Annotated in this window: 229 protein-coding genes, 4 tRNA genes and 1 riboswitch (2 of these 234 cut by a window edge); of the genes, 136 read left to right on the top strand and 97 right to left on the bottom strand. The window is 54.0% G+C overall.

Features of this window, described 5'->3' with window-relative positions; all coding sequences use genetic code 11:
- The 6 genes in view from rho to OSB_RS15740 are tightly spaced (at most 30 nt apart) and all read left to right on the top strand, a layout consistent with a single transcriptional unit that may run on beyond the window.
- Positions 1-712, top strand: partial view of a transcription termination factor Rho gene (gene rho, locus OSB_RS15765; protein ID WP_049836218.1) — the 3' portion only. It extends 560 nt beyond the left edge of the window; only the last 712 of its 1272 coding nucleotides appear in the window; its start codon lies beyond the left edge, outside the window; it ends in the stop codon at positions 710-712.
- A gap of 30 nt (positions 713-742) precedes the next feature.
- The gene (gene mnmE, locus OSB_RS15760) at positions 743-2029 is read left to right on the top strand and encodes a tRNA uridine-5-carboxymethylaminomethyl(34) synthesis GTPase MnmE (protein WP_049835882.1); all 1287 of its coding nucleotides are present in this window, start codon (positions 743-745) and stop codon (positions 2027-2029) included.
- 3 nt (positions 2030-2032) lie between these two features.
- Entirely contained in the window at positions 2033-3910 is a 1878-nt protein-coding gene (gene mnmG / locus OSB_RS15755; protein WP_049835881.1) for a tRNA uridine-5-carboxymethylaminomethyl(34) synthesis enzyme MnmG, read from the top strand.
- A complete protein-coding gene (gene rsmG / locus OSB_RS15750) occupies positions 3907-4527 on the top strand; it encodes a 16S rRNA (guanine(527)-N(7))-methyltransferase RsmG (RefSeq protein ID WP_049835880.1) in 621 nt (206 codons plus the stop codon). Before mnmG ends, rsmG begins: the two co-directional genes overlap by 4 nt.
- Positions 4517-5335 (top strand): ParA family protein, encoded by an 819-nt coding sequence (locus OSB_RS15745; RefSeq protein ID WP_049835879.1) that lies wholly within the window; start codon positions 4517-4519, stop codon positions 5333-5335. Before rsmG ends, OSB_RS15745 begins: the two co-directional genes overlap by 11 nt.
- Positions 5332-6222 carry a ParB/RepB/Spo0J family partition protein gene (locus tag OSB_RS15740; RefSeq protein WP_049835878.1) on the top strand — a complete coding sequence of 297 codons (891 nt, stop codon included), beginning with the start codon at positions 5332-5334 and terminating at the stop codon, positions 6220-6222. Before OSB_RS15745 ends, OSB_RS15740 begins: the two co-directional genes overlap by 4 nt.
- Here the strand turns inward: OSB_RS15740 and hemW are convergent.
- From hemW to rph, 3 genes are read right to left on the bottom strand one after another with little or no spacing between them, the layout of a single operon-like run.
- Complete coding sequence (gene hemW / locus OSB_RS15735; protein ID WP_049835877.1) at positions 6219-7376, bottom strand: radical SAM family heme chaperone HemW; 1158 nt, start codon at positions 7374-7376, stop codon at positions 6219-6221. The two genes, OSB_RS15740 and hemW, sit on opposite strands and share 4 nt — an antisense overlap.
- Complete coding sequence (gene rdgB, locus OSB_RS15730; protein WP_049835876.1) at positions 7360-7968, bottom strand: RdgB/HAM1 family non-canonical purine NTP pyrophosphatase; 609 nt, start codon at positions 7966-7968, stop codon at positions 7360-7362. The genes hemW and rdgB overlap by 17 nt, the downstream gene beginning before the upstream one ends.
- On the bottom strand, positions 7968-8675 hold the full coding sequence (gene rph / locus OSB_RS15725; protein ID WP_049835875.1) for a ribonuclease PH: 708 nt from the start codon (positions 8673-8675) through the stop codon (positions 7968-7970). Before rph ends, rdgB begins: the two co-directional genes overlap by 1 nt.
- Positions 8676-8789: 114 nt before the next feature.
- On the opposite strand from rph, the gene hrcA reads away from it, so the two are divergent.
- Complete coding sequence (hrcA, locus tag OSB_RS15720; RefSeq protein ID WP_049835874.1) at positions 8790-9851, top strand: heat-inducible transcriptional repressor HrcA; 1062 nt, start codon at positions 8790-8792, stop codon at positions 9849-9851.
- 22 nt (positions 9852-9873) lie between these two features.
- The gene (locus OSB_RS15715; RefSeq protein ID WP_049835873.1) at positions 9874-10446 is read left to right on the top strand and encodes a nucleotide exchange factor GrpE; all 573 of its coding nucleotides are present in this window, start codon (positions 9874-9876) and stop codon (positions 10444-10446) included.
- Here OSB_RS15715 and mutS read toward each other — a convergent pair.
- Positions 10430-13054 carry a DNA mismatch repair protein MutS gene (gene mutS / locus OSB_RS15710; RefSeq protein ID WP_082166488.1) on the bottom strand — a complete coding sequence of 875 codons (2625 nt, stop codon included), beginning with the start codon at positions 13052-13054 and terminating at the stop codon, positions 10430-10432. The genes OSB_RS15715 and mutS overlap by 17 nt on opposite strands.
- Before the next feature lie 122 nt (positions 13055-13176).
- On the opposite strand from mutS, the gene OSB_RS15705 reads away from it, so the two are divergent.
- Together OSB_RS15705 and OSB_RS15700 are read left to right on the top strand one after the other, a co-directional pair.
- The gene (locus tag OSB_RS15705; protein ID WP_049835872.1) at positions 13177-15432 is read left to right on the top strand and encodes an NADP-dependent malic enzyme; all 2256 of its coding nucleotides are present in this window, start codon (positions 13177-13179) and stop codon (positions 15430-15432) included.
- 3 nt (positions 15433-15435) lie between these two features.
- Positions 15436-16302, top strand: coding sequence for a ribokinase (locus tag OSB_RS15700; RefSeq protein ID WP_049835871.1), 867 nt, complete (start codon positions 15436-15438; stop codon positions 16300-16302).
- Here OSB_RS15700 and msrA read toward each other — a convergent pair.
- The 3 genes from msrA to OSB_RS15685 all read right to left on the bottom strand — a co-directional run bounded on the left by msrA (position 16292) and on the right by OSB_RS15685 (position 18862).
- A complete protein-coding gene (gene msrA / locus OSB_RS15695) occupies positions 16292-16957 on the bottom strand; it encodes a peptide-methionine (S)-S-oxide reductase MsrA (protein WP_049835870.1) in 666 nt (221 codons plus the stop codon). The genes OSB_RS15700 and msrA overlap by 11 nt on opposite strands.
- 192 nt (positions 16958-17149) lie before the next feature.
- Positions 17150-18373 (bottom strand): argininosuccinate synthase, encoded by a 1224-nt coding sequence (locus OSB_RS15690; RefSeq protein WP_049835869.1) that lies wholly within the window; start codon positions 18371-18373, stop codon positions 17150-17152.
- A gap of 48 nt (positions 18374-18421) precedes the next feature.
- Complete coding sequence (locus tag OSB_RS15685) at positions 18422-18862, bottom strand: NUDIX domain-containing protein (protein ID WP_049835868.1); 441 nt, start codon at positions 18860-18862, stop codon at positions 18422-18424.
- A gap of 75 nt (positions 18863-18937) precedes the next feature.
- Here OSB_RS15685 and hslO point away from each other — a divergent pair, with 75 nt between their 5' ends.
- From hslO to OSB_RS15645, 8 genes are all read left to right on the top strand, one after another.
- On the top strand, positions 18938-19948 hold the full coding sequence (gene hslO / locus OSB_RS15680; protein ID WP_049835867.1) for an Hsp33 family molecular chaperone HslO: 1011 nt from the start codon (positions 18938-18940) through the stop codon (positions 19946-19948).
- Positions 19935-20540, top strand: coding sequence for a CoA pyrophosphatase (locus OSB_RS15675; RefSeq protein WP_082166487.1), 606 nt, complete (start codon positions 19935-19937; stop codon positions 20538-20540). Before hslO ends, OSB_RS15675 begins: the two co-directional genes overlap by 14 nt.
- Positions 20537-21778, top strand: a complete 1242-nt coding sequence (locus OSB_RS15670; protein ID WP_049835866.1) for a CCA tRNA nucleotidyltransferase — start codon at positions 20537-20539, stop codon at positions 21776-21778. Before OSB_RS15675 ends, OSB_RS15670 begins: the two co-directional genes overlap by 4 nt.
- A complete protein-coding gene (locus tag OSB_RS15665) occupies positions 21775-22347 on the top strand; it encodes a LysE family translocator (protein WP_049835865.1) in 573 nt (190 codons plus the stop codon). Before OSB_RS15670 ends, OSB_RS15665 begins: the two co-directional genes overlap by 4 nt.
- 39 nt (positions 22348-22386) lie before the next feature.
- Positions 22387-24234, top strand: a complete 1848-nt coding sequence (locus OSB_RS15660; protein ID WP_049835864.1) for an ABC transporter ATP-binding protein — start codon at positions 22387-22389, stop codon at positions 24232-24234.
- Positions 24231-26081 (top strand): ABC transporter ATP-binding protein, encoded by a 1851-nt coding sequence (locus tag OSB_RS15655; RefSeq protein WP_049835863.1) that lies wholly within the window; start codon positions 24231-24233, stop codon positions 26079-26081. Before OSB_RS15660 ends, OSB_RS15655 begins: the two co-directional genes overlap by 4 nt.
- Positions 26082-27284 (top strand): class I SAM-dependent RNA methyltransferase, encoded by a 1203-nt coding sequence (locus OSB_RS15650; RefSeq protein WP_049835862.1) that lies wholly within the window; start codon positions 26082-26084, stop codon positions 27282-27284. It abuts the gene before it with no gap.
- An 80-nt stretch (positions 27285-27364) separates the two neighbouring features.
- Positions 27365-27856, top strand: a complete 492-nt coding sequence (locus OSB_RS15645; protein WP_049836215.1) for a L,D-transpeptidase family protein — start codon at positions 27365-27367, stop codon at positions 27854-27856.
- Between the two features lie 3 nt (positions 27857-27859).
- Here the strand turns inward: OSB_RS15645 and dalA are convergent, their stop codons facing one another.
- Complete coding sequence (gene dalA, locus OSB_RS15640) at positions 27860-28417, bottom strand: divisome-associated lipoprotein DalA (RefSeq protein WP_049836214.1); 558 nt, start codon at positions 28415-28417, stop codon at positions 27860-27862.
- Between the two features lie 389 nt (positions 28418-28806).
- Here dalA and OSB_RS15635 point away from each other — a divergent pair, with 389 nt between their 5' ends.
- Positions 28807-28998, top strand: a complete 192-nt coding sequence (locus OSB_RS15635; protein WP_049835861.1) for a hypothetical protein — start codon at positions 28807-28809, stop codon at positions 28996-28998.
- Positions 28999-29082: 84 nt separating this feature from the next.
- On the opposite strand, the gene hemH is transcribed toward OSB_RS15635, so the two are convergent.
- Positions 29083-30150 carry a ferrochelatase gene (gene hemH / locus OSB_RS15630; protein WP_049835860.1) on the bottom strand — a complete coding sequence of 356 codons (1068 nt, stop codon included), beginning with the start codon at positions 30148-30150 and terminating at the stop codon, positions 29083-29085.
- Positions 30151-30208: 58 nt separating this feature from the next.
- Complete coding sequence (locus OSB_RS15625) at positions 30209-31030, bottom strand: methyltransferase domain-containing protein (protein ID WP_049835859.1); 822 nt, start codon at positions 31028-31030, stop codon at positions 30209-30211.
- Positions 31031-31058: 28 nt separating this feature from the next.
- Between OSB_RS15625 and OSB_RS15620 the strand changes: the two genes are divergently transcribed.
- Genes OSB_RS15620 through OSB_RS15605 form a run of 4 tightly spaced genes read left to right on the top strand, consistent with a single transcriptional unit; the run spans position 31059 to position 33339 of the window.
- A complete protein-coding gene (locus tag OSB_RS15620) occupies positions 31059-31778 on the top strand; it encodes a ComF family protein (RefSeq protein WP_049835858.1) in 720 nt (239 codons plus the stop codon).
- 30 nt (positions 31779-31808) lie between these two features.
- Positions 31809-32066 (top strand): glutaredoxin 3, encoded by a 258-nt coding sequence (grxC, locus tag OSB_RS15615; RefSeq protein ID WP_049835857.1) that lies wholly within the window; start codon positions 31809-31811, stop codon positions 32064-32066.
- Positions 32063-32890, top strand: a complete 828-nt coding sequence (locus OSB_RS15610; RefSeq protein ID WP_049835856.1) for a carbon-nitrogen hydrolase family protein — start codon at positions 32063-32065, stop codon at positions 32888-32890. The genes grxC and OSB_RS15610 overlap by 4 nt, the downstream gene beginning before the upstream one ends.
- 5 nt (positions 32891-32895) lie before the next feature.
- The gene (locus tag OSB_RS15605; RefSeq protein WP_049835855.1) at positions 32896-33339 is read left to right on the top strand and encodes a MarR family winged helix-turn-helix transcriptional regulator; all 444 of its coding nucleotides are present in this window, start codon (positions 32896-32898) and stop codon (positions 33337-33339) included.
- Positions 33340-33346: 7 nt separating this feature from the next.
- Here the strand turns inward: OSB_RS15605 and ubiG are convergent, their stop codons facing one another.
- Positions 33347-34093, bottom strand: coding sequence for a bifunctional 2-polyprenyl-6-hydroxyphenol methylase/3-demethylubiquinol 3-O-methyltransferase UbiG (ubiG, locus tag OSB_RS15600; RefSeq protein ID WP_049835854.1), 747 nt, complete (start codon positions 34091-34093; stop codon positions 33347-33349).
- A gap of 71 nt (positions 34094-34164) precedes the next feature.
- On the opposite strand from ubiG, the gene pip reads away from it, so the two are divergent.
- The 5 genes from pip to OSB_RS15575 are packed head-to-tail and all read left to right on the top strand — an operon-like array spanning position 34165 to position 40643.
- Positions 34165-35151, top strand: a complete 987-nt coding sequence (gene pip, locus OSB_RS15595; protein ID WP_049835853.1) for a prolyl aminopeptidase — start codon at positions 34165-34167, stop codon at positions 35149-35151.
- Between the two features lie 58 nt (positions 35152-35209).
- Complete coding sequence (locus OSB_RS15590) at positions 35210-36196, top strand: ABC transporter permease (protein WP_049835852.1); 987 nt, start codon at positions 35210-35212, stop codon at positions 36194-36196.
- Complete coding sequence (locus OSB_RS15585; protein ID WP_143831331.1) at positions 36193-37395, top strand: ABC transporter permease; 1203 nt, start codon at positions 36193-36195, stop codon at positions 37393-37395. The genes OSB_RS15590 and OSB_RS15585 overlap by 4 nt, the downstream gene beginning before the upstream one ends.
- Positions 37392-39035 carry an ABC transporter ATP-binding protein gene (locus tag OSB_RS15580; RefSeq protein WP_049835851.1) on the top strand — a complete coding sequence of 548 codons (1644 nt, stop codon included), beginning with the start codon at positions 37392-37394 and terminating at the stop codon, positions 39033-39035. The genes OSB_RS15585 and OSB_RS15580 overlap by 4 nt, the downstream gene beginning before the upstream one ends.
- A gap of 57 nt (positions 39036-39092) precedes the next feature.
- Positions 39093-40643 (top strand): ABC transporter substrate-binding protein, encoded by a 1551-nt coding sequence (locus OSB_RS15575; protein WP_049835850.1) that lies wholly within the window; start codon positions 39093-39095, stop codon positions 40641-40643.
- A 56-nt stretch (positions 40644-40699) separates the two neighbouring features.
- Here the strand turns inward: OSB_RS15575 and OSB_RS16945 are convergent, their stop codons facing one another.
- On the bottom strand, positions 40700-40822 hold the full coding sequence (locus tag OSB_RS16945; RefSeq protein ID WP_268794159.1) for a hypothetical protein: 123 nt from the start codon (positions 40820-40822) through the stop codon (positions 40700-40702).
- A 202-nt stretch (positions 40823-41024) separates the two neighbouring features.
- Here OSB_RS16945 and rimP point away from each other — a divergent pair, with 202 nt between their 5' ends.
- Genes rimP through infB form a run of 4 tightly spaced genes read left to right on the top strand, consistent with a single transcriptional unit; the run spans position 41025 to position 46357 of the window.
- Positions 41025-41618: a ribosome maturation factor RimP gene (rimP, locus tag OSB_RS15570; protein ID WP_049835849.1), complete on the top strand. Its 594-nt coding sequence runs from the start codon at positions 41025-41027 to the stop codon at positions 41616-41618.
- Positions 41618-43228, top strand: a complete 1611-nt coding sequence (nusA, locus tag OSB_RS15565) for a transcription termination factor NusA (RefSeq protein WP_049835848.1) — start codon at positions 41618-41620, stop codon at positions 43226-43228. Before rimP ends, nusA begins: the two co-directional genes overlap by 1 nt.
- Positions 43229-43250: 22 nt before the next feature.
- A complete protein-coding gene (locus OSB_RS15560; protein ID WP_049835847.1) occupies positions 43251-43883 on the top strand; it encodes an RNA-binding protein in 633 nt (210 codons plus the stop codon).
- Positions 43880-46357: a translation initiation factor IF-2 gene (infB, locus tag OSB_RS15555; RefSeq protein WP_049835846.1), complete on the top strand. Its 2478-nt coding sequence runs from the start codon at positions 43880-43882 to the stop codon at positions 46355-46357. Before OSB_RS15560 ends, infB begins: the two co-directional genes overlap by 4 nt.
- A 73-nt stretch (positions 46358-46430) precedes the next feature.
- On the opposite strand, the gene OSB_RS16940 is transcribed toward infB, so the two are convergent.
- The 4 genes from OSB_RS16940 to OSB_RS15540 all read right to left on the bottom strand — a co-directional run bounded on the left by OSB_RS16940 (position 46431) and on the right by OSB_RS15540 (position 49161).
- On the bottom strand, positions 46431-46565 hold the full coding sequence (locus OSB_RS16940) for a hypothetical protein (RefSeq protein WP_268794160.1): 135 nt from the start codon (positions 46563-46565) through the stop codon (positions 46431-46433).
- Between the two features lie 129 nt (positions 46566-46694).
- Positions 46695-47093, bottom strand: coding sequence for a (deoxy)nucleoside triphosphate pyrophosphohydrolase (locus OSB_RS15550; RefSeq protein WP_049835845.1), 399 nt, complete (start codon positions 47091-47093; stop codon positions 46695-46697).
- The gene (argJ, locus tag OSB_RS15545; protein WP_049835844.1) at positions 47090-48304 is read right to left on the bottom strand and encodes a bifunctional glutamate N-acetyltransferase/amino-acid acetyltransferase ArgJ; all 1215 of its coding nucleotides are present in this window, start codon (positions 48302-48304) and stop codon (positions 47090-47092) included. Before argJ ends, OSB_RS15550 begins: the two co-directional genes overlap by 4 nt.
- 2 nt (positions 48305-48306) lie before the next feature.
- Complete coding sequence (locus tag OSB_RS15540) at positions 48307-49161, bottom strand: peptidylprolyl isomerase (RefSeq protein WP_049835843.1); 855 nt, start codon at positions 49159-49161, stop codon at positions 48307-48309.
- 189 nt (positions 49162-49350) lie between these two features.
- Between OSB_RS15540 and secA the strand changes: the two genes are divergently transcribed.
- From secA to OSB_RS15525, 3 genes are all read left to right on the top strand, one after another.
- Positions 49351-52041 (top strand): preprotein translocase subunit SecA, encoded by a 2691-nt coding sequence (gene secA, locus OSB_RS15535; protein WP_049835842.1) that lies wholly within the window; start codon positions 49351-49353, stop codon positions 52039-52041.
- 123 nt (positions 52042-52164) lie between these two features.
- Entirely contained in the window at positions 52165-53262 is a 1098-nt protein-coding gene (locus OSB_RS15530) for a hypothetical protein (protein WP_074202282.1), read from the top strand.
- Complete coding sequence (locus OSB_RS15525) at positions 53259-54803, top strand: phosphate ABC transporter substrate-binding/OmpA family protein (protein ID WP_049835840.1); 1545 nt, start codon at positions 53259-53261, stop codon at positions 54801-54803. Before OSB_RS15530 ends, OSB_RS15525 begins: the two co-directional genes overlap by 4 nt.
- Here the strand turns inward: OSB_RS15525 and radC are convergent.
- The 3 genes from radC to dnaK form a co-directional block, all read right to left on the bottom strand.
- Positions 54800-55597 (bottom strand): RadC family protein, encoded by a 798-nt coding sequence (radC, locus tag OSB_RS15520; protein ID WP_143831334.1) that lies wholly within the window; start codon positions 55595-55597, stop codon positions 54800-54802. The two genes, OSB_RS15525 and radC, sit on opposite strands and share 4 nt — an antisense overlap.
- 43 nt (positions 55598-55640) lie before the next feature.
- Complete coding sequence (gene dnaJ, locus OSB_RS15515; RefSeq protein ID WP_049835839.1) at positions 55641-56786, bottom strand: molecular chaperone DnaJ; 1146 nt, start codon at positions 56784-56786, stop codon at positions 55641-55643.
- A gap of 70 nt (positions 56787-56856) precedes the next feature.
- A complete protein-coding gene (gene dnaK / locus OSB_RS15510) occupies positions 56857-58758 on the bottom strand; it encodes a molecular chaperone DnaK (RefSeq protein WP_049835838.1) in 1902 nt (633 codons plus the stop codon).
- 168 nt (positions 58759-58926) lie between these two features.
- Between dnaK and OSB_RS15505 the strand changes: the two genes are divergently transcribed.
- Positions 58927-59541 (top strand): alpha-ketoglutarate-dependent dioxygenase AlkB family protein, encoded by a 615-nt coding sequence (locus OSB_RS15505; RefSeq protein ID WP_049836211.1) that lies wholly within the window; start codon positions 58927-58929, stop codon positions 59539-59541.
- Between the two features lie 34 nt (positions 59542-59575).
- Here the strand turns inward: OSB_RS15505 and OSB_RS15500 are convergent, their stop codons facing one another.
- Both OSB_RS15500 and OSB_RS15495 read right to left on the bottom strand, forming a co-directional pair.
- Positions 59576-60172: an SH3 domain-containing protein gene (locus OSB_RS15500; protein WP_049835837.1), complete on the bottom strand. Its 597-nt coding sequence runs from the start codon at positions 60170-60172 to the stop codon at positions 59576-59578.
- Positions 60169-60990, bottom strand: coding sequence for an ABC transporter permease (locus tag OSB_RS15495; protein ID WP_049835836.1), 822 nt, complete (start codon positions 60988-60990; stop codon positions 60169-60171). Before OSB_RS15495 ends, OSB_RS15500 begins: the two co-directional genes overlap by 4 nt.
- Before the next feature lie 145 nt (positions 60991-61135).
- Between OSB_RS15495 and cysQ the strand changes: the two genes are divergently transcribed.
- The 7 genes from cysQ (at position 61136) to OSB_RS15460 (ending at position 69094) form a co-directional block, all read left to right on the top strand.
- Positions 61136-61933, top strand: coding sequence for a 3'(2'),5'-bisphosphate nucleotidase CysQ (gene cysQ, locus OSB_RS15490; RefSeq protein ID WP_049835835.1), 798 nt, complete (start codon positions 61136-61138; stop codon positions 61931-61933).
- A complete protein-coding gene (locus OSB_RS15485) occupies positions 61933-62733 on the top strand; it encodes a 3-deoxy-manno-octulosonate cytidylyltransferase (RefSeq protein ID WP_049835834.1) in 801 nt (266 codons plus the stop codon). The genes cysQ and OSB_RS15485 overlap by 1 nt, the downstream gene beginning before the upstream one ends.
- Before the next feature lie 113 nt (positions 62734-62846).
- The gene (galU, locus tag OSB_RS15480; RefSeq protein WP_049835833.1) at positions 62847-63740 is read left to right on the top strand and encodes a UTP--glucose-1-phosphate uridylyltransferase GalU; all 894 of its coding nucleotides are present in this window, start codon (positions 62847-62849) and stop codon (positions 63738-63740) included.
- Between the two features lie 12 nt (positions 63741-63752).
- Positions 63753-64817: a glycosyltransferase family 2 protein gene (locus OSB_RS15475; RefSeq protein WP_049835832.1), complete on the top strand. Its 1065-nt coding sequence runs from the start codon at positions 63753-63755 to the stop codon at positions 64815-64817.
- Between the two features lie 150 nt (positions 64818-64967).
- Entirely contained in the window at positions 64968-65978 is a 1011-nt protein-coding gene (locus tag OSB_RS15470) for a glycosyltransferase family 2 protein (protein WP_049835831.1), read from the top strand.
- Positions 65975-67669, top strand: a complete 1695-nt coding sequence (locus OSB_RS15465) for a DUF5927 domain-containing protein (protein WP_049835830.1) — start codon at positions 65975-65977, stop codon at positions 67667-67669. Before OSB_RS15470 ends, OSB_RS15465 begins: the two co-directional genes overlap by 4 nt.
- A gap of 3 nt (positions 67670-67672) precedes the next feature.
- Entirely contained in the window at positions 67673-69094 is a 1422-nt protein-coding gene (locus OSB_RS15460; RefSeq protein ID WP_049835829.1) for a sulfotransferase family 2 domain-containing protein, read from the top strand.
- Here the strand turns inward: OSB_RS15460 and OSB_RS15455 are convergent.
- The 8 genes from OSB_RS15455 to OSB_RS15420 form a co-directional block, all read right to left on the bottom strand.
- Positions 69091-69555 carry a PTS sugar transporter subunit IIA gene (locus tag OSB_RS15455; RefSeq protein ID WP_049835828.1) on the bottom strand — a complete coding sequence of 155 codons (465 nt, stop codon included), beginning with the start codon at positions 69553-69555 and terminating at the stop codon, positions 69091-69093. The genes OSB_RS15460 and OSB_RS15455 overlap by 4 nt on opposite strands.
- 30 nt (positions 69556-69585) lie before the next feature.
- A complete protein-coding gene (gene hpf, locus OSB_RS15450) occupies positions 69586-70161 on the bottom strand; it encodes a ribosome hibernation-promoting factor, HPF/YfiA family (protein ID WP_049835827.1) in 576 nt (191 codons plus the stop codon).
- Positions 70162-70375: 214 nt separating this feature from the next.
- Positions 70376-71128 carry an LPS export ABC transporter ATP-binding protein gene (gene lptB, locus OSB_RS15445; protein WP_049835826.1) on the bottom strand — a complete coding sequence of 251 codons (753 nt, stop codon included), beginning with the start codon at positions 71126-71128 and terminating at the stop codon, positions 70376-70378.
- The gene (locus tag OSB_RS15440) at positions 71128-71613 is read right to left on the bottom strand and encodes an LptA/OstA family protein (protein WP_049835825.1); all 486 of its coding nucleotides are present in this window, start codon (positions 71611-71613) and stop codon (positions 71128-71130) included. Before OSB_RS15440 ends, lptB begins: the two co-directional genes overlap by 1 nt.
- Before the next feature lie 11 nt (positions 71614-71624).
- On the bottom strand, positions 71625-72215 hold the full coding sequence (locus OSB_RS15435) for a hypothetical protein (protein WP_049835824.1): 591 nt from the start codon (positions 72213-72215) through the stop codon (positions 71625-71627).
- Positions 72216-73184: a KpsF/GutQ family sugar-phosphate isomerase gene (locus OSB_RS15430; protein WP_049835823.1), complete on the bottom strand. Its 969-nt coding sequence runs from the start codon at positions 73182-73184 to the stop codon at positions 72216-72218.
- Positions 73184-73795, bottom strand: a complete 612-nt coding sequence (locus tag OSB_RS15425) for a ribonuclease D (protein WP_049835822.1) — start codon at positions 73793-73795, stop codon at positions 73184-73186. Before OSB_RS15425 ends, OSB_RS15430 begins: the two co-directional genes overlap by 1 nt.
- 40 nt (positions 73796-73835) lie before the next feature.
- Positions 73836-73922: transfer RNA gene (locus OSB_RS15420), tRNA-Leu, on the bottom strand.
- Between the two features lie 199 nt (positions 73923-74121).
- Here OSB_RS15420 and OSB_RS15415 point away from each other — a divergent pair.
- Positions 74122-75099, top strand: a complete 978-nt coding sequence (locus OSB_RS15415; protein WP_049835821.1) for a complex I NDUFA9 subunit family protein — start codon at positions 74122-74124, stop codon at positions 75097-75099.
- Here the strand turns inward: OSB_RS15415 and OSB_RS15410 are convergent.
- Entirely contained in the window at positions 75096-75899 is an 804-nt protein-coding gene (locus tag OSB_RS15410) for an undecaprenyl-diphosphate phosphatase (protein ID WP_049835820.1), read from the bottom strand. The genes OSB_RS15415 and OSB_RS15410 overlap by 4 nt on opposite strands.
- A 214-nt stretch (positions 75900-76113) precedes the next feature.
- Here OSB_RS15410 and OSB_RS15405 point away from each other — a divergent pair, with 214 nt between their 5' ends.
- The 8 genes from OSB_RS15405 to OSB_RS15370 all read left to right on the top strand — a co-directional run bounded on the left by OSB_RS15405 (position 76114) and on the right by OSB_RS15370 (position 87714).
- Positions 76114-77547, top strand: a complete 1434-nt coding sequence (locus tag OSB_RS15405) for an NAD(P)-dependent oxidoreductase (protein ID WP_049835819.1) — start codon at positions 76114-76116, stop codon at positions 77545-77547.
- 111 nt (positions 77548-77658) lie between these two features.
- Positions 77659-78366, top strand: a complete 708-nt coding sequence (locus tag OSB_RS15400) for a hypothetical protein (RefSeq protein WP_234967419.1) — start codon at positions 77659-77661, stop codon at positions 78364-78366.
- A gap of 41 nt (positions 78367-78407) precedes the next feature.
- Positions 78408-82946 (top strand): glutamate synthase large subunit, encoded by a 4539-nt coding sequence (gene gltB, locus OSB_RS15395; RefSeq protein WP_049835818.1) that lies wholly within the window; start codon positions 78408-78410, stop codon positions 82944-82946.
- 248 nt (positions 82947-83194) lie between these two features.
- Positions 83195-84121: a Hint domain-containing protein gene (locus OSB_RS15390; protein WP_049835817.1), complete on the top strand. Its 927-nt coding sequence runs from the start codon at positions 83195-83197 to the stop codon at positions 84119-84121.
- Positions 84122-84166: 45 nt separating this feature from the next.
- Complete coding sequence (gene mtgA, locus OSB_RS15385) at positions 84167-84922, top strand: monofunctional biosynthetic peptidoglycan transglycosylase (protein WP_049835816.1); 756 nt, start codon at positions 84167-84169, stop codon at positions 84920-84922.
- Between the two features lie 67 nt (positions 84923-84989).
- Positions 84990-85655 (top strand): FtsZ-binding protein FzlA, encoded by a 666-nt coding sequence (fzlA, locus tag OSB_RS15380; protein ID WP_049835815.1) that lies wholly within the window; start codon positions 84990-84992, stop codon positions 85653-85655.
- Positions 85656-85747: 92 nt separating this feature from the next.
- Entirely contained in the window at positions 85748-86788 is a 1041-nt protein-coding gene (queG, locus tag OSB_RS15375; RefSeq protein WP_143831336.1) for a tRNA epoxyqueuosine(34) reductase QueG, read from the top strand.
- Positions 86785-87714: a DMT family transporter gene (locus OSB_RS15370; protein ID WP_049835814.1), complete on the top strand. Its 930-nt coding sequence runs from the start codon at positions 86785-86787 to the stop codon at positions 87712-87714. Before queG ends, OSB_RS15370 begins: the two co-directional genes overlap by 4 nt.
- A 77-nt stretch (positions 87715-87791) precedes the next feature.
- On the opposite strand, the gene OSB_RS15365 is transcribed toward OSB_RS15370, so the two are convergent.
- Positions 87792-88661 (bottom strand): branched-chain amino acid aminotransferase, encoded by an 870-nt coding sequence (locus OSB_RS15365; protein WP_049835813.1) that lies wholly within the window; start codon positions 88659-88661, stop codon positions 87792-87794.
- Between the two features lie 148 nt (positions 88662-88809).
- On the opposite strand from OSB_RS15365, the gene OSB_RS15360 reads away from it, so the two are divergent.
- From OSB_RS15360 to dxs, 6 genes are all read left to right on the top strand, one after another.
- Positions 88810-89313, top strand: coding sequence for a MarR family winged helix-turn-helix transcriptional regulator (locus tag OSB_RS15360; protein WP_049835812.1), 504 nt, complete (start codon positions 88810-88812; stop codon positions 89311-89313).
- A 5-nt stretch (positions 89314-89318) separates the two neighbouring features.
- Positions 89319-90020: a response regulator gene (locus OSB_RS15355; RefSeq protein ID WP_049835811.1), complete on the top strand. Its 702-nt coding sequence runs from the start codon at positions 89319-89321 to the stop codon at positions 90018-90020.
- A 78-nt stretch (positions 90021-90098) separates the two neighbouring features.
- Positions 90099-91022, top strand: a complete 924-nt coding sequence (locus OSB_RS15350) for a histone deacetylase family protein (RefSeq protein ID WP_049835810.1) — start codon at positions 90099-90101, stop codon at positions 91020-91022.
- Positions 91019-91255 carry an exodeoxyribonuclease VII small subunit gene (locus tag OSB_RS15345; protein WP_049835809.1) on the top strand — a complete coding sequence of 79 codons (237 nt, stop codon included), beginning with the start codon at positions 91019-91021 and terminating at the stop codon, positions 91253-91255. The genes OSB_RS15350 and OSB_RS15345 overlap by 4 nt, the downstream gene beginning before the upstream one ends.
- Complete coding sequence (locus tag OSB_RS15340) at positions 91248-92126, top strand: polyprenyl synthetase family protein (protein WP_049835808.1); 879 nt, start codon at positions 91248-91250, stop codon at positions 92124-92126. The genes OSB_RS15345 and OSB_RS15340 overlap by 8 nt, the downstream gene beginning before the upstream one ends.
- A 13-nt stretch (positions 92127-92139) precedes the next feature.
- Positions 92140-94047, top strand: coding sequence for a 1-deoxy-D-xylulose-5-phosphate synthase (gene dxs / locus OSB_RS15335; protein WP_049835807.1), 1908 nt, complete (start codon positions 92140-92142; stop codon positions 94045-94047).
- A 3-nt stretch (positions 94048-94050) separates the two neighbouring features.
- On the opposite strand, the gene OSB_RS15330 is transcribed toward dxs, so the two are convergent.
- On the bottom strand, positions 94051-94818 hold the full coding sequence (locus OSB_RS15330; protein ID WP_049835806.1) for an ion transporter: 768 nt from the start codon (positions 94816-94818) through the stop codon (positions 94051-94053).
- A 58-nt stretch (positions 94819-94876) separates the two neighbouring features.
- A complete protein-coding gene (locus tag OSB_RS15325; RefSeq protein ID WP_049835805.1) occupies positions 94877-95734 on the bottom strand; it encodes an SDR family oxidoreductase in 858 nt (285 codons plus the stop codon).
- A gap of 53 nt (positions 95735-95787) precedes the next feature.
- Here OSB_RS15325 and OSB_RS15320 point away from each other — a divergent pair, with 53 nt between their 5' ends.
- On the top strand, positions 95788-96408 hold the full coding sequence (locus OSB_RS15320; RefSeq protein WP_049835804.1) for a class I SAM-dependent DNA methyltransferase: 621 nt from the start codon (positions 95788-95790) through the stop codon (positions 96406-96408).
- Positions 96409-96446: 38 nt separating this feature from the next.
- The gene (gene aroQ / locus OSB_RS15315) at positions 96447-96878 is read left to right on the top strand and encodes a type II 3-dehydroquinate dehydratase (protein ID WP_049835803.1); all 432 of its coding nucleotides are present in this window, start codon (positions 96447-96449) and stop codon (positions 96876-96878) included.
- Here the strand turns inward: aroQ and OSB_RS15310 are convergent, their stop codons facing one another.
- From OSB_RS15310 to OSB_RS15295, 4 genes are all read right to left on the bottom strand, one after another.
- Positions 96879-97661, bottom strand: coding sequence for a carnitinyl-CoA dehydratase (locus OSB_RS15310; RefSeq protein ID WP_049835802.1), 783 nt, complete (start codon positions 97659-97661; stop codon positions 96879-96881).
- A complete protein-coding gene (locus tag OSB_RS15305; RefSeq protein WP_049835801.1) occupies positions 97654-99669 on the bottom strand; it encodes an acetate--CoA ligase family protein in 2016 nt (671 codons plus the stop codon). Before OSB_RS15305 ends, OSB_RS15310 begins: the two co-directional genes overlap by 8 nt.
- Positions 99666-100829: an acyl-CoA dehydrogenase family protein gene (locus OSB_RS15300; protein ID WP_049835800.1), complete on the bottom strand. Its 1164-nt coding sequence runs from the start codon at positions 100827-100829 to the stop codon at positions 99666-99668. The genes OSB_RS15305 and OSB_RS15300 overlap by 4 nt, the downstream gene beginning before the upstream one ends.
- Positions 100830-100929: 100 nt before the next feature.
- The gene (locus OSB_RS15295; RefSeq protein ID WP_049835799.1) at positions 100930-101685 is read right to left on the bottom strand and encodes a class II aldolase and adducin N-terminal domain-containing protein; all 756 of its coding nucleotides are present in this window, start codon (positions 101683-101685) and stop codon (positions 100930-100932) included.
- 214 nt (positions 101686-101899) lie between these two features.
- On the opposite strand from OSB_RS15295, the gene OSB_RS15290 reads away from it, so the two are divergent.
- The 5 genes from OSB_RS15290 (at position 101900) to OSB_RS15270 (ending at position 105933) form a co-directional block, all read left to right on the top strand.
- Positions 101900-103378 (top strand): AMP nucleosidase, encoded by a 1479-nt coding sequence (locus tag OSB_RS15290; protein WP_049835798.1) that lies wholly within the window; start codon positions 101900-101902, stop codon positions 103376-103378.
- Positions 103379-103517: 139 nt separating this feature from the next.
- Positions 103518-103808, top strand: a complete 291-nt coding sequence (locus OSB_RS15285) for an HU family DNA-binding protein (RefSeq protein ID WP_049836208.1) — start codon at positions 103518-103520, stop codon at positions 103806-103808.
- 73 nt (positions 103809-103881) lie between these two features.
- The gene (locus OSB_RS15280) at positions 103882-104757 is read left to right on the top strand and encodes a DMT family transporter (protein WP_049836207.1); all 876 of its coding nucleotides are present in this window, start codon (positions 103882-103884) and stop codon (positions 104755-104757) included.
- A gap of 38 nt (positions 104758-104795) precedes the next feature.
- Entirely contained in the window at positions 104796-105509 is a 714-nt protein-coding gene (locus OSB_RS15275; RefSeq protein ID WP_049835797.1) for a cytochrome c biogenesis CcdA family protein, read from the top strand.
- Positions 105510-105522: 13 nt separating this feature from the next.
- On the top strand, positions 105523-105933 hold the full coding sequence (locus OSB_RS15270) for a thioredoxin family protein (protein ID WP_049835796.1): 411 nt from the start codon (positions 105523-105525) through the stop codon (positions 105931-105933).
- On the opposite strand, the gene aroC is transcribed toward OSB_RS15270, so the two are convergent.
- On the bottom strand, positions 105930-107033 hold the full coding sequence (aroC, locus tag OSB_RS15265; RefSeq protein ID WP_049835795.1) for a chorismate synthase: 1104 nt from the start codon (positions 107031-107033) through the stop codon (positions 105930-105932). The genes OSB_RS15270 and aroC overlap by 4 nt on opposite strands.
- A gap of 74 nt (positions 107034-107107) precedes the next feature.
- Positions 107108-107210, top strand: a riboswitch (TPP riboswitch).
- Positions 107211-107255: 45 nt separating this feature from the next.
- Between aroC and OSB_RS15260 the strand changes: the two genes are divergently transcribed.
- The 3 genes from OSB_RS15260 to OSB_RS15250 are packed head-to-tail and all read left to right on the top strand — an operon-like array spanning position 107256 to position 110387.
- Positions 107256-108236: a thiamine ABC transporter substrate-binding protein gene (locus OSB_RS15260; protein WP_049835794.1), complete on the top strand. Its 981-nt coding sequence runs from the start codon at positions 107256-107258 to the stop codon at positions 108234-108236.
- On the top strand, positions 108212-109708 hold the full coding sequence (locus tag OSB_RS15255) for an ABC transporter permease family protein (RefSeq protein ID WP_049835793.1): 1497 nt from the start codon (positions 108212-108214) through the stop codon (positions 109706-109708). The genes OSB_RS15260 and OSB_RS15255 overlap by 25 nt, the downstream gene beginning before the upstream one ends.
- Complete coding sequence (locus tag OSB_RS15250) at positions 109695-110387, top strand: thiamine ABC transporter ATP-binding protein (protein WP_049835792.1); 693 nt, start codon at positions 109695-109697, stop codon at positions 110385-110387. Before OSB_RS15255 ends, OSB_RS15250 begins: the two co-directional genes overlap by 14 nt.
- A gap of 53 nt (positions 110388-110440) precedes the next feature.
- Here OSB_RS15250 and OSB_RS15245 read toward each other — a convergent pair whose 3' ends face one another.
- From OSB_RS15245 to dapF, 8 genes are all read right to left on the bottom strand, one after another.
- Positions 110441-111310: a cytochrome c1 gene (locus OSB_RS15245; RefSeq protein ID WP_049835791.1), complete on the bottom strand. Its 870-nt coding sequence runs from the start codon at positions 111308-111310 to the stop codon at positions 110441-110443.
- Positions 111311-111320: 10 nt separating this feature from the next.
- On the bottom strand, positions 111321-112664 hold the full coding sequence (locus OSB_RS15240) for a cytochrome b (RefSeq protein WP_049835790.1): 1344 nt from the start codon (positions 112662-112664) through the stop codon (positions 111321-111323).
- A 12-nt stretch (positions 112665-112676) separates the two neighbouring features.
- On the bottom strand, positions 112677-113261 hold the full coding sequence (petA, locus tag OSB_RS15235) for a ubiquinol-cytochrome c reductase iron-sulfur subunit (RefSeq protein WP_049836206.1): 585 nt from the start codon (positions 113259-113261) through the stop codon (positions 112677-112679).
- 150 nt (positions 113262-113411) lie between these two features.
- On the bottom strand, positions 113412-114005 hold the full coding sequence (locus OSB_RS15230; RefSeq protein WP_049835789.1) for a glutathione S-transferase: 594 nt from the start codon (positions 114003-114005) through the stop codon (positions 113412-113414).
- A gap of 11 nt (positions 114006-114016) precedes the next feature.
- Positions 114017-114640, bottom strand: coding sequence for an FMN-binding negative transcriptional regulator (locus tag OSB_RS15225; protein ID WP_049835788.1), 624 nt, complete (start codon positions 114638-114640; stop codon positions 114017-114019).
- Positions 114641-114655: 15 nt separating this feature from the next.
- The gene (locus tag OSB_RS15220) at positions 114656-115285 is read right to left on the bottom strand and encodes a glutathione S-transferase (RefSeq protein ID WP_049835787.1); all 630 of its coding nucleotides are present in this window, start codon (positions 115283-115285) and stop codon (positions 114656-114658) included.
- Positions 115282-116535, bottom strand: coding sequence for a tRNA (N(6)-L-threonylcarbamoyladenosine(37)-C(2))-methylthiotransferase MtaB (mtaB, locus tag OSB_RS15215; RefSeq protein ID WP_049835786.1), 1254 nt, complete (start codon positions 116533-116535; stop codon positions 115282-115284). Before mtaB ends, OSB_RS15220 begins: the two co-directional genes overlap by 4 nt.
- Positions 116532-117314, bottom strand: a complete 783-nt coding sequence (gene dapF / locus OSB_RS15210) for a diaminopimelate epimerase (RefSeq protein WP_074202284.1) — start codon at positions 117312-117314, stop codon at positions 116532-116534. The genes mtaB and dapF overlap by 4 nt, the downstream gene beginning before the upstream one ends.
- A gap of 129 nt (positions 117315-117443) precedes the next feature.
- On the opposite strand from dapF, the gene OSB_RS15205 reads away from it, so the two are divergent.
- A tRNA-Lys gene (locus OSB_RS15205) sits at positions 117444-117519 on the top strand.
- Between the two features lie 99 nt (positions 117520-117618).
- Here OSB_RS15205 and OSB_RS15200 read toward each other — a convergent pair.
- The gene (locus OSB_RS15200; RefSeq protein ID WP_049835784.1) at positions 117619-118035 is read right to left on the bottom strand and encodes a hypothetical protein; all 417 of its coding nucleotides are present in this window, start codon (positions 118033-118035) and stop codon (positions 117619-117621) included.
- Positions 118036-118038: 3 nt separating this feature from the next.
- On the bottom strand, positions 118039-119064 hold the full coding sequence (locus tag OSB_RS15195) for a LacI family DNA-binding transcriptional regulator (protein ID WP_049835783.1): 1026 nt from the start codon (positions 119062-119064) through the stop codon (positions 118039-118041).
- Between the two features lie 101 nt (positions 119065-119165).
- Here OSB_RS15195 and OSB_RS15190 point away from each other — a divergent pair.
- A tRNA-Arg gene (locus OSB_RS15190) sits at positions 119166-119242 on the top strand.
- A 71-nt stretch (positions 119243-119313) separates the two neighbouring features.
- Positions 119314-119652 carry a hypothetical protein gene (locus OSB_RS15185; RefSeq protein WP_049835782.1) on the top strand — a complete coding sequence of 113 codons (339 nt, stop codon included), beginning with the start codon at positions 119314-119316 and terminating at the stop codon, positions 119650-119652.
- Positions 119653-119669: 17 nt separating this feature from the next.
- Here OSB_RS15185 and OSB_RS15180 read toward each other — a convergent pair whose 3' ends face one another.
- The 3 genes from OSB_RS15180 to OSB_RS15170 form a co-directional block, all read right to left on the bottom strand.
- Positions 119670-120032 (bottom strand): hypothetical protein, encoded by a 363-nt coding sequence (locus OSB_RS15180; RefSeq protein ID WP_143831338.1) that lies wholly within the window; start codon positions 120030-120032, stop codon positions 119670-119672.
- Between the two features lie 149 nt (positions 120033-120181).
- On the bottom strand, positions 120182-120886 hold the full coding sequence (locus tag OSB_RS15175; protein ID WP_143831340.1) for a winged helix-turn-helix domain-containing protein: 705 nt from the start codon (positions 120884-120886) through the stop codon (positions 120182-120184).
- Positions 120858-121139 (bottom strand): hypothetical protein, encoded by a 282-nt coding sequence (locus OSB_RS15170; RefSeq protein ID WP_049835780.1) that lies wholly within the window; start codon positions 121137-121139, stop codon positions 120858-120860. The genes OSB_RS15175 and OSB_RS15170 overlap by 29 nt, the downstream gene beginning before the upstream one ends.
- Before the next feature lie 165 nt (positions 121140-121304).
- Between OSB_RS15170 and OSB_RS15165 the strand changes: the two genes are divergently transcribed.
- The 5 genes from OSB_RS15165 (at position 121305) to galE (ending at position 125201) form a co-directional block, all read left to right on the top strand.
- A complete protein-coding gene (locus OSB_RS15165) occupies positions 121305-121769 on the top strand; it encodes a hypothetical protein (protein ID WP_049835779.1) in 465 nt (154 codons plus the stop codon).
- Between the two features lie 206 nt (positions 121770-121975).
- Entirely contained in the window at positions 121976-122134 is a 159-nt protein-coding gene (locus OSB_RS16735; protein WP_158454126.1) for a hypothetical protein, read from the top strand.
- A gap of 38 nt (positions 122135-122172) precedes the next feature.
- A complete protein-coding gene (locus tag OSB_RS15160) occupies positions 122173-122793 on the top strand; it encodes a ribonuclease HII (protein ID WP_049835778.1) in 621 nt (206 codons plus the stop codon).
- Positions 122794-122918: 125 nt separating this feature from the next.
- Positions 122919-124028 (top strand): site-specific DNA-methyltransferase, encoded by a 1110-nt coding sequence (locus OSB_RS15155; RefSeq protein ID WP_049835777.1) that lies wholly within the window; start codon positions 122919-122921, stop codon positions 124026-124028.
- A 168-nt stretch (positions 124029-124196) separates the two neighbouring features.
- The gene (gene galE / locus OSB_RS15150) at positions 124197-125201 is read left to right on the top strand and encodes a UDP-glucose 4-epimerase GalE (protein WP_049835776.1); all 1005 of its coding nucleotides are present in this window, start codon (positions 124197-124199) and stop codon (positions 125199-125201) included.
- On the opposite strand, the gene OSB_RS15145 is transcribed toward galE, so the two are convergent.
- Positions 125198-126346, bottom strand: a complete 1149-nt coding sequence (locus OSB_RS15145) for an alkane 1-monooxygenase (protein WP_049835775.1) — start codon at positions 126344-126346, stop codon at positions 125198-125200. The two genes, galE and OSB_RS15145, sit on opposite strands and share 4 nt — an antisense overlap.
- 45 nt (positions 126347-126391) lie before the next feature.
- Positions 126392-127444 carry an A/G-specific adenine glycosylase gene (locus OSB_RS15140; protein ID WP_049835774.1) on the bottom strand — a complete coding sequence of 351 codons (1053 nt, stop codon included), beginning with the start codon at positions 127442-127444 and terminating at the stop codon, positions 126392-126394.
- Positions 127445-127512: 68 nt separating this feature from the next.
- On the opposite strand from OSB_RS15140, the gene OSB_RS15135 reads away from it, so the two are divergent.
- Genes OSB_RS15135 through OSB_RS15125 form a run of 3 tightly spaced genes read left to right on the top strand, consistent with a single transcriptional unit; the run spans position 127513 to position 129833 of the window.
- On the top strand, positions 127513-128028 hold the full coding sequence (locus OSB_RS15135) for a DUF721 domain-containing protein (RefSeq protein ID WP_049835773.1): 516 nt from the start codon (positions 127513-127515) through the stop codon (positions 128026-128028).
- 24 nt (positions 128029-128052) lie between these two features.
- Positions 128053-128709: a DsbA family protein gene (locus tag OSB_RS15130; protein WP_049835772.1), complete on the top strand. Its 657-nt coding sequence runs from the start codon at positions 128053-128055 to the stop codon at positions 128707-128709.
- Positions 128709-129833, top strand: a complete 1125-nt coding sequence (locus tag OSB_RS15125; RefSeq protein ID WP_049835771.1) for a CaiB/BaiF CoA transferase family protein — start codon at positions 128709-128711, stop codon at positions 129831-129833. The genes OSB_RS15130 and OSB_RS15125 overlap by 1 nt, the downstream gene beginning before the upstream one ends.
- On the opposite strand, the gene lpxK is transcribed toward OSB_RS15125, so the two are convergent.
- The 7 genes from lpxK to OSB_RS15090 all read right to left on the bottom strand — a co-directional run bounded on the left by lpxK (position 129820) and on the right by OSB_RS15090 (position 137541).
- Positions 129820-130806 carry a tetraacyldisaccharide 4'-kinase gene (gene lpxK / locus OSB_RS15120; protein WP_049835770.1) on the bottom strand — a complete coding sequence of 329 codons (987 nt, stop codon included), beginning with the start codon at positions 130804-130806 and terminating at the stop codon, positions 129820-129822. The two genes, OSB_RS15125 and lpxK, sit on opposite strands and share 14 nt — an antisense overlap.
- Positions 130803-131918, bottom strand: coding sequence for a 3-deoxy-D-manno-octulosonic acid transferase (locus tag OSB_RS15115; RefSeq protein ID WP_049835769.1), 1116 nt, complete (start codon positions 131916-131918; stop codon positions 130803-130805). Before OSB_RS15115 ends, lpxK begins: the two co-directional genes overlap by 4 nt.
- 15 nt (positions 131919-131933) lie before the next feature.
- The gene (locus OSB_RS15110) at positions 131934-132176 is read right to left on the bottom strand and encodes a DUF4170 domain-containing protein (protein WP_049835768.1); all 243 of its coding nucleotides are present in this window, start codon (positions 132174-132176) and stop codon (positions 131934-131936) included.
- Between the two features lie 66 nt (positions 132177-132242).
- Entirely contained in the window at positions 132243-133013 is a 771-nt protein-coding gene (locus OSB_RS15105) for a 3'(2'),5'-bisphosphate nucleotidase CysQ (RefSeq protein ID WP_049835767.1), read from the bottom strand.
- Complete coding sequence (locus tag OSB_RS15100; RefSeq protein ID WP_049835766.1) at positions 133006-134352, bottom strand: TldD/PmbA family protein; 1347 nt, start codon at positions 134350-134352, stop codon at positions 133006-133008. Before OSB_RS15100 ends, OSB_RS15105 begins: the two co-directional genes overlap by 8 nt.
- A 100-nt stretch (positions 134353-134452) precedes the next feature.
- Positions 134453-135958, bottom strand: coding sequence for a hypothetical protein (locus OSB_RS15095; protein ID WP_049835765.1), 1506 nt, complete (start codon positions 135956-135958; stop codon positions 134453-134455).
- A 71-nt stretch (positions 135959-136029) separates the two neighbouring features.
- Positions 136030-137541 carry a DUF2125 domain-containing protein gene (locus OSB_RS15090; RefSeq protein ID WP_049835764.1) on the bottom strand — a complete coding sequence of 504 codons (1512 nt, stop codon included), beginning with the start codon at positions 137539-137541 and terminating at the stop codon, positions 136030-136032.
- A 130-nt stretch (positions 137542-137671) separates the two neighbouring features.
- Between OSB_RS15090 and OSB_RS15085 the strand changes: the two genes are divergently transcribed.
- Genes OSB_RS15085 through OSB_RS15070 form a run of 4 tightly spaced genes read left to right on the top strand, consistent with a single transcriptional unit; the run spans position 137672 to position 141541 of the window.
- A complete protein-coding gene (locus OSB_RS15085; RefSeq protein WP_049835763.1) occupies positions 137672-138421 on the top strand; it encodes an SDR family oxidoreductase in 750 nt (249 codons plus the stop codon).
- Positions 138418-139023, top strand: a complete 606-nt coding sequence (locus OSB_RS15080; protein ID WP_049835762.1) for an enoyl-CoA hydratase/isomerase family protein — start codon at positions 138418-138420, stop codon at positions 139021-139023. The genes OSB_RS15085 and OSB_RS15080 overlap by 4 nt, the downstream gene beginning before the upstream one ends.
- A gap of 44 nt (positions 139024-139067) precedes the next feature.
- Positions 139068-140381: a mechanosensitive ion channel family protein gene (locus OSB_RS15075; protein ID WP_049835761.1), complete on the top strand. Its 1314-nt coding sequence runs from the start codon at positions 139068-139070 to the stop codon at positions 140379-140381.
- On the top strand, positions 140378-141541 hold the full coding sequence (locus OSB_RS15070; RefSeq protein ID WP_049835760.1) for a TIGR03862 family flavoprotein: 1164 nt from the start codon (positions 140378-140380) through the stop codon (positions 141539-141541). Before OSB_RS15075 ends, OSB_RS15070 begins: the two co-directional genes overlap by 4 nt.
- Here the strand turns inward: OSB_RS15070 and OSB_RS15065 are convergent.
- From OSB_RS15065 to OSB_RS16965, 4 genes are all read right to left on the bottom strand, one after another.
- A complete protein-coding gene (locus tag OSB_RS15065) occupies positions 141529-142533 on the bottom strand; it encodes an NAD-dependent epimerase/dehydratase family protein (protein WP_049835759.1) in 1005 nt (334 codons plus the stop codon). The genes OSB_RS15070 and OSB_RS15065 overlap by 13 nt on opposite strands.
- Positions 142533-143870, bottom strand: coding sequence for a UDP-glucose dehydrogenase family protein (locus tag OSB_RS15060; RefSeq protein WP_049835758.1), 1338 nt, complete (start codon positions 143868-143870; stop codon positions 142533-142535). The genes OSB_RS15065 and OSB_RS15060 overlap by 1 nt, the downstream gene beginning before the upstream one ends.
- 297 nt (positions 143871-144167) lie before the next feature.
- A complete protein-coding gene (locus OSB_RS16970; RefSeq protein ID WP_074202285.1) occupies positions 144168-144401 on the bottom strand; it encodes a sugar transferase in 234 nt (77 codons plus the stop codon).
- Entirely contained in the window at positions 144361-144729 is a 369-nt protein-coding gene (locus tag OSB_RS16965; RefSeq protein ID WP_074202286.1) for a sugar transferase, read from the bottom strand. The genes OSB_RS16970 and OSB_RS16965 overlap by 41 nt, the downstream gene beginning before the upstream one ends.
- Before the next feature lie 123 nt (positions 144730-144852).
- Here OSB_RS16965 and OSB_RS15050 point away from each other — a divergent pair, with 123 nt between their 5' ends.
- The 3 genes from OSB_RS15050 to OSB_RS15040 all read left to right on the top strand — a co-directional run bounded on the left by OSB_RS15050 (position 144853) and on the right by OSB_RS15040 (position 147871).
- Positions 144853-146946 (top strand): YjbH domain-containing protein, encoded by a 2094-nt coding sequence (locus OSB_RS15050; RefSeq protein WP_049835757.1) that lies wholly within the window; start codon positions 144853-144855, stop codon positions 146944-146946.
- Positions 146943-147587, top strand: a complete 645-nt coding sequence (locus OSB_RS15045) for a YjbF family lipoprotein (RefSeq protein WP_158454125.1) — start codon at positions 146943-146945, stop codon at positions 147585-147587. The genes OSB_RS15050 and OSB_RS15045 overlap by 4 nt, the downstream gene beginning before the upstream one ends.
- Before the next feature lie 74 nt (positions 147588-147661).
- Entirely contained in the window at positions 147662-147871 is a 210-nt protein-coding gene (locus OSB_RS15040; RefSeq protein ID WP_049835755.1) for a hypothetical protein, read from the top strand.
- Between the two features lie 60 nt (positions 147872-147931).
- Here the strand turns inward: OSB_RS15040 and holA are convergent, their stop codons facing one another.
- The 5 genes from holA to OSB_RS15015 all read right to left on the bottom strand — a co-directional run bounded on the left by holA (position 147932) and on the right by OSB_RS15015 (position 153831).
- Complete coding sequence (gene holA / locus OSB_RS15035; protein ID WP_049835754.1) at positions 147932-148960, bottom strand: DNA polymerase III subunit delta; 1029 nt, start codon at positions 148958-148960, stop codon at positions 147932-147934.
- A gap of 3 nt (positions 148961-148963) precedes the next feature.
- On the bottom strand, positions 148964-149452 hold the full coding sequence (gene lptE / locus OSB_RS15030; protein WP_049835753.1) for an LPS assembly lipoprotein LptE: 489 nt from the start codon (positions 149450-149452) through the stop codon (positions 148964-148966).
- Positions 149439-151994 (bottom strand): leucine--tRNA ligase, encoded by a 2556-nt coding sequence (gene leuS / locus OSB_RS15025; RefSeq protein WP_049835752.1) that lies wholly within the window; start codon positions 151992-151994, stop codon positions 149439-149441. Before leuS ends, lptE begins: the two co-directional genes overlap by 14 nt.
- Positions 151995-152063: 69 nt before the next feature.
- On the bottom strand, positions 152064-152531 hold the full coding sequence (locus OSB_RS15020) for a DUF3576 domain-containing protein (protein ID WP_049835751.1): 468 nt from the start codon (positions 152529-152531) through the stop codon (positions 152064-152066).
- A gap of 160 nt (positions 152532-152691) precedes the next feature.
- Positions 152692-153831 carry a porin gene (locus tag OSB_RS15015; protein WP_049835750.1) on the bottom strand — a complete coding sequence of 380 codons (1140 nt, stop codon included), beginning with the start codon at positions 153829-153831 and terminating at the stop codon, positions 152692-152694.
- A gap of 234 nt (positions 153832-154065) precedes the next feature.
- On the opposite strand from OSB_RS15015, the gene OSB_RS15010 reads away from it, so the two are divergent.
- Positions 154066-154725 carry a YggS family pyridoxal phosphate-dependent enzyme gene (locus tag OSB_RS15010; protein ID WP_049835749.1) on the top strand — a complete coding sequence of 220 codons (660 nt, stop codon included), beginning with the start codon at positions 154066-154068 and terminating at the stop codon, positions 154723-154725.
- Here OSB_RS15010 and OSB_RS15005 read toward each other — a convergent pair.
- Entirely contained in the window at positions 154722-155216 is a 495-nt protein-coding gene (locus OSB_RS15005) for a L,D-transpeptidase family protein (protein ID WP_049835748.1), read from the bottom strand. The genes OSB_RS15010 and OSB_RS15005 overlap by 4 nt on opposite strands.
- Before the next feature lie 76 nt (positions 155217-155292).
- Here OSB_RS15005 and OSB_RS15000 point away from each other — a divergent pair, with 76 nt between their 5' ends.
- Positions 155293-156138, top strand: a complete 846-nt coding sequence (locus tag OSB_RS15000; protein WP_049835747.1) for a DMT family transporter — start codon at positions 155293-155295, stop codon at positions 156136-156138.
- On the opposite strand, the gene ribA is transcribed toward OSB_RS15000, so the two are convergent.
- Positions 156135-157229 (bottom strand): GTP cyclohydrolase II, encoded by a 1095-nt coding sequence (gene ribA / locus OSB_RS14995; RefSeq protein WP_049835746.1) that lies wholly within the window; start codon positions 157227-157229, stop codon positions 156135-156137. The two genes, OSB_RS15000 and ribA, sit on opposite strands and share 4 nt — an antisense overlap.
- 153 nt (positions 157230-157382) lie before the next feature.
- Between ribA and OSB_RS14990 the strand changes: the two genes are divergently transcribed.
- The 6 genes from OSB_RS14990 to OSB_RS14965 all read left to right on the top strand — a co-directional run bounded on the left by OSB_RS14990 (position 157383) and on the right by OSB_RS14965 (position 162104).
- The gene (locus OSB_RS14990) at positions 157383-158069 is read left to right on the top strand and encodes a response regulator transcription factor (RefSeq protein WP_049835745.1); all 687 of its coding nucleotides are present in this window, start codon (positions 157383-157385) and stop codon (positions 158067-158069) included.
- Positions 158070-158260: 191 nt separating this feature from the next.
- A complete protein-coding gene (locus tag OSB_RS14985) occupies positions 158261-159385 on the top strand; it encodes an aminotransferase (protein WP_049835744.1) in 1125 nt (374 codons plus the stop codon).
- 25 nt (positions 159386-159410) lie between these two features.
- On the top strand, positions 159411-160199 hold the full coding sequence (gene xth / locus OSB_RS14980; RefSeq protein WP_049835743.1) for an exodeoxyribonuclease III: 789 nt from the start codon (positions 159411-159413) through the stop codon (positions 160197-160199).
- 131 nt (positions 160200-160330) lie between these two features.
- Positions 160331-161245: a thioredoxin gene (gene trxA, locus OSB_RS14975; RefSeq protein WP_049835742.1), complete on the top strand. Its 915-nt coding sequence runs from the start codon at positions 160331-160333 to the stop codon at positions 161243-161245.
- Between the two features lie 26 nt (positions 161246-161271).
- On the top strand, positions 161272-161913 hold the full coding sequence (locus OSB_RS14970) for an LON peptidase substrate-binding domain-containing protein (protein WP_049835741.1): 642 nt from the start codon (positions 161272-161274) through the stop codon (positions 161911-161913).
- Positions 161910-162104 carry a Trm112 family protein gene (locus tag OSB_RS14965; protein WP_049835740.1) on the top strand — a complete coding sequence of 65 codons (195 nt, stop codon included), beginning with the start codon at positions 161910-161912 and terminating at the stop codon, positions 162102-162104. The genes OSB_RS14970 and OSB_RS14965 overlap by 4 nt, the downstream gene beginning before the upstream one ends.
- Here OSB_RS14965 and OSB_RS14960 read toward each other — a convergent pair.
- Positions 162101-163306 carry a UbiH/UbiF/VisC/COQ6 family ubiquinone biosynthesis hydroxylase gene (locus OSB_RS14960; RefSeq protein WP_049835739.1) on the bottom strand — a complete coding sequence of 402 codons (1206 nt, stop codon included), beginning with the start codon at positions 163304-163306 and terminating at the stop codon, positions 162101-162103. The two genes, OSB_RS14965 and OSB_RS14960, sit on opposite strands and share 4 nt — an antisense overlap.
- A gap of 77 nt (positions 163307-163383) precedes the next feature.
- Here OSB_RS14960 and OSB_RS14955 point away from each other — a divergent pair, with 77 nt between their 5' ends.
- The 6 genes from OSB_RS14955 (at position 163384) to OSB_RS14930 (ending at position 171694) form a co-directional block, all read left to right on the top strand.
- Positions 163384-164712 carry an amidase gene (locus tag OSB_RS14955; protein ID WP_049835738.1) on the top strand — a complete coding sequence of 443 codons (1329 nt, stop codon included), beginning with the start codon at positions 163384-163386 and terminating at the stop codon, positions 164710-164712.
- 108 nt (positions 164713-164820) lie between these two features.
- A complete protein-coding gene (locus OSB_RS14950) occupies positions 164821-165999 on the top strand; it encodes an aminotransferase class I/II-fold pyridoxal phosphate-dependent enzyme (protein ID WP_049835737.1) in 1179 nt (392 codons plus the stop codon).
- Positions 166000-166010: 11 nt separating this feature from the next.
- Positions 166011-169028 (top strand): DNA translocase FtsK, encoded by a 3018-nt coding sequence (locus OSB_RS14945; protein ID WP_049835736.1) that lies wholly within the window; start codon positions 166011-166013, stop codon positions 169026-169028.
- An 87-nt stretch (positions 169029-169115) separates the two neighbouring features.
- Positions 169116-169493 carry a hypothetical protein gene (locus OSB_RS14940; protein WP_049835735.1) on the top strand — a complete coding sequence of 126 codons (378 nt, stop codon included), beginning with the start codon at positions 169116-169118 and terminating at the stop codon, positions 169491-169493.
- A gap of 36 nt (positions 169494-169529) precedes the next feature.
- Positions 169530-170939 (top strand): PepSY-associated TM helix domain-containing protein, encoded by a 1410-nt coding sequence (locus OSB_RS14935; RefSeq protein ID WP_049835734.1) that lies wholly within the window; start codon positions 169530-169532, stop codon positions 170937-170939.
- Between the two features lie 137 nt (positions 170940-171076).
- Complete coding sequence (locus OSB_RS14930; protein WP_049835733.1) at positions 171077-171694, top strand: LolA family protein; 618 nt, start codon at positions 171077-171079, stop codon at positions 171692-171694.
- Here the strand turns inward: OSB_RS14930 and OSB_RS14925 are convergent.
- Positions 171691-172074 carry a hypothetical protein gene (locus OSB_RS14925; RefSeq protein ID WP_082166482.1) on the bottom strand — a complete coding sequence of 128 codons (384 nt, stop codon included), beginning with the start codon at positions 172072-172074 and terminating at the stop codon, positions 171691-171693. The genes OSB_RS14930 and OSB_RS14925 overlap by 4 nt on opposite strands.
- Before the next feature lie 20 nt (positions 172075-172094).
- The gene (locus OSB_RS14920) at positions 172095-172682 is read right to left on the bottom strand and encodes a transglycosylase SLT domain-containing protein (protein WP_049835732.1); all 588 of its coding nucleotides are present in this window, start codon (positions 172680-172682) and stop codon (positions 172095-172097) included.
- A 406-nt stretch (positions 172683-173088) separates the two neighbouring features.
- On the opposite strand from OSB_RS14920, the gene hspQ reads away from it, so the two are divergent.
- Positions 173089-173415 (top strand): heat shock protein HspQ, encoded by a 327-nt coding sequence (hspQ, locus tag OSB_RS14915; RefSeq protein ID WP_049835731.1) that lies wholly within the window; start codon positions 173089-173091, stop codon positions 173413-173415.
- A 4-nt stretch (positions 173416-173419) separates the two neighbouring features.
- Here the strand turns inward: hspQ and OSB_RS14910 are convergent, their stop codons facing one another.
- Positions 173420-173617, bottom strand: a complete 198-nt coding sequence (locus OSB_RS14910; protein WP_234967420.1) for a hypothetical protein — start codon at positions 173615-173617, stop codon at positions 173420-173422.
- 1 nt (position 173618) lies between these two features.
- Positions 173619-175196 (bottom strand): gamma-glutamyltransferase family protein, encoded by a 1578-nt coding sequence (locus tag OSB_RS14905; protein WP_049835730.1) that lies wholly within the window; start codon positions 175194-175196, stop codon positions 173619-173621.
- Between the two features lie 316 nt (positions 175197-175512).
- Between OSB_RS14905 and OSB_RS14900 the strand changes: the two genes are divergently transcribed.
- From OSB_RS14900 to OSB_RS14860, 9 genes are all read left to right on the top strand, one after another.
- On the top strand, positions 175513-175974 hold the full coding sequence (locus OSB_RS14900) for a GAF domain-containing protein (protein ID WP_049835729.1): 462 nt from the start codon (positions 175513-175515) through the stop codon (positions 175972-175974).
- Positions 175975-176037: 63 nt separating this feature from the next.
- Complete coding sequence (locus OSB_RS14895) at positions 176038-176607, top strand: helix-turn-helix domain-containing protein (protein ID WP_049835728.1); 570 nt, start codon at positions 176038-176040, stop codon at positions 176605-176607.
- Between the two features lies 1 nt (position 176608).
- The gene (locus OSB_RS14890) at positions 176609-177229 is read left to right on the top strand and encodes a LysE family translocator (RefSeq protein WP_049835727.1); all 621 of its coding nucleotides are present in this window, start codon (positions 176609-176611) and stop codon (positions 177227-177229) included.
- Between the two features lies 1 nt (position 177230).
- Complete coding sequence (locus tag OSB_RS14885) at positions 177231-177605, top strand: GFA family protein (RefSeq protein WP_049835726.1); 375 nt, start codon at positions 177231-177233, stop codon at positions 177603-177605.
- 2 nt (positions 177606-177607) lie between these two features.
- Positions 177608-180058, top strand: coding sequence for a GcvT family protein (locus OSB_RS14880; RefSeq protein ID WP_049835725.1), 2451 nt, complete (start codon positions 177608-177610; stop codon positions 180056-180058).
- The gene (locus tag OSB_RS14875) at positions 180055-180933 is read left to right on the top strand and encodes a homocysteine S-methyltransferase family protein (RefSeq protein WP_049835724.1); all 879 of its coding nucleotides are present in this window, start codon (positions 180055-180057) and stop codon (positions 180931-180933) included. Before OSB_RS14880 ends, OSB_RS14875 begins: the two co-directional genes overlap by 4 nt.
- A 12-nt stretch (positions 180934-180945) precedes the next feature.
- Positions 180946-183384, top strand: coding sequence for a GcvT family protein (locus OSB_RS14870; RefSeq protein WP_049835723.1), 2439 nt, complete (start codon positions 180946-180948; stop codon positions 183382-183384).
- Between the two features lie 70 nt (positions 183385-183454).
- Positions 183455-184342, top strand: coding sequence for an EamA family transporter RarD (rarD, locus tag OSB_RS14865; RefSeq protein WP_049835722.1), 888 nt, complete (start codon positions 183455-183457; stop codon positions 184340-184342).
- Entirely contained in the window at positions 184339-184986 is a 648-nt protein-coding gene (locus tag OSB_RS14860; protein WP_049835721.1) for an RluA family pseudouridine synthase, read from the top strand. The genes rarD and OSB_RS14860 overlap by 4 nt, the downstream gene beginning before the upstream one ends.
- Here OSB_RS14860 and OSB_RS14855 read toward each other — a convergent pair.
- The gene (locus OSB_RS14855) at positions 184983-185996 is read right to left on the bottom strand and encodes a serine/threonine protein kinase (protein WP_049835720.1); all 1014 of its coding nucleotides are present in this window, start codon (positions 185994-185996) and stop codon (positions 184983-184985) included. The two genes, OSB_RS14860 and OSB_RS14855, sit on opposite strands and share 4 nt — an antisense overlap.
- 176 nt (positions 185997-186172) lie before the next feature.
- Between OSB_RS14855 and OSB_RS14850 the strand changes: the two genes are divergently transcribed.
- Complete coding sequence (locus OSB_RS14850; RefSeq protein WP_049835719.1) at positions 186173-186826, top strand: peroxiredoxin; 654 nt, start codon at positions 186173-186175, stop codon at positions 186824-186826.
- 70 nt (positions 186827-186896) lie between these two features.
- Here the strand turns inward: OSB_RS14850 and aqpZ are convergent, their stop codons facing one another.
- The 8 genes from aqpZ to OSB_RS14810 all read right to left on the bottom strand — a co-directional run bounded on the left by aqpZ (position 186897) and on the right by OSB_RS14810 (position 195011).
- The gene (gene aqpZ / locus OSB_RS14845) at positions 186897-187574 is read right to left on the bottom strand and encodes an aquaporin Z (protein WP_049835718.1); all 678 of its coding nucleotides are present in this window, start codon (positions 187572-187574) and stop codon (positions 186897-186899) included.
- Between the two features lie 147 nt (positions 187575-187721).
- Positions 187722-188276, bottom strand: coding sequence for a L,D-transpeptidase (locus OSB_RS14840; RefSeq protein WP_049836202.1), 555 nt, complete (start codon positions 188274-188276; stop codon positions 187722-187724).
- Positions 188277-188438: 162 nt separating this feature from the next.
- Positions 188439-190571: a polyribonucleotide nucleotidyltransferase gene (pnp, locus tag OSB_RS14835; protein ID WP_049835717.1), complete on the bottom strand. Its 2133-nt coding sequence runs from the start codon at positions 190569-190571 to the stop codon at positions 188439-188441.
- Between the two features lie 190 nt (positions 190572-190761).
- The gene (locus OSB_RS14830; RefSeq protein WP_074202287.1) at positions 190762-191730 is read right to left on the bottom strand and encodes a YHYH protein; all 969 of its coding nucleotides are present in this window, start codon (positions 191728-191730) and stop codon (positions 190762-190764) included.
- 84 nt (positions 191731-191814) lie between these two features.
- Positions 191815-192909, bottom strand: a complete 1095-nt coding sequence (locus OSB_RS14825; protein WP_049835716.1) for a THUMP domain-containing class I SAM-dependent RNA methyltransferase — start codon at positions 192907-192909, stop codon at positions 191815-191817.
- 154 nt (positions 192910-193063) lie between these two features.
- Positions 193064-193333, bottom strand: a complete 270-nt coding sequence (gene rpsO / locus OSB_RS14820) for a 30S ribosomal protein S15 (protein ID WP_049835715.1) — start codon at positions 193331-193333, stop codon at positions 193064-193066.
- Positions 193334-193495: 162 nt separating this feature from the next.
- Entirely contained in the window at positions 193496-194386 is an 891-nt protein-coding gene (locus OSB_RS14815) for a calcium-binding protein (RefSeq protein ID WP_049835714.1), read from the bottom strand.
- A 112-nt stretch (positions 194387-194498) separates the two neighbouring features.
- The gene (locus OSB_RS14810) at positions 194499-195011 is read right to left on the bottom strand and encodes a DUF1643 domain-containing protein (RefSeq protein WP_049835713.1); all 513 of its coding nucleotides are present in this window, start codon (positions 195009-195011) and stop codon (positions 194499-194501) included.
- Positions 195012-195074: 63 nt separating this feature from the next.
- Between OSB_RS14810 and OSB_RS14805 the strand changes: the two genes are divergently transcribed.
- Positions 195075-195443, top strand: coding sequence for a VOC family protein (locus OSB_RS14805; protein ID WP_049835712.1), 369 nt, complete (start codon positions 195075-195077; stop codon positions 195441-195443).
- On the opposite strand, the gene truB is transcribed toward OSB_RS14805, so the two are convergent.
- From truB to rbfA, 3 genes are all read right to left on the bottom strand, one after another.
- Positions 195440-196342 (bottom strand): tRNA pseudouridine(55) synthase TruB, encoded by a 903-nt coding sequence (gene truB, locus OSB_RS14800; RefSeq protein ID WP_049835711.1) that lies wholly within the window; start codon positions 196340-196342, stop codon positions 195440-195442. The two genes, OSB_RS14805 and truB, sit on opposite strands and share 4 nt — an antisense overlap.
- Before the next feature lie 68 nt (positions 196343-196410).
- Entirely contained in the window at positions 196411-197136 is a 726-nt protein-coding gene (locus tag OSB_RS14795; protein ID WP_049835710.1) for a phosphodiester glycosidase family protein, read from the bottom strand.
- The gene (rbfA, locus tag OSB_RS14790) at positions 197136-197552 is read right to left on the bottom strand and encodes a 30S ribosome-binding factor RbfA (RefSeq protein WP_049836201.1); all 417 of its coding nucleotides are present in this window, start codon (positions 197550-197552) and stop codon (positions 197136-197138) included. Before rbfA ends, OSB_RS14795 begins: the two co-directional genes overlap by 1 nt.
- Positions 197553-197621: 69 nt before the next feature.
- On the opposite strand from rbfA, the gene dapB reads away from it, so the two are divergent.
- The gene (gene dapB / locus OSB_RS14785; protein ID WP_049835709.1) at positions 197622-198440 is read left to right on the top strand and encodes a 4-hydroxy-tetrahydrodipicolinate reductase; all 819 of its coding nucleotides are present in this window, start codon (positions 197622-197624) and stop codon (positions 198438-198440) included.
- A 24-nt stretch (positions 198441-198464) separates the two neighbouring features.
- Here the strand turns inward: dapB and OSB_RS14780 are convergent, their stop codons facing one another.
- Complete coding sequence (locus tag OSB_RS14780; RefSeq protein WP_049835708.1) at positions 198465-198641, bottom strand: DUF1674 domain-containing protein; 177 nt, start codon at positions 198639-198641, stop codon at positions 198465-198467.
- 65 nt (positions 198642-198706) lie between these two features.
- On the opposite strand from OSB_RS14780, the gene OSB_RS14775 reads away from it, so the two are divergent.
- The 11 genes from OSB_RS14775 (at position 198707) to OSB_RS14725 (ending at position 210368) form a co-directional block, all read left to right on the top strand.
- A complete protein-coding gene (locus tag OSB_RS14775) occupies positions 198707-199984 on the top strand; it encodes an RsmB/NOP family class I SAM-dependent RNA methyltransferase (protein WP_049835707.1) in 1278 nt (425 codons plus the stop codon).
- Positions 199985-200023: 39 nt separating this feature from the next.
- A complete protein-coding gene (locus tag OSB_RS14770; RefSeq protein WP_082166481.1) occupies positions 200024-201793 on the top strand; it encodes a heparinase II/III family protein in 1770 nt (589 codons plus the stop codon).
- 19 nt (positions 201794-201812) lie between these two features.
- Positions 201813-203402: a bifunctional phosphoribosylaminoimidazolecarboxamide formyltransferase/IMP cyclohydrolase gene (gene purH / locus OSB_RS14765; protein ID WP_049836199.1), complete on the top strand. Its 1590-nt coding sequence runs from the start codon at positions 201813-201815 to the stop codon at positions 203400-203402.
- A gap of 24 nt (positions 203403-203426) precedes the next feature.
- Positions 203427-203909, top strand: coding sequence for a signal peptidase II (gene lspA, locus OSB_RS14760; RefSeq protein ID WP_049835706.1), 483 nt, complete (start codon positions 203427-203429; stop codon positions 203907-203909).
- Positions 203910-203959: 50 nt separating this feature from the next.
- On the top strand, positions 203960-204460 hold the full coding sequence (locus OSB_RS14755; RefSeq protein ID WP_049835705.1) for a DUF3035 domain-containing protein: 501 nt from the start codon (positions 203960-203962) through the stop codon (positions 204458-204460).
- An 87-nt stretch (positions 204461-204547) separates the two neighbouring features.
- Entirely contained in the window at positions 204548-205873 is a 1326-nt protein-coding gene (locus OSB_RS14750; protein WP_049835704.1) for a M16 family metallopeptidase, read from the top strand.
- On the top strand, positions 205870-207180 hold the full coding sequence (locus tag OSB_RS14745) for a M16 family metallopeptidase (RefSeq protein WP_049835703.1): 1311 nt from the start codon (positions 205870-205872) through the stop codon (positions 207178-207180). Before OSB_RS14750 ends, OSB_RS14745 begins: the two co-directional genes overlap by 4 nt.
- A gap of 50 nt (positions 207181-207230) precedes the next feature.
- On the top strand, positions 207231-209060 hold the full coding sequence (mutL, locus tag OSB_RS14740) for a DNA mismatch repair endonuclease MutL (protein WP_049835702.1): 1830 nt from the start codon (positions 207231-207233) through the stop codon (positions 209058-209060).
- Between the two features lie 133 nt (positions 209061-209193).
- Positions 209194-209523, top strand: a complete 330-nt coding sequence (locus tag OSB_RS14735; protein ID WP_049836198.1) for a hypothetical protein — start codon at positions 209194-209196, stop codon at positions 209521-209523.
- Positions 209504-209896, top strand: a complete 393-nt coding sequence (locus tag OSB_RS14730; protein ID WP_234967421.1) for a hypothetical protein — start codon at positions 209504-209506, stop codon at positions 209894-209896. The genes OSB_RS14735 and OSB_RS14730 overlap by 20 nt, the downstream gene beginning before the upstream one ends.
- 157 nt (positions 209897-210053) lie before the next feature.
- The gene (locus OSB_RS14725; protein WP_049835700.1) at positions 210054-210368 is read left to right on the top strand and encodes a DUF3775 domain-containing protein; all 315 of its coding nucleotides are present in this window, start codon (positions 210054-210056) and stop codon (positions 210366-210368) included.
- Positions 210369-210374: 6 nt separating this feature from the next.
- Here the strand turns inward: OSB_RS14725 and OSB_RS14720 are convergent, their stop codons facing one another.
- Both OSB_RS14720 and OSB_RS14715 read right to left on the bottom strand, forming a co-directional pair.
- Complete coding sequence (locus tag OSB_RS14720) at positions 210375-211406, bottom strand: saccharopine dehydrogenase (RefSeq protein WP_049835699.1); 1032 nt, start codon at positions 211404-211406, stop codon at positions 210375-210377.
- A 16-nt stretch (positions 211407-211422) separates the two neighbouring features.
- On the bottom strand, positions 211423-212265 hold the full coding sequence (locus OSB_RS14715; protein ID WP_049835698.1) for a hypothetical protein: 843 nt from the start codon (positions 212263-212265) through the stop codon (positions 211423-211425).
- A gap of 138 nt (positions 212266-212403) precedes the next feature.
- On the opposite strand from OSB_RS14715, the gene OSB_RS14710 reads away from it, so the two are divergent.
- Both OSB_RS14710 and OSB_RS14705 read left to right on the top strand, forming a co-directional pair.
- Positions 212404-212844, top strand: coding sequence for a hypothetical protein (locus OSB_RS14710; protein WP_049835697.1), 441 nt, complete (start codon positions 212404-212406; stop codon positions 212842-212844).
- Positions 212845-212895: 51 nt separating this feature from the next.
- Positions 212896-214590, top strand: coding sequence for a peptidoglycan-binding domain-containing protein (locus OSB_RS14705; protein WP_049835696.1), 1695 nt, complete (start codon positions 212896-212898; stop codon positions 214588-214590).
- Positions 214591-214654: 64 nt separating this feature from the next.
- Here the strand turns inward: OSB_RS14705 and OSB_RS14700 are convergent, their stop codons facing one another.
- From OSB_RS14700 to OSB_RS14690, 3 genes are all read right to left on the bottom strand, one after another.
- The gene (locus OSB_RS14700; RefSeq protein WP_049835695.1) at positions 214655-215863 is read right to left on the bottom strand and encodes a DVUA0089 family protein; all 1209 of its coding nucleotides are present in this window, start codon (positions 215861-215863) and stop codon (positions 214655-214657) included.
- A gap of 212 nt (positions 215864-216075) precedes the next feature.
- The gene (ykgO, locus tag OSB_RS14695) at positions 216076-216201 is read right to left on the bottom strand and encodes a type B 50S ribosomal protein L36 (protein WP_005850168.1); all 126 of its coding nucleotides are present in this window, start codon (positions 216199-216201) and stop codon (positions 216076-216078) included.
- Positions 216202-216292: 91 nt separating this feature from the next.
- Positions 216293-216367, bottom strand: a tRNA-Val gene (locus OSB_RS14690).
- Between the two features lie 146 nt (positions 216368-216513).
- Between OSB_RS14690 and OSB_RS14685 the strand changes: the two genes are divergently transcribed.
- A complete protein-coding gene (locus tag OSB_RS14685; RefSeq protein ID WP_049835694.1) occupies positions 216514-217389 on the top strand; it encodes an N-formylglutamate amidohydrolase in 876 nt (291 codons plus the stop codon).
- On the opposite strand, the gene OSB_RS14680 is transcribed toward OSB_RS14685, so the two are convergent.
- Positions 217390-218643 (bottom strand): DNA polymerase IV, encoded by a 1254-nt coding sequence (locus tag OSB_RS14680; protein ID WP_049835693.1) that lies wholly within the window; start codon positions 218641-218643, stop codon positions 217390-217392.
- A gap of 264 nt (positions 218644-218907) precedes the next feature.
- Here OSB_RS14680 and OSB_RS14675 point away from each other — a divergent pair, with 264 nt between their 5' ends.
- Together OSB_RS14675 and OSB_RS14670 are read left to right on the top strand one after the other, a co-directional pair.
- Positions 218908-219789 carry an SPFH domain-containing protein gene (locus OSB_RS14675; RefSeq protein WP_049835692.1) on the top strand — a complete coding sequence of 294 codons (882 nt, stop codon included), beginning with the start codon at positions 218908-218910 and terminating at the stop codon, positions 219787-219789.
- Between the two features lie 2 nt (positions 219790-219791).
- Positions 219792-220067: an NfeD family protein gene (locus tag OSB_RS14670; RefSeq protein ID WP_049835691.1), complete on the top strand. Its 276-nt coding sequence runs from the start codon at positions 219792-219794 to the stop codon at positions 220065-220067.
- Positions 220068-220212: 145 nt separating this feature from the next.
- Here OSB_RS14670 and OSB_RS16730 read toward each other — a convergent pair whose 3' ends face one another.
- The gene (locus OSB_RS16730; protein WP_158454124.1) at positions 220213-220389 is read right to left on the bottom strand and encodes a hypothetical protein; all 177 of its coding nucleotides are present in this window, start codon (positions 220387-220389) and stop codon (positions 220213-220215) included.
- 181 nt (positions 220390-220570) lie between these two features.
- Positions 220571-221269 carry an orotidine-5'-phosphate decarboxylase gene (gene pyrF / locus OSB_RS14665; RefSeq protein WP_234967422.1) on the bottom strand — a complete coding sequence of 233 codons (699 nt, stop codon included), beginning with the start codon at positions 221267-221269 and terminating at the stop codon, positions 220571-220573.
- Between the two features lie 164 nt (positions 221270-221433).
- Here pyrF and clpB point away from each other — a divergent pair, with 164 nt between their 5' ends.
- The 7 genes from clpB to OSB_RS14635 all read left to right on the top strand — a co-directional run.
- A complete protein-coding gene (clpB, locus tag OSB_RS14660; RefSeq protein WP_049835690.1) occupies positions 221434-224043 on the top strand; it encodes an ATP-dependent chaperone ClpB in 2610 nt (869 codons plus the stop codon).
- A 40-nt stretch (positions 224044-224083) separates the two neighbouring features.
- On the top strand, positions 224084-224248 hold the full coding sequence (locus OSB_RS16800) for a hypothetical protein (RefSeq protein ID WP_169750368.1): 165 nt from the start codon (positions 224084-224086) through the stop codon (positions 224246-224248).
- A 128-nt stretch (positions 224249-224376) separates the two neighbouring features.
- On the top strand, positions 224377-225855 hold the full coding sequence (locus OSB_RS14655; protein WP_049835689.1) for an FMN-binding glutamate synthase family protein: 1479 nt from the start codon (positions 224377-224379) through the stop codon (positions 225853-225855).
- Positions 225856-225990: 135 nt separating this feature from the next.
- Complete coding sequence (msrP, locus tag OSB_RS14650) at positions 225991-226884, top strand: protein-methionine-sulfoxide reductase catalytic subunit MsrP (protein WP_049835688.1); 894 nt, start codon at positions 225991-225993, stop codon at positions 226882-226884.
- A 195-nt stretch (positions 226885-227079) separates the two neighbouring features.
- The gene (gene msrQ, locus OSB_RS14645) at positions 227080-227703 is read left to right on the top strand and encodes a protein-methionine-sulfoxide reductase heme-binding subunit MsrQ (protein WP_049835687.1); all 624 of its coding nucleotides are present in this window, start codon (positions 227080-227082) and stop codon (positions 227701-227703) included.
- Positions 227704-227919: 216 nt separating this feature from the next.
- Positions 227920-229062 carry an MFS transporter gene (locus tag OSB_RS14640; RefSeq protein ID WP_049835686.1) on the top strand — a complete coding sequence of 381 codons (1143 nt, stop codon included), beginning with the start codon at positions 227920-227922 and terminating at the stop codon, positions 229060-229062.
- A 135-nt stretch (positions 229063-229197) separates the two neighbouring features.
- On the top strand, positions 229198-229291 hold the 5' portion of the coding sequence (locus tag OSB_RS14635; RefSeq protein ID WP_049835685.1) for an FkbM family methyltransferase. Its footprint extends 611 nt past the window's final position; the window shows 94 of its 705 coding nt (coding positions 1-94); the start codon lies at positions 229198-229200; its stop codon lies off the right edge, out of view.

The raw sequence follows: 229291 nt of genomic DNA, 5'->3' as shown, positions 1-229291 counted from the left end.
AGGTAAAACTGTGCTGCTTCAGAATATCGCGCACTCAATCGCTGCGAACCACCCTGAGTGCTATTTGATCGTTCTTTTGATCGATGAACGTCCTGAGGAAGTTACCGACATGCAGCGCTCAGTTAAGGGCGAAGTTGTTTCCTCAACATTTGATGAGCCTGCGTCGCGCCACGTTGCTGTGTCCGAAATGGTTATTGAGAAAGCCAAACGCCTCGTTGAACATAAGCGCGACGTTGTGATTCTGCTCGATTCAATCACGCGCCTGGGCCGTGCGTTTAACACGACTGTGCCGTCTTCTGGTAAGGTTCTGACTGGGGGTGTGGACGCCAACGCCTTGCAACGCCCTAAGCGCTTCTTTGGTGCTGCACGAAACATCGAAGAAGGTGGTTCTTTGACGATTATCGCGACAGCGTTGATCGATACAGGTAGCCGCATGGACGAAGTTATCTTTGAAGAATTCAAAGGTACGGGTAACTCTGAGATCGTTCTTGATCGTAAGATTGCTGATAAGCGCGTATTCCCTGCAATGGATATTCTGAAATCAGGCACACGTAAGGAAGACCTGTTGGTTGATAAAGTTGACCTGCAGAAAACCTACGTGTTGCGTCGTATTTTGAACCCGATGGGGACAACTGACGCGATTGAATTCCTGATTTCGAAGTTAAAACAGACCAAGACGAACTCGGACTTCTTCGACTCTATGAACACGTAACTATTGTTTTAATACAATGGGTTAACGAATATGGATACGATTTACGCACTTGCATCGGCAGCTGGTAAAGCAGGTGTTTCGATTATCCGAATTTCTGGGCCTGACTCATTGCGAAGTTGTGCGGAAATGGGTGCCGAAATTGGTGAGCATGATCGCAAGCTTGTGAAGTTAATAGCGCAAGACGGAAGCCTTATTGATCAGGCTTTTGCGATCAGCTTTGGTAATGGCCGAAGTTTTACCGGCGAGCAGGTTGTTGAGCTCCAGACACACGGTTCTCCGGCAATTGTTTCCGCGGTTCTCGGTAGGCTTAAGAGCATCGGTCTTCGATTGGCCGAAGCTGGCGAGTTTACGCGTCGCGCGATGGACAATGGAATGCTTGATCTAGCTCAGGTTGAAGGCCTTGCCGACCTAATTGACGCCGAAACAGAAAGCCAAAGGCGCCAAGCAGTGCGTGTATTCAACGGCGCGCTAGGTGAACTGGCTGATGGATGGCGCGTTAAGTTGGTACGGGCCGCAGCGCTTTTGGAAGCGACCATTGATTTCGTTGATGAGGACGTACCAGTTGACGTTTATCCCGAGGTGAATGAGCTCGTCGGTGTTGTTTACGAACAAGTTTCCCATGAGGCCGCAGGCGTGCGTGTACGTGAACGTGTAAGAGATGGTTTTGAAGTGGCGCTGGTAGGGCCGCCAAATTCCGGAAAATCTACGCTATTGAATAGGCTAGCTGGCCGCGAGGCAGCTATTACGTCTGATATAGCTGGGACTACCCGCGACGTGATAGAAGTCCGGATGGATCTTGATGGGTTGCCGGTTACTGTTCTTGATACCGCTGGACTAAGGGATTCCGATGACGTTCTAGAAGGTATCGGTATCGAACGCGGTATTGCACGCGCCCAAGCTGCCGACGTTCGAGTGCATTTGCTTGTTGGAGAGCTCAATCAGGCCCCCGCGAGTGACGAGGGATTGGATATCTATTTGAAATCAAAAGCAGACTTGTCAGAGTCTGAGTTTGAGAACGCAATTTCAGGTGTGACAGGTTTGGGTGTTGATCGGCTTTTGAATCAAGTGTCCGCCTATCTGCAGGATCAAGTGGCTGGTGCAGGTGTAGCGACGCGTACGCGGCATCAAATTGCATTAGAAACGGCTGCTTCTGCGTTGCAGGCTGTAATGACGGGCCTTGAAGATGGCCATTTTCCCGTCGATTTGTTGGCCGAGGACTTACGTACTTCTATTCGTGCTTTGGATAGCCTGATCGGTCGCGTTGATGTAGAGAACGTGTTAGGTGAGATCTTCTCAAGTTTTTGCATCGGCAAGTAAGGATTGTTTCACGTGAAACATACGTATGATGTTGTCATTGTCGGTGGAGGGCATGCAGGTTGCGAGGCAGCCCACGCGTCGACACGTTTTGGAGCTAAAACGTTACTTGTTACGTTAAGGAAGGCTGATCTGGGCGTAATGTCCTGCAACCCGGCTATTGGTGGGCTAGGAAAGGGTCATTTGGTTCGGGAAATCGATGCTCTAGACGGCATTATGGGAAAAGCCGCCGATTATGCAGGTATCCAATATCGACTACTGAACCGTAAAAAAGGCCCAGCAGTTCAAGGACCACGTACGCAAGCTGACCGCGTGTTGTATCGGAACGGGGTTCAGGAACTTACCGAGAAACGGTCGAATCTTGATGTTCTAGAAGGTGAGGTCGTTGATCTCTCTTTAGAAGCCGGAAAAGTAAATGGGGTTAAGCTAGCAGACGGTTCTAACGTTTTCGCAAAGGCCGTCGTTTTAACCTCCGGTACATTTTTGCGCGGGGTCATACATATAGGCGACGTTTCTCATTCTGGAGGTCGAATGGGAGACGCTCCGTCGATCGCTCTCGCTGAACGACTGGCAACTTACGATTTACCAATGGGTCGCCTTAAAACTGGGACTCCACCAAGATTGGATGGTCGGACCATTGCTTGGGAGGGACTCGAAACTCAGGATGCCGATGAAAAGCCCGAGCTTTTTTCGTTCATGCACAGTGCTCCATTCGCAAAACAAATTGCCTGTGGCATTACGCACACTAATTTACAAACCCATGACATTATTGAGAAAAACCTCTCTCGCTCGGCCATGTACGGCGGTCACATCGATGGAGTAGGTCCACGGTACTGCCCCTCAATTGAAGATAAGGTTGTCAGATTTGCGGACAAAGACGCGCATCAGATTTTCCTTGAGCCGGAAAGCCTGACTGGACACACAATTTATCCTAACGGTATTTCGACGTCCTTGCCTATGGACGTTCAAGAAGACTATGTTCACTCAATCGTTGGGCTCGAAAACGCTAAGATTTTGCAACCAGGTTATGCAATTGAGTATGACTATATCGACCCGCGAAGCCTTAGTTCCCAGTTAGAGCTGAAAACCCTACCGGGCCTTTTCTTAGCGGGGCAGATAAATGGAACAACCGGTTATGAAGAGGCGGCTGGACAGGGTTTGGTTGCCGGTTTGAATGCGGCGGCCAAAGCGATGGATACGGCGCCGGTTTTGTTTGACCGATCCACTTCTTACATCGGCGTGATGGTGGACGACCTGACAGTTCGTGGTGTAACAGAGCCATATCGAATGTTTACCTCACGCGCTGAGTTTCGACTTTCACTTCGAGCAGACAATGCGGACCAACGGTTAACCGAGTTCGGTCATACTGGTGGTTTTGTTGAAGAAGAACGGTGGGCCAGCTTTAGCGAGAAGAATGAAGCACTTGAGGCAGGTCGTAATCTTCTGGGCTCGATTTCCTCGTCGTCTCGATCCTTGAACGAGGCGGGAGTTAAGGTAGGAGTTGATGGACCGAAGCGTACCTTGTTGGATGCTTTAAGTATTGCCGGAACAACTGTTGGAGGTTTGGTCTCAATTGAAGGCCAACTTACTGAAATAGAACCGGAAATAGCAACCCAACTTGAAAGAGATGCTCTCTACTCGCACTATGTTGAACGGCAAGTACGAGACATTGAGGCATTGAATCGAGACCGTGAAAAACTGATTCCAAATGATCTAGATTACTCTGCTATCCCCGGGCTTTCTAATGAGTTGAAGGCGAAATTAGTCGCGGCGTTACCTGATAACCTGGCCCAAGCGTCGAGAATTGATGGCATTACCCCTGCCGCACTGATGCTAGTTGCCGCCGAAATCAAGAAACGCCAACTAAAGACGGTAGCATCATGAGTAGTGAGAATATCCTAGTTGGCGGAAAGAGTGTTTCACGTGAAACATTCCAAAGGCTTGAGCAATTGAGCGCTTTGATAACCAAGTGGACAAAGTCCATCAATCTTATTTCTCCAAGTAGCATTCCCGAAATTTGGGAACGACATATAGTTGATAGTGCACAGATCTATCAAATCGCACGTTCAGACTGGAAGAATTGGGTTGATCTGGGAAGCGGCGGGGGTCTCCCCGCACTAGTCGTTGCTGTTCTTGATCAGGAAAGACGGCCGATCACGCTTGTAGAAAGCGATCAGCGTAAGTGCTTGTTCTTAAACACAGCGAAGCGCGAGCTTGATTTGAACTTGGTGGTGGTCAATAAGCGAATCGAAAAGACTGATCTAAGCAATTTTGACGTAATGAGTGCCCGTGCGCTCGCGGCATTGCCTGAACTATTAACGTATGCTGTGAAGTACCTGAAACCAGAAGGGCAAGCGATCTTGCCTAAGGGTGCGCGTTTTCAGCAAGATCTGGACCAAGCGAGCCAAGGTTGGCAGTTTGATGTAATGACCCATGCAAGCCTAACCAGTCCAGAATCACGAATTCTCGAAGTCTCAAGGATATACCGCCGTGAATCTTAGTCGCACTACGAACCCCAAGATTATTTCGATCGCGAACCAAAAGGGCGGTGTTGGAAAAACCACAACGACCATTAACCTAGGTGCCGCCCTTGCCCGTTCTGGGCGCCGCGTTCTATTGATCGATCTTGATCCACAAGGAAATGCCTCGACCGGTCTTGGAATTGAACTCGCGGATCGCATTGAAACTACATATGAGCTTTTGACAGGAGATGCGCTTCCAACAGAAGCAGCGATGCCTACTACCGTTGAGAACCTGTCAATCATCCCGGCGACGACTGACTTGAGCTCGGCCGATATCAATCTGATGGCGAATGAAAAACGAAGCTACATGCTGCACGATGCTCTTCATCAGCCCGATATTGATGCGCTGAATCTAGACTATATATTGATAGATTGCCCTCCTTCTCTCAATATATTGACGGTAAACGCGATGATTGCCTCTGATTCAGTCGTGGTCCCTTTGCAAAGCGAGTTCTTTGCTTTGGAGGGGCTTTCGCAACTTATGTTGACCATTCGAGATATCCGGCAAACGGCAAATTCAGCGCTACGTATTGAAGGGATCGCCCTCACAATGTACGACAAACGCAATAATCTTTGCCAACAGGTAGAGGCCGATGCACGGGATAATCTTGGCGAACTGGTATTTAGGACTGTAATTCCACGGAACGTTAGGTTGAGCGAGGCGCCATCTTTTGCGCTTCCAATTATCGATTACGATCCAACGTCTAAGGGGTCACATGCCTATCTCGCACTAGCCGAAGAAATCATATCACGAGAAAGTAACCCTAAAACTCGGAGAGCATCATGAGCACACCCAAAACACCGAACCGCGGACTTGGGCGCGGCTTGTCCGCGTTGATGTCCGACGTAAACGGGCCGACAGCAGGCGTGAAAGAAGTGCCGTCCCATACCGAACGTACATTGCCTGTTGATCAAATTTATCCAAACCCTGACCAACCCCGGCGTACGTTTGACGACCAAGCGATGAGTGATCTCACAGCATCGATTGCAGAAAAGGGGATAATTCAGCCGCTAATCGTTCGGAGAAAAGCGAGCAAGAATGGCGAATATGAAATTGTCGCCGGTGAACGTCGTTGGCGGGCGGCACAGCGTGCTAAACTGCACGAAGTTCCTGTAATCATAAGGGACTTCACCGATGTTGAAGTGCTCGAAGTTGCTATCATCGAGAATATCCAACGTTCAGATCTGAACGCAATTGATGAAGCAGCTGGATATAAGCAGCTCATGGAGAAGTTTGGGCGTACCCAAGAAGAAATGGGAAAAGCGCTCAGTAAAAGTAGAAGCCATATCGCAAACTCAGTTCGCCTTTTGACACTTCCCGACACAGTTCAAACGCTCCTTCAGGACGGAATGCTTTCCGCCGGCCACGCACGGACACTTGTCGGCCATCCAGATGCGGACAGTCTTGCGGTTCAAATCGTTAAGAATAGACTCTCGGTTCGAGATGCAGAGAAACTCTCGAAAGCATCAAAAGCGACGCCGAAAAGGGCGATTCGCGCAAAAACAGTCTCGAAAGATGCGGACACAGTCCAGATTGAGAAGGATCTAGCTGCTCAACTCGGGATGAAGGTCAGCATTAACCACACTGAAGGCAAAGAAACCGGTCAGGTGACCCTGAGTTATCGTGATCTCGAACAGTTGGACGATTTGCTGAAGCTGCTTTCCGGGGGCTAGGACCCCAATAGGTGGGCAATTAGAGCATTCAAAACCGGTCGCCCGCTTTGCGTAACCGTGAGGTGGGCGCCTTCGATCTCCAGGTGCCCGATTTCTACTAAGTAATTGATTTTTAAACTATTTTCGGAAATCCAACTTGATGGAAGTTCAATTCCTTCCGCCATTCTGAGACCCATAAGAACACGCTCTTCAATTACGTCCGAGTTATTGAGCGACGAGGTAAAATTCCTGCTAATCGTGCCGGTTTCAACGTGTTCGATCCAGATACCGGGACTTTTTGCACAAACCGTTTCATAGCGTACACCGTCCAAGGTCAATCTTCCGTGCGCACCGGGCCCAATCCCCGCCCAATCGCCAGACCGCCAGTAGATCAAGTTGTGCCTACTCTCTTGATCCCTTTTGGCATGGTTAGACACTTCGTAGGCGGGTAATCCGGCATTTTCGCAGGTCGTTTGAGTGATATCCCACATGTCAGCGCCGACGTCTTCATTTGGTAAGCCCTTTAACAAACCTCGTTTTAAGCGATCACCGAACGCAGTGCCGTCTTCAATTGTTAACTGGTAGAGCGATAGATGGTCGGGATCGAAGGAGAGTGCACGATCAAGCTCGGCCTGCCATTGTTCTGCTGTTTGGTTTTGGCGGGCATAGATAAGATCGAAGCTAACGCGCTCAAAGGTTGAGCGGGCGATATCAACCGCCTCCAAAGCCTCAGTCGCGGAATGAAGTCGGCCAAGCGACTTTAAATCCCGATCATTCAGAGCCTGCACGCCAACTGAAACGCGGTTAACGCCAGCCTTTTGATAGCCAGCAAATCGGCCCGCCTCGATGGAAGTTGGGTTTGCTTCAAGCGTAACCTCAATATCATTCGCTAAGCGCCAAGAGTTGCGAACCCTGTTCAAAATTCGATCGATGGTTTCGACGTCCATTAGGCTCGGGGTTCCGCCGCCAAAAAACACCGAGTTTAGAACGCGGTCTGGCGTCATTGCGGCGAGGCGGTCGATCTCACTCTCAAAAGCGGCCGCCCATCGGGATTGGTCAATCGACGCGACTACATGCGAATTAAAATCGCAATATGGGCACTTAGCTTGGCAAAAGGGCCAGTGCACATAAAGGCCAAAGCCACCATCGCGCCATGCTTCAGGCAAAACAACCATCGATCAATTTTGCAAAGGCATCTGCACGGTGGCTGATTTTGTTCTTTTCCCAACGATCCATTTCACCAAACGTCTGAGTATAACCTTCCGGTTGGAAAATCGGATCGTAACCATGCCCTTGGTCGCCGCGCATTGGCCAAACCAAACGGCCAGCCATAACGCCTTCAAAAACTTCATCGTGGCCGTCGGGCCAAGCAAGAACCAAACAACATCGGAACTGCGCCAAACGTGGTTCCGGAGCATTGCGTGTTTCCAACTCATCCCACGTGCGCGTCATTGCCTTAATGAAATCGCGACCATTCGGAGTTTCCGCCCAATCAGCCGTGTAAACACCAGGCGCGCCGTCTAATCCGTCAACCGTAATTCCGCTGTCATCTGACAGAGCGGGTAAGCCGGTAGCCTTTACAGCGGCGTGCGCTTTAATGCGGGCATTTCCAACGAATGTCGTTTCTGTTTCTTCTGGTTCCGGCAATCCGTGGTCAGCGTTCGACGAAACAGCGACGCCGAATGGAGACAGTAAATCTGCCATCTCTTCGAGCTTACCATGATTATGGGTCGCGATCAGAAGCTCTGTTCCTTCGAACTTTCTCATTACCCAACCGCCGCGAGCTGAGCGGCAGTAAGTTCTGCGATGCCCTTGTCAGCCAAGTCCATCATGGCGTTCATCTGATCCCGTGTGAACGTCGAACCTTCTGCAGACATTTGAATTTCAATAAGCTTGTCGCCGGTCAGCACGAAGTTTCCATCGACACCCGCTTCGGAGTCTTCAGGGTAGTCGAGATCAAGAACAGACTGGCCAGCATAAACACCACACGAAACAGCAGCGACTGGAACAAGAAGTGGGTCTGATACAACGTCGCCGGCCTTCATCAATTTCTGAACAGCTAACTTCAACGCAACCCATCCACCCGTGATGGATGCACAGCGCGTACCACCGTCCGCCTGAATGACATCACAGTCGACTACAATCTGGCGTTCGCCCAGTGCGACGCGGTCAACACCTGCGCGTAAAGAACGACCAATCAACCGCTGAATTTCTTGTGTTCGACCGCTCTGCCCGTTCTTCGCTTCACGGCGCATCCGCGTGTTTGTGGCGCGTGGCAGCATTCCGTACTCTGCAGTCACCCAACCAAGACCAGAGTTCTTAAGAAAAGGTGGAACGCGTTCGTCGATAGATGCGGTACAAAGCACATGCGTATCGCCACACTTGATCAGACAAGACCCTTCGGCATGACGGGTTACCCCTGTCTCAATCGAAATTGTCCGCATTTCATCAATCTGTCGTCCAGAGGGGCGCATCGCATGTCCTTTCAGAAGTTTCCCAAGGGTTACGCGCCCCCTCACAAAATTCCAACCCCGATTGACCTTTCGCGAGGCTCGTTCATAACTGTCGACGCTTAGCGGTATGGATGAATGACTGATCAAACTCCAAAACTTGATGAAATGAATGCTCGCTCGCGTGAGGTGTTTCGTCGTGTCGTAGAGGGATATCTGGAAACGGGTTCGCCCGTCGGTTCACGAACGCTAACGCGCAACTTAACCGAACAAGTAAGCGCTGCGACAATTCGAAACGTTATGGCCGGCTTAGAGGATCTGGGCCTTATCGGAAGCCCGCACATCAGTGCTGGCCGGATTCCAACGCAGCAAGGTCTGCGGATGTTTGTCGATGGCATCCTCGAAGTCGGCGATCTGAATGGCACGGATCGTGCCAAGATTGATCAAACGATGGGTGACAACGATGATGATGTCGGCACCCTTCTCGACCGGGTTGGGTCTGCTCTGTCAGGTGTTACGCATGGCGCGAGCCTCGTTCTTACGCCAAAACACGAAGAAGCGCCTATCAAACATGTCGAGTTTGTAAGCCTTGCAGCTGATCGCGCTCTTGTTGTTTTGGTGTTCGCTGATGGACATGTTGAAAACCGCGTGTTTACGCCGCCACCTGGCCAAACCCCCTCCTCGATGCGCGAAGCTACAAATTTTATTAACGCCGTGGCAGAGGGCCGTTCACTTTCAGAGCTTGGCGCTGCAATTACCCGCGAAGTGAACGCACGGCGTCAGGAAATCGATGTGCTTGCGCGTGAGCTCATCGATTCAGGTGCCGCTATGTGGGAAAACAAAGGCGAATCAACTGAACGATTGATCGTGCGCGGTCGTGGGAACCTGATTTCTGACGAAGATACCGAAGACCTCGACCGCATCCGCACGTTGTTTGACGACCTCGAACGCAAGCGTGACATCGCTGATTTCCTTGAATTGACGGATACTGGCGAAGGCGTGCGCATTTTCATTGGGTCTGAGAATAAACTTTTCTCACTTTCGGGTTCCTCTTTGGTGGTTTCTCCCTATATGAACGCTGATCGTAAGATTGTGGGCGCGGTCGGGGTCATTGGACCCACGCGCCTAAACTACGGGCGCATTGTGCCCATCGTGGATTACACCGCGCAGTTGGTCGGGAAACTGATCTCTGATCTCTGATCGCGGATAAGGGACGTAAGATATGGCTGAGAACGACAACGAAAACCAATTCCTCGACGACATCATGGCGGACCCGCTTGGTGGCCCTGAAGACGAAATGACATTGGATGAAATGGCTGAGGAAGACGACAACATCGTCGCCCTGAAGTCAGAGATTTCAGAACTCAAAGACGCCTACATGCGCGCCCTTGCCGATGTTGAAAACTCCCGTAAGCGCTCGGATCGTGATCGGCGCGAAGCTGAGAACTATGGCGGCTCGCGCTTGGCGCGTGATCTGCTTCCGGTTTACGACAACTTGGAACGTGCACTTCAAATGGCCAAAGAAGACGGCAAAGAGGGCGACAAAGCACTTCTGGAAGGTGTTGAACTCACAATGCGCGCGTTGATTGGCGTGTTCAAAAAGCACGGTATCGACCCAATCGTCGCGGAAGTTGGCGAAAAATTCGATGCACATATCCATGAGGCAATGTTCGAAGCACCCCTGCCCGGCACGCAAGCTGGCGATATTATCCAGGTCGCATCGACTGGCTTCATGCTGCATGATCGCCTTTTGCGCCCTGCTCAGGTTGGCGTTTCTTCTACTCCGAAGTCTTAACCAAACCACGCAGCTCATAGATCAGATCAAGCGCCTCTTTTGGCGACAGATCATCGGGCAGAATATCCTTTAACCGCGCCTCCACTTCGGACGGCGCGGTTTTTTGTGGCGCGGGTGCAGGTGTTGCGTTGAACAGCGGTAGATCGTCGATCACGGCCTTCTGCTTTCCCTCGCGCTCACCCTTCTCCAAGGCTTCAAGAACAACCTTTGCCCGCGCGACGACCTTCGCTGGAAGCCCAGCAAGGCGCGCGACCTGAACACCATACGAACGATCCGCTGTTCCACGTTTCACTTCGTGGAGGAAAATCACGTCCCCGTCCCATTCTTTGACGGTCACGGTCGCATTCGCCACAGTGTCCAACTTGTCTGATAGACTTGTCATCTCGTGATAATGGGTCGCAAACAAAGCGCGGCACCGATTAACGTCGTGTAAATGTTCCAAAGTTGCCCAAGCAATCGACAAGCCATCATAGGTCGCAGTCCCGCGACCGATTTCATCCAGAATAACCAATGCACGGTCATCCGCTTGGTTCAGGATTGCAGCGGTCTCCACCATCTCCACCATAAACGTGGATTGTCCCTTACTCAGATCATCAGACGCCCCAACGCGGCTGAAAATTTGGCTTACGACGCCAATCGTCGCGCTTTTCGCCGGAACAAACGCTCCTATCTGTGCAAGTACCGCAACCAATGCGTTTTGCCTTAGGTAGGTCGACTTACCTGCCATGTTCGGCCCCGTCAGAAGCCAAATGGATTCTTCGCTCAGATTACAATCATTCGCGACAAATTGCGTTCCAGACGGTTTTAGCGCGGCTTCAACAACAGGGTGGCGACCACCTGTGATTAGAAACTCGCGCTCCGACGTCATGCTTGGTCGTGTCCACCCTTCCTCCCGTGCCAATCGCGCCAAAGCAGCGTTAAGATCAAATTCCGAGAGCGCGCGCGCCAAGACAAACAAGTTCGGCGCTTGGTCAATAATTGACGCACTTAGGCGCGAATAGTGACGCTTTTCGATTTCTAAGCACCGCCCGCCAGCGTTCAAAATGCGCGTCTCCAGCTCAGAAAGCTCAACAGTTGTAAATCGAACTTGGTTCGCAGTCGTTTGGCGATGAATGAATGTCTCAGACAAAGGCGCGGCAAGCATCTTGGCAGAATGGGTCGCTGTGACTTCAACAAAATAGCCAAGCACGTTGTTGTGTTTAACTTTCAGGCCGGAAATTTCAGTTTGCTCAGCGTAACGGCTTTGCAAGGCCGCAATAACCGAACGGCCTTCATCCCGCAGCGCACGGAACTCATCCAATTCAGCATCGTATCCAGTCGCAATGAAACCACCGTCACGGGACAGCAATGGTGGCTCGGCAATCAATGCGTCATCCAGCAGTTCTAAAAGCGGTTCTTGTCCTATCAGGTCTTGCGCTGCCTTTGCCAAAGCCTCAGGCATGTCCATTGGCAGCGCATCAGCGATCAATCTAGCCTGTGAGATTGCACTTCTGATTGCAGTCATGTCACGCGGGCCACCACGTTCAAGTGAAAGTCGCGATAATGCACGGTCCAAATCAGGAACCTCACGCAACTTGTCCTCAAGCAGCGCAGCAACGTCGCCCTTTTCCAAGCAGAACGCGACAGCATCTTGCCGCGCATTGATTTCAGACAGATCGCGAGAGGGCGAAGACAATCGTCGTTCCAAAAGGCGCGCCCCACCCGCAGTCTGCGTTTTATCAATCACAGACAAAAGCGATCCAGCGCGACCACCGTTCATACCGTGCGTCAATTCCAACGATTTACGCGTAGACGCATCGATCTGCATCGCCGCTTCACGTTTTTCACGCATGGGCGGACGAAGCAGCGGCAGCTTTCCCTTTTGCGTAATATCGAGGTACTCAACCACCGCGGCCATTGCCGCAACTTCTGCGCGTTCAAAGGTGCCAAAGCCTTCCAAGGACTTGACCGAATAGAGACTATTCAGGCGCTTTTCTCCATTTGTGCTGTCAAACGCTGCATTACCCAAAACAGTCACCGCAGCACCTGCGTCTGCGATAATTGTTGTGAAATCACCCTCGCTAGCTTCCGAAATCAGAACTTCCTTCGGGCTCAACCGCGCCAATTCAGGCCCGAGCTTAGCTTCGTCGCACATCAATACTGAAAACGCCCCGGTTGAAATATCGACCCACGCCAACGCCCCTGCCCCACGCACATTTGCATAAGCCGCAAGAAAATTGTGACGCCGCGCATCAAGAAGTGAATCCTCGGTCAGCGTTCCAGGCGTCACAACACGCGTAACTCCCCGTTTCACGACTGCCTTATACCCACGCTTTTTCGCCTCTGCTGGGCTTTCCAACTGTTCGCAAACTGCAACACGATGCCCCTTGCGAATAAGTGTCAGAAAATACCCCTCAGCCGCGTGATGCGGAACGCCACACATGGCGATGTCCTCACCGAGGTGTTTGCCGCGTTTGGTTAGCGTGATATCCAACGCACCGGCTGCCACAACAGCGTCGTCAAAGAACAGCTCATAGAAATCGCCCATCCGATAAAACAGCAATGCGTCCGGATGGTCCGCCTTGATTTCTAGAAACTGCGCCATCATTGGCGTGACTGTGCCGCTCATAAATCCCCCCGGATCTGCTTTGTGCAACTTACTGGTCCAATGTTAGCGACGAAAGTGCTAAAACGGACCATTGCTTGGTCAATGCCCCACCCTTATCAAGACCTGACTTAAGGGAGAGAAACATGGCAGACAATCGGATCACACGCGAAGACGCATTGGCATTCCACTTAGACCCGACTCCGGGGAAGTGGGAAATTCAAGCGACGGTGCCGATGACAACGCAGCGCGACCTGTCTCTTGCTTATTCTCCTGGTGTTGCGGTGCCGTGCGAAGAAATCGCAGAGAACCCAGAGCTTGCCTATGATTACACCAACAAGGGTAACCTCGTCGCTGTAATTTCAAACGGTACAGCGGTCCTTGGCCTTGGCAATCTGGGAGCATTGGGTTCCAAGCCGGTGATGGAAGGTAAGGCGGTTCTGTTCAAACGTTTTGCTGACGTGAACTCGATCGACATTGAACTTGATACCGAAGACCCAGACGCGTTCTGCGCGGCCGTTAAACTGATGGGTCCGACCTTTGGTGGCATCAATCTTGAGGACATCAAAGCGCCCGAATGTTTCATCATCGAACAGCGCCTCAAGGAAGAAATGGACATACCAGTCTTTCATGATGACCAGCACGGCACAGCCGTTATCTGTGCTGCGGGTTTGATTAACGCTCTGCACATTTCCGGTAAAAAAATCGAAGACGTGAAAATCGTTCTGAATGGGGCAGGGGCCGCAGGGATCGCTTGTATTGAGCTGCTGAAATCCATGGGTGCCAAGCACGAACATTGTGTCGTGTGTGATACTAAAGGTGTGATCTACCAAGGTCGTACCGATGGGATGAACCAGTGGAAATCAGCACATGCAATTAAGACTGATCTTCGTACCCTCGAAGACGCAATGAAAGGCGCTGATGTCTTTCTAGGTGTTTCAGCAAAAGGTGCCGTTACTCCAGAAATGGTTGAGGACATGGCAGATAATCCTGTGATCTTCGCGATGGCAAACCCTGATCCAGAAATCACGCCGGAAGAAGCGCACGCTGTTCGTGTTGATGCTATCGTTGCAACGGGTCGTAGTGACTATCCAAACCAAGTGAACAACGTCCTTGGGTTCCCCTATTTGTTCCGTGGAGCACTCGACATTCATGCGCGTGCCATCAATGACGAAATGAAAATCGCTTGTGCGCGTGCCCTTGCCCAGCTTGCCCGTGAAGACGTACCCGATGAGGTCGCCGTTGCCTATGGTCGCAAGCTTACGTTTGGTCGTGACTACATTATTCCGACACCGTTCGACCCACGTCTTATCCATGTCATCCCACCGGCTGTTGCGCGTGCGGGTATGGACACAGGCGTTGCCCGTCGTCCGATTGTTGATGTTGAAGGTTACGAAGAATCCCTAAAAACACGCATGGATCCAACGGCCTCAATCCTTCGCGGGATCAACGCGCGCGCGCGGGCCAACCAACATACAATCGTCTTTGCCGAAGGGGATGACCCGCGAATCTTGCGTGCCGCTGTGCAGTATCAGCGCTCCGGCTTTGGGCGTGCGCTCGTGGTCGGGCGTGAGGATGATGTGAAGGCAAAACTCACCGCCGCTGGTCTTGGCGATGCGGTGCGTGAATTGCGTGTTGTGAACGCGGCCAACACATCGCACCTCGAGAACTATAAAGAATTTTTATACGAACGCCTCCAACGCAAAGGCCATGACCGGAGTGATATTCACCGCATGGCCTCGCGCGATCGCCACGTGTTTGCGGCGCTCATGCTGGCCCACGGTCATGCCGACGGCATGGTGACTGGCGCGACCAGAAAGTCGGCGCATGTTCTTGAACAAATCAACCATGTATTCGATGCGAGCCCCCATGATGGCGTCGCAGGTGTCACCGCGGTACTTAGCAAGGGCCGCATCGTTCTCATCGCCGATACATTGGTGCACGAATGGCCTGACGAAAATGATCTGGCAGACATCGCAGAACAGGGCGCCTACGTTGCACGTCGTCTTGGATTGGAACCCCGAGTTGCGTTTATCTCATTCTCGACATTCGGTTATCCGGTCTCCGAGCGTGCGGAAAAGATGCACATGGCTCCTGCGGTTCTAGATAAACGCGGCGTGGATTTCGAATACGAGGGTGAGATGACAGTCGACGTCGCTTTGAACACCAAAGCACAAGAGGCTTATCCATTCTCACGCTTAACCGGGCCTGCAAATATTCTCGTAGTTCCAGCGCGCCACTCTGCATCCATTTCCGTAAAGTTGATGCAGGAAATGGCGGGTGCAACGGTGATCGGTCCGATCCTCGCGGGCATTGATAAGCCGATCCAGATTTGCTCAACCGGGGCTACCGTCAATGACATTCTGAACATGGCAGTCCTTGCCTCAAGTACATCGAAGTAGCCGATGACGATCTGGAACCTAGGGGGTATCAACGCAGACTTTGTTTATTCGGTCCCGCATATCCCTGCGCCAGGGGAAACGCTTGATGCGTCTTCGCGAGATTTTTTCTTAGGAGGCAAGGGCGCGAATATGTCAGTTGCCGCCGCACGAGCCGGATCGCATGTCTGCCACATCGGTGCGGTTGGTGGGGATGGGCGCTGGGCGATCGACCGGCTTACCGAATACGGTGTAGACACACGGACCATCTCGACAGTTGAAACAGAAACGGCACATGCGATGATATTCGTTGCCGAGGACGGTGAAAACGGCATTGTCGTCTATCCTGGCGCCAATCGCGCGATCCCTGAAAAGACTCTACTTCAGTCTCTAACAAATGCTAAAACAGGTGACTGGTTCTTCACGCAGAACGAAGTGAACTTGCAAATTGAGGGCGCGAAGTTTGCTAAAGAAACGGGCCTCAACGTGGCATACGCAGCTGCGCCTTTCGATGCAGACGTAACATCACAGATGCTCCGTTACCTTGATTTTCTGATCTTGAACGAAGTCGAAGCAGAGCAATTGAAAGCGGCAACGGGCCAAGGTCCTGCAGATCTTCCTGTTAAGGACGTTATCGTTACACTCGGCTCGAAGGGCGCAACATGGTTCGGGGCTCGGGGTGAGACCCATGTTCCGTCTCATAAAGTTACGCCCGTTGATACGACAGGTGCGGGCGACACGTTCACCGGTTACGTGATCGCTGGGCTAGATCGCGGCCAGCCCATACTGCAGGCGATGCAAACCGCTGCCAAAGCAGCCGCGATCATGGTTACGCGTCACGGTACCGCCGATGTCATTCCATCACTCGCGGACGTTCGCGCGTTTAGTGGTTGATAAACGGCGCGTTACTGCCCCAAAGCTGCTCAACACGGGCATCGCGCCCACAAGCTTCGCGATAAAATGCATATGCTTCGGCTTCGGTCTTAATACCTCCGCGCGTAACTACGCGGCTTTGGCCCTTGTAGTAATCCTGATGATATTCTTCTGCATCGTAAAACGTAGATGCTGCGAGAATTGGCGTTACAATTTGTCGCCCTAGTTCTGATTGTGCTGCCGCCAAAGCTGCTTGAGCTGCCTGCTGTTGCCCAGTGTTAGAGACGAAAATGGCCGTACGGTAACTATCCCCACGGTCGCAAAATTGTCCTCCCGCATCGGTTGGATCGACAGATCGGAAGAACAGATCATAAATCTGACGTTCCGAAACCTGGTCAGCATCAAAACGAATTTCAACAGCTTCGTAATGGCCTGTTCCGCCACCTGTAACCTGACGATAGGTCGGGTTCGCAGTCGTGCCACCTGTGTAGCCGGACGTTACCTCACTCACGCCGCGTACTTTCTCGAAATCACTTTCCACACACCAAAAACAACCACCAGCTACGGTAATCGTCTGCATGTCGCGCGCTTCAACTTTGCCTGCTTGCATCAAAGTCGCCACTGCAATTGTCGCGCCAAGTGCGATTGTCTTTATTTTCCGCTGTACCGTCGCCATGAAAATTCTCCTTTTCACAACCATCGCGTCCAGAACCGTTACGCGCAATTCACCGGACCGTGTGCTCACGCGTTGTTTACCGTGTGGAACATTTCGCTTTTGTTGGCGCGCAGGGGTGTTCCCAAAAATAGAAAGGGCGGCTGCCGATTTGCTCGGCGCCGCCCTTCCGAATTACTGAGATCAATGAGATCTTTATTTTAAACGTTTGTCGCGTGCCGCCAGAAGTTTCAAACGAAGCGCATTCAGCTGAATGAAACCTGCCGCATCCTTCTGGTCATAAGCACCGGCATCATCCTCGAACGTCACGTGCGCTTCTGAATAAAGTGAGTGATCTGACCAACGGCCAACAGTACGTGCGGAGCCTTTGTAAAGTTTCAGCTTCACAGTTCCTGTCACGTGTTCCTGCGATTTATCGATTGCTGCTTGCAACATTTCACGTTCAGGCGAGTACCAGAAACCGTTGTAAATAAGTTCAGCGTAACGTGGCATCAGCTCGTCTTTCAGGTGCGCTGCACCGCGATCAAGCGTGATGGATTCGATACCGCGGTGTGCTTCGAGCAACAGTGTACCGCCCGGTGTTTCGTAAATGCCGCGGGACTTCATGCCTACGAAGCGACCTTCAACAAGGTCAAGGCGACCACACCCGTGCATGCCACCTAACTCATTAAGCTTTGTGAGAATTTCAGCTGGCGACATAGCCACGCCATCAATGGAAACCGCGTCGCCGCGTTCAAAACCAATATCAACGTATTGCGCTTCATTTGGCGCATCTTCAGGTGCAACGGTCCGCTGGTAAACGTAATCAGGTGCCATTTCAGCTGGGTCTTCGAGAACCTTACCTTCAGACGATGTGTGCAACAGGTTTGCATCAACTGAGAATGGCGCTTCGCCACGTTTGTCTTTCGCAACTTGAATTTGATGTGCTTCAGCGAATTCCAAAAGCTTCGTACGGGACGACAAATCCCATTCACGCCAAGGCGCGATAACTTTAATGTCAGGGTTCAGCGCGTAGGCCGCCAGTTCGAATCGCACTTGGTCATTGCCTTTGCCAGTCGCACCGTGTGCCACAGCATCCGCGCCGACTTCTTCGGCAATCTCAACCAAACGCTTTGAAATAAGGGGGCGCGCGATGGACGTGCCCAATAGGTACAGCCCTTCGTAGACGGCGTTTGCACGGAACATCGGGAAAACGAAATCGCGTACAAACTCTTCGCGTACGTCTTCGATGTAGATGTTCTTTTCGGGAATACCCATGTCGATTGCTTTGCGGCGCGCGGGCTCAAGTTCTTCGCCTTGACCTAAGTCAGCGGTAAACGTGACGACTTCGCAGCCATACTCTGTTTGCAGCCACTTCAAAATAATTGAGGTGTCCAATCCGCCGGAATAGGCAAGGACGACTTTTTTTGGTGCAGACATGGAACGCTCCTGAAGTTGAATTATTGGCGAATTAACGCGATTTGGGTGTTAGAGCAAGCTAGCCACGAACGCCGCATCACCTTCGTTTGAAAGTAGAGCAGGGGCGTCGTTCATCGGAACCCAAACTGGCATGTGCAGTTCTTCGGTTGGGAGACCCAAACAACGAACGGGCCTAGACCAGTAAATTGTGCAAACTTTTTCGGCCCACATGTCGTAATCGGGCATAAAGACAAAGCGCCTAAAAGCGCCGATGCGCACGGGACGGTCCATCGTCCAACCGGTTTCCTCCATCACTTCGCGGTGCAACGCGGGCAAAACCTGTTCGCCAGCATCTATTCCGCCACCGGGAAGTTGCATTTCAGGGTGTTCTAAACGGTCGCCGTCCTGCTCGGTTAGCAACAGATTCCGTCCTCTTTGAAGGATTACATATGCCCCAGGCCGCAGCGTGTAACGCATAGCTGGGTCAACTCGTTCGCCGTATCGTCTCATTTCGCCCCTTTTCCCATGGCTTGTGGCACCTATATGGACGCGGTATGCCCATCCTCGACTTGTTAGGAAAGCCCAATGACTAAAGCCAATACAAATGCGTCTAAGATTGCTTGGGATGATACCGTCCTGCCGTTCCAGCTCGACCGTTCCGATATTAGGGGTCGCGTTGCCCGTCTTGATGGCGTCTTGGACCAAGTATTGTCGCAGCACGACTATCCGCCAGTTGTTGAAGCTTTGGTGGCCGAAATGGCATTGCTGACCGCATTGATCGGGCAAACAATCAAACTGCGTTGGAAATTGTCGTTGCAAGTACGCGGTGACGGACCCGCGCGGCTGATCGCTACGGATTACTACGGCCCGACGGCGGACGGTAAGCCAGCACGAATCCGTGCCTACGCAAGCTATGATAAAGACGAGATCGACCCGACTGGCGATGGTTTTTCGCAGATTGGTAAAGGTTACTTTGCGATTTTGATCGATCAGGGTGAAGGGAACACGCCGTATCAGGGAATCACGCCAATCGCTGGCGGATCTTTGGCAGCCTGCGCCGAAGCCTATTTCGCGCAGTCTGAACAGCTGCCAACTGCGTTCCAGTTGACCTACGGCAAGGCGCAAGTTCCAGGCGGAGCAGAATCGTGGCGCGCTGGTGGTATCATGCTGCAGGCAATGCCTAAGGCGTCTCCACTGGCCAATCCAGATGGCGGTTCGGATGATGGCTTAACCGCAGTTGAAGACCTGATGAACGATGATGAAGGTGAAAACTGGAACCGAGCGACTATGCTGATGCGAACAGCTGAAGAATTGGAATTGATAGGGCCGACTGTTCAACCAACCGAGTTGTTGGTGCGTTTGTTCCACGAAGAAGAGCCGCGCGTATTTGACCCGCAGCCAGTTAGCTTTGGTTGTTCATGCTCGCCCGACAAAGTTCGCCAATCGTTGTCGATCTATTCGGCCAAGGACATCGCTCATATGACGACCGTTGAGGGCACTGTTACAGCAGACTGCCAGTTCTGTGGTGCGCACTATGTGTTCCAGCCGAACACGCTGGGGTTCGAGGCGACTGAAGGACCAGATGCAAAACCATAAACCCTGTAATGACGATCTGAAGAATACTCTCTGCCGCACGATAGAAAACGTGCGACAGGAGTCTTCTGATTTTGATTTGAATTCTGGAGTCGTGTTGCCAAAAGGCAGAGTGCTTAAGCCCGCTGCTGTATTGATCGCAATCACCGAGGCAGGTGAAATGATCCTCACCAAACGAGCGGCCCATCTAAAACACCATGCAGGGCAAATAGCGTTTGCAGGTGGTCGCATGGATGAAACAGACCGTGATCTGACACACACCGCGTTGCGTGAGGCGCAAGAAGAGATTGGGCTCGATCCGTCGGTGGTCAACGTTCTCGGCTCGCTTCCAACACATGAAACGGTGACCAGCTACTCGATTACGCCGATTGTCGCGATGGTTCCTTCAGGGCTTAAGTTCACTCCAGAACCCGGCGAGGTGGAGGAGGCGTTCACCGTGCCCTTGTCGCATGTTCTATCACCCATGAATTACCGGATCGAAGGTCGCGTTTGGCAGGGTCAAAAGCGCTACTATTACTCGGCACCTTACGGTCCGTATTACATTTGGGGCGCGACAGCGCGTATCCTGCGCGGAATGGCGGAGGCGGCTCAATGACAGGCAAAGCACGATCCCTTTGGCGGACCGACGGAACCCTGCGCCATGTTGGAGAGCCACAATGGCTAACGAACGAAATTCTACAATCACTCATGGCGGCATTTGAAGACGCGGGCTTTCAGATTTACGCCGTGGGTGGTTGTGTGCGGGATACCATCCTGAACCGTCCCGTAAGCGATGTTGATTTGAGTACAGACGCTTTGCCTGGTGACACCGTTAAAATTATCGAAAGCCTGCAGTTCAGAAACGACGTCTGGAAGGCCATCCCGACCGGAGCAGAACACGGGACGATAACTGCATTGGCGCCATCTGTCGGCGGAACGTACGAGATTACGACGTTCCGGACAGATGCTGAAACAGATGGCCGGCACGCCATTGTCGCGTTCTCTAAGAACCTTGAAGACGATGCGATGCGGCGCGACTTCACGATCAATGCGTTTTATGCAGACCGTGAAGGTTGTGTGCGTGATCTCGTTGGCGGCTCCGCTGATCTCGCGGCGCGAAAGGTGCGGTTCATCGGTGACCCAATTGAACGGATTCAAGAAGACTACCTTCGCATTCTACGGTTCTTCCGCTTCATCGCGACACTTGGAACCTACAAGAATGGAATTGACCAAGACGGACTCGCAGCCTGCGCAATGCTTGCAGACGGTTTGGAAAAAGTTTCACGCGAACGCATCGGCGCTGAGATGACCCGCTTGATTGCCGACTTTGATGCGGCTCCCGTTATCGGTGCGATGGAGCAATCAGGCGTTCTGCTTCAGATTCTTCCGGGTGCCAGCGCATTAACCCTCGCACGGTTGATCGACCTTGAAGAACAGTATCCAATTGAAGGCCGCATGCTGCGCCCTAAAGATGTTCCTACACGGCTTGCCGCGTTGGGATGTGATGACGTGGAAGAACGTCTGCGACTTTCTAAGGCGGACGCAAAGAAAGTAGCGCTCGTAAAACAAGAAGCAGGGAAGACGACACCGTCACACGAGCTTGGGTACAGACATGGATACTTGCCTGCAGTGCATTGTCTGCTGTTGCGCTGGGCGTCTTTACTTCAACCGTTTGATGAAAGCGCCCTTGAAGATATTTGGTTGGGCGCAGAGGCGAGTTTTCCGATCAATGCAGCGGACTTAATGCCAACCTATTCAGGCAAAGCGCTCGGTGATCGGTTAAATCAACTCGAAGACGTGTGGCTAAAGTCGAAGTTTTCGGCCACCAAAGATGAGTTGCTGAGATTGCCATGATGGCGCTGTTGGGTTTCGTTTTCTTAGGCCTGTTTTCTCCTGGCCCGAACGTCATTCTTCTAACATCTTCCGGAGCACGTTTCGGGTTTAGTGCGACCTTGCCGCATCTATTGGGCGTTGCCCTTGGGGTCGGCATTATTGCTTTTGTGACTGGACTAGGACTGGGCACATTGATCACCGCTTTTCCAATGTTGCGGATCATACTGATGGTCATCGCGTCAGCATGGATTTTGTGGATGGCGTGGAAATTGTGGAACGTAAAGCCTGCGCAAGCACGCGACACAGACCGCCCTTTCACGTTTGTCCAAGCAGTGCTTTTCCAATGGGTAAATCCGAAAATCTGGGCGGTCGCGACATCTGCATCTGCTTTGTTGACCGAGCTCGCGCCATTTGAGCAAGCCATGATGCTTGGGTTGGCATTCTCATGCATTAACCTTGGGGTGTGCCTGTTCTGGACCTACGCAGGCAGCTTGCTGAAATCGCTTTTAGCGGACCCAGCCAAATGGCAAATTTTCATGCGTACAATGGCGGTCGCCCTAGCGTTCTTTTCGGGTCTGGTTTTCTTGTGAACTAAAGCGGACTATGAATGCGATGTAAGGAGACTGCGCGTGTTCCGTTTCTTCGAAAACCTTGTCGATCCATATCAAGACTACGTTGAGGACGACACTCCTCCAACGCGCCTCTGGCCGTTCCTGATGACCTATGCGCGCCCGTTCAAACGGGTTTTCTGGGCGGCAGGATTTATGTCAGTGATCGTAGCTGTTATCGAGATCGGATTGATTTCCTATATGGGCCGTTTGGTCGATCTGATCGCACCGGGAAACGAAGTTACATTCTGGGCTGACTATGGTTGGGAATTCATTGCGATGGGCGTGTTCTTGTTAACGCTGCGCCCATTGATGCAGGTGATCGATGTCGCGCTGCTGAATCAATCAATCATACCCAACTTCGCGGCAATTGTTCGCTGGCGTTCCCATCGGCACGTTTTACGCCAGTCGGTTGGTTGGTTCGAAAATGATTTTGCAGGCCGCATTGCGAACCGCATTATGCAGACCCCTCCAGCCGCGTCCGAAGCAGCATTTCAGGTGTTTGATGCCGTGACGTTTTCTTTGGCCTATATCATCGGAGCGGGCGTGCTTTTGCTGGGTGCTGATCCTCGACTTTTGCTGCCCTTGCTGGTTTGGTTTGTTCTGTATGGTGCGCTGATGCGCTGGACAATCCTGCGGGTGGGTCCCGCGTCCAAGGCGTCTTCAGATGCGCGTTCAGAAGTTACAGGTCGCGTGGTCGACAGTTATACAAACATCCATTCCGTTAAAATATTCGCGCACCACGATCACGAAATTGACTACGCCTATGACGCGATTGAGGCGACCCGTGCGGCATTTCAAAAAGAGATGCGGCTTTATACGATCATGGACGTGACCTTGGTGCTGTTGAATGGCCTCTTGATCGTTACAGTCGTTGGATGGGCGCTGTGGTTGTGGTCCGGCGGATTTGCGACGGCAGGCATTGTTGCTGCGGCAGCGGCGCTGACATTGCGACTGAATTCTATGACAGGCTGGATCATGTGGGCGGTAACAAATCTGTTCCAAAACCTTGGAGTGATTTCCGAGGGCATGGAGACGATCGCGCAACCAATCACTTTGACGGACTCCGATGCCGCAATTGAACTTGAGATCTCCGGCGGCAGCTTACAGATTGAGAGCTTGAGCCACCATTATGGACGGTCTTCGGGTGGCATCGATGTGCTTTCGTTGAATATTAAGGCGGGGGAAAAGGTCGGGCTAATCGGTCGGTCTGGTGCGGGAAAATCAACGCTCGTGAAACTACTTTTGCGGTTTTATGACGCGGAAGCGGGTCGGGTCCTAATCGATGGGCAAGATGTTTCAATGGTTAGCCAAGACTCGCTGCGCCATGCGATCGGTATGGTGCAACAAGACAGCGCGCTGTTGCATCGTTCTGTACGCGACAACATTTTGTACGGGGATCCAACCGCGTCGGAAGACGAAATGATTGCGGCCGCTAAGAAAGCGGAAGCTCATGACTTCATCCTCGACCTAGAAGATGGCGAAGGCCGCAAAGGGTACGATGCACAGGTCGGTGAGCGCGGTGTTAAGTTGTCAGGCGGGCAGCGTCAGCGCGTTACGTTGGCACGCGTAATCCTGAAAGACGCTCCAATCCTGTTGTTGGACGAAGCGACATCCGCTTTGGACTCTGAGGTTGAGGCGACGATTCAGGCGACATTGGCCGATTTGATGGATGGAAAGACCGTTATCGCAATCGCGCACCGTCTTTCGACAATTGCGAAGATGGATCGGATTGTTGTGATGGACGCGGGCAAAATCATAGAAGACGGAACCCACCAAGAACTTCTCGCTCTAGGGGGCCAGTACGCTGGTTTCTGGGAACGTCAATCTGGTGGCTTTATCGGGACCGAATTTAAGGGCGCTTTATGATCAAAACTAGATACCAAAGTGCAGTACAAACGCTGGGCGGTTTGATTGATAGCCGGATGGAGGCCGACGGCCCACCGCCTGCGACGCTCGCGCGGTTTTACGCTTGGGCGCTTTCAGGTGCTTGGCGCATAATTGGATTGGCCGCGCTGGTATCGGCGCTCGCAGGGGCGTCAGAAGTTTTGGCAATGTTTCTGCTTGGGCAAGTCGTTGACATAGCCGTTTCGGGGCACCCATTAGCTGATAATGTTGGGGTCCTCATCTTTGCTGTTCTCCTATTGATAATCATGCGCCCAGCGCTGTTTGGGCTATCGGCGTCATTTCAATCGGTTGTCATGGGGCCGAACTTGTTCACATTGGTTGTTGGTCGATTGCACCGATGGACGCTTGGGCAAGCGGTGACGTTCTTTGACAATGATTTCGCGGGGCGAATTGCGCAAAAGCAAATGCAGGTCGGGCGCTCGATTACCGAAACCGTGATTGAAACGGTGAACGCGATCTTGTTCGCGCTGGCGACCGTGTTCGGAACTGCGATTTTGATTTCAACAATCGACGTGCGCCTTTTGGCCGTCATGCTTTTATGGCTATTAAGCTACGTCTTATTCCTGCGCTTCTTTTTGCCGCGCATCCGCTTACGATCTAAAGCCCGCGCTGAGGCTGCCGCAACGTTGACGGGGCAAGTGGTCGACACGATTACAAATATCAAAACCGTTAAACTGTTTGCTGGAACGGGGCATGAGTCTGATGCTGCGCAACACGCAATGCAGGACCTACGAAGTCGCGCACTCGACTTCGGCGAGCTGGCGACACTATTTCGTTTTGGCCTCATTACGCTTGCCGGAATCCTACCACTCGCGATGGTTGGTTTTGGGCTGTTCTGGCGTGAAAGCGGCGTTAGTCCTGGTGACCTCGCGGCGATTGGGGCTGTGTCCATTCGGCTGAGCCAGATGACTGGTTGGGTAAGCTTCGTCCTTATGGGAATCTTTAGCCACCTCGGTGAAGTCGAAAACGGGATGAAGACATTGACCCCGCCGCATCAGTTGACGGACGAGGCAAGCGCGGTTCCCTTGTCCGTTTCCCAAGCGGAAGTAGAATTTCGCGACGTGTCATTTCAATACGGAGGTGAAACGGGTGGCATTGGTGGCATCAATCTGACGATTAAGGCGGGTGAGAAGCTCGGTATTGTCGGGGCGTCCGGTGCTGGTAAGTCGACGCTCGTCGCGCTTTTGCTGCGTCTTTATGATCCTGAAGAAGGCGACGTTTTGATCGACGGGCAGGTCGTTCGTGACGTCACACAGGATAGCCTTCGGAAAAACATCGGAATGGTCACGCAGGAAACGGCGATGTTCAATCGATCAGCGCGCGACAACATTACTTATGGCCGCCCAAACGCGACAGAGGACGAATTGATCGCGGCTGCGCGAAAGGCCGAAGCGCACGATTTCATTGCGGACCTGCGAGATAACGCCGGCCGTACTGGATACGATGCTCATCTCGGCGAACGCGGTGTTAAGCTGTCAGGTGGGCAACGCCAACGCATTGCCTTGGCGCGTGCGATGCTGAAAGACGCTCCGATTTTGGTCTTGGACGAGGCAACCTCAGCGCTCGATTCTGAAGTGGAATCCTCAATCCAAATTGCGTTAGGTCGCGTGATGGAAGGCAAGACAGTTGTTGCAATTGCCCACCGCCTTTCGACGATTTCTGACATGGATCGCATAATTGTGCTGGAAGAAGGGCGCATTGTGGAAGAAGGAACACATGAGGACTTGCTGGAACGGGCAGGGACCTATGCAAAATATTGGAACCGTCAGTCTGGCGGGTTCGACGACAAAACAGATGCGGCGGAATAGATGACACAAATAGTAGAACGGTTGACGCAAGCAGGGCTTGGGCAATTGGCGGATGGTACGCTTTTGGAACGGGTATTGCCTGGCGAAGAAGTAGAGCCACAGCCCGATGGCACTGCGCGGATAATTACGCCTGTCGCAGATCGCGTTAAACCACCTTGCCGCCATTTCAAAAGCTGCGGTGGCTGCGCCATGCAACACGCGTCGGATGACTTTGTTTCTGATTGGAAGAAGACGATTGTTGAACGGGCAATGACCGCACGCGACCTGCCGTTTCCGTTTCGTAACCTTCACACATCACCTGCGCAAAGCCGTCGCCGTGCACGCCTATCTGGGAAGAGAACCAAGAAGGGCGCGATGGTTGGGTTTCATGCAAAAGGATCCGATGCGCTGATTGAGGTTCCTGATTGCCAGCTATTGCTTCCGTCGATCCTTGCAGGGTTTCCGGCACTTGAGGCGCTTACGGTTATCGCAGCCTCACGGAAGTCCGAGATCAACTTGACTGTCACGGACACGCTCGGTGGCTTGGATGTATTCGTTGAAACTGAACGCGAGCTGACGGGTCAATTGCGCGTTGAACTCGCCGGGCTGGCCGAGGCGCATAACCTCGCGCGGTTGGCATGGAACGATGATGTCGTTGTGACACGCAAATCGCCTGATCAAGTGTTTGGAAAGGCCAATGTCGCACCGCCTGCGGGTGCGTTTCTTCAATCAACCCGCGAAGGGGAGCACGCGTTGGTTTCTGCCGTTATGGACACTGTGACAGGTTCGAAACGTATTATTGACCTGTTTTCTGGAGCGGGGACGTTTTCAATATCTTTGGCGGAACACTGCGAAGTACATGCTGTTGAGAACAGCGATGAGATGCTTGAAACGCTGGATCGCGGATGGCGTCATGCCAAAGGCCTGAAGACAATTACCACCGAGACCCGTGATCTATACCGTCGACCGCTTGAGCCAGACGAACTAAATCGCTTTGATTTGGCCGTGCTTGACCCCCCCCGCGCAGGCGCTGACGCACAAGTAGCAACGCTCTGCGCTTCAGATTTAGGCGCGGTAACAATGGTTTCTTGTAATCCGATTACATTTGCAAGGGACGCAGCTGCGTTGATCGCCGCCGGATTCACATTGCAGTGGCTCGATATCGTTGATCAGTTCCGATGGTCACCCCATGTGGAACTCGTCGGTAGTTTCACACGCAAGTGATTAGTGGCCTCTTATAAATTCTAGGTATTTTGGCGGAAATGCGCTAATCATCCCCAAAAAAGAATGAGTAGGGCAGTATGATGATGAATCGCAGGATGTTTACCAGTGCGGCAGCGCTTTTTGCGCTGACAGCATGTTCAAATAAGTTTCGCGTTTATACCGGCCCCCCAGTGACCAGCGTTGTTGTCCAAAAATCGAGACGTCAGATGTTCTTGATGAACGGAAACGACGTTCTTGAGGCTTACGATTTTGAGTTGGGTTTTACGCCAGAAGGCCACAAACAGACCGAAGGTGATGGGAAAACTCCGGAAGGCGCATATTTTATCGACCGTAAGAACCCAAACAGCAGTTTCTATCTTTCCATCGGTATATCATATCCGAACGCCGCTGATCGCGCGCGCGCCCGTGAACTTGGGCGCCGGCCAGGGGGTGACATCTTTATCCACGGCACTCCGCGTGAAAAACGCAGCACTGCGGATTGGACGGCAGGCTGCATCGCTGTTCGGGATCGCGAGATGGAAGACATCTACGCAATGGTAAACGTCGGGACGCCGATTTTTCTGAATAGTTAAGCGTTATTGAAGCGGAACAGCGTTCTGTTGAGCGATAATTGGGCTTTGGTTGCTGTTGGCCAAGACCAATGTCCACCAGATCTTACCGTTACTTTCTTGAAACCAAGAGATGCCCATTTCCGTCGCCTCGGAATCAAGCAGAACCGCACGGGTGCTAGGTTCGCGCATCCAAGCACCAAGCGTTTCGAGCTCAGTTTCATAGGTTTCGGAAATCGTTTCACCGGTTAAAGCACCGCCGTAGCCAACGCGACGCAGGCGATCAATTGGTGAAGATCCGTCTGAGCCAAAGTGCCAAGGACGGTTCTGAACAGACATGTCGCGTGAATGGGTTGCAGCCGCCGCGTTTAACTGGGCGTTTAATCGGACTGTTTGCACGCCAGCAGATTGGCGCAACGCATTCAGCCCGTCCAATACACGAAATTGAATATTATCAGTGTCTTGTGCGCTTATTCTATAGATCTGCGCAACTGGAAGGCCATCTGGTCCAATTGCGGCCTGCGTGCCACCACAAGAAGCCAAACCAAAAGCCATAGAACCAAGAATGAATGAACGGCGGAGCATATAAGTACCTTTATCGATTTCATTTGCCATACCCGTTCGGGCCTTACGTTTCAAACCCACATCGGCGTGATACAGCGTAAACTAGGCAACTTTGGTATAAGAACGCGGCAAATTCGCCATAAATTCGCAACTGATATACCTAATCCAACCTTGTCTATGTCGCTAAGAATTGAATAATGACCAGATTTTGTGGCGCTTTCTGGAATAATGCGTGTCAGAGCTCAAGTGTTGCCGATTTGACGACACTTTGCTTGACGCAAGGCGCGAAAACCAAAATTGGCTTTGCATTCAGGGTTGTTTCGTGATTTGGCAAGTGAAGAGGGAAGTCTTGGGTGCCCATGGCTTAAACCTCAACAAATTTGCCGTGGGCAATAACTTGGAGAAATAAAATGAAAAAATTCGCACTCGCAGCCGTACTTGCAACAGCAGCATCCACATCTTTCGCGGGCAACATGGCCGCTCCAGTAATGGAAATGGCACCAGTTGTCGTTATGGAAGAAACAGCTGGATCTTCTTCTTCTGCTGGCCTGATCATTCCACTGATCTTGGTTGCTCTGATTGCTGCTGCTTTGGCTGACTAAGCCTTTCAGTACTTTCTATGTTTAAGGCCGCTCCTTTCGGGGCGGCCTTTTCATTTGTGGGATCTGATTTCTGGATCGCCCAGTTTACTCGAGCCAGCCCTGCAGGTTTCGCTGCACGATTCCTGACAGCGCATCGATATGTGCCGCATCGTCATTGAGGCACGGAATATAGGTGAAGTGTTCACCTCCAGCGTGCTCAAAGCTCTCTTTGATTTCTTCGTTAATCTCTTCCAACGTCTCAATGCAGTCTGCTGAAAACGCGGGCGCGCAAACTGCGATGTTGGTTTTCCCTTTTTCAGCAAGCCGCGCGACCTCTTCGACTGTGTAAGGCTGCAACCATTCTTCAGGTCCAAATTTACTTTGGAACGTTGTAATGATCTGAGTGTCACCCCACCCAAGCCGTTCTTTCAGCAAGCGCGTCGTTTTCTGGCATTGGCAATGGTACGGATCACCTTCCATCAAATAGCGCTGCGGAACTCCGTGGTACGAACACACGAGGATTTCGGGCTTCTTATCGGCTCTCGCATAGGCAGCCTCGATGGATTGCGCGAGGGCATCGATATAGGCGGCGTCTTCGAAATAAGGTTCAACGGTACGGGCAATCGGCTGCCACTTTTCTTTCATCAATGCGCGAAAGAATTGGTCATTGGCAGTTGCGGATGTTGCGCCAGCGTAGTGTGGATAGAGCGGGAAAAAGAGGATTTTTTGGCAGCCTGCCGCAATCATCTCCTTAACTTTGGATTCCGTTGACGGATTTCCGTAGCGCATACAGAAATCCACCACAACGTCGTCACCATACACCTTCGCAAGATTGGCTTTCATTGCTTCGGTTTGTTGCTTGGTGATCGTCAAAAGCGGGGATTCATTTGCTTTTTCGTTCCAGATGCTTTTGTAAGCGGCGCCGCTAGAGAACGGGCGCTTTGATAGGATGATAAGCTGAAGTATTGGCTGCCATTTCCAAGACGGATAATCGACCACGCGTTTGTCGCTTAGGAACTCGCTGAGGTACCGACGCATTGGCCAATAGTCTGTACTGTCTGGTGTCCCGAGGTTTGCCAAAAGCACACCGACCTTGGCCGGCTTCATTTTGGGATGGTCAACCGGAGCATGAACAGGGCATTTCGCGGTATCATTCGGGCTTGCGTCAGACATTGGCATCCTCGTTTTCAAACTCATTTATCGAACTTAGTTATCTTTTCTTAGGCAACGGTCAATCATCTGAACGATCTAAGGGCAACTCATCGGTGCCAAGTGCGTCTGAAAGCCGCGTCATTGCTGAACCGGGCCGTAGCGGTTTTTGCTGGCTTTCAGAGGGCGCCCATCCGGTGAGCGTCGCGATCTCAAATGTTGCTGGAATGCGGCCATCATCCATCACGAACGTGTCGACATAGCGCGACATTGCTTGTGCGAATATCTTGCGGCCAGTAGGTGTGCGTTGACGTTGATCCATCGCATTGCCTTCCCCCATTGCACGTAAGTCACGCATCAAATGGATCGGTGTGTCGTAAGTCACCGTCAGCGGCATCATATCTGCAACCGGCAACGCGAGTCCTGCACGTTGTAAAAGCCCACCCAAATCGCGGACCTCACCCATTGGTAAAATACGCGGGGATAAACCGCCGGTTTGCGCAACCTCAGCCTCAGCTAAAACGCTGCGCAACTCATGCAAAGTTTGGCCGGCAAAAAGCGTCGCGATGAGAAGTCCATCGGACTTCAGCGCATGACGGCATTGGACCAACTGCCCTATCGGGTCGTCAGCCCAATGTAGGGATAGTGCGTGAATGATAAGGTCATGCGCGCCCTCTTCTAGATCAAGTGTTTCCCGATCTTCGACGATCTTCGCGCTTGGCATCCATTCTGCCCAAGCCTCCGGAAATCCTGTGACAACAGCAGGCGCTGTAAAGGTTCTGTTAACCTCGATCAGTCTTTCATGCACATCATCCGCAGAAGCGGCTTGTAGAAAAAGAACATCGGCACGCGCACGATTGCGGGCCAGTGCGGTTCGGTCGGTAAGGCGAGGGGGCATATCCATCCCTGCCATTTAGGAGAAACTGAAGACGATGCAAAGGTTGATCCAAGTTCTTTACCCACCTCAGTGCGCCATGTGTGAAGCGAGAACGGAGTCCGATTTTGGTTTGTGCGGGGCGTGTTGGGCCAAGACCCCTTTTATTGAAGGGCTATGTTGCGATGGTTGTGGAACCCCTTTGCCCGGGGATGATGCTCCTGATGATAGGCTACTTTGCGATGATTGCATGGTTATCGCGCGACCTTGGTCGAAGGGATGCGCAGCGCTGGTCTACAAAGACCAAGCACGGAGGATCGTTCTATCCTTGAAACATGGTGACAGAACGGATCTTGTCTGCGCAGTCGGTCCATGGTTGTTGAAATCAGCCGAACCGTTGATGTCGCCGGAAACGCTGGTGGTGCCGATACCGTTACATCGCTTCCGGTTACTTAGGCGAAAGTTCAATCAAGCGGCTCTTCTTGCCGGACAGCTCGCGCAACTTGCGGGCGTCGATTGCTGTTCCGATGGGCTTGTTCGCACCAAACGAACGGCCCCCTTAGATGGACATAACCGCGCCCAGCGGTTTGAATCGTTAAGTGATGCAATTGCTGCGAATCAGAAGCGGGTATTAAAGCTAAAGGGGCGTAAAATTCTTCTCGTTGATGATGTAATGACGTCCGGAGCAACGTTCGCGGCGGCTACGGAGGCTTGTTTCTCAGCCGGCGCAGATGACGTTTGCGTGCTTTCACTGGCCCGCGTCGTGAAGGATGCCTAAATAGGGGTAACTCAATTTAAGGATACCCCAATGGCAACCGTTGAAATCTATACCACCCCAATTTGTGGCTTTTGCCATCGCGCGAAAGGATTGCTGTCCTCCAAAGGCGTGAGCTACACCGAAATTGATGTCATGAGCGACCCGTCTCGCCGTGCCGAAATGATGCAACGCGCGAACGGTGGCCGCACGGTCCCGCAGATTTTCGTCGATGGTCGGCATATCGGCGGTAGCGATGAAATGGCAGCGCTTGATAGAGCAGGCAAGCTTGACCCACTTTTGAACGGGTGAAGGCCGCCGTCCTTCAGATTACGTCGTCCGACAATCCAGCTGAAAACTTGGAGCTGGTGGAACGAATGATTGCGGATGCAGCGGCGCAAGGGGCGACGTTGGTTTGTACGCCTGAAGTGACGAATTGCGTCAGTATGAATCGAGCCCACCAATCCAAAGTTTTGAACCATCAAGACGAGGACCCGACGCTAAAAGGGTTAAGGGAGTCGGCACGTGAACATGGTGTTTGGCTTTCGATCGGATCCCTTGCGCTGCAGGGTGGCGCAGACGGGCGATTTGTTAATCGGTCGTTCCTAATCAATCCTTCTGGTGAAATTGCCGCGACCTACGACAAGATCCATATGTTCGACGTTCAGGTAAGCGAAACTGAAACCTACGCAGAATCTTCCGGCTATGCCCCAGGAAGTCGGGCAGTTTTGGCAGATATGGGCGATGCGAAGATCGGTCTTACAATCTGCTATGATCTGCGTTTCCCGCATTTGCACCGTACCTTAGCCAAAGCAGGGGCAGACATAATACTGGCTCCTTCAGCTTTTTCGGCCGTTACAGGTGCCGCCCATTGGGAAACCCTATTGCGCGCCCGAGCAATTGAGACGGGGTGTTTCGTGATCGCGGCAGCCCAAACGGGAACTCATTCAACGCAGTCAGGCAAGTCCCGCCAAACATATGGGCATTCTCTAGTGGTGTCGCCTTGGGGAGAGGTTTTGGCCGACGCAGGGTCAGCCAGTGGCATCACGCTCGTTGATTTTGACTTCAATGAAGTGTCTAAAGCGCGCAAACGAATTCCTGCGCTGACGCATGATAGAGTAATTAGTGGTCCCTAAGGTCGATGAACCAAGAAACAGATAGCCTCGCCGTTGCGCTATTCAGTGAGATCCTCACTGTCGATCAGCTTGCGCGCAACAGTGTCGCGAAAGCGCTGCCTAAGGGCATGGTACTGTCCCACTTTTCAGTTCTGAACCATTTGGCACGCACGCAAAGCGAAAAGACACCGGCCCAAATTGCGAAGACCTTTCATTTGACCCGCGGCGCAATGACAAACACGCTGCGCAAACTTGAAGCTGCGGGATATATCCATATTCGCCCCGATTGGGACGATGCGCGCCGCAAGCTTGTTACAGTAAGTAGATCTGGCCTTGCCGCACGGGATACTGCGATGGCGGCCATTGCGCCAATCATCGCGCATGCTGTTGATCAGGTTGGGGCGGATCAGGTGCGTTCGATTTTACCTGCGTTGCGCGAATTACGCCTACGGTTGAGCGACGAAGAGTAAACGTTAGTTAAGCTGTTTTCAGGGACGCAGTAACATAGTTCACGGACAGATCGCTTTCGGAGATTGACCAGCTCCACCCTAGAAAATCAAACTTGAAGCCCTTTCGATCGACTGGGTTCAGTCCTGCGTTTTTTAGCAGCTCAAATAGTTCGTCTGGTGTGATGAACTTGTTCCATTCATGCGTGCCTTTTGGCAACCAGCGCATAATGAATTCGGCACCAACAATCGCCATAGCGAAACTCTTTGGGTTTCGGTTGATAGTCGAACAGATCTGAAGCCCGCCGGGTTTCAAAAGCTGTTGGCACGCAGTGAGAAATGAAAGTGGGTCAACGACGTGTTCGACGACTTCCATATTTAGAACGACGTCAAATTGCTCGCCTGCGGCGGCCATGTCTTCTGCGGTTGTGAAGCGATAATCGACGTTTAGACCAGATTGTTCTGCGTGAACTTGCGCTACAGGAATATTTCCCTCGGCAGCATCGGCACCGACAATATCTGCACCAAGCCGCGCCATCGGTTCGCAAAGCAAACCACCGCCACAACCAATGTCAAGAATGCGCAGCCCCCCAAAAGGCTTGTCCGCCTTCAAGTCACGATCAAATTCTGACGCGATTTGCTGTGTAATATAATCTAGTCGCGTCGGGTTGAGCATGTGGAGTGGCTTGAACTTACCTTCTAGGTCCCACCATTCAGCGGCCATGGCTTCAAACTTGGCAATTTCTGCCGGATCAACGGTTGTTTGTGCGGTTTTCATGCGGACTCCGAAACTTTTGGGCGCTCATGCACCATCTGGGCATCGTCTGTTACCCACTATATAGATTGGATATGGACAAGGCCTCAGGACAAAAAAGCGCGGTTGCGTATCTCTATCCTCCAATCGACCCATTTGAACAGCAGATGCTGGATGCGGGCGACGGACATAAGATCTATGTCGAGCAATGCGGTAATCCCGATGGGCTGCCCGTTGTTGTTTTGCATGGCGGTCCTGGTGGTGGATGCAGTCCGATGATGCGGCGCTTTTTTGATCCTGAAATCTATCGGATTATCCTGTTTGATCAGCGCGGTTGTGGCCGTTCAAGGCCGCACGCAAGTGTTGAGAACAACACCACCTGGCACCTCGTTTCTGACATTGAACTTATCAGAGAGAAACTGGGAGTTTCCGATTGGATTGTCTTTGGCGGTAGCTGGGGCGCAACCCTTTCGTTGATTTATGCTCAGGCGCACCCGACTTCTGTTTTGCATCTTGTATTGCGCGGCGTGTTTCTAAGTACCCAACGAGAGCTTGACTGGTTTTACCAAGGTGGCGCGGGCGCGTTTTGGCCTGAGGTTTGGAAAAGTTTCGAAGACCTGATCCCTGAAATGGAACGGCATGACATGATTGCAGCGTACCACAACCGCTTGTTTTCTGGCGATGCGATGATCGAAACCAAATACGCACGCGCGTGGGCAGGATGGGAGAACGCGCTGGCGTCAATTGACAGCCAAGGTGTCGGTGGAACCAGCCCAGCAGAATACGCACGTGCTTTCGCACGCTTAGAAAACCACTATTTCACCAACAAATGCTTCCTGAATGCCGAGCAACAAATTCTGACCAATGTCGCGAAGATCGCCCATATTCCGGCAATCATTGTGCAAGGCCGCTTTGACATGATTTGTCCGCCTCTGTCTGCACATACGCTCGCATCGAATTGGCCAAAGTGCCGTTTGGTTATGGTCGCGAAAGCGGGGCACGCCCTGTCCGAGCCGGGAATAACTGCGGAACTTGTTCGCGCAATGGATGTACTTGGTGCCTCAAAAGTAGCCGAAAAATAACGACTTGTATGATTTTACATTCTCGTTACGCTACCCTTAACCAAGGGGGACTATAGGCTTGCGATCAATATTGAAGATTGTTCTTCAACGACTTGGACTAGGGATCTTAACCCTCTTTGTTGTTTCCATAGTCATCTTCGTGGCGGTCAACTCGCTACCAGGGGATTTCGCCGAAGCCATTTTGGGGCAGGGCGCCACACCGGAATCGATTGCAACTATCCGCCGGGATTTGGGTTTGGACCAACCCCTCGTCTTTCGGTATGTCGATTGGCTGAAGGGCATGTTGACCTTCGATCTCGGGACGAGTTTTGCGCAATTGAATTTCGCGAACTTTGGCGGCGCTGGAACGACAACAGTCGCGGAACAGATCGCACCACGTCTTTCCAACACCATGTTTCTTGCGACAGTGACGGCCTGCATTGCGGTGCCATTGGCTGTGACGCTTGGTATTCTTGCAGCACTGTATCGCAACACCGCATTTGACAAAGCGGCGAACTTGTTCACGCTTAGCTCAATCTCGAGCCCTGAATTCTTCATGGCCTATGTGCTGATCCTGTTCCTTGCGGTTCTGAACCCGATTTTCCCGAGCCTCAGCAATATATTTGAAGGCATGGCGTTCTCGGAACGGCTTGAAAAATCTATGCTTCCGGCCCTGACGCTGACCTTGGTTGTTACCGCGCACATGATGCGGATGACGCGCGCTGCGATTATCAGCCTTTTGGCGTCGCCCTATATCGAAATGGCGCGGCTTAAGGGCCTCAGCCCGATGCGGGTGATCGTGAAACATGCGTTGCCAAACGCGCTTGCGCCAATCATCAACGTGATCGCGCTGAACCTTGCTTACCTAATCACTGGCGTCGTCGTGGTTGAGGTGGTGTTCGTTTATCCGGGCATCGGCCAGCTGTTCGTCGATTCCGTGAAAATTCGCGACATCCCTGTGGTTCAAGCCTGCTGCCTTATCTTCGCGGCGGCCTATATCCTCCTGAACCTGACTGCGGATATTCTTTCTATTATCTCCAACCCACGTCTGAGGCATCCAAAATGAGCGGTTTGATGTGGGTGGCGGCCCTTCTCGCTGTGCTTTTGGTCGGTGGATATGTGTTCCGTTTAGTGGGGCAGAAGATCACTAAGAATGCACCTATGTTCCGAGACATGAGTTTCGGCGTTGCATTCGGCTACGTTCTTGCAGTGGCTTTGTTTCTTTGGGCCATTTATTATTACTTTCAACCAGCGGTGACAGAAGCTGGAACGCCGAACGCGGGCGTCGTGTTCTTTAAGTGGGCCGTTCACGGCTTCATCATAGCGTCGATCGCAGCGTATTTGTTCCGTTTTCTGGGACGCGTTGTTGGTACTGAAGGCAGCAAGAAACTGTTCCGTTCCATGCCGCTAACAGCATCATTCGGTATTCTCGTTATTATCCTTTACGCAATCACCGCGATCTTCGCGGGTTCGATTGCACCTTATGGCGAATCTGAAATTCTCGGCGCGGCGAACGTGTTGGCTGGTGGCGATTTGGCGGCTGGTGGTGATCCCGCTTATCCGCTGGGAACGGACCAAATTGGTCGCGATATTCTAAGCCGCCTGATCTACGGTGCGCGTAACACAGTTGGTATCGCATTCATTACAACTTGCTTGGCGTTTTTCATCGGCGGAAGCCTTGGGTTTTTGGCGGCGACGTTGCAGGGCTGGCTTGACCAGCTTCTTTCACGTTCCGTCGACGTTTTGATGGCTATCCCGTCGCTGATTTTCGCGCTACTGCTGATGACAATCGCCAGCGTGTGGTCCGTGAAGCTCGGCGTCCCGTTAACCATTTTCATGGTCGTCATCATCGCCGTGATCGACAGCACACGCGTCTACCGTTTGGCACGCGCCGTTGGTTTGAATATTGTTGTTATGGACTACATCGAAGCGGCTAAACTTCGCGGCGAGGGTTTAGGATATCTCGTATTCAAGGAAATCCTACCCAACGCCTTGGCACCACTACTCGCTGAATTTGGTCTGCGCTTCTGCTTTGTGTTCCTGACAATCGCAGCGCTTTCATTCCTCGGTGTCGGTATCCAGCCACCATTGGCGGATTGGGGCACAATGGTACGTGACCTTGGCCCGTTCATCAACTTCGCGGCCTTCATTCCAACAGCAGCTGTAACGCCTCTATTGGCAGCGGGTGCGATTGCGTTGCTCACCGTCGCGGTGAACTTCGTTGTTGACTGGATGCTGCACAAGACATCGGGGCTGAAAGAATGAGCAATCTTCTAACGATCAAGGGCCTCAAGATTGAAGGCCGCTCCGATGAGACATGGAATCCGATCATCAACGGCGTCGATCTGACGCTGAAGAAGGGTGAAGTCCTCGGTCTGATCGGTGAATCCGGAGCGGGGAAATCCACGATCGGCCTTGCCGCGATGGGCTACACCCGTGACGGTGTACGCATTTCTGAAGGTTCCGTCGAATTCGACGGGATTGATCTGGTCAAAGCATCCGCAGCAGTCAAACGTGACCTGTTGGGCAAACGCATTGCCTACGTCGCGCAGTCCGCCGCCGCGTCGTTCAACCCTGCGCACAAGTTGATGGACCAGCACACAGAGGGTCCGGTTCAACACGGCGTCGATAGTCGTGCTTCTAGCACGGATGACGGCATTGAGCTTTACCGTAAGCTTCGCCTTCCAAACCCTGAGAAGATCGGATTCCGCTATCCGCACCAAGTGTCCGGCGGTCAGTTGCAACGCGCAATGACGGCAATGGCCATGTCCTGCCGTCCTGACCTGATCATTTTTGATGAACCGACGACTGCGCTTGATGTGACCACCCAGATCGAAGTCCTCGCGTCCATTCGTGAGATCGTTGAAGAATTCGATACGGCTGCGATCTACATTACCCACGACCTCGCGGTTGTGGCGCAAATGGCCGACAACATCAAAGTTCTGCTGCGCGGTGATGAGGTCGAACAAGCCGATACTCGCACGATGCTGTCTGCCCCAAAAGAGGACTATACCAAGTCACTTTGGGCTGTTCGCGAATTTGCGAGACCGAAAAAACTTCCCGTTCCAGAAGGTTCTGTTCCTGTCGTTTCGGTACGCGGTATTACCGCGGCCTATGGCAAAACAGATGTGCTGCACGATGTTAGCTTTGACATTCACGCAGGCCGCACAGTTGCCGTTGTTGGTGAATCGGGATCAGGTAAATCGACTGCAGCGCGCTGCATTACGGGCTTGTTACCGCCACGTATGGGTGAAATTTCCTTTGATGGTGAAGTCTTGCCTTCTGACTATCGCAAGCGGAGCAAGGATCAGTTGCGTCAGGCGCAAATGATTTACCAGATGGCTGATACGGCCCTGAACCCGCGCAAGACAATTGGCCAGATCATTGGACGTCCTGTTCAGTTCTATGGCGGTCTTAAGGGTGCGAAACGTCGTGAGCGCGTGAATGAACTCCTTGATCAGATCGAATTAGAGCCGTCGCAGTACTATAACCGTTTGCCGTCTGAGCTTTCTGGCGGGCAAAAACAACGTATCGGGATTGCGCGTGCACTGGCAGCAGAACCGAAGTTCATCATTTGTGACGAAGTTACATCTGCATTGGATCAATTGGTTGCTGAAGGCATTTTGCGGCTTCTTGCAGATTTGCAGGACAACCTAGGCCTTTCATATATGTTCATCACACATGATCTCGCGACTGTGAAATCGATCGCGGATGAAGTTGTGGTAATGAAAGAAGGCAAGGTGATTGAGCAAGGCGAGAAGACAAGTATGTTTACTCCGCCGCATCACGCATACACAGATTTGCTGCTGAGTTCGGTTCCAGAAATGGATCCAGATTGGCTGACGAATTTGCTGGAAGAACGAGGCGTCGACAACATTGGCGACGCAGCGGTTAACAAAATGTGACCGAATCAGCTTAGAGTAAGCGCTGAGAATAATAAAAACCTAAGGGAGACTATAAATATGTATGGAATTAGCAGACGTGGATTGCTGCAATCTGGTGTAGCGGCGGGTGTACTCGCAGCGACTGGCTTGCCGCTTAAGGCACAAACACGCGGCGGCAAATTGACTGCAGGTCTGGGTGGCGCAAACACGTCCGATAGTTGGGACAGCCGCACACACTCTGATATCTTCATGATTGCATCTGCGCAGGGGGCTGTTTTTGATTCCCTAACAGAAGTTGCTGCCGACGGTTCCCTTGTGGGTGAGTTGGCTGAGAATTGGGAAGCCTCTGCGGACGCTAAAACCTGGACATTCAACCTGCGCCAAGGCGTGACGTTCCACAACGGAAAGTCCTTTGGTGCTGACGATGTAATTGCATCCTTGCAAATGCACCTAGGCGAAGAGTCCAAGTCTGCAGCCAAGCCAATCGTTGAAGCGATTGAGACCATGACCAAGGTTACTGATCATCAGGTTCAGTTCGTACTTGCCTCAGGTAATGCTGACTTCCCATACCTGATGTCTGACTACCACATCCTGATGTACCCAGCGGGCCAGATCGAAGAAGCGATCGCCAGCGGCATCGGTACGGGTCTTTATCAGGTTACGTCATTTGACCCTGGTGTACGAATGACGGCCAGCCGTTATGCAGATCACTACAAGGGTGACAGCGCGGGCTTCTTTGATGAGATCGAATACATCGCCATCAACGACAACACAGCGCGTATGAACGCTTTGATGACGGGTCAGGTCGACACGATTAACCGGATCGATTTCAAGACCGAAGCATTGCTTAAGGCGAACCCGGCACTGCGCATTCAAGAAGTGACAGGCAACCAGCAGTACACAATGCCGATGCTGACAGATGTTGCGCCGTTCAACGACGTCAACGTTCGTAAGGCGCTGAAGTACGGCATCAACCGTCAGGAAATGGTCGACAAGATCCTTCTTGGTCACGGTGCTGTTGGTAACGACACGCCAATCGGCCCTGCTAACCAATACTACAATGCCGAGATGGAACAGCTTTCCTACGATCCGGATCAGGCAAAATACTACCTGCAGCAAGCTGGTCTCGATTCCATCGACATCGATTTCTCTGCGTCCAACGCAGCATTTGAAGGTGCCGTTGATGCGGGCCAGTTGTTCCAGGCGTCTGCTGCGGAAGCCGGGATCAACATTAACGTGGTCCAAGAACCGTCGGATGGTTACTGGTCAAACGTTTGGAATGTTAAGCCGTTCTGTGCATGCTACTGGTCTGGTCGCGCGACAGAAGACTGGATGTTCGCAACTGCATACGAAGCTGGCGTGCCTTGGAATGATAGCCAATGGGATGGCGATGATAGCGCCCGCTTCCAAGAGTTGTTGTTGACTGCACGGGCTGAACTGGACAGCGACAAGCGTCGTGAGCAGTACTATGAAATGCAGCAGATTCTGCGTGACGAAGGTGGTGTTCTGATCCCAATGTTCGCGAACTATGTTCAGGCTGTGAACAACCGGATCTCCTCACCTGACACAGTGGGTAACCTTTGGCAGATGGACAACGGTCGCATGGCTGAACGTTGGTCAGTGGCGTAATTTACGCCCCTTAGAAAACAGAAAGCCCCGCCAGTTTTGGCGGGGCTTTTTGCGTTTTAGGAAGGCATTGCGCCTTCGGCGATGCGCTTTTTCATTGTGCGCATCATAACCAAATACATCAGCGCAACGCCGCATAAGAACGAAGAACCGCCAACGGCGATCAAAAGTGTCGTGTCCATATTCATCTCCTCAAGGTTTGAATGACGGCTTGGTTAATGGCCTAATTTGGCGGATTTACGGCACAAATGCGTTGCCCCTTGCAGACTCACCTCAACATACGTATATCCATCTCAACAGCGGCGCTTCGGCCTCCACCCCCGAAGCCCACCGAAATTCCAACGGGCCGCGCGCCCGTTTTTTTGTGCCTAATCGAAAGAGACTATGTCTGAACTTATCGCCCGCGCGGCAATGGATCGCCGCATCACAGAAATCATTACCCCAACCGTTGAGGATTTGGGGTATGAAGTCGTGCGTGTGCGATTGATGACAGGTAAAGAATCTATCCTTCAGATCATGGCACAAAAACCTGATGGCTCGATTGAGGTCGATGATTGCGGCGTTATCAGTACAGCAGTTTCCGCTCTGCTCGACGTAGAAGACCCGATTGCGGACGTTTACACGCTCGAAGTTTCAAGTCCGGGTATTGATCGCCCGCTCACACGGTTGAAGGATTTTGACCAGTGGGAAGGCAATGAAGCCAAGATTGAAACGGAAGAGCTGATCGATGGTCGCCGCCGTTTCAAAGGCATGTTGCGCGGCACCGAGGGCGATGAGGTCCTTATTGAGATCGAAGATCAGGGGCAGTCGGTCACAATCGGTTTGAAATTCGAATGGCTTACGGATGCCAAACTTGTCCTCACGGACGAGCTGATCCGCGATGTTTTGAAAGGCCGTAAAGACGCTGGCCAGATCGATGAGACACAATTTGACGAAGTTGAGACCGTGCTAGGCGGCTCTGACGAGGAGAAGAACTAATGGCGATTACATCAGCCAACCAGCTGGAACTTTTGCAAACCGCTGAGGCCGTGGCCCGCGAAAAGCAGATCGACCCGATTTTGGTCGTCGAAGCGATGGAAGAATCCCTCGCGCGCGCGGCGAAGTCCCGTTACGGGTCTGAAATGGACATCCGTGTTCACATCGACCGCAAGACTGGCAAGGCAACGTTCACACGCGTTCGTACGGTTGTGGCTGAAGAAGAGCTTGAAAACTACCAGGCTGAATTCACCGTTGAGCAAGCTTCTGAATACATGGACGCGCCAGAAATCGGCCAAGAGTTCATCGAAGAAGTTCCTCCGGTTGAAATGGGCCGTATCGCTGCGCAATCCGCCAAGCAGGTGATTTTGCAAAAGGTTCGCGAAGCCGAGCGCGACAAGCAGTACGAAGACTTCAAAGACCGCGCCGGCACAATCATCAACGCGCAGGTTAAGCGCGAAGAGTACGGCAACGTTATTGTTGATGTTGGCACAGGCGAAGCAATCCTGCGCCGCAACGAAAAGATCGGCCGCGAAAGCTACCGCCCGAACGATCGTATCCGTTGCTTCATCAAAGAAGTTCGTCGTGAGCAGCGCGGCCCTCAGATTTTCCTGAGCCGCACAGATCCTCAGTTCATGGCTGAATTGTTCAAGATGGAAGTTCCAGAAATCTACGAGAACATCATCGAAATCAAAGCCGTTGCTCGTGACCCAGGTTCACGCGCAAAGATTGCCGTGATTTCCTACGATGGTTCCATTGATCCAGTTGGTGCTTGTGTTGGTATGCGTGGCTCACGCGTTCAGGCCGTTGTGAATGAGCTTCAAGGCGAAAAGATCGACATCATTCCTTGGAACGAAGACATGCCAACGTTCCTCGTGAACGCGCTTCAGCCAGCTGAAGTGTCCAAGGTTGTGTTTGACGAAGAAGCCGAACGTATCGAAGTTGTTGTTCCTGAAGAGCAGCTTTCACTTGCGATTGGTCGTCGTGGCCAGAACGTGCGTTTGGCGTCCCAGTTGACTGGCCTTGATATCGATATCCTGACTGAGGAAGAAGAATCCAAGCGTCGTCAAGCGGAATTCGAACTGCGTACTGGTCTGTTTATCGAAGCACTCGATCTCGACGAATTCTTTGCTCAGCTGTTGGTCTCTGAGGGTTTCACTACGCTCGAAGAAGTTGCCTACGTTGAAGTTGAAGAACTGCTCGTCATCGACGGTGTTGATGCTGATACAGCCAGCGAGCTTCAGGCCCGTGCCCGTGACGTGATTGAGGCTAAGAACGCTAAGGCAATGGAAAACGCCCGTGCTTTGGGTGTCGAAGACAGCCTTGTTGCATTTGAAGGCCTCACACCCCAGATGATTGAAGCACTGGCGAACGATGGCGTGAAAACGCTGGAAGACTTCGCAACATGTGCTGACTGGGAATTGGCCGGTGGCTGGACTGTTGTTGACGGCGAACGTTCCAAAGACGACGGTTCGCTTGAGCCATTCGAAGTAACACTTGAGGACGCGCAAGACATGATCATGACGGCACGCGTAATGCTTGGTTGGGTTGATCCTGACGATTTGGTTTCCGAAGCTGATGAGGTCGAAGAGACCGAGGAGCAGGAGGCCTGATCGCAGGCCTCCGGGTTTGCGCATGGGACGGGGTGGCCGTACCAAAGACCGTGATGTCTCAGAACGCCGGTGCATTGTCACCGGTGAAACTGCGCCGAAGGCGGGGTTGATCCGTTTTGTCGTGGGACCAGAAAATGAAGTGTTCCCTGACGTTCTGGAAAAGCTGCCGGGTCGGGGCATGTGGGTAACTGCAACCCGTGACGCGTTGGATAAGGCGGGTAAGGGACAGTTTTCCAAATCGGCTAAGGCACCCGTAAAGGTGCGTGACGATTTGGCAGACGAAGTTGATCGCCAGTTGGCGCGCCGTGTGGTTGATTTGATCGCTCTGGCTCGTAAAGCCGGATCAGCGGTGACCGGTTTCGAAAAGGTCAAAGGTTGGCTGGCAGGTGGCGAAAACGTCCGCGCCTTGTTCCAAGCCTCTGACGGGTCGGAACGCGGCAAGACGAAATTATGGACCCCAGAAGGCGCCCGTTATTTTGGGTGCCTGACAGGACAAGAGTTAGGTTTGGCCTTCGGGCGCCAAACTGCAGTACACGCTGCCCTCGCCTCTGGCGGAATGAGCAACCGTGTAGTAGAGGAAGCGGCAAAGCTGAAAGGCTTGCGCGAGATAGATGGCGGTGAAGGCACCGTCACGGAAGGAATAGAAACGACATGAGCGATTCAGACGGCAAAAAGCCCCTTGGTGTTACTCCACGTCCCGGTAGCGTGAAGCAAAGCTTCAGCCACGGGCGCACCAAGAACGTGGTCGTTGAGACGAAGCGCAAACGCGTTGTCGTCCCCAAGCCTGGTGCGGCAAAGCCAACCGGTTCTTCTGCACCGCTTGGTGGTGACCCCTCCAAGCGCCCAGCTGGTATTTCCGATGTGGAAATGGATCGCCGTATGAAGGCGCTTCAGGCTGCGAAAGCACGCGAAGCTGAAGACGCTGCAAAGCGCGAAGCAGATGAGAAAGCCCGTGCGGCTGAGCGCGAGCGTCGTCTTGCCGAGATCGCTGAGAAAGAGCGCGCAGACAAAGAGCGTGATGAGGCTGTAAAAGCCAAGCAGGACGAGGAAGAGCGCAAGAAGCGTGACGCTGAAGCTGCTGCACAAGCTGCCGCTGCTCCAGCAGCTGTCGACCCTGAGCTTGCACCGGCCCAGCGCCGCGCACCCCCAAGCGGTGGCGCCCCGGCTGCGACGCCACGCAAGAAAGAAGACGATCGCGATTCTCGCAAAAACAAAAACCAAGGCGACGCCCGCAAGGGTGGTAAGCTGACGTTGAACCAAGCGCTGCGTGGCGGCGAAGGTGGCCGTCATCGTTCAATGGCGCAGATGAAGCGTAAGCAAGACCGCGCCCGTCAAAAGGCGATGGGTCAGAGCGTTGAGCGCGAGAAGGTTATGCGTGACGTGCAGTTGCCAGAAGCGATTGTTGTGTCCGAGTTGGCGAACCGTATGTCCGAAAAAGTATCAGACGTCGTAAAAGCGCTGATGACCAACGGCATTATGGCGACACAAAACCAGACGATCGATGCGGATACTGCGGAACTTATCGTTGAAGAATTCGGCCACAAAGTTGTGCGCGTTTCCGACGCTGATGTTGAAGACGTTATCAACATCATCGAGGACGACGAAAAAGACCTGAAGGGTCGCCCACCTGTCATTACGATCATGGGTCACGTTGATCACGGTAAAACATCCTTGCTGGATGCGATCCGCAACGCGAAAGTCGTCGCTGGTGAAGCTGGCGGCATCACGCAGCACATCGGTGCGTATCAGGTCACGACTGATAACGGCGCGGTTTTGTCGTTCCTTGATACACCAGGCCACGCGGCGTTTACGTCCATGCGTGCCCGCGGCGCACAGGTTACGGATATTGTTGTACTGGTTGTTGCGGCAGATGACGCCGTCATGCCACAGACCATCGAAGCGATTGCCCACGCGAAAGCAGCAAACGTTCCGATGATCGTTGCAATTAACAAATGCGACCGTCCGGCTGCAAACCCTGACAAGGTGCGCACGGACTTGCTTCAGCACGAAGTCATCGTTGAAAAAATGTCCGGTGAAGTACAGGATGTTGAAGTGTCCGCGATCACTGGCCAAGGCCTTGATGAATTGCTCGAAGCGATTGCGTTGCAGTCTGAATTGCTTGAACTGAAAGCCAATCCTGATCGCGCTGCCCAAGGTGCTGTTATTGAAGCGCAGCTTGATGTGGGTCGCGGTCCCGTTGCGACTGTTCTGGTTGAGACCGGCACATTGCGCCGTGGCGATATCTTCGTTGTGGGTGAACAGTGGGGTAAAGTCCGCGCGTTGATCGACGACAAAGGTGAGCGCGTTAACGAAGCTGGCCCTTCTGTTCCTGTTGAGGTTCTTGGCCTGAACGGTACGCCAGAAGCGGGCGACGTTTTGAACGTTACAGAAACTGAAGCGCAAGCCCGTGAAATCGCGGAATACCGTGCGAACGCAGCGAAAGAAAAACGCGCGGCTGCGGGTGCTGCGGTTACGCTTGATCAGCTGATGGCGAATGCTAAGGCCGACGAAAATGTTTCCGAATTGCCGATCCTTGTTAAAGGTGACGTGCAAGGTTCAACTGAAGCGATCGTTCAGGCGATGGCGAAAATCGGTAACGACGAAGTTCGCGTTCGCGTTCTGCACTCAGGTGTTGGTGCGATTACGGAAAGTGACATCGGTCTCGCTGAAGCGTCCGGCGCGCCGGTTATTGGTTTTAACGTGCGTGCGAACGCATCGGCCCGCAACTCTGCGAACCAGAAGGGCGTTGAGATCCGCTACTACTCCATCATCTACGATCTTGTGGATGACGTAAAAGCGGCTGCGTCTGGTCTGTTGTCTGCTGAGGTTCGCGAGAACTTTATCGGTTACGCCAAGATCCAAGAGGTCTTTAAGGTGTCCAATGTCGGTAAGATTGCCGGTTGTCTGGTCACTGAAGGTGTTGCGCGTCGTTCTGCTGGCGTTCGCTTGCTGCGTGACGATGTGGTTATCCACGAAGGCACGCTTAAGACGCTCAAGCGCTTCAAGGACGAGGTCAAAGAGGTCCAGTCTGGTCAGGAATGCGGTATGGCATTTGAGAACTACGAAGACATCCGCGCCGATGATGTGATCGAAATCTTCGAACGCGAAGAGGTTGAGCGGAATCTGTAATCCGCCACCAAATGAGAAACGAAAAAGGGGACGCTGCAACAGCGTCCCCTTTTACATTTGTTAGTCGTGTAACTCAGTTCAGGCGTGTAACAGGTGCGCCTTCGAATTCACGATCACCTACGGAAACGACAAGGCGTCCGTTCGCGAGTGTTTTTACCAAAATCCCTTGGACTTGAACGTGTGTCCCCACGGTAATTGTACGAAGCATCAGAATCCCCCATTTGACGCGATTGGTATATTCGCCCAGCAGCTTCAGGCGGATATAAACAATATATCATAATCCTGCCACATTTGCCTAAATTTTGCCACAGTTAATCGACTCCAGGTCAATTCGCCTTCAAAGCCAGTCGCGAAGGATCGGAATTAGGGGTATATCAGCGGCAGGCATGGGGTAATCACGCAGCTCGTTGGCCCTTGCCCACTTAAGCGTTTGCCCCTCTCGCGGTTTTGGCGTTCCTTCCCATTTGCGGCACGCAAATAGAGGCATGATGAGGTGAAAATCATCATAGCTGTGGCTCGCGAAGGTCAGAGGCGCGAGGCAGGACTGCCAAGTATTGATACCCAGTTCCTCTTCAAGCTCACGAATCAAAGCGATTTCAGGTGTTTCACCTTGCTCGACTTTGCCGCCTGGAAATTCCCATAGGCCCGCCATGGATTTCCCTTCTGGGCGCTGAGCCAAAAGAACGCGACCGTCGACATCAATAAGCGCGACCGCACTGACAAGAACTGTTTTCACGACCGATAGTCCGCGTTGATAGTAATGTAGCCGTGGGTCAGATCGCAGGTCCAAACAGTACCGATACCACCACCAATTCCAAGATCGACGGAAATGAGGATATCTTGTTGCTTCATATGTTCAGCGCCAGCCTCCTCGGAATAGCCCGGTGAAACCCATCCATTCTCCGCCACAAGGACATCGCCGAACTTGATCGAAAGAAGGTCGCGATCCGCCTGCGCACCGGACTTACCGATTGCCATAACGACACGACCCCAGTTTGGATCCTCGCCAGCGATAGCTGTCTTTACGAGTGGGGAATTGGCGATCGAAAGGCCAACTTGGCGGGCTTCTGCGTCAGACGCGGCACCTGTAACTTTCACCTCAACGAATTTAGTTGCACCTTCGCCATCGCGAACAACTTGGTGCGCAAGATCCAACATCACACCGTGCAACGCCTGTGTGAAACCTGCGCTATCTGTAACGTCGACACCTGATGCTCCCGTCGCAGCCACCATAAGACTGTCAGAAGTGGAGGTGTCACTGTCGACAGTAATGCAGTTGAAAGTCTGATCCGTAAGCGCGCCTAGAAGGGCCTGCAGTGCGGGTTGTTCAATCTTCGCATCAGTGAAGATGTACACGAGCATCGTCGCCATATCCGGCGCGATCATTCCTGACCCCTTAGCGATCCCCGCGATCTTTACCGTTTTTCCGTCTATGAGAACCTCAGCGCTAGAACCCTTCGCAAAGGTGTCGGTCGTCATGATGGCGTTCGCTGCGTCTTCAATGCCGGAAGAACTTAGACTTGCGGCGAGTCCCGCAACATTTTCAGTAATCTTTTCGTGGGGAAGACGTTCACCGATCACGCCAGTCGAAGCGGTAAAAATGCGAGCCTTTGGAACTTCGGTCGATTCCGCAACTGTGTTACAAATTGCGTCAACTGACTTTTCGCCTGCGGAACCCGTAAACGCGTTGGAGTTTCCGGAGTTCACGAGAATAGCGGCACGATCAACGGAAGAACCACCAAGCTTGGCCTGACAATCCAACACTGGAGCTGAGCGTGTTGAGGAGCGTGTGAACACGCCCGCAATCGCGGTACCGGCGGCCAATTCGGCAAGCATAACATCCTTGCGGTCTTGGTATTTGACCCCCGTCGCACCAGACGCAAACCGAACGCCTTCAATCTCGGGCAATTGCGGGAACGAGTCAGGTGCGAGGGGGGAAATAGTCATTCTTAGTCCTCTAGGAGCTCAAGGTTCTGAATGAGCGAGAAATCAAACTGGCCTTCTTCGGGCAATGTGACCTCGGCAGCTTCAGTCAAACCAGTGATGAGCGTGTTTAGAGTTTCTTGTTGAATCTCGGACGCTAACTCGCTGCGCAGGTCTTCGACTGTTGGCAATTCAGTTTCGCGTGTTTCGTTCAACTGTACGACGTGCCAGCCAAACTGCGTTTGAACAGGCACGGAAACTTCGCCGACTTCCAGTGTCATAACGGCCGCTTCAAATTCTGGAACCATCATGCCAACACCGAACCAACCCAGTTCACCACCAGAAGGACCGGATGGGCCAGTGGAGCGTTCGACCGCAGTTTCAGCGAAGTCAGCGCCATCGTCGATCAATGTTTTGACTTCGTTTGCTTCTTCTTCGGTCTCAACCAAAATATGCGACGCGTTGAATTCTGAGTCGGGCTCTACTCCTTCAAAACGTGCATCATAAGCAGTTTGAATTTCTTCGTCGCTGACTGGCGCACTGGTGATCGAGTTTACGACTTCACCAGCCCGAAGAGAGCGGGTTTCATTGGCGAGGGCGATACCTACGCGCTTTGGCTCAACCTCAAGAGAGTCGGCGAGAAGCTGCTGATTTACCAACTGCTCAACCAAGCCGTTGAAGACCACATCATCTGGCAGCTGCTGATACTGTTCTGGCAGTTGTGACCGCAGCATGACGAGCTGGCCCAAAGTGATCTCTGACCCATTTACAGACGCCACGACCGTTTCAGCGGACATGCCCGCATGTGAATCTGCGTAAGCAAACGTAGTTGTGAAGGAGAAAAGTGCTGCAGAAGCCAGCAATTTGGTGCGAAATAGCATGTTAACAGTTCCTTGATGAGCCGCAGCTTGGCCGCGGCGTTGACACCTCAATGACGGCCCCTTACATCCCCATAAGGTCCTTTGGAGGCCGGTCTTGGCCCTGTTTCTATGGGGCGTGCGCGACAGGCACAACCAACCTCCTCACACATTGATGTTAGAGACGCCCAAAATGGCGCGCCCGGAGAGAATATGCTCGGTCTTGGAACGATTGCGAAGAAGATTTTTGGTACGCCGAACGACCGCTTAGTGAAGGCGACGCTTCCGCAGATTGAGAAGATCAACGCGCTAGAAGCTGAATGCGAGGCGCTAAGCGACGAGGGCATCAAAGCCAAAACAGAAGAACTGGCAAAACGCGCGATCGGTGGTGAAAGCCTTGATGCGCTGCTGCCGGAAGCATTTGCGAACTGTCGCGAAGCTGCGAAACGCGCGCTGGGCTTGAGGGCATTTGATACCCAGTTGATGGGCGGGATCTTCCTGCACCAAGGCAATATCTCCGAGATGAAGACAGGTGAAGGTAAGACACTTGTTGCGACGTTCCCTGCATATCTGAATGCTCTCACGGGTAAGGGTGTGCATGTTGTTACAGTGAACGACTACCTCGCCAAACGTGACGCCGAATGGATGAGCCAAGTGTTTACGTTCTTAGGGCTTACCACTGGTGTTATTTACCCACAGCAGCCAGAAGCCGAAAAGAATGCCGCGTATCGCTGCGATGTGACTTACGCAACGAACAACGAACTTGGGTTTGACTATCTGCGAGACAACATGAAGTCCGAGCTGTCCCAGATGAACCAGCGCGAGCACAACTTTGCGATCGTGGATGAGGTCGATTCCATCCTCGTTGATGAAGCCCGCACTCCGCTGATTATTTCTGGTCCAGCAGAAGATCGGTCCGAAATGTATGTGACCATCGACAAGCTGATCCCTGAAATTCAGGATGATCACTTCACGTTGGACGAAAAGACTCGCAACGTGAACTACACGGATGAGGGCAACGAATTCCTTGAAGAGCGTTTGGTGTCTGCCGGAATCCTACCTGAAGACCAATCGCTTTACGCGCCTGAAAGCACGTCGATTGTTCACCACGTCAACCAAGGCCTGCGTGCGCATAAACTGTTCACACGCGATAAAGACTACATCGTTCGTGATGACGAAGTTGTTTTGATCGACGAATTCACGGGCCGAATGATGACGGGCCGTCGTTTGTCTGAAGGTTTGCATCAGGCAATTGAGGCGAAAGAAGATTGCAAAATCATGCCTGAGAACGTCACGCTCGCGTCTGTGACATTCCAGAACTACTTCCGTCTGTACGAAAAGCTGGGCGGCATGACGGGTACGGCATTGACTGAGGCCGAAGAATTCAATGAAATCTACGGGCTCGGCGTCGTTGAAGTTCCAACAAACCGCCCCATCGCCCGGATCGACGAGCACGACCAAGTGTACCGCACCGCGAAAGAGAAGTTCGATGGTGTTGTAAAGGCGATCAAAGAAGCAAACGCCAAGGGCCAGCCGACATTGGTGGGTACGACATCCATCGAAAAGTCCGAATTTCTAAGCCAGCTTTTGGATGCCGAAGGTATTCCCCACAACGTTCTGAACGCGCGTCAGCACGAGCAGGAAGCGCAGATTGTTGCGGACGCAGGTAAACTGGGTGCCGTCACAATTGCGACCAACATGGCTGGCCGTGGTACGGATATTAAGCTTGGCGGGAACATCGAATTCAAAATCATGGAAGCGATTGCCGCGACACCAGATGATGTAAATGAAGAAGTGCGCGCGCAGATTGAAGAAGCGCACAAAGCGGATGAACAAGCGGTTAAAGACGCTGGTGGTTTGTTCGTGCTCGCAACGGAACGCCATGAAAGCCGTCGCATTGATAACCAACTTCGTGGGCGTTCTGGCCGTCAGGGTGATCCGGGTAAGTCGTCCTTCTTCCTGTCCTTGGAAGATGACCTGATGCGCATCTTCGGCTCTGAACGTTTGGACAAAGTACTGTCGTCGCTTGGCATGAAAGACGGCGAAGCGATCGTGCACCCTTGGGTGAACAAATCCCTTGAGCGCGCGCAAGCGAAGGTCGAGGGTCGTAACTTCGACATCCGTAAGCAGCTCTTGAAATTTGATGATGTGATGAACGATCAGCGTAAGGTAATCTTCAGTCAGCGTCGTGAGATTATGGAAGCAGAAGACATCTCTGAAATTGCTGCCGACATGCGAAGCCAAGTGATCGACGATCTTGTCGATACGCATATCCCTGCCAAAAGCTATGCGGATCAATGGGACACTGAAGGCCTTTATGCGCAAGTAATCGCGCAACTTGGCCTCGATGTTCCGGTGATCGAATGGGCAAACGAAGAGGGCGTCGATGACGACGATATTCGTGAGCGTCTTGAAGAAGCTGCAGATGAACACATGGCGGAGAAGACTGCCGCGTTCGGTCCAGAGGTTATGCGCAACATCGAAAAGCAAATTTTGCTGCAAACGATTGATGCGAAATGGCGCGAGCATCTGCTGACCTTAGAACACCTGCGTTCTGTCGTTGGCTTCCGTGGATACGCTCAACGTGATCCGCTGAACGAATACAAAACTGAATCGTTCCAGCTGTTCGAAGGGCTGCTCGATGGGTTGCGTGCTGACGTTACACAAAAGCTCGCTCAGATTCGCCCTATGACCAAAGAAGAGCAAGAAGCGATGGTTGCTCAGGCGATGGAACAACAGCGTCAGGCACAGGGTGGAGAAGCCCCTGCACCCGCACCGAAAGCGGCAGCGCTGCCCGGTTTTGACGAGGCAGACGAGTCCACTTGGGGCAACCCAGGACGTAATGATGCATGCCCATGTGGATCCGGCAAGAAGTTCAAACACTGCCACGGTCAGTTAAGCTAAAGGTCGAACATAAGGCCTAGATCTCGCCGTAATCCTGACGGAAAGAATCCCCATGACCGCCCAGCTAAGGTCATGGGAGTAAAGCAATCTGCATCCTGACCCATTGTGGGAAGGAGTGATCAGATGTCTAGAATCAGACAAATTGGTATGGCTGCCGGCACATTTAGTGTGGCGTTGGGAATCGGTTTTGTGATGCAAAACGGCGACGCATTGGCGAGTCGATTTGGAAACGAAGAGGCCGCTACACAGCCTGTGCCTTTTTCTGATCCCGTCGAACAGCAAGTCGCAATTTCGCCGGATGCCGCTATTGAATCGCCGCTGGTCGAAGATGACGCGGTTGCGTTCCCTGTTGCGCAGGGCGGTGTCCTGATGACTGAAACGCCTGGGATTTCAAAGCCGGTACCGACTGTATCTGCATCTGTCATTTTGCCAGAAACAGCAAAAGTTCCTTCCGCTCAGGAAGCGCCCGTACAACTGGCGGCGCTCGAAACGGAAGAAATTCCAGCTGTAGAGAATGACCTAACCGAGACGGTTGAAGTCGATTGCGTCCCAACGATGGACTCCGCTGCCGGATCAGTTGCGAGCGTTACGCTTTCAGTAAATGCTCCGTGCCATGTGTCTTCTGCGTTTACGATTCATCATCAAGGCATGATGTTTACTGCAATGACCGATGATACTGGCGAGGCTGAAATCACCGTGCCTGCATTGGCAGAAGTAGCCGTTATGATCGCAGCATTCGAAAATGGCGATGGCGCAGTTGCGACAACGACGGTCCCAGATTTCGCCGACTACGATCGGGCAGTGCTGCAATGGCAGGGCGATTCGTCGGTAATGCTGAGCGCCTATGAGGGCGACGCAGAATTTGGCGATGAAAGCCACATTTACGCAAGCAATCCAGGAGATGTCAGCCGAATTGAAGCAGGGACGGGTGGATACCTTGTTCGTCTCGGTGTGAAGACAATTGATAGCGCATTGATGGCCGAAATTTACACTTTCCCTACTGGTATGATGGCATCTGACTTCGAAGTCATGCTCGTCGCTGAGGCGGAGATCACGACCGGTAACTGTGGACAGGAACTCAATGCTCAGAGCTTGCAGTTTTCTCCTACAGGACAAACGTCTGCATTGGACCTGACGATGATAATGCCGGAATGTAACGCAGTTGGCGACTTTCTGATCTTGCAAAACATGTTTGAGGACCTAACAATCGCGTCTAAATGACGAGTACATGGTTCAAGAAGATACATCCATTTTTGAAATGTGCGGCGGTTTTCGTCGCACATTTTGTTTTCGTGGGAAGTTCTGCTGCGCAGGATGTTATTTACCGAAGCGAAAATGACGCTGTGACGGTGGCCGGCCGGTTTGTCGCATTTGATGGTGAAAACGTATCGGTTGCCTCTGATGCTGGCTTTGTCACTTTCCGGGCCGACGCGATGACATGCGATGGGGCGAGTTGCCCTGATTTAGAAAATTACGTTGCCAGTCTGCGACTAACCGGTGCTGCGCGTATGGGCGATTTACTTTTGCCCGCGTTGATTGACGCCTACGCGCGGGACAATGGGTGGAATGCGCGTGAAAGTGTTCAAGGTTTTCAACTTTCTGGCTCCGACGGGACAATTGCGCTTGAGATCTCCATTGAGATTGAACCCCAAGATCAAGCCTTCGCGAAATTCGCAAACCATGACGCAGATGCGCTTATGTCGATGCGCGAACTGCGAGACAGTGAACTGGGCATTGCAGCGGACGCTGGTCTTGGGCCACTTAACCTTGCTCGGCACGCTCGCATTCTAGCCTTAGATGCACTTGTGCCTGTTGTTCCCGCAAACTCGGATGTGCGGTCAATATCGATGGCAGATTTGACTGACGAGCTGTCAGGGTCAGGCGGGCAGTTCAATGTGCATTTGAAGGAAGATACTGACGGTCAGATTCAAGGGTTTGAAGATAGATTTATGCGCCCGTTTGGGTTGCAGTTGGGGGCGCCAGATTTTTCTCACGAGGATTTGGACACACTTCTTGACGCAGTTTCTAGCGGGGCCAACGAGCTGTCACTTGTTCCGTATGGTGCGACGCAGAACACTCAGCCCCTGACATTAAATGGGGCTTGTGGATTGTTATCAGAGGCTCGGTTTTTAACCATGAAGACTGAAGATTACCCACTGACGTTTCCAATGTTCATCTATTTGCCACAACGCAAGCAGCACCCACAGATTGTCGAATTTCTCGATTGGTTAAGGTCACCGTCTGCACAGTTGGTAATTCGTCGTGCAGGATTCGTGGATCTTGCCGCTGTGCCGATACCGTTGGCGGATCAAGGAGATCGACTCGCGAATGCAATTTCGAATGCGGGAACCGAAGTCCCGCTCACAGAATTGCAACGTATGATTCGTTTGTTGTCACCGCGTGTTCGCATGTCTAGCACCTTCCGATTTGAACCCGGGTCGACAAGGCTGGACGGTCAATCTCGCTCTAACGTGATGCAGTTGGCACAGGCTATTCGAGACGGCCGGTTCGGCGGGCAAGAGTTGATGTTGGTCGGGTTCAGCGACGGTCGTGGGCCTGCTACGGCGAACCGCGATCTTTCATCTGCGCGGGCCGAAGCTGTCATGCGTGATCTAAATCGCGCGTTGGGCGGGTCGTTTCCGTCAAATGTCCAAGTTGAAACTGAGGCGTTCGGAGAAGCCCTGCCAATGGCTTGCGATGATACGATTTGGGGTCAACAGACCAATCGTCGCGTAGAGCTTTGGGTGCGTGGCGCGCCCTAGATTAGCCCTTGTGACTTAAAGCTAAGCTCACGGGAACGTCCGATAATCAAATGGTCATGGAGAGAGATACTGAGCGCCCCGGCCGCGTCTGAAATCTGTCTTGTCATGGCGATGTCTTCATTTGATGGGGTCGGATCACCTGACGGGTGATTGTGAACAAGAATCAACGCGGATGCATTGAGTTCGAGTGCACGTTTAACGACTTCGCGTGGATAGACGGGGACATGGTCAACAGTACCAGCACCCTGCGCTTCGTCCGCGATCAGGACGTTTTTGCGATCGAGAAAGAGCACACGAAACTGTTCGGTGTCCCGATGTGCCATGACTGTGTGGCAGTAGTCGAGAACCGCGTCCCACGAGCTTATCACATGCCGTTGCATAACCTTTGCACGGGCCATTCGATGGGTCACAGTTTCCATGACCTTGAGCTCAAGAGCGACAGCAGGACCAACCCCATGCACCCTTTCAAGCCGAGCGATCGGGGCAGAGAGAACGCCGTTTAGGTCACCAAAAGTTTCGATCAAAAGACGAGCGAGTGGTTTGACATCTTGCCTTGGGATCGCGCGAAACAATGTGAGTTCAAGAATTTCATAGTCCGGCATCGCTGCAGCGCCGCCGGTTAAAAAACGATGACGGAGGCGTTTACGATGATCAGCTAGATAGGAAGGATGCCTGCCACTTTTGGATGTGGAAACGGCCGGAACGATCTCGACTTCATCTCGATCAATTGTGACCGGCGATGCTTGGCCAAGAGGTAAAAGCGGGGCTTCGGCGAAGGCGGAGGCATGTTTCATCCTCCGACTTTGCCGTGATTCTAATTACCGCATGGTTAACGGCTTAACCCTTCATCGATTCCCAGAAAGATTTGACCGATTTGAAGAACGTTGACGTTTGCGGGTTGTTGTCGCTCGCCAGTTCGTCAAATTCGCGCAGCAGTTCTTTCTGCTTAGTGGTCAGGTTAACAGGGGTTTCAACCGCCATTTCGATGAACATATCACCAGGGCCGCCGCCACGAAGGGCGGGCATGCCCTTGGCACGTAAACGCATCTGACGACCTGACTGTGAGCCCGCTGGAATTTTTACACGCGAACGACCACCATCGATGGTCGGCACTTCAATATCACCACCAAGCGCAGCTTTCGCCATTGAGACAGGCACCCGACAGAACAGGTGGTTTGCTTCACGTTCAAACAGATCGTGATCACGTACTTCAATGAAGATGTAGAGATCACCTGTTGGACCGCCACGCATACCCGCTTCGCCTTCGCCAGCGAGACGAATGCGCGTTCCGGTTTCGACACCCGCTGGGATGTTGACGGAAAGTGATTTCTCTTTCTCAACGCGTCCTTGGCCATGGCATTCATGGCAAGGGTTTTTGATCGTCTGGCCCATGCCATTACAAGTCGGGCACGTGCGTTCGACAGTGAAGAAGCCTTGCTGTGCGCGGACTTTGCCCATGCCGGAACATGTCGGGCAGGTTTGAGGTTCTGAACCGCCTTCGGCGCCAGTTCCGTTACAGGAACCACAGCTAGATGCGGTTGGCACTGTGATGGTCTTTTGCAGGCCGGCGAACGCTTCTTCCAATGTGACGCGCAAGTTATAGCGCAAATCATTGCCGCGAGCGGCGCGGGATTGCCCACCACCGCCACGTCCACCACCCATGTTTCCAAACAGGTCATCAAAAATATCAGAGAATGCAGAGCCAAAATCACCTTGGCCGCCCATACCACCGGGCCGCCCACCGCCGCCCATGCCGCCTTCGAACGCAGCGTGACCGTAGCGATCGTAGGCTGCTTTTTTCTCAGCGTCCTTCAGGACTTCATAAGCCTCGCCAGCTTCTTTGAACTGGCTTTCCGCATCTGGGTTGTCGGTGTTGCGGTCTGGGTGAAGTTCTTTCGCCTTTTGGCGATAGCCCTTCTTAATCTCATCGGCGCTCGCGCCTTTTGAGATGCCTAGAACGTCATAATAGTCGCGTTTTGCCATGACAGAATTTCCCCCTTGGGAAGCAGAGGACCGGCCCGATTAGGACCGGTCCTGCAAAGTTCACCAGAGTTTATCCGCGCTGGTCGTCGTCGAGGTCTTCGAAGTCTGCGTCGACGATATCTTCGTCGGCCGCAGCTGCTTCAGGCTCGGCTTCGCCAGCTTCTTCCTGAGCAGACTTATAGATCGCCTCACCCAGTTTCATCGCAGATTCAGTAACGTTCTGGATACCGGACTTGATCTTGCCAGCGTCTTCACCTTCCAAATCGTCCTTGAGCGCAGCAATTGCCAGCTCAATGGCTTCGATTGTGGTTGGGTCAACTTTGTCGGCATGCTCTTCCATGGACTTCTCAGTCGAGTGGACCAGGCTTTCCGCTTGGTTTTTGGCTTCGACCAGTTCCTTACGGTCTTTATCCGCTTCAGCGTTGTCTTCCGCGTCGCGAACCATTTGTTCGATGTCTTCATCGGACAGACCACCAGAAGCTTGGATCGTGATCTTCTGCTCTTTGCCGGTGCCCTTATCGGATGCCGCAACAGATACGATGCCGTTGGCGTCGATATCAAATGTCACTTCGATCTGTGGCATGCCACGTGGTGCTGGTGGGATGCTCTCGAGGTTGAACTGACCGAGCATCTTGTTGTCGGCAGCCATCTCGCGTTCACCTTGGAACACACGGATCGTCACAGCATTTTGGTTGTCTTCGGCAGTAGAGAACACCTGAGACTTCTTTGTTGGGATCGTCGTGTTACGGTCGATCAAGCGTGTGAACACGCCGCCGAGTGTTTCGATGCCCAAGGACAGCGGTGTCACGTCGAGAAGAACAACGTCTTTAACGTCACCTTGAAGAACACCAGCCTGAATAGCAGCACCCATCGCAACAACCTCATCAGGGTTCACACCCTTATGTGGTTCCTTACCGAAGAACTTCGTTACTTCTTCGATGACCTTTGGCATGCGTGTCATACCACCAACCAGAACAACTTCGTCGATGTCGTTTGTTGTCAGGCCTGCATCTTTCAACGCAGCAGCACATGGTTTCATGGAAGACTTGATCAGATCACCAACAAGGGATTCCAACTTCGCACGGGTCAGTTTCATGACCATGTGCAATGGGGAACCGTCTGGACCCATGGAAATAAATGGCTGGTTGATTTCAGTCTGGGATGCAGAGGAAAGTTCGATCTTCGCCTTTTCCGCAGCTTCCTTCAGGCGCTGAAGCGCCATCTTGTCTTTCTTGAGGTCAACGCCGTTAGACTTTTTGAACTCTTCGGCAAGGTAATTGACGATGCGCATGTCAAAGTCTTCACCACCAAGGAACGTGTCACCGTTGGTTGATTTTACTTCGAACAAGCCGTCGTCGATTTCGAGGATCGTTACATCGAATGTACCACCACCAAGGTCATAAACCGCGATTGTCTGTGTTTCTTTTTTGTCGAGGCCGTACGCCAAAGCAGCCGCTGTCGGCTCGTTGATGATGCGCAGCACTTCGAGGCCAGCAATCTTACCGGCGTCTTTAGTCGCCTGACGCTGGGCGTCGTTGAAGTAAGCAGGAACCGTGATGACGGCCTGGGTTACTTCTTCGCTAAGGTAAGACTCAGCAGTTTCTTTCATTTTTTGTAGGATCACAGCAGAGATCTGCGCAGGGGAGTACTTCTCACCCTTGGCTTCGACCCATGCGTCACCGTTGCCGCCATCAATGACGTTAAACGGAAGGTTCTTTTTGTCTTTGGCAAGGTGCTTGTCGTCGTTGCGACGACCAACGAGGCGCTTGATGCCGAAGATTGTGTTTTCTGGGTTCGTAACAGCCTGACGTTTCGCCGGCTGACCGACGAGGCGTTCGTCGTCGGTGAATGCTACGATAGATGGAGTAGTACGCGCGCCTTCGGCGTTTTCGATAACGCGTGGCTGCGAGCCGTCCATGATTGCGACACAGGAGTTTGTAGTCCCGAGGTCAATACCAATTACTTTTGCCATGTTTCAAATCCCTTTCAGGCGATTGGAGCGATGCAGGCCCGTTTTGGCACCGGCATCTATGGTTGTAGGTTGAATGGGGAGGCCCATTCGGATCGCAGTGTATATAGGTGTGGCAAATACAGCCTGCAAGCTATGTAACACTGGGTAATGCGCAAAAATGGTGAACAGATGAATAATTCTCGTCCAACTGCGGTTTTAAGGGGTGTTCAGGTCTGGCAGGGGCTGCTTGATCGCCCTGCACAAGAGAAAATTTTGCAAGATATTCGCGCGATTGTCGTCGCCGCGCCGCTGTTTTCGCCCATGACGCCCTATGGCAAGCCAATGTCTGTGCAAATGACGAGCGCCGGGCGGTTTGGTTGGGTGTCGGATCGTTCCGGATACCGATACTCTGAGACCCACCCAAACGGGAAGGTATGGCCAGCTATTCCGTCGTCCGTCCTTAATATTTGGGAGAAGGTTTCAGGTTCGGATCGGGTGCCAGAATGTTGCTTGATAAACCTTTATCGAGACGCGGCAAGAATGGGGATGCATCAGGACCGTGACGAGGCGGAGTTTCGTGAACCTGTCGTTTCAGTATCTTTGGGCGACGAGGGGCTATTCCGGGTCGGCAATCTTACCCGCGGGGGCAAAACGGAATCTATTTGGCTTAACTCCGGAGATGTTGTGGTCATGGGTGGCGATGCGCGTCTTGTGTATCACGGGATTGATAAAACCCGCGCTGGGTCATCGTCGTTGCTGAACGGTGGTGGAAGGATAAATTTGACCTTGCGCGTCGTGACTTAGAGTTCGCCCTAAGGCAGGAGGACAATGTGCAATGCTATTCAGTTTGGAAGGTGCAGCAGCCCTGATGTACGTAGTTTCCCTCATCTGTTTGCATATGCAATAGGGCGGAAATCCCGAAAGCCCGATCACTCATGCCGTCAGAGCAAGTGTTCGCTCTGGCAACGAGGGTGTGGGTAAGCGGGGCCCCTTCTTCGCTGAGAAGGAAAGTAAATCCATTTGTGGCAGATGAACTTCTTTGTACCGTCATTGGACGGGATAGGTTTTCAGGCGTCGCGTAGTTTGCGTTGCTTTGCTCAACGGTGATGTTCCAAAAAGGCTCAGCGCCATAACACGCCAATGGCAAACGAATTTCGTTTTCCGCTAGCGGGACCACTGTAAGAAAGCGCATCGATGCCCAGCCCGATATTTCCCCTAGGCCAATTAGACCCCAATTTCCTTGCACCCTGATCACTTCGACGCGATTTGAATTGCTGATCACTTCGACAATGCCGGTGTTGAGGCTTGGACCCTCCCGTACGTTCAGAAAGTCGCCACTCGGGACACCTTCGACTTCATAAAGCGAAGGCAATGTTTGTGCGTCTAGCGCAAAGCCGTACAGCGCGAAAAAAATGACGCCTATTAAAAAGATCAACGTGCAGCCTCCCAGCTGACGGATGCGTGTTTACGGGTGAAAAACTCAAGCATCAATCCAACCATAATCAAGATAATCGCGACTTGTAGAGGGTAGCTGATGGAGCTGTAATGAGGGTTGTAATTGAGAAAAACAAAGCCGCGAGCCTGATCAATGCAATGAAACAGCGGGTTCCAATCGAACATTGCAAGCAATGTACTAGGGAGCGAATTGGCCACAAACATCTTGCCTGAAGCGATCATGTTCGCACGTGAATAAATCGACGATGCTATCTGTACGAAACCTGGGAACCAAGGTTTCAATGCTAGAAAGACGACACCAACGGCTGCGCCAGTGAACCAAGCCAGAATAATCATCCCCGTCGCGCTAACAGGATCAAGGATTGTGATCGGGCCAAACATCACGTGGTACAAGTACAACACGACGGCCATCGAAAGAAACTGAGTATAAAGCGCCGCCAACGCCGAAGACACGATCGCAACGATTGTGTTCATCGGTGCATGCTTCATCATCGCAGACGCCGGGCCTTCGGCTCCAAGAACAGCGCCCATCGCCTTATTGTGTGTCATGAACAGGAAAATCCCGGACATTATGTACAACAAGAAATCGCCACGGATTGCGGTGCCCTTTAGCCCTAGGACAGAGAACATGAAGTAGAAAACGCCGACAAAAATCACGGTCTGAAGCATGTTCATTAACAGACCGATCAGCGCATTACGGTGTTCCTTACGGACATCGCGCACGATGGAATGATAGATCAGCTCCAGCATTGAAAATGCGGAGCGCGAGCGGCTCAAGTTGCGTCTTGCTTCGAACATTTTGTGCCTGCCAGTTGTCGCTTACGCGGTTGAGTGCCGTTATTGGCACGAAAATCTTGCCGATCCCTTAGCACGGTAGCATAAAGGCCCAAATTTCGCGGATCAATAAAAAGAGCCGTGATCGTAGATAAACTGGAGCAGTGTGATGGATTTTGACAAGTTAACAGAAGTAATGCGGCGCCTATCGCTGGAAGCTGGCGATATTATCATGGAAATCTATGGTGCCGATGATTTCGAAGTGAAATCCAAATGCGACGACAGCCCGGTAACGGCGGCAGACGAAGCGGCTGATGCGCATATTTCAGCTGGTTTACGCGCAGCGTTCCCTGATGTTGCGCTCGTAACTGAAGAACAAGCCGACAGCCATACGGTCACTGCGAATACGTTTCTGATCGTTGATCCGCTTGATGGCACCAAAGAGTTCATTCATCGCCGCGGCGATTTCACCGTAAACATCGCCTATGTCGAAGACGGCGCACCGCAGCGTGGTGTTGTCTATGCACCTGCAAAAGGTCGCTTGTTTTACACGAACGCTGCTGGCGCATCTGTCGAAGAGGTTGGTGATCTGGACAAAGCCACAGTCGGAACAACCATTCCAATTTCTGTAAGCACGCCAGACAATACGGGTTTGATGGTTGTCGCATCCAAATCGCACCGCGATCAAGCAACGGATGACTACATCAACAAATATGCCGTGAATGACATGAAGAGCGCAGGCTCTTCGTTGAAGTTCTGTCTTGTTGCGACAGGCGAGGCGGACATTTATCCTCGCGTTGGTCGCACTATGGAATGGGATACTGCAGCTGGGCATGCGGTCCTGACAGGTGCCGGTGGCCACGTTGTTCGTTTTGACGATCATACAACGCTTACTTACGGCAAAGATGACTTCGCAAACCCATTTTTTATTGCCTACGCACCCGGCATTGATTTGAAGCTACCTTAATGGGCGTTCTTGTCGTCATTCCGGCTCGCTTCGCGTCTACGCGCTACCCAGGTAAGCCACTGGTAGAACTGCGTGGTGCAAGTGGAGACGCCAAAAGTTTGATCCAGCGATCTTGGGAGGCCGCCCAAAACGTGACAGGCGTCGACCGCGTCGTTGTCGCAACGGATGATGAGCGCATTAAAGACGCGGCCGAGGCGTTTGGCGCGGAGGTCGTGATGACTTCAACAGAGTGCCAAAACGGAACAGAGCGTTGCGCAGAAGCCTTAGATACCTTGGGCGGTGGTTACGAAATCGTTGTGAACTTGCAGGGCGATGCCCCGCTAACGCCCGCATGGTTTATCGAAGACTTAGTTGCTGGGTTGACCGCACACCCTGTCGCCGAAGTCGCAACGCCTGTGTTGCGGTGTGACGGACGTGCGCTGAATGGTTTGCTAGATGATCGCCGCGAAGGTCGTGTAGGTGGCACAACTGCTGTGTTTGGCGCCGACCACAATGCGTTGTTCTTCTCAAAAGAAGTCATCCCTTACACTGGTATGGCTTATTGCGACGACGATGAGACACCTGTTTTCCATCATGTTGGTGTATATGCCTATCGCCCTTCTGCATTGGCCGCGTATCCGCGCTGGGCGTCTGGTCCGCTTGAGCATCTAGAAGGTTTGGAGCAGCTGCGTTTTCTTGAACGCGGCGCACATATGCTGTGTGTCGAAGTTGAAGCACGTGGTCGTCAATTTTGGGAGCTAAATAACCCAGAGGATGTATCCAAAATTGAGGCCATGCTGTCTGAAATGGGCCACAACTGATCAAAATCGTTGAACTTTCCCCATTTGATCCACGGTTTGGTTATTTGTTGGCCAGCGTTTTAGTGTTAGCCTAGGGGAAAGCAGGACCCGCAAAGGGCAACAATAGGTACAACATGAAAAAACGTGTGACGAAGGCAATCTTTCCAGTGGCTGGTTTGGGGACACGATTCCTGCCTGCAACAAAGGCTGTTCCTAAAGAAATTATGACGCTCGTGGATCGCCCGTTGATCCAATACGCAATTGATGAAGCGCGCGCTGCGGGCATTAAAGAGTTCATCTTTGTCACTTCGCGCGGCAAGTCCGCGCTTGAGGACTATTTTGACATTGCTCCTGAGCTTGAAAGCACGCTTCGCAAGAAGGGCAAAACCGAAATGTTGGACATGCTTAAGGCAACCAACATGGACAGCGGCGCAATCGCCTATATCCGCCAGCACAAGGCGCTTGGACTCGGTCACGCTGTTTGGTGCGCACGCCGACTGGTGGGCAACGAACCTTTTGCTGTCATCCTTCCCGATGACGTGATCGCGGCTGAAAAACCATGTCTTCAGCAAATGGTTGAAGCGCATGAAGAAACCGGTGGCTGCATGGTTGCTGCTATGGAAGTGCCTGAAGAAAAGGCATCGTCCTACGGCGTTATCGACGTCAAAGAAGACTTCGGGTCAATGGTGTCGGTGAAAGGTCTCGTCGAGAAACCGCCAATTGAGGAAGCGCCTTCAAACTTGGCTGTGATCGGTCGATATATTCTGACGCCGAAAATCATGCAGAACTTGAACAAGATCAAAACTGGATCAGGTGGTGAAGTGCAGCTAACTGATGCGATTGATGCCGAATTGCGCGAGGGCCGCGATGTATTCGGGTACCGTTTCCGCGGACAGCGTTTTGATTGCGGTTCAAAAGCCGGCTTCTTGCAGGCAACTGTTGCTTTTGGAATGGCGAGGCCAGATCTAGGTGAAGAGTTCGGGGCATACCTACGCGAAATGATGTCGATGCAGCAGGCAGCGCAGTAGCGGTATTGGTTGATGTTCCCCTTCATTCCGCAAGACGACAACCCCGGAGAACAAAAGAAATCTAGCGTGTTTTCGGATGCTTGGTTTTCTTATCGGATGCGGTGGAAACGGCGGCGGCTCTTGTTGCGGTCATTGCGGCGGCGGCGTGAACTAACTCGACTGTCAGTTCACGACATTCCTGAGGTCGGAGTTTTGGTTTTCGCGACGATGCGCAATGAAATGATGCGCATTGAACATTGGTTGGGACATTACCGTGCCTTGGGCGTTGCGCATTTCCTGATCGTGGACAATGCAAGCGATGATGGCACGTCGGACTACCTCGCAAAGCAGTCCGATGTTTCTGTTTGGGTGACGCCGAACAGCTACAAAGATTCTCGGTTTGGTGTCGATTGGCTTACATGCCTGCAAATCAAGTTCGGCTCTGGGCGCTGGTGCCTTACGGTCGATGCGGATGAGTTGCTGGTTTATCCAGACAGCGATACGAGCGGGTTGGATGCATTGACGAAGCACCTTGAAGCGAATGGGCATGACGCGTTTGGTGCGTTGATGTTGGATATGTATCCCAAAGGTCCGGTCGCGCAGGCGCAGTACTCAGCCGGTGATGACCCGATCCAAACAGTGTCGTGGTTTGATGCGGGGAACTACCGGGCCAAGCTACACCCTGTTTTCGGGAACCTGTGGATTCAGGGGGGCGTGCGCGATCGTGTGTTTTTTGGCAGCCAGCCCGAGCGATCTCCGACATTGAACAAGACGCCATTGGTGAAATGGCGCAAAGGGTATGCCTACGTGACATCTACCCACCAGATACTTCCTAGACGATTGAACGATGTGTTTGACTTGGGTGAGCGCGCAAAAGTTTCTGGTGTACTGCTACACACCAAGTTTTTGCCCAATATCGGTGAGAAATCCGCTGAAGAACTGGAGCGCGGGCAGCACTTCGAAAATAGCGACCTATATCAACCCTACTACGGGGCATTGGTCGACGACCCAGATCTTTGGTTCGAAAAATCAGTGGAGTACAAAGATACAACTCAGCTTGAAACGCTTGGGCTGATGACGAGAGGAACGTGGGGATAAAGCATCACCTTTTCGAAAGGTTGCCGAATCCTGTTCTTTGTTTATTGCATGGAAACAGTGGGCAGTATTTGCTCGTATTTTCAATGGTGTGTTAACCATAAGGCACTAGCGAAGTTGATAGACTTTGCTGGCAAGACGGGAAGGACCAACTTGGGCGCCTGGACATCATATCGGCTTCGCCTTCAGCGAAAGCGCTGGCACCTGCGTGCCCGGCGCAAAAGTCGTGAGCTGTCAGTGGTTAAAGATCGGACCAGCCAGATAAAACCGAACGACATTTTCGTATTCTCTACGTTCAGAAACGAAGACATTAGGCTTCCATACTTCTTCAAATATTACCGTGACTTAGGGGTCGATCATTTCTTTATGGTCGACAACGACAGTGACGATGGCGGCGGCGAGTATGCGGCGAGCCAGCCGGATGTGTCCGTCTGGAAGGCAAGCGGAAGCTATCGAAAGTCGCGATTTGGTGTCGATTGGCTGAACCATCTTCAACGTAAATATGCGGATGGTCACTGGTCGTTAGTGGTCGATCCGGATGAGTTTTTCATTTACCCATTCTGCGATACGCGCCCAATTCGTGCCCTGACAGATTGGCTGGATGCATCCGACATTCGCAGCTTTGGTGCAATGTTGCTCGATATGTACCCAAAAGGTCGCCTTGATGCGGTGCCGTACAATCGCGGCCAAAACCCGATGGAAATCGCGTCTTGGTTCGATAGCGGAAATTACACTATTTCGAAAAACAACCTGTTCTATAATCTCTGGATTCAAGGCGGCCCACGCGCGCGCATGTTTTTCAAAGAAGAGCCTTGGCGCGCACCCGCTCTGAACAAAACGCCGCTTGTGAAATGGAGCAAGGAATACGCCTACGTTAGCTCTACACACATGATTTTGCCGCGTGGTTTGAACCTGATTTACGATGAATGGGGCGGCGAAAAAGCGTCCGGCATTCTGCTTCACGCCAAGTTCTTGGATACCTTTGGTGCGAAGGCGCAGGAAGAACTGGCGCGTGGTCAGCACTACGCAGGTTCGCAGGAATATAAGGCCTACTCAGAGGGGATCGCCCAACACCCAGACCTGTGGTGCAAGTGGTCTGAAAAGTACATCAACTGGCGCCAGCTTGAGATTCTCGGCCTCATGTCGAAAGGCAACTGGGCATGAGTGTTGGTGTCGTCATGTTGGTCCACAATGCGTTTGACCGCGCGGAACAAGTGGTGCGCCACTGGTCAGCTGGTGGCTGCCCTGTTGTTATTCACGTCGATAAAAATGTGAAACGTGAGGCTTATGATGACTTCGTCAGAAACCTAAAGGATGTGCCGGACGTTCTATTCTCCAAGCGACATCGTTGTGAGTGGGGAACATGGGGAATCGTAGCGGCGTCCCAATCCGCGTCCACTATGATGTTGGCCAAGTTTCCTGATGTGCGTCACGTCTACTTGGCTTCCGGGTCATGCCTACCACTGCGTCCTATTAAGGATTTGCAGGCTTATCTCGCTAAACGTCCACGCACTGACTTTATCGAAAGCGCTACGACAGCGGACGTGCCGTGGACGCAAGGCGGCCTCGATTTTGAACGTTTCACGCTTCGCTTCCCGTTTTCTTGGCGCAAAAACAGGTTCCTCTTTGACCGCTACGTTGAATTTCAACGCCGCTTCAAAATGTACCGACGGGTTCCTGAAGGGGTCGTTCCACACATGGGTTCACAGTGGTGGTGTCTTACCCGCCAAACGTTGTCGGCCATTCTGGAAGATCCGGATCGTAACGTCTACGACACGTATTTTCGACGTGTTTGGATTCCTGATGAGAGTTATTTCCAAACGCTCGTTCGGCTTTATTCCCAAAGCATTGAAAGCCGCTCTTTGACGCTTTCCAAGTTTGACTATCAGGGAAAGCCACACATCTTTTATGATGATCATCTACAATTGTTGCGGCGATCTGATTGCTTTGTTGCGCGTAAGATTTGGCCGGAAGCGAATGCGCTTTATGATAACTTCCTGAACGAAGAAAACCCGCTTAAGGGCGCTGAGCCCAACCCGGGAAAGATCGACCGTATCTTTTCAAAGGCAGTTGAACGCAGGACGCGTGGGCGTGCAGGCCTGTTCATGCAAAGTCGCTTGCCGCGACCCGGCCATGAGAACGGTTTTACGTCATCGCCTTATTCGGTTTTCGAAGGTTTCTCGGAGCTGTTTGAAGATTTTGAACCATGGTTAGCACGAATGACTGGCACACGCGTTCATGGACATCTCTATGCAAAAGAGGGTGTCGAATTTGAAGGGCGTCAGACAACGTTTAGCGGTGCACTTTGCGATAATGCAAAGCTGCGCGACCACCACGCGCAGTTGTTTCTTGTAAACCTGATTTGGAACACACGTGGCGAACGCCAGTGCTTCCAGTTTGGGCCGAACGACAGTCAACATGTCAGCTGGGATTTGGCAAAGGATCCGAACGCACAGATTTCTGTAATCTCGGGTGCTTGGGCGATCCCGCTGTTCCAATCGAACCGAAATTTCTCGGATATTCGGGCGGATGCAGCGGAGTTGCAGCGCTTAGAAAGCGAGCACTTGAATGCGCTTCGTTCGCCTTGGGCTAAAGCACGAATCCGGATATGGACGTTGGCGGATTTCATCGAAACACCGATGGAAGCGTTGCAAACAGTGCTCGACGAAATGGGTGCAAAGAACCTACGCCGTGTGACAGAAGCGCCTAAAATGGTCGACCTGTCTGGATTTGGCCAGTTTCTACAAAACCTGAAAAACCAAGGCATGCACCCCTATCTGATGGGTGACTTCCCAACCGATAATGTACCCGTCAACGAACGCCCGACGCGGCGAAAACCCTATTTAGTACGGTAGAGTATGACGCAGTTTGATTACTTTGTAGTTTTCGCAGAAATGCGTACCGGTTCGAATTTCTTGGAATCTAACATCAATGCGTTTGACGGATTGGCGTGTCACGGTGAGGCCTACAACCCGAGTTTTGTTGGCTATCCAAATGGTACAAAAGCGTTGGATGTTTCACTGGAAGAACGAAACGAAGACCCCCTTCAAATTCTGACGAAGGTTAAAGCGGCCGACGGTCTTAATGGGTTTCGCTATTTTAATGACCACGATCCACGGGTGCTTGACCCCATTATGGCTGACAGGAAATGCGCCAAGGTCATTCTGACGCGTAACCCCATCGAAAGCTACGTTAGCTGGAAGATCGCACAGTCGACGGGACAGTGGAAATTGACTGACGTAAAGCGGCTGCGCGAAGATACAATCTCGTTCAACGCCGATGAGTTCAGAGAGCACATAGCTAAGCTGCAAGCGTTTCAGGTTCAGTTGCTGAACACCTTACAGAAGTCTGGGCAGACGGCGTTTTATGTTGCCTATGAAGACCTTCAAGATGTCGAAGTCATGAACGGGATAGCGGCCTATCTTGGCGTTGATGAACGGCTCGAAGCGCTGGATAAATCTTTAAAGAAGCAAAACCCCAAGCCTTTGTCGGACAAGGTAGACAACTTCGCTGAGATGGAAGCAGCCGTAGCGCGGCTTGATCGGTTCAACCTCAACCGTACACCAAATTTCGAGCCACGCCGCGGCCCCGCTGTTCCAAGCTATATTGCGGCGCCTAGTTCCCCTTTGATGTTCTTGCCGATTAAATCCGGCCCGATCGATGCGATCAAGAACTGGTTGGCCGGGTTGGACGACGGGCAGCCGAAAGATCTGATTTCAAAATTTACACAAAAATCACTACGTCAGTGGAAACGCGACGCTCTTGGGCATCGATGTTTTGCCGTCGTACGTCACCCAGTTGCACGGGCTCACGCAGCGTTCTGTAGTAAGATTTTGTCGACTGAAAAAGGCAGCTATACCGAGATCAGGAACGTGCTGCGAAATCAGTTCAAACTGCCAATTCCGGCAACTTACCCTGATCCGTCATATGGAATGTCTGAGCATCGCGAAGCGTTCCTAGCTTACCTGAAATTCATCAAGTCAAATCTTGGTGGGCAAACGGCAATGCGTGTTGATGCGCACTGGGCGACGCAGTCTCAGGCGCTGCAAGGGTTTGCTGAATACGCGTCCCCAGATTTGATTCTACGGGAAGACCGGCTTGAAGAAGATCTCGCAATTTTGGCATCACAAGTCGGTAAAACCACAATGCCAGCTATTCCCGAGCAGACGGACCAACATGCAGACATGTTGAATGGCATATATGACGATGACGTAGAATCCGCCGTGTATGAGGTTTACCAGCGAGACTATATCGCGTTCGGATATGGACCCTACGCCTAGGCCGCGTATGCGGCGCTGGCTTCGGTTAGAATCGTGTAGATTGTTGACGGGTCTTCATTCGCACGCAGTTTTGCGCAAATGCCTTCGTCACGCAGTGTACGCGAAACCAACGCCAAAGCCTTGAGGTGGGAAACACCGGCTTCTTCAGGCGCGAAAAGGGCAAAGACCAAATCGACGGGCTGGCGGTCCACTGAATCAAAATCGAGTGGCTTTTTAAGCCGCAAGAAAAGACCGCAGACCTGCGATAGTCCCGGTAAGCGGGCATGGGGAAGCGCAATGCCTTGGCCCACACCGGTTGGGCCAAGGTTTTCGCGTTCAAGAAGGGCGTCGATAACAACAGTTTGGTCCATCCCGAAACAAGCATCTGCCATATCGCCAAGGTCGTGAAACAAACGTTTCTTGCTGCTAACAGCAGCAATAACTTTGATTCCCGAAGCCGGTAGAATGTCTGCAATCGGCATTACGCACTTCCCGTCGGGGTTTCGCCCGATCTAGCTGGTATTACGCGGGTCGATCCAACCGATGTTTCCGTCTTCACGGCGGTAGACGACGTTGATTCCGCTATGTCCTTCATTTCGGAAAACCAAGACCGGTGCGTTTGCGATTTCCATTTGCATGACCGCTTCTCCGACGGAGATTGATGGGATTTTCGTCTCCATCTCGGCCACAATCATGGAGCTAACACCTTCGGGTTCTTGCTCTTCCGACTCACTATTCGAAGCGAGGATATAGGACCCAGCGTCAGAAAGTTCAACGGGTTGTGAACGTTCCTTGTGGTGGTCCTTTAGGCGGCGTTTGTACCGCCGTAGTTGTTTTTCCATCTTTTCAGAGGCGCTGTCAAAAGCTGCATAGATTTCAGTGGCATGACCCTTGGCCTGCGCCGTTAGACCCGTGGAAAGATGGACTTCAGTCTCGCAGACATATTCGTGCCCGCTTTTGGAAAATACGATGTTGGCGTCTGTAGGACGGCCTGCATACTTGCTGACCATACCCCCCAGTTCAGTTTTAACGTGTGTTTGAAGGGCTTCACCAATGTCGATTTGCTTTCCTGTGATCTGATAGCGCATCTCGTCTCCTTTTTGAGCGTTACAGGCAATTCGGGCGTCAGAACGATCAAGGTTTCGTTAAACTACGCGGGAATTGTCGGGGATGATGGCAGTGAACGGGTTGAATGTAGCTGGCGCCCTAAAGGCGAAGTCCAGATTACATTGGTTACCTGTTCTGTCATCTCCCCCAGTTGGCGACGAAATGAGGCAAGTGTCAATGATATCCGTAAACTGATCACGAAACGCGGAACGAATCCCCAAGGTAAACGCGACGCACGTTTTCATCCTGAACGACCTCATCGGTCGTGCCAGACATAAGGATTTTGCCATCGTGAAGGATGTAAGCGCGATCGACGATCTGAAGCGTTTCCTGAACATTATGATCGGTGATCAAGACACCGATACCACGGTTCTTAAGGTCGGCCGTAAGGTGCCGGATTTCGCCAACGGCAATCGGATCGACACCGGCAAATGGTTCATCCAGCAGCACATACTTTGGATCAGCGGCAAGGCAGCGGGCAATCTCGGCTCGTCTGCGTTCACCACCTGAAAGCGCCATTGCGGGTGCACGGCGCAAGTGTTCTATCGAAAATTCCGAGAGAAGCTCTTCAAGACGTTCGCGTCTGCGTGTTCGATCCGGTTCTGCGATCTCGAGAATCGACAGAATATTATCTTCAACGTTTAGACCGCGAAAGATCGACATTTCTTGCGGAAGGTATCCGATGCCAAGTTTCGCACGGCGATACATCGGCAACGAAGTTATGTTGCGCCCGTCAACGACCACCTCACCGCCTTCCGGCGTCACAAGGCCAGCGATCGAATAAAAGCAGGTGGTTTTGCCGCAGCCGTTGGGGCCAAGCAAAGCCACGACTTCGCCGCGGCCGAGTTCCATGTTTACGTCTCGAATGACTACGCGTTTGCCATAGCTTTTGCGTAGATGTCGAATGCGTAGTCCGACGTCGCCATCTGTAACGGTTAGCTCAGGCATTAGTTGCCGCCTTGGTTGAAGATCGTGCGGACACGGCCTTCCATTTGGGCGCTGCCATCAGACAGATTGATCCGCATGGAATTGGCAGAAATTGCACTGTTCCCTTGCGTGAGCAGAACGTCTCCAGAAAGCACGAGCGTTCCAGCATCGAGATTGTACTCTGCATTAGACGATTCCGCCGCTTCTGTGGCAGTCACGAAGGTCACGCCACCGGAAGCGGAAAGGCGGCTGATGTCGCCGGATGCGTCATTGTAGACGACCTGCACGCGGCCTGCGTTAAGGCGCAAATCGCCTTGTCCGATCAGAACGTTCCCTTGGAAAATTGCAGTGCCGTTGTCCTGATCAACACTCAGGCTGTCGGATGTGATTTCTAGTGGTGCAGACGGGTCGGCATTGATCGCCCCGAGGTTAATGTCAGTCTGTGAAAATGCTGGTCCGGCAACCACGAGGATCACACAAAGCAGAGCAGATTTGAAAAATGTCACGTTAAAGAATCCTATTGCTGCGGTGTGTATACCAGCCGAACACCATTTTGGAAAAGCATCACTTGGCCGTCCATGCCTTCGGGCGTTTCGATGACCATTTGACCAGCGGTAAGCGAACCAAAGGGCGCTTGCGCTTCAATTGCCCCATCGGAAATTAATTGGCCTGTGGTCAGGTTTGCCGTTAGGCCAGCCGTTTCCATTTCATAGCCGTTTGAAGTTTCGACACGGGCTAAACCAGTCAGACGTGCGATCCGGGATGCCGTGTCGATCTCACCCATTCCTGCACGAATATCGATATGAATGCCGTTTACTGAGTCGACTGTCGCGGACAGGTTTTCAACTATCATTAGGTCGCCATTTGGGCGCGTGGTGCCCGCGCTAATTCCAATCACGGAACCATCATCGGCCACACCAGAAATCTGCGCGCCGGATAACCGCGGTTCGCGAGCGATTTCTTCGATTTCGGCGTAGGGAATCGTCGTTTCTTGCGTCGGTGCCCGGGCGAACAGGAAAACAGTAGACATCAACGCCAGCGCACCGAGCGGCAGAGTGATCTTTAGAAAGCCGACAAACTGAGAATAAAGATTGTCGTCGCCAGTCATCTACACAATGCCTGCGCGTAGACAGTCGTGAATGTGCAAAATGCCAGCGACTTTGCGGGATCCGTCCGGGTCCACCACGAACAAGCAGGTAATATTGCCAGTGTTCATCACGTTTACAGCCTCTTCCGCTAGCGACGTCGTTCCAATCGTGCGCGGTGCTTTGGTCATCACTTCGCCTGCAGTCAAATCTAGTAAGCCACCCATATTCCGGCGCAAATCGCCGTCGGTCACGATGCCGGTAAGGTAGCCTGCATCGTCCAATACGCCAACCACACCGAAGCCCTTTTGACTGATCGTCAGCAGGGTATCGCTCATAGGGGTCTTTTCGCCGACGAGGGGTACAGCATCATTCTTGTGCATCAAATCGCCAACGCGGGACAGTTGTGACCCGAGTTTACCGCCTGGATGAAAGTCGCGGAAGTTATCTGCTGAAAACGCGCGATGCTCCATAATGGCGACAGACAGTGCATCGCCTAGCGCAAGGGTCATTGTTGTGGATGTTGTCGGAACAACACCGGTTCCACAGGCCTCAGGCAATTTTGGCATCAGCAAAACGATATCAGATTGTATTGCCAATGCGCTGTTGGATCGGCTGGTCATTCCGATCAGGGGAATACCAAAGCGCTGGGTATATGCGATCAAATTGGCAAGTTCGGGCGCCTCGCCAGAATTTGAAATCGCCAGAACAACGTCGCCACGTGTTACCATACCAAGGTCCCCATGGGATGCCTCGGCTGGGTGAACGAAATGTGCTGGCGTGCCAGTACTTGCCAAGGTCGCCGCGATCTTGCGGGCGATATGGCCGGATTTTCCGATCCCTGAAATGATGATCCGACCACTGGCATTCAGGATCATATCTACGGCTTCGGCCAAAGTGCCGTCCAAAGCATCCGCAAGCGCATTCAGTGCATCGGCTTCTTCGCGAATGACACGGCGGGCAGTGTCGGTGAATTTTGTATGATCAACCATTAGTGAGAAAAGATATCCTGTTCGGGCCAGCCTGCAAGATCAAGCTGCGCGCGGGTTGGTAAAAAGTCAAAACAGGCCTGTGCCATTTCGGTCCGGTTTTCACGTTCAAGACGGACGTTTAGCGCTTCTCGCAATTGGTGAAGATACAAAACATCCGATGCCGCATATTCAAGCTGGGCTTTGGTCAGATCTGACGCTCCCCAATCGGATTGCTGCTGGAACTTTGAAATATCGACACGCAGCAACTCTTGCAGCAGATTTTTGAGGCCGTGACGGTCCGTGTACGTTCGGACAAGTTTACTGGCGATCTTCGTACAGTAGACAGGTGCTGCCACAGTTCCAAAGGCATTCAACATTGCCGCGATATCAAAACGGCCAAAGTGAAACAGCTTTAATACATTCGGATCAGCAAGCATTTTGCACAGGTTCGGTGCTTCGGTTTGGCCAACGGCAACTTGCACAAGGTGGCAATCTCCGTCGCCACTGCTCATCTGAATAAGACACAAACGGTCCCGATGCGGATTCAACCCCATCGTTTCGCAATCAATCGCGACAACAGGGCCAAGATCGAGGCCGTCGGGTAAATCATTCTGGTAAAGATGGTTTGTCATACGAACCCTCTAACATGCGTTCTTCGCGATGTAGAGAGAATGGTGCCCAGAAGAGGACTCGAACCTCCACGTCCATACAGACACCAGCACCTGAAGCTGGCGCGTCTACCAATTCCGCCATCTGGGCAACAGATTACGTGAGGAGGGCTTTAAGTCCGTCACGCGGACCTGTCAACGCGATTCAGCGTTAGAATGGTGTACTGGTAAAAGGAATAGGCAATTTTGAATAAAAGAAGCTGGAGCGATGCGCCGATATGCGCCTTGTTTATCAAGGGCCACGCGGGTAAACGGCTTGGTGAATAGGTTTAAGCTTAGGGAACGCTATCATGTCCAAACTTGTCACCATTTACGGCGGGTCCGGTTTTGTCGGGCGGTATATTGCGCGGCGTTTGGCTAAGGATGGTTGGCGCGTTAGGGTTGCGGTTCGTAATCCTAACGAGGCAATGTTTGTAAAACCTTATGGTGCTGTCGGGCAAGTTGAGCCTGTTTTTTGCAACATTCGCGACGATGATTCTGTGGCATCTGTGATGCAAGGTGCCGATGCGGTCGTGAATTGCGTGGGAACGTTGCATGACTTTGGCAAGAACACATTTGAGGCAGTTCAAGCCGAGGGCGCTGAGCGCGTTGCACGTATCGCTGCCTCAATGGGTGTTGGGTCCATGGTGCAGATTTCAGCAATCGGAGCGGATGCCGAAAGTGACAGCGATTACGCGCGGACCAAAGCGGAAGGCGAAGCTGGCGTTCTGGCGCACATGCCGAACGCGATGATCATTCGCCCATCAGTTATTTTTGGTGACGAGGATCGCTTCTTCAATCGTTTCGCTGGCATGTCCCGTTTCGGGCCGGTTCTGCCGATTGTTGGCGCTGGGACAAAATTCCAACCTGTTTATGTTGACGATATTGCAGCCGCTGCGGTGATGGGTGTCGAAGGTAATGCGCAGGGCGTTTTTGAACTTGGCGGACCGGACGTGCACACGTTCCGTGAGCTCATGGATGAGATGCTTTCGGTTGTTCGCCGTCGTCGTTTGGTACTGAATATTCCGTTCTGGGTTGCGCGGATTATGGCGTTTGGCTTTAAGGTTGGCCGTGTTTTGTCACTTGGTTTCGTACCGGGTCCAATCACAGCGGATCAGGTTAAGCTTCTGGCGATTGACAACGTCGTGTCAGATGACGCGCAAAGCTTTGAAGATTTGGGCATCATGCCAACGCCGATGGAAGCGATCCTGCCGGATTACCTGTGGCGGTTCCGCCCGTCCGGCCAGTATGACGCGATCAAAGAAAGCGCCAAAAACCTGCGCGCTTAGGTATAGGCGATCCCAAGCAGTACGACCCCAAGAATGACGCGGTAGATCACGTAGGGTGTGAAGCTGACGGATTTGAGCAAGCGCATCATGAGTGACAACGCTGCGAGCGCGGCAAAGAATGCGAGTGCGGCTGCAATCGCCCCGTCTTTGGCTGCTTGTGCGTCTGCTGTAACTGCGACTTCTGCACCCAAAAGAACGCCTGACGCGATAATTGTTGGGATGGACATCAACATTGAAAGCTTGGCGCCGTCTTCGCGTTTGTAGCCGAGTTTACGCGAAGCGGTGATGGTGATGCCGGAGCGTGATGTGCCGGGAATCAGGGAAATCGCTTGCCAAACCCCCATCGTCAACGCGTCGCGGATGGTCCATTCCTTGGCGGTCTTATCTGTTTTTCCGGTTTGATCTGCCCAGTACAGTACGATGCCGAAGATCAACATTGTCCAACCGATGACGGTCATATTGCGTAGCATGTCATCAAGGCCCGTGAGCTTGAGGATGAGGCCGAATATCACCACGGGAATCGTTGCGAGGATGAGGCACCACGCGAGGAACGCCCCGTCGGTGTCGATTTTTCCGCGCAGAACACGTGGAAGGCCAAACAAGGCGGCGCGCGCATCCGTCCAGAAATAAATGATTACCGCGAAGAGGGTGCCGACGTGAACGGCGACATCAATGACTTGGCCTTGGTCTGCCATACCGGTCAGTTGCGGCAGCAAAATAAGGTGCCCAGAGGAGGACACGGGCAGGAATTCGGTGATTCCCTGAATAAGCGCAGCAAGTACGAGTGTTAAGAGCGGCATAACGTTTCCTGATTCGTTTCGGCCTTTCTAAATCATGGGAGTCGTGGGGGAAGGGGGGATATAAGACCGTTTCGGACCTAAAGTTTTGTGATGTATTGACAAATGCTTGCATCCGAGTGCAAATATTCGGCAAATAGGTAAACTATACTGACTTTTATTCCTCTCACACGTGAAATAGAAGTGCGGTTCGGAATTTCGATTTGGAGAATGTCCTGTGGCTGGTCAAAAGATGCTGAAGTTTGTGGATGTAGAACGGGATATGCCCGAGAAGCGTCCGCCCAATCTACGTAAAGAAGACTTCGGAGAGATTTACGCTGAGTACGCTACGGCGAAAGCAGCTGAACAGGCGTCGCGCTGTTCGCAGTGTGGTGTGCCGTATTGCCAGTCACATTGCCCGTTGCACAACAACATCCCTGACTGGCTGCGTATGACCGCTGAGGGACGTCTTGAGGAAGCCTATGAGCTGTCCCAAGCAACCAACACATTCCCAGAGATTTGTGGCCGCATCTGCCCGCAGGATCGCCTGTGCGAAGGCAACTGTGTGATTGAGCAATCAGGCCACGGCACCGTAACAATCGGGTCTGTTGAAAAATACATCACTGACACCGCGTTTGAGAACGGTTGGGTAAAGCCGATCAAGCCGCACACAGAGCGCGCTGAAAGCGTCGGCATCATCGGTGCGGGCCCAGGTGGTTTGGCGGCTGCCGACATTCTGCGTCGTCGGGGTGTGCAGGTTACGGTTTACGATCGCTACGATCGCGGGGGCGGTTTGCTGACCTACGGTATCCCTGGTTTTAAGCTGGAAAAAGACATTGTCATGCAGCGCATGCAGCAGTTGGAAGACGGCGGCGTTGAGTTTGTGTTGAACTGTGATGTTGGCGACGACCTGTCGTTTGATGCCATTCGCGGAAAGCACGAAGCGGTGCTCATTGCTACGGGCGTCTATAAAACACGGGGGCTTGAAGCACCGGGTGTTGGCGCTGAGGGTATCGTTCGCGCGATTGATTATCTTACTGCAAGCAACCGTAAGTCGTTCGGTGATGTGGTTGAAGAATTCGAAAGTGGTGAGCTGAACGCGACTGGTAAGAAGGTTGTTGTGATCGGCGGCGGCGACACGGCGATGGATTGTGTACGTACGGCGATCCGTCAGGGCGCTGAAAGTGTGAAGTGCTTGTACCGTCGTGATGAAGCAAACATGCCGGGATCTATGCGCGAAGTTCAGAACGCCAAGGAAGAAGGCGTTGAGTTCGTTTGGCTGTCCGCACCGAAGGGTTTCACCGGCGACAAGGTTGAAGGTGTGATGGTGCAAAAGATGCGTCTTGGTGCGCCGGATGCGTCGGGCCGTCAGATGCCGGAACTGATTGAAGGCAGCGACTACATTGAAGACGCTGACTTGGTCGTTCAGGCGCTGGGCTTTGAACCGGAAGACATCCCGACATTGTGGAACGTTCCTGAACTGGAAGTCACGCGCTGGGGCACGATCAAAGCAGAATTCACCACTGGTCAGACAAGCCTAGAAGGTGTGTTTGCGGCGGGTGACATTGTGCGCGGTGCGAGCCTTGTGGTTTGGGCCATTAAAGACGGTCGCGATGCGGCTGAAGCAATCCTTGAGTACGTTAATCAGGGCGCTGCGGTGGCGGCCGAATAGGGCGAAATACGTCATATAGAACCCGTATATAAGCCGTATAGAAACTGTATATACGCCGACCCAAACGCCGAAGGTGTAAAGGTCAGACATGCTGACTTGGAGAGTAAACAGATGATGAAGACCGTTTTGACGTTGTTCGTTCTAACTGCCAGCCCCGTGGCCGCGCAGCAGTTTTCCCTTCCGCAGGGGTGCGAAGGGTATCTGACGATCCAAAGTACCAGCTGCTCTGTGTCGCACTACTTTACTTGCGACGGCGACAGCAACGGTGAGCAGCGCCGCGCGACGATGGACGAAGAAGGTCTATCTTATGTAGGTCGCATTAGCGGCGAGGCAGAATGGTTAGAGAGCTTCCATTTGCGCTCCGGCCATACCGAGCGCTTGTCTGATGCGACGACTGACTCGATGTCGATGAGTGAGCTTTTGGCGAACGATATTGATACATGGGACTTCGTGACGGAAAGCCGCGAGATCGGAACAAGCCAGTACGTTGGTTTTGATCGCCTGACAGGTGAAACCGTTGAGATCGACGGTGTGACACTGCGCAGAACGGAATATGCGCTGACGGCCTATGACGCGGCAGGCACCGAGATGTGGAAAAGCGAAGGTGCTGAATTCGTCAGTGACGAGTGGCGCATGTTTATCGGCGGGATCAGCAGCTACATCACATCGGATGACCGTTTCGATAGCGATGACACGCCAGTCGAATTCATCTTCCCAGATGAGCCTGGCTTCCTGTCAGTGAACCCGAAATTCGGATGCGGCGTTGAGATGTCTTCGATCGACACAAACGATGCCCAGCTGATCCAAGCCAATTATTGAATAAGACCGCGCCCATTGGGGCCGCGATGAGGAGAGACGATATGACAAAGTACGATCAAGCATGGGTGGAAGCCGAGCAAGCCAAGCGCGACTACATGGCCGAGAATGGCCTGTATGCGCATGACGACGAAAAAGCCAACTGTGGTGTTGGCTTGGTTGTTTCGATTGACGGTAAGAAGTCCCGCAAGGTTGTCGAGAATGGTATCTCAGCGTTGAAAGCGATCTGGCACCGTGGTGCTGTGGACGCTGACGGTAAGACTGGTGATGGCGCGGGTATCCACGTTCAAATCCCTGTTTCGTTCTTTTACGATCAGGTTGAACGAACCGGTCATACCCCTCGCCAAAATGAATTGCTGGCGGTTGGTCAGGTGTTCCTGCCGCGCACTAATTTCGGCGAGCAGGAAACGTGCCGGACAATCGTTGAAACCGAAGTTTTGCGCATGGGTTATTACATCTACGGCTGGCGCCATGTGCCGGTTGATGTGTCTTGTCTGGGTGAAAAGGCCAATGCGACACGTCCCGAGATCGAACAGATTTTGATTTCGAATTCTAAGGGTGTGGATGAGGAAACATTTGAGCGTGAGCTTTATGTTATCCGTCGTCGTATCGAAAAGGCGGCAACTGCTGCTGGTATCCGTGAGCTGTATCTCGCGTCTTTGTCCTGCCGCTCGATTATCTACAAAGGTATGATGCTCGCCGAGCAGGTTGCCGAGTTTTACCCCGATCTGATGGACGAGAAGTTTGAGTCTGCGTTTGCGATCTATCACCAGCGTTATTCCACAAACACATTCCCGCAGTGGTGGTTGGCGCAGCCGTTCCGCATGTTGGCGCACAACGGTGAGATCAACACGCTCAAGGGTAACTTGAACTGGATGAAGTCCCACGAAATTCGCATGGCGTCAGGTACGTTTGGCGATATGGCGGACGACATTAAGCCGATCGTTGCAAGTGGGTCGTCTGACTCTGCCGCGTTGGATTCTGTGTTTGAAGTTCTGGTTCGCGCTGGGCGTTCTGCGCCGATGGCAAAGACAATGATGGTACCTGAAAGCTGGTCAAAGCAGACAACTGAGCTGCCACAAAAGTGGCGCGATATGTATTCCTACTGCAACTCTGTGATGGAGCCGTGGGATGGTCCTGCTGCCCTCGCGATGACTGATGGTCGTTGGGTTTGTGCGGGTCTGGATCGCAGCGGCCTGCGCCCGATGCGTTACGTTGTGACGGGTGATCGCTTGTTGATCGCAGGTTCCGAGGCTGGAATGGTGCCGATTGACGAAGCGAATGTCGTTGAAAAGGGCGCGCTTGGGCCTGGCCAAATGATCGGTGTCCACATGGGTAAGGGCGAGCTTTACCACGATGTTGAGCTGAAAGATAAAATGTCTTCCGCACTGCCGTTTGGTGAGTGGGTTAGCCGGATCAGTGATTTGGACGAAGACCTCGGCGCTGTCACCGAAGCACCGCTTTATGCAGGTGCTGAGTTGCGCAAGCGCCAGATCGCGGCGGGTTACACAATTGAGGAGCTGGAAAACATTCTGGCGCCAATGGCTGAGGACGCAAAAGAGGCGCTGGCGTCTATGGGGGACGATACCCCGTCGGCGGTTCTGTCTGAAAAGTACCGCCCGCTGAGCCATTTCTTCCGCCAAAACTTTAGCCAAGTCACAAACCCGCCAATCGACAGCTTGCGCGAGTTCCGCGTGATGAGCTTGAAGACCCGTTTCGGGAATTTGAAGAATGTGCTGGATGAAGATTCGAACCAGACTGAAATTCTGGTTTTGGATTCTCCATTCGTGGGCAATGCCCAGTGGGATGCCTTGCAGACGAAGTTCAACGCGTCCTGTGTTGAGATCGATTGTACGTTTGCCGCTGATGGTGGTGCTGGCGCGTTGAGCGCGGGGCTTGAACGTATTCGTGCCGAGGCTGAAGACGCTGTTCGGTCCGGCGCTGGGCATCTGACATTGACGGACCAGCATCAGGGTGAAGGCCGTGTTGCGATGCCAATGATCTTGGCGACGTCTGCGGTGCATAGCTGGCTAACACGCAAGGGTTTGCGGACGTTCACATCGCTGAACGTACGCTCCGCTGAATGTATCGATCCGCATTACTTCGCCGTTCTGATCGGTTGTGGTGCGACTGTTGTGAACGCCTATCTGGCCGAGGATTCCCTTGATGATCGTATTGAGCGCGGCTTGCTGGATTGCACGCTGACTGAGGCGGTTTCGCGGTATCGCAATGCGATTGACCAAGGACTTCTGAAGATCATGGCGAAGATGGGGATTTCTGTGATCTCGTCTTATCGCGGAGGTCTGAACTTTGAAGCGGTGGGTCTGTCCCGTGCGATGGTTGCCGAGTATTTCCCAGGTATGCAGAGCCGGATTTCCGGTATCGGTGTGTCGGGTGTTCAGCGCAAGATCGAAGCGGTACATCAGGCCGGTTGGCTTGGCGGTTCCGATGTGTTGCCGATTGGCGGTTTCTACAAAGCGCGTCGTTCCGGTGAAAAGCACGCGTGGGAAGCACAAACGATGCACCTGTTGCAGCAGGCCTGTAACCGCGCGTCCTATGAATTGTGGACGCAGTATTCCAACGCGATGAAGTCCAACCCACCGATCCATTTGCGTGATCTGTTGGCCGTTAAGCCGATGGGGAAGTCTATCCCGATTGAGGAAGTCGAAAGCATCACGTCTATCCGTAAGCGGTTCGTGACGCCGGGGATGTCCTTGGGTGCGCTTAGCCCTGAGGCACACAAAACATTGAACGTCGCGATGAACCGCATTGGCGCGAAATCTGACTCTGGTGAGGGCGGTGAAGATCCGGCGCACTTTGTCCCAGAGGCGAACGGCGACAACCCGTCTGCGAAGATTAAGCAGGTTGCGTCTGGTCGTTTTGGTGTGACTGCTGAATACCTGAACCAGTGTGAAGAGCTTGAGATCAAGGTCGCACAGGGTGCTAAGCCCGGTGAAGGTGGTCAGCTGCCTGGTATGAAGGTTACGGACCTGATTGCGCGTCTGCGTCATTCGACCAAGGGCGTGACGTTGATTTCCCCGCCGCCGCACCACGATATCTATTCCATCGAGGATTTGGCGCAGCTGATCTATGACCTCAAGCAGATCAACCCGCGTTGTAAGGTGACTGTTAAGCTCGTTGCATCTTCTGGCGTTGGGACGATTGCGGCTGGTGTGGCCAAGGCCAAGGCTGATGTGATCCTGATTTCTGGACACAACGGCGGTACCGGCGCGTCCCCTGCGACGTCCATCAAATACGCGGGTCTTCCGTGGGAGATGGGCCTCACAGAAGCGCACCAAGTGTTGGCGATGAACAACCTGCGTGAGCGGGTGACATTGCGCACCGATGGTGGTCTGCGCACGGGTCGTGACATTGTTATGGCTGCGATGCTGGGTGCCGAGGAATACGGTATCGGTACAGCTGCGCTGATCGCGATGGGTTGCATCATGGTTCGCCAGTGTCAGTCCAACACATGCCCAGTGGGTGTGTGTACGCAAGATGAAGCGTTGCGCGACAAGTTCACGGGCAATGCTGACAAGGTTGTAAACCTGATCACGTTCTACGCCACTGAAGTGCGTGAGATCTTGGCTGAAATCGGGGCGCGTTCACTGGATGAAGTTATTGGTCGCGCGGATCTTCTGGCGCAGGTTAGCCGTGGGTCCGCCCACCTTGATGATCTTGACCTGAACCCGATGTTGATCACGGTCGATGGTGCAAAAGAGATCACGTATGACCGCAACAAACCACGCAATGCGGTGCCGGATACGCTGGATGCGCAGATCGTTAAGGACGCCGCGCGCTTCCTTGAAGAAGGCGAGAAGATGCAGTTGGAATATGCGGTGCAAAACACGTTGCGGACTATTGGTACACGCACGTCGAGCCACATTGTTCGTAACTTCGGGATGCGTAATTCGTTGCAGCCGGACCATTTGACAGTGAAGCTGAAAGGCAGCGCTGGGCAATCTCTGGGTGCATTTGCTGCACCCGGTTTGAAGCTGGAAGTGTCTGGTGACGCGAACGACTACGTTGGTAAGGGTTTGTCTGGTGGTACGATCGTTGTGCGCCCACCGATGAATTCCCCGCTGGATGCGTCCAAGAACACCATCATCGGCAACACAGTGCTTTACGGTGCGACGGCTGGTTACTTGTTCGCCGCTGGTCGCGCGGGCGAGCGTTTTGCCGTGCGGAACTCTGGTGCGAGTGTTGTGGTTGAGGGGTGTGGATCGAACGGTTGTGAATACACAACTGGCGGGACCGCCGTGATCCTTGGGTCCATCGGTGCGAACTTTGGTGCGGGTATGACGGGCGGTATGGCGTATCTTTACGACCCTGAACGCAAGTCCGAAGCGTTGATCAATATGGAAACGCTGGTGACATGTGGTGTGACCGTTGAGCACTGGGAGGCTGAGCTTAAGGGCTTGATCGAACGCCACCTTGAGGAAACACACAGCCGTAAGGCCGCCGACATCTTGCAACACTGGGAGCTTGAGCGCGGTAACTTCGTGCAAATTTGCCCGAAGGAGATGTTGGTGCATTTGCCTGCTCCACTAACGCTTGAGCAGTCTGCAGTTCCGGCTGAGTAATCATACAATTAAGGCACCCGCCGCCATATTTTTGGCGGCGGGTGTTTTTTGTTTCCAAATTGAGGGCAATCACCTCAATTACGGAAACAATGCATAACACGCTGTAATTAAATAGTTTTATATCGAATTTTGCGACTTCGCCTTGCAAGGGGTGTTCATTAACTTACCCCAGGGTAACCTTAATTGTTCCCGAAATTGGACCAATTGAAGGGGCATCTTAGCACTGTAGTTTTTCAAACAGGTGCTTCATGCCGACGTCTTATACAGATCAGTTTTTTGTTATCGATCCATATAGCCCGCCCCCATCGGGGACGGCGATGAATTTTGTCACCTATACGTTGATCGATCAGAACGATGACGGAGATGTCGACCGCTTTGACAACGATTCTATTGCGGGCTTTGACGTAACCTCGTCTTGGCCGGGCGATACTGTGACCGTAAATGTTGGCGGCACGAACATCACCTACATTGGGACCACCTTTTACCTCACGAATGGGACGCAGGTGTTCACGCCCACAGATGGGCAGGTGCTGCAGAATGGCACGTTAACAAGTGCGACGGGTGTTACCACGCAAGGTCCATTAGATGTTGGTGACCTTGGACCACCTTGTTTTGCAGCTGGAACATTGATCGAAACTGAACGTGGAATGACGCCTATTCAAGACATTGAGGTTGGCGATCTTGTCCGAACGCTGGACAACGGGTTGCAACCGGTAAGGTGGCGCGGTTCACGTTCGGTTCCGGCACTTGATAAACGCGCACCGGTTCGATTTGCGAAGGGCGCCATAGGAAACACCCGTGAGCTTTTGGTTTCGCCGCAACACAAGATACTTGTGAGCGGGTGGCGGGCAGAGCTGTTCTTTGGTGAAGACGAAGTTTTGGTCGCTGCAACACATTTGGTGAACGCGGATACCATTCACCGCGCCCCGCGTCGTCATATCGATTATCATCACCTGATGTTTGATCGCCATGAAATCCTGTTGGCAGAAGGTATTCCGACCGAAAGTTTTTATCCGGGCGAGTACATTTTGCAGGATGCTGACTTGCACGATGAAGTCACGGATCTATTTCCAGAAATGATCGGGCAAGCCGGACCAGATTGGGAAACTGCGCGGACGGTGTTGCGCAGCAAAGAGGCTCAGATGCTTTGCGGTGACAAATTGCACGTTGCATAAGATTGACCGCTTGACGCACCCCCCTCTGCTGAGGTGAATGGCAGCATGGCACGTAAGAAACCCTCAAAGACGGCAAAGACCACGAAATCCGATAAGGCTGCCAAGCCTGTTCGGATGCGCGACCGCCCGCGGTTGTTCGTGCGACGCGTCATGAAATATCTGTTCCGAGGTGTTCTGATTATGATTGCATTGGCCGTGGTCGTGACTGCGGCATTCACCGTCGCGAACCCTCCAACAACGCCCTACATGTTTTCGGAAAGCCGCCGCGTCGGAGGTGTGAACCAGACATGGGTCGCTATGGAAGACATCGCACCCGTCATGGCAAGGTCTGCGGTTGCGGCGGAAGATGCCAATTTCTGTCTCCATTGGGGTTTGGATGTGAACGCAATCCAAGCGGCGTTGGAAGACGGTGGTAACCGCGGCGGGTCGACGATTTCCCAGCAGGTCGTGAAGAATGTTTACCTATGGCAAGGGCGTTCGTGGCTTCGAAAATCTCTTGAAGCGCTGATGACGCCACTGGTCGAAGCCATCTGGAGCAAAGAGCGCATTCTGGAAGTTTACCTGAATGTGGCCGAGTTTGACGAAGGGGTTTTTGGCGTTGAGGCCGCGGCCATTCATTACTTTGGTGTACAGGCATCGGACCTAACAGCGGTGCAAGCAGCAAGATTGGCAGCAATTCTACCAAGCCCCAAAACAAGGTCTGCGTCGCAACCGACATCCTACATCCGCAGACGCGCCGCGAGCATCGTAGATGGTGCGGCAACGATCAGAGCGGATGGCCGCGCGGAGTGTTTTGAATAGCACGCTGGGATTGTAACAGCCCGCGCGTTGAGGCATTGAAGGAACACACCTTAACTCGAGGCCCTTGATGAACCGTCTCTATCATTACCCGTTGTCCCCGTTTTCACGCAAAGTGCGATTGAGCCTCGCTGAGAAGCGGATCGAAGTTGAACTGGTCGAAGAACGGTTTTGGGAAAAGGATGCAGATTTCCTGCGCCGTAACCCTGCTGGTAAGGTGCCGGTGTTGAAGATGGGCGATCGTACGATGGCCGACAGCACAGCGATTTGTGAGTATCTGGAAGAAGCACACCCGACACCACCTTTGTTGCCGACGGGCCCAGACAGCCGATACGAGGTTCGCCGGATGGTCGCATGGTTCGATGACAAGTTTAACGATGAAGTCACGACCAAGCTGATGGGCGAACGCGTGTTCCGCAAGGTTATGGGAACTGGGTACCCAGATTCTGCGAATGTGAAGGCAGGATCACGGGCGATTAAATACCACCTCGATTATATGCATTGGCTGTTGGATCAGCGGCGCTGGTTGGCGGGCAATGAGTTGAGCCTCGCGGATTTTGCGGCGGCGGCGCATTTGTCCTGCTTGGATTACGTGTCGGATGTGGATTGGAACCGGTCCGAAATTGTTAAAGACTGGTATGCGAAGATTAAGTCACGGCCAGCGTTCAGGTCTATTCTGGCTGATCAGATTTCCGGTTTCCCGCAGCCGTCGCACTATAGCGATTTGGATTTCTAGGGGATCGAATTTGGCTTTGCCAAATCCGAGTAAGCGGGGGCTAGCCCCCACACCCCCAGGATACTTTTGAGACAAAGACAAGGTGAAAGCGATTGACTGAAGCGTTGAAGGATCGGCTAAAGATCAAAGCGCTTGAGGAGGGCTTTGTCGGGTTTGGTGTGTGCCGACCTGACGCGGTGCCGCAGCTGCCTGAGCGATTGAAGCATTTTGTTGACGAGGGCCGGCACGGACAAATGGCGTGGATGGCGGAGCGCATGACATGGCGCAGTGATCCAAGTGCGCTTTGGCCTGAGGCGAAGTCGGTCGTGATGTTGGCAGAGCCATATACGCCCGAGCATGACCCTATGGCGGTGTTGGAGCAAAAGGACCGCGGCGCGATTTCGGTTTATGCGCAGAACCGCGATTACCATGACATCGTGAAAAAGCGTTTGAAGCGGGTCGGGCGGTGGCTGGTCGATCAGGCGGAGTGCGAGATTAAGGTGTTTGTGGACACCGCGCCCGTGATGGAAAAGCCGCTGGCGGCGGCGGCTGGATTGGGGTGGCAGGGTAAGCACACCAATCTGTTAAGCCGTGAATTGGGCAACTGGTTTTTCCTTGGCGCGATTTTTACGACGCTGGAGTTGGAGACAGACGAGGCTGGTGTTGAGAACTGCGGGTCATGCACCGCCTGTTTGGATGTTTGTCCGACTAAGGCGTTTCCGGCTCCGTTCCAGCTGGATGCGCGGCGATGCATTTCGTATCTTACGATTGAGCATAAGGGCCCGGTTCCGGAAGACTTGCGCGCGCTGATGGGCAACCACATTTACGGGTGTGATGATTGTTTGGCGGTCTGTCCGTGGAACAAGTTTGCGGCCGAAGCGCGAGAGATCAAATATGCCGCGCGACCCGAGCTGGTTGCGCCGTCTTTGAGGGAACTAGCGGGTTTGGATGATGGCGCGTTTCGAACATTGTTTTCAGGTAGCCCTGTGAAACGGATCGGTCGGGATCGGTTCGTGCGCAATGTTCTTTATGCGATTGGGAATTCAGGAGACGTGGCGCTGCGCGATGTCGTGGTGGGTCTTATGAAAGACCCTGCAGATGAAGTTGCTGATGCAGCGCGTTGGGCGGATGCAAGATTGGAAGATTCAATATGAGTACCATACCGCAAAGCACCGTGACCCGCGGCATTCTGCTGATGATGGCATCGGTGACGGTATTCACGGTTATGTCTGCGATGATCAAAGCCGCTGATAGCGTGCCCGCTGGGGAGGCGATGTTTTTCCGATCCTTGTTGGCGTTGCCGGTTATCTTTGTTTGGTTGCTGACACATGGAGGGATTGTTCAAGGTATTCGAACCGTTTCAGTGCGCAGCCACGTGGTGCGCGGGGTTGTTGGGTCCTGTGCGATGGGGCTTGGTTTTGCGGGTCTGAAGTTTCTGCCTTTGCCAGAGGTTACGGCGATCCAGTTCGTTACGCCGATTGTTGTGGTTGTTTTGGCCGCGATCATTCTGGGCGAGAAATTCAGGTTGATCCGGATATCTGCCGTCCTATTGGGGTTCGTTGGCGTCGTGATCATTGTGGCCCCACGATTGAGTGTTGGATTAGGGTCGCGAGAAGCAATTGGTGTCGGATTAGTTCTAGGATCCGCCTGCCTGGCCGCGCTTGCGCAGATATTTGTGAAAGGCATGGCGAAACGGGAAAGCACGACGGCGATTGTGTTTTGGTTTTCAATCACGTCGATGGTTTTGTCGTTGGTGACGGTTCCGTTTGGCTGGGTTTGGCCCGAAGGACGCGAGCTTGCGTTGTTGTGCGGCGCAGGGTTGATCGGTGGGGTCGGGCAGATTTTGCTGACGTCGAGCTATAGAAATGCAGATGCCAGCATGCTTGCGCCGTTCACCTATGTGTCGATCTTATCATCTGTCCTGATTGGCTATGTCTGGTTTGACGAAGTGCCGACATTCACGATGTTGATCGGGGCGATGTTTATCGTCGCAGCGGGCGTTATCATTGTGCTGCGTGAACGCGCGTTGGGCAGCGATGCCACCGCACGCCGAAAAGTCAAAGCCAAGGGGCTTTGGTAGCGTCTTGTGAATTTTTATAGAAGAGTGCGGGCGCCTCGTTCAACTTGTGAAAATCGAACGAGGGCCAGAAGCGTTGCTTAGGCGCGGACCAGTTTTTCGTAGTCCATCGCGATGTCTTTGGCCAAAGCGCCGACCTCAAAGTTGTAGTCGCCGATCTGGTTGATCGGGGTAACTTCGGCGGCGGAGCCTGTCAGCCATGCTTGTTCGAACCCTTCGAGTTCTTCGGGCATAATGTGACGTTCGTTCACCTTAATGCCTTTTTCGGTCAGCATTTGAATCACCGTCTGACGGGTCAGCCCGTTAAGGAAGGAGTCAGGTGTTGGTGTATGCACTTCGCCGTCTTTTACGAAGAACAGGTTCGCGCCTGTGCATTCCGCAACGTAGCCGCGGTAGTCAAACATAAGCGCGTCTGAACAACCTTTTGCTTCGGCGGCGTGCTTGGACATGGTCGCGATCATATAGAGGCCAGCGGCCTTGGCTTGTGACGGTGCGGTTTCCGGGGAAGGGCGTTTCCATTTCGCAATGTCGAGCTTGGCGCCTTTCATCTTTGCGTCCCCGTAATACGCACCCCATTCCCAGACGGCCACGGCGAGGTGGACAGGGTTTTTCGCGGCAGCGACACCCATGTCTTCTCCTGAGCCACGCCATGCAACAGGGCGCACGTAGGCGTCTGTCAGGCCATTGGCATCGAGGGCGGCGCGTTTAGCGGCTTCGATTTCGTCAACAGTGTAGGGGATATCGAAGTCGATCAGGTTGGCGGAGACCTTCAAGCGCTCAGAGTGTTGGCGTGACTTGAAGATTTTGCCTTCATAGCAGCGTTCGCCTTCAAACACGGAGGAAGCGTAGTGCATAGCATGGGTGAGAATGTGCACGTTTGCATCGCGCCATTCGACGAGCTTGCCGTCCATCCAGATTTTTCCGTCGCGGTCGTCGTATGCACCAGCCATGTGTAAGCCTCCTCTAGATTTGCAAATATTACGCTGTTAGGTCCGATGTGGACATTTTATTGCGTAGAACCTGCGATTCGATACCTTTCGCTGCTTGGAATGTCAACAAAGCTGACGTATTATTGGGCAAAATGTGAAGGAGCGTACGATGGAAGGTGGCGGCAGAGAAAGCGGAAACGCGTTGTTGTTCCTAACGGATGAGCAGCTGCGTAAGGGAATTGAAGCGATGTTCTTCGCCTACCGTGGTTTCACGGCGGACCCTGATCGTATCCTTGCGGATATGGCTTATGGACGGGCACACCACCGTGCTTTGCATTTCATTCATCGAAGTCCGGGAACAACCGTTAACAATTTGCTCGCTATACTTGGCGTTACAAAGCAGTCGCTGAACCGTGTGTTGCGTGCATTGGTTGAGGATGGTTTGGTGCGCAACGAAGTTGGCAAGCGCGACAAGCGGGAACGGCATTTGTTTCTGACGGATGCTGGCGAAGATCTAGAGCGCAAGCTGTCCGACGCACAACGCGATAGGATGCGTACGGCATATCGCGCTGCGGGGCCGGAAGCCGTTACAGGGTTTCGGCAAGTGCTAGAAGCAATGATGGATGATGAGATGCGCAAGCGATATGATGCGCTGATAGAGTTGAAGGGATAACTGGAATGCAGAACGACCAGCCGCACTTGTTGATCGTAGATGACGACGAACGCATTCGCGTTTTGTTGCAGAAGTACCTTGTTCGTAGCGGATTTCTGGTGACTTCAGCGCGCGATGCTGCCCACGCAAGGCGCATTTTGGCGGGGCTTGATTTTGATTTGATTGTCCTCGATGTGATGATGCCTGGTGAGGATGGCGTGACGCTGTGCGCTGATCTGCGCCGCGATCGTGAGACGCCGATCTTGTTGCTGACGGCAAAAGCCGAAACGGACGATCGTATCGCTGGGCTTGAGGCGGGGGCGGATGATTACCTCGCCAAGCCGTTTGAACCCAAAGAGCTATTGTTGCGGATCAATTCGATCCTGCGTCGTGTGCCGCCAAGTGAGGCTGAAACTGTTTTGCCGAAGGTGCTGCATTTGGGACCGCTTCGATATGAGATGGAACGCGGCGAGATGTGGCGAGGCGAGGACTTGGTGCGTTTAACGGCGACCGAGGTGCAGCTGATGAAGATATTTGCGGCAACCCCCGGTGAGCCGATTAGCCGCGAGGAAATGGTCGACAGGCTCGGGCGGTCCGGCGGGCAAGCGCAAGAGCGCGCGGTCGATGTTCAGATCACGCGATTGCGTCGCAAGTTGGAAGCTGACCCGAAACAGCCGCGATATCTTCAGACGGTTCGCGGTGCCGGATACATGCTCGCGCCAGACTAGGGCCGTTCGCGCCTGCGGTACGCTGAGGAACCTCCGGCGGGGATATTTAGGAAACAAAAGCAAATAGGAGTGTGCGTTTTGGCAACGGCATTGATCACGCATAAGGCGTGTTATGACCATGTGACACCGCAAGGGCACCCCGAGCAGGTGGCGCGGTTGGATGCGGTATTGGGCGCGCTTGAGGGTTTGGACTTGATGCGGGTGACGGCACCGATGGTGGCCGATGATGATTTGTTGCGCGCCCATCCGAAGGGCCACATTGATACGATAAAGGCAACAGCGCCATCTGAAGGCTGGCGGTCTTTGGATGCGGATACGCATATGTCTGTCGGCACGTTGGAAGCGGCGTATCGCGCGGCGGGTGGTATTGTTAAGGCGGTTGATCTGGTGATGTCTGGTGAAGCTGGCAATGCGTTTTCTGCAATGCGGCCACCGGGGCACCACGCAGAGCGTGAGACGGCGATGGGGTTTTGTTTTTTCGGGTCTGTTGCCGTAGCGGCCAAGCACGCACTGGATTTTCACGGGCTCAAGCGTGTCGCGATCTTGGATTTCGATGTGCACCACGGAAACGGAACGCAGGACTTGGTCGAAGAAGACGCGCGGATTTTGTTTTGTTCATCCCATCAGATGCCGCTTTATCCGGGAACAGGTGCGGCGCATGAGACAGGCGTTGGCAATGTTGTGAATGTGCCGCTGCCAGATGGTTGTGGGTCTGCAACGTTTCGCGCTGCGTGGGAGGCTCATATCTTTCCGCGTGTTGAGGCGTTTAAGCCTGAACTTCTGCTGATCTCGGCCGGATTTGATGCACACAGCGATGATCCATTGGCTGGTATGGAGTTGCGTGAAGATGATTTTGCCTGGGTCACAGGTAAGATATGTGATTTGGCAGATAAGCACTGTCAGGGTCGTGTGGTATCCGCACTTGAGGGTGGTTATGATCTGGAGGCGCTGGGCCGTTCGGCACGCGCACACGTAGATGTTTTGAAGGAACGGGCGCAATGAGTGCAGACGTACAAGATATGAGCTTTGAAGACGCGCTGCGCGAGCTAGAGCAAGTCGTGGGTAAGTTGGAGCGGGGCGAAGTTCCGCTAGACGAGTCCATCGCGTTGTACGAACGCGGGGCGCTGTTGAAGAAGCTTTGCGAAGGCAAGCTGAAGGACGCTGAAGAAAAGGTTGCCAAGCTGACGTTGGATGGCGACGGCAAACCGACTGGCACGGCGCCGCTTGATGGCTGAGTTGAAGTCGGCATTAGCGCGGGCTGGTGATGTTGCGTTTGCGGGGATTGAAGCGGGTGTGCGTATGAAAGCACAGTTCGCGGACACACCGATTGCAGACGCGATGCTGCATGCCGTACGTGGCGGTAAGACATTGCGCGGATTTCTGGTGTTGCAGGGGGCCGCATTGCATGGTGTCGACGAAGATCGAGCCAAACCAGTCGCCGCAGCGATTGAATGCATTCACGCCTATTCGTTGGTTCATGATGATTTGCCGTCCATGGACGATGATGACTTGCGGCGCGGCCAACCAACGGTGCATCGCAAATGGGATGAGGCAACTGCCGTTTTGGCAGGAGACGCGTTGCAGGCTTTGGCGTTTCAGATGATTACATTTGCTGAGATTGAGGCGGCTCACAAAGTCACGTTAATCGCAAGTCTGGCGGACAGGGCAGGTATAAACGGAATGGTTGGTGGGCAGGCGTTGGATATTGCAGCTGAGACCGCGATCGAGCCGTTTGATTTGCGGCAGATCGAACGTTTGCAGGCTGGCAAGACGGGCGCGTTGATTGAATGGGCAGCGGGTGCTGGTGCGATGATGGTTGGGGCGGATGACAGACCATTGCGCACCTATGGCCGTGCGCTTGGCCAAGCGTTTCAGATTGCGGATGACATTTTGGATGTGACCGGTGATGAAGCCACGGTTGGCAAAGCTGTCGGGAAAGACGAAAATGCCGGTAAGGCCACGTTTGTTTCCCTTTTGGGGCTAGATGGGGCGAAACGCCGCGCAGATGAGTTGGTGGAATCAGCCTGTGATGCGTTAAGTAATTATGGTGATGACGCGGAAACGCTGAAAGAGGCGGCGCGGTTTGTCGTAAACCGCACGCACTAAGGAGACGCCAGTTATGGCTGAGAGACCCAAGACACCCCTGTTGGATCAAGTTGATCTGCCCAGCGACCTAAATGGGCTGAGCGATGCACAACTGAGCACGCTTGCCGATGAATTGCGGACGGAGACGATTTCGGCTGTGTCCGAAACGGGTGGGCATTTGGGTGCAGGCCTTGGTGTGGTTGAGCTGACGGTTGCGTTGCATGCGGTGTTTGAAGCGCCCAAGGACAAGATCGTTTGGGATGTCTCGCACCAGTGTTACCCGCATAAAATTCTGACGGGGCGACGGGATCGTATCCGCACGTTGCGCCAGAAAGATGGGTTGTCAGGTTTCACGAAACGATCTGAGTCCCCGTATGATTGCTTTGGCGCGGCGCATTCCAGTACGTCTATTTCTGCTGCTTTGGGGTTCGCCGTTGCGCGTGATCTTGGGGGCGAGGGTGGTGATGCGATTGCCGTGATTGGTGATGGGTCGATGTCTGCGGGCATGGCGTATGAAGCGATGAATAACGCGGGGCATCTGAACAAGCGTCTGATCGTCATTTTGAACGATAACGAGATGTCGATTGCACCGCCTGTTGGCGCGATGTCTTCGTATTTGTCGCGACTTTATGCGGGTAATCCGTTTCAAGAATTCAAGGCAGCGGCCAAGGGTGCTGTCTCGTTTCTGCCTGAACCGTTCCAAGAGGGTGCGCGGCGTGCCAAGGAAATGCTGAAGGGTATGACCGTCGGTGGGACGTTGTTTGAAGAACTTGGTTTTTCTTATGTAGGGCCGATTGATGGTCACGATATGGAACAGCTGTTGTCGGTTTTGCGTACCGTGAAAACCCGTGCAACGGGGCCGATCTTGATCCATGCGATTACCAAAAAGGGTAAGGGCTACGCTGAGCACCGTGCAGACCGTGGTCATGCCACGGCGAAGTTTGATGTGGTCACGGGAGAGCAGAAAAAGACGCCTAGCAATGCTCCGTCCTACACGTCTGTGTTCGCGGAAAGCCTGATTAAGGAAGCGACCAAAGACGACAAGGTCGTTGCGGTGACAGCTGCGATGCCGGATGGCACAGGGCTTGACCGTTTCATGAGCCGTTTTACCAGCCGTTGTTTTGATGTCGGGATTGCCGAACAGCACGCGGTGACGTTTTGTGCAGGCCTTGCGGCTGGTGGAATGAAACCGTTTTGCACGCTGTATTCCACGTTCTTGCAGCGTGGCTATGACCAAATCGTGCATGATGTTGCGATCCAACGTTTGCCTGTTCGCTTTGCGATTGATCGCGCTGGGCTGGTTGGCGCGGATGGTGCGACCCACGCGGGATCGTTTGATGTCGCGTTTCTGAGCAACCTTCCCGGGTTCGTCGTAATGGCCGCCGCAGATGAGGCTGAGTTGGTGCGCATGGTTGCGACTGCCGTGGCGCATGACGATGGCCCTATCGCGTTTCGCTTTCCACGCGGCGAAGGTGTTGGTGTCGAAATTCCTGATGATGCGGTGCCGCTTGAAATCGGCAAAGGGCGGATGATCCGTGAGGGCGCGCGCGTTGCGATCCTATCCTTCGGGACACGCCTGCAGGAGGTTGAAAAGGCCTGTGAGGCGCTGACAGCCAAAGGCATTACGCCGACGGTCGCTGATGCACGTTTTGCCAAGCCGCTGGACCGCGATATGATCCTTAAGCTTGCCGCTGACCACGACGCATTGATTACCGTAGAAGAGGGCGCTGTTGGTGGGTTCGGCTCACATGTGGCGCAGTTGTTGGCGGATGAAGGTGTGTTTGATCATGGGCTAAAGTTCCGCTCGATGGTATTGCCGGACATCTTTATTGATCAGGCTGGACCGCGCGACATGTATGAAGTTGCTGGCATGAACGCAGAGCAAATCGAGGCGAAAGTGTTGGACGTGATGGGCGTTGATGTGATCGGTAAACGCGCCTGATTGCTATTTCGGCAAACGTTTCTCGATAGCTTCTAGGCGGGCCAAAACCTCATCACGGTAGCTGTCTGTTGCGGCGTTGGATTCCTCGGACGCTGTTTCGGACATTGAGTTTACGATCAAGCCGACCAACAGGTTCACCACGGCGAAGGTTGTCACCATGATGAAGGGGACGAAGAACGCCCACGCATATTCGTAAACTTCCATCACGGGGCGCACGATGCCCATGGACCAGCTTTCCAGCGTCATGATCTGGAACAGCGAATAACCGGACGCGCCCAATGTGCCAAACCAGTCTGGGAAGCTGTCGCCAAACAGTTTCGTTGCCATGACAGCGCCGATGTAGAAGATCAGCGACATGAGAATAAAGACGCTGCCCATTCCTGGTAGCGCCTTTAGAAAACCTTCAACAACGCGGCGTAGGCTTGGCGTTGCTGAAATGATCCGTAGCACCCGCAGGATACGCAATGCACGTAGTACCGACATGGATTGCGCGGCCGGAACCAGCGCGATTCCGACGATGATAAAATCGAAGATATTCCAACCGGATTTGAAGAACCGAAAGTGGTGCGCAAAGAGTTTCAAGACGATCTCTACGACGAAGATGTAGAGGCAGATCACGTCGAGGGCGTGAATGAAGGGTCCGACGGCTGCCATTAGGGGCTTGGACGTTTCCAGACCAAGGATCACCGCATTGAAAACGATGACGCCGATGATGAAGTTGCGAAACCTCGGCGAGTCGATGAAAGCGGCGGTCTTTTCACGAAGTGTCATGGGCGTCCTCATTGCTTGTCCTGCATATCGCAATTGAGTGACTCAAGGGCAAGTGGGCCTATTGGGTTCTCTGATCTGCAGCGAGCAGTGCTGCAAGCCCAACACGGTAGTTAGGATACTTCAGGGTTATGCCAAGCTCGGACTTAATTCGGTCGTTACGGACTTTCTTGCTCTCGGCATAAAAACTGCGCGCCATTGGGGTCATGTCGGCAGTTTCGAAATCCTGTGCGGGTGGGATTGGCATGCCAAGCAATTCAGCCGCGTGGGCGATCACATTTTCAGGTGGGGCGGCGTCATCGTCGCATAGATTATAGATCGCACCGGGGTTTGGTTTCGCGATAGATGCGGCAAGGATTTGCGCGATGTCCTCGACATGAATCCGACTGAAGACTTGGCCCTGTTTAATGATGCGCCGTGCTGTTCCATTGCGCACCTTGGCGAATGGCCCGCGACCCGGGCCGTATATTCCGGCAAGGCGAAAGATATGCAAAGGCAGGTCTAAGGATTGCCACGCGGCTTCAGCATCCACGCGCATTTGCCCACGTTTGGTGGACGGGGCGAGGGGGGTCGTTTCATCGACCCAACCACCATTGTGGTCCCCATAAACACCGGTGGTCGACAGGTAACCGACCCATTCGAATTGATCCCGCCGCGCTGCGATTTCTGCGCGAAGCTCATTGAGAACAGGATCACCCGCCTCGCTAGGTCCGGCAGAAATAAGGAGGTGCGTCGCGGCGTTGAGGGCGGGGGTAAGGTCGGCACCGGGCCAAATACGCGGCTCAATCCCGCCGCTCATCAATGAAGCAGCTTTGTCCTCGCTACGGGTGGTGCCGATGATGCGCCAATCGTCCGGCAGAAGCGCAGAAAGCGCCTGCGCTGAATAACCGTGGCCAAATGAGAGAAGTGTTTTTGTCATGCCCTTTCGTGGCGCAGGCTGCGTCGCGGTGCAAGGTGTGTTAGGTTCATTTCATGTCAGATGAACCGGATCTAGAAAGCGCATATGCGTTGAACACGCCCGAAGAAGCCAAGCGCCTTTATGCGGAATGGGCGGAAACTTATGACAGCGACTTTGGCGAGGCGCAGGGGTATCTGTCGCCGCGCGAAGTGGTGAGGGTGTTCACGGCCGCCGGCGGGGAAGGTCCCGTTCTGGATGTTGGCGCGGGTACGGGGCTTGTTGGTGAGGGGTTACTCGCAGCAGGTGTTGGACCGATTGATGCGCTTGATCTGTCTGATGAGATGCTGAGCGTTGCGAAGTCCAAAGGTGTCTATCGTGATACGATCGCTGGGGATGTCACTAAATCGCTTTCGATTGGGCCATATCGTGGGATCATTAGTGCTGGAACGTTCACGATGGGGCACGTGGGGCCCGACGGCATTCCACCCTTGCTCGAAGTCGCGGAAACGGGGTGTTTGTTTGTGATTTCCGTGAACGCGAAACACTTTGAAAGCGCCGGCTTCAGCGCGCTGTTGGATGAAGTCGAGTCGGATATAACTGACTTCGCATATGAGGATGTACGCATTTATAGCGACAAGGCTGACCTGTCGCATCGCTACGACATTGCGCGACTTTTGATATTTAGCAAAGCCTGAACCTTGCTAACTCACTCTCAATTTCGTTAGGTCGCGCCATGAAACAGATCCTTCTTCTCAACGGGCCGAACTTGAACCTTCTGGGCACGCGCCAGCCGGAGCTTTACGGTCACGCGACATTGGCCGACGTGGAACGCGATGCGGTCGCGCTGGGCACAACGTTGGGATTTGACGTGACGTGCTTACAGTCAAACCATGAAGGGCAACTGGTCGATTGGATTCAAGGTGCGCGGGCAGACGTGGCTGGAATCGTGATTAATCCTGCCGCCTACACGCACACCTCTGTCGCGATATTGGATGCGCTGAACATGTTTGATGGGCCTGTGATCGAGGTACACATCTCAGACATCCACAAACGCGAAGAGTTTCGGCACCATTCGTTTGTGTCCTATCGCTCGGACGAGGTTATCATCGGGCAAGGTGTTGACGGATACCAGCAAGCGTTGAGGATGCTGGCGGAACGCCTGTAGCTAGCGGCCTTTCCAGACGGGGTCACGTTTTTCGGCAAACGCTTTTGCGCCTTCAAGCTGATCTTCGCTGGAATAGAGTCGATCTATCGATCCTAGCTGCCGCTTTGTGATGCGGTTCATTGCGTCTTGGAACTTTGAATCCTCGGCGTCGCGCACGACTTCTTTGATTGCGGCATAGACCAGTGGTGGGCCGGACGCCAAAAGGCGCGCCATGTCCCATGCTTGTGCCATCAGGTCGCCTGCTGGGTGAACGTGGTTGATAAGACCCCAATTCAGCGCTTCGTCGGTATCAAACCAACGGCCTGTGAGCAGAAGTTCCATCGCGATGTGATAAGGAATGCGCTTGGGAAGCTTAACAGACGCCGCATCCGCAACGGTTCCAGAACGAATTTCGGGCAATGCAAACGTTGCATGGTCGGCCGCAAGAATGATGTCGGCTGAAAGCGCCAATTCTAACCCACCACCACAGCAAATGCCGTTCACAGCTGCGATAACCGGTTTGTTCATGTCCCGCAGTTCTTGCAGACCGCCAAAACCACCGATGCCGTAGTCACCATCAACCGCATCGCCGTCAGCAGCGGCCTTCAAATCCCAGCCAGGGCAGAAAAACTTTTCCCCAGCACCCGTCAGGATGGCGACGCGCAATTCGGGATCATCGCGAAAGTCGGCAAAGACTTCGCCCATTATGCGGCTGGTTTGTAGATCGATCGCATTTGCTTTGGGGCGATCTAGCGTGACTTCGAGGATAGCGCCTTCGCGTCGGGTTTTTATCGGGTTAGTCATGGCGTTTCCTTATGAGGGCATCAACGGCGACTGCGCGCGTCTGAGTGATGATAAGAGGGTTAACTTCAACCTCTTCAATGGTGGGAAGATTGGCAAGAACATAGGCTTGAATTGCTTCGCACGCATCAAGAAGGGCGTCGATATTGCCAGCAGGTTGGTTGCGGTAACCATCGAGAATTCTAACCACTTTCAGGCGGTTTAGAGTCTGTTTTAGGTTAGATCGCGTTGTGGGAAGAAGAATCGAAGCGGAATCTTTCAGGAGTTCGGTAAAAACCCCACCCGCGCCGATGGTCATGATGAACCCGTGTGCAGGATCTTTGACTACACCGATAAGGATTTCAGCGACTGCAGCTGTAATCATCTCTTCAAGGATGAAAGTTTCGGAGGCCATCTTAGCACCCGCCGAACGAACTGCGTCCCCGTCCGTAAGGGATAACGCGACACCGCCTGTTTCGCTTTTATGGGCGATACCGACGGATTTTAGCACGTATAAGCCTGTGGTTTCGTCGGCGTGCGAAGCAAGTTTTTCGATGTCGCCAGTGCGCAAGCTAGGAACCGTGACGCCAGCAAGTGCCAAAGCTTGTTTCGCATTGGCCTCGGATAAGGTTTCGGCAACTTCGACATTTGATGGAACAATGAGGTCAGCGTCGTGAGGCGAGCGGACCTGCGCGGCCTCGGTTGCGGCAAGCGCCTCGGCCAACCCGTTGAGTGGGATAACGCCGCCTTCCATAAGTCGACGCGCGACGTCTTCTGGCAGGAGTTCCGGTAGGGTCGCGACCATAGCCACGGTGCCACGCGTTGCGCGGCGCGTACTGAGCGCGGCTTGTATCACACATTCCCAATCTGAGGGATCGCAGATATCGGAACGAGGGAAGTCGACAATGAGGAACGTAATCGCCAGATGAGACTCTATCATGGCGGAAAACGCACGTGTCATCGCTTCTGTGTCGCGCCAAATGTAGGTGTGATAGTCAAGCGGATTTGCCAAGGCGACCTTTGGGCCCAGCGCTGAAGATAGGCCTTTTGACTGAGTATCGGTCAGCGGCGGGAACGACAGGCTTGTGCCGTGCGCCATGTCCGCAATCAGGCTCGCCTCGCCACCTGAACAACTGATCGAGGCGATGCGACCCGAGGGTAGTGGCCCAGAAATGTGGAGGATTTTTAATGTTTCAATTAGGGTTGGCAGGCTGTCTACGCGCGCGATGCCCAAGTGATCCAGAAGTGCATTAGCGCCAGCGTCACTGCCGGCGAGCGAGGCGGTATGAGAAATGGTCGCGTTCTGCGCCTCAACGGATTTTCCGACCTTGAGCGCCACGAGCGGGATGTTTTTCGCGTGGGCTTTCCGTGCGAGGGCTTGCCACGCAGGTAGGTCGCTGAACCCTTCAATGTGCAGGCCGATTGCCGTGACTCGAGGATCATCCAGAAGGGCATCCGCAATCTGCGCTTCGGAAAGCTGAGCTTGGTTGCCGCAGGTGACGACGTATGCGATCGGCAGGCCGCGTTGTTGCATCGTAAGGTTAATCGCGATGTTTGAGCTTTGCGTCAGGATCGCAACGCCGTGCTCGACAGGGAGGCACCCGTGCTGATCCGGCCAGAGGGACACACCGTCGAGTGCGTTTATCATACCGTAGCAATTGGGCCCGAGGATTGGCATATCGCCGGCGGCCTTAAGAAGCCGTGCGTTTGCGTCATGCCCATCTTCGGTTTCACTGAACCCGCTGGCAAAGCACACGGCACCACCTGCACCCATTCGGGCCAAACGTTCGACAACACCAATCGTTGCATCGCGATTGATCCCGATGAAAACAGCGTCAGGAGGTTCCGGAAGATCAAGAGCGGTTGGGTAGGCCTTTAGGCCGCAAATCTTGTCGTGACTTGGGTGAATGGGCCAGATTTCACCCCCAAAATCCGCCTTCAACAGTTGCTCAGTAACGGCGCGGCACCAAGCGCCGCCACCAATGACGGCGACGCTTTTGGGCCGGAACAGTCTCGAAAAATCGCGTTTCATGCGCCGAGTGCCCGTAGCATTTCACGGCTAATGATGTGGCGTTGAATTTCTGACGTGCCATCCCAGATGCGTTCAACACGAGCGTCGCGCCAGAACCGTTCAAGGGGATAGTCATCCATTAAACCCATGCCGCCATGGACTTGGATGGCGGCGTCAGTGACACGAGACAACATTTCAGAGGCATATAGTTTCGCGCTGGCGATTTCGCGATTTGCGGGAAGACCTTTGTCGAGGCGATCAGCCGCAGCGAGAGTGAGCAGATCAGCTGCATCGATTTCGGTGATCATATCGGCAAGTTGAAAGCTGATACCTTGGAACTTGCCGATCTTTTGGCCGAATTGTTCGCGTTCAGCGGCATAATCGAGCGCATAATCAAAGACGCGGCGCGCCCGACCGACCGACATTGTCGCCACTGTAATTCGCGTCGCATAAAGCCATTCGTTCATGACTGCGAAGCCACCGTCGACTTCGCCTAGAACCTGCGCATCGGGTAGGCGGCAGTCGTCAAAGTCGAGGATCATGTTTTTATAGCCACGGTGCGAGACGGACTTATAGCCATCGCGGATCGTGAAACCGGGGGTGTCACGATCGACTAGGAACGTGGTGATGCGTTTTTTTGGGCCACGCGGGGTTTGGTCCTCGCCTGTGGCGACAAATACAATGATGAAGTCCGCGTGTTCGGCGCCGGAAATGAAGTGTTTGGTGCCGTTCAGAACCCAATCGCCGCCATCGCGCACCGCAGCGCATTTCATGCCGCGCACGTCACTGCCCGCCCCTGGCTCTGTCATGGCGAGGGCGTCCATACGTTCGCCGCGAATGGCGGGGTCACGGTAACGTTCAATCTGTTCACCTTCGCAGGCCATCAGAATATTCTGGGGCCGCCCGAAGAAATGATTGAGCGCCATTGAACCGCGGCCAAGCTCGCGTTCTACTAAAGCGAATTCAACATGGTTTAGCCCCGCCCCGCCTGCGCTTTCAGGGAAGTTGCAGGCGTAAAATCCAAGCTCGATTGTCTTGCGCTTGATCTCGTCTGCGATTTCTTGCGGAACTTCGCCAGTGCGTTCAACAAGGTCTTCGTGAGGATAGATTTCTTTTTCAACGAAGCTGCGGACTGTGTCCGCGATCATCGCGTGTTCGTCTGTTAGGCCGTAAGTTGTCATTGGACATACCTTTAGTGTGAGGAAAATGCAGAGCTAGTCTCTGCTTCCCCACGCCAAACGCCGTGTGCTGGTCCAGCGGCGCGGATCGTCAATGTCTGACTTATGCCGCATAGTTAGAGCCTTCTTCGTCGAGAATTGCCTTGAGTTCCGCAAGGTGGCGTTGGTCTTGTTCTGGGTAGTCTTCCAGTTCTTGCGCCGTTTTTTCAGCGATCTCGTCGGACAGTACGCGAAGGGGTTGGCCGGTTTGAAGTGCGCGGATGTAGGTCTCAGCGGCGCGCTCAAAATAATAGAGGCGGTTGAAGGTTTCGGCGACAGTTTCGCCAATAATCATGATGCCATGGTTGCCCATGATCATGACCTTTTGCTTTGGATCGGACAGAAGACCTGCGCAACGCTCGCCTTCTTCTTCAAAGGCCAAGCCACCATAGTGGTCATCAATCACGTAGCGGTTAAAGAACGTCGCGCAGTTTTGATCGACGGGCAGAAGGCGGCTGTCCTGAAGCGTTGCCAATACCGTCGCGTGGATTGAGTGCACGTGCATGGCGCAGCGGGCGTGGGGGCAGTGGCGGTGAATACCACCGTGAAGACCCCAAGCGGTTGGATCCGGCGCATTTGGCCCGGTCAGCGTTTCCGGATCGTTCGCATCCACTACAATCATGTCAGAGGCTTTGATCCGGCTGAAATGCATTTGATTGGGGTTCATCAGGAATTTGGTGCCGTCGTCATTGATGGCGAGGCTAAAGTGGTTCGCGACACCTTCGTGCATGTTCAAGCGCTCGGTCCATCTGAACGCAGCTGCGAGATCAACCCGTTCCTGCCAGTTGGACAGGTTTGTTTTAAGATCAGTGACAGACATTCCAGCTCTCCTTGGAAGCAACCAACACGAGGACAAGGACGTTGGCTAGAGGAAAAGCGACATTTGGGGGCCAACCGCCGGGACTTGCGGAGTGTCATATTCTGGTGGCAATATGGTGCATGAATACACAGATACATTTGACGAATACCGCCGCAGCTTGTTCTGCGGCCTTTTTCGTGACGAATAAGAATAAAAACATACGGAGGCTCATCCCATGATGAAATCTGACGCACATTTGCCCGTTGTCTCACCTGAAGTACCCGAAGCGAAGGAATTCAGAGACCCGAAGGCGGCCGTTAAGCGACTGCAGGAACTTTACCAGATCGCGGTTAAGTTTCTGTCTGAGACCTTTTCTGAAAACGTTGCAGGCGCGCGGCCCGATACGCGGTTCCGCGCGTTCTACCCTGAAATTCGAATTCGCACGACCACCTTTGCGCAGACCGATTCACGACTAAGTTTTGGCCATGTTGCGGGCCCAGGGATATACTCAACCACAGTCACGCGGCCCGACCTGTTTGAAGGGTACTTGGAGCAGCAGATTGGCTTGTTGATCGAAAACCACGACGAACCTGTTGTGATCGGCGTTTCGATGACCCCGATGCCGATGCATTTCGCCGTTTCAGGTGAGATCGCGGTGCCGCAGGAAGGGGCGCTGAAATTCACGTTGCGGGACGTCTTTGATGTGCCTGATCTTGCCACGACGAACGATGACATCGTGAATGGTGTCGATTTTCTTCACCAAGACGGGTCGAGCCCGCTGGCACCGTTTACGGCCCAGCGAATCGACTACTCGCTCGCGCGTTTGCAGCATTACACGGCAACGAAGGCTGAGCATTTTCAGAACCACGTTCTGTTTACCAACTACCAATTCTACGTCGAAGAATTCGAAGCATACGCCCGAAAGATGCTTGCCGATCCAGATAGCGGATACACGTCGTTTGTCAGCACTGGCAATCAGGTGATTACAGACCCTGACGCACCGCTGACAGTGCCGCAAAAGATGCCGCAGATGCCAACGTATCATTTGTGTCGCGAAGGGCAGGGTGGGATCACGCTTGTGAACATCGGCGTCGGGCCAAGTAACGCAAAAACGGCGACGGATCACATCGCGGTTCTGCGTCCGCATGCTTGGTTGATGGTTGGGCACTGTGCCGGCCTTCGCAACTCTCAACGCCTTGGCGATTTCGTTCTCGCGCATGGGTATCTGCGCGAGGATCACGTGCTGGACGACGATCTACCCGTTTGGATGCCTATCCCCGCACTTGCCGAAATTCAGATCGCGCTTGAGGAAGCCGTGGCTTCTGTCACCGAGCTTTCCGGTTATGACCTTAAGCGCATTATGCGGACAGGGACGGTCGCGACGATTGATAACCGTAACTGGGAACTGCGGGATCAATCCGGTCCTGTTCAACGTTTAAGTCAGTCACGCGCTATCGGGTTGGATATGGAAAGCGCAACAATTGCGGCCAATGGTTTCCGGTTCCGCGTGCCTTATGGGACGTTGCTGTGCGTTTCTGACAAGCCATTGCATGGTGAATTAAAGCTTCCGGGCATGGCGTCAGATTTCTATAAAACGCAGGTTTCGCGGCATTTGATGATCGGAATTCGCGCGATGGAGCACTTGCGCGGGATGCCGCTTGAACGCATTCACAGCCGGAAATTGCGCTCTTTTGAGGAAACCGCCTTCCTATAATCGGGGATTATTCGCGTATTTCCACACAATATGCAGTTTTACACTTGTAATGTGCCACTATTCGTTGTGGAACATAGCCACATACAGTTTAATGACTGAGTAAGAAGCTCAATAAATGGGCAGAACGAGGAGAATGAAGATGGCTACGAAACCAATGACAAAGACACAGCTGGTTGCAACACTTGCTGAGGACATGGGTACAGACAAGAAATCCGCTTCCGCAGCACTGGACGCGATTGTTGGCCTGATCACACGCGAAGTTTCCGGCGGTGGCGCTGTTACGCTTCCAGGAGTTGGCAAAATTTATTGCCGTGAGCGTCCTGAGCGTATGGTTCGCAACCCAGCAACTGGCGAGCAGATCAAAAAAGACGCAGACAAGGTTGTCAAAATGACAATCGCGAAAGCACTCAAGGACAGCGTGAACGGCTAAGGCTGATCCGCTTTTCTAGTTAAGGGTCGCCGGCTTCGGCGGCCCTTTTTCGTTTGAGGTACTCATGAAAAGTATTGATACCAAAGCCATCCTAATGGGCGTCGCATTCGGCATTATGTGGGCGTCGGCGTTCACCTCTGCGCGGGTGATCGTGCAGTACGCGCCGCCGTTACATGCGCTCGCGCTAAGGTTCTTGGTATCGGGTATCATCGGCATATTGATTGCCCTTGCGATCGGTCAAAACTGGCGCTTAACGCGCAAGCAATGGATTGCTGTAGTCGTTTTCGGCATCACGCAAAATGGGCTGTATTTGGGTCTAAATTTCATCGCGATGCAGACCATTGAAGCCTCTCTTGCGGCAATTATCGCGTCAACGATGCCTCTGCTTGCAGCCTTCGCGAGCTGGGCCGTTTTCGGTGAGAAGATTAGGCCATTGGGTGTGATTGGCTTGTTGGCGGGTGTGGTCGGTGTGGTCTTGATTATGGGCGCACGGCTGCAAGGGGATGTGGACCTGTATGGAATTGCCCTTTGTGCGATTAGCGTCGTTTCACTGACGGTCGCAACGCTCGCGGTGCGCGGTGCGTCCTCGGGCGGCAATTTCTTGATGGTGGTGTCATTGCAGATGTTTGTCGGCAGCGCGATCTTATGGGGCCCTGCCTTGGCGTTTGAGACGTTCGACGTCACGTGGAATTGGCAACTTGCAGTCGCGTTCAGCTATACTGTGATCGTACCTGGCCTGCTTGCGACGTTGGTCTGGTTTCTGTTGGTGGATCGCATCGGAGCGACACCTGCCGCGGTTTTTCACTTTCTTACCCCCTTCTTCGGCGTGCTGATTGCCGCCGTTCTTTTAGGGGAAAAGATGGGATCGATGGATATCATCGGGGTGTTGATTATCACGGTTGGTATTTTGGCCGTTCAAATGTCGAAACAAAAGCCAACGTCCTTGTGAAGTGACAGCGGCGAACCTGCGCGGCATAGATTGCCGCAATGGAATTGATATTCGCATATGTCGCTGGGTTGCTCACACTAATAAACCCATGTGTTCTGCCGATCTTGCCGATTGTTTTGGCAAGTGCGCTGCAAGTAAGCCGCGCTGGCCCCATCGCGCTGTGTGCTGGGCTTAGCCTTTCGTTTGTGCTGCTAGGTGTCGGCATTGCAGCCTTCGGCCGCGTTCTGGGCATTGATACCGATATGGTCGCCTTTGTCGGGGCGCTGTTGATGATTGCCTTTGGCGTCATGATGCTGGTCCCACGTTTTGCGGACAAGTTCGCTTCAGCCACTGGCGGTATGGCGACAGCCGCAGATGAACAACTTGATGATCTGGACCGCAGCGGTTTGCGCGGTCAGTTCTTTGGGGGGATGTTGCTTGGTGCTGTTTGGGTGCCATGTGTTGGCCCCACACTTGGCGGTGCAATTGCGTTAGCGTCTACGGGTGAAAGCCTTGGTTGGGCGACACTGATCATGCTGTTCTTCGCGCTTGGAATCTCTACCATCATCTTGTTGCTGGCCTACGGCGCGCAGGCGGCGATACGCAATCGCCGTGACTGGCTGCGTACTACTGCTGCGAAAGCCCGACCCGCGATGGGTGTCTTGTTCATCCTCACCGGCCTCGTGCTTGCCTTTGGGCTGCACAAATATGCCGAAATCTGGCTTTTGGACAATCTTCCATACTGGTTACAGGACCTGTCGGTCCGCTTTTAGAAAGGAATACGAAATGAAACGTAGAGAATTCTTGATCGCCGCTGGCGCGACAACACTGATCCCGTTCGCAGCTCAAGCCAAAGGACTGGCGTACAGAGAAGGCTTGGTTCGGGAACGATTGGCTGCTGGCGAAACTGTATTCCTCGACTTTAAGGCGTCGTGGTGCACAACGTGCCGCGCGCAGGAACGTGTCATCAACAACATCAAAGCTGAAAGCAGCTCTTACGAAGAAGCTATCACGTTCATCGACGTTGATTGGGACGAATTCGGGCGCTCGCGTCTGGTTCGTGAACTGAATATCCCGCGTCGTTCCACGTTGGTTGTTTTGAAGGGTGAGGACGAGCTTGGACGCATCGTCGCACGTACATCTCCGGCCGATATTCAAGAGCTTATGGACATAGCCCTGAACGCAGCGACAGCTTAACCGATCTGGCCGCGCGTGCCGCCTGTCTGTCCTCGGTCCAGCAAAATGTGATCGAGGATAACAGCGGCCATCATTGCTTCACCCACGGGAACTGCACGGATGCCAACACAGGGGTCATGACGGCCCTTGGTGACGACTTCCGTTGGGGTGCCATCCATACGGATTGATGCGCGCGGGCTGAGGATGCTGGACGTTGGTTTCACAGCGAAACGCACCACAATGTCTTGGCCCGTGGAAATACCGCCAAGGATGCCGCCAGCATGGTTGCTTGAATATTCAGGACCGTTCGGACCCATGAAAATCTCGTCCGCGTTTGCACGACCTGTCAAGGCCGCAGCGGCCATACCTTCGCCGATCTCGACGCCTTTGACAGCATTGATAGACATCATTGCGGCGGACAAATCAGTGTCTAACTTGCCGTAAACCGGCGCGCCGATACCGGCAGGAACATTTCGTGCCACGACTTCGATCATTGCGCCAACCGAGTTGTGATCGTCCTTGCGAAGCCAGTTGATGTAATCAGTCCACTCGTCCACGACGCCAGCATCGGGGCACCAAAAATCGTTGCCTTCAATCGCGTCCCAATCAAAGCGTGAACGTTCGATGTGCTTTTCGCCCATCTGAACCATGTAGCCTTTGATCTCGACGTTCGGGGCCAGCGCTTTGATGGCTTCACGTGCCACGCCACCCGCTGCAACACGGGACGCGGTTTCACGCGCTGAACTGCGGCCGCCACCACGTGGGTCACGAAGACCGTATTTTTGGTGGTACGTAATATCCGCATGACCGGGGCGGAAGGTGTTCAGGATGTCGCCGTAGTCCTTGGATCGTTGATCGGTGTTTTCGATCATCAATTGGATAGGCGTGCCTGTGGTTTTGTCTTCATAGACGCCGGACAGGATTTTGACCGCATCAGGCTCGTTGCGCTGTGTGGTCATTTTATTCTGACCCGGGCGACGCTTATCGAGCCATTGTTGGATCATCGGAGCCGTCAACGGAACACCGGGAGGGCAGCCGTCAACAGTTGCACCCAAGGCGGGTCCGTGGCTTTCGCCCCAAGTGGTGACGCGGAAAAGATGACCGTAGCTGTTGAACGACATGAATGGCTCCTTGTTGGGGCTTGGTCTAGCGTTGCTGCGGCCCCTTGCCAAGTCTGAGGGCACGCACTAGGTCTTTGCGTACCTCGGGGGGCTTCGAATGAAGCTGAGATGCCACATGGCGGACCCGTAGAACCTGAACCGGTTAAGACCGGCGGAGGGAAGGTAACGGGCTAAGTTAAGACCGCCCCCCTTTCTCCGTTCGGCGCAATGAGAGGAAGAAAGATGAAAAAGACCCTACTCACTGTCGCAGGACTGATGTTTGCCAGCGTTGCTGCTGCGGAAACGAATGTTCTGACAGTTTATGCCCCCGATTATTTCGGATCCGAATGGGGCCCAGGCCCTAGCATTGAAGAAGCGTTCGAAGCGCAGTGCGACTGCGATTTGCAGTACCAAACGGGCGATCTATTGCCGCGTTTGTTGTTGGAAGGCGAAGGAACCGAGGCTGATGTTGCCATCGGGTTCAATTCAGACATCACCAAGCGTGCCCGTGACAGCGGATTGTTCGCACCACACGGTTTGGACCTGTCGCCGCTGACGCTTCCGCTTGAGTGGAACGACGACACGTTCTTGCCGTTTAACTACGGCCACACGGCGTTCATTTATGACAACACGAAGCTAGACGGGTTTGATTCATTCGAAGCCCTGCTGAACGCGCCTGACGATGTGCGTGTGGTCATCCAAGACCCGCGTTCATCGATCTCAGGTCTTGCTTTGGTTCTTTGGGTGAATGCTGTTTATGGCGACGAAGCCGAGGCTGCATGGGCGCGTCTTGCACCAAAAATCGTAACGGTCACGCAGGGTTGGTCCGAAAGCTATGGTTTGTTTACCGATGGTGAAGCAGATGTGGTGCTGTCTTACACAACATCCCCAGCTTACCACATCATCGCTGAAGAAGACCTGACGAAGTCAGCGGCGATCTTCGATGAAGGCCACTATTTCATGGTTGAGCTTGCAGCGAAACTTTCGGGAACAGACAACCCTGAATTGGCGGACCAGTTTATGGCGTTCATCCTTACGGAAGAGTTCCAAACGATGATCCCGACAACCAACTGGTCTTTCCCAGCTGCGTTGACTGAGGACAAGTGGCCGGAGGGTTTCCAAGAATTGCCAATGCCAGAGACTGTTCTGTTTTACACAGAAGATGAAGCTGCGGCACTTCGTGAGCCAGCGATTGAAGCATGGCGCAGCGCACTTTCCCAATAATTGCAGCGCTTGTCGTTGCGGGGCTTATAATTGGTCCCGTAACGGCGGTGTTGTGGCGGGGCGGTGGATTCACCGCCCTGTCTGCGGCTGACATATCAGCCCTAAAATTTACGATCTGGCAGGCATTTTGGTCCGCCTTTATTAGCGTCGTTCTGGCGATCCCTGTTGCCCGCGCATTGGCGCGTCGTGCGTTCTGGGGGCGATCTGCGTTGATCTCGGTGATGGGTGCACCGTTTATCCTCCCAGTGATCGTCGCGATCCTTGGGTTATTGGCGGTGTTTGGCGGCAAAGGGTTTGTGAACCTCTTGTTGGGGCCACTGGGCCTGCCAAAGTTAGACATTTACGGCGCGCAGGGCGTGATCCTTGCCCATGTGTTTTTCAATCTCCCACTGGCGGTGCGACTGATCCTTCAAGGGTGGCTTTCTGTCCCTTCCGAGCGATTTCGCGTGGCAGCATCACTTGGTGCGCCCGTGTTCTGGCTGTTGGAATGGCCAATGTTACGGCGCGTTGTGCCCGGTGCGTTCGCTGTGATCTTTGTGATCTGTTTGGGGTCGTTTGCCGTCGCGTTGACGCTGGGTGGAGGACCGCGTGCTACGACGGTCGAGCTTGCGATCTATCAAGCATTCAAATTCGACTTCGACCTCAGCAAAGCTGCGTCATTGGCGGTGGTTCAGTTGTGTTTGGGGCTATGCGCAGGCGGCTTGGCGTTGCTGTTGTCACGCGGTGATATGCTGGGGGCGGGCTTTGACCGCGTCGTACAACGCTGGGATGGATCAAAGGCATTGGATGCGGTTTTCATTGTGTTGGCGGCGCTGTTTTTGTTGGCACCACTTATGGCGGTCGCGATTGCGGGGCTTGCGGGACTGCCAGATTTGCCAAGCAGTATTTGGGGCGCAGCGTTGAGGTCATTGATGATCGCGCTAGGGGCGGTTGTTTTGACGATGGCACTGGCGCTGCCACTGGCAACCAAGGCAGGTGAGGCGGCGTCGTTGCTGGGCATATCGGTGTCTGGTTTGGTGCTGGGCACGGGCCTGTTCCTAATCGTGCAACCTTTTGTGCGGCCTTCATCTGTGGCGCTGCCAGTGACGATGGTGGTGAACGTGCTGATGGCGCTGCCCTTCGTCTTGCGAATATTGCGGCCCGGTGTGGATTCAGCGCGGGCGGATTTTGGGCGTTTGGGGCAGTCACTCGGGCTTGGTGGTTTCGCGTTGTGGCGGATTGTTTACCTGCCACGCTTACGCCGCCCGTTGGGGTTCGCGGCTGGGCTGACGGGTGCGTTGGCGATGGGGGACCTTGGGGTCATCACGTTGTTTTCGCGTCCCGGTGAGGGCACCCTGCCGCTCATGATGTATGATTTGATGGGGCGGTATCAGATGGACGCGGCTTATGGTGCGGCATTGCTATTGGTGGTGCTATCGCTGGGCGTGTTCTGGGTGTTTGACAAAGGAGGCCGTGCGCATGCTGTGGTGTAAGGATGTTGAGTTTTTACAAGGCGCATATGCGCTTGCGGCTGATTTACAGATTGAGGCGGGTCGGGTCACTGCGATCATCGGGCCGTCTGGTGCTGGGAAGTCCACATTGTTGGGTGGCATTGCCGGCTTTGTTCCGCAAACGGGTGGCGCGTTGTTGTGGAAGGGTAGTGACATTACGAAGCTGGCACCTGCAAAGCGGCCAGTTTCGATGCTGTTTCAGGACAACAACCTGTTCCCGCATTTGACGGTTATGCAGAACGTCGCGCTGGCTTTGGGGTCGAAACTGAACCCAACTGCGTCGGTTCGTCAGCGCGTTGAAGATATGTTGGCTCAGGTTGGGTTAGATGGTCTGTCTGAACGTAAACCAGCCGCTTTGTCAGGTGGGCAACAAAGCCGCGCAGCGCTGGCGCGGGCGTTGTTGCAGGACCGTGACGTGATGCTGATGGATGAACCGTTTAGCGCCCTTGGGCCCGGTTTGAAGGCTGAGATGCTAGATCTGTCCGTGGCGCTTGCGAAAGAGGCTGGGCGTACCGTTGTGATGGTGACGCATGACCCGAGCGATGCCGCGCGGGTGGCGGATGCCATTTTGGGTGTTTCACCGAACAAGGCTTGGGCACCTATATCGACACAGGACTTCTTGAATGATCCACCTGAGGCGTTTGTCGACTACCTTGGTTAGAACGCAAAAGGCCCGCCGAATTGGCGGGCCTTTTGTTTGATTATGTTAGACGCTTAGTCTTTGCGCTTGGCCGCTGCTTTGTGCGGTGCCCAAAGACGTTTGTTTGTGAGGTACAGCAACACAGACAAGACAGTCAGGAAGATCACACCAGTCAGGCCAGCCTGCTTACGTGCCATCATCTTAGGCTCGGCAGTCCACATTAGGAACGCAGCAACGTCCTGCGCCATGTGCTCAACATCGGCGGCGTGGCCGTCGTTGAACTCAAGCTGATCATCGAAGAGTGGCGGTGCCATTGCGATCCAGCTGCCTGGGTACATGTGCGCGCCATCTTCGTCTTTACACTCATCAGGGTAGCCGCCGGATGCGAAGACAGTGTTGTAGTGGCCGTCAAAGTCTTCGGGCGCACAAGAGGGTGCTTCGTGGTAACCGTTCAACAAGGAAGCGATGTATTCTGGGCCGCCCATGCCTTTGGTCAACTGGTTGATACCCGTGCCGTATGGCCCGTGGAAACCAGCGCGTGCCTTGGCCATCAAGGACAAGTCAGGAGCCGTGGAGAGTTGGCTTTCCGGGAAGTGGTCAGCTGGTGTGGCGGTGCGGAAATCGCCTTCGCCATCAAACAGCGTTTCGTCGAACACTTCGTAGAATTCAGCATATGCACGCATCTGATCTTCTGGCAGGTGAGGCCCGCCTTCATCATGCAATGTACGGAACGCGACGAACTTCAGGCCATGACAAGAGGAACAAACGTCAGTGTAGATCTGAAGACCACGCTGAAGTTGGTTCGTATCATAGGAACCGAATGGACCCTCAAACGAGAAATCAAAATCCTCGACGTGGGCTTCGGAACCGGCTGCGTACGCAGAACCCGAGGCGAGGCCTAGGGTAACTGCTGCTGTAAGGGTGAGTTTGCGGAACATGTTCATTGGTCCTTTCTCACTCAGCCGAGGTCGCTGCGGCATCAGCCGAAGCAGCCGTTTGGCCGTAGTGCGCGTTGAAGTCGTCCTCGATTGTCGCAGGGGGTGCCATCGGCTTTTCGATAACGCCCAGAAGCGGCAGAATTACGAGGAAATAAGCGAACCAGTACGTCGCACCGATCAGCGCGATGATTGGGTAGATACCCTCAGCAGGCATAGCGCCGGCCCACATCAAGACGATGAAGTCCACGCATAGGATAGCGAACCACCACTTGAACATCGGACGGTAACGACCGGAGCGTGTGGAGGATGTATCGAGCCAAGGCACGAGTGCCATCACTGCGATCGCGCCGAACATTGCCAGCACGCCGAAGAACTTGGCGTCGATGATGCCGAAGCTAACCCACTCAGCGAAGATCACGACCCATACAGTGTTATCGAATGCCCGCAGGATCGCGTAGAATGGCAAGAAGTACCATTCAGGAACGATGTGCGCTGGTGTGACCAGTGCATTGGCTTCGATGTAGTTGTCTGGGTGGCCAAGGAAGTTTGGCATAAAGCCAACGATTGCCACGAAGACCGTCAGGATGACGGACAGCGCGAACAGATCCTTGATCACGAAGTATGGCCAGAATGGAAGCGTGTCTTTCTCAGCTTCTTCTTTGGACCCGCGACGAACCTCAACACCTGTTGGGTTGTTGTTGCCTGTCGTGTGGAACGCCCAGATGTGAACGATCACAAGGGCCGCAATCACGAATGGCAGCAGGTAGTGCAGTGAGAAAAAGCGGTTCAAAGCAGGCTGGCCAACAGCGCCAGCGCCCAAGAGCCATGTCTGCAGGCTTTCACCAACGAACGGGATCGCACCGAACAGGCCAGTGATAACAGCCGTACCGTGGAAGGACATTTGACCCCATGGCAGAACGTAGCCCAAGAAGCCTGTCGCCATCATCAGCAAGAAGATCAACATACCGATGATCCATGTCACTTCGCGTGGGGCTTTGTATGAACCGTAGTAAAGGCCACGGAACATGTGTGCGTAAACAGCTACGAAGAACAGCGACGCGCCGTTCATGTGGAAGTAGCGGATCATATGACCGCCGTTTACGTCACGCATGATGTGTTCAACGGATGAGAACGCCAAGTCGACGTGCGGTGTGTAGTGCATCACAAGGACAACGCCCGTTGCGATCTGCAAAACAAGTGTGAAGGCCAAAACGATGCCCCAGATCCACATCCAGTTCAGGTTCTTTGGTGTGGGGATCATCAATGTGCCGTAGAGAAGGCCAATTACCGGAAGGCGGCTTTCGAGCCACTTTTCAGCGTTAGACTTCGGTTCGTAATGGTCGTGGGGAATGCCACCCATGTGTCTATCTCCTTAACCGAGTTCGATAGTTGTTGCGTCAACCCAACGCGCAGGCGGAACCGGAAGGTTCTCTGGCGCGGGGCCTTTACGAATGCGGCCGGCCAAATCGTAGTGTGAGCCGTGACATGGGCAGAACCAACCACCAAAGTCACCAGCGCCGTCACCAAGTGGAACGCAGCCGAGGTGCGTACAGACACCCATTTGAACAATCCATGCACCTTCGGCTTCGCCTTCAGGGGATGGCATCACGCGGTTGGCGTCAGATGCATCAGCCGTCGCATCCAAGTTTTCATTGCGGGACAGACCGTCAATGAAAGAGGCTGCTTCAGCGTCTTGCGCTTGGGCGTCCGCAATTTCAGCACCTGTCCGGTGGCGGATAAACACGGGTTTACCCTGCCACAGCACTGTAAGCTGCATGCCAGGTTCAACGGCGCTTACGTCCTGCCGAATCGAAGCAAGCGCAAGAACGTCTGCTGAGGGGTTCATTTGATTTACAAGCGGCCAAACCGAGGCCCCTGTGATAACTGCACCAGCACCGGCGGTCGCGTAATAAATAAAATCGCGTCGCGTTGCTTGATGTTCTGCTGCGTTTGACACCTGTTCCATCTCCGAATTCTGGGGCAATTGCCCGTCAAATACGACGAAAGCCCCTCAAAAGGGACATTCATTCCGTTTGGTTCTTAGCGACCAACTCTGCTTAGGTCCAGCAAGATTCAAGCGCAGTTCGTCGCATGCGGCGATTGGCCCTTAGGCGGGTTTTGTTGCCTGCATCGAGTCGCGGTTCTCAAATTCGGCCTGCCAGTTGGCTAATGCCTCGTTGCCGTGGCGCCAATTGCGGGCGTCATGGCGTAAATCAACGTAGGAAAGCGCGCAGGAAACAGCGATTTGGGCCATGTTAAGGGGGCCGTTTAGGTGACTCATCCAGCGGCTGTTGATTGCGGCGATGGCGCGGGCGGCCTTGCCCCATTGGGCTTCAGTCCAGTCTGGTGCGTCTTCGCGATAACGCTCGCCATAAATCATGCCGACGGTCACAACCATAAGTTCATCTGCGGTCGCCTCGAGTGTGAGGACTTCATACAGGCTTGTTGTGGGATAAAGGCCTGAATCGGCCATGTCGTCTAAGTAGCGTGTAATCACGCGGCTATCGTAAATTGCAGGGCCATCTTCGCGGATGAGGGCCGGAATTTTACCCAAGGGGTTCGCGACAAGAATTTCTTGCGCGGAGTTAAGGGGCGTGGACGAGACCTGAACCTCTTCTACTCGGTCAATCAATCCTGTTTCGCGCAATAACACGCGGGCTTTGCGGGCGAACGGGGATGGTGGGGACATGATCAGTTTCATGTGGTGTCCTTTCAGTCTTCGTTAGGTGGGTTGCGCATAAGGTCGGCAAGGGCATTCGTTTCCATGCCAATGCCGCTTTGCGCCATTTCATCAGCGGCGCGTAGGCGCACGTCATCGGGTTTGTTCTGGTTTAGTTTAAAGGTGCTTTGGATGTCAGTGATGGTCAAACGGCACGGCACAATCTGACGCATCATTTTGTCGAGGACATCTGGCGTCATCTTTTGTGTGGTCCACGCGGGCTTTGGCAATTGGTTTTCGAACAGCGCCGATTGGCGATCCAGCACATCGCGGATCATGTCTTGGTCGAGCTTTTCCAATGTGCCCTGGATGTGGACAGAGACGTAATTCCATGTCGGGACTTGGTCGTCCGCGCCGTACCAATCCGGCGAGACATATCCATCCGGCCCCGTGATCGCGAGGAGAACTGTCAACGGTTCGGACAGGGCCCGCGCGATTGGGTTGGAGCGCACGAGATGCATATCAAGCGTGGTCGCATTGTCAGACAGCAAGACAGGAACATGGGAGGCCAACAACCCATCCGGCCCCATCGCAGTGATCTGACCAAAGGAGCGTTCGCGCACAAACGCAATCGCGCGGTCTTCTGGTGTTCTGCGGTAGGTCGGGTTCGGGTGCATGGTTAAGTTCCTTCGTTAAGGGAACAGGACCACGTCATCCCCCGATTTCCAAGGGGTGTATTTCGTCATGATAGACGCAAACCGATCGGAGGCTTTGAATGCCGCGAGCCAGTTTTGCGCGTGGGTGAATGGCTGTGCATCCCACCAATCGAGATCCGTACGTGCGAACTGACGCACGAACGGCAAAATTGCGAGATCCGCGAGTGAGGGTTCATCCCCAAACAACCAAGGTTTGCCGTTAAGCTGGGTGTCGAGTTTCTCAATGAACGAAGCGGCAGTCGCGCGGCTTTCGGCTGGGTCGAGATCGGGGTGGCGCACGGCGTACTTGGTGCGATCCAGCGCGGTTTTGAACGGGCCATCTGTTTGTTCGATCAGCGCATAGGCCGCTTTGGTCATCGGCGTTAGGAGGTTTTCGGGGTCGGACTGTTCTAGCGCCCAGCGCATGACGTCATATGATTCTTCGATGACGTTACCGGCGATAAGAACGGGGACGGTTCCTTTTGGCGATGTGGCGAGGAACTCGGGTGCTTTGTCACGCAGAAGAATTTCGCGCAGCTCGACCGTAAGCCCGCTGGACGCAATCGCGAGGCGGGCACGCATGGCGTAGGGGCAGCGGCGAAAGGAGTAGAGGATAGGATAGGTCATGCGATCAACTGATCGCCGCGTGAACCCGTGATTTCTGCGGTGACGATCTGGGATTCGGGCTGGTCTGTATCAAATGCCACCTCGGTGAATTGTTCGGTGCGACCCATGCGGGGGTTTTCCATTAGGATGTGATGGGTCTTGCCGATTTGTTCGTTTAGGTGCGCATAAACGCGCACCTTACCGGCTTCTCGAAGGCGCGCGGCGCGAGCTTTGATGTCTTTGCCATTCACGGCGGGCATACGCGCGGCGGGGGTACCTTGGCGTGGAGAATAGGGGAAGACATGAAGCCAAGTTAGGGCGCAGTCATCCACAAGCTTAAGCGAGTTTTCAAAGTGCGCTTCGGTTTCCGTCGGAAAGCCGGCGATGATGTCCGCGCCAAACGTCATGTCAGGGCGTAGCTTGCGTGCATCTTCTGAAAACTTGATCGCATCATCGCGCAGGTGGCGGCGTTTCATGCGTTTGAGGATCAGGTCGTCACCATGCTGCAAGGACAAGTGAAGGTGCGGCATGAGGCGGGGTTCAGTGGCGATGGCCTGCATGAGGTTTTCATCGACCTCAATCGAATCGATGGAACTGATCCGCAGGCGCGGCAAATCTGGCACCAGTTTGAGAATACGCATGACGAGATCGCCAAGCTTGGGTTCTGCCGGTAGGTCAGCACCCCAAGAGGTGAGGTCAACGCCGGTCAGCACGACCTCATTATAGCCTTTGCCGACGAGCCGTTTGATTTGTTCGACCACAACACCAGCCGGAACGCTGCGTGAGTTGCCGCGTCCATAGGGGATAATGCAAAATGTGCAGCGGTGATCGCAGCCGTTTTGAACCTGCACATAGGCACGCGATCGGGTGCCGAAGCCGTCAATCAAATGCCCAGCGGTTTCAGTGACCGACATGATGTCGTCGACTTGCACAGGTTCGGTTTGCCCGATGAGGTCGGGTGCCATGCCGTTCCATGTTTCGGCCTGCATCTTTTCGGTGTTGCCGATGACTTTGCTGACCTCGGGCATTGCGATGAAAGTTTCAGGTTCGGTCTGCGCGGCGCAGCCAGTTACGATCAACGTCGCATCAGGGTTTTCGCGGCGTAGTTTGCGGATTTCTTTCTTGGCTTTGCGCACGGCCTCTGCGGTGACGGCGCAGGTATTCACGACAACAGCGTTCTCCACGCCGGCGGCACCCGCTAGCTCTTTCATAGCTTCGGTTTCATAGGCGTTTAGGCGGCAGCCGAGTGTGGTGAATTTTGGCGCGTTCATAGGTGCCAAATACCGTCAAAGACATGGGCGGTGGGCCCTGTCATCCAAACGCCATCCTCGCGCCAATCGATGTGGATCGTGCCACCATCAAGATCGATACGGACGGATTTACCAGTCAGCCCTTTGCGGTGCGCCGCGACAGCCGTTGCGCAAGATGACGACCCAGACGCCAATGTCACGCCAACACCACGTTCCCAAACACGCATGCGCAAGTGATCGGGGCCAATGACATGGGCGAACTGCACATTGGTGCGTTCAGGGTAAAGTGGGTGATGTTCCATCTCAGCGCCGCGCGCCTCAAGATCGATTGCATCGGCGTTATCAACGAAGAACGTACAGTGCGGGTTGCCCATACCGGTTGCCAGCGGCGCGCCGTCGATTGGCAATGTATCGAGGTCGACATCCTGCGCAAGGGGTACTTCTTTCCACGTAAGCTGCGGGTGCCCCATGTTCACCGACGTAAGCCCATCACCTGCGTCACGGGCAAACAGTGTTCCGCGATTAGTGGTCAGTGTCAGGTCGGTTTTGCCCGATTCGGCCATGATGTGACGGGAAATACAGCGAGTCGCGTTGCCACAAGCCCCTGCCGTGCTGCCATCAGAGTTATAAAATGTTAGGTGGACGTCAGCATTCCCACGCTTGGACATCACAGCCAATTGGTCAAATCCGACGCCGCGATGTCGATCTGCGATTGCAATAACGATGTCATTCGTGAGGCGTTGTACGCCATCACGCTCATCTATCACTACGAAATCGTTGCCGAGCCCATGCATTTTCATGAAAGGGATTCCGGTGGGGGAACTCTGTGTCATGTTGGCGCATATAGTTGAGCTGAGTACATGAATCCAGTCTTGCCGTATGATTAGGGGTTGACCCCTCGCGCTACGGTTTCTAATAGCACGCGGAGTGGGCCTGTAGCTCAGTTGGTAGAGCAACTGACTTTTAATCAGTAGGTCTCCGGTTCGAACCCGGACGGGCTCACCACTTTTTCTTTTTCTAAGCTAAAATCCGTTCGCCTTGGGCGTTGGGTTTAGTGCTTGTTTGTTTGTTTTATTGGGAAATCCGTCTCGGAAAGAGACGGGTTCAGTCTTTGAATACGAGTTCGACAGCGGTTATCGCCTTTTTACGTGCGGCCGCTTCAATCGTTCTGGCTAGCAAAAACGTACCTTTGATTCCGCTCATACTCGGAAAGTGCCAACGACCAGTGATGCGAGTCGCGGTTTCGTTTACCTGACCATCATAGTGCGGGTGATCGGAATCTTCGAAATCGGTGTATGTTTTAACGAAGGAAACGTTTGATCCGCTACGGGCGCCAGTTAAGACAGCGAGTAGTGTATCCGTTGCTTCAGGTCGGAATGTGTTCGGTTCAACGATCTCTCCGTGAATCGTATTCCCATTTTGCGTCAAAACGGCATCAAAGGACACCGGTGTGCCATGGGCAACGTTGTCGTAGTCAAACCGACCCGTCCAGCTACCGCTTAGGGAGTCTGAACCCGCCATGAACTAGCTTTTGCGCAGCGTGGCGCCAAAGGACAGCGTAGGTGACAACTCAACGACCTGGCCTTCGTCATTCGACCCTTCAGCGTTACGTGCTGCAATAATTCGCGCGGCTGTTTGCCCGATTTCGCGGCGGCAAGCGTCCATTGTCGCAAGCTGCAACGGTAGGCCGTCTAACAGTTCGACGCCGTTGAAACCTGCAAGGCCTATCGTATTCGGTATGTCTGCACCCGTTTCGTGTAGGTACAAAAGTCCACCCGCACCGATCATGTCGTTGGAATAGTACAGGAAGTCCAAATCAGGCGTCCGCTTCAGCATCGCGGCTGTCATTTCACGGCCCTTCGCAAGCGCGGAACCACCGGAGTAGAATTCCTGATCGGCGATCTCGATTCCATTTTTAGCGAGTGTCTGAGTAAACCCTTCAAACCGTTTACGTGCGCGGTGATCGAGAGGCATTTTGGTGCCCATGAACCCGATGCGTTTGTAGCCAGCTTTGATGATCTCGTCCGCCATGAGACGACCCGCGCGGCGATGCGAGATGCCAACGGCAGTGTCGATCGCTTCGCCGTCGGTATCCATAATCTCAACAACTGGGATGCCCGCCTGCTTTAACATCGCACGAGATGCTTCGGAATGTTCGAGGCCAGCGATGATGACACCTGATGGACGCCAAGACAGCATCTCAAACAAGACCTTCTCTTCTTTCTCGGGCTGGTAATCGGTCACTCCGACAACGGGTTGAAGTTCAGTGCCTTCAAGTTCCTCGCTGATACCGGACAAGACTTCTGGGAACACCATGTTGCCCAAAGATGGAATGATAACAGCGACCAAGTTCACCCGTTGGGACGCCAAAGCGCCGGCGATTTTGTTTGGAACATATCCCAGACGTCGCGCCGCTTCCTGAACTTTTTCGCGGGTTGCCGCGCTGACATCGCCCTTTTTGCGCAACACGCGGCTTACGGTCATTTCGCTTACGCCGGATGCCTCAGAGACATCACGTAAGGTTAGTGGGCGTTTGGATCGGGTCTGCAATGGCTCTGTCCTGTAGAAGCTATACACCAAGTGTTAGCGCCCCAGACCAAGGATGTCCAAGCCCTTGCGGTAAACAGAGTTCCACGGCAGATAGTAATGGCGGCCCCGTGGCTCAACTGGATAGAGCAGCCCCCTCCTAAGGGGCAGGTTGCAGGTTCGAATCCTGCCGGGGTCACCAGTATTAACCTGCGGTTGTACTCTTAAGGCTATGGTGGGTATTAACGCCAGGTGAAAGCGAATGGATGAGGTATGCGTCAGGGCACAACGGACCTGATGATTGAGTTTGCCGTTGCGTGTTTGGCAACCGAAGATCATCGACGTATCAAGAAACTGGTGCGCGATATGGCGCAAGCTTGGCCAAATGAGGCCGCGCTGGGCATTGCATTTGCGATCACAACTGCGGCGTCAACGTTTGAGGATATCGTAGATACGCAAGCCTCGTCGAAGTCGGCGCAATTGGGCTTTCGACTGGCGGCATTGGTCGCGGCAGATATTTATGCGATTCAAGAGATGGGCCAAGTTCCAGCTAAGGGGCAGGATTTACTGCATTTTTGGCGGCGCGTTGATCCGTACTTCTTAGACGTTTAGGGATGCCTAGCTAGGCGTTACGAGGTTACGTCTGTAGAGCCTTCAAAAGTTGTCTCGCAAATGGTTTCAATAGGTTCGTCCGCTTCATCCTCCTCGACCAGCGTGTCGAGGATGTCTTTCGCGGTTTCGACGGCTTTTTTGGTTTTGCCGAACATGCCCGGCACCCCGCCACCCGGATACATCGGCTGAACGGCGGCTGCGCTACCTGCGATCGGTACTTTGATGATGTTTTGATTAACCAGCTCACCCATCAAAGCGTTCGCTTGTTCAGGGCTGACTCGCAGCCATTTCTGGATAAGGGCGGGGCTCGCTTGGTTGTGCGCGCGGGCGTATAACGCCGCCCAGCCGACCTGAAAGGTATTGACTGGGGTTGTAGCCACTGGGACGGCTATAGCAGGCAGGGGCAAGACTGGGATCACAGCCGCTGCTCCGGCGGAACGGAGAAAATCACGTCGTTTCATAAGTGATAGATGGGTATGAATTGCTGACCTTTTAGGGGGAAAGCCTGTTTGGCATTCCCCGCAAATGGTCAGACCATGCGAATGACGTCTTTATCAATCGACAGCATATAGCCGCGCCGCGCGATGTTGCGCACAAGGAGTTCAGACATCATTTGATTGCCGAGCGTGTCACGCAGACGTTTGATCCGCGTGGCGCCTGCGGCTTCTTCGCAATCCGATGATGGACGGCCAGAAATAACACCTTCGATTTCAGCGCCGGTCAACACTTCGTCGTCCATGCGTGCTTCGGCCAAGACGGAAAGCGTTTCGATCGCGGCATCCGTCAGTTTGAATTCAAAGTTGTTAAGGTAAACCATGTTCTGATCGCGTGAGATCAGAAGCGAGTTCACTTCAATCCCTTTGCGTTCGATCTGCCCCATCCGACGGTTCATCGCGATTAGCATCACAAGGAATGCCACAGCCGCGACGAGCAACGCAGTCGCGAAGATCAAAAGCACGAAAATCACAAAGCGATAGCTGTCGAGCGTAGCAGAAAATGCCGTACCCGATTGCGCTAAGATTTCCAGTAGTTTGATTTCAGCCTGACCCGTAAGCGAGGCGTTCTCGACAAACAGCGCTTCAACGCGGGCATTAAACGCATTTGCGTCTGGCAAGTTAAGGAACAACAAAACAGCCGCCGTGAACAAGATGACCACGATGGCTGCAATTCCGCCGATGACAATCCGATTGCCCGTCTGACGTGCTTCAATAGCGGAGGTAGTATTCGCCTGCACTGTTCTGTCTCTCCTCAAGACCAGCGTCATCGAAGACGCCTTCAATACTTAACAACTGCCAATCATCGGCAGAAAGGCGCGGAGCCAGTTCGGCGCTTGCGCCGTCTGGCGTACATGCGCCCATGATCTCTGCAACACCGTAGTGCAGCCGGAGGGGATCGTCACGCTTGGCTTTGTAATCAGCATAACACGCGGCCTGCGCCGATGCGGACAACATCACTAACGTGAGTGTGAGGGTAAGTATGCGTTTCATGCCGTGAACATGCCGTGTGGCGTCTTGTTATTCAATATCCGTCCGCGTGTTCGTGGCCGAAAGCCGATAACGCCGCCCCGTTATTGAGAGACATTCGGCCCCCGCCGCATCGTTGGTTCATCACAAGCCGTCACACATTACGGCGAATCCCGAAAGGACCATACAATGTTTGCTCGCTCACTTAAAACGACGATTACCGCAGGCCTTCTCGCCACAACTTTGGCTTTCACGGCTGTTGCCCCAAATAGCGCCGCCGCGCGGATGTCTGATGATGAAATCGCCGGGCTTCTTGGTTTGCTGGTTATCGGTGCTGCGATCCACAGCAGTCGCAACAATGACCGCACGTCTGAGCCCGCGCCAACGATTAATCGTTCTGACCGCAATGAGAGACATGATCGGGGCGTTAGAAATTGGCAGGTTCTTCCGGCGCAATGTCTAACAACTGCTCAGACGCGCCGGGGTGCTACTGTTCGGATGTTTGGACAGCGTTGTCTGAACAACAACTACCAGTTCACTAACCGTTTGCCGCAAGACTGCCGCGTCAATTTTCGTGGTGAACGCGGTGCGCATCGCCAAGGTTACGATGTTGCGTGCATGCGTAACGCAGGGTTCCGCACCAATCGGCACTAAGGCCGAAGCGGATATCGGGTAGCCGCCCCCAGCGGTTACCCATTTAGAGGCAGGGGGGAGGACATGGCCCCCTGCCTCTTTTTTATGTCGAATATGATTGGTCTTTGCAGTCAGTGCATGACGGGATTGCACAGGTGTCCCTATCTGGATGGGTAAGAATGCCTTACCTATGACAGCAGGAAGCGAATGATCTGAAAGGACAGACCATGATCCAAGACCGTTTGACAGCCAAGTTTTTGGCAGCCCCGCATATCAAAAAGAATGATGTGAAACCGCTTAAAGCAGTGCCAGCCAAGCGTAAGGTGGCTCCGGCGACTGATCTTTATACACGTGGTCGCAGCCTATTCGGTACTTTCTGGCTCTGAGGCTTGCAGCCCCGACCTGTGTTTGAGACACGGGATGGATGAGTACACCTGAGACAACCGGACCCGATTTCACATTTGAACAAGACCTGCTCACCCGCGGCGCGTTGCGCATAGCGGGTGTGGATGAAGTAGGGCGCGGGCCATTGGCTGGTCCCGTCACTGCCGCTGCCGTGATCCTTGATCCGGCACGTATACCAGCGGGACTAAATGACAGTAAGAAACTGACGGCGAAACGCCGCGAGGCGCTTGAACCGTTGATCTTAGCGAACGCGCAGGTGTCGATCGCCCATGCGACTGTCGAAGAAATAGACGAAATCAATATTTTACGCGCCAGCCATCTTGCGATGGAAAGGGCAGTGGCCGGATTAGGTGGCGTCGATCATGCCCTGATTGATGGAAACATGATCCCGCGCGGGCTGACTGTTCCCGCGACAACAATCATCAAAGGTGACGCCCGTTCTTTGTCCATCGCGGCGGCTTCAATTGTGGCCAAAATATGTCGAGATCGGATCATGGTGGATTTAGCGCAACAGTACCCTGGGTACGGCTGGGAGACGAACGCGGGATACGGGTCCAAAAGCCACATATCTGCACTTCAAAATTTGGGGGTTACCCCACACCATAGACGATCTTTCAAACCCGTCCACAATATGTTGTGACAAGCATATTTTCTAACCCTTTGATTCAATAAAGTTTTTGACTGCGAATCGCCTTTGACTCACATTGGTCCCAACAAACGAGCGGATAACCGCCGTGACTATCAAAGTCGGGACAGAGGCGTAAAATGACTAAGAAAACCAAAGAGGCAGCTGCGCCAGCGCTGCCGCTCAATAGCATTCTTGACGGTGATTGCATCGACATCATGAACAGCCTGCCCGAGTGCAGCGTTGATCTGATTTTTGCAGACCCACCCTATAATCTTCAACTGAAGGGCGAATTGCATCGCCCCGACAATTCCAAGGTTGACGCAGTAGATAACGATTGGGATCAGTTCGAGAGCTTTAAGCGCTACGATGAATTTACGCACGCTTGGATGACGGCCGCGCGCCGTATCCTTAAGCCGAATGGCGCGATGTGGGTCATCGGTTCCTATCACAACGTCTTCCGCATGGGCACCGAGCTGCAGAACCAAGGGTTCTGGATCCTGAACGACGTGATTTGGCGCAAGTCAAACCCGATGCCAAACTTTCGTGGCATGCGTCTGACGAATGCCCACGAAACGATGATCTGGGTCTCCAAGACCGAGAAATCGAAACCAACCTTTAACTACGAAGCGCTAAAAGCGCTTAACGAAGGAACCCAGATGCGCAGCGATTGGGTGCTTCCGATTTGTACAGGACATGAACGTTTGAAAAACGAAGCCGGCGACAAAGCCCACCCGACCCAGAAACCAGAAAGCCTGCTGCACCGCGTTTTGGTGGGGTCCACTAATCCTGGCGACGTTGTGCTTGATCCGTTCTTTGGTACCGGTACGACGGGTGCTGTCGCTAAAATGCTTGGCCGTGACTACATCGGCATCGAGCGTGAAGCTGAATACCGTGCCGTAGCTAAGAAGCGTTTGGCGAAGATCCGTAAATTCGACAATGAGGCCTTAGAGGTGTCGCAATCCAAGCGCGCTGAGCCGCGGGTTCCGTTCGGCCAAGTCGTTGAACGTGGCATGTTGCGTCCTGGTGAAGACCTGTGGTCCGTCAACGGCCGCCACAAAGCGAAAGTTCGTGCTGACGGCACACTGATCGCTGCAGACTCCAAGGGGTCCATCCACCAAGTTGGCGCTGCCTGCGAAAACGCCCCAAGCTGCAATGGCTGGACGTATTGGCACTACCGTCGCGATGGCAAAAAGGTTCCGATTGACCTTCTGCGCCAACAGATCCGTTCTGAGATGCGCGCCAACTAAACCTACACACAGTTTCCAAGTTTACCGCCTGTGCCTGCGGCCCAATAGCCGTGGCACCACTTACCCCCCGTCGGTCGCAAGACCTGACGGGGGTTTTTTCTGTACTAGTTCCCTCGTGACGTTCAGCGCATTCCACGCCATAAGGGGCCAAGTTTAACGAGGGTCGAAATGGCGAAAATTCTTCTAACGGGTGGTGCGGGATATATCGGGTCGCACACGTATCTGGCGCTTGTTGAGGCTGGATTTGATGTTGTGATCCTGGACAACTTTTCCAACTCGAAGACTGATGTTCCGAACCGTTTGCAAGATATCGCTGGTGGGTCCGTCGACGTGGTTGAAGGCGATGTTTTAGATCGCGCAGTCCTGGACGCGCTATTTGCAGATCACAAGATTGACGGTGTCGTACACTTTGCAGCCCTTAAAGCGGTCGGCGAAAGCGTGCAGAAGCCACTGGATTATATGAATACGAATGTTGGCGGTTTGCTGAACTTGCTTGCAGCGATGGATCGCGCTGATGTGCGACGCATCGTGTTCTCGTCCTCTGCGACGGTCTACGGCGACACGAACGTGCAGCCGATTCCAGAAGAGCATGCACGCACTTATACGTCCCCATATGCATTCACTAAGATCGCAGGTGAGCAAATTCTTGAACAGCTTACAGATGATTGGGCTGTCGGTATTTTGCGGTATTTCAATCCAGTTGGCGCGCATAAGTCCGCGATCATTGGCGAAGACCCAGAAGACATTCCAAACAACTTAGTTCCATACATGGCCAAGGTCGCGACGGGTGAGCTGGCAGAGCTTAGCGTTTTTGGCGACGATTATGACACGCCAGACGGAACAGGTGTGCGTGATTATATCCACGTGGAAGACCTTGCTGAGGGGCACGTGTTGTCGCTGAAGTCGCTTATCGAGACAGGCCAGAGCCATACGGTGAACCTTGGCACTGGCGAGGGTTCGTCTGTTTTTGATGTTGTCAAAGCTTATTCTGACGCTTGTGGGCTTGAGTTGGCCTATAAGGTTACGCCGCGACGTGACGGGGATGTCGCCGTCCTGACCGCGCGTCCTGAAAAGGCGAAAACGGTTCTTGGTTTTGAAGCAAGGCGCACACTTGCTGACATGTGCACGTCCAGCTGGGCGTGGGTTAGCGGGCAGCGTAAGAATTCGCGCTAGCGCGGCAGCGGGTTTGTGGCGTTTTTATACGGCGTCCAGTCTTCGATTTCCGGATAGTATTTCTTGCGCCATGCACGCACGCGCGGATTCATGATCCGCAACCAGACAGGTGGCACCATCGCCGCCATCGTCATCACCGGATAGCCATAGGGCAATTGTGGTGCCTCATCCTCATCGTAGGTTTGCAGCAACGGAAACCGGCGATCAGGTTTGTAGTGATGGTCTGAATGGCGTTGAAGGTTAATCAGCAGCCAATTGGACGCCAATTGTGACGCGTTCCAAGAATGGCGCGGAAGAACGTGTTCATACTTGCCGTCCCCAAGGTGCTTGCGCGTCAAGCCATAGTGTTCGACGTAGTTTACGATTTCCAGCTGCCACATTGAGATGAATGCTTGATATGCGAACAGGGCTAGCCCTACCCAGCCACCGATCCAAATCGCGATTGTGATCATCGCAAGTTGAAGCGCCGCATAGCGCCAGAACGGGTTGGAGCGGTGATGCCAAGGCAGGTTTTTACGTGCCAACATCGCGGCCTCTGCTTTGAATGCTGAAACGGGTTGTTGATGAAGGACGCGGAAGAAATACTTGTGGAAACCCTCATTGTAGCGGGCTGTTACGGGGTCGCGTGGGGTTCCTACATACCGATGATGCACCAACAGGTGCTCGCTGCGGAAATGCGAATAAAGCGACATTGAAAGCAGGATGTCAGCAAGCCAACGTTCGAACTTGGGCTTTTGGTGCGCAAGTTCGTGGGCATAGACGATGCCGATTGTGCCAGACATCACACCAAGCCCGAAGGCGAGGCCGATCAGTTCCCAAACGTTCAGATGCCCCGATGCCGTGACGTACCAAATTATGCCAAAGAGAGTCACAAACTGAAGTGGTGCCCAGATTATCGTGACAAGGCGATACCAGAACAACTTACCCTCTGATGTTTCCAGATCCGCGTTGGCGTCATAAGTGCCGGCAATCGCGTCGATTGCGGTGAACAAGTACCACGTCATGAGTGGCATCAAAAACATCGTCCAACCGCCATAAATCGCCTCGATCCAAGCGACGGGAACAAGGCCGACGGAACACCAGAATGGGGCCGCGCGTGATATTCGGGCCATGTTAGTGGCTGAGACGATTGGGAAAGATGTCATGACATACTCCGGTTTGGGCGGAGTATAGCGCTTCGCGGGTTACGCTCAAACATGGCGTAGCGTCGCGTTGGCGATTGTGTATGCCTTTTGCATCACGGTCGGGAGGGCAGAGGCGTCAAATTCCTCTGCGGGAATGAAGTGCCCTCGATCTGGCACCGCATCCGCAGGCAGCCACGCAGTTTGAACCCGTAAGATCAGGTGGAAGTGTGTGAACGTGTGACGTGCGTGTTCATTTAGCTCGGTCCAATCTGTCGAATGCGGAGATGCACCATTAGGATCTTCATTCCATTCGGTTGTTGGCCACCCAAGCATGCCACCCAGCAACCCTTTGTCGGGTCGCGTTTCCAGCAACCAAGCGCCATCTGCGCGCCGTGCGATATAGGCAATGCCAGTGCGTGTTGGTTTGGGCTTCTTTGGGGTCTTCTTGGGTAATTCCAACTGGGTGCCTGCAGCCTGTCCGTCACATTGTTTGCGAATAGGGCAGATGTCGCAGGACGGGTTTTTAGGTGTGCAAACCGTTGCGCCAAGATCCATCACCGCTTGGGCGTAATCGCCGGGTCGATCACTAGACGTATGGCGCAGGGCGTATTTCATGAAAACTGGCTTGGCGGCAGGCAGGGGCGTGTGGTCATCATACAGTCGCGCCATAACGCGTTCGACGTTGCCATCGAGTACGGTTGACGGTTCATCGAATGCAATCGCTGAGATCGCGGCGGCAGTGTATGGGCCGATTCCGGGCAATTCGATGAGGGCATCGTAGGTTTGCGGGAACGTTCCAGCGTGATCTTGAACTACAGCGCGTGCACACTTCAAAAGGTTGCGCGCCCGAGCGTAGTAGCCGAGGCCAGCCCATGCTGCCATCACATCGGCATCCATTGCGGAAGCGAGGTCCGCAACGGTTGGCCAAAGGTCGGTGAATTTTTGGTGATATGCGCGGACAGCGGCGACGGTTGTCTGCTGAAGCATCACTTCCGACAACCAAATAGCGTAAGGATCAGGGCGTTTTCCTGCTTTTCGCTCAGCCGGCATCACACGCCACGGCATTTCGCGGGCATGGGTATCGTACCAGTCCAAAAGGGCGTTCGTTATGTCACGCAATGTTTATGACCTATTAAGCTTGGTTTCTCTGGCGTTGTGGTGTCAGAGGTTTAGAATAGCGTACAAAGATGAAACAGCCACGCCCTCATAGCACCACGCGCGGATTCTCTCGTGCTGTTACCCTGATGCAAAAACGCATTCGCGGGGCAACCGAAACGCGTGGGTTCGCGCAATCGCGTGTTTTGACCCATTGGGCTGAGATTGTTGGCGAAGCCACCGCTAAAATCGCGCATCCGGTTGATGTTGGCTATGCCAAGGGCGGGTTTGGCGCGACACTGACGGTTCTGACTTCCGGCGCACAAGCGCCGATGCTTGAGATGCGGAAAGAGCAGATTCGCGAAAAGGTGAATGCGTGTTATGGATATAACGCGATCGCGCGCATACGTATTACGCAGACAGCGGCCACTGGATTTGCTGAAGGGCAATTGGCGTTCGACCACGGTCCCAAAGCACCCCGCGGCCCTAAACCAGAAGCACAGGCTGCGGCCAAAGACCTTGCTGAACCTGTTGAGAATGAAGACCTACGCTCTGCCCTCGCGGCATTGGGCGCAAACGTAATTAGTAAACGTCCTACAAAGACATAAAATTCACACCTGAAAGAAAATCTGATGAACAAATCTGTCCTTACATCCGTTGCAGCAGTTGCCATTGTCGCCATCGCTGGTGGCGCATGGTTCATGAACCGATCCCCAGCGAACGCTGACATCGCCCCAGTCGAAGAAGCGGCTGCGTTTGATGTCGTTGAAATGATCCAAGGCAACCCTGATGCTGCTGTTCAGGTTGTTGAGTACGCATCCTACACTTGCCCGCACTGCGCGAACTTCCACGCGGATCAGTACCCTCAGATCAAAGAGAACTACATCGACACGGGCTTGATCGGGTTCACATACCGCGAAGTCTATTTTGACCAACCAGGCCTGTGGGCGTCTATGGTTGCCCGTTGTGGCGGCGAGATGCGCTTCTTTGGCATCTCCAACCTGTTATATGAAAATCAACAAGACTGGGCACGTGCCGGCGATGGTGCTGCAATCGCTCAGGCTTTGCGCAACATTGGTAAGGTCGCTGGTCTGTCGGACGAAGAGCTCGACGTTTGCATGACGGATGCAGACCAAGCACAAACGCTTATGGCTTGGTATCGCACAAACGGCGACGCGGACAATGTCCAGGGCACGCCGACGTTCCGCATCAACGGCGAAGAGTACTCAAACATGACCTACGCGGACTTCGCTGAGGTTCTTGACGAAAAGTTGGCTGAAGCTAACTGATGACGCCACTCGCTGGCTTAAAAGTCGTTGAGCTGGCCCGCATTCTGGCGGGCCCTTGGGCTGGTCAATTGCTTGCCGATATGGGCGCTGAGGTCATAAAGGTTGAAGCGCCTAGCGGCGACGACACCCGCACCTGGGGCCCTCCTTTTATTGAGCACGACGGTGAGACGTCAACGGCCTATTTCCACGGATGCAATCGTGGCAAAAAGTCGGTCGTGATTGATTTTCGCACCGAAGCTGGCAAAGCCGAGCTGCTGTCGTTGCTCAGCGATGCGGACGTCATAATCGAGAATTTCAAAGTCGGCGGACTAGCGAAATACGGGTTGGACTATGCGACCCTTAAGGAAAGCCACCCGCGGTTGGTTTACTGTTCGATTACCGGTTTTGGCCAAGACGGACCGTATGCGGCGCGCGCGGGATACGACTATATCATCCAAGGGATGTCTGGTCTGATGTCCGTCACGGGTGAACCCGATGGCCAACCACAAAAGGTCGGCGTTGCGGTGACTGATATCTTGACGGGTCTCTATGCAAGCAACGCTATTTTGGCGGCTGTGCATCAACGTCACCAGACGGGGCGTGGGCAACAAATTGACCTCGCGCTTTTGGACGTTGCTGTTGCGACGACAGCAAATCAGGCGATGAACTATCTGGCGACCGGGACGTCCCCGAAACGGCTAGGAAACGCACACCCGAATATCGTTCCGTATCAGGTTTTCGAATGTGCGGATGGGCATGTGATTATTGCTGTAGGCAATGACGGCCAGTTCCGGAATTTCTGCAAGGTGTTGGGTGTCGATGAGCTGGCCGATGATCCGCGTTTCGTGACCAATCCTGCACGCCTCGAAAATCGCGATGTATTGGTGCCGATTCTGGCCGAAAAAATGCTAGCTTGGACAAAGTCCGATGTTATGGCGGCTTGCGAGGCGAATGGTGTTCCCACAGGCCCCATTAACACGTTTGAAGATGTGTTTGCGGACCCGCAAGTTATCGCACGTGAGCTAAAGCTGGACATTGATGGTGCGCTTTCAGTGCGACCACCAATGCGGTTTTCGGACGCTGAGCTTTCGCTTGATCGACCGGCACCAAAGTTAGGGCAAGATCAGGATATTATTGGGAAGTGATCCCAATCTGGGCGAGCTTTGCATCCAGCAACGTCCAGTCCGGCACAGACAACCGCACGGGCAATACAGATACCTTTGCGCGGAACGCATCGGGTAGACGCACAGCGTCTTTCTCAGTCGTCACGAGGTTGAGGCTCCGCGTTTTCGCCTCTGTCTCCAGTCGCGTTAGTAAAGCGTCGGTGAACGGCTGATGATCATCCAATGCCTCACCTCTTACCACGTCAGCACCCAGCCCCTTTAGTGTCGCGAAAAACTTTTCGGGGTGTCCAATTCCTGCAAACGCAAGCACGCGCTGACCTTGCCAAGGCATGCCCGTTGGTAAGGGGTCCAGCTGCCCATCAAGACGGGCGCAATTTGACGGCAAAGCAGGCTGAAACGTTTTGCGTGCGTGCATTGGTCCGATCACCAACATCGCGTCCGCACGTGCGAGCCCACGATCGGCCGGCTCTCGCAAGGGTCCTGCTGGAATTGTGCAGCCGTTGCCAAACCCTTTGACGGCATCAACAGTTACGATGCTAAGGTCTTTGAACACGCTGGGATTTTGAAAACCGTCATCCAGAAGGATCACCGTCGCACCAGCGCCTTCAGCTGCCATAACCCCAGCCGCGCGATCCTTTGAGACCCAAGTTGACGCGAACTGCGCGAGGAGCAGAGGTTCGTCACCGACGTCTGCCGCACGGTGCTCGCTTGGGCTAACCAACACTGGCCCTTCTAGCGAACCGCCGTAGCCGCGACTGACGATATGGGGTGTCTGTCCCATTTCTATCAGCTTTTGCGCCAAAGCGATTGCAGTCGGTGTCTTACCTGTACCGCCAGCATTAATGTTTCCGATGCAAACGACTGGAACTTTTGCGCGATGCTTTGGCGTTTGCCTGACGCGTCGTGCAGTTGCAGCGGTGTAAAGCATTCCAAGCGGTGACAAGAGAAAAGATAGTGCTGCTTTGTTGCGGTACCAGAAAAGTGGTGGTCTCATTGAGTGTCCCCCGCGTTCTCGCAATGCCGAACAGCGTCCTGAACGAGGGTGTTGATAACCTCGGCATTGTGCGTGATTTCCGCCCATCCAGCCATCGCCATGCGCGCGGTTTGCTCAGGCGAAATCAACGCACCAACAGCAATGCCAAGTTCGCCAGCTGTTCTGATTTCACGGCAAGCTTGCGCCTCTGCGAGGCGAGCGTAGCGCGCTTCGTGCGGCACCTTTCGCGGGCCGTGAATGATCGCTGAGCCAAGAACAATCGGCTCAAACGGTGACACCGCATCGCCACTGCCAAGCGTCCCACCCATAAAAGTTAACGGCGCAACCCGATACCACAAACCAAGCTCTCCCTCGATGTCAGCGACGTAGGCTTGCTGTTCCGGCATCGGGTTATCGCCCTGCGAACGCACACCCACTTTCAAGCCTGCTTCGCGCAGTGTTTCTGCAATTTGCTGACCGCTATCAACGTCGCGCGGCGCAATGATCATCAACAATCGGTGGCTTTTGCGGCTGGCCGACAAATGCGCAGCGGCCATGTGCTTTACTTCATTCGGAACGACATCAGCAGCAAACCAAAACGGACGTGTTCCCAGTGTTTCGACAAGAACTGTAAGTTCATACTGGTCGTGAGGAAGGGCGATAGGCTCTTCTAGGATCGGGCCGGCCGCGGTCACTTTGTCCCGCGCAACACCGCCACGAATAAGACGGGTCGCTGTTGCGCCATCAGCGGTCAAAATCCGCGAGAACGGAACCGCCGCGTTGCGCGATGCGCCAGGCAACCAACGTGATCCGCCGGTAAACAAGGTGCTGACGCGCGCATTTATCAGGGCCGCGCCGATCTCGTTTTTCGCGACAAGGCGCAACAGTACAGGACGAATTGGGCCCCCATTCCAGATCAGAAATTGCGGCTGCCATCGTGCAAGAAAATCGCGTGTTCTGGCCGGGGTGTCATTCGGGACTTGCACCACTTCAACGCCATCCGGCACGTCCACAAATGACGGCAAGATGTCCTCGGAAGCGGTGATCAGAACGTCATTATGGTCTAGAAGTCGAATTGCGAGTGAAAGGGTTGTGGTGACTTCGTCTGCGTCGCCGCAATGAACCCAAATCACCGCCCCAATTCCCGCTTAGCCGAGTTCTTCGGTCGAAGAGGCTTCAACGCCTTCTTCGCGCAGTCGGTGAATGTGCGCGATGAAGTAACGCATATGCGCGTTGTCGACTGTCTTTTGTGCTTCGGATTTCCACGCGTTGAAAGCGGTCTCGTAGTTGGGGAACATGCCAACGATGTGAATGTCTTCGACATCCTTAAATGCATTTTTAGTTGGATCGATGAGTTCGCCGCCAAAGACGAGGTGAAGACGCTGAGACATAGGGTACCTGTGGGTCAAATTACGTTGCCGCAACCCTATGGCTTAGGGCGCAAATGGTAAAGCAGATCAGGCAAGTGCGTCGATTAGCGCCGCATGAATTCCGCCCGCCGCGACGGTGCCGTTTATTTGCGGATGCGGATTATTGAAAATAGCCGTTTTACCGGCTTGGTCGCTCGCGGTGCCGCCAGCCTCAGAGACGATAAGTATACCAGCGGCAACGTCCCATTCCCACGTCGGGCGCAGCGTGAGCATTCCGTCGAATCGACCTTCAGCTACAAGCGCAAGGCGATACGCAAGCGAAGAGCGGAACGCGCGCTTAAACGGAGGGGCAGTCGTTGCCCAGTATTTCGGATCCATGTTCGGTTTTGAAGACAGGACCGTCGCTGTATCGATGGGTTTGTCCTTTGGCGCAAAAAGCGGTGCGCCGTTTAGCGACGCACCGCCACCCAATGTCGCCGTATACATCGCGTCACGCATAGGAAGGTAGACGACCGCTGCTGTGACCACCCCATTCTCAGAAACCGCCAATGAGTGCGCCCAATCTTTGCTTCCCTCGATGAACGAACGTGTCCCATCGATAGGGTCGATGATAAACTGGCGGTCCGTCTTTAAACGCCCATGGCCGTCTTCGGTTTCTTCTGACAGCCAGCCGTAGTCTGGCCGTGCGCCTTGCAGGTCAGCAGAAAGTTGGCGGTTCACGTGCAAGTCGGCTTCGGTCACAGGGCCTTGGCCGCCGGATTTTTCCCAAACCTCGGGCGAGGTGTTGAAATATCCCCGCGCGATTTCGCCCGCAGATCGTGCGGCTTCGATTAAAAGTTTGAGGTCAGTGTTAGGCACCGGCGAGTGTCATCCCGTCGATCATCAACGATGGTATGACCCGACTGAAATGTGTTCGCGCATCGTTGGCTGGTATGATCCGCGCCAGCATATCGTGCAGGTTACCGGCGACCGTACATTCGTTCACAGGGTAAGAAATTTCGCCATTCTCAATCCAAAAACCAGATGCGCCGCGTGAATAGTCACCTGTGTTGGGGTTGATCGTTGAGCCGATCATCGACGTGATAAGCAGTCCCGTTCCCATGTCTTTGATGATCTCGGCAGGGCTTTGGTCGCCTTGCGTCAGTGTCAGGTGTGACACGGACGGGGACGGTGGGCCGGATGTGCCACGGGATGCTGAACCTGTGCTTTGAAGCCCAAGTTTGCGCGCAGTGGCGAGGTCCATTGTCCAACCGGTGAGTACGCCATCATCGATGATCTTGCGTTCAGAGGTTGGCAGCCCTTCACCGTCAAACAAGCGCGACCCGGCAACGCGGGCGCGGTGAGGGGTCTCGATTAGGTTCATACCTTTCGGCAAAACCTGCTTTCCATCTTTGCCAAGCAACCAAGAAGAGCCCCGTGCGATCATCGCGCCGTTGCTAGCGGCCAGAAGGTGGCCGATTAAGGATGACGCGATACGTTCATCAAACAATACCGGATAGGTGCCTGTTTTCGGCTTGCGGGCGCCGTGGCGTGCAACAGCGCGTTCCCCCGCGATGCGACCAATCTTGGCCGCGTCGCGCATGTCGGACAAGTGGATGCGGCTGTCGAAATCATAGTCGCGCTCCATTCCAGTTCCGCTTCCTGAAATCGCAACAGAGCTAAGCGAGTGGCCTGTGCTTTCGGAACCGCCTGAGAAACCGTTGGAGGCAGCCAGATGGGCCTGACGGCGACCGTAAGTTGCAGACGTAGACTGAACCTGCGCAACGCCATCGACCGCCATCGCTGCGGCCTCGGCGATGCGGGCCTGCTCTTCTAACCATTTTGGATCGGGCTCATCTCCTGCATCAACGAGGTCCAATCGCGTCGCATCAATGTCGGTCGCCAGCTGGTCTGCGTCCGCAATGCCAGCGTGCGGGTCTTCTGGTGCTTCGTTCGCCATCGCGACAGCACGAGCTGCCATTTCCTCGACGGTGCGATCGCTGGTGTCGGACGCGGAAACATTGGCAGAGCGATGCCCAACAAAAACCCGCAAACCGATGTCAGTGCTTTCGGATCGTTCCGCCTGTTCAAGCACGCTGTTGCGCACGTCAATCGACACGGACGTGCCAGCAACGGCAACTGCATCGGCGCTATCAGCACCCGCAGCTTTGGCGGCATCAATCAATCGGTGTGTGAGGTCTGCAAGTGTTTTGGTCATGTGACGTCCTTTACTTGCCTCAGGACGTAATGTGAGACGAGGCGGCCCGCAAGTGCAGGCCGCCTCGAATTGTTGTTACTGAAGGCGTTAAACCTCAGGTTTACTGAAGGCGTTGGCCGTTGGCCAAAACGTGCCCTTCGCTGTTCACTTCTAGAACAGATTCCAGCATGTCGTCACCAACGGGCGTGGCGAACATACCCATCATCATGCGTGGCATCATCAGCTCTTCTTCAGGAATGATACCCATCGCAACCAGTTTATCCATCAGCGCGTTCGCACCGGTTAGGTTCACGGTTACTGTCCCTTCAGGGCGCGCAATACCTGGAATTGTCTGGAAATCGGTCCAGTCAAACGTCATCGCACCGGTAGCCGTCGCTTCAGCGCCGACAGCGGCGATCCGCAAGTTTTCAATGGTCACTTCATCAATCTCGATTGGTGGAGGTCCCATCAGGCCGACCATCGCTGCGATGTCGAGCAGATCCATACCGTTCGTGCCAACACCTGTGACGTCGAACGAGATTTCCGCAGGATCGCGTGGCAGTTGACCTGTTGGATCAATCATACCCCAGATTGAATCGCCAACTGTCACGTCCTTCAGCCCCGTCGCGATGCGGAAATCTTGTGGCTCATCAGAGGCATTCAACGGAACGTCATAGTCCATTGAGAGCGCGCCAATACCAAGATCGAGCTCACCTGGGAACAGCAACGGTTCAAACATTGTCATCGCAAAAGCATTTGCTTCGCCGTTCATCGCAAGGCCTTCTTCAGTGAAGGAAAGCGCAAATTCTTGCGCGCCAGTTGATGTTTTTTGCGTGTTGATGACATCACCGTCCAGCGTGGTTTCTGTTGAAGACGAATTGCCTTCGCCAGTGCTTCGGGCGACCACAGACAAACCATTACGAAGCGCTTCAGACAAGTTCATGACGTCAGAACCGCCAACCTGGAATGTCGCGTCGATTGAAGACGTCATCGGCTGGGTGATTTGCTGGCTGCGCGACGTGATATTGTCGACGCTGAACGTGAAGTCCGCTTCTGATGCGCCAATTTCTGTATCTGCAGTGTATGTAATCAGGTTGCCTTCTGTCACTTGGGACGTGCCGCCCCAGTTGGCGAGGGTCATGAAACCTTCAATTGCGATTTTCTCGAGGCCGGTTGCGCCGTCTACGGAAACGTCGCCAATTTCGAAGCGCAGATTATTGCCTTCAGAAACGTACGCGACATCACCCGGGTTGCCTGACGCTGTTACTGTGTAACCATCATGCGTCATGGTTGCAGTCGCGCTAAAGCTGCCTTCGCCCTGCGCGCCGCCTGCGACAGTGAGCGTCATCGGGGATGGGTATTCGATCGTTACAGAACCGTCGCTGTTTTCAATCATGGATACTGCGTCAGTCTTGATCTGAAAACTCGCGATGCCTTCTGGAAGAATGACGTTGATCTCTGGGTTAACCAGCTGATCACCAGAAATCTCACCGCTCAACGTAGCGCCCATTCCAGCGTACAGTGCTTGCTGGTTTGACCATACATCTGCTGCGTTTACATCCGCCAGTGCTGGCGCTGCGAGGGCAGTGGAAAGGGCGATAAAGCTCGTCGCCAAACGATACGTCATGGTTTGTCTCCTGAAAAATGTGCGGCGCCTGAACTATTCAGACGCCGCTAAAATGTTACTCTTGGTTAATTCTAGCGAAGCCGCTGACCATTTGCGAGAAGGTGACCTTCGCTGTTCACTTCAATCGTCGAGGTAAGCATATCGTCGCCAACTGGCGTCGCGAACATGCCGAGCATCATGCGTGGCATCATGGCTTCTTCTTCTGGGATCAGGCCCATTTGGATCAGTTTATCCACCAGACCATTCACACCGTTGATTGCGAAGTTGACCTGACCTTCAGGGCGCGGCAAGCCGTCGAATGTTTCAAGATCGCTGTTGTCGAAAGTAAACGCGCCTTCACCCGTGATTTCGGCACCCGCACCGCGAACCGTTAGCTCAGTAATCTGGGCACCGTTAAGCTCACCAGGGATGTCCGACATCATTGCGGCTTCTTGCTGCGCTGGATCAAGAAAATCAAAGAACGGAGTGACCTGTGCATCTAAGCCAAGCGCAATTGTCAGCGCATCACGCGGCAGAATGTTCTGAGGATCCGCCATGTTCCAAATGGCATCGCTGACCGCGAGATCGGTGAAATCGAATGCCAAACGCGCGTCACGCGGGCCACCTTCGCCTTGGCTCAGCGGGATTTGGAAATCGAAACCGTATTTGCCCATTGATACGTCAAGCGGGAAGGGAATTTCTTCCGGGATCAGCATGCTGATGTTGATATCGTGAGATTCACCAACGTAGGCGATGCCATCAATATCCATATCAAAGCCAAGTGAGCCGTGATCAACGGACGCGGTTCCTGATGCAGCTTCTCCATCAACGTCAATGTCAAACGCATAGCTGACAGCGCCAAAGGTGTATCCACCCTCGAGCGCCAAACCGTCGACGAACGGAGGCATCTCTGCCTCCATGTCCATATCAATCGGCGTGGCGATGTTTGCGAACATATCAAGGTCAGCAAGGTCAGCGTTTGCGCTTACGATCCCGTCACCGCCAATCTCGTTGAACAGAACATCGATATCGAGCGCGCCAACATTAAACGCATAAGCGATACGCGTCAGGTTGTCGGTCTTAACCGAGTACGTACCGGCCAGATCGATCATCGCGAACATGGCGTCCTTCAATTCAACTTCCTCGCCCGCCTGACCTTCGAGGCTATCAACGCTGATCGCATATCTGTCAGCTTTGATGTCATAAACCATCGCCTCAGGGTCGCCAGATACATTCAGGACCATGCCTTCATGTTCGACCGCAAGGTTAACCGCGGAAGGGTCGCCGTACTCTGGCGAGAAATTCAGTTCGATTGGGTAGTTGTCCGGCACTGTAATTGTGACCGTTCCGTCGCCATTCTCAACGAGCATGATGTCACCAAGGTTCGCGGAAACCGATGCTTCGTCATCAGACATTTCGATTTTTACGTCAGAAATAGTCAGAGTATCACCGGACATATCTTCACCACTTGTGGAGAAGCCTTGGCCGTAAACCTCCATCTGGTCGGTCCAATTGTCCCAAACTTGTTGGGCAGTAACGTCGGCGGTTGCGGTGGTGCCGCACAGAACGGCAGCGATGATTGCGGAATGGCGAATGCTCTTCATGGAATTGCTCTCTTGCTAAAAAAATTGTTGCGCAGAGCTTTTCAAGTCTGCGCCGTAGGGTCAAGGTCAGGAAAACGTTACGGCATATCTTAACATAGTACTGCGAGCGCAGTTTTCGAGGGAATCGAGCATGGATTTGAAGAACAAGGTTGTTTTGATCACAGGAGCAAGTCGCGGCATTGGTGCGGCCAGTGCGCGGGCTTTCGCCGATGCGGGCGCGAAAGTCGCGTTGGTTGCGCGCTCAGGTGGTCAAATAGCGGAATTGGCCGCTGAAATTGGCGAAGCGGCGATCGCCATTCCGTGTGACGTGTCGTCCTACGAGGACGTTGTGCGCGCGATTGATGAAACGGTAAGCGCCTTTGGACCGCTTGATGTATTCATTGGTAACGCTGGCCTTCTGGACCCGATCAGTCACTTGGCAGAGGCCGATCCCGATGCTTGGGGTAAAACGATAGATGTAAACCTCAAAGGGGTTTTCAACGGGATGCGGGCTGCGATGCCCGATATGATCAAACGCGGTAAAGGAACGATTATTACGATTTCTTCGGGTGCCGCCCATGGCCCTGTTGAAGCTTGGTCGTCCTACTGTTCGTCTAAAGCTGGCGCATACATGCTGACGCGGTGCGCGGACAAAGAAGCCCGTGAACACGGGTTGCGCATTCTGGGCTTGTCCCCCGGCACTGTCGCGACCGACATGCAGCGCGACATCAAGGCGTCGGGAATAAACCCTGTTAGCCAGCTTGAATGGTCGGACCATGTCCCACCCGAATGGCCTGCAAGAACGCTTGTATGGATGTGTTGTGAAGAAGCTGACGAGTTCTTGGGCGACGATGTTTCCTTGCGCGACGAACGCGTACGCAAGAAAGTTGGCTTGATATGATTGATGCAACCGTTTCCGACGGTGCGCTGACGCTCAAGATCAACCGCCCCGACAAAGCGAATGCCTTAAACGAAGTCATGCTTTCTGAGCTTGCTGACTGCGTTGAACGCGCTGACCAGCCTGTGTTGGTTCTCACCGGCGCAGGTAAAGTATTTAGCGCAGGTGCCGATCTTGATGATGTGCGTGGTGGGACGCTGGCGACTTCGACTGAATGGGAACGTCTTTCGTCTGCGGTCGCATCATTTAAGGGCCTTAGCGTTGCATCGTTGAATGGGTCCTGTGCGGGTGGGGCATTCGGGATGGTGTTGGCTTGCGATCTACGTATTGCCGTTGAGACCGCAAAGTTCTTTTATCCTGTGATTAAGATGGGCGTGCTGCCACAGCCGTCTGACCCAGAACGGATGCGTGCGTTGATCGGACCGTCGGCCACGAAACGCATATTACTGACAGGCGCAAAAGTTGATGCACCTGAGGCCCTCTCGCTCGGGTTGATTGATCAGATCAGCAGCGCAGACCTTGCGGTTGACACGATTGACCTAATTGACCCCGCGCTGAAAGCGCACCCAACACAGGTTGCTGCAATCAAAGCATTGATCGGTTGATGATGCCCGTTTTAATGCAAGGCCACGTGGTGTAATGGAACAATATGAATGATCTTTTGAACACCGCCCTAAGCTACGTGATGCCAGTCTTTGAATTCGCGCTTGCTTGGATGATTGACCCTGCGAACTGGGTGCAGTTTGCACTTTTGGTTGGCGCTTACTTTGCTGCGGTTTTCATTACCCGCAAGGCCAACCCACGTATCACGAAACTCCTGACACCAGCCAAAGACAACACCAATATCCTGTCACATGCGCGGCGGTTCATCCTGATTTTCCTTCCTCTTCTTCTGCCGCTTTTGGCGTTTGGATTGACAGCGATTGGCGAACAAGTAACCCGTTCGATCTTTGGCTCAGGCGAAGTCATCGCGTTCGGTAAGCGCGTCTTCCTGTTCCTCGCAGCGCGGGCCTTTGTGCGCGACATGCTAAGCGATCCATTGTTGAAAATGATCGGCAAGTTGGTTCTTGTTCCGTTTGCAGCGGTTTATGCGCTGGGCTTTCTTGATCCGGTCCTCGCATGGCTCGAAGCGACAGTGGTACCCTTGGGCAATATGTCGTTTTCTGTGCTAGGACTTTTGCGGTTCCTCGTGGTCGCGACGATCATGTTCTGGCTTGGCCGTTGGTCTAACGATCAAAGTAGCGCAATGATTGATAAGCAGGAAATGCGGCCTGCAACACGGCAGTTGGCGGCCAAAGCGACCGAGATCGCGATCTTTGGTGCTGCGTTTTTGGTGGCAATGAACATTGCAGGCGTTCCACTAAACTCACTTGCGGTTCTGACGGGTGCGCTTGGTGTTGGTATTGGTTTTGGTCTTCAAAAGATTGCTTCGAACTTTGTGTCGGGCGTTATCTTGCTACTCGAAGGGCAGGCGACTGTCGGTGACTATGTTGAACTTGATGGCGGTGAGGCCGGTACGATCGTCAAGATGACAGCGCGCGCTGCTATCTTGGAAACCTACGACGGCAAGTGGATCGTTGTCCCGAACGAAGACTTCATTGTCACGCGTGTTATTAACTATTCCGATAGTGGTTCCGCGAACCGTTATGACGTCACCTTTTCCGTCAGCTATGACACGGACATCAACAAAATCCCTGACATCGTTGGCCCCGCAGTTGCCGCGCTTGATTTTGTTCTTAACGATCCGATGCCACCTGATATTGAGCTAGAGAACTTTGGCGACAGTGGGATCGATTTCATCGTCGAATTCTGGGTCAACGGTATCGATGATGGCCGCTACAAGTACCGCAGCCATGTGCGCTTTGCGGTTTGGAATGCGCTGAAAGAAGCTGGGATTGAAATCCCATTCCCGCAGCGTGTTGTGGAAATTAAAGGTGGGTTTCCCAAAGGTCTAACCGAATGATCGACGCACTGATAATCGGCGGTGGACCTGCCGGTTTGATGGCAGCGGAGGTTTTGTCAGCGGCGGGACATTCTGTCGTGATTGCGGATTCTATGCCGACCGTCGGGCGCAAGTTCCTTATGGCAGGCAAGTCCGGATTGAACCTGACGAAGGCTGAGGCGAAACCCAAGTTTAACGCGGCGTATGGCGGTGCTGAAGAACACCTTACGCCGATGTTATCTGCGTTCGGCCCAGATGATGTGGTCAGTTGGGCCGAGGGGCTGGGACAAGATGTTTTCACAGGGTCTACGGGTCGAATTTTCCCGAAACAGATGAAAGCTTCGCCGCTTTTACGCGCATGGCTTGCGCGTTTGATTGGTCAGGGCGTAACAGTGAATACCCGCTGGCGCTGGACGGGCTGGGATGGTGATGCCGCGACGTTTGAAACCCCTAACGGCCCTGAAAACATAACCGCAAAAACGAAGATCCTTGCGATGGGTGGGGCCAGTTGGAAACGCCTTGGCTCTGATGGGCGTTGGGCCGAGCATCTAGCGGATGACGTCGCCCCGTTTCAGCCCGCGAACATGGGGTTTTCCTGCGACTGGTCCGCCCACATGACCCAGCACTTTGGTGCAGCGGTTAAGGGAACAAAGTTGACAGCTGGCAACACGACATCCCGTGGTGAATTCATCATTTCCAGCAAAGGCATCGAAGGTGGCGGCGTTTATACTGTGTCATCCGCTGTGCGCGATGGAGCACCGTTGGTGTTGGATCTATTGCCAGACATGTCCGTCGACGCGATTGCGGCCAAGCTTGATGGACCAAAGGGAAAGCAATCGACAGCAAACTTGCTACGCAAAGCATTGAAGTTGGACCCTGTTAAGCGGGCATTTCTGAATGAACTTGGCCGAGGCCTAGAGGTCCCATTGGCTGAGAAGATTAAGGCCCTGCCATTTCCAGCGCTGACGCCGCGCCCCATTGATGAAGCAATATCGACGGCGGGCGGTGTTCGCTTTGATGCCTTAACAAACGACCTCATGCTAAAGTCACGCGATGGCGTCTATTGCGCAGGCGAAATGCTGGATTGGGAAGCGCCAACAGGCGGCTATTTGATCACCGGCTGTCTTGCGACAGGACGATGGGCGGGGCAAGCCGCCACCCGTCGTCTTCAGACTTCGTAGTAATCACGATACCAATCGACGAAGGCTTTGACGCCCGTTTCCACATCGGTTTTCGGGGAGTAGCCCGTCAATTTTTCCAAAAGCGCGCCATTTGCCCATGTCGCGGGCACGTCACCCGCCTGCATGTCCATGAAATTCTTCGTAGCCGGTTGGCCCAATGCTTTTTCAATCGCTTCAATAAAAGCCATCAGCTGCACGGGTTCGCCGTTGCCAATGTTAACGATACGATGCGGCGCGACAGGGGACAGACTGTCCCCTTCAGGTACCTCATCCAGCCGCTCGGGAACGGCATCTAGCAACAGTTGAATGCCGCGAACAAGATCAGTCACATAGGTAAAATCGCGCGACATGTCGCCGTGATTGTAGACATCAATTGGGTCGCCACTCAGCACGGCTTTGGTAAACTTGAACAGCGCCATATCAGGGCGTCCCCACGGGCCGTAAACCGTAAAGAAACGGAACATCGTGGTCGGGATATTGTAGAGGTGGGCGTAAGAGTGGGCCATGACCTCGTTCGATTTCTTAGTCGCTGCATAGAACGACATCTGCGTGTCGGCCTTATCCGTTTCCGCGTAAGGCATCTGGGTGTTCGCGCCGTACGCGGACGACGTGGACGCCAGTAGCAGGTGTTTTACAGGGGTCGCGCGGACGGCTTCGAGCAGATTGAACGTTCCAATGATATTGGAGTCCACGTACGAGCGCGGCTCATCAATCGAATACCGCACACCTGCTTGGCCTGCCAAATGCACGACGAAATCTGGCTTCTCAGCTGCCACGAGGTCCATTAAAACACCATCCGCTTCAAGGCGATCATTGACAGCTTTGAAGCTTCCAGATTGCAGTAGGTTCGCTTGGCGACGCTCCTTTAGGCGCACATCGTAGTAGTCTGTCATGGCGTCAAAACCGACGACATCGAACCCTTCGTCCAGCAATAGCTTGCTTAAGTGGTAGCCGATGAATCCGGCTGATCCGGTGACGAGAACCTTAGGCATTAGGATTCTCCGTCGGTTTTAGGTTCCAACGATGTGCGGCCAATTGAAATGTAGGCATCAAATCCGGCGCGCTTCGCGTCTTTAGTAGAATAGATATTGCGCAAATCGGCCATGCGCGGCGTGGTCATATGTTTCGCCATTCGCTTGAGGTCGAGGCCGCGGAATTCGTTCCATTCCGTCAGGATTACAACAAGATCAGCGTTGCGCGCGGCTTTATACGCATCTTCAACCCAGTTTACGCCGGGCAGTAACGCTTCGCCCTCGTGTTTACCCTGAGGGTCAGTCACGCGTACCTTTGCACCGCCGCCAACAAGAGCCGGCACAATCGTCAATGCAGGCGCGTCGCGCATGTCATCGGTGTTGGGTTTGAACGTGACGCCAAGAACGGCAACAACCTTTCCGTTAAAGCTGCCATCACACAGATCCAGAAGCTTATCGACCATGCGGCGTTTGACTTCTTCGTTGACCTTGATCACGGCCTCGGTGATTTGCATCGGTACAGCGTGCTCTTGGCCGATACGTGCTAGTGCTTTGGTATCTTTCGGAAAACACGATCCGCCATAACCCGGGCCCGCGTGCAGAAACTTATTTCCGATACGCCCGTCAAGGCCCATGCCCTTGCTGACCTGTTTGATGTCAGCGCCAGTGCGTTCGCACAGTGCAGCGATTTCGTTGATGAACGTAATTTTGGTGGCTAGAAATGCGTTGGCAGCATATTTGATCATTTCCGCGCTTTCGAGGTCGGTAATGACTATGGGAAAATCGCGCAAAAACAGTGGGCGATAAACGTCATTCATGACATCGCCAGCACGCTCAGTTTGAACACCAACAACTACACGATCAGGACGCATGAAGTCGTCAATTGCAGCACCTTCACGCAGGAATTCGGGGTTGGATGCGACATCAAATTCGAGGTCAGGGTTGGTTTTGTGAACGACTTGTTTGACCTTGCGATTCGTTCCAACTGGGACAGTCGATTTGGTCACAATAACGGTGTAGTCCGTCGCAGCGAGGGCGATTTCCTCAGCCACCGCCATCACAAATGTGAGGTCTGCATGCCCGTCGCCACGGCGCGTTGGCGTTCCAACGGCGATGAAAACAGCCTCTGCACCGTCGATCGCGGCAGCTAAATCCATCGTAAACGTCAGGCGACCGGCGTCGACGTTCTTGGCCATAAGTTCTTCAAGACCGGGCTCGTAAATTGGAACTTCACCAGCCTCTAATTTGGAGATCTTAGCAGGGTCCTTGTCGACACAAACAACGTCGTGTCCGAAGTCAGAGAAACAAACGCCCGACACAAGGCCAACATAGCCGGTTCCGATCACTGCGATTTTCATGGTGCTGCCTCATGATTGTTTTGACAGATGCATACCGCAAGGCATGTCTTTGCTGCCAGCCCAAATCTGAGCGCTTCAAAATCGGTTAGTGTAATGTGCCTCTAACGCTTCAACACGCAAAGGGCAGTTTTCAAAAGAATTTTTTGCATCAAACCAAACAGAAGCGTGGCGCTGATAGATAAGATCAAGCGTTGCTTTACGTGGGATGCAACGGGTCGTGTATATCGCCTCTGTCTCGGCTGCTGAATTGGAGCGGGCTATGAGACGTTCTTCGTGGCGATGAAAATGCAGTGTCGCTTAGCCAGTAACGCCCGGCCGCGACTGGAGTACCGCCCTGTAAGTCCCAGGAAACGCTTCCGTATACTGACGCAAGGGCGGGCGAGGTCCAACAAAGCTCATATCGCCGAGAAAAACGTTAGTTAGCTGCGGAAGTTCATCAAGCCGATATTTGCGAAGTAGGCGTCCGGTGGGCGTTATCCGATTTGCCTTGTCACCCCTGTAACCCCGACATTTTGCTGTCGGGAGCGCCACGCATCGTTCGGAATTTGACAAGCTGGAACGGTGTGCTGGGCGATTTCATGCGTTCGGAGATAAAGAAAATAGGCCTGCCGTCTTTCAGGAGGACTAAGATTGCGATGCAGAGCATGATTGGGGTGGCGAAAATGGTGACAACGGTGGCGACGATGAGATCAAAGCACCGTTTCGCAGTGTTGATGGTGTCGTGGCTTGTGATTTGTTTGTGCTGTTGGGTTTTTTGGCCCGATGGCATCGGCCAAAAATTGCGTGCGTCGACAGATGTGTAGGCAATTGGTGTCTTTAGGTCAGAGGTCGCCCCAGAGATTTTTGCTTTCGATATCACTAATCTTGCTTCCGTGGCTTCGTATTCAAAGGTATTGCGCTGCGCCCACGAGTTTCTGCTCAGTTCTCACCTAAACCAAAATTGCCTTGCGGTCAGTGGCGATACAATGTCAGACCAATATGTATGGTAAATGTTAACAAAAAGTGTTTCTTCGCGGGCATCGCAATCGCCGCTTTTTCAGGAACCACAGTGGCTGCGCAGGATGACTGGCGGACGAATTATACGCTGTTTGGTACGCCGGGTATCATTGATATGCCGTCAGCCGTTGCGCCCGCCGATGGAGAGCTTTCGTCGACTTTGGCGATGTTCGCTGACAATTGGCGCACGACCTTTACATTCCAGGTGCTGCCGCGCCTCACAGGGAGCTTTCGGTATTCACAACTAGATACCTATGATCGCAGCTTTGACTTCCAGTATCAGATTCTTACTGAAAACGGGTCACGTCCAGCTGTTGCGATTGGCTTGCGCGACTTCCTCGGAACTGGAATTTACAGCAGCGAATACATCGTCGCCACAAAAACACTTAGCCCGAATGTTCGCCTTTCAGGTGGACTTGGTTGGGGCCGTTTGGGATCCTTGAATGGTTTTACTAATCCTCTCGGAGTTGTCGACGAACGATTTGAGACCCGTTCAAGTTTTGATATTGGGAAAGGTGGAACAGCCCGATTAGACCAGTTTTTCCGCGGCGACGCTGCATTTTTTGGTGGTCTCGAGTGGCGTATTAACGAAGATTGGACGGCAGTAGCGGAATATTCTTCGGACGCGTACGAACGTGAAACTACTCTTTCCGGATTCAACCGCCGCTCGCCGTTGAATTTCGGTCTAAAGTGGCAGCCGAACGATGTTTATCAATTGGGCGCCTACTATGTGTACGGAACAGATATTGGTGTGTCCGCGACGATTATTATTGACCCAAAGAGTTCCAATTTCCCAAGCGGGCTTGAAGGCGCGCCAATGCCAGTTGGTGTGCGCGCCGAAGGTATTGCCGCGGCAGCATCTTGGGATACTCCGCAAGCACAAACTTCGGGTGTCGGTACACTCGGGCAGGTGATGGCAACGGACGGTTTCCGTTTGCTCGGTGCCGAGGTTGTCGGGAACACGATGCGGGTTCAATATGAGAACACAAGCTACCGGACTGAGGCGCAAGGCTTGGGCCGTGTGGCAAGGATGCTATCCCACGTTGCGCCTATAAATGTAGATACCTTCGTCCTTGAGCCTACACAGCGAGGGATCGCACTGTCTGCTGTTACGTTGAGCCGAAGTGACCTCGAAGAGCTAGAAAACACACCGAATGCTGCCGCCTTGTCGTATGATCGGGCGATTTTTGGAGATGCCGCGGGCCCTGCACCAGCAATTGGTTGGGATGATCCAACTCCTGCTTTCTTGTGGGGCATTTCACCCTACATGGAAGTGGCGCTTTTTGACGGAGACCAACCTGCACGTGCTGACTTAGGCATCGAGGCGTCATTCCAATACGAAATTCAACCAAACCTCGTCTTGGCAGGAGCGTATCGACAGAGAATTGTCGGCAACCGAGACGAAATCGGGGCAATTTCAGCGTCGACGCTTCCAGCCGTGCGCCGCGACGGGCTGCGTTATGGCGCGGAAAGTGGCGGGGGCATCGAAAACTTAACGCTGGCTTGGTATGGTCGTCCTGCGCCTAATCTGTATTCGCGCGTTTCGGTAGGTTACCTTGAGCGCATGTTCGGTGGCGTATCCGCCGAGTTGCTATGGAAGCCAGTCGATAGCCCCCTCGCATTGGGTGCTGAGGTAAACTACGTGGCCCAGCGAGATTTTGATCTCGGTTTCGGTTTTCAAGACTACGATATCATGACCGGTCATGTGTCCGCCTATTACGATTTCAACAATGGTTTTCAGGCGCAACTTGATGTCGGTCGCTATCTTGCAGGTGACTACGGCGCGACGTTCCAGCTTGATCGTGAATTTGACAATGGTTGGAAGGTTGGCGCTTACTTCACGCTGACAGATGTCCCGTTTGATGACTTTGGCGAAGGGTCATTTGACAAAGGTATCGTTGTTGAAATTCCGACAGATTGGGTGCTCGGACGTCCGACGCGCGATACAACAGCGACGCGGTTGTCCTCGCTGGAGAGAGACGGTGGCGCGCGCTTGAGAGTGGATGGCCGTTTGTATGAGATTGTCCATGATGGTCATCAGGGCAATATGGGCGACCAATGGGGACGGTACTGGAGATGAAGTGGATTTTCGTATTGATGCTTGGTGGGCTCACTGCTTGCGGACCACTTGCAAACAACAGCAGCTCTATCGAGGCCGTCAGAGGTGTTGCAGGTTCGAATGCCCCGAGCGAATCGCCACAGCTTGGCGCATTGGCAGGCTGGGCACTTGCTGGGATTGAGGAACAGTCGGCGGATCGGCTCCTATTGAACGTATTTGAGAGTGGCGGTGCTGCCACACTGGTGCACGTCGGCACCAATGGCCCTCGGAAGACTTGGTTGAGCACAGAAGGTGCAACCATAACGATAGCAGCGGGGATCATTTTGACAACGAGAGGTTTCGGAGCTGACCTAATGGGAACGCAAACGCCAGTCGCTGGGGGTGCGCTCCGAAACCCATCTAACTATATAAGAACGCATGACTTTCTTAATGGACTTGGGCAAATCGAACGTCTCGATTTCCAATGCGAATCCTCGTTTTTAAAAGAGGAAACCTTAGAAGTGTCTGACAAAACATATGAAACAATGGCTTACGCTGAGCTTTGCGAAGGTGATTTAAACAGCTTTACGAATACATATTGGATCACGTCTGACGGTACTTTTGTGCAGTCGGTGCAATGGATTTCACCGGAGCTTGGGTACATTGGCTATCAACAGCTATAGGCGCTTAGTTCCAACTTGCTTTTCTTGTGCGGTAAAGTATTCTGCACATGATTTTTTCGCACTGGAGTACAATTATGAAAATCAAGACACTTATCGCTGCAGCAGCACTTGCTAGCGCATCCACAACTTCTTTCGCCGGTAACACAGAAGCAGTCGTAATTCCTCAGTCCCCTGAGTTTGTTGCTCCTGCGGCTGCGCCATCTTCTTCTGGCGGCAAGTACCTCATTCCGATCGTAGCTTGCTTGATCATCTGTTCCGCACTGGCTTCCAGCAGCGGCACCTAAGCTTTACGCTTACCGAGTTTTGGAAAAGGCAGGCCTTGCGCCTGCCTTTTTCGTTTTGGCCTAGCCTCTACGACGTCCGAGCATGGCCAAGCGGATAAACATACGCTCAACCAACGCACGGTCCGGCGCGGAATGCGCAGACCTAAGCGTCAGATCGGTATCTGTGATGGTGCCAAGCGCGTCTTCCAGATTGATCCGTCCCCAATTTGAGGCCTGCCGCATAATACGATCGCGTCTCTCTCCAAAAGCAGGTGGACGCAAACGGCCAATGCCAGCGCTGGCACCGCCGGGGTCCGAAGCGACTGTATGCAATTGGCGGAAGTGGCGAAGCGCACCGATGCACAGAGCGACAGGTTGCGTTCCTTGGGCATAGAGGCGGCTTAGCACAGGGCCAATCTCGGCTGCCTTAAGGTCAGCCACCACATTCAAAATGTCATCGAGATCTGCTTCGTTCGACAATGGCGCGCAGGCTTCAACGTCAGCGACGGACACTACTGCGGTCTCACCTGTCAAATACAGACCAAGTTTTTCAATCGTTTGGCGTAGGTCTCCCGGCGCCATTTCGCGTGCCAAAGACGTTATAAGGTCCATCGCATCGGGCCCGACATTCGCGAGCCCAGCATCACGCAGCGAACCTTCGATCTCGTCACGGGTGGGTGGGTCATCATAAACGCCAGCAGCATAGGCGGACGAGTGCCCTTCAAACAGTTTTCGTAAAGATGAGCGGGCATTCAATTGGCCGGCTGTAACCACGATCTGCGCATCGCCTTCTACCCAATCTGCAAGCGCAGGCGTCAGTGCTTTCGTGACGCTATCGCCAGCTTCTTCGATAAACGCGACTCTTGGGCCAGGGAAAAATCCCTGCGCCTTAATCGCGTCCCCGAGCAAAGCTGGGTCTTTACGTAGTTCAGCCCCGGTCATCCGCGTCAGACGCATTTCTTCTTCGCCGTTCGGACCGACCAGCGCTTTGATGACGTCTTGGCGTTTTAATGCGACACGCATTGCGTCACCGCCGTAGATCAAGATACCCGCACCTTTCGGGTTCGGCTTCCGGAAATAGTTGGCAGCGTCGCGGGCGGATAATTTCATGACCTAACGGCCCGCCGAAGCAACGATAATGTCTGTCACAATCAGGTCGGCCAAAGCGAAGGCCAGACGGTCACGGGCGTCGTCTTGCGCCTCACGCGTCGCGACGGTGGTCCCAAACGCGGAATATGCGGTAAAGGTTTCCGCGGTTCCTGACGCAAGCGGGGTATCATTCCCCGGTTCTGTCAGTTCCCATGTCGCCTTGCCCGGTAGATTGAAGCGGTTGATGTCCTGCGCGGACGAGATCACGACCGCCTCTTCCTCGATCTCAAGCTGAACTGTGAGCAAATAATCACCTTGTTCAACCCGCCCGAGGCGATCTTCAAGGCGCGTACGTAGTCGGAAACCTTCAGGCGTATCAGGGGCGCGATACGCAATGCGGCCACGTAGCGTCCGCGCTGAACCGTCGGTGCCATAGACAGGTGTAAACCCGCAGCCCGCCAACGGCAAAGCGGCAAGTACACCTAGAAATTTACGTCTGTCAGATGACAACATTGATAATCCGGCCCGGTACAACGATCAGCTTTTTGGGCGCGTTGCCCTCCAATGCCTTAACGACAGCCTCATCCGCCAGCGCGAGTTTTTCAACCTCTTCCTTGCTCATGTCCTTTGGAACGGCAAGTTCAGACCGACGTTTGCCATTGATCTGGATTGGCATGGTGATGGTGTCTTCAACCAACATGTCCTCGTCTGCGACTGGCCATGGCGCGTTGGCGATAAGACCTTCACCACCGAGCATTGCCCAGATGTCTTCGGCCAAGTGCGGTGTCATTGGGGACATCAGCTGCGCGAGGGTTTTCATGGCTTGGCGCTTGGCGTCGCCACCCGCCTTGGATTTCGCAATTGCACCCGTGAAGCCGTAAAGCTTTGCGATAGATGCGTTGAAGCCAAAGGATTCCACGCCTTGGGTGACGTCATGAATAGCTTTGTGCATATCGCGCAGCAGGGCTTCGTCCTGATTGTTAGAGGCGCCTGTGTTGTCTGCAATTTCACAAGCGATGCGGTGGACACGTGACAGGTGTTTGTGGGTCGCTTCTGCACCGGATGCCGTCCATTCCACGTCCCGTTCCGGAGGGGAATCGGACAGAACGAACCAACGCGCAGTGTCTGCGCCGTACTGATCAATGATCGCCACTGGGTCGACAACGTTGTTCTTTGATTTGGACATTTTGGCGGACGGGATGATGTCGACCTGCGTTCCATCTTTCAAGAACCCGCCACCATCGCGTAGCTCAACTGCTTCAGGATAGTGGTAAACAGGGCGACCATCAGCGCCGTCGGTCTTGAAAATCGCGTGTGTCACCATGCCTTGGGTGAATAATGCATCAAACGGCTCAATCGCTGTTGCAGGCAAGTGGCCTGTCTTGTGCATCGCACGGGCGAAGAAGCGCGAGTAAAGCAGGTGCAAGATCGCGTGCTCGATACCACCGATGTATTGATCGACATTCATCCAGTACTCAGCGTCGGCCTTTTCCGTAGGTGTTGCTGCATGGGGTGCAGTAAAGCGGGCGAAATACCAGCTGGAATCTACGAAAGTATCCATCGTGTCGGTTTCGCGCAGGGCGGGCTTACCACAAGCTGGGCAAGGAACATTCCGCCATGTCGGATGGCGGTCCAGCGGGTTGCCCGGAATGTCGAAAGACACATCATAAGGCAGCTCAACCGGCAGGTTCTCTTTCTTCTCGGGCACCACGCCACAGCTGTCGCAATGAACAACTGGGATTGGGGCACCCCAATAGCGCTGGCGGCTTAGACCCCAATCGCGCAAGCGGAACTTGGTAACACCTTGGCCAACGCCGTTAGCTTCACAGAAATCTACCGCAGCATTGATCGCATCTTCGCCGTTGGTTGCTGGATCCCATGCAAATGGGGTCAGCCAGTGAACCATGTCAGTCTTGGTTGGCACAAAGGCTTCGGTCAGTTCTGGGTCGCTGTCTTCATTCGGCAAGAACGTCGGGATGATCGGCAACTCGTATTTCTTGGCGAAATCGAAGTCGCGTTGATCATGGGCAGGGCAGCCGAAAATCGCGCCCGTGCCGTAGTCCATCATGATGAAGTTGGCGATGTAGACAGGCAATTCCCAAGACGTATCAAACGGATGGCGAACGCGCAGACCGGTATCAAAGCCAAGCTTTTCAGCCTTTTCCAACGCCTCAGCCGTTGTGCCACCTTTGCGGCATTCAGCGTTGAACCTGGCGATTTCTGCGTTGTCTTGCTCAAGCTCTTTGGCGAGCGGGTGATCGGGGGAAATACCGACGAAAGACGCGCCCATCAGAGTGTCTGGACGGGTCGTGTAAACCTCAACGCGGTCATGCGCGCCGATGCCTTCGACCATCGAGAACGAGAATTGCAGACCGCGTGACTTGCCGATCCAGTTTTCCTGCATCAGGCGCACTTTGGCAGGCCAGTTATCCAAACCATCCAGCGCTTCAAGCAGCTCATCCGCGTAATCGGAGATCTTGAAGAACCACTGTGTCAGGTCTTTGCGCTCAACCTCGGCACCCGAACGCCAGCCTTTGCCGTCGATGACCTGCTCGTTGGCCAGAACGGTCATATCGACCGGATCCCAGTTCACAGTCGCGTTCTTGCGGTCAATCATGCCTGCATCAAGCATGTCGATGAACAAGGCCTGCTGCTGGCCGTAGTATTCAGGATCACAGGTCGCAAACATGCGGTCCCAGTCGATCCCGAGGCCCAGCGGCTTCATCTGTGCGACCATGTCGTCGATGTTTTGGTAGGTCCAATCCTTGGGGTGACCACCAGATGCCATCGCCGCGTTTTCGGCGGGCATACCAAAGGCGTCAAAGCCCATCGGGTGCAGCACGTTATGACCTGTCGCCAGCTTATAGCGCGCAATCACGTCGCCCATTGTGTAGTTACGCACGTGCCCGATGTGGATGCGGCCGGACGGGTAGGGGAACATCTCAAGCACGTAGTACTTGGGTTTGTCGTCACTGCGGACGGCCTTGAATGTCTCGGCCTTGCCCCAAGCGGCCTGCCACTTTGCTTCGATTTCGGAGGGTGAGTATTGCGACATGTCGTGTCCTTAAAAAGCGAACGCCGGGTGCTGGACCCGGCGCCTGAAAAACTGTGGGTTGCGCCTGATTTACAGTGCGCCGTCTGCGATGCGAATTTGGCGCGCGCGTGAAAGAATTGCATCCTCAATCGCGCGGGTGGTTTCTGCTGCAGCAGGACCAGAACGCGTGAGAAGCGCAACATTGAGGGAGCGCGCATCAAGTGCAGGATCGGTGAGGTAGATCGTGGCGCGGTAAGCGCGGCTGCCACCGGGTGGTGTGCCGTATCCCATAACGATTACGCCAGTGAACGGATCGACGGATTCGACAGGCAAGAAGCTGAGCACATCCAAGGACGCGGCCCAGAGATAGCGGTTCACGGCAACGCTTTCAGCGCCACGTGTACGGGTGGCTTGCGTGGTGGTCGCGTTTGCGTCACCGCCGCCACCCAAGCTGCCGATTGATCCGAACGGATTACTACCAGAACCGCCGCACGCGGATAGCGTGGCGATCAGGCCAATTCCAAAAGTCATGCGAATGCGTTTCTTAAATCCGGTCACGGGGTCGTCCCTTGCGCTTTTTGCTTGGCAAATGTGTAGCGAAGGGGGGCAGGTGCCACAAGACCCGAGGTTATCGCGATGCGGAGGAAACGAGGCCTAAAACAAGAAAGGGCGGCTCCCGAAGGAACCGCCCAATACTTTAGAGATATATTCGGTTCAATTAGAACGCGAAGGAGATCTCAACAGTTGTACCAACCTGGTAGTCGTTAGCGCCGATTTCGTCGCCAGCGTCGTTAGTCAAGTCGGAGTCATCAGCGTAGGATACGAGCAAAGACGCACCGGAACCGAGGTCGTACTCACCAGCAACGTAGTAACGATCGCTGCCTGCCAAACCGGCGTTGTCCAGGTAACCAGCGTAAACCATGATGCCGTTACCGACGTCATAGGAACCCTCGAGGCCCCACTTAGCTGTGCCTTGGTCGTCCTGGTAGTCAAGAGCAACTGCAACTGGACCGTTTGCGTAAGCAAGGTTGATGCCCCAGTTGTCGCCAGCCGCAGCAGATTCAGAAACGTAGTAAGCTGTCGCTGTTACTGGGCCGAATGGGTAAGCAACGCTTACACCGATGGAGTCAGAGGAGACACCGGAGGAATCGCCAACATCGTCAGAACGCTCAGCGTAAGCAAGACGAACGTCTGCACCAGCGAAGGATGTACCAACGGAAAGACCGAAGACTTCGCCTTCGTTGAAGTCACCGTTTGCGGCGTCGTAAATAGTTGCGCCTGCAGCAGAAAGTGCTTCCTGGTATGCCATTACAACGTTGAAGTTGCCGAAGTCTGCAGATGCACCGATGGACAGCTGCTCAAGATCGCTAACGCCGTTTACGGAGTTGCGAACGTTAGCTGCATCACCCAACACGTAGGAAACCTGAGCGGAAACTGCGCCGAATGCCATTTCGCCGCGAAGTGCTTCTTCGCCGTCAGCTTCGGAGAAGCTGTCAGACTCCATGTCGCCTGCAGAAACCCAGACGTTCTGTGCTGCGAAGTTTGTGTCGCCGTAGTACAGACCAGCTGTGTCGTTTGTCAGGGACAGTTCGTAAGAATCGCCCCAGTTGCCAGTGCCAGATGCGAGGTCTTCGAGGTCGATGGACGCAGCAGCTACGAGGCCGTTGTCCAGTTCAGCTGCGAAACCGATTGTGACGTCCAGCTCGGAGTAGAAGCCGAAGTTGTCATCTGTGGATGTGTTGTCGAAGTCGTTGTAGCCAAGGTTCGCATCACCGGAGAAAGTGACGCCAAGGTGGCCGTCAGCAGCTGCTACGCCGGCGAAGCCAACGAGTGCTGTTGTGAGTAGGATCTTTTTCATTGTGTAATTCCTCGTGTTTGCATTCTTCGAGAATGCCAGTTCAACTAGCATTGAAGGCTGTTTGCGCCCAAAGCCTTGCACACTCAAGGAATTTGGCCCCTGAAAACCGACCCGCTGTGAAAATGATGCAGACGTGCCACACACCGATATGGGGTAATCAGGCCATGACAGCCCTCTAATAACGGCCTATGTCAAAGTGAAACACAAAACACGCCACGTAATCAGGAGGTTGCTATGGCCCTGCAAGATATAAAGGACCGGATCAGATCCGCAGAAGAGAAGGCAGGGCGCGCTGCGGGAAGTACCCAGCTTATTGCGGTCTCAAAGGTGCAACCGAATGAACGCGTCCAAGCGATTCTCGAACAGGGGCACCGCGTGTTTGGTGAGAACCGTGTGCAGGAGGCCGCTGGTAAGTGGCCTGCGTTTCGTGAGGAGTTTGAGGGAATCGATCTGCACCTTATTGGCCCGCTGCAGACCAATAAGGCCCGCCAAGCGATGGAACTGGCGCAATCTATTCATACACTGGACCGCCCAAAGCTCGCCAAGACATTCGCGCGACTGGCGCAGGAAATGGGGGCGTGTCCTGATCTCTATATACAGGTGAACACCGGAGAAGAGCCGCAGAAGGCGGGTGTTTTGCCTGCCGATGCAGATGCGTTTGTGGCTGAGGCCGTCGCGATGGACCTGCCTGTGCGCGGGTTGATGTGTATTCCACCAGTTGGTGAAAAGGCCGCAAAGCATTTCGCGTTGCTTGGTGAAATCGCGGCGCGCAATGGGCTTACGGGCCTGTCGATGGGCATGTCGGGTGATTTTGAAACCGCTGTGGCGCTTGGGGCGACCCATGTGCGCGTAGGTTCGGCGATCTTTGGGGATCGTGTACCGCCTGCGGGCTAAAGCACGATTAGACGCGTTGTTGGCGAAAGGCGTGGAGCGATCCATGCAAGGTCCGCAGGTCTTAGGCCAATGCACCCTTCTGTCGGGTGACCGGGTTTGCGCCAGCGGTGAATGAAGATCGCTGATCCGCGGTCTTTTACGGCGTTCGGCCAGTTCCAATCCGTCAGAATAACGAGGTTATACAGCGGGTCCGCTCGGCGCAATTTTTCATGGCTATATATATAGGGCGCTTGGACCTGTTGATTATAGTCAGGTTGGGACGGGTCATCGGACCACAAATCGCGGGGGTGAATTGGCTTTGCGCGATCGGTTGGCTTTTCAATCCTGTCAGGGCGATACAGAACGCCAACAAGGTTATGCGTTCCGCGCGGCGTTGCGCCGTCCCCTTCTTTCTTATCATCGCGAATACCACCCTTGCCGATTGAACAGGGGAACTTGCGGTTCAAAAACCGTAAATGGGTTGGAGTGACGACAAGATCAGTGGGTTTCATACCGCGAGATTGAGCAGAACTGCGCGGGTTGTTCAAGCTGCTCTGCTGGGCCTAATGTGCGTCAAAGGGGAGCGGAATGCCGACGATCGTTATAGGAACCACGCTTTTGGCGGCTTTGTTGCACGCTTGTTGGAATGCACTTGCAAAAGGGGCCGCTGACAAACACCTGAGCATGGCCGGCGTGATAATCGGGCATTTGCCATTTGCCATCATTGGGCTGCTGTTCGTTCCGATGCCGGATTTAGCGTGTTGGCCGTATTTGCTTGGATCGCTGGTGCTTCATTTCGGATATCAGGTGTTTTTGCTGAATTCTTATCGCATTGGCGATTTGACACAGGTCTACCCTGTCGCGCGTGGAATCGCGCCATTGATCGTCGCAATGGTATCTGTGTCTTTCCTCAACGTGATACTTGGATGGCAGGAAGTTTTGGCGATTGTTTTGATCGGCACAGGGTTGCTGTCGCTTGGGTTGGTGCGCGGGCATGGTGGTGCGCGAAACCCCAAAGCGGCTATGTTGGCTGCGGTGACGGGCTGTTTCATTGCCGGCTATTCACTGGTGGACGGGCTTGGCGCGCGCGTCGCGGGAACTGGCGTCGGGTTTTACGGGTGGTCCGCCATTTGCAACGCTGTGATTTTCGCGACGTTTATGCGGGTCACTAAACCGGGGACACTGTCACGCCTGTGGACTGAAGGACGATTTGTGCTGATTGTTGGTGGTTGCGCATCTTATTGTGCATACGCGCTGGTCGTTTGGGGTTTCATGCAAGCGCCAATCGCGTTGGTCACGGCATTACGCGAAACATCCATCATCTTTGCGCTGTTCATCGGCGTGTTCTTTATGGGGGAGCGATTGGACCTGTTTAAGGTCGGATCAACGTTCCTAACACTCATCGGTGCCGTATTACTTCGGTTCGCGCGTTAAAGAAGGTGGCCGGATTTCTTAGCCTTCGTCGCGAGATAGGCTTGGTTGTGGCGGTTTTCACCAACTTTGAGGGGTACACGCTCAGTCACGGTTAAGCCGCAGCTTTCGAGTTTCGCAATTTTCTCTGGGTTGTTGGTGAGAAGGCGAACTTGTGAAAACCCAAGTTTGCGCAGAATCTCAGCGCCAATACGGAAATCGCGTTCATCATCGGCGAAACCAAGGCGGTGATTGGCTTCAACGGTATCAAAACCCTGATTCTGTAACGAATAAGCGCGCATCTTGTTGGCGAGGCCAATTCCGCGCCCTTCTTGATTGAGATAGAGAAGGACACCGGCACCCTCGGATCCCATTTGCACCATCGCACCGCGCAATTGCGGGCCGCAGTCGCACTTCAGACTGCCGAGCACATCCCCGGTAAAACATGCCGAGTGTAGACGGGCCAAAACAGGGGCAGCGCGATCAGGGTTTCCAATCTCAATGGCGTAATGTTCTTCGGCGCCATCTTCAGGGCGGAAAATGTGGAGACGGCCTGCCTCGGACACATCAAGCGGCAAGCGTGCAGAAATAACGGGGTCTAAAGGTGTGAGATCAGTGTCGAGCGCGGTTTTTGCGTCGAGACGTGTGAGATCGTGCATGGATGCGAAAGCAGAGCCATCATCAAGGGGGGCAACGACGCAGGCTGGCAATAGACGCGCCATTTTGGTTAGCGCGATTCCCGCACGGTGCACGTCAGTTTGACCTTCGCGCGCGGGTTTGAACGGGCCTTTCATCGGGCTGCTTAGGTCATCTGCCGGATCAGCCATGGCCCGAACCCAACGCAAATCGACATCATTGGGCAAGGCAACGCGTGCAATATCACCATCGTAAGCGGGTACTTTGAGGGTCGCGGCACGGTGCGCAGTGATCGTGAGAACTGGGTCCATCCCCTTCAACGTGGCCAATCGCTGCTCGGTCAGGGTTTCGGCGGCCAAAATCATCACCGCGTGATCGCCATCACAGACCACAACCGGCACACCCATTCCCAGATCGGCGCGCGCGCGGGCGAGGCGTTCTGTCAGAGTCGGTATCAAAGCGGTGGTCGGGAATGTCATAATTGGCCTCTGATTGCCCCCAACCGATACCTGTATCGGTTGGAAATTGAAACAATTACCCCGCTAACGACACGTCGGCGTGAGAAGTTGCCATAAAACTTGTGTGAATACGTATCTCATCACATCTAAGGTACAACGAAGGAGATACCAGTAATGGCACAACTCAAGAAAATTCTGCTCGTCGATGATGACGAGGACCTGCGCGAGGCGCTTGGTGAGCAACTGCTTATGACCGAGGACTTCGATGTCTTTGAAGCAGGCAATGGCGCCGAAGCGATGACGAAAGCCAAAGAAGGGCTTTATGATCTGGTGATTTTGGATGTCGGGCTTCCCGATACGGATGGCCGCGAGCTGTGCCGCTTGATGCGCAAGCAAGGCGTGAAATGCCCAATTGTGATGCTGACTGGCCATGATGGGGACAGTGATACGATCCTTGGGCTTGATGCTGGCGCCAACGATTACGTGACCAAACCGTTCAAGTTTCCCGTGCTTCTGGCCCGTATCCGCGCCCAGTTGCGCACGCATGAGCAATCAGAGGACGCTGTCTTTACGCTTGGGCCATATACGTTCCAGCCAGCGCAGAAGATGCTGGTCACTGAAGAAGAGAAGAAGATTCGCCTGACCGAAAAAGAGACGAATATTCTTAAGTTCCTATACCGCGCGACCGAAGGCGTCGTGGCACGTGATGTGCTGCTTCATGAGGTTTGGGGTTATAATGCGGGTGTTACAACGCACACGCTTGAGACACATATCTATCGTCTTCGTCAGAAAATTGAACCTGACCCCAGCAACGCGCGTTTGTTGGTGACGGAAAGTGGCGGTTATCGACTCGTCGCTTGATGCAGATCAAGGCTTGGGCCGCTGATGCGGGCTAGCCAGAAGAAGTTCCCTAAGACAGGGTTTTCTTCACTTTCTCCCTGTTGGACTTACCCCGGCCATTTGGTCGGGGTTTTTTTATTTCCGGGACAAAGAAAGAGGGGATGGACTGATAACTGTGAGCCTGTTCCAATGGCTACAAAGGAGACATGGCAATGCAAATTGAACCGTTCGGAGTTGAGCAATGGATGAATGCTTGGGAAACCAAGTGTGAACTGAACTTGGCAGAGACCTGTGTGGCGTCATTGACGCTTTCGGAGTTGATGCAAATGGCGGGGACCACGCAGCAGATGCCGAGCGAATTGGCCGCGATGCAGATGACCTATGGCGAGATTCGGGGGTCAACCAGATTGCGCGGGTTGGTGGCTGGGATGTTTGCGGAGCAGGCGGCTGAGAATGTGCTGATTACACACGGAACAATTGGTGCAAATCACATGGTTTATCAGACGCTTGTTGGCGCTGGAGACCATGTTGTGGCGGTGACGCCGACCTATCAACAACATACTGCAATTCCGCGATCCTTGGGGGCCAAAGTTACCGAAGTCGCGTTGAGTGAGGCAGGGGGCTGGTTGCCGGATTGGGATGCAGTCGCGGCGGCGGTGACGCCAAGCACAAAGGTTATCGCGTTGACCAATCCGAATAACCCAACGGGTGCATTGATTGATCGTGCTGGGTTGGAGTGCGTTGTTGAAATCGCGCGAAGCGTTGGCGCGTGGGTGCTGTGCGACGAGGTTTATCGTGGGACAGAGCAAGGCGTTCCTGCGCCGTCTATTGTTGATGTTTACGACAAAGGAATTTCAACGGGGTCTACGTCTAAGGCGTTTTCTTTGGCGGGGCTTCGATTGGGTTGGATTATTGGGCCAGAAAGCCTGCTGGATGCCTGCGAGATTCACCGTGATTACACGACGATCAGTGTTGGTATGGTCGATGACTACTTCGCGGCGATGGCGCTTGAGGCGAAGGACGTGATTTTGGAACGCTCACATGAGATCACGCGCGGCAACCTTGCGATGTTGGATGCTTGGGTGCAGGGCGAGCCTAAGGCGCGCTATGTAAAGCCTAAAGCCGGAACTACGGCGTTTGTGGCACTTAATCTGGATATTCCTTCATATGATCAATGTGTTGCGTTGCTAAAAGACACGGGCGTGATGTTTACACCGGGATCAGCGCTGGGCGTTGAGGGATACGTACGGATCGGATTCGCATGTTACCCGAAAGTTCTTAAGGAAGGGTTAGAGCGGGTCTCAGAGTGGCTGGCAAAGCAACCTGTGGCCAGTTAGAGTCCCGAAAAATCAGGAGAATTTCATGTCATTTACGCTTGCCACTTGGAACATCAATTCGGTGCGTTTACGCGAAGGTTTGGTTGCGCGTTTGATGACAGAAGAAGCGCCTGATGTGCTGTGTTTGCAGGAGTGCAAAAGCCCTGTTGAAAAGATCCCGTTGGAGCAGTTTCACGCCCTTGGTTACCGCCACATGGTTGCGCGAGGGCAGAAGGGATACAACGGTGTTGCGATCTTTTCCAAGATGGCGATTGAGGAAGTGGATGCGCAGGATTTCGCGTCTCTTGGTCATGCCCGCCACATCGCTGGACGGTTGGAAAATGGGGTTACGGTTCACAACTTTTATGTGCCAGCGGGGGGCGATAAACCGGACCGTGAGATCAATGAAAAGTTTGGCCAAAAGCTCGACTATCTATCTGAAATGCGGGATTATTTTAACGCAAGTAAACCAGAGAAAGCGATCCTAGTTGGGGACCTGAATATCGCACCGCGTGAGGACGATGTTTGGGACCACAAGAAGCTGTTGAAAATCGTTAGTCACACCCCTGTCGAAGTTGAAGCGCTGGCCGAAACGCAGGCGGCGGGTGATTGGGTTGATGTAACCCGCGCGGACGTACCAGAGGGTAAGTTATACAGCTGGTGGAGCTACCGCGCCAAGGATTGGGACACGGCCGATAAAGGTCGCCGCTTGGACCACATTTGGGCCACGTCTGACATTGCCAGCTCCGCGCATTCAAGCTGCGTTATTCGCGCCGTTCGCGGATGGGAGCAGCCAAGCGACCACGCACCGGTTTTCGCGACGTTTGATTTGTAAATTTCACGCAAAATACGCCGTATAGAATGCGTATAGAACCTGTATAGAAACCGTATATACAGCTGGCCCTTGGACTTTGGCTTGGGCTTGCCCATATAGACGCAAAATAGATGCGCTAATCGGAGACGGAAATGATTGAACTTGGTGGCGGACAACAGCCCGCAGCGGCGAATGACTTGGTTAAGGACGTGAGCGAAGACACGTTCATGCAGGATGTTGTCGAAGCGTCCAACGAGGTTCCGATCATCGTCGATTTTTGGGCAGCATGGTGTGGGCCGTGCAAAACGCTTGGGCCAATGTTGGAAGAAGCGGTGAAGAAAGCCGGCGGGCGCGTGAAAATGGTGAAGGTCGATGTAGACCAGAACCAAGCCATCGCGGGCCAGTTGCAAATTCAATCCCTGCCGACGGTCTATGCGTTTTTCAACGGTAAGCCTGTTGATGGGTTCCAAGGTGCGTTGCCTGCGAGTGAGGTTGAGGCCTTTGTGAACAAGATCGCCGAAATGGGTCCAGAACCGGACAATGGTTTGGACGACGCTGTTGAGGCGGCTGAAACCATGCTTACCGATGGTGAGTTTGCCGACGCGGTAGAGACGTTTTCAGCGATTTTGGAAGAAGATAATATGCATGCGGGTGCTGCTGGTGGTTTGATCCGCGCGCATCTTGCGCTGGAGGACTTGGAGCAAGCTGAGGCCGTCGTAAACGGCGTTCCTGCGGAAATTCACGATGCGCCAGAAGTTGAAGCCGCGCGCGCGGCCTTGGAATTGGCGAAACAAGCTGTCGATGCGGGCCCTGTTGCTGAATTGACCGCAGCTGTTGAGGCGGATGGCGACAACCATCAAGCACGGCTTGATCTCGCCGTTGCGCTGCATGCGTCTGGCGACAGCGAAGGCGCGGTTGATCAACTTCTTGAGATTTTCCGTCGTGATCGCGAGTGGAATGATGGGGCTGCTAAGGCGCAGCTGTTTACAGTCTTTGACGCGCTAAAGCCCACAGATCCCGTTGTTTTGAACGGCCGCCGCAAACTGTCATCAATGATATTTGCTTGATGCGGATGACGGTTTAGGTTGATGGCATGACGAAGCACAAAGACCTTCCTTCGGTTATCCCAATTTTCCCGCTTTCCGGCGCGTTGTTGTTGCCCCGTGCGCAGTTGCCGTTGCATCTGTTTGAACCGCGCTATCTGGCGATGCTGGATGATGCGTTGAAGACGGATGCGCGGATGATTGGGATGGTGCAACCCAATGAAGCCGTTGACGGCGACGACGTGTTGCACACGATCGGTTGTGCGGGGCGCGTGACTGCGATGTCTGAAACCGAATCGGGTGGCTATATGATAACGCTGAGCGGCGTGTCGCGGTTTCGTATCGGTGAAGAGGTTGATGGTTTTACGCCCTATCGTCGTGCTTGCGTTGATTGGAACGGGTTTGAAGATGATCTGGGCGAAGAACAACTAGACCCTGACATGAACCGTGCCGCTCTGATGGCTTTGCTTGAACGGTTCTTTGAGGAGGCTGATCTGAGCACCGATTGGGGCAGCATGAATGAGGCTGAGCCTGAGACATTGATAAATTCACTATCAATGCTGTGCCCGTTCGAACCAGAAGAACGTCAAGCATTGCTTGAGGCGGAAACGTTGCCAGCGCGGCGTGAAATGCTGGTGACATTGATCGAATACGCGCTTCATGGCGGAAACGAACACAAGGTGATGCAATGACACAGAGCGACGAGCGTAAATTTGACCCGAAAATGCTAGAAGCCTTGGTCTGTCCGCAATGTCAGGGGCGGTTAAACTATGACGCGTCGACCCAAGAATTAATCAGCAATGTTGCGCGCTTGGCCTATCCGATCAGGGGTGGAATTCCAGTGTTACTGATTGACGAGGCGCGGATAATCGACCCTGACTAGCCTTTCATGAGGCTTGGGAGGTCACCGGTTAGTCCTGCGGCTTCGCGGATGAATTTGCGTCGCAGGTTCGGGGTGGCATTGATCACGCCCATTCCAACATCACGTACGGCACGCAGCAGCGGGTTGTCGTTTGAAAACAAACGGTTGAACGTGTCCGTTGCGACGGCAAGCGTCGCAGTATCAAATCGGCGCCATTGTTCGTACCTTGCTAAAACAGCGGGGCTGCTGATGTCTTCGCCGCGTTTTTTGGCGTCAGAAATCACATCCACAAGTGCTGCGACATCGCGTAGGCCCGCGTTCAATCCTTGACCGGCGATCGGATGAACGCCGTGCGCGGCGTCACCAATCAATGCAACGCGATCAGCGATGAAACGATTGGCGAGTGTCAGGTTCAGTGGGTAGCTGAAACGCTTACCTGTAAGAGATATTTCACCCAAGAAGTCACCGAACGCAGGGCGCAGTGCATCCAGGAAATCGGCGTCGTTCATGCCCATGATCTCAGCGGCACGTGCGTCGGTTTCGGACCACACAATGGAGCAACGGTTGCCGGGAAGGGGTAGAATTGCCAGCGGGCCTGTTGGCATGAAGAACTGGTGCGCGATGCCGCCGTGGGGTTTTTTGTGTTCCAAGGCGCACACAATGGCGGTTTGCCCGTAGCCCCAACCTGTGCGTTTGATGCCAGCACGCTCTGCCGTTCCAGAAGAGCGCCCGTCAGCGCCAATGACCAGTTGCGCGGTGAGTGTTTTACCGGACGCAAGGGTCACGCCGCCCGCGGTCTGTGCAACGACAGTTTCACCAGACAATTGAGTAATCCGGTCTTCACGATCCATTCCGGTCAGCAAGGCTTGGCGCAGAAAACGGTCTTCGCACATGTAGCCCATCGGGCCTTCTTCGATTTCGGCGTGGTCAAAATGCAGCATCCACGGGGACGGGCCTTCGCCCGCGCGACCGTCGGTCACTTTGATCTCAAGCATTGGTTGGGTGTGGTCGGCAACATCGGTCCAAACGCCAATGTTTTTAAACAAACGCATAGATGCGAGGGCGAGCGCATAAGACCGCCCGTCAAAGTCTTCAAAGCTGCGCGTTGGCGCGGGCAGGGTGTCGATTATCGTGACACGCAGGCCTAAATCAGCCAGTGCGAGGGCGAGTGTCGGGCCGTTCAAGCCGCCACCGACAATTGCGATATCTGTATCCGTGTTCATGTTGCGCACTATGGCTTCTCATGCGGGATTGTCCATGCGCGGGATGGTCGCTACCGTCCGCCCAAAGGAGACAAGTTATGCAAGATTGGCTTTGGGCAACGGCGGCAGATTTGGGGCGCGGAATTGGTGCTGGAGAGATTGATCCGGTTGATCTGTGCGAGGTCTATCTAACGGCCATTGATGCGCATCCGTTGCGGGACCGGATCTATGCACGCGTGACCCATGATAGGGCGCGGGTTGAGGCGAAAGCGGCGTCTGATCGTGCGAAAGCTGGGCAGCGTTTGTCACCGTTGGACGGTGTTCCGATCAGCTGGAAAGACCTGTTTGATACCGCCGGTGTTGCGACCGAAGCGGGGACAAAGATGATGGAAGGCCGCGTTCCTGATCGGGATGCCGAAGTGTTGCGTGTGGCGACAGGTATGGGGCTGGTTTGCTTGGGCAAGACGCATATGACTGAAATTGCGTTTTCGGGCCTTGGCTATAATCCGGTAACTGCGACACCACCTTGCGTGAATGACGCAGAAGCGGTTCCAGGTGGGTCGTCATCTGGGGCGGGGGCGTCCGTTGCGTTTGGATTAGCGGCTGCGGCGATTGGGTCAGACACTGGCGGGTCCGTGCGGATTCCGTCTATGTGGAATGATCTTGTCGGCCTCAAGACAACGTTTGGGCGCTTGTCCGTCGAAGGGTCGGTCGCGCTGTGTTCAGAATTTGATACCGTCGGTCCATTGTGTCGATCCGTGGAGGATGCGGCGTTGGTGTTGAGCGCGCTAGAAGGCGGATCGCCTGTGGACCTGAAGGGCGCTTCATTGAAAGGAATGCGGTTCGCCGCGTTGCGGACAGTGGTTATGGACGACATGCGCGAGGTGCCCTTGTCTGGGTATCAAACTTCAGTTGCGAAACTTGAAGCGGCGGGCGCTGAAATTGTACCGTTAGAGGTGCCTGAGCTTACACGCGCATTTGAGATGTCTGGCCCTTTGTTTACGGCGGATGCCTATGCCAACTGGCGCGATTTGATCAAACAGGATGGCGATAAGATGTATTGGCAAATCTACAATCGTGTGATGGCTGGCAAGGAGGTCTTAGCCCATGATTTTCTCGCCTGTTGGGACGAGTTGCGCGCCATTCGTGCGGCTTACGCATCAGCCACCGCGCCGTTCGATGCCGTGCTATGCCCAGGATCGCCTATTATGCCGCCGAACTGCGAAAAACTGGCAACCGATGAGGAATACTACCTTTCTGAGAACCTATTGGCGCTGCGCAATACGAGGGTTGCGAATTTGATGGGCTTGGCCTCGCTTGTGTTGCCAACCAGCGTGCCGTCGGTTGGGATAATGTTGAACGTGGCAGCGGACGATGACGCCCGATTGCTGCGGATTGGGGCCGCCGCAGAGGCTGCGCTGGCCTAAAAGCCACACAAGTTACCGATAAAGCGTCCTTTTTCTGGACAGTGGGACTCCTGTCAGGCTACTTTGGGAGAAAGCGACCCGTTAATGAGGTCGTAGTTTGAGGCAGTAATGACGTACCCCGAGCGGTTTTCGAACCTACCGGCCTATGCGTGGCCGCGCTTGCGCGCTTTACTCGACGTCCATGAACCGGGCGGCGAGCCTGTAAACATGACCATTGGTGAGCCTCAGCATCCGTTCCCAAGTTTTGTGCCTGACGTGATGGCTGAATCTGTTGGGGAATTTGCGAATTACCCAAGAAACGAAGGCGCGCCAGAGCTTTTGGCAGCGATCTGTGGATGGGTTACACGCCGCTATTCTGTAGATATTACGCCTGACCGTGTGCTGGTTTTGAACGGAACCCGTGAGGGATTGTACAACGCGGCGATGGCGCTTTGCCCTGAAGTGAAGAACGGAAAACAGCCCGTCGTGTTGTTGCCGAACCCGTTTTACCAAGTGTACGCGATTGCGGCTTTGTCGGTGAATGCGGAACCTGTGATGGTCCCTGCAACAGCTGAATCTGGATATTTGCCTGATTACGCAGCACTTGATCCTGAAATACTGGATCGCACAACGATTGCTTACATCTGTAGCCCCGCCAATCCACAGGGTGCCGTTGCAAGCCGCGAATACTGGGCGCAACTGATCGCGCTTGCTGAAAAGCACGATTTCAAGATTTTCGCGGATGAGTGCTATTCCGAGATTTATCGCGACACGCCGCCGATGGGTGTGCTTGAGGCCGCGGCTGATACTGGGTGTGACCCTGAACGCGTGGTTGCGTTTCATTCTTTGTCCAAGCGCAGCAACCTTCCGGGCCTGCGGTCTGGCTTTGTGGTGAGCGGGCCAAAGAACACCAAAGAAATGCGTCAGCTGCGGGCCTATGCGGGCGCGCCGCTTCCTATGCCGATCCAGCGCGTGTCGACGCGTGTTTGGTCAGATGAGGCCCACGTAATTGAAAACCGCGCGCTTTACCGTGCGAAATTTGACGCCGCAGACGCGATTTTTGCAGGCGTGAATAGCTACACTTCACCGGAGGCAGGGTTTTTCCTGTGGCTTCCGGTTGAGGATGGAGAATCCGCAGCACGTAAGCTGTGGAAAGAAACTGGCGTTCGGGTTTTGCCCGGCGCGTACCTGAGCCGTCCCGATCCAAGCGGTGACCCAGGCGAAGGTTATATCCGGGTGGCACTCGTCGCCCCAATAGAAGAAATGCAGCGTGGTTTGACCCAAATCCGCGACTGTTTGTACACGTGAGGAACGGCAAAATGGCTTCATATCAGACTCGACAAAGAGACCCACTTTTGGATAGCTCGACGCAAGCTGCGATTGAAAAACGCGGGCGCGAGCTGGTGGGGATTGGCCTATTTGTGGTCGGCCTGATGGTTGCGATGATGCTTTGGTCCTATGCGCCGGATGATCCGAATTTCATGTCCGCTACGGATGCCCCTGTTCAGAACTGGCTGGGTCGGCCAGGTGCGTCGTTTGCCGCGGCGCTGTTTATGATTGTTGGGTATGCGTCTTGGATGGTGCCGACTGTTTTGATGGCATGGGGTTTGCGTTTCACGCTGCACCGTGGCCAAGAGCGCGCGTTGGGTCGCGTTATTTTCGCGCCTATCGCGATTGCTGTGACCGCGATTTACGCGGCGACACTGTCACCGGGCGCTGGTTGGGACGAAAGCTTTGGTCTTGGCGGGCATTTTGGCGACATGATCTTGTCGATCCTGCTGACGATCCTGCCGTTTGGTGCGACGTTCAGTGTGAAATTGATGTCGTTTGTGATGGGCTTGGGTGTTGTTGCGCTGATGGCGTTCGCGCTGGGCTTTACCATGGTTGAGATTAGACGTTTGGGTCGTTTCCTATTGGTCGGGTTGATCGTTGCATATTCCGGTGTTCTGAAGCTCCTCGGGCAGACGGCGTCGGCGTCTTATAAAGGTGCGCAAGCGTTGGGAACGAAGGTGCAAGAGCGCCGCGAGCTGACACGCCAAGAAAAGGCAGAGTATGAAGCCGAGCTAGAAGCGGCACGTGCTATTCCAGCACCCGCAATGGCCCAAGAAACTGCACGCGTTGCAGCCGTGGTGCGCGCGAACCCTGCGATGCCAACACGCTACGAAGATTTTGATCCGATTGAAGGTGACGCAGCACCGATTGCATCTGCAACACCGGCACCGTTAGCCGCCCCTGTGCGTCACGCTGAACCAGAGCAAAAGCAAGGTTTGTTCGCGTCCGTTTTCAAACGCGCCGACCCGATGCCAGAGCCCGAGCTGATCGAAGAACCGAGCATGGATGGCGACGTTCCTGCTGCGGACAACGACCGTATTTCAGCGCGTATCGCCAATGCCGTACGCACGCGTTCTGGCCAACCACAAGAAGTACAAATCGCAACGAAGCCGGGTGTGAACCCAGCGATCACCGCTGCGATTGCCAGCCGTATGGAACAACCGCAAGAAGCGCGTGTTGAACCACCTGTTGAACGTCACACCGGACCACGCCCACTTGTACTGAACACAGAACAAAAGGCGGCGTTGGAGATGGCCGCGCCGACTGAAGCACCTATGGCGGAATTCGTTGAAGATTATGTTGAGCCGGCGATGGAATATGCGTCTGTAGATGTGGCACCTATGGAAGAACCTGCGGCGGCGTTCACGCCAGCGGCGGTTCCGGTTCCGGAAGCCAAAGCAGTTGTTCAATATCCTGCACGTAAAGTCGTGCAGCCGTCGCGCCAAGCGAAGGCAGAAGCGCAGCCAGCATTGAAATTTGACGACAAACGTCCGGCCTATGAAATGCCGCCGCTTAGTCTTTTGGCATCACCATCCGAAGTGAAGCGACATGTGTTGTCTGACGAAGCACTTGAGGAAAACGCACGCATGTTGGAAAGCGTGCTGGATGATTACGGCGTAAAAGGCGATATCGTTTCGGTTCGCCCAGGCCCCGTAGTCACAATGTATGAGCTTGAACCTGCACCCGGTTTGAAAGCCAGCCGCGTTATCGGTTTGGCCGATGATATCGCGCGTTCCATGTCCGCGTTGTCGGCACGTGTTTCTACGGTTCCGGGTCGTTCGGTCATTGGTATCGAACTTCCAAATGAAAACCGTGAAATGGTTGTTCTGCGCGAGATGATTGCCGCACGTGATTTTGGCGATAGCAACATGAAGCTGCCGTTGGCGTTGGGTAAAGACATTGGCGGTGAGCCGATCATCGCGAACCTTGCGAAGATGCCGCACCTTTTGATCGCGGGTACAACGGGTTCCGGTAAGTCTGTGGCGATCAACACAATGATCTTGTCGCTGCTGTATAAGCTGACGCCGGAAGAATGTCGTTTGATCATGATTGACCCTAAGATGCTGGAACTGTCCGTTTATGACGGCATCCCGCACCTGTTGTCGCCTGTTGTCACGGACCCGAAGAAGGCCGTTGTTGCCTTGAAATGGGTCGTCGGTGAGATGGAAGAACGTTACCGCAAGATGTCCAAGATGGGCGTGCGCAACATCGACGGTTATAATGGCCGCGTGAAAGATGCGCTTGCAAAGGGTGAGCAGTTTAACCGTACGGTTCAGACTGGGTTTGATGATGACACAGGCGAGCCAGTGTTTGAGACGGATGAGTTTCAGCCAGAAGTTCTGCCATACATCGTCGTTGTTGTGGACGAGATGGCCGACCTGATGATGGTTGCGGGTAAGGAGATCGAAGCCTGCATCCAGCGTCTTGCGCAAATGGCGCGTGCGTCCGGTATTCACCTGATCATGGCCACGCAGCGTCCGTCGGTTGATGTTATTACGGGTACGATTAAGGCCAACTTCCCCACACGGATTTCGTTCCAAGTGACGTCCAAGATCGACTCGCGCACCATTCTAGGTGAGCAAGGTGCGGAACAGCTGCTTGGGATGGGTGACATGCTTTATATGGCGGGTGGTTCGAAAATCACGCGTGTACACGGCCCGTTCTGTTCGGATGAAGAAGTTGAAGAGATCGTGACGTACCTGAAGGCTTACGGTCCACCGGAGTACTTTAGCGGTGTTGTCGAAGGTCCTGCAGAAGATAGTGCAAGCAGTATTGATGAAGTGCTTGGACTTGGTGGCAATACAGATGGTGAAGATGCACTATACGATACGGCTGTTGCCATCGTTGCCAAGGATCGCAAATGTTCGACGTCCTACATCCAGCGCAAACTTGCGATCGGTTATAACAAGGCCGCGCGCTTGGTTGAGCAGATGGAAGACCAAGGTATCGTGTCGTCCGCGAACCATGTAGGCAAACGCGAAATCCTGATTCCTGAACGCCAATAACCTTTAGCGCGCGACTTTTCCGCGCGCTAATCGGAACGTCTTTAAAAGTCGCTGGAACTGATCACGGGTTCGTGTAATCGGTGCGTCATGGTTGGTTCGGTTTCAGTATTTCAGAACGTGGCGATGGCTTTGTGCCGTCTTGCCTTTGTTCCGTTTGTACTGGTGTCACTGATCGCACCTGGTGTGATGGTTACCCAATCAGATGACGGGTTTGAGGTCGTGCTGTGTACGGGCGATGGCCCTATAACAATGGTTCTTGATCTGGATGGCGCGCAGGACCACGGGGATGAAAACCCCTGTGGTTGGGCCGTACAAGTTGCTGCCACACTTCATTACAACGCCTACCCACCTTCGATGTCCATCGTCGCGTTTGATATGGATGTTGTCCTACCCGTTGGCGCAGTTCTTGGGGACCAGCGTCCGAATTCCAGTATCCGCGTTAGAGGACCGCCCACCCGTATTTGAACTCACTCATTTTGATTTCAATTACAGGAGGGACCCATGGTCTCAATCGAACCGAACGCGGTTTCGGATGCACAGGTGCAATCTGACCGTACGAATATTTTATATAAAGCAGCTTGGCGTTGGCACTTTTACGCAGGGCTATATGTCATCCCATTTCTGATCATGCTGGCGTTGACGGGGCTTGTGATGCTCTGGATCAGTGTGCTGTCGGGGCGCGATGGTGAATGGATTAATGTGACACCACAGGAACAGGTGTTGCCCGTGTCCGAACTGTCTGACGCCGCAGTGCAATCGGTACCGGGGTCGACGTTGGTGCAATATGTGGCACCGCGCGGCGATGATTTGGTGGCGCTGTTTCGCGTGGATTTGGACGGCGTTGCCACGATGGTTGCGGTGAACCCTTACACGGCTGAAATCATGTCGAGTGCGGTGCGGCGTGAAGGTTGGTATGACTTTGCCAATGATATTCACGGCACGGTTCTGTTGGGTGTGACGGGCGACCGTATGATCGAGATCGCGGCGTCCCTAACGATGGTTCTGATTGCGACGGGGATGTATCTGTGGTGGCCCCGCAACGGCGAAGGGTTTCGGGCGTTGATTCCGAAATTCACTGCACGCCGTCGTAGCCTTTGGAAAACACTACACGCGACGATTGGTGCGTGGGTTTCAGTTTTGTTGGTGTTGTTTCTGTTGTCAGGTCTGGCTTGGGCTGGAATCTGGGGCGGAAAGTTCGTTCAAGCCTGGAGCACATTTCCAGCCGAGAAATGGGGTGCGCCATTGTCTGACGTGACCCACGCAAGCATGAACCATGGTGCGACTGAAGAGGTTCCATGGGCGCTAGAGCAAACGCCGATGCCCGCGTCAGGGTCTGATGTTGGTGTGACAGGATTGTCTGAGGGACAGCCCGTCAACATTGATACCGTTACGACGTTCGCTCGCCAAATCGGGTATGATGCACGGTTCCAATTGAACCTCCCGTCTGGGGAGACCGGCGTTTGGACGATCTCGCGCGATTCCATGAGCAACGACAGCGCTAACCCAACCGATGACCGCACGGTTCATATCGACCAATACACGGGACGTATCCTCGCGGATGTGCGGTTTGAGGATTATTCGATCTACGGGCAAGGCATGGCTGTTGGGATTGCTTTGCACGAAGGGGATATGGGGATTTGGAATATCATTGTGAACACGGTGTTCTGCCTGATGGTGATTTTCCTGAGTGTAAGTGGCGTGGTCATGTGGTGGATGCGCCGGCCAAGCAAAGCAGGCCGGATTGCTGCGCCGTCGATGCCGCGTGACATGCCGTTGTGGCAGGGCGCGGTCTTGGTTGGGTTGGCGGTATCGCTGGCATTCCCATTGGCGGGTCTCACCCTTTTGGCGGTTCTGGTGTTGGATTTCCTCGTGATTTCACGCATTCCGATCCTGCGACGGATGTTATCCTAAAATGATGCGGGGGACGGCGCCGTCCCCCGCGTTGCTATCGCCTATCAAATGGCGTGATATTGCCTAGCATGGACAGCATGGCCAAGTTTGTTGCATTCAAGGGTGTAATGCCCGGTAACCCAGCTTAGGTATCTGTTATGAATATGATTACACGTCGACTTTGTCTTTTGGCTGTCCCCCTTGCGCTTGCAGGGTTCGCGGCTTCACCGTCTTCTGCGCAACTGCTCTCATTGGGGCAGGTGTCCAGTTACCTGAACTCGTTTACCAGTGCGGAAGGTGAATTCACGCAGATCAACGCGGATGGCACGATTTCCACGGGTACCATTTATATCAAGCGGCCAAATCGCGTGCGGTTTGAGTACAATCCGCCTGAGGAGTCGCTTGTCGTTGCGGGCGGTGGCCAAGTTGCGATCTTTGATCCGCGTTCTGATACGGGGCCGGATCGGTATCCGTTGAACCAAACACCGCTAAAGATTATTCTTGAACGTAACATTGACCTGACACGCACGAATATGGTGACTGGCCACACGAGCGACGGCACGACGACGACGATCACGGCACAGGATCCGGATCACCCTGAGTATGGCAGCATCCAGATGGTGTATACGTCCAGCCCGGTTGAGCTGCGCCAGTGGATTGTGACGGATGATACGGGCCAGCAGACAACCGTAATCCTTGGTGATCTGGCAAAGGATGGAAACGTGCCGGACATTCTGTTCAACATCCAACGTGAGATACGGAATTGGGGGAACTAACCCTCGTAAGGTAAATCATCTGGGGCAACCCCAACGTAATCCGGCTCTGGCGTATGCGGGAGTCGGGTTGCTTTTATGCTCTCGAGCCCAAGCATATAGGCCTTCGCAACGCGGTGCATTCCATCCATCAAACGGCCGTCTGCGCATAGTATGATTGGATACTTTAAATCAGCCGCTTCGATTTGCGCCGCATGAACCGCGACAGAGCGTGTCGTGGGTTGCGCATGTTCGTACCAATAGGTTTCATCAAGTTCACCAATGTCCGCCAATGGAATATCCACCACGGGCAATTCAGCCGCGAAAGCAGCTAGTTTGCGCACGTCCCACGCATGCAGACCGTTTGGCCCGTCGCGAAAATGGTACTGAGGGCGTATCACCATTGGCTACGCTCTCAATAGGGTCAACGGAACTGGCGACAGCTGCGCAGTTGCGCATCATACAATTCAGCGCGGTCGCGAACTTCACCCGCAATGCGAACCAACCAAGGCTTTGAGCGGTACGTGCCGCGACGCCAGCCGGTGCGCCCGTCATGATAGGCGAGATACTGGTTGTAGGTGTCGTCCAACGCGATACCGTTTTCACGTACCGTCGCCGTCATGTACCAACCCATAAAGTTGGTCGCGTCGGAGATGTTCGTGCGATCAGATCCACGTCCACCTTCTTGGTCCACGTATTCTTCCCATGTGCCGTTCAGCGCTTGGCTATAGCCAAGTGCGGACGACTGACGCCCTGTCGGGATTACACCCAATGCATAAGTATGCGGAGGTCGGTTGTTAGAGATGAATTTGCTTTCCTGATAGATCATCGCCATCAGAACGTGGGTTTCGACACCCCAATTACGTTCAGCCGCCTTGAATGCACGCACATAGTGCGGGCGCTCCGTAAGAATGGAACAGGCGTTGTCTAGATTGCGCGGCGCAGAACCGTCTCGGGCGCCGCAGCTTCCCAAGATTAACAGTAGTACACAGGCGCGAAAGAGTTTGCTCATATGCCTCATCGCTTATTTATTAGTTTTATTGAGGTGAGTTTAGCAAACGTCAGGCCAACTGGGAACCGGTTTCGCGATGATTTCAGTTCACAAATGCGAGGATGAGCGGGAAACTGACCACTGCCGGTTTTGCGGGCGCCGCAACTACAAGTTGCGCATCGCTTGGGGTTGGCGAAAAGACACTAGAATTCGAAGCAAAGCACCTCGAATATTGATGCAAATTCAATAGGGTAATTGTTCTTTAACCTCAGCAAGGCCAACCTTGCGAGAGACGAACGAAACATCTACGTGACGGTTTCCAATTCGCTTTGGGTTAGGAGCACAGTTTGTTTCCTAATTTTTTGCCGTGTTTGCATGGACATAAGTGGGTTTGTTTGACTAATAACCCTTAAGGGGCCGTAAAACTATGCTGAGAACTCGCGCGAAATATTACTTGGGCCAAGTGGTCCGCCATCGGAAGCATCCCTTCCGTGGTGTGGTTTTTGACGTGGACGCAATGTTTACCAATACTGAAGAATGGTACGAAGCCATTCCAGAAGAAGCGCGCCCTGCCAAGGACCAACCATTTTACCACCTGTTGGCGGAAAATGATCAGTCCCATTACGTCGCCTATGTTTCTGAGCAGAACTTGGTCGCCGATTATTCCGGCCAGCCAGTGGATCACCCTGATCTAGATGATCTGTTTGGCCCGTTTGAGGACGGCCAATACCCGCTGCATTTCCAGCTGAACTAAGCGGTCAGGGCTTTTTCGCCCAAAAGAACAAAATTCCACCTAATGAGAAAAGTGCGGCGTAAACTGCGACGCTTAATGTTGCGTCTTCGCATTGAATGCCGGGGCAGCGCGACAGCGCGTCTGACACAGCGACACCGCAAAGCAGCCCGCCGGCGAGCATAAACGCCAGACCGAACGTGCGGGCCAGACGTTTCTTGAGCATGTTAGTATCCAAGGGCGATGCCATCCTTGCGCGGGTCTGATGCGCCCTCCAGTAGGCCGTCTTGATGTACTTTGATCGCTTGCGCGCCACCAATTGGAGAGTCCGCGCGTTTGACGATATGCCCCAAATCCGCGAGGTCTTGCGCGACTTTATCGCTATATCCGGTTTCGACCGTCAGACCGCCATGCTCTGCAAAGCAGCGTGGTGCATCAATGGCGGTTTGTGCATCCATGCCAAAGTCTTCCATGTTCGTCAGAAATCGAGCGTGGCCACAGGGTTGATAGGCGCCGCCCATCACGCCAAACGGCATTTCAATTTTACCGTCGCGCTTGACCATTCCGGGGATGATGGTGTGCATTGGGCGCTTGCCGCCGCCGGCTTCATTCGGGTGGCCTTCTTCAAGGGTGAAACCTGCCGCGCGGTTCTGGAACAATATGCCAAACTTGTCGGATGCCATGCCGGACCCGAAGCTGTGGAAGATTGAGTAGATCATCGACACGCACATGCGGTCTTTGTCGACGACGGTGATGTAAACGGTGTCTTTGTGCACGGCCTCGGCGGTTGGTAAATATGGGTCTAGGGCTTTGTTAGGGTCGATAAGGCCCGCTAGTTTTTCTGCCGTTGCCGCGCTCAGCATGTGATCAAGCCGCGCGGTGTGGTCTGGGTCTGCGATAACGCGGTTGCGGGTGTCATAGGCCAGCTTGGCGGCCTCGGCTTCAAGGTGGGCGCGTTGGGTACCCATTGGATCCAGCCCTGCGATATCGAAATGCTTGAGGATATTGAGCATCAAAATGGCGGTTGCGCCTTGGCCATTGGGCGGGTGCTCAACCAGTTCGATGTCTTTGTAGGTACCGCTGACAGGTGCCGTATAATCGGAGCGGACATTTGCGAAATCCTCAAGTGTATGGGTGCCACCAGCTGCGTTCAGGGACTTCACCATGTCTTCAGCGACTTCGCCCTCATAGAAGCCAGCGCGTCCATCCATTGAAACGCGGCGCAAGACCTCTGCCTGCATCGGAGAGCGGAAGATCTGACCGGTGGTAAGGGGTTTATCCTGTGCCATGTAATGCGTTCGGCCAGCACCGTGCAGTGTGCTGCCGGACTGGGCATAATCAAACGCCACCTTCGGCGCGACGGGCACGCCAGCATCTGCATAGTAAATTGCTGGGGCGAGGGCCGCTTTCAAGCCGAGTTTGCCGTAGTCTTTGGAAAGACGAATAAAGCCGTCCATCGCACCGGGGAGACTGATTGCGTGTACCGATTCCAGCGGCAAAACGTCCATGCCTTGCGCCCGCAATTTCGCAGCTTCTAACGCAGCTGGTGCGCGACCTGACGCGTTTAACGCAAGAACCTCGTCCGATCCTGCCTCATTGAACAAACAAAATGCATCGCCACCTATTCCGGTAGACTGTGGTTCGCAGATGCCAAGCAAAACCGCGCCAGCAATGGCCGCGTCCATCGCGTTACCGCCTGCCTCGAGGATTTGGACCGCTACTTTAGCTGCTAAAGGGTGCGACGTGGCGCAGATGCCGTTTTGTGCAAAGACAGTGGACCGTCCGGGTTGTTGGAAATCGCGCATGATGCCTCCGTTGATTTCAGGAGACCGTAGCAGCATGTCAGGTGGGGGAAAGGCTTTGCGCACGAAAATTGAGCCGCATAGTCCTCGACGTCCCGCACTGGGTGGGGGCTGTTACACGTGACGCCGAGGTGAGCCTATGCAGCTACAGGGAACTGTTTGACCGTGGATTCGGGTGACGGTGGGGAAACTTTAGGGCGGTTTTATGGTTTTTCATACTTAACGCCGCAGTGTAGATGTTCGCGACACTGGCAGCACAGGGCTCCAGATTTCGTGGTGCGAAAGCATCCCATTTCTACCGTTTATTATTGAGGTCACGATGCCCGATTACCAAACACTCGCACAGACCATCCGAAGCCTAACTGACGGTGAGGGTGATGTGGTTTCACTCATGGCAACGATTGCCTGTGAGGTTCACCATTTTGATGATCGTTTCGATTGGACGGGTTTTTACCGTGTAACAGGACCGGAAATGCTCAAAATCGGGCCGTATCAGGGTGGGCATGGATGTTTGCAGATTCCATTTTCGCGCGGAGTGTGTGGTGCAGCTGCGCGAACTGGAGAAGTGCAACTGGTGGAAGATGTCGACGCATTTGAGGGGCACATAGCCTGTGCCAGCTCAACGCGATCCGAGCTGGTGATTCCTGTATTTACTGGGGCGGGGGCATTGCTTGGTGTTTTTGACATCGACAGCAATCAACCAGACGCGTTTGATCAAGCGGATGCAGATGCGTTGGTCGCGATTTTGGCGGAAGTTTTCAAAGATTGCATAATGGCGTGAAAAAATCCTTTGAATTTTCATGAAGTCGTGTCACGACTCTCATGAACGAGGAGATTTTTCACAGTGATTCACGACCTGCCAACAGAAAGCAGCACGCTCGGCGCTGATATTCGCGCGTTGCGAAAGGCGCGAGGTTTAACGCTGGCGGACCTTGGGCTTATTTTGGATCGGTCGGTCGGTTGGCTTAGCCAAGTCGAGCGAGGTCTTTCGGAGCCTTCAATTACCGATCTGCGCGGTTTGGCGAAGGCGCTCGATGTGTCTGTTTCTAGCTTGTTCCGATCAGAGGCGCCCGAAAACGAACAAGGCATGATCGTGCGTGCGACAGGGCGACGTCCAATTGGATCACGCTCTGCTGGGTTGGTGGAAGAACTGCTTTCGCCAGACCTGACGGATGATTTCGAAGTGCTGCATTCAACATTCGAACCGGGTGCGGAAATCACGGAAACAGTGACGCGACCAACGCAAGAGGTTGGTTATATCGTGTCGGGCAAACTTGATCTTTGGATTGCTGGAAAGACTTTTTCACTGAACGCGGGCGACAGCTTTCGTGTTCGGGGCGAACCATTCCGCTGGATGAACCCCCACTCTCAGCCATGTATTGCGATCTGGGTTATCGCGCCTCCGGTGTATTGATATGACGTTTGAAGCTTGGAGCATATTCGCATTGTTCTGGGTGGTGTTTGTCACGACGCCTGGGCCGAATGCCGTGAATTGTATTTCAAACGGAATGACGCGCGGGTTCGTGCGATCTTTGCCTGCGGTTGCTGCGATCCTGACGCAAGCCTCGCTGTTTTTGGCGTTATCCGCATTTGGTGTGACGGCCCTACTGGCTGCGTCTGAAACTGCGTTCTCGGTCGCAAAGCTGATCGGGGCAGGTTTTTTGATCTATCTAGGGGTACGTGGCTGGATCACGGCCACGCGCCCTGTCGTTGAGAAGGATGTTCAGGCAGGCAGTATCTATTGGCGTGCACTGGCGATTGCGGTGATCAATCCTAAAAGCGTTGCTGGATACCTCGCGGCGTTCAGTCAGTTTGTTCAACCTAACGTGCCGATTGATGCGCAGATGTGGGCCATTGTTCCAACGGCTCTGACGCTGACGGCCTGTAGTTATCTAACCTACACCGCACTCGGCGCAGGCTTAGGGCGTGCGGCGATGGGGGCTGTTTTCAACGTTTGGTTTCGCCGCGTGATGGCGGTGTGTTTCATCGTTTACGGCGTGCTGCTCGGCACGTCCCAGCCTGTAAGGAGTGCATGACATGCTAAAAGGAAGCTGCAACTGCGGTGCCGTTTCATTCACCGTCAAAGACGGCGGCCAAAGCGTTTCCGCCTGTCACTGTGGGCAATGTCGCAAACAGTCAGGCCACCATTGGGCATCAGGTTATTCGCAAGTTGAGAATTTCACCATTGAAGGCGAAGTGCGTTGGTTTGAAGCCAGCGCAACGGCCAAACGCGGGTTTTGCCCGACGTGCGGCTGCTTTTTGTTTTGGAAAGCACATGACGAAGACGCCATGAGCTTTTCGCTCGGCGTGATTGACGGCCCGACCGGGCTGAAACTGCAGAAACACATCTTTGTTGCTGACAAAGGCGATTATTACGACATCGCGGACGACGTGCCGCACAGGGAGCACTAACAATGGCAGATTTTCCAACTACAGCCCGAGTGGTCATCATTGGTGGCGGCGTAATCGGCACATCGACACTGTTTCACCTTGCACGTGCGGGTTGGACAGATTGTGTGTTGCTCGAGAAGAATGAACTGACAGCGGGTTCTACGTGGCATGCGGCAGGTAACTGCCCGAACTTTGCGGCCAATTGGGCGGTGATGAACATGCAACGCTACGGGCTTGAGCTGTACCGCGGGCTAGGTGAGTTGGTCGATTATCCGATGAACTACCATGTCACCGGATCGTTGCGTTTGGCGCATTCCAAGGAACGGATGCAGGAGTTCGAAAAGGTTGCTGGTCAGGCTCTTTATCAAGGTCTTGAAATGCCGATCATGACCAACGACGAGATGAAAGCGCTTCATCCGTTTCTTGAAACCCACGACCTTGCGGGCGGCATGCATGATCCGTTGGACGGTGACATTGACCCTGCGCAGCTGACGCAAGCCTTGGCAAAAGGTGCGCGCGAAGCAGGGGCCCATATTGAGCGTTTCTGCCCTGTGACTGGTATTGATCGGGACGGTGATGAATGGATCGTAAAGACCGACAAGGGTGAGATCCGCGCGGAGTTTGTCGTCAACTGTGCCGGCTATTACGCGCAGCGCGTTGGTGAGATGTTCAAACCATTTGGTGGACGTACGGTGCCGATGGTCGTGATGAGCCACCAATACTTCCTGACGGGTCAGTTGCCGGAACTGGAAGCATGGACCAAAGAGAAAGGCCATAAGCTGCCGCTTTTGCGGGATGTCGATATTTCCTATTACCTGCGGCAGGATAAGAACGGGCTGAACCTTGGTCCTTACGAGCGGAACTGCAAGGCGCATTGGGTTACGCCTGATGATCCTATGCCGGAAGATTTCAGCTTCCAGCTTTACCCTGACGACCTTGAGCGGCTTGAATATTATATCGAAGATGCGATGGCACGGGTGCCGCTGCTTGGCGAAGGTGGCGTGGAGCGCAACATTAACGGTCCGATCCCCTATGCGCCCGATGGGTTGCCAATGATTGGGCCAATGCCTGGCGTGAAGAACGCATTTGAAGGGCATTCTTTCACCTTCGGAATCGCCCAAGGTGGTGGCGCAGGTAAGGTGCTGTCTGAATGGATCATGCACGGGGAAACCGAGTTGGATATGTGGTCCGTCGATCCACGCCGCTACACGGACTATACAGACCACGACCATTGTCTGGCCGTTGCGATGGAAACATATGGCCACGAATATGCGATGCATTTCCCGCACCACGAGTGGCCAGCAGGCCGCGATAAGAAACACTCGACGTTGCATTCGCGTTTGCAAGATGCAGGCGCGCAGTTCGGGTCCTATAACGGTTGGGAACGCGCCAATTGGTTCGCCAAGGCCGGTGAAGACACGTCCGAAGAGTCGACGCAAACGTGGGATCGTAATGGCCCGTGGGAAGTCGCGATTAAGCGTGAAGTTGAGGCCGTTACGACCGGTTGCGGCATGCTGCCGATCACGGGCTTTAGCCGTATAAAAGTCGAGGGCGAAGGCGCCAAAGACTTCGTTGATGGTTTGACGGCATCCCGTCTGCCGAACCCAGATCGTGTGACGCTTGCGTATTTCCCAGACAGCCGCGGGCGTATCCTGACAGAGACATCTGTGATGGTGCATTCAGACACGGATGTTGGTTTGATTACCGCTGCGACCGCGCAATGGCACGATCTCGAAATTTTCTCACGCCAAGCGCCTGAGGGAATTTCAGTGACGGATCACACAACCGAGGTTGAATGCCTGCTCGTGACTGGTCCGAAGGCACGCGACATTCTTGCGCCACTGGTTGAAGGGCATGACCTGAGCAAACCTTGGTTGAGTGTGAGCATGGACGGCAAAGTTGCCGGACAAGATGCGGCTTTGATCCGCGTGTCCTTTGCGGGTGAACTCGGCTGGGAAATTCATGCAGCACCTGATGCAATGCCTGCGATTTGGGGTGCGTTGGCGGGTGCGGGTGTGACCCCGTTTGGGATGTATGCGCTGAATTCCATGCGTTTGGAAAAAGGCTACCGCGCTTGGAAGGGTGATCTGTCCACTGATTACTCGCTTCTTGAAGGCGGCCTTGATCGGTTCATCAAGTTTGACAAAGACGCTGACTTCCCCGGGAAAGCCGCGCTGCTTGCTGAGAAACAAGCGGGCCGCAAGAAGGGTTTTGTGACGATGGTCATGGACGCCGGAGATGCAGATGCGCCTTACATGGCTCCTGTTTGGCACAACGGCGAAATCGTCGGTGAGGTCACGTCCTGTGGGATGGGATACCGTACCGGAAAATGTGTCGCGCTGGGCATGGTGCGGGCTGACGTGTTGGCAGTCGGAACCGAGCTTGAGATCGATGTCTATGGCAAGCGCCAGAAAGCTATCGTTCAAGAAGACGAACCGATGTTTGATCCTAAGAATGAACGGATCCGCGCATGACGAAGATAACGCTTCTTGATGGCGGTATGGGCCAAGAACTTGTGCATCGCGCAGGGGACCGACCAACGCCGCTTTGGTCGACGCAGATCATGATTGATCATCCCGGTTTGGTCGAAGAGGTCCATCGCGATTTTTGTGCCGCAGGTGCGACGATCGCGACGACCAATAGCTATGCCATTCATCGTGATCGTCTTGAGGGCACAGGGTTAGAGGATAAGTTTGCTGATCTTCACGGGAAGGCCGTTCAAGAAGCCAAGCAAAGTGGTGCTAAGCGAATTGCGGGATCTATCGGGCCGCTGGGTGCGAGCTATCGTGCCGACGTGGTGCCACCCCATGATGAGGCCGTTCGCAAGTATGATGAAGTTGTTTCCTTGCTTGCGCCGCATGTAGATTTCATCATCTGTGAAACGGTGGTTTCTATTGCGAGTGCGAAAGCAAACCTTGAAGCAGCGCTGCAGTCAGGCAAGCCGGTATGGATCGCGTTTTCTGTCAATGACAGTGACGGAACGCTATTGCGATCCGGTGAACCATTGGCAGATGCAATCGCTGAGTGTGATGGAGCCGAGGCCATTTTGGTAAACTGTTCCGCACCCGAAGCAATTCCGGCCGCGCTGGAGGTTTTGGCGGCGTCAGGAAAGCCATACGGCGCGTATGCCAATGGTTTTGAGATGATCACCGAGGGCTTTCTTAGCGACAAGCCAACCGTGGATGCCCTGTCCAAACGTCGTGATTTTACACCCGAACTTTATGCAGACCACGCGATGACATGGGTCGAGCAGGGCGCGACCATCATCGGCGGTTGTTGCGAAGTCAGCCCCAAGCATATTTCCGAAGTTGCCAGCCGCCTAAGGGCAGCCGGACACGAGATCGTTTAAAGGAGCCGTTTGATGGCTGATCTTCCAAACAAAGCGCGCGTTGTTATTATTGGTGGCGGGGTCATCGGCTGTTCGGTGGCTTACCATTTGACGAAACTGGGTTGGAAAGACGTCGTGTTGTTGGAGCGCAAACAGCTGACATCTGGCACAACATGGCATGCGGCCGGTCTTATTGCGCAGCTTCGAGCGACGCAGAATATGACCAAACTCGCGAAGTACAGCCAAGAACTTTACGGTGACTTAGAGACTGAAACTGGTGTCGCGACGGGTTTTAAACGCTGCGGGTCGATCACCGTTGCGCTGACGGATGAGCGCAAGGAAGAGATTTACCGTCAAGCATCGATGGCGCGGTCTTTCGGTGTCGTTGTCGAAGAGATTTCACCAAATGAGGTGAAGGCGAAATACGAGCATTTGAATATCGATGGTGTCGTTGGTGGCGTCTATCTGCCGCTGGACGGGCAAGGCGACCCAGCCAATATCGCACTGGCATTGGCCAAGGGTGCACGGCAGCGCGGTGCGGTTGTGAAAGAGCGTGTTAAGGCAACTGGTGTTGTGCGCGATGGTCGCCGCATCACGGGCGTGAACTGGGAAGACGAAAACGGCCAAGGCACGATTGAGTGTGAGCACGTCGTCAACTGTGCCGGCATGTGGGGCCGCGAAGTCGGTCAGATGCTTGGCACGAACGTACCACTTCAAGCCTGCGAGCATTTCTACATCGTCACTGAGGCAATTCAGGGTCTAACTCAGATGCCCGTTCTGCGCGTGCCGGATGAATGCGCCTATTACAAAGAAGACGCCGGAAAGATGCTTTTGGGTGCGTTTGAGCCTGTTTCGAAACCTTGGGGGCCGATCCCCAATGATTTTGAATTTGATCAGCTGCCTGAGGATTTCGACCATTTCGAGCCAATCCTTGAGGCTGCTGTCGAACGGCTGCCGATGCTCGCGGATGCGGGGATTCACACGTTCTTTAATGGACCTGAATCCTTTACGCCGGATGATGCGTATCACCTTGGTCTCGCGCCAGAGATGGACAATGTTTGGGTCGCGGCGGGCTTTAACTCGATCGGTATTCAGTCCGCGGGTGGTGCTGGCATGGCGCTGGCGCAGTGGATGGATGACGGCGCGAAACCGTTTGATTTGGGCGATGTCGATATCAGCCGTATGCAGCCGTTCATGGGGAATAAGACGTTCCTAATGGAACGTTCGAAAGAGACGCTTGGTCTGCTTTATGCGGACCATTTCCCTTACCGCCAAAAGGCCACAGCACGCGGTATTCGCCGCACGCCGTTCCATTCACATTTGTTGCAAAATGGCGCGGTGATGGGTGAGCTTTCTGGTTGGGAACGTGCCAACTGGTTCGCGAATGACGGACAAACGCCGGAGTATGAATATTCATGGCAGCGACAGAACTTCTTCGACAACGTTGCCGCCGAACATAAGGCCGTGCGCGAAAACGTGGGCATGTATGATATGTCATCTTTCGGCAAGATTAGGGTCGAAGGACGCGATGCCGAAGCGTTCATGAACTATGTGGGTGGCGGTGATTATTCCGTTCCGATTGGCAAGATTGTCTACACGCAGTTTTTAAATGATCGCGCAGGTATTGAGGCGGATGTGACCGTCACCCGCCTGTCTGAAACTGCGTATCTTGTGGTCACGCCCGCGGCGACGCGATTGGCCGATCAAGTTTGGATGGAGCGCAACGTCGGCGATTTCAACGTGGTCATCACAGACGTGACTGCGGGCGAGGGTGTATTGGCTGTCATGGGGCCAAATAGCCGCAAATTGCTGCAGGCTGTTTCACCAGCGGATTTCAGCAATGATGTGAACCCGTTTGGTACAGCGCAAGAAGTTGAGATCGGCATGGGCATGGCCCGTGTGCATCGCGTGACTTACGTCGGTGAGCTTGGCTGGGAAGTCTACGTGTCTGCCGATCAAGCGGGCCACGTGTTTGAAACGCTGCATGATGCGGGTCAGGATATGGACCTGAAATTGTGCGGCATGCACATGATGGACACCTGCCGCATCGAAAAGGGGTTCCGCCATTTTGGGCACGACATAACATGTGAAGATCATGTGATGGAGGCGGGTCTTGGATTTGCGGTGAAAAAGGACAAACCGAGTTTCATCGGGCGCGAGGCGGTGCTGGAGAAGCAAGAACAGGGTCTAAACATGCGGATGGTGCAGTTTAAGCTGATTGATGCCGAGCCGCTTTTGTATCACAACGAACCGATCTTGCGGGACGGAGAACAAGTCGGGTTTTTGACGTCTGGCGCTTATGGTCACTCCTTGGGTGGTGCGATGGGCCTTGGCTATGTGCCGTGCAAAGGTGAGAAACCTGTGGATGTTCTGGCCTCAACTTACGAGATCGATGTGATGGGTGTGAAGGTGAAGGCAGAGGCCTCGCTCAAGCCAATGTACGACCCAACATCAGCGCGCGTTAAAGTCTAATCACAAAATACGATAGCCCCGGGGCGGCACAGGCCTTGACCCGGGGTGCGTAAATCGTGCTGATGCACGTATGGCTAAACCCTCTCAAAATGAAGACACTTTACGCGGCTTTGGCTTTGCGTTTTCCGCCTATTTGCTTTGGGGGTTTCTACCACTTTACATGAAATGGCTGGCGCATGTTCCGGCCGTTGAAGTCGTGGCGCACCGCATACTTTGGTCGGTCCCTGTTGCAGGGCTGGTTTTGTTTCTGCTGGGGCGAACCAGTGATATCGGGCGCATTTTGAAAGACCCGCGCAGTCTTGCGATGGGTTGTCTGACTGCTGCATTGGTTTCAGTAAACTGGGGAGTTTACGTCTGGGCGATCTCGGTGGACCGCACATTGGATGCGGCATTGGGGTATTACATCAACCCATTGTTCTCAGTGTTCCTTGGGTCTGTGCTGTTGGGTGAGCGCCTAAAGCGCCTTCAGTGGGTCGCGGTGGCGATCGCAACGTCAGCGGTGGCGGTCTTGGCCTATGAAAACGGAAGTCTACCGTGGCCGGCGCTGGCCCTAACAACAACATGGGGCTTCTACGCCTATTTCAAACGTTCGCTACCGATTGGCCCGAACCAAGGGTTCTTGTTGGAAGTGTTGATCCTGACACCGTTTGCCGTCGGGTATCTGATCTGGCTTTGGATAAACGGGGGCGGACATTTCGTACCTGTATCGGTTGATATGTGGCTGCTTATGGGGTGCGGAATTGTGACTGCGGTTCCATTGATGCTCTATGCGAATGGCGCAAAGGGGCTACGGCTAACGACGATCGGGATCATGCAATACATTGCGCCCACGATGATCATGCTCGTCGCGCTTTTCGTATTCAAAGAACCTTTTGGGCATGCACGCGCAATTGCGTTCCCAATGATCTGGGCCGCATTGGGCCTTTATACGTATTCCATGTTCCGGTCCCGCAAATGAGCAGTGAATACAATCCACCGAGCGATCCACTTGATGTGATCCACGCGGATCATGAAATCCTGATCGTGAACAAGCCGAGCGGTCTACTGTCTGTTCCAGGGAAGGGCCCGCATTTGGCGGATTGCCTGATTGCCCGCGTCCAAGAGGCGTTTCCACAGGCTTTGCTGATCCATCGTTTGGATCGCGACACGAGTGGTGTGATGGTCTTTGCCTTGACGCCCCACGCGCAGCGCCACATCGGGCAGCAGTTTGAAAAGCGCATGACCAAGAAAACCTACGTTGCCCGCGTTTGGGGCACTTTAGAGCCTAAAACTGGGACCGTAGATTTGCCGCTTATTGTCGATTGGGAAAATCGCCCGCGCCAAAAGGTATGCCATGAAACGGGCAAGGCCGCGCAGACCGATTGGAAGGTTATACGCAGTGATGGTGTCGAAAGCCGTGTGCGGATGATGCCGAAAACCGGTCGTTCCCATCAGCTTCGCGTTCATATGCTAAGCCTTGGGCATCCGATCCTAGGTGATCCGTTTTACGCGACGGGTGAAGCGCTGAACTATGAACGCCTCATGCTGCATTCCGAGGAATTGCGCCTGCGCCATCCTGACGGTGGAGAGGGTGTGCGGTTCCGCGCGAAGGCGCCGTTCTAGACCCCTGCGAGTCGGCGATCTGTTAGGTTCAAACGACCAGCGACGATTGGGTCGGTAATGGCGCGAAGGTCTGGTTCTGCGTTCAGAACGATTTCCAGTTCATCCAAACGGTTCATCGCGATGAGTTCCAATACCTCCGTGCGCGGCAAGACCGCGACGGGTTGAATAAGTTCAACGCGGGTTTCTGAGATCAACGCACGGGCTTCGCTTGCAGATAGATCGGACTTCACAAACGCATAGATACCCATGCCTTTGGCGGGCAGGGCGAATGGGCTGAGGGATACGCCTTGAACGGCGTCATTTGCCAATAGGTCTGTGGTAATTGACGGGCCATCTTGGGCAATGCGGTTTCCGGTTCCCTCACCGTCTGACCAACTGAACAGCCCGCGTGTGATGGCATTGTATGCGCGTTTGCCCGTGGCCATCCAAATGCGGGTCGGTAGGGATTTACGTGCCAGCATTCTGTGCTCGGCAGGGGTGAGCAGCGCGGACGCATAACGGCGCTTTTGCTTTACCAAGTGGCGTAGGTCCTCGTAGCCCATCACGCGAAACAGCTTGCCACGGCGGCGATGCACGGAGGCGAGCTGAAAATCAATCACAGCGGCAGAACCGTCAGGCGCCATCAACCAGTTTTGTGGCTTGGCGAGGTCATTGTGCGTGACATTGCGTCGACGCATGTCGCGCAAAATACGTTTGGCGTCTTTATAGAATTCAGCTGTATCAGGCTTGGCGAGGTTCAGTGGAATACCCGCAGACCAGCTGCGCAGGATGCCCTCGTCGTCGACCCGGATTAGATCTGGCGTGCCCTCAATCCCAGTCACGACACGAAGCGAGCGGACCTCTTTGCGGGCAAGAAAGCTGGCGATGGGTTTTGCCCAGAACGGCACGCCGTCGAGTTTACGCAAAACCAGTTTGGCGTCCTTGGCCCCTTCAAGGTGGCCGGACACCGTCTCTGAGAACTCGTCACGTTTGTGAACGGTTGTGGGGATGAAGGGCGTGCGCGCGGACATGAAAGGTTCCTATCTGCGCGGCGATTGTCTGTCTAGGACCAGTCCGTAATCGGACTGTGGCTGGTTATCCAAACAGATGATTGGCACGAATGGTCGCAGAGTGACCCTTGGGTGCTGGAACTGTTCAATCACCGGACATATATGTCCATTGAATGTAATCAAGAAGGAGACCCGACATGGGCTTGCGTATCAACGACACGATTCCAAACATGACTGTTGAGACCGACCACGGCACGATCAACCTGCATGACTGGGTTGGCGATTCTTGGGCTGTATTGTTCAGCCACCCGAAAGATTTCACACCCGTTTGCACAACTGAATTCGGCGCTGTCGCGCAGCTTGCTGATGAATGGGAGGCACGTGGCACCAAAGTTCTGGGTATTTCCATTGATGGTGTTGAAGAGCACAAGAAATGGAAGACTGACATCGAAGCCGTTGGCGGCGCGAAGGCGAGTTTTCCGATTGTTGCTGACTCTGACTTGGTGATGGCGAAGGCGTTCGACATGTTGCCAGCCGAAGCCTACATGCCCGATGGCCGCACGCCTGCGGATTCCGCGACTGTGCGTTCCGTTTTTATCATTGGTCCAGACAAGCAGCTTAAGCTGTCCATGACATACCCGATGAACGTGGGCCGTAACTTCGCTGAAGTTTTGCGCGCGCTTGACGGTTTGCAAACAGCGGCGCGTGAAAACGTGGCGACACCCGCGAACTGGACTGTTGGTCAGGATGTTGTGGTTCCGGTTGCCGTGTCTGATGAGGACGCGATTGCCAAGTACGGCGCCATCGACACCAAGCTGCCGTACCTGCGGATGGCGAAGCTGCCGAAGTAAGGCCAGCTAACCGACATTAAAAAAGGCCCCGTCCAATTGGCGGGGCCTTTTGCGTTCTATGGGTGGTTGCTTATGCGTCGTCTGCGTCAAGCAAGCCGGATTTAAACAACAAGCCCGCTGCAACAGCACCGATGATAGGTGCCACGATGAACAACCAGAGCTGCGCGATCGCGGATCCGCCAGCAAACAGAGCTGGTCCGATGGAACGTGCAGGGTTTACGGAAACACCTGTCACGTTGATACCCACAAGGTGGATGACAACGAGTGTCAGACCAATCGCAAGGCCAGCCATAGCCGCTGGTGCGCCTTTGCCTGTCGCGCCGAGGATGACGACCATAAACAGGAACGTCGCTACAACTTCGAACACGAATGCCGATGTCATGTTATATTCGCCAAGGTAGCCTTCACCCCAGCCGTTCGCGCCCGTGCCGCCTGCGAAGTCCGCGCTGCCGGATGCGATGATGTATAGAACTGCCGAAGCCGCGATTGCGCCTGCGATTTGTGCAATGATGTATGGAATTGCTTCGCCAACGGTCATGCGACCAGCGGCGACTGCGCCCAAAGATACTGCTGGGTTGATGTGGCAACCGGATACAGCGCCGATGCCGTATGCCATGCCAATGAGTGCGAGGCCGAAGGCAAAACTGATGCCTGTGAAGCCGATTGCGTCGCCTGCAATGACTGCTGAACCGCAGCCCAGTAGGACGAGTGTGAAAGTGCCGATAAACTCAGCTAATGGTTTTTTCATGATGTTCCCTTTCCGTTATCTGCCCATTGTTTGAGCAGTTAATGGAGAGAATGAATCAAAATTGGACACTACACATAGGGGAAATTGCATAAAAAAGGCCCCATGCGAAATGCAGGGACCTTTTTGTCACGCCGGAATTAACAGCATTTAGTGCAGAACAGCACGCGTATTCAGTGGCACGCGGTTGTACAAATCCGAAATGTGGCTGTTCACCAAGCGCACGCAGCCATTTGAAACGGCGCTGCCGATTGTGCGGGGTGCGTTGGTGCCGTGGATGCGCAGGAACGTGTCGCGGTTGCCTTTGAACAGGTACAGTGCGCGGGCGCCAAGCGGGTTGTTGATGCCGCCTTCCATGCCATCAGCGTATTGCGCGTAGGATTCTGGGCTGCGTTCAATCATGTCTGGTGTCGGGGTCCAGCTTGGCCATTCTTTCTTGACCTGAATGATAAAATCACCGGATTCATAAAGACCCGCGCGGCCAATCCCAACAGAATACTCCATCGCAAGACCAGGGCTGAGCATGAAGTAGAGTTTGAAGCTACCCGGTTCTACGTGGACTTCGCCGGGGGCATAGTCGCGGTCAATACGTACGACGCGCGGCAATTGCTGTTCTGGGATCAGATAGCCCTGTGCGTTCGTTGAGGTGGCAGCAAGGCCAGCTGTAGCAGCGGCTGTGTTCAAGAAATGGCGGCGCGTGATCATCAGACTTCCCCAGAAATACATTAACTGTGGGTTGTATGCCCTGTGTTGGGGGTGGTCGGCAAGGTTCTGCTGATCACGACTAGGTCAGGGTTCCCATACCCATGAAACGCAAAAGGCCCCGATGTTTCCATCGGGACCCTTATTCGAAGTGTGATCGAAGACTTAGTCTTCTTTCTTCTCTTCTTTGATTTCTTCACCAGTTTCCTGATCAACAACCTTCATGGACAGGCGAACCTTGCCGCGGTCGTCAAAGCCCAGAAGCTTAACTTTAACTTCCTGACCTTCTTTCAGAACGTCAGATGGGTGGTTCAGGCGACGGTTTTCGATCTGAGAAACGTGCACAAGGCCGTCTTTCTTACCGAAGAAGTTCACGAATGCACCGAAGTCTACGATCTTCACAACAGTACCCGTGTAAACCATGCCCTCTTCAGGTTCAGCTACGATGGACCAGATCATGTCGTAGGCTTTCTTGATGGCTTCGCCGTTCGGGCTAGCGATCTTGATGATGCCTTCGTCGTTGATGTCGACCTTAGCGCCGGACACTTCAACGATTTCACGGATGACTTTACCGCCAGAACCGATCACTTCACGGATTTTGTCCGTTGGAACCTGCATCGTTTCGATGCGTGGTGCGTGCTCGGAGAACTCAGCCGCTGAGGACAGCGCTTTGTTCATTTCGCCAAGGATATGAACGCGGCCCGCTTTGGCTTGTGCCATCGCTTCTTTCATGATTGCTGGCGTGATGCCTGCGATCTTGATGTCCATCTGCAAGGATGTGATGCCGTTTTCCGTACCAGCAACCTTGAAGTCCATGTCGCCGAGGTGGTCTTCGTCACCCAAGATGTCGGACAGAATGGCGTACTTGCCATCGTCTTCCATGATCAGGCCCATCGCAACACCAGCAACTGGTGCTTTGAGTGGAACACCCGCGTCCATCATGGACAAGGAGCCACCACAAACGGACGCCATAGAAGACGAACCGTTGGATTCAGTGATCTCTGACACAACGCGAACGGTGTATGGGAAATCAGTTGCCGCAGGCAGAACCGCCTGAAGCGCACGCCAAGCGAGCTTACCGTGGCCGATTTCACGACGACCTGGAGGGCCGAAACGACCAACTTCACCAACAGAGTAAGGAGGGAAGTTATAGTGCAGCAGGAAGTTCGACTTATACATGCCCTGAAGGCTGTCGATCATCTGCTCGTCGTCGCCAGTACCCAATGTCGTTACAACAAGACCCTGTGTCTCGCCACGTGTGAACAATGCGGAACCGTGTGTACGTGGCAAAATGCCAGTTTCGGAAACGATGTCGCGGATTTCGTCAGTCTTACGACCATCGATACGCTTACCAGTCTTAACAACGTCACCACGCAGGATGGAAGCCTCAAGGCCTTTCATCGCGGAACCGAGGTTCTCGTCTTCGAGCTGCTCTTCGCTCAGCGCTTCTTTGATCGCTGTGCGTGCTTCGCCAACAGCCGTTGTGCGTTCCTGCTTGTCGGAAATCGCGAACGCTTTGCGCATCTGCTTTTCGCCAGCCTTGGCAACAGCCTTGGACAGGTCGGAATAGTCAGGTGCGGAAAAGTCGAACGGTGCTTTGGCTGAGTCTTCGGCCAGATCAATGATCAGGTCGATAACCGGCTGGATCTGCTCATGAGCGAATTCGATTGCACCGAGCATTTCGTCTTCAGAAAGTTCGTATGCTTCGGATTCAACCATCATCACGGCGTCTTTGGTGCCTGCAACAACAAGGTCCAAACGCTGCTCTGGGTTTTCACGCAGCTTGTGCATGTCGTCCATTTCAGGGTTCAGGATGTAATCGCCATCTTCAAAACCAACGCGGCAAGCAGCGATTGGGCCCATGAACGGCGCGCCAGAGATCGTCAGCGCAGCGGATGCCGCGATCATTGCAACCATGTCTGGGTCGTTAACGAGGTCGTGGGACAGAACAGTACAGATAACCAGTACTTCGTTCTTGAAACCATCAACGAACAGCGGGCGGATCGGACGGTCGATCAGGCGGGCTGTCAGTGTTTCTTTTTCTGTTGGGCGTGCTTCGCGCTTGAAGAAACCACCTGGAACTTTACCGGCGGCGTAATACTTTTCACCGTAGTGAACTGTCAGCGGGAAGAAATCTTGGCCCGGCTTTTGCTTCTTTGCGAACGTGACGTTCGCCATAACAGTTGTCTCGCCGTATGTCGCGATGACGGTGCCGTCTGCCTGACGCGCAACCTTACCTGTTTCCAGTGTCAGCGTTTCTTCGCCCCACTGGATGGATTTTTTAACTTCTTTAAACATTATCGTTTCCTATTTGAGGGCACCCTTGGGCGTTCCCAAGTCCCTCGTATCATTGGTGGCCCCATTGCCACCGACCCCTGATCCTTTTTGCATGCGCCGGAGTCATATGCGCATGTCTCAGATAAGTGGCGTTTACATGAGGGAGTAACGTTTGGGAAGCCTTGTGTTTTAAGGCTCCCCAAGGGGCGTCTTAGGGGCGTGCCGACGCATTGCAGGTCTGGCCGGGTTCTTCGGCGACACATCCTGTTTGGGCCGTTATACAGCCAAGGATCAGGTTCGCGCCTTCTTCGCCAGCGTGATAGTGATACCCGTCGCCTTGATCGTGGCCGTTACATTCGTCCAGAGTGGTCTCGGCCACACCGAGGTTGGCGCGAATGTCGTAACCGTCCATCGCAAGACCGATGATCGGCGCATCGCCTTCGTCAACTTGTGCCGTGGTTTCGAGGCAATCGGTCGCTGCGTGGTAATGGTAACCCACATGCAAATTCACGTGCCCGCCACAGTCATCGAAGGGTGCAACCGTGTAGGCACCAAGAATGGCATCAACAGGCGCTGGGCCATCAAGGCGCACGCCGTTGAAAGCGACGCCTGATCCGGTTTGGCTTGTGGGTGTCGGGTTGTCTTGTGCAATTGGTTCAAGCGGGATCGTGTACGTCACTGTCGCATCTTCATCCATGTAAGATGGTTCACACACAACGCAGAAGTTTTCGTACTCAGGACCAACGTTAGGGCGCGCGGCTGCGGCGCATTGCTCAATCGTGTCGGTGACCTTGATCTCACCCGTCTCCGGATCAACCATTTGCCATTTCGGATCATCGTAAACATCTGCCAATGAGGACATGAACGCGCCATCTGCATCGACAAACGCGCCTTCGACAAACCATTTGCCCGCCAATTCTGGCCCATCACTGACAGAAGTCGGACACCATGGACCGGGTTCGTAATCCTGCGGCTCGGCTTTCACGGTGATGGTGAAGCAGGTGGTTTCCGCACCGCCGGACAATGTGCAATCAACAAGTTCAGGCCCGCTGATGACGTTCGCGTTTTCGAACTGGTGGCTGATTTCGTGAAGGCGATCATCGGTGCTATCGGCGAAAGCAGGGGTTACGAAAGCACAGGCTAGTACTGCAGCTGTGAATGGATGATGTGAAATGGACATTGGAAGCTCCCGTTTGTGGCGTGCGTTTATGCGACGCATGATATCACAGATACTACGTAGCGGCCGTCGTTTTCCGTCGAACTTTTATAATGGGGCGGTTTGATACAGGCGCACCTTCATGCCACCGTGATCTACCACTGGCCCAACAGGCTTAAACGGCAACTTGGTTGCCTTGGCGAGGCTCGGTTCAGTGGTGATGATCCCAACACGCCAGCCTTTGAACTCAGCCAGCAGGCGTTCGCCAAAGGATGCGTATAGCCCGAACAGCGGTTTCTTATTTCCGATGCGCCCGCCGTAAGGCGGGTTGGCGATAACCAGACCTTTGTCTTCGCAAGGTGTTGTGATTTCAGAGATTGGCTTGACGGAAAATTCTGAAATGTCGCTTACGCCTGCGCGCTCGGCGTTGGCTTGGCTCATCGCAATCGCACCAGCATCTCGGTCAGACCCGTAGACATTGAATGCGGCGTCGCGCAGTGGGCTGCGCATAGCCTCATAGGTGTCTGGATCAAAATGCGGGAGGGATTGGAACGTGAAGGGCCGCGCCCGACCACAATCAAGACGCAGGGCGATTTCGGCTGCTTCAATCGGAAACGTGCCGGACCCGCACATGGGATCATAAAGCGGTTCTTTTCCGGTGAAGCCTGCCTCGCGTAGGAACAAAGACGCCATCGTTTCGCGCATCGGGGCTTTGTTTACCGCTTCTTTGTACCCGCGTTTGTGCAGGGCCTCGCCAGACGTATCGAGAGAAAACGTAACGATATCGCGGTCAATCCGAACGCGAATGTTGTAGTCAACCTCAATCTCGCCCGATGCAATGATGTAGCCGCTCAGCGAAAGCGCGGTTTCCACACGCTCCTTGGCGGCCCCGGCATGGTAAATTTTCGACTTATGGCATGTCGCCTCAACTTTGATTTCGGAACCGTGGGGCAAGATTTCAGCCCAGTCGAATTCTTTAGCGTTCAGTTCAAGTTGCGACAGGTAAAGCGCGCGAAATTCGGTGATGCGGGCCAAAACACGGTTTGCACCGCGCAGTTGCAAGTTAGCGCGCCAAACCTCTGGCCATTCACCGCGCAGCGTAACACCGCCTGCAATTACGGATGTGACCTTGAAGCCCTTTTCGCGGGCTTCAGTCGCGAGAAGGTCTTGCAGACCAGGGGCGGTGATGAGGAAAATGTCCATAGGTGAGAGCTATCCTGCTTGCGGGCAAAACAAAACCGCCCGAGCGAGGCTGGGGCGGTTTCGAATAATTTGGCGAGAACTTGAAACGGGGTGCGCAACGCGTTTTGAAGTAAAACGCTGCCTGCGCACTCCGCCAATTCTGCGAATTGTCGGTTTAACGACGGATGCCGAGACGTTTGATCAGGTCCTGGTAACGGGCCTCATCTTTGCCTTTGGTGTAGTCCAAAAGCTTGCGACGCAGAGCAACCATTTTCAAAAGACCACGACGACCGTGGTTGTCTTTCTTGTGGGTCTTGAAGTGCTCTGTGAGTGTCGTGATGCGGGATGTAAGGATAGCAACCTGTACTTCCGGCGAACCTGTGTCGCCTTCTTTGGTCGCGAATTCTTTCATCAAGCGTGTTTTTTCTTCAGCAGTAATCGACATCGGGGTCTCCTTATCAAAAGGGTGGATGGCACAAGCCGGGATGTCGTCCAGCAGGGCCCGTGGAGGGTGAACACCCCCAGTACATTGGGGATGATTGCGGGCGTATAGGAAGATTCCCCCGTTTAGGCAAAGGAAAAATACAAACGCGTTGGTGAACTGGAATTAAGAAGCGATGAGTTGGACCGTGCCGACATCAAATGATGTCACGCCGAACAGCGAAGCCACCGGAGCGCCATTTGCAAGGAGCACTGTCCCGTTTGACGTGGTTTGCGTGGTTAATTCCGGAGGGGTGCCTTCAAAATTAAGGACCAACACATCCTCGTCGGAGTAGTCCATGATGGAAACGGTGCCACTGTCGACCTCAAAGCGGTCACTGTCTGCGCCGCCTGACATAACATCGCCGTCATTGCCGATCAGCGTGTCGCGCCCTTCACTGCCATTGAGGTAGTCCCTTTCGGCGGTTTCTTCACCAGTGACGCCATCGATCAGATCGTCACCTTCACTGCCTTGAAGGTTATCATTCCCCGCGCCGCCGATCAGCGTGTCATCGCCATATCCGCCAAGAAGCGTGTCGTTTCCTTCACCGCCATCAAGCGCATCGTCGCCGTCACCCGCGATGAGGGAATCATAGCCGGTTCCGCCTGTCATGTCGTCATCGCCAATGTAGCCGAAGACGAGGTCATCGCCGTCGCCACCTGCAACTTCGTCGTCGCCAGCGCCGCCGTGAATATGGTCATCGCCGGCGTCACCGTGCAGCGTGTCATCGCCGCCGCGGCCATCAAGATAGTCACCGCCGTCCTGCCCGTTGGCAATGTCAGCGCCATCGCCACCATAGAATTCGTCGTACCCGTCGGTTGTTTCAGCCGTGATACCGTCATCTGACCCAATGAGGCTATCGTTCGGCGCTGCAAGATCCAACAAATCGGTATCTTGAAGACCATTATCGATATTCTCTTCAGGTTCGGGGGCGTCACCTTGTTCGCCTCCAGTTGGAAGGCTGACAAATGCAGTTCCAGCGAGGGCGACGCCGAGGAGACCTAGGATTGCGAGCATATCAAATGACCTTTTTCAAACGACAAGCACATGGCCTGCATTGATCTGTGGATACACTCAAAGGCTCTCAAAATCCTTAAAACAATAGCTAACTGGTTAACAACGTATTGCGTTAAGGGCGCTGCCAAGGCTCAGGTTGTTGGGTGTAGGCGATATAGAGGGGGTGCTTTGGGTGGCCTGCTTTGGTCAGCCCTAGATGCATCAGATCGGCGCCGGTTTTCTGCAAAAGCACGGCGACTTCGGCACCTCGTGCTAGGTGTTCCCCATGTGCGCCCCACGCGCAAATCGTGACATCAGCCCAAGCCGCGCCTTCGCGGATTGTGTCGTCGTTCGCTTCGCCGATTGGTTCGGCGGCGGCGCGCATGTTGCGTGGGTCTGTATCGCGCCACGCAAAAATGTTGGTCACGCGAAAGCCGCCATGCCCCAACGCGCGCGCACGACGTTCGCAGCGCTCAACGGTTGGATCATTTTGCACTTCGGTTGCGGTGGAAGGGTTGAGCATAACGAAATGCACCTTGCTTCCGGCGTCGTCCCATATCCGCGTCAGGGAATAACGGTAGCGTTCGCAATCAGAATAAATGGCGGTTGAGGGTGCGTCGCCTTTGGTATGTGTGCGTGTGATCATGGGGTGCTTATGCCGACCTTGGCCAATTTGTGCTAGGGTAGGGCCAAATCGAAAGGATACATCATGAAACTCGGCGCATTTTCAATCAGTCTCACGGTCAAAGACCTCAGTAAATCTATGGCGTTCTATGGGGACCTAGGGTTCATCCATTTTGGCGGAACAGTTGAGCATAATTACGCAATAATGAAGAACGGCGAGACGCTGGTTGGGCTGTTTCAGGGTATGTTTGAGCGAAACATGCTGACGTTTAACCCAGGGTGGGACCAGTCAGCGGGCGAAGTGAATCCGTTTGACGATGTGCGTGATATTAAGGCCAAGGTGAAAGCTGCGGGGCATGAGGTGAGCCAAGAAGCCGGAGAAGACACCGGTATCGGGTCATTTGTGGTTATTGATCCGGATGGCAATCCGATCCTGATAGACCAGCATCGTTAACGCACGAAAACCCGCGTTGGGTGAATTTCACCTGCTTTGAAGATGCCGACGGCGATCGCTTGGCCATCATGTTCGGCCCAGCATTCATCGCCATACTCAACATCGCCCATGACAAGCGCGGGGTTGCCGTTGCGCAGTTTGATGATGCTGGATTCTGGGCAATGCACGCGGGGCAATTCATCGAGGCCTACTTCAAGCGGGAGGATTAAGTGATCGAGCGCTTCGGTTTTGGCATTCTCGTCCAGCTGTTCAAGCGTGACGCCGTCTTTGGCGTCAAACGGGCCGGACCAGACTCGGCGCAGCTCGCGCACGTGGCCGTGACAGCCTAGTGCTTCGCCCAAGTCACGTGCGATTGAGCGAACGTAGCCGCCCTTGCCGCAGGTCATTTCTAGGGTGACGTGGTCCTGATCTGGGCGGTCGATAAGCAGCAGTTCTTCAACCCAAAGGGGACGGGCATCGATTTCGAAGTCTTCACCGTCACGTGCACGTTTATAGGCGCGTTGACCGTCGATTTTAACGGCGGAGAACAACGGTGGGACTTGCATGATGTCGCCAACGAACTGCCCGAGCTGTGCTTTGATTTCATCGTCGGTTGGGCGCTTGTCACTTTCGTCAGTGACTTCGCCCTCTGCATCGTCGGTGTTGGTTTTCTGACCAAGGCGCACGGTGAAGGTATAGGCCTTTAGCGCGTCCGTGATGTAGGGGACTGTCTTGGTCGCTTCGCCCAAAGCCACGGCCAAAACACCGGTTGCTTCGGGATCGAGCGTGCCGGCATGGCCAGCCTTTTTTGCATCAAGCGCCCATTTCACTTTGTTCACGACAGATGTCGAGGTGATTCCCGCAGGTTTATCCACCACAAGCCACCCGTGCAGGTCGCGGCCTTTGCGTTTACGTGCCATGTGAAGAACTCCGGAAATCAGGTCAAGCGGGCGGGGTAGTCTGCCCAACCCGTGGCGTCAAGCAGTGGCTATTGCGGCGCGAGCACACCTACGATTGGGCCAAGCTGCCAGCCAAAATCGGACCGGTTGTTCGACGGGGAATATAGGCGGCTTACTTTACCATCGAAGTATAGTGCGTTGTCCGCGTTGATGACATCGCGAAACAGGGTGGCAAAGTTGTGAAAATTTACGGGTTCGTTCGAGATCGCGAACACAGAGAGTGAACCGTCTTCAAACGTTCCAACACCATTGCGGATGAATTTCGACGTGCCGTTTGGAATGAAGCGAGGATGCAGTGCGCCATCAATCACCAACATGGGGCCGGACTGGGTCGCGTACTCACAGGTCGGAGTTTGGGTGACATAGTCGTTCGTTTCAAAAACGTGCAGACCATCACCAATGCAGAAAACACCATTTGGGAGGAGGCCGAAATTACCGGGGCCATCCGAGGTGATAACGCGCATTTCCTCGATGCTATCTTCGACATAGTGGCCAACGGGCGCGCGGTCAGCGTGGTACATGCCGGCATTCATTGCGAACAGTAACGGACGGCTTTCGTTCTCTTCGACGGCGGAAAAGCTGCCCAACACTGCGCCCTGATCATCACGCAAGAACAGCTGCATATCGCTGCCAGCCGGTATTTCACATAGCGTATAGGATGCACCAAGGTGGCTTACGTCATCACAGACCACCTCGAGGTGGTCTTCGGCGGCCGCAGGAGAGGCCAGCAGCGCGAGAGCGGCCAGCCAACGCATTACGCGTCCTCGTCAGAATCAGGTGCTGCGACGTCTTTGGCGACGCGGTCTTCTGCGAACATGGCGCGGGTGGCGTCCATGCGGTCGTACATATCGTCGATACGGAACCGCAGGTCCGGCGTGACCTTGAGCTTTACGTCTTTGGAAATGAGGTGCCTAAGCTCACCCTTATTTCGCGCGAGTGCCGCAATCGCGAGGTCTGCATCCTTGCCACCAAGGGGCAGAACGAAACAGGTCGCGATCGAAAGATCGGGGGTCATGCGCACTTCGCCTACGGTAATAGACATGCGTTGCAGGTCGGGGTCATGGACCTCACCGCGCTGCAAAAGCTGCGACATTGTTCGACGGATCAATTCGCCAACGCGCAATTGCCGCGTTGATGGACCGTCCTTGCCTTGAAAACTGTTCTTTGCCATGCAGCCCATGTAAGGGGTGTGGGGCGGCTTGCCAAGCATGCCAACGCCAATGTGACGGAAGGATACAACATGACGGATTTGCCAGGGATTGTGGTGACAGGTGGATCTGGCCGTATGGGTCAGATGTTGATCAATGCTGTTCAGGCGTCCGAGGCGTGTAAATTGGTTGGTGTGTTGGAACGCACAGGCCATGATTGGGTCGGTCAGGATGTAGGTGTTGCGATGGGCGGTGTGGCGTTGGGCGTTACCGTGAGTGATGATCCGGTTGAAACATTTGCCAAAGCCCAAGCAATTATTGATTTTACAGCACCGGCAGCGACGATTGGGTTCGCAGAATTGGCAGCGCAGGCGCACGCTGTGCATGTTATTGGCACGACGGGGCTGACGGACGAGGATATTAAAAAGCTAGACGCCGCTGCGCATCACGCGGTGATTGTGCGGGCAGGGAATATGTCGCTGGGCGTTAACCTGTTGGTGCAACTGACCAAAAAGGTTGCTGCAGCGCTTGATGAAGATTTCGATATCGAGGTTATTGAAGCGCACCACCACCATAAGGTCGACGCACCGTCAGGTACGGCTTTGATGTTGGGTGAAGCTGCCGCCGAAGGGCGCGGTGTATCGCTAAGTGACGTGAGCGATTCTGGTCGCGACGGAATCACAGGTGCACGCACGCGTGGCGACATTGGGTTCAGCGCCATTCGTGGTGGCGACATTGTTGGTGAACATGATGTGCTGTTTGCAGCCGCTGGGGAGCGTATCAAGCTGACCCATATTGCCACGGACCGCGCGATTTTTGCCCGTGGCGCACTGAAAGCCGCGATTTGGGGTCAAGACAAGAAGCCAGGCAGCTACGATATGCTTGATGTTCTGGGGTTGTCTGAGGGCTGATTACCGGAACCGTTGATTGGTAAGTTAAAAGTCGACTGCGATACCCTTTTTCTCCCAATCGCCAAAACGCACGGGCTCTGGCCCGTCGCGGCCCCCGAGCTCTGCTGGCAGGTCAGCGGATTTGTCGTTTTTGCGACGTTCATCGGCTTCTGCCAGTGCGCGTTTGGCGGCATCGGGCAGGTCTTTGTGCGGATCACTCATGTCGGCTCCTTGCGGTGGTTGTATGTGTGATATACCCCGCAGCGATCAATAGCCAAGGATAACAGATGTCGCAGCAACAGGGCCTCGGGCCACGCAGGGCCGCACTTTACATGCTCGATCAGGTCACCGGAGAGGGGAAATTGCTTCCCGAGGTGATCGGTGAGGGGGCGTTACAGCACCTGTCGCCAGAAGATCGCGCCCGCGCCCAGCGCCTAGCGACAGAGACATTGCGCGGTTTGGCGCGTGCGGACCGGATGCTTGCGCGGTTCTTGCAGAAAACTCCGCCGTTGCAGGTGCGCAACGTGCTGCGTCTTTGCACGGTTGAGCTTGCGGGTGGTGAAGCGGCGCATGGCGTTGTGAACGCTGGTGTCGAAATGGTCGCACGCAACAAGCGTACGTCTTCCATGAAGGGGCTGGTGAATGCGGTTTTGCGCAAGGTTGCCTCTGAAGGGCCAGAAGGTTGGGCCAAGCTCGCACTTCCACGCATGCCCGGTTGGTTGCGCAAGCCACTTAAAGACGCGTACGGCCCTGAGGTTATCGCCGCGATCGAAGCGGTTCAGTTTGCCGGTGCGCCGCTTGATATTACGGTTAAGGGCGATGTGAAGGCCGCAAATGACGTATTGAAGGGCGAGATTTTGCCGACTGGGTCGATCCGGTTGAAGGATGCAGGTCAAGTGTCCGCCTTGCCCGGATTTGAGGCGGGTGATTGGTGGGTTCAAGATGCTGCCGCCGCGATTCCAGTGCTGGTGCTTGACCCGCAAAAGGGAGAAAAAATCCTCGACCTATGTGCTGCACCGGGTGGGAAGACCATGCAACTGGCCGCTGCTGGCGCTGATGTGACTGCTGTGGACGCATCCGAGGGGCGTATGATCCGTGTTGGTGAAAACTTGAAACGCACAGGGCTAAGCGCAAAGACCGTTAAGTCGGATGCATTTGCATTCACCGAAGACGGGTTTGATGCGATTTTGTTGGATGCACCGTGTTCAGCGACTGGCACGATCCGCCGTCACCCTGATTTGCCCTATGCCAAAGATGGGTCTGAGTTTGGGATGCTGATTGATCAGCAAGCGCGGATGATCGACCACGCGCTTAGCTTGCTTAAACCGGGTGGGCGTTTGGTGTTTTGCACCTGTTCGCTGTTGCCGGATGAGGGCGAAGTTCAGGTTGAAGAAGCGCTGGAACGCCACGCTGGTCTGAAAGTTGAAGCCGCCGCGCTTGAGCGCAGTGGTATTGATGCCGCATGGCGCACAGAGGATGGTGGACTGCGCTTGCGGCCTGATTATTGGGCCGAGCAAGGCGGGATGGACGGGTTTTACATCGCGCAATTGCGAAAGCCCCAGTGACTTAGAGCGCGACCCAACGTATAAGGCCATAACGCAAAGATGCTGAATAGCACGGGCGAGAGGCAAGACGACGTGGTCGACACAACTGACACCTATTCAAGACGCGTGCGTCTTATGAACCGGCTGCATGCGCGCCGTGCAGCGCGTTCGCGCCCCGCAACTGGGTTTAAGTCCAACCCTGAACCAAAGATGATTGGCCATTTTGCGCGGGGCCGTCAGTTGCTTGCTGGCAATTTCCTGTTCTCTGGCCATCTGATCGAAGCTCCATCAATGAGCATTTGGGAAGCCGCAGAACGGGTTGATACGTCAACGAATTCTGCCCACGGATTTGAATGGCTTGATGATCTGGCGGCCGTGGGGGACGTGAAAGCACGTCAACTTGCGCAAAGCTGGTTGGTTGACTGGATTGCCCGGTACGGCCACGGACGCGGGGCAGGGTGGACGCCTGACATTACGGGGCGTCGCCTGATCCGCTGGATCGCACATGGATTTTTCTTGCTGCGTGGCGCTGATAAGGAAACATCGGAAGCGTATTTTCGATCCGCTGCGCAGCAGGCGATCTTTCTTTCGCGTCGCTGGCATGTCGCGCGCGCTGGGCTGCCAAGGTTTGAGGCCCTCGCGGGTATGATTTATGCGGGTCTGTCGCTGCAAGGTATGGAAGATCGTGTAGAGCCTGCGGTTTCAGTCTTGATGCGCGATTGCAAAAGCCAGATCGGACCTGATGGTGGCATTCCATCACGTAACCCCGAAGAGTTGCTGCAAATTCTAACTCTATTTACTTGGGTTGATTCCGCTTTGCGCGATGCCGAGCGTGAGGTTCCTCAATCGTTAAGCGCCGCTATGGCACGGATTGCACCTGCACTGCGTGCGATGCGTCATTCTGATGGTGGGTTGGCACGTTTTCATGGTGGCGGGCGCGGGCTGGATGGCTGGCTTGATCAGGCGTTGGCGTCTGTTGGTACGTTGGAACAACCGGACAACGGGTTGCACATGGGCTATGGGCGTATGCACGCAGGGCGCACCAGCTTGATTGCTGATGTTGCCGCACCGCCGAGCGGTGCAGCTGATGCAGAGGCCCATGCATCAACCCTCGCGTTTGAGCTTACATCGGGACGGCGTCCGTTAATTGTGAATTGCGGATCAGGAAGCAGCTTTGGTCCCGAATGGCGTCGCGCTGGACGCGCCACGCCGAGTCATTCAACGCTTTCGATTGAGGGCGTTTCCTCGTCACGGATTGTGGTTGGTAAAGACGGTGTTGAACGTTTGAGCGTTGGCCCCAAAGATGTTCAATCCGAAATATCGGCCCTCACGGATGGTAGTCGCCTTGCCATGGCCCACGATGGTTACCGCGCATCACACGGTCTGACCCATGTGCGCACGCTGGACCTTAGCCAAGACGGGCGCGCACTGGCTGGTGAAGACCTGTTAACGATTCTCGATAAGGTTGATGAGCCGAAGTTTGACCGCGCGTTGGACGGTGAAAAGCTGCAAGGCATCCCATGGTCTGTGCGGTTCCATCTGCATCCAGAGGTCGATGCAGAGATTGATTTAGGCGGCGCGGCGATCTCGTTGACGCAGAAATCGGGTGAAATCTGGGTGTTTCGCCATGATGGAGCCGGTGAATTGCACCTTGAACCGTCAGTTTATCTAGAAAATGGGCGTTTGCGCCCGCGTGCGACGCAACAGGTGGTTTTATCCGGACGCGCAATGACATATGCGACCCGCATCCGCTGGTCCTTGTCCAAAGCGCAAGACACGCCAACTGCGTTGCGCGACGTACGAGAGACCGGTTCGGAACTGGATGATTGATTTGCCTGAGGGGGCCCACATGACTGACCTTCACCCTATTTCCCGTGCTTTGCTGTCTGTTTCTGACAAGACTGGACTAATTGAACTGGGAAAGGCGCTCGCGGCGCGCGGTGTTGAGCTGCTCTCGACAGGTGGTAGCGCCAAGACGCTGCGTGATGCGGGCCTTGAGGTTCGCGATGTGGCGGATGTGACAGGTTTCCCTGAGATGATGGACGGGCGTGTTAAGACGTTGCACCCCGGTGTGCATGGCGGCCTTTTGGCGCTGCGTGACAACGATGAACACGTCGCAGCGATGGAAGAGCACAACATTGACGCGATCGATCTGTTGGTTGTGAACCTGTACCCGTTTGAAGCGGCTTTGGCGCGCGGTGCTGAGTACGACGAAATGATCGAAAACATCGACATTGGTGGCCCTGCGATGATCCGCGCGGCGGCGAAGAACCATTCCTTCGTGAACGTGGTTGTTGATGTTGAAGATTACGACGCACTGCTGGCTGAGCTGGACGCCAACGACGGCGCGACGTCATTCGCGTTCCGCCAGACGTTGGCACAAACCGCATATGCACGCACGGGGGCGTATGATGCGGCTGTCAGCACATGGATGGCTGGTGCCATTGGAAACGCTGCACCACGCCGCAAGGCTGTTGCGGGCACATTGGCGCAAACATTGCGCTACGGTGAAAACCCACATCAAGCGGCGGCGTTTTACACTGATGGTTCTAACCGCGCAGGCGTTGCCACAGCGACCCAGCATCAGGGTAAAGAACTGTCTTATAACAACATCAACGACACCGATGCCGCGTTCGAGCTGGTTAGCGAGTTTAGCGCCGAAGATGGCCCCGCGGTTGCGATCATCAAACACGCGAACCCGTGCGGCGTGGCAAAGGGTGCAACACTGGCCGAAGCCTACAAATCGGCGTTTGAGTGCGATCAGACGTCTGCGTTTGGTGGTATCATCGCGTTGAATGGTGAACTGGATGCGGAAACCGCTGAGGCGATCACTGGCATTTTCACTGAAGTTGTCATCGCGCCGTCCGTAACGGATGAAGCCAAAGCGATGTTCGCAGCGAAGAAAAACTTGCGCTTGCTGACGACTGGCGGGTTGGCCGATCCGATGGCAGTCGCTGAAACCATTCGCCAAGTGTCCGGTGGGTATCTGATGCAGAACAAAGACAATGGACACATTACAGCGGCTGACCTGAAGGTCGTGACCAAGGTAGCACCGACGGATGAACAGCTTGCTGATCTGTTGTTTGCTTGGAAAGTAGCCAAGCACGTGAAATCCAACGCGATTGTTTACGTGAAAGATGGTGCAACTGTGGGTGTTGGCGCTGGGCAAATGTCGCGTGTTGATTCAGCACTGATTGCTGCGACCAAAGCGCAACGTATGGCGGATGCACTTGGTTTGCCGGAAAGCCTCGCCAAAGGTGCGGCTGTCGCGTCAGACGCGTTCTTCCCATTCGCAGACGGTTTGCTTGAAGCTGCTGCGGCTGGTGCGTCTTGCGTGATCCAACCTGGTGGGTCTATGAGAGATGACGAAGTGATTGCGGCCGCCGATGAGGCCGGTCTTGCGATGGTCTTTACGGGTATGCGCCATTTTCGGCACTAACAATTCGTTGAAAGGGCCACGTTGATGCGGCTTACATTTTGGACAGGCTTTTGGATCTTCTTACTGGATCAAGCGACGAAATATGTCGTGCTTTATCTGGTGAACCTTCCGGCACAACCAAACCAAACTTATGACGTTTTCGCGCCGTTCCTGACTTTGCGTATGGCGTGGAACCGTGGCGTGAACTTCGGCCTGTTTGCTGATTTTGACATGCGTTGGGTTCTGATTGGGGTGGCATTGGCCATTTCGGCCTTCGTGATCTGGTGGATCCGCCGTGAAAAGAACATCGGGCGGTGGGCTTATATCAGTGCGGGTTTGTTAGTCGGCGGTGCGCTGGGCAACGTTGTGGATCGCGTTATTCATGGCGCAGTCGCGGATTTCATCAACATGTCTTGCTGCGGAATTAACAACCCTTATGCGTTCAATATCGCGGATATTTCCATCTTTGCTGGCGCAATTGGCCTTGTGCTGTTCACCGATGGCGGCAACAAAAAGAAGACTGCGTGACGTGCCGCTAGGTTTACGCTAAAACGCCTTAAGGAAGACGTGAGGGTAGAATGAAACTGATTTTATGTTTCGGAATGATTGCGATGCTTTCCGCCTGCGCGGGCGGTGATCGTGGCTTGCGTGACCTGCGTTCAAATGGCGGTGGCCCGGATGAATTCCGCGTGTTGCCAATGCAACCGCTGACTTTGCCGACTGACATCACGAACCTTCCAACGCCCACACCTGGTGGTGCTAACCTGACAGACCCGCGCCCGAACGCTGATGCTGTCGCTGTTCTTGGCGGTAATCCTAATGCGCTGACCCCGAACGGTATTCCGGCGGGTGATGGTGCGTTGGTTACTGCGGCTGGCCGCAATGGTGTTGACCCTGCAATTCGCCAGACGCTTGCGACTGAGGATGCGGCACTCCGCAATCGTCAGACCCGTTTCGGGTTCTTCCGTGGCCGTGATCGTTATTTCGGGGCCTATTCGCGCCAAGCGCTTGATGCTTACGCAGAACTTCAGCGGTTCCGTGATGCGGGTATTGCGACACCGACTGCGCCACCACAATAACTAACATCTACCTCACAACCGCGTATGGCCTCTTGAAGCTCGCCCTGTGAGGCGTAGGTTCTTTCTAGACATTTGCGGAGTAATTTGATGCGCCTATTAGCTGCGGCCCTTGCCGTGTTTGCCACGACGACCCTCGCCGAAGAGGTCACAACCTATCAGCTCGATAATGGAATGGACGTTGTGGTCATCGAAGATCACCGTGCGCCGGTTGTCGTTCATATGCTGTGGTATCGCGCGGGGTCCGCGGATGAACCTGTTGGCAGCTCTGGTGTGGCGCATTACCTCGAACATCTACTGTTCAAGGCGACAGACACAGTTGAATCAGGTGAGTTCCAGCGCATCGTCGCGGAGAACGGTGGCTCGGATAACGCGTTCACTAGCTATGATTACACGGGATATTTCCAGCGCGTAGCGGCGGACCGCTTGCCGCTGATGATGCAATATGAAGCTGACCGCATGAACAATCTGGTGCTGACCGAAGAAGATATCGTGACTGAGCGTGGCGTTATTTTGGAAGAACGCAACCAACGCACCGAAAATTCCCCCGGTGCGCTGGCGCGTGAACAGATGCGGGCAGCGCAGTTTTTGAACCATCGATACGGCGTGCCAATCATCGGATGGAAACACGAGATGGAAATGCTCGATATGGAGGATGCACTGGCGTTCTACGATATCTATTATTCGCCCAATAACGCGATCCTAGTCGTTGCGGGTGACGTGCAGCCAGACGAGGTTTTGGCGTTGGCCCAAGAACACTATGGCCCGCTTCCGATTGAACCGAATTTGCCGGAACGCTTCCGCACGCAGGAACCACCGCAAACCGCAGAGCGCCGTCTAATATTTGAAGACCCGCGGGTCGCGCAGTCTTATATCAGCCGCACCTATATTGCGCCCGAGCGGGATGAGGGTGCGCAGGAGGAAGCCGCCGCGCTGACCTATTTGGCGGAACTTCTGGGTGGGTCGCCGTTTACGTCAGCGCTTGGGATTGCATTGCAGTTTGATACGAACACGGCTGTTTATTCGGGGGCATTTTATGACGGGCTAAACCTTGATGATGGTACGTTCGGCCTTACTGTGGTCCCCGCAGAAGGCGTGACCTTACAAGACGCCGAGAACGCAATGGATGCAGCGGTCGCTGCGTTCCTTGAAGACGGCATCGATCCAGTTCGTATGGAAGCCCTGCGTACCCAGTTGAAGGCGGGTGAAATCTACGCCCGTGATAATGTTGGTGGGTTGGCACGCCGCTACGGTGCCGCGTTGACGTCCGGCCTTACGGTTGAGGACGTGCAAGCATGGCCCGACATTTTACAGGCGGTCACGGCAGAAGACGTGCTTGCAGCCGCCGAACGCGTTTTAGATCGCGACCAATCCGTTACAGGCTGGGTTGTTCCAAGCCGGGAGATTCTTCAATGATCCGCTATATATTTGCAGTATTCCTGACGCTTTCCGCTGCCAGCGCCCACGCGCAAATGGAAATCCAAGAGGTGACGTCACCCGGTGGTATCGATGCATGGCTGGTACAGGAAGAATCGATTCCGTTTGTCGCGCTTGAGATAATAATTGATGGCGGTGCTTCGTTGGACATGCCCGGTAAACGGGGTGCCACGAACCTGATGATGGCGCTACTGGAAGAAGGGTCAGGTGACCTATCCGCGCGTGAGTTCCAAGCAACGCTTGAAGGCATTGCAGCGTCATTCGGGTTTCGTGCCCATGACGATTCAATCGCGATAACCGCGACATTCCTGACTGAAAACCGTGGTGAAGCCATGGCTTTGCTGCGCGATGCGTTGTCCGACCCGAGCTTTGATGAAGATTCAATTGAACGCGTGCGTGCGCAGGTGCAATCCATCCTTCGTTCAGACGCGCAAGATCCTGACAGCATCGCAAGCGCCGCGTTTGATGCCGCTGCGTTTGGCGATCATCCTTATGGGTCTTCGATTGATGGCACGGCCGAAACCGTCGCGTCATTGACGCAAGCTGACCTGTTCGAAGCGCACCGCAATGCGCTGGTTAAGTCCCGCATTTATGTGGGTGCCGCTGGTGATATTTCTGCTGAGGAGCTTGGCGCGTTGATGGACGACTTGCTGGGTGATTTGCCAGTGGACGGCCCTGAACTGCCGTCGCGTGTGGAATTTGGTTTGGACGGTGGCCTGACAGTCGTGCCATTCGACACGCCGCAGTCGGTCGCTTTGTTTGGCCACGCCGGTATTGAACGTGACGACGACGACTTTTTCGCGGCATATTTGTTGAACGAAGTACTTGGTGGGCGCGGTGTTGAAAGCCGCCTTATGCACGAAGTGCGTGAAAAACGCGGGCTGACCTATGGGATTTCAACGTTCCTTGTCCCCAAAACCAGTAGCGAGATCTACCTTGGTTCCGTTGCTTCTGCGAACGCGACGATGGCAGAAGTCGTCGATGTGGTGCGCGCGGAATGGGCACTGATGGCGAGTGAAGGCGTAAGTGCGGAAGAGTTGGAACAGGCGAAAACCTATCTGACGGGTGCCTATCCGTTGCGGTTTGATGGCAATGCCGAAATCGCAGGGATTCTTGCTGGGATGCAGTGGACGGATCTAACGCCGGAATACATCGTGAATCGCAATGATTTTGTGAACGCGGTTACGCTGGATGACGTGAACCGTGTCGCGGCGGAGCTGTTGAACCCTGATGGTTTGCACTTCGTTGTTGTTGGTCAGCCTGACGGTTTGGAAAGCAGCGATTAACTATCAATAACCCTGTCAGAATCGGCCGGTGACATGCTATCCATAGCGTTATGTCATCACCTGACCCCAACATAGGCGCTCAACGCCCCGTTATTCGACAGCTTGATGATGCTGCGATCAACCGTATTGCTGCGGGTGAGGTTGTTGAACGCCCTGCTTCTGCTGTGAAAGAGCTCGTGGAAAACGCGCTTGATGCGAAGGCCACGCGGGTTGAAATTTCCATTGCCGATGGCGGCAAAACCCTGATCCGCGTGACGGACAATGGCGTGGGAATGACGGCGGATGATCTGCCGCTCGCGCTGTCGCGTCATGCAACGTCAAAGATCGACGGAACTGATCTGCTTAACATTCACAGTTTCGGATTTCGTGGCGAGGCGTTGCCGTCTTTAGGGGCCGTTGGCCGTCTGACGATCCGCAGCCGCACGGCCGATGGCGAGGGCGCTGAAATTTCAGTTTCCGGTGGTGAACATGATGCTGTTCGCCCTGCTGCCCTCACGACAGGGACTGTCGTTGAGTTGCGCGATTTGTTTTATGCGACGCCTGCGCGTCTAAAGTTCCTGCGCACTGATCGCGCTGAGATGCAGGCGATCAATGATGTAATAAAACGTCTTGCGATGGCGGAGCCGTTTGTGACCTTTATTCTAACGGATGTGTCTCAAGGGAAATCCCGCGTGACGTTTCGCGCAGATGCAGAAACAGGGGACATGTTTGAGGGGCTTCATGCCCGTTTGCGCAGTGTCTTGGGTAAGGATTTTGCCGACAATGCCCTGCCGATTGATGTGATCCGCGAGGATGTGCATCTAACGGGTTACGCGGCGCTGCCGACCTATTCGCGCGGCTCTGCAGTGCAGCAGTTTTTGTACGTGAATGGCCGCCCTGTGCGCGACAAGGTTCTGATCGGGGCATTGCGCGGGGCTTATATGGATACGCTCAGCCGTGACCGTCACCCAGCCGCATGCCTGTTCATTGACCTTGATCCGACGCGTGTTGATGTGAACGTGCATCCTGCGAAATCCGAGGTGCGGTTTCGTGACCCCGGTGTTGTGCGCAGCCTTATTGTTAGCGGGCTGCGGGCTGCCTTGGCCGATGCAGGTCATCGCGCGTCAACGACAGTCGCCAACGAAACCCTGAGCGCATTGCAGCCCGAGCAAACCGAAGGGCGTGTCTATCAGATGGATCGCCAGCATCGGGGGAATGGACCTGCGTACCGTGCGCCCGAAACCACAATGGGCTTTGCGGAAATGACGCCAGATATGTCTGGCCGTGTTGATGTGGTCGACGATGAACCACGCGCCGAGGAGCGCCCCCTTGGGGCGGCGCGCGCGCAAGTGCATGAGAATTACATCATCGCGCAAACCGAAAACGGGATTGTCATTGTTGATGGACATGCCGCCCATGAACGTCTTGTTTACGAAAAGCTGAAATCCCAGATGGCCGAGAACGGCGTCGCCGCGCAGGCGCTTTTGATTCCAGAGATCATTGAGATGTCGGATGGGGATGCAGCGCAACTTTTGTCGGTGGCGGATGATTTGACGCGTTTCGGACTGACGATCGAAGCGTTTGGCGGTGGCGCAATTGCCGTGCGTGAGACTCCCGCGATTTTAGGTGAGGTCAACGCAGAGGCGATGCTGCGCGATATTCTGGATGAGTTGAGCGACCAAGGGTCCAGCACATTGGTGCAGGAAAAGCTTGAAGCAATTCTGAGCCGCGTCGCCTGTCATGGGTCTATTCGCACGGGTCGCGTTATGCGTGGCGAAGAAATGAACGCATTGCTGCGAGAGATGGAAACGACGCCAAGGTCAGGTCAATGCAACCACGGGCGCCCGACCTATGTTGAACTTAAGTTGACCGATATTGAGCGGCTGTTCGGGCGTACATAAAACCACAAGGCGAAATGCCTATTGAGACAATGCAACGTGAGCGGTACGTTGCCTGCAACTGGGGGACTTTAATATGCGGACTCTATTGGCAACTCTCTGCCCTTTGGCTCTTACAGCTTGCATGAGCGTTGATATGTCAGCGGTACGTACCGCCGTAGAAAACGTGAACCTTCTTGATGAAACCCGCCGCGACATTGATGTCGCCTACCGTGATCTGCCGTTTGATACAGGTCGCGTTTATGTCGTCGCGAATGAGCATGGCGATTTGCACACCTATTCGCTGACGCCATGCCGGAACGGCACGCATATTTGTGGTGGCACAGGACGCGTTGGTCATGTTGAACGTACACTAGACTATTTTGTTGTGACGGGCGCATATCGCGACCGCACGTTTTATTTGTCGCCCGGTGGCGATGGTTATTTGACTTGGCGAGGAGTGAATCGTGATCTTGCGTGGAATTAAACAAACGGCGCTAATGGCGTTGATGGGGACAATGTTGTCCGGTTGTCTGGCGGAATTGCCAGGCGGTGAAACTGGGCCTTTTGCGCCTGGTAATACCCTGACGTTCTACTACCAATCGGTTCTGACTGACCCGCCTGAGCAAGCGGTGATCGTATCGTGCGGCAACGACTTTATTGCGAAGTCCTGCATTCGCCTTTCCAACGGCGCGACTTTTGATTTGGTATCAACTGAAACGGGCGTTTCTTACGGAAACGAAGAATTGCAGATGGTTTTGCAATTGGATCCAGGTGACGTTCCGTCGGGTTTGGGCCAAGTGAACAACCTGACAACAGGTGAAGCAACTGGAATGCGCTGGGTTTCCCTGCCGTCATAAGTTCGCGCAACTATATTTATTGAAAGGCGCTCGCAGGTAACTGCGGGTGCCTTTTGCGTTCGTGAACCCGTAACGGGCCAATGACCGCTTTGTTCTAGATCAACGTAGGTAGCGTATGAAGCTGCCAAGTTAGACCTAGCAATAAGGAGGACCAACAATGAGAATTAACGCTGATAAGGTCGCCGAGGTCATAATCCTAGCGCGTGATATGGCCCGAAACCGTGGCCAGTTTGAAAGCTTCATTACTGGCCTGCGGGATGAGGAAAAGGCCAGCCTCGTTGCGATCATGTGGATTGGGCGGGATAGCTTTGATGCGTCCGAGTGGGACGAAGCGTTCGAAACCGCATTAGATGAAGCGACGACGCCAACACAAGATTATCTGCGCGGATCGCCACATTTGGCAGACCATCTGGAAAATGGACTAGATGCGTTGGGCGTCTCTGCGTCTTCCGAGGAGGACGAACTTTACTAGCGCGGCTTAAAGGTGGCTTCGGAATGTGTCTTTTGCGCGCCCCCAAACACCTGTGTCGAGTTGATCTAGCACCAACAAATGCGGCAACAACTGGCGTGCAAAGTCGTCTGTGCTTTCAGCAGGCAACAAGGACGGCAAGTTATCAATTGCCATGACGTCCAGCGGCGGTGCTTCGTGTGCACGCAGTGTGGGCGTGTCCCATGTGGTTGTTTGGCCGTAGACCTTGATTGGTGAAAACGCGCTTTCTGGGTCGCAGGCAATGTCACCTATCACCGAAAGTTTGCGCGCCGCAGCGCCCGCATCGGCCTGCACGAAAACTGGTGCGCCTTCGTGGGCGAGAATGCAGTTCAACAATATATCGTGTTGCAAAACTTCTGGGAACGGCCCGCCGTGCGCCGTTTCTGCCATGTCCCAACCAGTCGGGGCTATGCCAACAGCCTTGCACAAATCCGTTGCACCGCTTCCAACGCGTCCCAATGCGCCGATGATCAGTGCGGTTGGTGCCTTGTCGATGGTGTTGCGCACTTGGGTCGCCATTGTTTCTGCTGAAGCGAATGCATCGACCGCCTGCAGAACCTCGTCGCGTTGTTGGTGCCCCCACGCCATAACGGAAAGCGCTGCACCCGCGTAACCTGCCCAGTATCCGAATGCAGCCACGCGGCGGCCCGTTTCATCCACCAGATATTCCAGATCAAGCAACGTACCGCCACCATCTTTAAAACGGTCTAACAGAACACGACCTGATGCTTGGCCTTTGTAGGCATGGCCGAACATGATGTGACGGTGGCGCAACGGTGTGCCGTCCTCGGGGAGTTCTTTTAGCCCAAGGATGATCGCCTCACGCGGCGCGTCGACCCATGAACCCGCAGGAACGATCTCACATCCAGCTGCGCGGTAGTCGTCCGTCGCGATGCAACGTTCAGCGGCGTCTTCAACGATCACGCGCCAGCCTTTCGCCACCAGTTGTGCAGCACCTTTAGGCACCATCGGCGCGCGGGCCTCGTTTTCGCGGGGTTCGCTTCGCATCCAGATCAGCATGGCGTCGCTCCTTCGATTAATGTGTCGCCCTGTAGTCTGCCTGAAGTTCTTGCAAACGTTCAATGGCCTCGGCGCGTGTATTGCGAATATTCGGCCGCTCGGTCTTTGCCTCTAGGCGCATACGTTTGTCGGCTTCGGTTTCCGAGCCAACGGCGTAACGCACGGACCCCATGGAATAGGTATTGTTGAAACCTTCCGAGCGCATCGAAAACTGCACCCAAGCGGGCGATTGAATGCGCGTGCCTTCATAGTTGAACACGATCCACCATTTTAGACGCGTGGCGCGAATGGCTTCTTCGGTCCAGTTGTGGACATCGTTGACGTCGCGCGAGTGTTCAAAGCTCATTCCGCTGAGGTCGATTTCTAGGATGTTTGCGTTGTGGTCAAAGTGCAGCCTGCGCAAGAACTCGGCCTGATGGAAATTCGGGTGATGCGCAGTATGGGTGCGCCGTTTGGAAGGCAGGGACTTTAGGAAGTCCATTGCCTCTTCACGCGATCCAAACAAAGACGGATTCTCACGATCAGTCCCTTTGTCGCGCGCGATTTGTTTTAGCGTTGCTTCGTCCGCGTCATAACGCACGGTTTTCATGGAATGGGCTTCGTTTAAATCCTGCCCACGGCGGGTAAAGGCAAACCACGCATCGCCATCAATGCGGTAGCCTTCGGTGTTTACCATCAAAAACCACTGTGCTTCGCCGGTTTCGTTAATGTGGTTTTCGATGCAGTCATAAAACGCGTTCACATCTGTGGTAGTGTGAAAATAGAGACCGGTGAAAACGATCTCGATGACTTGCGGTCCTTCATGGGTGATGAAGCGGTGTGATAGCGCTTCTGCGGTAAAGTCGGCGGAAAAACTCATATTCGGAACCAATAGCTTGCGTGTCGGGTTGGGATGGCGAAACTGGGTATAAGTAAGCCATTCATGACTGGCATAATTGCATTATACAGCAAAAAATGATGCGACTGTAATGTGGCAGATTGAACCTGAAGGATGGACATGGCGCTTCTTGGCGAGAAACTGACAGGCCCTAAATTTGCGGCGATTGTCTTGGCGGTTTATGCGATCTGTTATGCGGCACTGATGTTGATTGCGGGGGCGTCCGCGGTTTCTGAACCATCGATCGCGTTGATCATGTTCGGGCTGTTGGCGCTTGCTGCGACACCCTTCATCGCATTGACCCACCTTAACCGTATCACAGACGGGGAGGACCACCCGCCAGCTCGACCGATCGTCATGGCAATCGTGATGGCAGCACCTGCGGTCTTCTGGCTTTATTGGGGAATTGGTTCGCTTGCATCGATTCACGGTTTTCAAGCCGGTGACGTTTTGGTGTCTTTTTTGGCTGTGCTTATGCCTGGCCTTCTGGCGCTTTGGCTGTCTGTCACCTTTGCAATACTTGCCGTGCGAGCGCGCACTAACACCATCGATATTGAATAGCAGCACGTTAATCCCTTCATATGTGTTAGCTTTAATTTGAAAGGACATTCCATGTTCCAAACTTCTGTACGCCGCCTTTTACTGACGACGGTCCTTGCGTTGCCGATATCCGCCGTGGCGCAGGACGCTGCACTTATCCTTGGCAATGAACGTTATGAACAGTTGGATCGGGTGAACCGTGCTGATGATTTGTTGGGCGCGACGGACCGTCTTGAGGCGCTCGGGTTTGATGTGGCCAGCCGTGCCAACGGGCGCGTTGATGCAGTCAAAGATCTTGCGGCGGCGTTTCAGGTTCAAGCCGACGGCGCGGATCGTTTGGTTGTCGCATTGTCAGGACATTTCGTGACCGATGGAACGCGCACTTGGCTGCTGACGGCCGAAGCGATCGAACCTGAATTGTTTACCATTGATGGGACCGCGCTGTCGTTGGATAGCGTGTTGCGCATTCTTGCAGCCCGCCCTGGCAAAGCGGTGTTGCTAATGGGCGCGGCGGACCCGGATGATCTTGATATGGATGATAGCGGGCTTATGGCTGGCGTTGGCGACATGGATATCCCGCAGGGGGTGACAGTTTTACAGACAACCCCGTCGATTGCAGCGTCCACGATGTCGGGTGTCCTTACAGAACCAGAGGCTACAATTGGCCAGCAAATCGCCGCTAATTCGTCGATCATCTCTCGTGGCTATTTACCAAGGGATTGGGTGTTGATGCCGGGCGAGGTCGTAGTTGATACACCGACGCCAACCCCAAGTGGTCCAAGCGAGGTGGACTTGAACGCAGAGGCTGCGCTTTGGGATCGCACGACTTCCGAGGACAGTGTTCAAGCCTATCGTGCCTATGTTGCACGTTATCCTGAAGGGCGGTTTACAAATGACGCCGAAGCCCAGATCGAGGCGATTTTGGCTGAGCCGAACCGAGCGGCCCGATTGAGCGAGGAAGCCCTGAACCTAACACGTGCCGCGCGCCGTGAAGTTCAATCAAACCTTACCTTGTTGAACTACAATACCCGCGGCGTGGACGGCATTTTTGGTTCCGGTTCGCGTGGCGCGATATTGAACTGGCAGCAATCCAATGGCTTCCCTCAATCGTCTTATTTGACGCGTGATCAGATTGACCTTTTGGATGCTCAGGCGTCACGTCGTCAGGCGGAAATCGATGCTGAAGAAGCGCGTGCAGTCGCGCAAGCAGAAGCACGGGATCGTAGCTATTGGACGGAAACAGGTGGTGTCGGGGATGAAGCGGGCTATCGCGCTTATCTTGCGCGTTTTCCTGAAGGGCTGTTCTCGGGTATCGCCAAGGCACGGATAGAGGAAATCGAAGACCGCCGACGCACCGCAGCTGAAGCGCAGGATCGCGCAGCGTGGTCCATTGCTGACAGCATCGACAGCGTTGCTGGGTATCAAGAATACCTTGCCGCATACCCGTCAGGGGTATTTGCAGATCAAGCGAACGCGCGGATAGCCGAGATGAATGAACCACAGGTTTCTGACACCCAAATCGCACGGGCGCAGGCGGAGGAAAACAACCTGCGTTTGTCTGGTGTACGCGCGCAATTGCTTGAGCTTCGTTTGCGGGACATGGGTCTTAATCCGGGTCGCTTGGACGGTGTGATTGACGAGAACACGCGCAGGGCAATCTCCGCCTACCAAGACGCGCAAGGGTTAACAGCGACGGGGTATGTCGATCAGGCAACGGCTGTTGGGTTGATGACGGGTTCCATTAGCATCACAGTCCCTGGTCGCTAATATCAAAGAAAAACCCCGCCCCAACACGTGGTTGGGACGGGGTTGGACTTAGGGTTCGTTGAACTTACGGACGCGCAGGAACGTAGCGTTCGAACACCATGCGGATGAAGCCTTGTGTTTGGTTGTCCAGTTGACGGACCGCGACCAGATAGGTTCCCGGCTGGACGCGCACAGTTAGAAGTGAGTCCAAGGATCCGCCGTTGTCATCATTGTAGCCAACCTGACGGCCAAGATCATCGTACATCGCCAGAACGGGGTCGCCATTGCCTTGGGCGATTGCCTCAACCAAGACCAATCCACCGTCAAACACATCAAATGAATACCATGTGGCGTTGCCGCCCACATTTACGTCTTCGCGCAGGCGTGTCTGCAATTCGCCCAGCGCTTTGATTGGATGGCTGCCATCCAATGGTGGGCTGGCGTCGCCACTGTCGTAAAGGTTCTGCAGAACTTCTTGTGCGTCGTATTCCTTTGCGGTCACCGTGATCGGCACATTCTCGTCGCCGTAAAGGTTCACCGCGATGCAGTATTCGCCAGCCGGAAGCGGCTCAGCCATATCAATGCGGCTGTTGAGGCCATCGAAGTCGTCGTTTTCAGCCAGCCAGTTACCTGATGGATCAAACAAAGTCAGAATTGGGTCAGCGTCAGGATTCTCGGCTGTGAAAGAAACCGAAGTTGGCGCATCCAAGCGCAACGAATACACGTTTTGTGAGGACCAAGTATTTGCAACAGGTTCACCCAGTGTGATTGGCTGTGCCACACTCAAGTTGCATTCTCCGGTGACGCTGTTGTCTTGTTGCTGGACGAATCCTGCGGTTAGCGCCTCTTGGTCCATGCGGGATGCACGAACAAATCCAGTAATCGGCGATCCGTCAAAGCTGCGCATTGACGCACAATAGGTTCCGGGTGCGAGGAAAGTTTCGGCGCGGCTGGCGGCGTCTCCACCGCTGTCATCATCCGAGGCAACGATTTCGCCAGTCGCATTGCGAACGTCCAGAACCGTATCACCGCCCCCACGTCCTTGGGCTTCGATGCGGTAGTCGCCATCTTGGGATACTGTGAACAGGCCGACATATTCGTTTTGCATCAGCACGAGCGCCATTTGTTCAATGTAGGCGGGTGTGGTTGAGATGTCAGAAGACGCTTCATCACCGCCGAGCCATTGGCCGTTCTCGCCAACACCGCCGCAAAGGTTGGCGTCTTGGGCCAGCGCGGGCACTGCTGCCAGCGCGAACACGCTGGTCGCGAGTGCAGTTGAAATTGGTCGGATCATATCGAATACCTCATTGCTAATATTTTGCCGTAGCGTAAGCGGCCAATCGGCAGGTGGCTAGGGGGCAGATCAGCATCGGTAAGAAAGGTCAGGGAAACCTGACCCAAAGGTAAGTGCGAAACATAGGAAAGCGCACATAGGCGTATCCCAAAGAAAAAGCCGCGTCCCAGTTTCCTGGTCGCGGCTTCATCAAACTAGGTGTCGTAGGTGACTTAACCCTGGCGTGCTTTAAAGCGACGCTGAGTTTTGTTGATCACGTAGACGCGGCCTTTACGACGCACAACGCGGCAATCGCGGTGGCGGTTTTTCAGCGACCGGAGGGAGTTGCGAACTTTCATTGTTCTATCCTTTGTCTCGCGGCGCTGCGAAAGGCGCCATTGTTTCGTTCGTGCGTTGCCCAATTTACGCGGGCCACGCGGCTAAAATTCATGGTGGACGATACTGGGATCGAACCAGTGACCCCTTCGATGTCAACGAAGTGCTCTACCGCTGAGCTAATCATCCATGCCTAACACACTTAACGCCCTATAAACGAATAGGACGCGCAAGCGCGCGTCGGTTGTCGCGGTCTATATAAAGAGTCGGGGTAGGGATCAAGGGCTTTTGGCAAATGCGAAAAATGCGCTACAGTCGGTCGTGAAAGGGTCACGATGACAGACGTTGCGAACAATCCATCCTACCTGCTGCGGCGTCCTGAAACGCGTGCAACCTCAGTGGTATTTGCATCGCCCCATTCCGGGCGCAAGTATCCGGCGTCCTTTTTGAACAAGATTGAGCTGAACGAGCTTGAAGTGCGTTCTTCTGAGGATGCTTTTGTCGATGATTTATTCGGCGCAGCTGTTGAATACGGTGCGCCGTTGCTTTTGGCGCAATCCCCACGATCCTTTTTGGATTTGAATCGCGGGCCTGATGAACTTGACCCAGCTGTTATCGATGGCGTGCGCCGCGTTGCACATAACCCGCGGATCGTGAGTGGATTAGGGGTGATTCCGCGTGTCGTTGCCAATGGACGTGCGATCTATCGTGGAAAACTGACATTGACTGAAGCTCACACGCGGATCAGCACGGTTTGGCGACCGTATCACGACACGTTGCAGATGCTTATGGATGAGGCGCATTCGACATTTGGAGAAGCGATTCTCATTGATTGCCATTCCATGCCCAATGAGGCGCTTGAGAACGTTGGGCCGCCCGGTGCGGCGCGCCCCGATATCGTTCTTGGCGACCGTTTTGGTGCATCCGCGGCCAGTTCAGTTGTGGAACACGTCGAGGCGGCGTTTGCGTCTGCGGGCTTTAGGGTCGCACGCAATATGCCATTCGCTGGTGCTTACATGTGTCAGCATTACGGGCGCCCGTCACGGCGTCACCATGCTGTTCAGGTCGAGATTAACCGCTCTCTCTATATGGATGAAGCTGCGATCAAACCGAATGCGAACTTCAAAGCGTTTAAAGCGGCTTTGGATGGGGTGATCGCGGAAGTCGCGGATATCGGACGTAAAGACAATTTGCGGATCGCGGCTGAATAGCTAACGCAACGCACGTCCCTTCTTAATGGCATCGTTTCCGAATTTCTCACGGATCGCGTCTGCGGCGCGTTCGGCTTCGGCGCGTTTGGTGGCGTTCGGGTCGAGCAAGTCACCCTCACGGTCGGCATCACCAGCGGGTACCAATTCGGAAATACCAACGCCGAGAAGGCGGTATGGACCTTGATCCCCGACTTGATCAAACAGCGCGCGGGCTGTGCGATAGATCGTGTCGGCGAGTTGCGTAGGTTGGTGCAGGCTTTGACGTTTGCTGAGGAGTTTGTGGTTGCCGCGTTTGAGCTTGAGGGTCACGACCCGGCCCGCTTTGTCTTTTGCTTTCGCCCGTGCCGAAACCTTTTCGGCCATGCGCCAGATGTGACCGTCTAGGATATCCGGATCGTTCGTATCCTCATTGAACGTTGTTTCGTTGCTTAGACCCTTAACAGGAGTACTGGCTGAAATGCGCCGCGCATCTTCGCCCCGTGCAAGGGAATACAGACGTTCCCCCATGCCGCCAAAACGATCATGTAAATCACGCCGGTCCCAGCGCAGCAGGTCGTCAAAAGTGCGAATGCCTGCAGCATCGAGACTTTGCTGGGCAACGGGGCCGATACCCCAAATCAGTTTAACGGGCTTTGGGCGTAAGAATTCAGTCGTTTCTTTCGCCCCAATCACCGAATAGCCGCGCGGCTTGTCCAAGTCAGAGGCAACCTTTGCGAGAAACTTGTTGTGGCTAAGCCCGATTGAGCCTGTAATTCCGATTTCGTCAGACATGCGTTTGGTGAGCCGCGCCAACATTACAGCCGGTGATGCACCGTGTAGTTTCTCGGTGCCGGTAAGGTCCATAAAGGCTTCGTCTAGCGAAAGGGGTTCTACGGTTGGGGTGAGCTCATCCATCAGCGCGCGTACTTGGCGAGACACCTCGACATATCGTTCCATTCGTCCGCGTACGATCACGGCCTCCGGGCAAAGTTTGAGGGCCTGAAACATCGGCATAGCAGAGCGCACACCCTTGATGCGGGCGATATAGCAACACGTAGACACGACACCGCGATGTCCGCCGCCAATGATGACGGCTTTGCCTTCAAGCTCGGGGTTGTCGCGTTTTTCCACTGAGGCATAAAACGCGTCACAGTCCATATGCGCGATAGACAGATCGAACAGTTCCTCATGGGCCGTCACGCGCGGCGAGCGGCACACGGGACAGCGTGTTCCCGTTTCGAACGTATGAAGGCAGGCGCGACAAAGGGCTGGCATGAAATGTAAATACGCGGGACATGGGAGACGTGGCAAGCGGGCCCTGCGGGGCGTGAGTATTTAAGAGCCAAAGAAAACGAGTGTAGGGCGCTGCCTTGCGATGTGGCCAATTTACCAAATCTGGTTCCAGCCTTGCAAGATCGGCTGACGCTCTGGTTGCACGCTGGGGGCAGTGACCCTATCTAGATTGTGAGAAAAATGCGGCTGCTTGTGTTAGTTTAAGTGTGTCGCGCAACAAAAATAAGAAATTTGAGGAACGACTAAATGGATATTGAAAACCTTCTTACTGGCGGGAATATCGTCCTGCTCTTGCTGGCAGCCTTTATTATCATTTGTATTTTGCTTGGTGTGCGGATTGTTCCGCAATCCGAAAAATACGTTGTGGAACGTTTTGGTCGTCTCCGCGCGGTGCTTGGACCAGGCATCAACTTTATCATCCCATTCCTTGATCGCGTTGCGCACAAGATTTCGATCCTTGAACGCCAGCTGCCTGTTATGGGCCAAGACGCGATCACATCGGACAACGTGTTGGTGCAAGTCGAAACATCCGTGTTTTACCGCATCACCGAGCCGGAAAAGACGGTTTACCGTATTCGCGACGTAGATGGCGCGATTTCCACGACTGTTGCGGGTATTGTACGTTCTGAAATCGGTAAGATGGAATTGGACCAAGTGCAGGCGAATCGCACGGGTCTGATCCTTGCGATTCAAGATCAGCTTGCTGCGCAGGTTGATGATTGGGGTATCGAAGTTACACGCGCTGAAATTCTTGACGTAAACTTGGATGCAGCGACACGTGCTGCGATGCTTCAGCAGTTGAATGCGGAACGTGCGCGTCGTGCGCAAGTGACCGAGGCCGAAGGTAAGAAGCGTTCTGTTGAACTTCAGGCTGACGCAGAACTTTACGCCGCTGAACAGGCCGCGAAAGCGCGCCGTGTATCTGCGGATGCTGAAGCCTACGCGACACAAGTTGTTGCGGTAGCGATTGCTGAGAACGGTTTGGAAGCGGCGCAATACCAAGTCGCATTGAAGCAAGTTGAAGCTGTGAACGCGATGAGCTCTTCTTCTGGCACCAACACGGTCGTCTTGCCAGCTAACTTGATTGAAAGCTTTGGCGATGCCTTCAAAATGTTGAAAGGTCGATAATCATGTCCTTAATCAATGAATGGTGGGTCTGGATGGGCGCGTCACTCGTGCTTGCGATCCTTGAAGTCTTTGCACCCGGGTGGATCTTTCTGGGATTCGCAGTTGGCGCGTTCTTCCTTGGTGCAATGATCGCACTGGGGATCGGCACTGGCTTGTCGATCGCATGGTCTTTGGTGATTTTCGCAGCTTTGTCTTTGATCGGCTACGTTCTGATGCGCCAGATGTTTGGCGTTCGTCGGGGACAGGTGAAAATCTGGGACAGAGATATCAATGATTAACGCACCTTTGGTGCGATGATATCAACGACTAACCGACCTACGAAAAAAGGCCCCGCTCAACGGCGGGGCCAGTTTGATCTGAACACGAGGCAGAATTGGTCCGAGGGACAGTTCGAACACAGGCAGTGTCAGATATCTCTAAAATCTAGCGGGTGCGCTGACGCACCGCATGGCCGAGCAGAGCCCGTTTAACTTGGGACGGTTCGAGCGTCGCAGGCCCGTCGACACGGCAATTGAAATTCAACGGCCCATTACGCGTGGGCAGAATGACAGCTGCTTCGAAGCTGCGGCCTGTGTAGCGAATGTTGTTCAGTTCTATCATATCGTATCCCCCTTCATACTGGGTGTTGTGGCAGTTCTTGTTGCCTGAACTATATCTGGGGACAGTTTGATGAGATTTAAGGGGGAAGAAACTCACGTTTTCCCTCAAACCTGTGATTCAATGACATATGGAACGGCAAAACCTTGCCGTCGCCCTTATTTTTAGGGGTTTAAGGCGCCGTTTAAGATGAGCGGAGTTCTGCCAGAACCGCTTCAGCGGCTGCTTTCGGGTTCGCGTTTTTCCAAATTGGGCGGCCAACAACCACGTGATCGGCACCGTTTTCGATGGCTTGGGCAGGGGTTGTGACCCGCTTTTGATCGCCCAAATCGGCACCTGCTGGGCGTACACCAGGGGTGACGATCAGCTTTCCGGTCGCTTCAGGAAGCGCGCGAATAAGGGCAGCTTCCTGCGGGGACGCGATAACACCGTCCGCACCATTGGAAAGCGCAAGGCCTGCACGTTCTTGGACAAGGTCCGTAATATCGCCTGCTTTGATGCAAGACGCATCAAGGTCGGTGCGATCCAGCGATGTCAGGATCGTTACGGCAAGGATCTTCATGTCGGATCCGCCTTTCCCTTCGGCAGCGGCGCGCACAACGTGCGGATCACCGTGGACGGTTAGGAAATCGTGGTTGAATTGGGACAACCCGCGCACGGCGGCCTCAACTGTTGCGCCGATATCAAACAGTTTCATATCGAGGAAAATGCGTTTGCCGTGCTCGTCCGCCAGTTCATTCGCGAGGGCCAAGCCGCCACCCGTCAACATGCCCAAACCGATCTTATAGAACGAAACCGCATCGCCAAGTTTCTCGGCAAGGGCCAGTCCGGCTAGCGCGTCAGGTATATCTAAAGCAACGATTAGGCGGTCATCGGCAGTCATGGCAATCTCCATCATTTTGGCCGTTCTATGCGGACCAGCAGTATTCATCAACCAGCCTTGAAGGGGAGAGCCCTGCACCCCATATATTGAACAAGGCCCCAACAAGCCTGTGCCGCATAGCGGGCAGCAACTTTCATAGGGGCGCTTTATAAAGGAGAGACCAAATGAACCTTGAAAAGTTCACAGAGCGGTCACGCGGCTTTATTCAGGCCGCCCAAACGATCGCAATGCGCGAAAGCCATCAACGGCTTTCCCCAGAACATCTACTCAAAGCCTTGTTGGATGATGACCAAGGGCTTGCCGCGAACCTGATCAATGCTTCGGGCGGTGATGCCGCACGGGTCATGCAGAACGTAGACATAGCGCTCAGTAAGCAGGCGTCAGTGACTGGCGATGCAGCCCAGACCTATATGGATGGCACGACTGGCAAAGTGCTGGCGGAGGCTGAAAAGCTCGCCCAGAAAGCGGGCGACAGCTTTGTGCCGGTCGAACGTGTTTTGATGGCACTGGCTTTGGTGAAGTCCAAAGCCAAGGATGCGCTCGATGCAGGTAATGTCACAGCGCAAGGTCTGAATTCTGCAATCAATGATATTCGCAAGGGGCGCACGGCTGATACCGCATCGGCGGAAGAAGGGTATGACGCGCTGAAGAAATATGCGCTCGACCTGACGGCGCGGGCGCGTGAGGGTAAGATTGACCCGATCATTGGCCGTGACGAAGAAATTCGCCGTTCAATGCAGGTTTTGTCGCGTCGCACGAAGAACAATCCCGTTCTTATTGGTGAACCGGGCGTGGGTAAAACCGCGATTGCGGAGGGCCTTGCCCTGCGCATTGTTGACGGTGACGTCCCTGAATCCCTGCGCAACAAGTCCCTGCTGTCCCTCGACATGGGGGCGTTGATTGCTGGCGCGAAGTATCGCGGTGAATTTGAAGAACGCCTGAAGGCTGTGCTGTCTGAGGTGACAGAAGCCGCGGGCGAGATCATCATCTTCATCGACGAAATGCACACGCTTGTCGGCGCTGGTAAAGGTGACGGCGCGATGGATGCGGCCAACCTGGTTAAACCTGCGCTTGCGCGGGGTGAGCTGCACTGTATCGGTGCGACCACGCTCGATGAATATCGCAAATACGTTGAAAAGGACGCAGCCTTAGCGCGTCGTTTCCAGCCTATTGTGGTTCAAGAGCCAACTGTCGAAGACACGGTTTCAATTTTGCGCGGCATTAAGGAAAAGTATGAACTCCACCACGGCGTTCGTATTTCTGACAGCGCGTTGGTTTCTGCGGCAACGCTTAGCCATCGCTACATCACGGACCGTTTCTTACCTGACAAGGCGATCGACCTTGTCGATGAAGCCGCGTCGCGTTTGCGGATGGAAGTCGACAGTAAACCTGAAGAGCTGGATCAGTTGGATCGCCAGATCATGCAATTGCAAATTGAGGCCGAGGCCTTGCGCAATGAAGATGATGCTGCGTCCAAAGATCGTCTTGAAAAGCTCGAAGGGGAACTTTCGAACCTTCAAGAACAGTCGGCGTCTATGACGGCGAAATGGCAGGCGGAACGCGATAAGCTTGAGGGCGCGCGTGGGCTTAAGGAAAAGCTGGATCGTGCACGTGCCGAGTTGGATATAGCTAAGCGTGAAGGCAACCTCGCCAAGGCGGGTGAGCTTTCTTATGGCGTAATTCCTGAGCTTGAAAAGCAGTTGGGCGATGCTGAAGACAGCGACGTTATGGTCGAAGAAGCCGTGCGCCCTGAACAGATCGCAAGCGTGGTTGAGCGTTGGACAGGTGTGCCTGTCGCGAAGATGCTGGAAGGCGAGCGCGAGAAGTTGTTGCGCATGGAAGACGGGTTGCACAAGCGCGTCATAGGCCAGAATTCTGCGGTGAAAGCGGTCGCGAATGCAGTGCGCCGGGCGCGCGCTGGACTGAACGATGAGGGGCGGCCTTTGGGCAGCTTCCTTTTCCTCGGGCCAACGGGTGTCGGTAAAACTGAGCTTACCAAGGCCGTCGCTGAGTTCTTGTTTGATGATGACAACGCGATGGTGCGCATCGATATGTCTGAATTCATGGAAAAGCACGCGGTTGCGCGCTTGATCGGTGCCCCTCCGGGCTATGTCGGCTATGAGGAAGGCGGAGTATTGACCGAAGCTGTGCGCCGTCGCCCGTATCAGGTGATCCTGTTTGACGAAGTCGAAAAAGCGCACCCTGATGTGTTCAACGTGCTGTTGCAGGTTCTGGATGATGGTGTGTTGACGGACGGCCAAGGTCGCACCGTTGATTTCAAGCAAACGCTGATCATCCTGACATCAAACCTTGGGTCACAGGCGTTAAGCCAGTTGCCGGAAGGATCGGATGCGGCGGATGCGAAACGTGATGTGATGGATGCGGTTCGGGCACACTTCCGCCCTGAGTTCCTCAATCGGTTGGACGAAACCGTCATCTTCGATCGCCTCGCACGGGATGACATGGATGGGATTGTTACCATTCAGATGGCGCGACTTCTTAAGCGGCTTGCCTCACGCAAGATCAATCTAGCACTCAATGACGAGGCGCGGACATGGCTTGCCGATGAAGGGTATGACCCAGTGTTCGGCGCACGCCCGTTGAAACGGGTGATCCAACGCGCGCTGCAAGATCCACTGGCAGAAATGCTATTGGCGGGTGATGTGAAGGATGGCGACACGGTTCCTGTGTCCGCTGGTTCAGATGGTTTGCTGGTTGGAGACCGCGTAAGCGAATCCAAACGGCCCAAACCGGATGATGCTGTCGTTCATTAAAAACTAACCAAAGATCGGGTCTTTCTGCTATGTTTGTGGAATGGACCCGATCACACTTGTTTTCTATGCAGTCGTCTGCGGTTGCTTAAGCGCAGTTGCCCCGAAGTTTCCGGGTATGTCTGTGCGGCTTGGTGTTGGGGCAGGGGTCGGCATCATCGCAGCGACAACACTTCCCTTTATCAAAGACATGCTCAACGGGTATTAAGTTGAAAACGTTGGTTCTGTTTTGAATCCTCCCATCGATGTGATCACGATCTACCGTCACTTGCTTGACCACTAAGGCTCCTGTCTATTGTGTGAGAAGTCACACCCATAGCAGTCAGGCACTGATCCATGTTTTCTAACTTTTCAATGTCCGTGTTCGAAGGTCTTGCGATTGCGTTGATCATTGCCGTTGGCATCGTAATTGCCGTGATCGCCGTTCTTTTCGTGATTGATCGAACCCAGACCCAAGACGCCATTCGCCGGAATTACCCAGTGGTGGGGCGTTTCCGATATGTGTTCTCCTCGCTTGGTGAGTTTTTTCGCCAGTATTTTTTCGCGATGGACCGTGAAGAACTGCCTTTCAACCGCGCGCAACGCGATTGGGTGAAGCACGCGGCCGACGATGGCAGCAGCACCGTTGCGTTTGGATCGACGCGAAACTTGTCCGTCCCAGGAACACCGATATTTACCAACGCAGCCTTTCCGCCGTTAGATAATCAGTTCGCCAGCACCGAGCCATTGGTTATCGGCGAAACGGCCCGCACACCGTATTCGGCGAAATCTATTTTCAACCTATCAGGCATGTCTTACGGCGCGATTTCAAAGCCTGCGGTCCAAGCGCTGGCCAAAGGATGTGCGAAAGCTGGGATATGGATGAACACGGGCGAGGGCGGATTGTCTCCGTATCATTTGGAAGGGGGCTGCGACATCGTCTTTCAGATGGGCACTGCGAAGTATGGCGTGCGCGATGGCGACGGAAACCTTGATGACGTAAAGCTGCGCGAAGTCGCGGAAACACCGCAAGTAAAAATGATCGAGATCAAGCTCGCGCAGGGCGCTAAGCCGGGGAAGGGCGGCATCCTACCAGCCGCAAAAATTAGCGCCGAAATCGCAGAAATCCGCGGCCTTCCAAAAGGCAAAGATGGCATTAGCCCCAATCGCCATGCCGAAGTCGATGATTGGAACGACTTGCTCGATTTCATAACTCATGTGCGCGAGGTCACGGGCCTGCCGACGGGAATTAAAACCGTAATGGGATCTGAAGCAGCCTTTGCAGAATTCTTCGACACTATAATAGAGAGAGGCGTTGAAACCGCGCCCGACTTTATCACGCTAGATGGTGGTGAAGGCGGAACGGGTGCAGCACCAATGCCGTTAATCGACTTGGTTGGCGTTTCTATCCGTGAGGCGCTGCCGCTGGTGAGCGCTATGCGCAATGAGCGCGGTCTTAAGGATCGCATCCGAATTGTTGCCTCCGGCAAGTTGGTGAACCCTGGTGATATTGCTTGGGCGCTGTGCGCTGGGGCCGATTTTGTAACTTCGGCGCGCGGGTTCATGTTCAGCTTGGGCTGTATCCAGGCCCTTAAATGTAACAAGAATACTTGCCCGACAGGCATCACGACCCATGATCCGCGTTTTCAGCAGGGTCTCGTACCAGAGGAAAAGTGGGAAAAGGTCGCCGCGTATGCCAAAGGCATCAACAAAGAGGTCGAAACGATTGCCCATTCTGTCGGCGTGGCCGAACCGCGCCTGATGCGCCGCAATCATGTTCGCATCGTCCAACCACACGGCAATAGCATCCCGCTTTCGACACTTTACCCTTCTTAATGTCTGATTTTGCCTCCCTTTAGACGTGCGACCGGTGCAAACATTACAGTCCCCCCGCGCAGTTGTGACACGGTGTTTAGTGACCTGTGAGAATCCCTCTATATATAGAGGGGAGAAATTGAACCGGAGTACGACATGGCCTTTCGCTGGAAAAACAACCTTACGCACGCAGACGTCACACCTGAGCCGATTTGGCTGAACCGTCGTGCGGTGCTTGCTGGCATGGCGGGCGCTGGTGCGCTTGGTGGATCTGTCGCGGCGCAAGAATCGCTTGAGCCGAATACTTGGGAAGAGATTACGACCTACAATAACTTCTATGAATTCGGCACGGGCAAATCAGACCCAGCTGACAACGCTGGCGATATGGTTACGGACGGTTGGGAAATTACCATCGACGGGATGGTCGACAATCCCGGCACGTTCTCATTGGCTGACTTAACCGCTGATATGACCATGGAAGAACGCCTGTATCGGTTCCGCTGCGTTGAAGCTTGGTCGATGGTTATCCCTTGGAACGGATTTGAGCTGGCAGATTTGCTTAACAAAGCTGGCGTACAATCGGGTGCGACGCACGTCGCGTTCGAAACCGCAGTGTTGCCAGATGTCATGCCCGGCGTGCGACGCCGCGTGATTGAATTCCCGTATGTTGAAGGCCTTCGCTTGGATGAAGCGATGCATCCGCTGACGATTATGGCAACGGGCGTTTATGACCGCCCACTCGCGAACCAATCCGGCGCGCCGATCCGATTGGTCGTGCCATGGAAATATGGTTTCAAGTCTATCAAATCTATTGTGCGGATTACCCTGACGGATGAACAACCCAAAACGTCTTGGAATGACATCAACGCGCGCGAATATGGCTTCTATAGTAATGTGAATCCCGAGGTGGATCATCCACGTTGGTCTCAGGCATCTGAACGGGTGATCGGTGGTGGCCTGTTTGCGGCCCGCCAAGACACACTGATGTTCAATGGCTATCCAGAAGTTGCCAGCCTTTATGACGGGATGGATTTGAGCGTCGAGTTCTAAGTAGGGCTTTACCAACCGATCGAAAATGAAGCGTGCCGTAAACTATGTTTGCGGCACGTTTTTATTGGGCACTCAGGTCCATCAAACCCCGAACAATTGAAACATCCCGTAAACTCACCGTGGGAATACTGTGAAGGGTCTTTCTTTTGACGTTTTGCACAGCGATGTAGGGTGGACCAAATAGAAAGCAATCCGATGTCCGCAGTAATCGACACCCTTAACGCCGCTCTCCGCAAGGTTCCCGCTTGGAGCCTATATATACTGCTGACCCTTCCGATCCCGTATCTATTCTATAGTGCGGCAACGGGCGGCATGGGTGTCGAGCCGATCAACGCGCTGGAGCGTGAGATGGGAGAGCTGGGATTGAAGCTGATCATCCTCGGCCTCGCGATCACGCCGCTGCGCAAATATCTAAAGCTGAACTTGCTGAAATTCCGCCGCGCCATTGGCGTGATGGCCTTCGTCTATGTTGCTGTGCATCTGGGGATCTGGGTCGTTCTTGATATGTCGTTGCGGTTTGAACAGATGTGGAGCGATATCTGGAAGCGTCCCTATATCACCATCGGCATGGTTGCTTTCCTTGGGATGATCCCGCTGGCGGTCACATCCAACAACCTTTCCCTTCGCAAAATGGGTGCCGCGGCGTGGCGCAAGTTGCACAAGCTGGTTTACCCAATCGCAGTGCTGGGCGGGGTACACTATATAATGGTGCAAAAAGTCTGGGAGGTTGAGCCGATGGTTTTCCTGGCCGTTATTTTGGCGCTGCTCGCAACACGGATTAAATGGGCCACTAAGGCTCGTACTGCTCCGGGCGTTTAATTCGATTTTACGTGATTTCAGGACGGCGTCGTCGGCATAAAAACGGCACACTATATACACACTATATACACACTATATATACACAGAAAAAACGAACCATTTTCGGGCGGAAAAATGCGCCCCTAATTGGTGCTAAATCAGCGCTTCATGCCCGTGCATTGCAAGCTGTCACAAAATGCGACTGGCTTTCGGGTGGGTCTTTGTTAGCGTCCCGCCATGACACAAACGAACACCCGCACAGCGACACTTCTTATAATGGCGCTCTTTGCTCTTCAGCCGATGGCGTTTGGCGCGTGGCTGGCGATGATCCCCTATATTAAGGAAACGCTTGAGCTGTCGAAGGGGCAGTTGGCAGTGGCGCTTCTGGGGATGCCGGTTGCACTTATCCCGACGTTGCAGCTTGCCAGTCGCGTTGTCGCAAAGATTGGGCCGCGCAAGACCTTTGCGTTCTTGTTGCCAATACAAACGGTCTTTGCGCTTTTGCCATTTCTTGCCACTTCTATACCGACGTTGTTTGGCGCGCTCGCAATGCTGGGCGCAACGGTCGCGTTTTTGGAGGTTGCGCTAAACACATATGCAGGGCGGTTAGAGAAAGCAGAAAGCCTGAACATCATGTCACGCTGCCACGGGTTCTGGGCGCTGGGCGTTGGGATCGGCTCATTTCTAGCGACATTTCTTTTCGGTATAGGCCCAATGTTGGCGGTCTTTGTTATTTGTGCGGCGTCTGCTGCGGCGGGCGTTTGGGCCGGCCTTAAGTTACCTCAACTTGCCGGAGAAGAAGACGCCGCGCAGGCCAAGCCGCGCAAGCTTAGCCAGATGCCAAAGGCGCTCTTTATTATCGCCATGTTTGTTTTCACGATTTCACTTGCTGAAGGGGCAATGGCTGATTGGGCCGCAGTGTATCTGGCGGAACGTTGGGGTGGTGGTGCGGAAGATGCCGGAATCGCCGTGACTGTGTTTGCGGGCTTCCTCGCGGGAGGGCGATTCATTGGGGACTATATGAAAGGTCGCTTGGGTTCGCGCGGGGTAGCGCGGTTAACCGTTGGTCTGGCCTTGATCGGTGTATGCTGCCTGACACTTACATCAAGTGTTCCTTTTACCTTTGTCGGCTTTGCTTTGATTGGCCTAGGTGTCTCAATTGGGTTTCCACTCGGCGTATCAGCGGCCGCATCTCTGGATGACTCCCACGAGGCACAAAACATTGCGACGATGGCGATGATCGCAATGAGCGCATTTCTCTTCGGACCACCGCTTATAGGCCTCGTATCGGAAGCGTTCTCTTTACGGGTCGCTTTCTTGGGTCTGTTCCCGGGGCTGTGTCTCGCATTTTGGCTCGCACGAGTTTTTCCTGCTCGCTGACGAACAGAACCAATGCATCGCCGGGAACGCAAAACGAGCACAAGCCGCAGCGCCGGACATGTGCGAGCGCGCCCTTCAGTTTATACTCGCCTCTATGAACGCCCGTGTTAAGATGCCGAAAAAACCGAGGTGAGCATGCAGATCGTAAATTCCCGTGGCGTAGACTTTCCCGTGGACGGGACGATCATCGATAAGCATTTGAGAAAGATTCTTGAGAAAGATCACTATG

Source organism: Octadecabacter temperatus, assembly GCF_001187845.1.
GTDB classification, from domain to species: domain Bacteria; phylum Pseudomonadota; class Alphaproteobacteria; order Rhodobacterales; family Rhodobacteraceae; genus Octadecabacter; species Octadecabacter temperatus.
This window is presented reverse-complemented; position numbering and strand designations above follow the sequence as displayed.

Bases quoted from the DNA above. Each gene is read 5' to 3' on its own strand.
- OSB_RS15275 (WP_049835797.1), top strand. From the start codon at position 104,796: ATGGAATTGATATTCGCATATGTCGCTGGGTTGCTCACACTAATAAAC.
- OSB_RS15225 (WP_049835788.1), bottom strand. From the start codon at position 114,640: ATGCACCCGAACCCGACCTACCGCAGAACACCAGAAGACCGCGCGATT.
- lptE (WP_049835753.1), bottom strand. From the start codon at position 149,452: ATGTTGTCATCTGACAGACGTAAATTTCTAGGTGTACTTGCCGCTTTG.
- leuS (WP_049835752.1), bottom strand. From the start codon at position 151,994: ATGTCGCAATACTCACCCTCCGAAATCGAAGCAAAGTGGCAGGCCGCT.
- OSB_RS14860 (WP_049835721.1), top strand. From the start codon at position 184,339: ATGAGCAGTGAATACAATCCACCGAGCGATCCACTTGATGTGATCCAC.
- pyrF (WP_234967422.1), bottom strand. From the start codon at position 221,269: ATGACTGCCGATGACCGCCTAATCGTTGCTTTAGATATACCTGACGCG.
- hpf (WP_049835827.1), bottom strand. From the start codon at position 70,161: ATGCGCTATCAGATCACAGGAAAGCAAATCGACATTGGTGAAGCCCTT.
- mutS (WP_082166488.1), bottom strand. From the start codon at position 13,054: ATGAGCGGCACAGTCACGCCAATGATGGCGCAGTTTCTAGAAATCAAG.
- OSB_RS14805 (WP_049835712.1), top strand. From the start codon at position 195,075: ATGAAACTCGGCGCATTTTCAATCAGTCTCACGGTCAAAGACCTCAGT.
- OSB_RS15230 (WP_049835789.1), bottom strand. From the start codon at position 114,005: ATGAAACTGATCATGTCCCCACCATCCCCGTTCGCCCGCAAAGCCCGC.
- OSB_RS15575 (WP_049835850.1), top strand. From the start codon at position 39,093: ATGTATGGAATTAGCAGACGTGGATTGCTGCAATCTGGTGTAGCGGCG.
- OSB_RS15685 (WP_049835868.1), bottom strand. From the start codon at position 18,862: ATGAGACGATACGGCGAACGAGTTGACCCAGCTATGCGTTACACGCTG.
- OSB_RS16945 (WP_268794159.1), bottom strand. From the start codon at position 40,822: ATGGACACGACACTTTTGATCGCCGTTGGCGGTTCTTCGTTCTTATGC.
- OSB_RS15310 (WP_049835802.1), bottom strand. From the start codon at position 97,661: ATGACTAACCCGATAAAAACCCGACGCGAAGGCGCTATCCTCGAAGTC.
- OSB_RS15220 (WP_049835787.1), bottom strand. From the start codon at position 115,285: ATGACCTATCCTATCCTCTACTCCTTTCGCCGCTGCCCCTACGCCATG.
- OSB_RS14850 (WP_049835719.1), top strand. From the start codon at position 186,173: ATGGGCTTGCGTATCAACGACACGATTCCAAACATGACTGTTGAGACC.
- hemH (WP_049835860.1), bottom strand. From the start codon at position 30,150: ATGTCTGACGCAAGCCCGAATGATACCGCGAAATGCCCTGTTCATGCT.
- OSB_RS15095 (WP_049835765.1), bottom strand. From the start codon at position 135,958: ATGACGTATCGTTTGGCGACGAGCTTTATCGCCCTTTCCACTGCCCTC.
- OSB_RS15495 (WP_049835836.1), bottom strand. From the start codon at position 60,990: ATGTTCGAAGCAAGACGCAACTTGAGCCGCTCGCGCTCCGCATTTTCA.
- hrcA (WP_049835874.1), top strand. From the start codon at position 8,790: ATGACTGATCAAACTCCAAAACTTGATGAAATGAATGCTCGCTCGCGT.
- aroC (WP_049835795.1), bottom strand. From the start codon at position 107,033: ATGTCGTTCAACAGCTACGGTCATCTTTTCCGCGTCACCACTTGGGGC.
- rdgB (WP_049835876.1), bottom strand. From the start codon at position 7,968: ATGAGAAAGTTCGAAGGAACAGAGCTTCTGATCGCGACCCATAATCAT.
- OSB_RS14930 (WP_049835733.1), top strand. From the start codon at position 171,077: ATGAATATGATTACACGTCGACTTTGTCTTTTGGCTGTCCCCCTTGCG.
- OSB_RS14945 (WP_049835736.1), top strand. From the start codon at position 166,011: ATGGCTTCATATCAGACTCGACAAAGAGACCCACTTTTGGATAGCTCG.
- OSB_RS14910 (WP_234967420.1), bottom strand. From the start codon at position 173,617: ATGCTCAAGAAACGTCTGGCCCGCACGTTCGGTCTGGCGTTTATGCTC.
- fzlA (WP_049835815.1), top strand. From the start codon at position 84,990: ATGAACCGTCTCTATCATTACCCGTTGTCCCCGTTTTCACGCAAAGTG.
- OSB_RS14725 (WP_049835700.1), top strand. From the start codon at position 210,054: ATGAGAATTAACGCTGATAAGGTCGCCGAGGTCATAATCCTAGCGCGT.
- OSB_RS14640 (WP_049835686.1), top strand. From the start codon at position 227,920: ATGACACAAACGAACACCCGCACAGCGACACTTCTTATAATGGCGCTC.
- OSB_RS15295 (WP_049835799.1), bottom strand. From the start codon at position 101,685: ATGTCTGTCACTGATCTTAAAACAAACCTGTCCAACTGGCAGGAACGG.
- OSB_RS15070 (WP_049835760.1), top strand. From the start codon at position 140,378: ATGATCGACGCACTGATAATCGGCGGTGGACCTGCCGGTTTGATGGCA.
- rph (WP_049835875.1), bottom strand. From the start codon at position 8,675: ATGCGCCCCTCTGGACGACAGATTGATGAAATGCGGACAATTTCGATT.
- OSB_RS14710 (WP_049835697.1), top strand. From the start codon at position 212,404: ATGGCGCTTCTTGGCGAGAAACTGACAGGCCCTAAATTTGCGGCGATT.
- cysQ (WP_049835835.1), top strand. From the start codon at position 61,136: ATGGATTTTGACAAGTTAACAGAAGTAATGCGGCGCCTATCGCTGGAA.
- OSB_RS15130 (WP_049835772.1), top strand. From the start codon at position 128,053: ATGAACAAATCTGTCCTTACATCCGTTGCAGCAGTTGCCATTGTCGCC.
- purH (WP_049836199.1), top strand. From the start codon at position 201,813: ATGACTGACCTTCACCCTATTTCCCGTGCTTTGCTGTCTGTTTCTGAC.
- rbfA (WP_049836201.1), bottom strand. From the start codon at position 197,552: ATGGCAAAGAACAGTTTTCAAGGCAAGGACGGTCCATCAACGCGGCAA.
- OSB_RS15540 (WP_049835843.1), bottom strand. From the start codon at position 49,161: ATGCTATTTCGCACCAAATTGCTGGCTTCTGCAGCACTTTTCTCCTTC.
- OSB_RS15040 (WP_049835755.1), top strand. From the start codon at position 147,662: ATGAAAATCAAGACACTTATCGCTGCAGCAGCACTTGCTAGCGCATCC.
- argJ (WP_049835844.1), bottom strand. From the start codon at position 48,304: ATGACTATTTCCCCCCTCGCACCTGACTCGTTCCCGCAATTGCCCGAG.
- OSB_RS15460 (WP_049835829.1), top strand. From the start codon at position 67,673: ATGACGCAGTTTGATTACTTTGTAGTTTTCGCAGAAATGCGTACCGGT.
- grxC (WP_049835857.1), top strand. From the start codon at position 31,809: ATGGCAACCGTTGAAATCTATACCACCCCAATTTGTGGCTTTTGCCAT.
- OSB_RS15160 (WP_049835778.1), top strand. From the start codon at position 122,173: ATGAGTACACCTGAGACAACCGGACCCGATTTCACATTTGAACAAGAC.
- OSB_RS14705 (WP_049835696.1), top strand. From the start codon at position 212,896: ATGTTCCAAACTTCTGTACGCCGCCTTTTACTGACGACGGTCCTTGCG.
- OSB_RS14885 (WP_049835726.1), top strand. From the start codon at position 177,231: ATGCTAAAAGGAAGCTGCAACTGCGGTGCCGTTTCATTCACCGTCAAA.
- OSB_RS15365 (WP_049835813.1), bottom strand. From the start codon at position 88,661: ATGGCTGGTGCATACGACGACCGCGACGGAAAAATCTGGATGGACGGC.
- mutL (WP_049835702.1), top strand. From the start codon at position 207,231: ATGTCATCACCTGACCCCAACATAGGCGCTCAACGCCCCGTTATTCGA.
- pip (WP_049835853.1), top strand. From the start codon at position 34,165: ATGGACAAGGCCTCAGGACAAAAAAGCGCGGTTGCGTATCTCTATCCT.
- OSB_RS16735 (WP_158454126.1), top strand. From the start codon at position 121,976: ATGATCCAAGACCGTTTGACAGCCAAGTTTTTGGCAGCCCCGCATATC.
- OSB_RS14905 (WP_049835730.1), bottom strand. From the start codon at position 175,196: ATGCGCGATTTCCAACAACCCGGACGGTCCACTGTCTTTGCACAAAAC.
- OSB_RS14735 (WP_049836198.1), top strand. From the start codon at position 209,194: ATGTCAGCGGTACGTACCGCCGTAGAAAACGTGAACCTTCTTGATGAA.
- OSB_RS15065 (WP_049835759.1), bottom strand. From the start codon at position 142,533: ATGCCTAAGGTTCTCGTCACCGGATCAGCCGGATTCATCGGCTACCAC.
- trxA (WP_049835742.1), top strand. From the start codon at position 160,331: ATGATTGAACTTGGTGGCGGACAACAGCCCGCAGCGGCGAATGACTTG.
- OSB_RS16940 (WP_268794160.1), bottom strand. From the start codon at position 46,565: ATGCTTCGTACAATTACCGTGGGGACACACGTTCAAGTCCAAGGGATT.
- OSB_RS15075 (WP_049835761.1), top strand. From the start codon at position 139,068: ATGAATGATCTTTTGAACACCGCCCTAAGCTACGTGATGCCAGTCTTT.
- nusA (WP_049835848.1), top strand. From the start codon at position 41,618: ATGGCGATTACATCAGCCAACCAGCTGGAACTTTTGCAAACCGCTGAG.
- secA (WP_049835842.1), top strand. From the start codon at position 49,351: ATGCTCGGTCTTGGAACGATTGCGAAGAAGATTTTTGGTACGCCGAAC.
- OSB_RS15170 (WP_049835780.1), bottom strand. From the start codon at position 121,139: ATGAAACGCATACTTACCCTCACACTCACGTTAGTGATGTTGTCCGCA.
- OSB_RS15605 (WP_049835855.1), top strand. From the start codon at position 32,896: ATGAACCAAGAAACAGATAGCCTCGCCGTTGCGCTATTCAGTGAGATC.
- OSB_RS15060 (WP_049835758.1), bottom strand. From the start codon at position 143,870: ATGAAAATCGCAGTGATCGGAACCGGCTATGTTGGCCTTGTGTCGGGC.
- OSB_RS15345 (WP_049835809.1), top strand. From the start codon at position 91,019: ATGAGTGCAGACGTACAAGATATGAGCTTTGAAGACGCGCTGCGCGAG.
- OSB_RS14925 (WP_082166482.1), bottom strand. From the start codon at position 172,074: ATGGTGATACGCCCTCAGTACCATTTTCGCGACGGGCCAAACGGTCTG.
- OSB_RS14965 (WP_049835740.1), top strand. From the start codon at position 161,910: ATGACACAGAGCGACGAGCGTAAATTTGACCCGAAAATGCTAGAAGCC.
- OSB_RS14870 (WP_049835723.1), top strand. From the start codon at position 180,946: ATGGCTGATCTTCCAAACAAAGCGCGCGTTGTTATTATTGGTGGCGGG.
- OSB_RS15340 (WP_049835808.1), top strand. From the start codon at position 91,248: ATGGCTGAGTTGAAGTCGGCATTAGCGCGGGCTGGTGATGTTGCGTTT.
- ubiG (WP_049835854.1), bottom strand. From the start codon at position 34,093: ATGAAAACCGCACAAACAACCGTTGATCCGGCAGAAATTGCCAAGTTT.
- dalA (WP_049836214.1), bottom strand. From the start codon at position 28,417: ATGCTCCGCCGTTCATTCATTCTTGGTTCTATGGCTTTTGGTTTGGCT.
- OSB_RS14900 (WP_049835729.1), top strand. From the start codon at position 175,513: ATGCCCGATTACCAAACACTCGCACAGACCATCCGAAGCCTAACTGAC.
- OSB_RS14815 (WP_049835714.1), bottom strand. From the start codon at position 194,386: ATGCTCGCAATCCTAGGTCTCCTCGGCGTCGCCCTCGCTGGAACTGCA.
- rimP (WP_049835849.1), top strand. From the start codon at position 41,025: ATGTCTGAACTTATCGCCCGCGCGGCAATGGATCGCCGCATCACAGAA.
- gltB (WP_049835818.1), top strand. From the start codon at position 78,408: ATGACAAAGTACGATCAAGCATGGGTGGAAGCCGAGCAAGCCAAGCGC.
- OSB_RS15635 (WP_049835861.1), top strand. From the start codon at position 28,807: ATGAAAAAATTCGCACTCGCAGCCGTACTTGCAACAGCAGCATCCACA.
- OSB_RS15390 (WP_049835817.1), top strand. From the start codon at position 83,195: ATGCCGACGTCTTATACAGATCAGTTTTTTGTTATCGATCCATATAGC.
- OSB_RS14960 (WP_049835739.1), bottom strand. From the start codon at position 163,306: ATGAACACGGATACAGATATCGCAATTGTCGGTGGCGGCTTGAACGGC.
- pnp (WP_049835717.1), bottom strand. From the start codon at position 190,571: ATGTTTAAAGAAGTTAAAAAATCCATCCAGTGGGGCGAAGAAACGCTG.
- OSB_RS15155 (WP_049835777.1), top strand. From the start codon at position 122,919: ATGACTAAGAAAACCAAAGAGGCAGCTGCGCCAGCGCTGCCGCTCAAT.
- OSB_RS14935 (WP_049835734.1), top strand. From the start codon at position 169,530: ATGGTCTCAATCGAACCGAACGCGGTTTCGGATGCACAGGTGCAATCT.
- OSB_RS15200 (WP_049835784.1), bottom strand. From the start codon at position 118,035: ATGGCGGGTTCAGACTCCCTAAGCGGTAGCTGGACGGGTCGGTTTGAC.
- ribA (WP_049835746.1), bottom strand. From the start codon at position 157,229: ATGACATTCCCGACCACCGCTTTGATACCGACTCTGACAGAACGCCTC.
- OSB_RS15430 (WP_049835823.1), bottom strand. From the start codon at position 73,184: ATGGTTGATCATACAAAATTCACCGACACTGCCCGCCGTGTCATTCGC.
- dxs (WP_049835807.1), top strand. From the start codon at position 92,140: ATGGCTGAGAGACCCAAGACACCCCTGTTGGATCAAGTTGATCTGCCC.
- OSB_RS15290 (WP_049835798.1), top strand. From the start codon at position 101,900: ATGATGAAATCTGACGCACATTTGCCCGTTGTCTCACCTGAAGTACCC.
- OSB_RS14940 (WP_049835735.1), top strand. From the start codon at position 169,116: ATGGTTGGTTCGGTTTCAGTATTTCAGAACGTGGCGATGGCTTTGTGC.
- OSB_RS15005 (WP_049835748.1), bottom strand. From the start codon at position 155,216: ATGAAACCCACTGATCTTGTCGTCACTCCAACCCATTTACGGTTTTTG.
- OSB_RS15650 (WP_049835862.1), top strand. From the start codon at position 26,082: ATGACACAAATAGTAGAACGGTTGACGCAAGCAGGGCTTGGGCAATTG.
- OSB_RS15355 (WP_049835811.1), top strand. From the start codon at position 89,319: ATGCAGAACGACCAGCCGCACTTGTTGATCGTAGATGACGACGAACGC.
- mtgA (WP_049835816.1), top strand. From the start codon at position 84,167: ATGGCACGTAAGAAACCCTCAAAGACGGCAAAGACCACGAAATCCGAT.
- OSB_RS15135 (WP_049835773.1), top strand. From the start codon at position 127,513: ATGAAACAGCCACGCCCTCATAGCACCACGCGCGGATTCTCTCGTGCT.
- OSB_RS14970 (WP_049835741.1), top strand. From the start codon at position 161,272: ATGACGAAGCACAAAGACCTTCCTTCGGTTATCCCAATTTTCCCGCTT.
- OSB_RS15410 (WP_049835820.1), bottom strand. From the start codon at position 75,899: ATGCCGCTCTTAACACTCGTACTTGCTGCGCTTATTCAGGGAATCACC.
- radC (WP_143831334.1), bottom strand. From the start codon at position 55,597: ATGAAACATGCCTCCGCCTTCGCCGAAGCCCCGCTTTTACCTCTTGGC.
- OSB_RS15260 (WP_049835794.1), top strand. From the start codon at position 107,256: ATGAAAAAGACCCTACTCACTGTCGCAGGACTGATGTTTGCCAGCGTT.
- OSB_RS14990 (WP_049835745.1), top strand. From the start codon at position 157,383: ATGGCACAACTCAAGAAAATTCTGCTCGTCGATGATGACGAGGACCTG.
- OSB_RS14920 (WP_049835732.1), bottom strand. From the start codon at position 172,682: ATGAGCAAACTCTTTCGCGCCTGTGTACTACTGTTAATCTTGGGAAGC.
- OSB_RS15675 (WP_082166487.1), top strand. From the start codon at position 19,935: ATGCAAAACCATAAACCCTGTAATGACGATCTGAAGAATACTCTCTGC.
- OSB_RS14825 (WP_049835716.1), bottom strand. From the start codon at position 192,909: ATGGACATTTTCCTCATCACCGCCCCTGGTCTGCAAGACCTTCTCGCG.
- rpsO (WP_049835715.1), bottom strand. From the start codon at position 193,333: ATGTCGATTACTGCTGAAGAAAAAACACGCTTGATGAAAGAATTCGCG.
- OSB_RS15400 (WP_234967419.1), top strand. From the start codon at position 77,659: ATGATGAAGACCGTTTTGACGTTGTTCGTTCTAACTGCCAGCCCCGTG.
- OSB_RS14655 (WP_049835689.1), top strand. From the start codon at position 224,377: ATGTTTTCTAACTTTTCAATGTCCGTGTTCGAAGGTCTTGCGATTGCG.
- OSB_RS14985 (WP_049835744.1), top strand. From the start codon at position 158,261: ATGCAAATTGAACCGTTCGGAGTTGAGCAATGGATGAATGCTTGGGAA.
- OSB_RS16730 (WP_158454124.1), bottom strand. From the start codon at position 220,389: ATGATAGAACTGAACAACATTCGCTACACAGGCCGCAGCTTCGAAGCA.
- ykgO (WP_005850168.1), bottom strand. From the start codon at position 216,201: ATGAAAGTTCGCAACTCCCTCCGGTCGCTGAAAAACCGCCACCGCGAT.
- OSB_RS14810 (WP_049835713.1), bottom strand. From the start codon at position 195,011: ATGATCACACGCACACATACCAAAGGCGACGCACCCTCAACCGCCATT.
- msrQ (WP_049835687.1), top strand. From the start codon at position 227,080: ATGTCCGCAGTAATCGACACCCTTAACGCCGCTCTCCGCAAGGTTCCC.
- galE (WP_049835776.1), top strand. From the start codon at position 124,197: ATGGCGAAAATTCTTCTAACGGGTGGTGCGGGATATATCGGGTCGCAC.
- OSB_RS15705 (WP_049835872.1), top strand. From the start codon at position 13,177: ATGGCAGACAATCGGATCACACGCGAAGACGCATTGGCATTCCACTTA.
- mtaB (WP_049835786.1), bottom strand. From the start codon at position 116,535: ATGAACGCGCCAAAATTCACCACACTCGGCTGCCGCCTAAACGCCTAT.
- OSB_RS15255 (WP_049835793.1), top strand. From the start codon at position 108,212: ATGGCGCAGCGCACTTTCCCAATAATTGCAGCGCTTGTCGTTGCGGGG.
- truB (WP_049835711.1), bottom strand. From the start codon at position 196,342: ATGGCACGTAAACGCAAAGGCCGCGACCTGCACGGGTGGCTTGTGGTG.
- OSB_RS15715 (WP_049835873.1), top strand. From the start codon at position 9,874: ATGGCTGAGAACGACAACGAAAACCAATTCCTCGACGACATCATGGCG.
- OSB_RS15250 (WP_049835792.1), top strand. From the start codon at position 109,695: ATGCTGTGGTGTAAGGATGTTGAGTTTTTACAAGGCGCATATGCGCTT.
- OSB_RS15300 (WP_049835800.1), bottom strand. From the start codon at position 100,829: ATGACAACTTACGGCCTAACAGACGAACACGCGATGATCGCGGACACA.
- rarD (WP_049835722.1), top strand. From the start codon at position 183,455: ATGGCTAAACCCTCTCAAAATGAAGACACTTTACGCGGCTTTGGCTTT.
- lptB (WP_049835826.1), bottom strand. From the start codon at position 71,128: ATGCCTGAGCTAACCGTTACAGATGGCGACGTCGGACTACGCATTCGA.
- OSB_RS15010 (WP_049835749.1), top strand. From the start codon at position 154,066: ATGGCCCTGCAAGATATAAAGGACCGGATCAGATCCGCAGAAGAGAAG.
- dnaJ (WP_049835839.1), bottom strand. From the start codon at position 56,786: ATGGCAAAACGCGACTATTATGACGTTCTAGGCATCTCAAAAGGCGCG.
- OSB_RS15670 (WP_049835866.1), top strand. From the start codon at position 20,537: ATGACAGGCAAAGCACGATCCCTTTGGCGGACCGACGGAACCCTGCGC.
- OSB_RS15000 (WP_049835747.1), top strand. From the start codon at position 155,293: ATGCCGACGATCGTTATAGGAACCACGCTTTTGGCGGCTTTGTTGCAC.
- OSB_RS15455 (WP_049835828.1), bottom strand. From the start codon at position 69,555: ATGCCGATTGCAGACATTCTACCGGCTTCGGGAATCAAAGTTATTGCT.
- OSB_RS14875 (WP_049835724.1), top strand. From the start codon at position 180,055: ATGACGAAGATAACGCTTCTTGATGGCGGTATGGGCCAAGAACTTGTG.
- OSB_RS15125 (WP_049835771.1), top strand. From the start codon at position 128,709: ATGACGCCACTCGCTGGCTTAAAAGTCGTTGAGCTGGCCCGCATTCTG.
- OSB_RS14780 (WP_049835708.1), bottom strand. From the start codon at position 198,641: ATGAGTGATCCGCACAAAGACCTGCCCGATGCCGCCAAACGCGCACTG.
- OSB_RS15285 (WP_049836208.1), top strand. From the start codon at position 103,518: ATGGCTACGAAACCAATGACAAAGACACAGCTGGTTGCAACACTTGCT.
- OSB_RS14670 (WP_049835691.1), top strand. From the start codon at position 219,792: ATGTCCTTAATCAATGAATGGTGGGTCTGGATGGGCGCGTCACTCGTG.
- OSB_RS14775 (WP_049835707.1), top strand. From the start codon at position 198,707: ATGTCGCAGCAACAGGGCCTCGGGCCACGCAGGGCCGCACTTTACATG.
- aroQ (WP_049835803.1), top strand. From the start codon at position 96,447: ATGAAACAGATCCTTCTTCTCAACGGGCCGAACTTGAACCTTCTGGGC.
- OSB_RS15530 (WP_074202282.1), top strand. From the start codon at position 52,165: ATGTCTAGAATCAGACAAATTGGTATGGCTGCCGGCACATTTAGTGTG.
- OSB_RS15165 (WP_049835779.1), top strand. From the start codon at position 121,305: ATGTTTGCTCGCTCACTTAAAACGACGATTACCGCAGGCCTTCTCGCC.
- OSB_RS15245 (WP_049835791.1), bottom strand. From the start codon at position 111,310: ATGAACATGTTCCGCAAACTCACCCTTACAGCAGCAGTTACCCTAGGC.
- OSB_RS15585 (WP_143831331.1), top strand. From the start codon at position 36,193: ATGAGCGGTTTGATGTGGGTGGCGGCCCTTCTCGCTGTGCTTTTGGTC.
- OSB_RS15475 (WP_049835832.1), top strand. From the start codon at position 63,753: ATGTTCCCCTTCATTCCGCAAGACGACAACCCCGGAGAACAAAAGAAA.
- OSB_RS15690 (WP_049835869.1), bottom strand. From the start codon at position 18,373: ATGTCTGCACCAAAAAAAGTCGTCCTTGCCTATTCCGGCGGATTGGAC.
- OSB_RS14955 (WP_049835738.1), top strand. From the start codon at position 163,384: ATGCAAGATTGGCTTTGGGCAACGGCGGCAGATTTGGGGCGCGGAATT.
- OSB_RS15465 (WP_049835830.1), top strand. From the start codon at position 65,975: ATGAGTGTTGGTGTCGTCATGTTGGTCCACAATGCGTTTGACCGCGCG.
- OSB_RS14855 (WP_049835720.1), bottom strand. From the start codon at position 185,996: ATGTCCGCGCGCACGCCCTTCATCCCCACAACCGTTCACAAACGTGAC.
- OSB_RS15665 (WP_049835865.1), top strand. From the start codon at position 21,775: ATGATGGCGCTGTTGGGTTTCGTTTTCTTAGGCCTGTTTTCTCCTGGC.
- dapF (WP_074202284.1), bottom strand. From the start codon at position 117,314: ATGAAAATGCATGGGCTCGGCAACGATTTCGTAGTGATAGATGAGCGT.
- holA (WP_049835754.1), bottom strand. From the start codon at position 148,960: ATGAAATTATCCGCCCGCGACGCTGCCAACTATTTCCGGAAGCCGAAC.
- lspA (WP_049835706.1), top strand. From the start codon at position 203,427: ATGCGGCTTACATTTTGGACAGGCTTTTGGATCTTCTTACTGGATCAA.
- OSB_RS15050 (WP_049835757.1), top strand. From the start codon at position 144,853: ATGGTAAATGTTAACAAAAAGTGTTTCTTCGCGGGCATCGCAATCGCC.
- OSB_RS15645 (WP_049836215.1), top strand. From the start codon at position 27,365: ATGATGAATCGCAGGATGTTTACCAGTGCGGCAGCGCTTTTTGCGCTG.
- OSB_RS15740 (WP_049835878.1), top strand. From the start codon at position 5,332: ATGAGCACACCCAAAACACCGAACCGCGGACTTGGGCGCGGCTTGTCC.
- OSB_RS14715 (WP_049835698.1), bottom strand. From the start codon at position 212,265: ATGAGTTTTTCCGCCGACTTTACCGCAGAAGCGCTATCACACCGCTTC.
- OSB_RS15110 (WP_049835768.1), bottom strand. From the start codon at position 132,176: ATGTCTCAGCGTCTTCACCTCGTCTTTGGCGGCGAACTCATCGATCCA.
- OSB_RS14750 (WP_049835704.1), top strand. From the start codon at position 204,548: ATGCGCCTATTAGCTGCGGCCCTTGCCGTGTTTGCCACGACGACCCTC.
- OSB_RS14755 (WP_049835705.1), top strand. From the start codon at position 203,960: ATGAAACTGATTTTATGTTTCGGAATGATTGCGATGCTTTCCGCCTGC.
- OSB_RS15700 (WP_049835871.1), top strand. From the start codon at position 15,436: ATGACGATCTGGAACCTAGGGGGTATCAACGCAGACTTTGTTTATTCG.
- msrP (WP_049835688.1), top strand. From the start codon at position 225,991: ATGGCCTTTCGCTGGAAAAACAACCTTACGCACGCAGACGTCACACCT.
- rsmG (WP_049835880.1), top strand. From the start codon at position 3,907: ATGAGTAGTGAGAATATCCTAGTTGGCGGAAAGAGTGTTTCACGTGAA.
- lpxK (WP_049835770.1), bottom strand. From the start codon at position 130,806: ATGAGACCACCACTTTTCTGGTACCGCAACAAAGCAGCACTATCTTTT.
- infB (WP_049835846.1), top strand. From the start codon at position 43,880: ATGAGCGATTCAGACGGCAAAAAGCCCCTTGGTGTTACTCCACGTCCC.
- OSB_RS15360 (WP_049835812.1), top strand. From the start codon at position 88,810: ATGGAAGGTGGCGGCAGAGAAAGCGGAAACGCGTTGTTGTTCCTAACG.
- OSB_RS15415 (WP_049835821.1), top strand. From the start codon at position 74,122: ATGTCCAAACTTGTCACCATTTACGGCGGGTCCGGTTTTGTCGGGCGG.
- galU (WP_049835833.1), top strand. From the start codon at position 62,847: ATGAAAAAACGTGTGACGAAGGCAATCTTTCCAGTGGCTGGTTTGGGG.
- OSB_RS15100 (WP_049835766.1), bottom strand. From the start codon at position 134,352: ATGACCAAAACACTTGCAGACCTCACACACCGATTGATTGATGCCGCC.
- OSB_RS15085 (WP_049835763.1), top strand. From the start codon at position 137,672: ATGGATTTGAAGAACAAGGTTGTTTTGATCACAGGAGCAAGTCGCGGC.
- xth (WP_049835743.1), top strand. From the start codon at position 159,411: ATGTCATTTACGCTTGCCACTTGGAACATCAATTCGGTGCGTTTACGC.
- OSB_RS14700 (WP_049835695.1), bottom strand. From the start codon at position 215,863: ATGATCCGACCAATTTCAACTGCACTCGCGACCAGCGTGTTCGCGCTG.
- OSB_RS15330 (WP_049835806.1), bottom strand. From the start codon at position 94,818: ATGACACTTCGTGAAAAGACCGCCGCTTTCATCGACTCGCCGAGGTTT.
- hslO (WP_049835867.1), top strand. From the start codon at position 18,938: ATGACTAAAGCCAATACAAATGCGTCTAAGATTGCTTGGGATGATACC.
- OSB_RS16800 (WP_169750368.1), top strand. From the start codon at position 224,084: ATGGACCCGATCACACTTGTTTTCTATGCAGTCGTCTGCGGTTGCTTA.
- OSB_RS15305 (WP_049835801.1), bottom strand. From the start codon at position 99,669: ATGAAACGCGATTTTTCGAGACTGTTCCGGCCCAAAAGCGTCGCCGTC.
- hspQ (WP_049835731.1), top strand. From the start codon at position 173,089: ATGCTGAGAACTCGCGCGAAATATTACTTGGGCCAAGTGGTCCGCCAT.
- OSB_RS14880 (WP_049835725.1), top strand. From the start codon at position 177,608: ATGGCAGATTTTCCAACTACAGCCCGAGTGGTCATCATTGGTGGCGGC.
- OSB_RS15425 (WP_049835822.1), bottom strand. From the start codon at position 73,795: ATGACAAACCATCTTTACCAGAATGATTTACCCGACGGCCTCGATCTT.
- OSB_RS14830 (WP_074202287.1), bottom strand. From the start codon at position 191,730: ATGTCCATTTCACATCATCCATTCACAGCTGCAGTACTAGCCTGTGCT.
- OSB_RS15620 (WP_049835858.1), top strand. From the start codon at position 31,059: ATGCAAAGGTTGATCCAAGTTCTTTACCCACCTCAGTGCGCCATGTGT.
- OSB_RS14840 (WP_049836202.1), bottom strand. From the start codon at position 188,276: ATGATCACGCGCCGCCATTTCTTGAACACAGCCGCTGCTACAGCTGGC.
- OSB_RS15145 (WP_049835775.1), bottom strand. From the start codon at position 126,346: ATGACATCTTTCCCAATCGTCTCAGCCACTAACATGGCCCGAATATCA.
- OSB_RS15080 (WP_049835762.1), top strand. From the start codon at position 138,418: ATGATTGATGCAACCGTTTCCGACGGTGCGCTGACGCTCAAGATCAAC.
- OSB_RS15525 (WP_049835840.1), top strand. From the start codon at position 53,259: ATGACGAGTACATGGTTCAAGAAGATACATCCATTTTTGAAATGTGCG.
- mnmE (WP_049835882.1), top strand. From the start codon at position 743: ATGGATACGATTTACGCACTTGCATCGGCAGCTGGTAAAGCAGGTGTT.
- OSB_RS15655 (WP_049835863.1), top strand. From the start codon at position 24,231: ATGATCAAAACTAGATACCAAAGTGCAGTACAAACGCTGGGCGGTTTG.
- OSB_RS15325 (WP_049835805.1), bottom strand. From the start codon at position 95,734: ATGACAAAAACACTTCTCTCATTTGGCCACGGTTATTCAGCGCAGGCG.
- OSB_RS15045 (WP_158454125.1), top strand. From the start codon at position 146,943: ATGAAGTGGATTTTCGTATTGATGCTTGGTGGGCTCACTGCTTGCGGA.
- OSB_RS15090 (WP_049835764.1), bottom strand. From the start codon at position 137,541: ATGAAGAGCATTCGCCATTCCGCAATCATCGCTGCCGTTCTGTGCGGC.
- OSB_RS15435 (WP_049835824.1), bottom strand. From the start codon at position 72,215: ATGACTGGCGACGACAATCTTTATTCTCAGTTTGTCGGCTTTCTAAAG.
- OSB_RS15625 (WP_049835859.1), bottom strand. From the start codon at position 31,030: ATGGATATGCCCCCTCGCCTTACCGACCGAACCGCACTGGCCCGCAAT.
- OSB_RS14770 (WP_082166481.1), top strand. From the start codon at position 200,024: ATGCTGAATAGCACGGGCGAGAGGCAAGACGACGTGGTCGACACAACT.
- OSB_RS15560 (WP_049835847.1), top strand. From the start codon at position 43,251: ATGGGACGGGGTGGCCGTACCAAAGACCGTGATGTCTCAGAACGCCGG.
- dnaK (WP_049835838.1), bottom strand. From the start codon at position 58,758: ATGGCAAAAGTAATTGGTATTGACCTCGGGACTACAAACTCCTGTGTC.
- OSB_RS15580 (WP_049835851.1), top strand. From the start codon at position 37,392: ATGAGCAATCTTCTAACGATCAAGGGCCTCAAGATTGAAGGCCGCTCC.
- dapB (WP_049835709.1), top strand. From the start codon at position 197,622: ATGACGGATTTGCCAGGGATTGTGGTGACAGGTGGATCTGGCCGTATG.
- OSB_RS14745 (WP_049835703.1), top strand. From the start codon at position 205,870: ATGATCCGCTATATATTTGCAGTATTCCTGACGCTTTCCGCTGCCAGC.
- OSB_RS15320 (WP_049835804.1), top strand. From the start codon at position 95,788: ATGTCAGATGAACCGGATCTAGAAAGCGCATATGCGTTGAACACGCCC.
- OSB_RS15270 (WP_049835796.1), top strand. From the start codon at position 105,523: ATGAAACGTAGAGAATTCTTGATCGCCGCTGGCGCGACAACACTGATC.
- OSB_RS15240 (WP_049835790.1), bottom strand. From the start codon at position 112,664: ATGGGTGGCATTCCCCACGACCATTACGAACCGAAGTCTAACGCTGAA.
- OSB_RS14720 (WP_049835699.1), bottom strand. From the start codon at position 211,406: ATGCTGATCTGGATGCGAAGCGAACCCCGCGAAAACGAGGCCCGCGCG.
- OSB_RS15370 (WP_049835814.1), top strand. From the start codon at position 86,785: ATGAGTACCATACCGCAAAGCACCGTGACCCGCGGCATTCTGCTGATG.
- OSB_RS14890 (WP_049835727.1), top strand. From the start codon at position 176,609: ATGACGTTTGAAGCTTGGAGCATATTCGCATTGTTCTGGGTGGTGTTT.
- OSB_RS14795 (WP_049835710.1), bottom strand. From the start codon at position 197,136: ATGCGTTGGCTGGCCGCTCTCGCGCTGCTGGCCTCTCCTGCGGCCGCC.
- msrA (WP_049835870.1), bottom strand. From the start codon at position 16,957: ATGGCGACGGTACAGCGGAAAATAAAGACAATCGCACTTGGCGCGACA.
- hemW (WP_049835877.1), bottom strand. From the start codon at position 7,376: ATGGTTGTTTTGCCTGAAGCATGGCGCGATGGTGGCTTTGGCCTTTAT.
- aqpZ (WP_049835718.1), bottom strand. From the start codon at position 187,574: ATGAAAAAACCATTAGCTGAGTTTATCGGCACTTTCACACTCGTCCTA.
- OSB_RS15505 (WP_049836211.1), top strand. From the start codon at position 58,927: ATGAATAATTCTCGTCCAACTGCGGTTTTAAGGGGTGTTCAGGTCTGG.
- OSB_RS14685 (WP_049835694.1), top strand. From the start codon at position 216,514: ATGACAGACGTTGCGAACAATCCATCCTACCTGCTGCGGCGTCCTGAA.
- OSB_RS15185 (WP_049835782.1), top strand. From the start codon at position 119,314: ATGCGTCAGGGCACAACGGACCTGATGATTGAGTTTGCCGTTGCGTGT.
- OSB_RS15015 (WP_049835750.1), bottom strand. From the start codon at position 153,831: ATGAAAAAGATCCTACTCACAACAGCACTCGTTGGCTTCGCCGGCGTA.
- OSB_RS14950 (WP_049835737.1), top strand. From the start codon at position 164,821: ATGACGTACCCCGAGCGGTTTTCGAACCTACCGGCCTATGCGTGGCCG.
- OSB_RS14680 (WP_049835693.1), bottom strand. From the start codon at position 218,643: ATGCCAGCCCTTTGTCGCGCCTGCCTTCATACGTTCGAAACGGGAACA.
- clpB (WP_049835690.1), top strand. From the start codon at position 221,434: ATGAACCTTGAAAAGTTCACAGAGCGGTCACGCGGCTTTATTCAGGCC.
- OSB_RS15485 (WP_049835834.1), top strand. From the start codon at position 61,933: ATGGGCGTTCTTGTCGTCATTCCGGCTCGCTTCGCGTCTACGCGCTAC.
- OSB_RS14675 (WP_049835692.1), top strand. From the start codon at position 218,908: ATGGATATTGAAAACCTTCTTACTGGCGGGAATATCGTCCTGCTCTTG.